Raw genomic sequence first — 230686 nt, 5'->3', positions numbered from 1 at the left:
CATGGTCAGGCCGAGTGGCTGCAAAGCGACGCATGTTACCTGCATTTATAGAGGGGTTGGTGCGCCGCATGCTGACGACATGCAAAGTTCGGGCGGATTGGCTGGCGCCAATTATTCAGGCGCGATTAATGGCGTTCTGATGTCGTTTCTCGTTGCCTTGAGGTCGCTGACAGAGCAGGTCGCGGGCCGCTTGAGGTTGATGATCGAACCATCAGTACCCTTTTTGAAAAATCGGCTGATGTTCGGTGTGTGAGGTGCGGCGTGATGGGGGCGCCGTGCACCATAACAATACGTTGACGATGCCCGGCATCCGTCGGGCGCAGCATTTCGGGGAAGTAAACGATGAAGATGCGACGACTTTTAGGCGCAGGTGCCGTGCTGGCGCTTGCGATGAGTTCCAGTTTCGCCAACGCTGAAAAACAGACCCTGAACATCGGTTACGTTGACGGCTGGTCCGACAGCGTCGCGACCACCCATGTGGCGGCCGAAGTGATCAAGCAGAAACTCGGTTACGATGTGAAGCTGCAAGCCGTTGCCACCGGGATCATGTGGCAGGGCGTGGCCACCGGCAAACTCGACGCCATGCTCTCGGCCTGGCTGCCGGTGACTCACGGCGACTACTGGACCAAGAACAAGGATCAGGTCGTCGATTACGGCCCGAACTTCAAGGATGCAAAAATCGGCCTGATCGTGCCGGAGTACGTCAAAGCCAAATCGATCGAAGACCTGAAAACCGATGACTCTTTCAAAAACCGCATCGTCGGGATCGATGCCGGTTCAGGCGTGATGCTCAAGACCGATCAGGCGATCAAGGATTACGGTCTGGACAAATACAGCCTCAAGGCCAGTTCCGGCGCCGGCATGATTGCCGAGCTGACCCGCGCGGAGAAGAAAAACGAGTCCATCGCCGTCACCGGTTGGGTGCCGCACTGGATGTTCGCCAAGTGGAAACTGCGCTTCCTCGACGACCCGAAGGGTGTGTATGGCCAGGCTGAAACCGTCAACAGCATCGGCAGCAAAGGCCTCGAAGCCAAGGCCCCGGAAGTGGCCAAATTCCTGAAGAACTTCCAGTGGGCCTCGAAAGACGAAATCGGCGAAGTCATGCTGGCGATCCAGGACGGTGCCAAGCCTGATGCAGCGGCCAAGGACTGGGTGGCCAAACACCCGGATCGCGTGGCTGACTGGACCAAATAACCGCTTCACCGCAATCCCCCTGTAGGAGTGAGCCTGCTCGCGATAGCGTCCCGTCGGTTGATAGAAATATCGACTGACACGACGCCATCGCGAGCAGGCTCACTCCTACAGTTGTTTTGGGTGTACCGGATAATGGCGAATACGTCATGGCCATCTACTACTAAGGTCGTCTGGAACCTCTCTCGCAGCCGCATACATTAGCTACGTTCCAACAATAATCTGTGCTGCGAGGATAAAAACAATGAACGACAGCATTTACCTCTCGATTCAAAACAGTCCCCGATTCAAGGAGCTGGTCAAGAAAAGGGAACGATTCGCCTGGATTCTCTCGGCAATCATGCTTGGGCTGTACTCCGCATTCATCCTGCTGATCGCGTACGGGCCACATGTGCTCGGGGCGAAACTCAGTCCGGAATCTTCGATTACCTGGGGCATCCCGATCGGTGTCGGCCTGATCCTTTCGGCCTTCGTCCTGACCGGCATCTATGTGCGCCGCGCCAATGGCGAGTTCGACGACCTGAACAATGCGATTCTCAAGGAGGCTCAGCAATGATCCGGCGTCTACTTGCTCTCTTAACCGTTGCCGCGTTCGCGCCCGGCGCCTGGGCCGCTGATGCCCTGACCGGTGCCGTGGCCAAGCAGCCGCTGAACATCCCGGCGATCCTGATGTTCGTGGCCTTCGTCGGCGCGACGCTGTACATCACCTACTGGGCTTCGAAGAAAAACAACTCGGCCGCCGACTATTACGCGGCGGGCGGCAAGATCACCGGTTTCCAGAACGGCCTCGCGATTGCCGGTGACTACATGTCGGCGGCGTCCTTCCTGGGGATTTCCGCGCTGGTGTTCACCTCCGGCTACGATGGCCTGATCTACTCGATCGGCTTCCTGGTGGGCTGGCCGATCATCCTGTTCCTGATCGCCGAACGTCTGCGTAACCTGGGTAAATACACCTTTGCCGACGTGGCGTCCTACCGCCTCGGGCAAACCCAGATTCGTACCCTGTCGGCCTGCGGTTCGCTGGTGGTGGTGGCGTTCTACCTGATCGCGCAAATGGTCGGTGCAGGCAAGCTGATCCAGCTGCTGTTCGGCCTTGATTACCACGTTGCGGTGATCCTGGTCGGTGTGCTGATGTGCATGTACGTGCTGTTCGGCGGCATGCTGGCGACCACTTGGGTGCAGATCATCAAGGCTGTGCTGCTGCTGTCCGGTGCCTCGTTCATGGCGCTGATGGTGATGAAACACGTTGGCTTTGACTTCAACACGCTGTTCTCCGAGGCGATCAAGGTTCACGCCAAGGGCGAAGCGATCATGAGCCCGGGCGGTCTGGTCAAGGATCCGATTTCGGCGTTCTCGCTGGGTCTGGCGCTGATGTTCGGTACCGCTGGCCTGCCGCACATTCTGATGCGCTTCTTCACCGTGAGTGACGCGAAAGAAGCCCGCAAGAGCGTGCTCTACGCGACCGGTTTCATCGGCTACTTCTACATCCTGACCTTCATCATCGGCTTCGGCGCGATCCTGCTGGTCAGCACCAACCCGGCCTTTAAGGATGCTGCGGGCGCCTTGCTCGGTGGCAACAACATGGCGGCGGTGCACCTGGCCAACGCGGTCGGTGGCAGCATTTTCCTCGGCTTCATCTCGGCGGTAGCGTTCGCGACCATTCTCGCGGTGGTGGCTGGCCTGACGCTGGCGGGTGCTTCGGCGGTGTCGCATGACCTGTACGCCAGCGTGATCAAGAAGGGCAAGGCCAACGAGAAGGATGAGATTCGCGTGTCGAAGATCACCACCATCGCTCTGGCGGTGCTGGCGATCGGTCTGGGCATTCTGTTCGAAAGCCAGAACATTGCGTTCATGGTCGGCCTGGCGTTCTCGATCGCGGCCAGTTGCAACTTCCCGGTGCTGCTGCTTTCGATGTACTGGAAGAAGCTGACCACGCGCGGTGCGATGATTGGCGGCTGGTTGGGGCTGATCAGTGCGGTGGGCCTGATGATTCTTGGCCCGACCATCTGGGTGCAGATACTGCATCACGAGAAGGCGATCTTCCCGTATGAATACCCGGCGCTGTTTTCGATGATCATTGCCTTTATCGGGATCTGGTTCTTCTCGATAACTGACAAGTCGGCGGCGGCGGACAACGAGCGGGCGCTGTTCTTCCCGCAGTTTGTGCGGTCGCAGACTGGGTTGGGGGCGAGTGGGGCGGTTTCGCACTAAAGAGCAGTTTTGAGTTACAAGCTGCAAGCTGCAAGCTGCAAGTGAATGCCCTGATCGAGAGATTGGGGCATTTTTTTGTGGGCGGTTATTGGGTGGTTTGGTGTGTATATCCGTTGCTGCGGTAACGGCTTCTTAGGGTTCCGCCCTTACGGCGGGTCACCTTTTTCAAACGCCAAAAAGGTAACCCAAAACGCTTGCTCCTACGTACGGCCCTCGCAGGCTCGGGTTCCTTCGCTCCGGGATCGATCCGGGCGCAGCGGCTACGGTTTGCTTCGCTGCACCTCCTTGCGCTGTGTCTGGCTGCGCCAGACGGTCGCTGCGCTCCCACGCCCGGATCAATCCCTCCACTCAGCCTTCCGATGTCGCTGGTTAGGCATGATCAAGATCAAGAGCACTCGAGCTGGCGCTCATTGTTGAGTGGTTAGAGGCGGGTGGTTGGCTTGGGATTTGTGTTGTGGCTGCCCCTCACCCCAGCCCTCTCCCCCTGGAGAGGGAGCCGATCGGTGTGCTTTTCAAGTGCTGGATTCAACTCGATATCCCCAGGTCAGCGTATCTCCCACATCCCCCACGGTCAGTCCCCTCTCCCTCCGGGAGAGGGCTAGGGTGAGGGGCTTTTGATTTTGACTTGGCTTTTGATCTTGCTCTTGATTTGGCTTTTGATCTTTTGCCCCTTCGGCAGGCTGAGTGAAGGGATCGATCCGGGCGTGGGAGCGCAGCGACCGTACGACGCAGTCGTACACAGCGGAAGTAGGTGCAGCGAAGCAAACCGTAGCCGCTGCGCCCGGATCGATTCCGTAACGAAGGAACCCCGAGCCCCAGCGAGGGGCCGAACGCCGGGGCAAAGCCTTTTGCTTACTTTTCGGCGTTTGGAAAAGTGAGTCGCTGTAAAAGCGAAACCGCCAGCGGCAACACCCGCAGCAACGGTATGCCCAAAAACCTACAAACAAAAACGGCCTCTATATAAGAGGCCGTTCCTGACACACCACTAAACCATCACAACAGGAAAACCTTACTTACGGTCTTCCAGCTTGATGATGTCACGCGACTCGTAACCGGTGTACAGCTGGCGCGGACGGCCAATCTTGTACGGGCTCGAGAGCATTTCCTTCCAGTGCGAAATCCAGCCGACAGTACGTGCCAGGGCGAAGATCACAGTGAACATGCTGGTCGGAATGCCGATCGCCTTGAGGATGATCCCCGAGTAGAAGTCGACGTTCGGGTACAGAGAGCGTTCGATGAAATACGGGTCGGTCAGGGCGATCTCTTCCAGGCGCATGGCCAGTTCGAGTTGCGGATCGTTGTTGATGCCCAGTTCCTTCAAAACTTCGTCGCAGGTCTGCTTCATGACTGTCGCGCGAGGGTCGCGGTTCTTGTAGACGCGGTGACCGAAGCCCATCAGCTTGAACGGATCGTTCTTGTCCTTGGCCTTGGCGATGAACTTGTCGATGTTCGACACATCGCCGATTTCATCGAGCATGGTCAGTACGGCTTCGTTCGCACCACCGTGGGCAGGGCCCCACAGTGCGGCGATACCGGCGGCGATACAGGCGAACGGGTTGGCACCCGAAGAGCCGGCCAGACGGACGGTGGAGGTCGACGCGTTCTGCTCGTGGTCGGCGTGGAGGATGAAGATCCGGTCCATGGCCTTGGCGAGCACCGGGCTGATCGGTTTGATCTCGCACGGGGTGTTGAACATCATGTGCAGGAAGTTTTCCGCGTACGTCAGGTCGTTGCGCGGGTACATCATGGGTTGGCCCATGGAGTACTTGTAAACCATCGCTGCCAGGGTCGGCATCTTCGCAACCAGACGGATCGCGGAGATTTCGCGATGCTGCGGGTTATTGATGTCCAGGGAGTCGTGGTAGAAGGCCGAGAGGGCGCCGACTACACCGCACATGACGGCCATCGGGTGGGCGTCGCGACGGAAACCGTTGAAAAAGGTTTTCAGCTGCTCGTGAACCATGGTGTGGTTTTTCACGGTGCTGACGAACTGGGCCTTCTGTTCTGCCGTCGGCAATTCGCCGTTGAGCAGCAGGTAGCAGGTTTCCAGGTAGTCCGACTTTTCAGCCAGCTGTTCGATCGGGTAGCCGCGGTGCAACAGAATGCCGTTGTCGCCGTCGATATAGGTGATTTTCGACTCGCACGAGGCGGTCGACATGAAACCCGGGTCGAACGTGAAGCGGCCCGTGGCCGTCAGGCTCCGAACATCGATTACATCGGGACCAACGGTGCCGGTTAAAATGGGCAGCTCGACGGGGGCTGCGCCCTCGATGATCAACTGCGCTTTTTTGTCAGCCATGTGGCCTCCTATTTATGCTTGAACCATCAGACAGACCCCCCACGCAGGGCCCGCACCACTATAGTGAGATAAATTCGAATGTCAATTTGCCTAAAGTCTTGCTCCAGAAGGCTTTAAGCGCACTTTTTCCTCGAAATTGACTGCCATTTACGCCTTTTATGCGACTTGTGCAATCCGCTATTGGGGGTAGGTGAACGCGTTGTCATTAGTAGCCTAACTGTCTATACTCGGCCACCGACCGCCAAGGGCTTTTGGGCTTGCTTTCATTGGGGGTCGCATCCCTGGGTGGTGGTTACCTGACCAGTGCACTCCCCAACAACTTTGCCCTGATTGTTAGGGGCTCTTCAGTGTGAAAAAAAAGCCGTGAAAAGCCAACGACCTGTAAACCTAGACCTAAGGACCATCAAACTCCCAGTCACTGCTTACACGTCCATTCTTCACCGTATCTCCGGTGTCATCCTCTTCGTGTGCCTTGCCATCATGCTTTATGCATTGGACAAGTCGCTGAGCTCCGAGGAAGGCTTCGGTCAGGTGAAAGCGTGTCTGACCAGTCCGCTAGCCAAGCTAGTGATTTGGGGCATCCTGTCCGCTCTGCTGTATCACCTGGTAGCCGGTGTGCGCCACTTGATCATGGACATGGGCATCGGTGAGACGCTGGAAGGCGGCAAACTGGGCTCGAAAATCGTTATCGCCGTTTCCGTGGTGGTAATCGTTCTGGCAGGAGTCTGGATATGGTAACTAACGTCACTAACCTGTCGCGTTCGGGCCTCTATGACTGGATGGCGCAACGTGTGTCTGCGGTCGTTCTCGCGGCTTACTTCATCTTCCTGATCGGATACATCGTCGCCAACCCTGGCCTCGAGTATGCCCAGTGGCATGAACTGTTCGCCCACAACGGAATGCGTATTTTCAGCCTGCTGGCCCTTGTTGCTCTGGGCGCTCACGCCTGGGTCGGCATGTGGACCATCGCGACCGACTACCTGACGCCGATGGCGTTCGGCAAGTCCGCAACGGCAATACGTTTCCTTTTCCAGGCAGTTTGCGGCGTTGCGATGTTCGCTTACTTCGTCTGGGGTGTGCAGATTCTCTGGGGTATCTGAGTCATGGCTAACATTCCAACGATTTCTTTCGACGCCATCATTATTGGTGGTGGCGGTGCCGGCATGCGCGCTGCGCTGCAGCTGGCGCAGGGCGGGCACAAGACTGCGGTGATCACCAAGGTTTTCCCGACCCGTTCGCACACTGTATCCGCCCAGGGCGGCATCACTTGCGCCATCGCGTCCGCTGACCCGAACGATGACTGGCGCTGGCACATGTACGATACCGTCAAGGGTTCCGATTACATCGGTGACCAGGACGCGATCGAATACATGTGTCAGGAAGGCCCGGCTGCGGTATTTGAGCTGGACCACATGGGTCTGCCGTTCTCGCGTACCGAGCAAGGCCGTATCTACCAGCGTCCGTTCGGCGGTCAGTCCAAGGACTACGGCAAGGGCGGCCAGGCTGCACGTACTTGCGCCGCTTCCGACCGTACCGGTCACGCGCTGCTGCACACCCTTTATCAGGGCAACCTGAAAGCCGGCACCACGTTCCTCAACGAGTACTACGCTGTCGATCTGGTGAAAAACCAGGAAGGCGAATTCGTCGGTGTGATCGCGATCTGCATCGAAACCGGCGAAACCTCGTACATCCGCGCCAAGGCCACCGTTCTGGCCACTGGCGGTGCAGGCCGTATCTACGCCTCCACCACCAACGCCCTGATCAACACCGGTGACGGCGTTGGCATGGCCCTGCGTGCCGGCGTGCCGGTGCAGGACATCGAAATGTGGCAGTTCCACCCGACCGGCATCGCCGGCGCCGGTGTACTGGTGACCGAAGGTTGCCGTGGTGAAGGTGGCTACCTGATCAACAAGCACGGCGAGCGTTTCATGGAGCGTTATGCTCCGAACGCCAAAGACCTTGCCGGTCGTGACGTGGTTGCCCGTTCGATGGTTAAAGAAATCATCGCCGGCAACGGTTGCGGTCCGAATGGCGACCACGTAATGCTCAAACTCGACCACCTGGGCGAGGAAGTGCTGCACAGCCGTCTGCCAGGCATCTGCGAACTGTCGAAGACATTCGCACACGTTGACCCTGTCGTTGCGCCGGTTCCGGTTGTTCCGACCTGCCACTACATGATGGGCGGCGTTGCCACCAACATTCATGGCCAGGCGATCACCCAGAACGCCGAAGGTCAGGACCAGATCATTCCTGGCCTGTTCGCGGTTGGTGAAGTGGCTTGCGTATCGGTACACGGTGCCAACCGTCTGGGCGGCAACTCGCTGCTGGACCTGGTGGTATTCGGTCGCGCTGCCGGCCTGCACCTGGAAAAGGCCCTGACCGACGGCATCGAATACGACGACGCTACCGAGTCCGACATCGAAGCGGCCCTGTCGCGCCTGAACGCATTGAACAACCGTACCGACGGTGAAGATGTTGCGACCCTGCGTCGCGAGCTGCAAAGCTGCATGCAGAACTACTTCGGCGTATTCCGTACCGGCGAATACATGCAAAAAGGCATCGCTCAGCTTGCTGACCTGCGTGCGCGCATCGCCAACGTGAAGATCAACGACAAGTCGCAGGCGTTCAACACTGCACGAATCGAAGCGCTGGAGCTGCAAAACCTGCTGGAAGTGGCTGAAGCTACCGCTATCGCGGCCGAAGTACGTAAAGAGTCCCGCGGCGCGCACGCCCGTGAAGACTTCGAAGACCGTGACGACGAAAACTGGCTGTGCCACACCCTGTACTTCCCGGGTGACAAGCGCGTCACCAAGCGTGCCGTCAACTTCTCGCCGAAGACTGTTCCGACTTTCGAACCTAAAGTCCGGACTTATTAAGGGGTGACCGCCATGTTGCAAGTCAGTGTTTATCGCTACAACCCTGATCAGGACGCTGCGCCGTTCATGCAGGATTTCCAGGTCGATACCGGTGGTAAAGACCTGATGGTGCTCGACGTGCTGGCCCTGATCAAAGAGCAGGACGAGGGTTTCTCCTATCGTCGCTCTTGCCGTGAAGGCGTCTGCGGTTCCGACGGCATGAACATCAACGGCAAGAACGGTCTGGCGTGCATCACGCCGCTGTCCGCCGTTGTAAAAGGTAACAAGCTGATCGTTCGTCCACTGCCAGGTCTGCCGGTTATCCGTGACCTGGTCGTCGATATGAGCATCTTCTACAAGCAATACGAGAAGGTGAAGCCTTACCTGCAGAACGACACGCCGGCTCCGGCCATCGAGCGTCTGCAGTCGCCGGAAGAACGTGAAAAGCTCGACGGTCTGTACGAGTGCATCCTGTGCGCCTGCTGCTCGACTTCGTGCCCATCGTTCTGGTGGAACCCTGACAAGTTCCTCGGTCCTGCTGCACTGCTGCAAGCCTACCGCTTCCTGGCTGACAGCCGTGACACCAAGACCAGCGAGCGTCTGGCTTCGCTCGATGACCCGTTCAGCGTTTTCCGCTGCCGGGGCATCATGAACTGCGTCAACGTATGTCCGAAAGGCCTGAACCCGACTAAGGCCATCGGTCACATCCGTAACATGCTGCTTTCGAGCGGCGTGTGATTCAGCTGCTGTAACGTTGCACCGTAGAGGCTGTGGCGCGGGCTTCAACCCGCGTCATGGCTATAACCAGAGCAGTAGCCACAAGCTGCCGCTCTTATTTTGAAGAAATGAGACAAGCAGGGGCATCCGGGCTGGTACCCGGACTATCAGTGTGATCCTAAGTGGCTTGTTTTAGTCGCTGCATTCGGACTTCTGCAAGTTTGCTCGGTGTCGACGCCGATGGTGTTCCCCTAACCGAGGGTGACCAAGCATGCAAGAAAGCGTGATGCAGCGCATGTGGAACAGCGCCTACCTTTCAGGTGGAAACGCTGCCTATGTGGAAGAGCTTTATGAGCTCTACCTGCACGACCCTAACGCTGTGCCAGAAGAGTGGCGCACCTACTTTCAGAAGTTGCCAGCCGACGGCAACTCTGCCACTGATGTTTCGCACTCCACGATTCGCGATCATTTCGTGCTGCTGGCAAAGAACCAGCGCCGCGCCCAACCGGTTTCCGCCGGCAGCGTGAGCAGTGAGCACGAGAAGAAGCAAGTTGAAGTGTTGCGATTGATCCAGGCCTACCGTATGCGTGGCCACCAGGCAGCCCAGCTTGACCCGCTGGGACTGTGGCAGCGTCCTGCACCTGCAGACCTGTCGATCAATCATTACGGCTTGACCAATGCCGATCTTGATACGACCTTCCGTGCCGGCGACCTGTTCATCGGCAAAGAGGAAGCGAGCCTACGCGAAATTCACGAAGCGTTGCAGCAGACATATTGCCGCACCATCGGCGCTGAATTTACGCACATCACCGATTCCGAGCAGCGCCAGTGGTTCCAGCAGCGTCTGGAAAGCGTGCGTGGTCGTCCGACGTACTCCGCCGACATCAAGAGCCACCTGCTTGAGCGCGTGACCGCCGGTGAAGGCCTGGAAAAATACCTCGGTACCAAATACCCGGGCACCAAGCGTTTCGGTCTGGAAGGCGGCGAAAGCCTGATTCCGATGCTCGACGAACTGATCCAGCGTTCCGGCTCGTACGGCACCAAGGAAGTCGTCATCGGCATGGCCCACCGTGGTCGTCTGAACGTGCTGGTCAACACCTTCGGCAAGAACCCGCGCGAGCTGTTCGACGAGTTCGAAGGCAAGAAGAAGGTCGAGCTGGGTTCCGGTGACGTGAAATATCACCAGGGCTTCTCGTCCAACGTGATGACCGCCGGCGGTGAAGTTCACCTGGCCATGGCGTTCAACCCGTCCCACCTGGAAATCGTTTCCCCGGTGGTCGAAGGTTCGGTGCGTGCCCGTCAGGACCGTCGTAACGACGCGACCGGCGAGAAAGTGCTGCCGATCTCCATCCACGGTGACGCGGCCTTCGCCGGTCAGGGCGTGGTCATGGAAACCTTCCAGATGTCGCAGACCCGCGGTTTCAAGACCGGCGGTACCGTGCACATCGTGATCAACAACCAGGTCGGTTTCACCATCAGCAACCCGTTGGACTCGCGTTCCACCGAGTACGCCACCGACGTTGCCAAGATGATCCAGGCGCCGATCCTCCATGTAAATGGCGATGATCCGGAAGCCGTGCTGTTCGTGACCCAGCTGGCCATCGACTACCGCATGCAGTTCAAGCGTGACGTGGTGATCGATCTGGTCTGCTACCGTCGTCGCGGCCACAACGAGGCCGACGAGCCAAGCGGCACCCAGCCACTGATGTATCAGCAGATCACCAAACAGCGCACCACCCGTGAGCTGTACGCTGATCGTCTGACCCAGGCCGGTGTTCTCGACGCTGAACGTGTTCAGGCCAAGGTCGACGAATACCGCAACGCGCTGGACAACGGTCTGCATGTGGTGAAATCGTTGGTCAAAGAGCCGAACAAAGAGCTGTTCGTCGACTGGCGTCCGTATCTGGGCCACGCCTGGACTGCGCGTCACGACACGCGTTTCGATCTGAAAACCCTGCAAGAGCTGTCCGCCAAGCTGCTGGAAATTCCGGAAGGCTTCGTGGTCCAGCGTCAGGTCGCGAAGATCTACGAAGACCGTCAGAAGATGCAAGCCGGCGGCCTGCCGATCAACTGGGGTTACGCCGAAACCATGGCGTACGCGACCCTGGCGTTCGAAGGTCACCCGATTCGCATGACCGGTCAGGACATCGGCCGCGGTACGTTCTCGCACCGTCACGCTGTGCTGCACAACCAGAAAGACGCAGGCACCTACATTCCGCTGCAGAACCTGTACGACGGTCAGCCACGCTTTGACCTGTACGACTCGTTCCTCTCGGAAGAAGCGGTGCTGGCCTTCGAATACGGCTACTCGACCACCACGCCAAACGCGCTGGTGATCTGGGAAGCCCAGTTCGGCGACTTCGCCAACGGTGCGCAGGTCGTGATCGACCAGTTCATCACCAGCGGCGAGCACAAGTGGGGCCGTCTCTGCGGTCTGACCATGTTGCTGCCACACGGTTATGAAGGTCAGGGCCCTGAGCACAGCTCGGCACGTCTTGAGCGTTACCTGCAGCTGTGCGCCGAGCACAACATTCAGGTGTGCATGCCGACCACGCCGGCACAGATCTACCACTTGCTGCGCCGTCAGGTGATCCGCCCGCTGCGCAAACCGCTGGTCGTGCTGACGCCGAAGTCGCTGCTGCGCCACAAGCTGGCCATCTCGACGCTGGAAGATCTGGCCGAAGGTTCGTTCCAGACCGTGATCCCGGAAATCGACGCACTGGACCCGAAAAAGGTCGAGCGCGTGGTTCTGTGTAGCGGCAAGGTCTACTACGACCTGCTGGAAAAACGCCGTGCCGAAGGCCGCGAAGATATCGCCATCGTGCGTATCGAGCAGCTGTATCCGTTCCCTGAGGACGACTTGAAGGAAGTCCTGGCTCCGTACACCAACGTCAAGCATGCCGTGTGGTGTCAGGAAGAGCCGATGAACCAGGGTGCCTGGTACTGCAGCCAGCATCACTTGCGTCGCAGCATCGCCAACCTCGACAAGACTCTCGTACTTGAGTACGCGGGCCGTGAGGCTTCGGCTGCACCTGCTTGTGGTTACGCATCGATGCACGCCGAGCAGCAGGAAAAACTGCTGCAAGACGCGTTTACCGTTTAACGCCTTCGCGCTGACTGAAACCGAATTTTAAGGACCCACAGATAATGGCTATCGAAATCAAAGCCCCGTCATTCCCGGAATCGGTTGCCGATGGCACCGTTGCCACCTGGCACAAGAAACCAGGCGAGGCCGTCAAGCGTGACGACCTGATCGTCGACATCGAGACCGACAAGGTCGTGCTGGAAGTGTTGGCTGAAGCTGACGGCGTACTGGGCGCAATCGTTGCCGAAGAGGGCGCTACCGTTCTGTCGAACCAGGTGCTGGGCTCGATCGAGGAGGGCAGCGCTGCTGCCGCTGCTCCAGCCGCCGCTGCTGCTCCGGCCGCTACTGCCGCTGCCGCACCGGCTGCTGCCGATGGCGAAGACGACCCGATCGCGGCTCCCGCTGCACGCAAGCTGGCTGAAGAGAACGGCATCAACATCGCTTCCGTTGCCGGCACCGGCAAGGGCGGTCGTGTGACCAAGGAAGACGTGGTTGCCGCTGTTGCCGCGAAGAAAGCCGCTCCGGCTGCCGCGCCTGCCAAGGCTGCTGCTCCTTCGGCCGCTGCTCCAGTGTTCGCCGCTGGCGACCGCGTCGAGAAGCGCGTACCGATGACCCGCGTGCGTGCCACCGTGGCCAAGCGTCTGGTTGAAGCACAGTCGAACATGGCCATGCTGACCACCTTCAACGAAGTCGACATGACCGAAGTCATGGCCCTGCGTTCGAAGTACAAGGACCTGTTCGAGAAGTCTCACAACGGCGTGCGCCTGGGCTTCATGTCGTTCTTCGTGAAAGCGGCTACCGAGGCGCTGAAGCGCTTCCCGGCTGTCAACGCGTCGATCGACGGCGGCGACATTGTTTACCACGGCTACGCGGACATCGGCGTTGCCGTTTCCAGCGACCGTGGCCTGGTTGTTCCGGTTCTGCGTAACGCCGAGCTGATGAGCCTGGCGGAAATCGAAGGCGGCATCGCCACGTTCGGCAAGAAAGCCCGTGACGGCAAACTGTCGATGGACGAGATGACCGGTGGTACCTTCACCATCACCAACGGTGGTACCTTCGGTTCGATGATGTCGACGCCGATCGTCAACCCGCCGCAGGCAGCGATTCTGGGCATGCACAACATCATCCAGCGTCCTATGGCCATCAACGGTCAGGTCGTGATCCGTCCGATGATGTACCTGGCACTGTCCTACGATCACCGTCTGATCGATGGCAAAGAAGCTGTGACCTTCCTGGTGACCATCAAGAACCTGCTGGAAGATCCGGCTCGTCTGTTGCTGGATATCTAAGAAACAGCTGCAAGCTTTCAGCTACAAGCCTCAAGCTCAAGACGAGCCGGTGGGCTTGCAGCTTGAAGCTTGCGGCTTGTAGCTTTATTGCTAAAGAGGATTTTTTGAATGTCGCAGAAATTTGACGTAGTAGTGATCGGTGCTGGCCCTGGTGGTTACGTAGCCGCCATCAAGGCCGCGCAACTGGGCCTGAGCACTGCCTGCATCGAGAAGTACACCGACGCTGAAGGCAAGCAAGCCCTGGGCGGTACCTGCCTGAACGTGGGTTGCATTCCGTCCAAGGCGCTGCTCGACAGCTCCTGGAAGTACAAGGAAGCGAAAGAAAGCTTCAACGTTCACGGTATCTCGACCGGCGAAGTCAAAATGGACGTCGCTGCGATGGTTGGCCGCAAGGCTGGCATCGTCAAGAACCTGACCGGCGGCGTTGCCACCCTGTTCAAGGCCAACGGCGTTACTTCGATCCAGGGCCACGGCAAACTGCTGGCTGGCAAGAAAGTCGAAGTCACCAAGCCGGACGGCTCGGTTGAAATCATCGAAGCGGAAAACGTCATCCTCGCGCCAGGTTCGCGTCCGATCGACATTCCACCGGCTCCGGTTGACCAGAAAGTCATCGTCGATTCGACTGGCGCTCTGGAATTCCAGTCCGTGCCTAAGCGTCTGGGCGTGATCGGCGCTGGCGTGATCGGTCTGGAACTGGGTTCGGTGTGGTCGCGTCTGGGTGCAGAAGTGACTGTGCTCGAAGCGCTGGACACCTTCCTGATGGCAGCGGACACCGCTGTTTCCAAGGAAGCGCTGAAAACCCTGACCAAACAGGGTCTGGATATCAAGCTGGGTGCTCGCGTAACCGGTTCGAAAGTCAACGGCGAAGAAGTCGTGGTGAACTACACCGACGCCAACGGCGAACAGACCATCACGTTCGACAAGCTGATCGTAGCCGTTGGTCGCCGTCCAGTGACCACTGATCTGCTCGCAGCCGACAGTGGCGTAGCCCTCGACGAGCGCGGTTTCATCGCCGTCGACGACCACTGCGTAACCGCCGTACCGGGCGTATTCGCCATTGGTGACGTGGTTCGCGGCATGATGCTGGCGCACAAGGCGTCCGAAGAAGGCATCATGGTCGTCGAGCGCATCAAGGGCCACAAGGCTCAGATGAACTATGATTTGATCCCTTCGGTTATTTATACTCACCCGGAAATCGCGTGGGTTGGCAAAACCGAGCAGGCGCTGAAGGCCGAAGGCGTTGAAGTCAACGTCGGTACCTTCCCGTTCGCCGCTTCCGGCCGTGCCATGGCTGCCAACGATACCGGTGGTTTCGTCAAGGTCATCGCCGATGCCAAGACCGACCGCGTATTGGGCGTGCACGTAATTGGCCCGAGCGCTGCAGAACTGGTTCAGCAGGGCGCAATCGGTATGGAATTCGGCACCAGCGCTGAAGACCTGGGCATGATGGTTTTCTCCCATCCGACCCTGTCCGAAGCCTTGCACGAAGCTGCTCTGGCAGTGAATGGCGGTGCCATCCACGTTGCCAACCGCAAGAAGCGTTAACTGATAATAAGAAACCACGGCGGTAACGGCCCGTCGCGAGCCTTGCGAGCAAGACTCACCGCGGAATGTCCGCCGGACGCAGTCTTGCGTAGCTCAGCTACGCAAGCAGCAGTCACAGGTGGCGCGGCACTCAAACGAGCGCAGCGCCGAATGCGCAGTACCTAACGAAGACGGTAAAAAGCATGAATCTTCACGAGTATCAGGGTAAGCAGCTGTTCGCTGAATACGGCCTGCCAGTTTCCACTGGTTACGCAGTAGACACCCCGGAAGCAGCAGCAGAAGCTTGCGACAAAATTGGCGGCAGCGAGTGGGTTGTCAAAGCCCAGGTCCACGCCGGTGGTCGCGGTAAAGCGGGCGGCGTAAAGCTGGTTCGCAGCAAAGAAGACGCCAAAGCCTTCGCACAGCAGTGGCTGGGCAAGCGTCTGGTGACTTACCAGACTGATGCCAACGGCCAGCCAGTCACCAAGATCCTGGTTGAATCGTGCACTGATATCGCTAAAGAGCTGTACCTGGGCGCTGTCGTTGACCGTTCGAGCCGTCGCATCGTGTTCATGGCTTCCACCGAAGGTGGCGTGGACATCGAGAAAATCGCTCACGACACACCAGAAAAAATTCTCAAGGCCACTATCGATCCACTGGTTGGCGCTCAGCCATCCCAGGGTCGCGAGCTGGCATTCCAGCTGGGTCTGGAAGGCAAGCAGGTCACTCAGTTCGCCAAGATCTTCGTGGGTCTGGCCAAGCTGTTCAAAGACCACGACCTGGCTCTGCTGGAAGTGAACCCGCTGGTGATCAAGGCTGACGGCGATCTGCACTGCCTGGACGCGAAGATCAACATCGACGCCAACGCCATGTACCGTCAGCCTAAGCTGAAGGCTTTCCACGATCCGTCGCAGGACGATCCGCGCGAAGCGCACGCTGCCAAGTTCGAACTGAACTACGTAGCACTGGAAGGCAACATCGGCTGCATGGTCAACGGTGCCGGCCTGGCCATGGGTACCATGGACATCGTCAACCTGCACGGCGGCAAGCCAGCCAACTTCCTCGACGTAGGCGGTGGTGCTACCAAAGAGCGCGTGACCGAAGCATTCAAGATCATCCTGTCCGACAGCAATGTCGCCGCAGTACTGGTCAACATCTTCGGCGGCATCGTTCGCTGCGACATGATTGCCGAAGGCATCATCGGCGCTGTGAAAGAAGTCGGCGTGAAAATCCCGGTTGTTGTTCGTCTTGAAGGCAACAACGCTGAACTGGGCGCTAAAGTACTGGCAGAAAGCGGTTTGAACATCATCGCTGCTACCAGCCTGACCGACGCTGCTCAACAAGTCGTTAAAGCTGCGGAGGGCAAGTAATGAGCGTCCTGATCAATAAAGACACCAAAGTCATCTGCCAGGGTTTCACCGGCGCGCAGGGTACTTTCCACTCCGAACAAGCCATTGCCTACGGCACCAAAATGGTTGGCGGCGTGACTCCGGGCAAGGGTGGCACCACTCACCTGAACCTGCCAGTGTTCAACACTGTGAAAGAAGCCGTAGAAGCCACTGGCGCCACCGCCAGCGTGATCTACGTACCGGCTCCTTTCTGCAAGGATTCGATCCTGGAAGCGGCATTCGGCGGCATCAAGCTGATCGTGTGCATCACCGAAGGCATTCCTACCCTGGACATGCTGGACGCCAAAGTTAAGTGCGACGAGCTGGGCGTAGTCCTGATCGGCCCTAACTGCCCAGGCGTGATCACCCCAGGCGAATGCAAGATCGGCATCATGCCAGGTCACATTCACTTGCCAGGCAAGGTCGGTATCGTTTCGCGTTCCGGCACCCTGACCTACGAAGCTGTTAAGCAGACCACTGACGCCGGTTTCGGTCAGTCGACTTGCGTCGGCATCGGTGGTGACCCGATCCCGGGTTCGAACTTCATCGACATCCTGAAGCTGTTCCAGGAAGACCCGCAGACCGAAGCGATCGTGATGATCGGTGAAATCGGCGGTTCGGCTGAAGAAGAAGCGGCGGCCTACATCAAGGCTAACGTGACCAAGCCGGTTGTTTCCTACATCGCGGGTGTGACTGCTCCTCCGGGCAAGCGCATGGGCCATGCTGGCGCAATCATCTCTGGCGGCAAAGGCACTGCAGACGAGAAATTCGCTGCTCTGCAAGACGCAGGCGTGAAAACCGTGCGTTCGCTGGCAGACATCGGCAAGGCCTTGGCCGAGCTGACTGGCTGGGAAGTGAAGAAGTAAGCTTCGGCTGACTTTTCAGCTCCAGCAACAAAGGCCACCTTCGGGTGGCCTTTGTCGTTTCAGGGCAGCGGCAAGCTTCAAGCGGCTAGCTGCAAGATAAAAGCTTGCAGCTTGAAACTTGTAGCTTGCAGCTGCTTTTCATACATAAACGCGACACGGAAACGTCGCGTATCGGATAGTTCGCCCTCTAACAGTGCGTTTTGATGCCAGATTCGTTAGGCTGGCAGCCATTTTTGCGCACGTCGCCCACAAGGCAGCTACGCAGCTTCACAGGTCAGTCCCATACGGATCGACAGCATTTCCCTAATCCCACAGGGCAATCCCTCTCTAAATTCCGATTTCAGCAGTGTGGTATTACCTTAATGAAAGTTTTGAAAGGTCAGGACATCCTGGCACTTGGTTTTATGACGTTTGCCCTGTTCGTCGGGGCCGGTAACATCATTTTCCCGCCGATCGTCGGCTTGCAGGCCGGACCTCACGTCTGGATGGCTGCACTGGGTTTTCTGATCACCGCCGTCGGTCTGCCGGTGATCACCGTTGTTGCGCTGGCCAAGGTCGGTGGTGCGATGGATGCGTTGAGCAGCCCGATCGGCAAGATCGCTGGCGGCATACTTGCAGCGGCCTGCTACCTGGCAGTCGGCCCGCTGTTCGCCACGCCGCGTACCGCGACGGTGTCGTTCGAGGTGGGTCTGGCGCCACTGACCGGCGAAAGCCCGTTGGCGCTATTCCTGTACAGCTCGGTGTACTTCCTGCTGGTGTTCTTCATTTCCCTGTACCCGGGGCGTTTGCTGGACACCGTTGGCCGTTTCCTCGCGCCGCTGAAAATCATTGCACTCGCCGTACTCGGTATCGCCGCGTTCGCTTTGCCGGCCGGTGACATCGGCCACGGCACGCCTGAGTACGTTGCCGCACCGTTCTCCCAGGGTTTCATCAATGGTTACCTGACCATGGATACTCTTGGCGCACTGGTGTTCGGCATCGTCATCGTCAACGCGATCCGTTCCCGTGGCGTCGAGTCGCCCAAGCTGATCACCCGTTACGCGATCATTGCCGGGCTGATTGCCGGTGTCGGTCTGGCGCTGGTATATGTCAGCCTGTTCCGTCTCGGTTCCGGCAGCCATGAAGTTGCGGTCGGTGCGACCAATGGCGCTGCGGTGTTGCACGCTTATGTGCAACACACCTTTGGCTCGCTGGGCAGCGGTTTCCTCGCCGTGCTGATTTCGCTGGCGTGCCTGGTGACTGCGGTCGGCCTGACCTGCGCCTGTGCCGAATACTTCAGCCGCGTGTTGCCGCTGTCGTACAAGACGCTGGTGATCATCCTCGCGGCGTTTTCGCTGCTGGTGTCCAACCTGGGCCTGACCAAGCTGATCGCCTTTTCGATCCCGGTACTGACCGCGATCTACCCGCCGTGCATCGTGCTGGTGGCGCTGAGCTTCTGCAAAGACTTCTGGCATGAACATGGCCGCATTCTTGGCCCGGTGATGCTGGTGTCGTTCATTTTCGGCAGCATCGACGCGCTGAAAGGCGCCGGTCTGGCTGACTGGATGCCGACTCAGCTGTCGCACCTGCCACTGAGCGAGCAGGGCCTGGCCTGGCTGGTGCCTTGCGTGATGACGCTGGTGGTTGCAGTGGTGTGCGATCGCCTGTTGGGCAAGCGCAGCGAAGCGGTTGCCTGACCTGTTTTGATTCGCCACAAGCGGATCCCGCAGGATTAAACGCAAATGCCCCGTATCAATCGATACGGGGCATTTTTTATGCGTGTGAGGCAGTGTCTTTTTGGCTGAGCTAACGTCGAAAGGGTTACCCGAGTTCCATGTGTGAGCGAGCTTGCTCGCCAAAGCGTATTGTCAGTCACTCTCGATGCTGGCTGATACACCGCTTTCGCGAGCAGGCTCGCTCCCACAGGTTTCCGATATACCGCGCCTCATCACAGGGATTTGCATGTCGTTCATCCAAGCCAATCTGATCCATCTGCTCGCCGCGCTCTGGTTCGTCATCTGCTGGGGCGGTTACACCCGTTATGCCAGCTGGAAGGCCCGCGACACGGCGTGTCTGGCCAGTGTGCTGCATCTGTATCGCGAAGACTGGATGCGCCGCATGCTCCTGCGCGACAACCGTATTGCCGACGCCAGCGTGATCGGCAACCTGGAACGCAACGCCTCGTTCTTCGCCTCCAGCACGTTGATTATTCTCGCGGGCATTCTCACCGTGCTCGGTGCGTCTGACCGCGCGGTGTCGCTGTTGGCGGACATTCCCATGGTTCAGCAGGCGTCGCAGGGCATGTCGGAAATCAAGTTGCTTTGCCTGGCGCTGGTGTTCGTTTATGCCTTCTTCACCTTCAGCTGGTGCATGCGCCAGTACAACTTTGCGGCGATTCTGGTCGGCTCGGCACCGATGATCGGTGAGCGGCATGTTTCCGAGCAGGAGCGCAAAGCTTTCGCCTCGCGTGCGGCACGGGTGATTTCGATGGCGGCCAACCAGTTCAACTTCGGTTTGCGCTCTTACTACTTCGGCATGAGCATGCTGGCCTGGTTCGTCAGCCCGTGGCTGTTCATGTTGATGAGCGCAGGTGTGGTGGTGGTGCTTTATCGCCGCGAATTTCATTCCGACGTGCTCGACGTCATGGTCTATACCCCTACCGAGGCGCCTGCGCCCGAAACCAATAAAGAGGCCGTTTGATGAGTATTCCGTTCTGGTGTGTGTTTATCAGCGCGTTGCTGATTTATATAGCGCGTATGCCGGTGGGCAAGGCGATGAAAGAGCAGGGCGGGTATGACAATCACCTGCCGCGTCAGCAACAGGCGCAATTGACTGGTTACGGCGCCCGCGCACTGGCGGCGCATCAGAACAGTATCGAAGCGTTCATTTTGTTCGCGGTCGGCGTACTGATGGCGCACACCACGCAAACGGCGGGGTGGCTGATCGATGCGCTGGCGATCATCTTCGTGATCGCGCGGATTCTCTATTTGTGGTTGTACCTGGCGGATCTGCCGAAGTTGCGCAGCCTGGTCTGGCTGGTCGGCTTAGTGTCTTCGTTGTTGCTGATGATTAGTCCGACTTTTAGAACGGTTCTGTTGTAAGCGGCCATCGCACCAAATCCCGGACAAAAGAAAACCCGCACTTGGCGGGTTTTCTTTTACTGCGTCAAAAGCGCTTTATTGCTTCTTGGCAGCTTCGTCTTGAGCGGCAGCGTTCGATTCAGCCTGAGCTTTGGCAGCTTCGGCGTTTTCTTTCGCAGCGTCGTTCACTTTATCCTGAGCTTTGTTCATGTCCTGCTGAGCTTGCTCAGCGTGCTGGTTGGCATCTTGAGCTTTGTCCTCGGATTTTTTATCGCAGGCAGCGAGACCGAGGGAAGCGGTCAACATCAAGGCAATAGCTAAAGTCTTACGCATGGGGTGTTTCTCCTTATGGAAAATAACTACTGGCCTTAAGAACTCGGCGCTACAGGTTAAGTTCCTCATTTGTTTCAGATATATAAGTTTGTTTTATCACGGAACTTTTGCCGCTTTTCCCACTACTGGCAAAAGGCTTTAACGCGAGTAATGATCAAATGGCTGAAAACAGCGTTTTTGAGCGCGCGACAAGGTTTCTCTCAGCGTTGCGCCACTGTCAGGTGCTGGGGTTAAAAGTACAGAGCGCCTCCAGCGAAGGCCTGACGGTGATCCTGCCCTACAGCCCGCAGATCGTCGGTAACCCGCAAACCGGGGTGATTCATGGCGGTGCGATTACTTCGCTGATGGACACGGCCTGCGGCATGTCGACCTTGTGCGTGCTGCCGGAATTCGAAGTTTGCCCAACCCTCGATCTGCGCATCGATTACATGCACGCCGCCGAGCCGCATAAAGATGTCTATGGCTTTGCCCAGTGCTACCGGGTCACCACTGACGTGATTTTCGCCCGCGGATTCGCCTACCAGGACGATCCCGAGCAACCCATTGCCCACGTCGTCGGCACGTTCATGCGGATGGGCAAGGCGCTCAAAGGCACCCAAGGCTTGGGCGGCGCAATCACGGGAGACAAGCCGTGAGCGATGATCTCAAGCAGCAATTGCAGCTGGCCCACGCGCAAGGCGACTATGCGCCGTTGCTAAAGCTGATCCCCTACGCCGGCCTGATCGGCATCGAGTGTTCACGTGTCGGCGATGAGCTGCTGTTCAAGCTGCCGGCGAACAAGGACAACATTGGTAACCCTTTATTGCCGGCGATCCATGGTGGGGTGATTGCCGGGTTCATGGAGCTGGCGGCCGCCCTGCATCTGCTGATTTTTACCGGCGCCCCGGGCGTGCCGAAGATCATCGATTTCTCCCTCGACTACCTGCGCGCCGGGCAGTTTCGTGACACTTGGGCCAAATGTCAGGTTTGCCGCCAGGGGCGTCGCGTCGCCAACGTGGCGATCAGCGCCTGGCAAAGCACCGAGGCCGAACCAATTGCCACCGCTCGCGCGCACTTCAAAATAGATGAACCCTTGAAATCCTGAACAGCGCCCCAAACTCAGATGACAACCCGCCGCCGACCATTCGGGTCGCGGCCACTGCCATCTGATTGGAGTTTGATGACCATGAGTGTGGAAACTCAAAAGGAAACCCTGGGCTTCCAGACCGAGGTAAAGCAGCTGCTGCACCTCATGATCCATTCGCTGTATTCGAACAAGGAAATCTTCCTGCGCGAATTGATCTCGAACGCCTCTGACGCTGTCGACAAGCTGCGCTTCGAAGCGCTGGCCAAGCCAGAGTTGCTCGAGGGCGGCGCTGACCTGAAAATCCGTGTGAGCTTCGACAAGGACGCCAAGACCGTCACCCTCGAAGACAACGGTATCGGCATGAACCGTGACGATGTGATCACCCACCTGGGGACGATCGCCAAGTCCGGCACTGCCGATTTCATGAAAAACCTGTCCGGCGATCAAAAGAAGGATTCGCACCTGATCGGCCAGTTCGGCGTAGGTTTCTACTCGGCCTTCATCGTTGCCGACAAGGTTGACGTCTACAGCCGTCGCGCCGGCACTGCTGCCAACGAAGGCGTGCACTGGTCGTCGAAAGGCGAGGGTGAGTTCGAAGTCGCCAACATTGACAAGCCAGAGCGCGGTACTCGCATCGTCCTGCACCTGAAATCCGGTGAAGACGAGTTCGCCGATGGCTGGCGTCTGCGCAACATCATCAAAAAGTATTCCGACCACATCGCGCTGCCGATCGAGCTGCCGAAAGAAGTCACCGCAGCTGAAGGCGAAGAGGCCCCGGCCGTTGAATGGGAAACCGTCAACCGCGCCAGCGCCCTGTGGACCCGTCCGCGCACTGAAGTAAAGGACGAGGAATACCAGGAGTTCTACAAACACATCGCTCACGACTTCGAGAATCCGCTGTCGTGGAGCCACAACAAGGTTGAAGGCAAGCTCGAATACAGCTCGCTGCTGTACGTGCCGGCCCGCGCGCCGTTCGACCTGTACCAGCGTGAAGCGCCAAAAGGCCTGAAGCTGTACGTGCAGCGTGTGTTTGTCATGGATCAGGCCGAGTCGTTCCTGCCGCTGTACCTGCGCTTCATCAAAGGCGTGGTCGATTCCAACGACCTGTCGCTGAACGTGTCGCGTGAGATCCTGCAGAAAGACCCGATCATCGATTCGATGAAGACCGCGCTGACCAAGCGCGTGCTCGACATGCTGGAAAAACTGGCGAAGAACGAGCCTGAGCAATACAAGGGCTTCTGGAAAAACTTCGGTCAGGTCATGAAAGAAGGCCCGGCAGAAGACTTCGCCAACAAAGAGAAAATTGCCGGTCTGCTGCGTTTCGCATCGACCCAGGGCGACGACGGCGAGCAGGTTGTCGGTCTGGCTGACTACCTGGCCCGCGCCAAGGAAGGTCAGGACAAGATCTACTACCTCACCGGCGAGACCTACGCGCAGGTCAAGAACAGCCCGCACCTGGAAGTCTTCCGCAAGAAAGGCATCGAAGTGCTGCTGCTGACCGATCGCATCGACGAGTGGCTGATGAGCTACCTGAGCGAGTTCGACGGCAAGACCTTTGTCGACGTGGCACGTGGTGACCTCGATCTGGGCAATCTGGACTCGGAAGAGGACAAGAAGGCTGCAGAAGAAGTCGCCAAGTCCAAAGAAGGTCTGGTCGAGCGTCTGAAAACCGCGCTGGGCGATTCCGTTGCGGAAGTTCGTGTATCGCATCGTCTGACCGATTCGCCGGCCATTCTGGCCATCGGCGAGCAGGACCTGGGCCTGCAAATGCGCCAGATCCTCGAGGCGAGCGGGCAGAAGGTGCCGGATTCGAAGCCGATCTTCGAATTCAACCCGAACCACCCGCTGATCGAGAAACTCGATGGCGAGCAGAACGAAGAGCGTTTCGGCGACCTGTCGCACATCCTCTTCGATCAGGCTGCGCTGGCTGCCGGCGACAGCTTGAAAGACCCGGCCGCTTATGTGCGCCGTCTGAACAAGCTGCTGGTTGAACTGTCGGTTTGATCACGTTGTAGGAAAAACCCGCTTCGGCGGGTTTTTTCATTCTGGTGTTTAACGAATCAGGAGTCAGAAATGAGCCAAGTCACTGTACGTTCCGTGGTATACCAGATTGACGGCCAGCCTTACGAAGGTCGTTTGGCCTTCGATGCCGAGCACAAAGGTGCGCTGCCGGGTTTGTTGATGGCGCCGAACTGGATGGGCGTCAGCGCCGGTGCCGAAGACATCGCCAAAGCGGTCGCGGCCAAGGGTTATGTGGTGTTGATCGCTGACGTCTACGGCCAGGCCGTACGTCCGCAGAACGCCGATGAAGCGCTCGCTGCAATGATGCCGCTCAAGGACGACCGCGCCTTGCTGCGCAAACGCCTGCAAGTGGCTTTCGAGCAGTTGCAAAGCCAGGGTGAAGCGGCGGTGAATACCGCGAAACTGGCGGTGTTCGGTTTCTGCTTCGGTGGTTGCTGTGCACTGGATCTGGCCCGCACCGGCGCGCCAGTGAAAGCGGCGGTGTCGTTCCACGGCACGCTGGACTCGCCGAACCCGGCGGATGCGCAGAACATCCAGGGCTCGGTGCTGGTGCTGCACGGCGCGTCCGATCCGTTAGTGCCGAAAGAGCAATTGCCGGCATTTGAAGACGAGATGAATGCCGCTGGCGTGGATTGGCAGTTGCTCAGCTACGGCGGTGCGGTGCACTCGTTTACCGACCCGCATGCGAACGTGCCGGGCAAGATGATGTACGACGAGAAGACCGCGAAGCGCGCGTTCAAGTCGATGCATGATTTGCTGGATGAAGTGTTCAAGGGCTGAAGCCGAAAAAGCAAAAGCCCCTCACCCTGGCCCTCTCCCGGAGGGAGAGGGGACTTACGGAGGTATCTGGCGCTATGCATCGACCTGAAAGAGCTGTGTCGATTATGGATTCAGCATGTATCTCTCATTCGGCGTACCTCTTTGATATCCCCCAATCGGCTCCCTCTCCCTCCGGGAGAGGCTGGGGTGAGGGCAAAGGGTTCAACGCGGTAACTCGATCCGCTCGACTTCCCCCGGCACCGTCGGCCAGTCCCCGGCCGCCCATTTGCGCCGCGCTTCATCGATCGCCGTCGGGTCACTGGCAACGAAATTCCAGTTGATCCGTCGCGGCCCGTCCAGCGCCGCACCGCCAAATACCACCGCGTGCACATCACTTTCGGCAAACAGACTCATCTCTTCCCCGGCCGGCAGCACCAGCAACGCGTGAGGCTCAATGGCTTCGCCGTTCAACTGTGCATCGCCACTCAATACGTACACCGCACGTTCGGCATGCTCGGTCGGAATCAGCAGCGTCGTTGCGCTCTGCATTCGCACTTCGGCATACAGCGTAGGAGAAAGCACCGGCACCGGTGACTCGAGGCAAAAGCCTGACCCGGCAATCATGCGGATCTGCACGCCGAGGTTATCGCTGACCGGCAAGGTCGCCGCCGGATGATGGCTGTAGTGCCCAGGTCCCTGTTCAAATTCCTTGGGCGAGGCCAGCCAGACTTGCAGGCCGTGCAGGGTAAAAGTCTCGGCGAGCAACGGTGCAGGAGTGCGCTCGACATGGGCGATCGCGGTGCCGGCGGTCATCCAGCTGACATCGCCGGCGCAGACCAGCTGATCCGAACCCAGGCTGTCCTTGTGTTGCAGTTGGCCTTCGAACAGATAGGTGAGGGTCGACAGACCGATGTGTGGATGCTGTCGGATATCCATGCCTTTACCTGTCGGATAAACCGTCTCGAGCATGTGGTCGAAGAATACGAAAGGCCCGACGCTGCGGCATTTGGCTGACGGCAGCGGGCGCAGGATCGGCTGGCCTTCGACGTCTTCGGCGCGCGGGCGGATGATCAGGGGTTGCATGTCCATGGGAGCATTCCAGGCTGAGCGGGCGATGCCAGAAGCATAACCCGCCGCTGGCCATGGGAGGATTATTGGCTGTCGAAGCCTTGCGGGGTGTGGGTTTCGATCGTCACGTCACTGGTGGTCATCAGTTTGTGAATCGGGCAACGGTCGGCGACCCGCAGCAGTTCGTCGCGTTGCGCGTCGGTGAGTACGCCTTTGAGGGTCAGGGTGACGTGCAGGACGTATTTGCCTTTCTGCTCTTCGCTGTTGTCGCGTTTGACGTCGACGCCCACGCCGGTCAGCGGAATGTCCTTCTTCTTCGCGTACATCTTCAGCGTCAGCGCTTTGCAGGTGCCGAGTGCGGCATCGAAATAATCGTGCGGCTCTGGCGCCGAACCTTCACCGCCGGCCGTTTTCGGCACGTCGGCAAACAGTTCGTGGTCATCGATTTGTACGGTATGACGATAGCCTTCAGCGGAGACGGTATTGACGGTAACAGTCATGAGAACCTCACAGGCAGCAGGAAAAATCGTTGGGTCAGGGAAGACCTTGCAGTTATAGAACATTCCCACCGGTACGCGTTCCGCTTTCCGTGAGGGCTGAACCCTTTTCCTGCGGGCGGGGTCTAGGCTATGCCCACCTGCCGGAGATTACTTGTGTTTTTGTCGCGTCTGATTGTCGCCTGCCTTCTGGCTTTTACCGGGACTGCCCATGCCCGCGAATACACCTACAGCGATGCGCACCTGCATTACGTGGATTTTTTCCAGGAAAGCGCTGGCATGGCGAAACTGCTGACGGCAATGAAAGAAAATGCCATCGAGCATGTGATGATTTCCGGCATTCCCGTGGCGAAGAAGTGGCACGAGGACGAACCCAAGCGCCCGCGCTATTACGCTGGTGATGATGCCGACGCCTACTGGTACAGCGCCACCGATGTGATCATCGCCGATGCGGTGCAAAAGCTGCCCCCGGAACAGCGCCCGTACTTCCATCCGTTTTTATCGGGTTTCAACCCCAACGACAAAAACTCTGCCGCGCACATCCAGCGCATGCTCGACCTCTTCCCCGGGCTATGGCAGGGCATCGGCGAAGTATTCACCCGGCACGACGATCTGACTGCGCTTACCGCCGGCGACACGCCGCGAGCCAACAACGAAGCGATGACCAAGATCTATCACCTTGCAGCGGAAAATGATCTGCCGGTGATGCTGCATTCCAACATCACCTCCAAGCGTGAGAAAAATCCGCTGTACCTGCAGGAAGTCGAAGAGCCGCTGCGTAATCATCCGCACACCCGCTTCATCTGGGCGCATGCGGGCACCAGTGCGGAAATCCATCGGCATCAAAAGCAGCTGCCGTTTCTGCTGCCGACCCTGACGCGGATGCTCGAGGCGTATCCGAACCTGTTCATCGATCTGTCATGGAGCATGCTCACGCCGTACCTGTTGGACAAGCAGGGCAAACCTCGGCCGGAGTGGCTGGCGCTGGTGGAAAAGTACCCTGATCGCTTCATGCTCGGCTCTGACGTGGTAGGACGATTCAACAAGCTCGGTCAGGAAATGCACAGCTATCGACCGTTTCTGGACGCACTGCCGGAGGCGGTGGCCCGTAAGGTTGCGCGGGATAACTTCCTGGCGATGCTGCCGCGCAATACGCTCAAAAGCGCTGACCCGCACTGAGACGTTAAGACAGCGGTTCGAACTAGCCGCTCGTCTGCCTATCGCCTTTTCGTCTTACGCAATTTCAGGGCAATGCCGATACCTTCTAAAGCAACCCGCTGCAGGCTGATGCAGCGCTTTTGGAAGGAGCCAGTGTCATGAACATCCGTAATTTCAATATCGCCCCGCGCGCCGGCGTCGGGTTTGGCCTGTTGGCGTTGATGGTCTTTGCTCTCGGCGCATTCGCCCTGCTGCAGATGTCGAACATGCGCGCGCAGTCCGATGAGGTCGACAACAACTGGCTGCCGAGCGTGATGGCGGTCGGGGACATGAGTCAGGACATGCTGCGTCTGCGCGCCTTGACCATGCGCCTGCTGCTCAATCGAGACCCCAAGGCGCTTGAGCAGAACGTCGCCAAGCTCAGCGAGCTGCGCAATGGTCTGACTGACACGCAGCGACGCTATGAAGGGCTTATCGCCTTGCCTGAAGAGCGAGCGCTGTTCGATCGCTTCAAGGTCGCCGAACAGAAGTACCTTGAGTTTCAGGCGCAGGTGGTGCAGCTGTCGGGGCAGAATCGGGTGGCCGACGCTTCAGCGATTCTCAATGAGCAGATGAGCGCGCTGGCCGACGAGATCGCCGTCACCCTGCGCGAACTGGTCGACTTGAATAAACACAATGCCAATCTGGCTACCGAGGCGGCGCGTTTGGTGTTCAACCAGTCGCGGGTCTGGGTTGCCGCGATGATTGCCTTGACTGCGCTGATCACCATTGGCCTGGCGTGGTTGTTGACCCGCAGCATCGTCGTGCCATTGACCCAGTCGCTCAGCGTGGCCGAAGTCGTCGCCGGCGGTGATTTGACCGGCGATATTCACATCGCCGGCAAAGACGAGCCGGCGCGGCTATTACAGGCACTCAAGAGCATGCAGCTCAACCTGCGCGAGACGATTCGACGCATCTCTGAGTCGTCCACGCAATTGGCCTCGGCCTCTGAAGAACTGAGCAGCGTCACCGAAGACGCCACCCGCGGCTTGCATCAGCAAAGCCAGGAAATCGAGCAGGCTGCCACGGCGGTCAACCAGATGACCGCGGCGGTGGAGGAGGTGGCGAACAACGCCGTGGCCACTTCAGAAGCGTCGCGCGAATCCGACCGCATCGCCCGCCAGGGTCGCGAGCAGGTGCAACAAACGGTGACATCCATCGAATTCCTCGCCGGCGACGTGACCCAGAACGCGGCCAAGGTCGAAGACCTGGCGCAGAAGATTCATGGCATCAGCAAAGTGCTTGATGTGATTCGTTCGATCGCCGAGCAGACCAATCTACTGGCCTTGAACGCCGCGATCGAAGCCGCGCGCGCTGGTGACGCCGGACGTGGCTTTGCGGTGGTCGCCGATGAAGTGCGGGCCTTGGCCCATCGCACCCAACAGTCAACGCAGGAAATCGAACAGATGATCGGCGGGATTCAGCAGGGTACCGATTCGGCGGTCAGTTCGATGCAGCAAAGCAATACGCGCGCCCGATCGACGCTGGAACTGGCCAAGTCTGCCGGTATGGCGCTGGAAGAGATCGCTTCGGCGTTTACCCTGATCAATGAACGCAATCTGGTGATCGCCAGCGCTTCGGAAGAGCAGGCAGCGGTGGCGCGGGAGGTGGACCGTAACCTGATGAACATTCGCGATCTGGCGATGCAGACTTCGGCCGGGGCCAATCAGACCAGTGCGGCGAGTCAGGAGTTGTCGCGGTTGGCGGTGGATTTGAACGGGATGGTGGCGCGGTTTTCGGTTTGAGTGCGAAAAGCCCCTCACCTTAGCCCTCTCCCGGGGGGAGAGGGGACTGATTGCGGGGATTTGGAGATTTGCGATGGTTTGGTACTGCTTTGGGGAATGGAAAATCGACTCAGTGATTCAGGTCGACGTACAGCAAAAGACACCTCGGTAGGCTCCCTCTCCTGTGGGAGAGGGCTGGGGTGAGGGCCAGGCCAGGCACAAATCTCCAATCCAGCAGCCAATAAAAAGCCCCGCATTTTCGCGGGGCTCCTGGTTCCTGCAACGAATCAGCTGCCTTTGACAGCCTTGCCGTTGACCGTACCGTCCTGGAGCATGATGTTGTACTCCTTGCCGTCGGTCTCGACCTGCTGCAGGCGAACCAGCAGGTAATCCCAGTCCTTGGCGAACCACAGCACGGTGATGCGCTTGCTTTGTGTCGGGTCGCGCACGCGTTCGACTTTGATCGCGTCGATCTTGCCGGCCTTGGTCTCGACTTTTTCCGAGCCCAGTACGCGGAAGTCATAGGTATCGACTTCGCCGTCATCGACCACTTGATAACTCATGGTCTTCTTGCCGGCGGCCACGTCATGCTGCAGCGCCAGTTGATAGGTGGACTTGTCGACCATGCCACGGTTCAGCGGGATCTTCACCGCGTCGCCACGGTCGGTGCCGGTGACCAGTTTGTTGTTCCAGTCGAAATCCAGATCAGCCTTTTTGGCTTTGCCCAGACCACCGCGTTCAAAGTGGTAGGACTGTGGCAGCAAGGTGTCCTTGTCCAGCGTCAGGGTGCTTTCTTCAGTCAGGCTGGCGATCATCATCGAGGCCTTGAAGCTGAGCTTCCACACGCCGTTGGCTTCCTTGGCCAGGCTGCGCTCGGCGGTGCCGCTCATGGGCAGCTGCTTCCAGTCGGCGGTGTAGCTGGCGGAGAACGGTTGAAGGTCCGCTGCCTGCGCGAAGGGCAGGGCGAGCAGAGCGCAAGCGAAGAGCAGGGCGCGACGCATAATATCTCCTAGATTCGAATCAAGTGGCCGCTGGCGGCGAGTAACTGCCCGTCCAGCAAAGCACCGTGCTCCCCGAGAGCCAGCCTGCCTTCGGCAAACCAGCGTACCGCCAATGGGTAAATCCGGTGTTCCTGAACGTGGACGCGCTGCGCCAGACTCTGCGGCGTGTCGTGCAACTCTACCGGTAATACTGCCTGTACGACCAGTGGCCCGCCATCGAGTTCCTCAGTGACAAAGTGCACCGAGCAGCCGTGTTCCGTGTCGCCGGCCTCCAGCGCACGCTGATGAGTGTGTAACCCTTTGTATTTGGGCAGCAACGACGGATGGATATTGAGCAGACGACCCTGGTAATGACGGACGAAATCAGCGCTGAGAATGCGCATGAAGCCGGCCAGTACCACGAGTTTCGGTTGGAATTCGTCGATCAGTTCGATCAGTGCAGCATCGAAGGCCTCGCGGCCTTCGAATGCCTTGTGATCCAGCGAGCGGGTGGCGATACCCGCATCACTGGCGCGTTGCAGGCCGTAGGCGTCGGCGCGATTGGAAATCACTGCAGCGATACGGACCGGGCTGTCGCCGGTCCGCGTGCTGTCGATCAGGGCCTGCAAGTTACTGCCGGTGCCGGACAACAGCACCACGACATCACAGGGTGCGGACATCAATGAGCCTTAAGGTTCTGCAGATCGACCTGGGCAGCGCCTTCGGCAGCCGCGGCGATCTGACCGATCACCCAAGGCTGCTCGCCAGCGTCACGCAGGGTGTTCAGGGCCACTTCAACGTGTTCCTGAGCCACGCAGATGACCATGCCGACGCCGCAGTTCAGGACGCGGTGCATCTCGGTCTCGTCAACGTTGCCTTTTTCTTGCAGCCAGTCGAACACCACAGGGCGGGTCCAGCTTGCGACGTCGACCACGGCCTGGGCGCCTTTTGGCAGCACGCGCGGGATGTTGTCGAGCAGGCCTCCACCGGTGATGTGGGCCATGGCCTTGACGGCGCCGGTGTCCTTGATCAGCTTGAGCAGCGGTTTGACGTAGATACGGGTCGGGGCCATCAGCAGGTCGGTCAGCGGTTGGCCGTCGAGCTGGATGTTTTCGATGTCTGCGCCGGAGACTTCGATGATCTTGCGGATCAGCGAGTAGCCGTTGGAGTGCGGGCCGGACGATGGCAGGGCGATCAGCGCGTCACCGGTGGCGACTTTCGAGCCGTCGATGATTTCCGACTTTTCCACCACGCCGACGCAGAAGCCGGCCAGGTCGTAGTCTTCGCCTTCGTACATGCCGGGCATTTCAGCGGTTTCGCCGCCCACCAGCGAGCAACCCGACAGTTCGCAGCCAGCGCCGATACCGGTCACTACCTGGGCGGCGGTGTCGACGTTGAGTTTGCCGGTGGCGTAGTAGTCGAGGAAGAACAGCGGCTCGGCGCCGCACACCACCAGATCATTGACGCACATGGCGACCAGGTCGATGCCGATGCTGTCGTGCTTGTTCAGGTTCAGCGCCAGACGCAGCTTGGTGCCGACGCCGTCGGTGCCGGACACCAGCACGGGCTGCTTGTAGCCGGCCGGGATTTCGCAGAGGGCGCCGAAACCGCCCAGGCCGCCCATGACTTCCGGGCGCGCAGTGCGCTTGGCGACGCTCTTGATGCGTTCGACCAATGCTTCACCGGCGTCGATGTCTACACCGGCGTCCTTGTAGCTCAGGGAGGGTTGCTTGCTCATGATCCAGGCCTTTAGGGGAGGGGATTCAGGGGGTAACGACCGAGTTCAGCGGGAACATCGAAATCGAGGTGGCGGTGGCCTCACGCGAGTTTCGGGGTGCCCGGCTGTTGCCGGTCTGCGAAGGCGCGCGATTTTATCAGGCTTGAGGGGCAGCGGCCATCCTCGCACCGACGGGCAGGGCCATATCCGCGGAATTTTTTTACAATCCAGCGCCTTGAACGTCTGTATAAGGTGTGGCCATTAACCGTCTATCGTTATCACTGTGCAAAAACTTACCGCCGCCGTGTGAATGTTTTGCGCAGGCCAAGGGTCACAGCCTTGCTCAAGCGGTTCACGCGGCCTGTTCCAGCCGCTCCTGTCGACGGGAATTCTCCATGCGTTTTGCTAAATTTTTGTTTGTAGGCTGTCTTTCGCTGCTCAGCCTGGCGAGTCACGCCGAAAATCTCAAAGGTCTTTATCAGGTACGCCAGCCAGTCACTGGCCAGGCGCCGGAAGAGCGCGATCGCGCCACGCAGGCGGCGCTCGACACGCTGGTGCTGCGCCTGACCGGTGACCCGAAAGCCCCGCAAAGTCCCGGCCTGGCGGCGATTCGCAAGGACCCGCAGCAGATCATCAGTCAATTCGGTTTCGATGCCGGGCCGCCGGAAGTGCTCAAGGTCGATTTCGACCCGGCGACCAGTGAACAGGCGCTGCGTCGCGCCGGCTTGTCGCTGTGGGGCGCCAATCGGCCGTCTATCCTCGGTTGGTGGCTGAACGATTCGACTGAAGGGTCGAGTCTGGTCGGTGACGGTCAGGCCGCGGCGACGCCATTGCGTACAGCCGCGCAGCATCGTGGCTTGCCCCTACGCCTGCCGCTGGCCGACCTGAGCGAGCAGTTGGTCGCCACCGCGCCGACACTCGAAGGCGCCGATGCCGCGCCGCTGCGCAATGCTTCCGAACGCTACAACGCCGACGCCTTGCTGGCGGTGCATGCCCGCGAAGAGGGCGGGCAGTGGCAGGCCAAATGGCGTCTGTGGCTGGGTGATCAGAAAGAAGCCGGCAGCGTGCAGGGCGCCGATCAAGCTGCCGTGGCCGATGCGGTGATGCTGGCCGTGGCCGAGCGCCTGGCGCCACGCTTTGTGGTCAAGCCCGGCGCTTCGGGGCAGCAGACCCTCGAAGTGCAGGGCATGAATCTGGAACATTACGCGGCGCTGTTGCGGTTACTCGAACCGTTCGGCGTGCGTCTGCAGACGGTCGATGGCGATCGTATCGTCTACCGGGTCAACGGCAGTGCCGAGCAGTTGCGTGCGCAGCTCTCGCTGGCGAAGTTGCAGGAGTTGCCGCCAGAAGCGCCAGCGCCGCAGCCTGTGGAAGCGGGTGCTGCACCGGTGGCAGCGCCAGCTCCGATAGCGGCGGCGCCGTCGTTACGCTTTCGTTGGTAAATCTTTCTTTATATAGAAGCAGGAGTGGTAAATGGCCGATACGCGGCGTTGGTTCTGGCTCGGTGGGGTAGTCCTGCTTTGCGCGTTTGTATGGTTGCTGCACCCGATCCTCACGCCGTTCCTGGTCGCGCTGCTGCTGGCTTATCTGTTCGATCCGCTGGTGGATCGGCTGGAGCGCGCGGGCTTGTCACGTACTTGGGGAGTGATCGCGGTATTCGCCTTGTTCACTCTGATCGTCACTGCCTTGCTGTTGGTGCTGGTGCCGATGCTCGCCAAGCAGTTGCTGCGTCTGTACGAGCTGGCGCCACAGATGCTCGACTGGCTGCAGCACACCGCGGTGCCGTGGGCGCAGGCGAAGCTGGGGCTGTCGGATGGTTTCTGGAAGTTCGACAAGGTCAAAGCGGCGATCAGTGAACACATGGGCCAGACCACCGACATCGTCGGCGTGGTGCTGAGCCAGGCGACGGCGTCGAGTCTGGCGTTGATTGGCTGGCTGGCGAATCTGGTGCTGATTCCGGTGGTGAGCTTTTACCTGCTGCGCGACTGGGACGTAATGATGGCGAAGATCCGCAGCCTGCTGCCGCGTGATCGCGAAGAGCGCGTGGTGGCGCTGGCCGGCGAATGCCATGAAGTGCTCGGCGCGTTCGTGCGCGGGCAGTTGCTGGTGATGCTGGCGCTGGGCGTGATCTATGCGGCGGGGCTGATGATCGTCGGTCTGGAACTGGGGCTGTTGATCGGCCTGATCGCAGGTCTGGCGGCGATCGTGCCTTATATGGGCTTCGTGATCGGTATCGGCGCGGCGCTGATCGCCGGGTTGTTCCAGTTCGGTGGTGATCTGTACCCGATGGTCGGCATCGTCGCCGTGTTCATGGTCGGCCAGGCGCTGGAGGGCATGGTGCTGACACCGCTGCTGGTGGGCGACCGCATCGGCCTGCATCCGGTGGCGGTGATTTTCGCGATTCTCGCCGGTGGCGAGCTGTTCGGATTTACCGGGGTGTTGCTGGCGCTGCCGGTGGCGGCGGTGATCATGGTTCTGGTGCGCCATGTGCACGACCTGTACAAGGATTCCGACATCTATAGTGGTGTGGACGAGCCGGAGTTGTAATGGCGAAGGGCGGCCCGGCGAGCGGCCGGGTAGCCCCGTTTTCCTTGAGCGCTTGCGCCAAAGAAACTGTCAGGAAACCAGCGTGTTAACGCAAACCTTTGTTTTGCTTGGACTCTGTCGCATTGTGCGCTCAGCGTCACGGGTATAAACTTCGCCAACTTTACACAGAGGCCACTAACGGTTCCTTGGTAACCGTTCAGTCAGCATGAAACCGATTCAGCTGCCCCTAGGTGTGCGTCTGCGTGACGACGCCACCTTCATCAACTACTACCCAGGCGCCAATGCCGCTGCACTCGGCTATGTCGAGCGTCTGTGCGAAGCCGACGCCGGCTGGACAGAGAGCCTGATCTACCTGTGGGGCAAACACGGCGTAGGGCGTACGCATCTGTTGCAGGCCGCGTGCTTGCGTTTCGAACAGATGGGCGAGCCGGCGGTGTACCTGCCGCTGGCCGAGTTGATGGACCGCGGCGTCGAAATCCTCGACAACCTCGAACAATACGAGTTGGTCTGTCTCGACGACTTGCAGGTGATTGCCGGCAAGGCGGATTGGGAAGAGGCGATGTTTCACCTGTTCAATCGTCTGCGTGACAGCGGTCGGCGCCTGCTGATCGCTGCGTCGACTTCTCCACGTGAACTGCCGGTAAAACTGGCCGACCTGAAATCGCGCCTGACCCTGGCGCTGATCTTCCAGATGCGCCCGCTTTCCGATGAAGACAAATTGCGTGCGCTGCAATTGCGCGCATCGCGTCGTGGTTTGCATCTGACCGACGAGGTCGGGCACTTCATTCTGACTCGCGGCACGCGCAGCATGAGTGCGTTGTTCGATCTGCTCGAACAGCTCGATCAAGCCTCTTTGCAGGCGCAGCGCAAGCTGACCATTCCCTTCCTCAAAGAGACTCTCGGCTGGTAGCCGCGCCTGCTGCACTGCGGGTTTCAGCGGATTTCAGGCGCGAGGGCGGCATCTTTCAGGCGCCAGAAAATCCGCATTCCTGCATGGGTTGCAGGCCGCGTATCTGATCAAATGGGCTTAAGCGCTTAGATGTAAACGAGAAACCGCCAAGTCACATAAAGTTCGATTGAATTTGCAAATGAGGACGATAGCGGGCATAGTCTCGGCTTCTTTACAACCATCAGCCACGGTCGTGCCCATGCTAAAGCGCTTCGCACCCCTCGTGCCTCTCGCACTCGTCACCCTGTTATACGGTTGTGCTGCTCATTCTCCAGTTCAAGAGCAGCCTCAACAGGTTAAAAATTCCGCCACGGCCCAGTCTTCCGTTATTTATCAGGAAGAGCTGGACACCGAAAAAGAACTCAACGAATTCAACGGCAAGAAGCCTTATCAGCTTCCTGTTCTGGCCGACAGCATTCTCGAACGCGGCATGTCCCTGATTGGTACCCGTTACCGTTTCGGCGGTACCTCTGAAGCCGGTTTCGATTGCAGCGGCTTCATCGGTTACCTGTTCCGCGAAGAAGCCGGCATGAATCTGCCGCGCTCCACCCGCGAAATGATCAACGTTGATGCGCCGCTGGTTGCGCGCAGCAACCTTGAGCCGGGCGATCTGCTGTTCTTCGCCACCAACGGCCGTCGCGGCCGGGTCAGTCACGCGGGGATCTACCTGGGCGACAACCAGTTCATCCACTCCAGCAGTCGTCGCAGTGGCGGTGTGCGCATCGACAGCCTGGGTGACAGCTACTGGAGCAAGACCTTCATCGAAGCGAAACGCGCACTGGCGAACGCTCCGACCGTGGTCACCGCGCGCAAGTAATTTCCTGTTGTCGCTGCGTTCGTGGCGACACTCAGGCTACCGGCAAACGAAGTAGGCACAAACTTTACAGGGTGAAGTTAAAGTCTTACTTGAAGTTTGCCGCGTAGCCGCTAGAATCCTGAATCATATTGATGGCAAACCGCCTGCGTACAGACGCAGGCGGTGTTGTTTCTGTCCATTCGGCAGAAAAAGCCGCAGCCTGATCAGGATGTTCTGCTTATGACGATGTCGGCCCGCCTCACCTTGATCCTCTGCGCCGCGCTGCTCAGCGCCTGCGCCAGTCGTACACCGCCGCCAGCCCCCGTGGTTCGCGCGCCGATTGTGTTCGGTCCCTCGCAGGCTTTTTCACCGGTTGCTGAAGACGTGCTGTTTCGCGCGCTCGGCCTGGTCGGTACGCCTTATCGCTGGGGTGGCAACACGCCGGATTCGGGTTTCGATTGCAGTGGCCTGATCGGTTTTGTCTACCGCGATGCAGCGGGAATCTCGCTGCCACGTTCCACCCGCGAAATGATCGTCATGCAGGCACCGAACGTCGGCAAGGAAGGCTTGCAGACCGGCGACCTGATTTTCTTCGCCACCAACGGCGGCTCGCAGGTCAGCCACGCGGGCATTTATGTCGGCGAAGGGCGCTTTGTACATGCGCCGGCAACGGGCGGCACGGTCAAACTCGACAGCCTATCAAAGGCGTATTGGCAGAAGGCCTATCTGAGCGCCAAACGAGTGTTGCAGCCGGGGCAGTTGGCGCATAACCCGTAAGTCCAATCGCACACAATCCCATGTAGAAGTGAGCCTGTTCGCGATAGCGGTCGTTCAGTCAATGATGATGTCGACTGATACGACGCTATCGCGAGCAGGCTCACTCCTACATTTGTATGTGCGCAGCGAAAGTTATTTGGTGGCCGAAACGCGCCAAACCTTGTTGCCCACATCATCCGCCACCAGCAACCCGCCTTGCGGATCGATCACCACGCCTACCGGGCGGCCCAGCGCATTCTCGTCCTTGTCGAGGAAACCGGTCAGCACATCCACCGGTTGCCCAGTCGGTTTACCGCCGCTGAACGGCACGAAAATCACTTTATAGCCGCTGTGCGGTTTGCGGTTCCACGAGCCGTGCTGGCCGATGAAGGCGCCTTCCTTGAATTGCGCCGGCAACGTGTTGCCCTCGGCGAAAGTCAGGCCCAGCGACGCGGTGTGCGGGCCGACCGCATAATCCGGAACGATGGCCTTGGCCACCAGGTCGAGGTTCTGCGGCTTGACCCGCACGTCGACATGTTGGCCGTAATAGCTGAACGGCCAGCCATAGAAGCCGCCGTCCTTGACCGAAGTGATGTAGTCCGGAACCAGATCGCTGCCGATCTCGTCCCGCTCGTTGACCGCGGTCCACAGCGCGCCACTGCTGGGCTCCCAGGCCAAGCCATTGGGGTTGCGGATGCCCGAGGCGAAGATCCGGTGATTGCCGGTGGCGCGATCGACTTCCCAGATCGCCGCGCGGCCTTCTTCCTGATCCAGGCCGTTTTCGCCGACGTTGCTGTTCGAACCGACGGTGACGTAGAGCTTGCTGCCGTCCTTGCTGGCGATCACGTTCTTGGTCCAGTGATGGTTCAGTGTGCCGCCCGGCAGATCGACCACCTTGATCGGCTGGGTCTTGATTTCGGTGGCGCCGGGCTCGTAGTTGAAGCGCAACAGGCGATCGGTATCGGCCACGTACAAGTCGTTGCCGACCAGGGTCATGCCGAACGGCGAGTTGAGATTTTGCAGAAACACCGTGCGGGTCTCGGCCACACCGTCTTTGTCAGCATCGCGTAGCAAGGTGATGCGGTTCGGGCTCGGTACACCGGCGCCAGCCTTGCCCATGACCTTTTTCATCACCCAGCCACGGATGCCTTTGCTGTCGTCCGGTTTCGGTGGCGCATTGGTTTCGGCCACCAGCACATCACCGTTGGGCAGCACGTACAGCCAGCGCGGATGATCGAGGCCTTCGGCAAACGCGGCGACCTGAGTGCCGGCCGCGGCCGTCGGTTTTGCGCCCTCGGGCCAGCCGATCGCCGGGGCGATGTTGACCGTCGGGATCAGGGTCTTGTTCGGTTCCGGCAGTTTCGGCGACGGGCCAGTGCCGTCGGAGACTTGCAGGCTGGAGGTTTCGCCGCAGGCGCTGAGCCCGCCGGCGAGGGCGATGACAAAAACGAGGTGGGGCTTGCGCATTGCTGATCTTCCCTATGAATGCATTCCTAACCATAGAGGAGGGCGCAAGCCCGATGGTTCAACTGCTCAGCCGCGGGCTTCCTTGAACAGCACGGCGATGCCCGGATGATAGTTGCCCGCTTCGCTGTGCAATTTGCGGTAGGCATAGGGGAAATACCAGGCCACGGCGCAGGTGTGTTCCTTTTGCAGGTCGTCGACCATGTCCTGCAATTCCTCGGGGCTGGCGCTGTGCTGGGCTTTTTGCGGGGCGACGAACAGGCAGCCGAGCTTGAGATCGCTGGCGTAACTGATGCGTTTGGCGTCCTGAGTGATGTCGGCAAGAGCCTGGGTCAGGTTGAGGTTGTTCACCCGTGGCCAGCGCTGGGTGGCCTGAATGAAGGCGCGGTCTTCGCTGCCGGCGATAAACAGATCGGCGCGGGCATTGCGCTCGCCGTCTTCGTTCTGTTTACGAGTGACGGTGTCGTTCAAGGTCACCAGCTCGGCCATCCAGGCGGCGGCGGAGAGCAGGCCGAGGTTGGCCTTCTCATCATGCCAATACGGCGTGTCGCCGTCGCCGCGCACGGTGTTGTAGCGGTCGATACAGTCAAACCAGCGTTCAAGTACCGGGCGCAGGAATTCCAGGCGCGGGTTGCTGATGATCATGCCTTGCATCGTCATCGTCCTTATTGTTGTGGTGTGCTTTTTCGAGAAAAGCATGGCTCTTTGATATCACTTGTCGCAGTCTGGCACAAGATTGCCCACAGATAATTGATCGATCACAGTTTCTCGCCCGATGGCCGCCTCTTTAATTGACGCTCCACCCCCAACCCTCTAACCTTCGCCGCTTGTTTCAGGTGCTCTGTGACCTGCGTCGACAGAGTGAAACAGGGAAGCCGGTGAGGGTGGTCTTCACGCGAAGCCACGACGATCCCGGCGCTGCCCCCGCAACGGTAAATGAGTGAACACTGCGTTCAATGCCACTGCTCAACAGCGGGAAGGCGCGCAGTCTGGCCAACGCCGCTCATGAGCCCGGAGACCGGCCTGATCCATCCAGCGGCATCACGGTGGGCGATGCCAGGCTTTTTGCCGTCTATTCTTGTGCCTGCCCGCCGTTTACCCGTCTCAACGGAGAGCTCCCCCATGACCGATTCCCCCGAGCGCGACGAACGCCATCTGGCGCGCATGCAGCGCAAAAAAGCCGTGATCGATGAACGCATCGCCAATTCGCCCGACGAGTGCGGCCTGGTGCTGGTGCTGACCGGCAACGGCAAAGGCAAAAGCAGCTCGGCCTTCGGCATGCTCGCCCGCGCCATGGGCCACGGCATGCAGTGCGGCGTGGTGCAGTTCATCAAGGGTCGCAACAGCACGGGCGAGGAGTTGTTCTTCCGCCGCTTCCCCGAGCAAGTGCGCTTCCATGTGATGGGCGAAGGTTTCACTTGGGAAACCCAGGACCGTCAGCGCGACATCGCCGCCGCCACGGCGGCGTGGGAAGTGTCTCGCGCGCTGCTGCGCGATCCATCGATCGGGCTGGTGGTGCTCGATGAATTGAACATCGCCCTCAAGCACGGTTATCTGGATCTCGATCAGGTGCTCAGCGATTTGCAGGCGCGGCCGCCGATGCAGCATGTGGTGGTTACCGGTCGCGGCGCCAAGCCGGAAATGCTCGAGATGGGCGACACGGTCACGGAAATGGGCATGCTCAAACACGCCTTCCAGGCCGGCATCAAAGCGCAGAAAGGCGTCGAACTTTGAATCAGCCCCGTCACTGCCCGGCGGTCCTGATCGCCGCGCCGGCTTCCGGCCAGGGCAAGACCACTGTAACCGCCGCGCTCGCCCGTTTGCATCGCAATCAGGGACGCAAGGTCCGCGTGTTCAAATGCGGGCCGGACTTCCTCGACCCGATGATCCTCGAACGAGCCAGCGGTGCGCCGGTCTATCAACTGGACATGTGGATGGTCGGCGAGCAGGAAAGCCGTCGCTTGTTGTGGGAAGCCGCCGCTGAGGCGGATCTGATTCTGATCGAAGGCGTGATGGGCCTGTTTGACGGCACACCTTCGAGCGCTGACCTGGCGCGACACTTTGGCGTGCCGGTGCTCGGGGTGATCGACGGCACCGCCATGGCGCAGACGTTCGGTGCGTTGGCGCTGGGCCTGGCGAAATATCAGCCGGACCTGCCGTTCGCCGGAGTGCTGGCCAACCGCGTCGGCACCTTGCGCCATGCGCAGTTGCTTGAAGGCAGTCTCACCGAGGGTCTGCGCTGGTACGGCGCGTTGTCGCGTGAGACCGGCATCGAGCTGCCGAGCCGCCATCTCGGCTTGGTACAGGCCAGCGAACTGAATGATCTGGACCTGCGCCTCGACGCTGCCGCCGATGCACTGGCCAGCAGTTGTGAAGTGGCGCTGCCGCCGGCCGTTGAATTTGCCGCGCCGGATGTCATCGCTGTCGAGCCGCTGTTGCAAGGCGTGCGGATTGCCATTGCCCGCGACGAAGCGTTCGCCTTCACCTATGGCGCAAGTCTCGATCTGTTGCGGGCGATGGGCGCCGAGCTGAGCTTCTTCTCGCCGATCCGCGACACGCAATTGCCTGAAGCGGACAGCCTGTATCTGCCGGGCGGCTACCCAGAGTTGCACCACGTTGCACTGGCACAGAACACTGCGATGCTTGAGGCGATCCGTGCACACCACGCGGCGGGCAAACCACTGCTGGCCGAATGTGGCGGCATGCTTTATCTGCTCGATTCGCTGACCGATGTCGAAGGCACCCGCGCTGAACTGGTCGGGCTGTTGCAGGGCGAGGCGGTGATGCAAAAGCGTCTGGCGGCACTGGCGCTGCAGGCGGTCGATCTGCCGGAAGGATCGTTGCGCGGCCACACGTATCACCATTCGCTGACGACCACCGAACTGACGCCGATTGCCCGTGGGCTGAGCCCCAATGGCGGGCGCGGGGCCGAGGCGGTCTATCGGCAAGGGCGGATGACGGCTTCTTATGTGCATTTTTATTTTCCGTCGAATCCTGCTGCGATTGCCGCGCTGTTTGTACCTGAACCTGAGACCGCCTTCGCGAGCAGGCTCGCTCCCCCAGTTGAAACGGTGATGACTGAAACACTGCAATCCCCTGTGGGAGCGAGCCTGCTCGCGAAAGGGCCATGACCGACAAAACATTCTCTGAGGCCGAGCGCGAAGCGGTTTACCGTGCCATCGCCGAACGCCGCGACATGCGCCACTTCAGCGGCGGCACCGTCGAACCGCAACTGTTGCGGCGTTTGCTCGAAGCCGCCCATCAAGCGCCGAGCGTCGGCCTGATGCAGCCCTGGCGCTTCATCCGCATCAGCGACCGAACCCTGCGCGGGCAGATTCAGCATCTGGTGGAAGCAGAACGCGTGCGCACCGCCGAGGCCCTTGGCGAGCGCAGCGACGAGTTCATGAAACTCAAGGTCGAGGGCATCAATGACTGCGCCGAAGTACTGGTCGCGGCGCTGATGGACGATCGCGAAAAGCACATCTTCGGCCGGCGCACGCTGCCGGAAATGGACATGGCTTCGCTGTCTTGCGCTATTCAGAATCTGTGGCTGGCGTCCCGTGCCGAGGGATTAGGTATGGGCTGGGTGTCGCTGTTCGAGCCGCAGGCGCTGGCGGATCTGCTGCAGTTGCCGTCGGATGCCAAGCCGCTGGCCGTGCTGTGCCTGGGCCCGGTCAAGGAATTCTACCCGGCGCCGATGCTGGTGCTCGAAGGCTGGGCGCAGGCGCGGCCGCTGAACGAATTGCTGTATGAAAATTATTGGGGAGTGAGTCAATGAGTGTGGCGTTGTTGAGTGTCGCCGCGGTGGCGCTGGATGCGCTGCTCGGTGAACCGAAACGCTGGCATCCGCTGGTGGCCTTCGGCAATTTTGCCGGGCGCATCGAGCAACGTTTCAACGCCGGTGGTCGCGGCTGGCGCAGCCATGGCGTGACCGCATGGGTGATCGCGGTGCTGCCGCTGACGCTGCTCGCCACGGCGTTTTCCTGGGCGCCTTATGTCGGCTGGATCGTCGAAATTCTCGCGCTGTATTGCGCCCTCGGCATGCGCAGCCTCGGCGAGCATGTCGCCCCGGTGGCAGCGGCGTTGCGCGCTGATGATCTGGCCGAAGCGCGCACTCGCGTCGGCTATCTGGTCAGTCGCCAGACCGACGAACTCGACAACAACGCCGTGGCCCGCGCCGCCACCGAATCGGTGCTGGAAAACGGCAGCGATGCGGTATTTGCTGCGCTGTTCTGGTTTGTCGTCGCCGGTGCGCCGGGCGTGGTGCTCTATCGCTTGAGCAACACGCTGGATGCGATGTGGGGCTATCGCAACGAACGCTTCGAACGCTTCGGCTGGGCGGCGGCGAAAATCGACGACGTGTTGAACTACATTCCTGCACGGCTGGTGGCGCTGACCTACGCGCTGCTTGGCAAAACCCGGGTCGCGTTGAAATGCTGGCGTAATCAGGCGCCGCAATGGGACAGCCCCAACGCCGGCCCGGTGATGGCGGCGGGTGCCGGTGCGCTGGGCGTCGAGCTGGGCGGGCCGGCGATCTACCACGGCGAACTGCACGAGCGCCCGCAGCTCGGTGAAGGCGTCCCCGCCGACGCCGATTCCATCGAGCGCGGCTGGCAATTGGTCCAGCGCGGGGTATGGTTATGGCTGCTGATTCTTTGCATGGGGGCTGAATTCTATGCTTGAGCACGGTGGCCGGCTGCGCAAGGCTGCACACGATTACGGCATTGCCGAAGCCGACTGGCTGGACCTGTCCAGCGGTCTGGCGCCGTGGCCTTTTCCGATCCCGGAAATCCCCTTGCGCGCCTGGGCACGCTTGCCGGAAACCGATGACGGCCTGGAGCAGGCAGCGTGCGAGTACTACGGCGCCGCGCAAGTGCTGCCGGTGGCCGGTTCGCAGATGGCCATCCAGCTGCTGCCGCGCTTGCGCCGTGCCGGCAAGGTCGGCGTGTTGTCACCGTGCTATGCCGAACACGCCGAGGCGTGGCGGCGCAGTGGTTATATCGTCCGGGAAGTGCTGGAGCAGGAAGTCGAGTTCTTTCTCGACAGCCTCGACGTGCTGGTGGTGGTCAACCCGAACAACCCGACCGGCCTCAACCTGACCCCGGCGCGCCTGCTCGACTGGCACGCGCGGCTGGCCCAGCGCGGCGGCTGGCTGGTGGTCGACGAAGCGTTCATGGACAACACGCCACACTTGAGCCTGGCCGCGCATAGCCATCTCATCGGCCTGATCGTGTTGCGCTCGTTCGGCAAGTTTTTCGGTCTGGCCGGGGTGCGTTTGGGCTTCGTGCTGGCTGAGCGCAAGTTGCTCAAATTGCTCGCCGAACAGGTCGGACCCTGGGCGGTCAGCGGGCCGACGCGGGTGCTTGGTCAGGCGTGTCTGCAAGACACCGAACATCACACACGCCAACGGATTCGCAGCGATGAAGCCAGCGAACGGCTGGCGACGCTGCTTGAGCGCTACGGCTTCAAACCACAGGGCGGCTGCGCGCTGTTTCAGTGGCTGATCACTGAACACGCGCAAACGCTGCACGATTTCATGGCCCGGCGCGGCATCCTCCTGCGCCTGTTCACCCACAACAGCAGTCTGCGTTTCGGGCTGCCCGGCGATGCCGCCGATGAGCTACGACTCGCACAAGCCTTTGACGCCTACCGTAAGGAATACCCATGACCACGCTGATGGTGCAGGGCACCACGTCGGATGCCGGTAAAAGTACGCTGGTGACGGCGCTGTGCCGCTGGGCGACCCGTCAGGGCGTCGCGGTGGTGCCGTTCAAACCGCAGAACATGGCCCTCAACAGTGCCGTGACCGCTGACGGCGGCGAGATCGGTCGGGCGCAAGCGGTGCAGGCGCAAGCCGCTCATCTTGAACCGCACACCGACATGAACCCTGTACTGCTCAAGCCCAACAGCGACACAGGTGCGCAAGTGATCATTCACGGGCGCGCGGTGACGACGATGAACGCCGTCGCCTATCACGACTACAAAGCCATCGCCATGCAAGCGGTGCTGGCTTCGCACGAACGCCTCAGCGCCGCCTATCAATTGGTGATGGTCGAGGGCGCGGGCTCACCCGCGGAGATCAACCTGCGAGCCGGTGACATCGCCAACATGGGTTTTGCCGAAGCGGTGGATTGCCCGGTGCTGTTGATCGCCGACATCAATCGCGGCGGGGTTTTCGCTCATCTGGTCGGCACTCTGGAGTTGCTGTCGCCGAGCGAGCAGGCGCGGGTCAAGGGCTTCATCATCAACCGTTTTCGCGGTGACATTGCTTTGTTGCAACCGGGCCTCGACTGGCTGGAACAGCGCACCGGCAAGCCAGTGGTCGGCGTGTTGCCCTACGTGATGGATTTGCACCTCGAGGCCGAGGACGGCATCGACCAGCGCCAGACCGCCAAAGCTGAGCAGGTGCTGAAAGTCGTGGTACCGGTGCTACCACGCATCAGCAACCACACCGATTTCGATCCGCTGCGTTTGCATCCGCAGGTCGATCTGCAGTTTGTCGGGCCGGGACAGGCGATTCCGCCTGCGGACTTGATCATCCTGCCCGGCTCGAAAAGCGTGCGTAGCGACCTTGCGTATCTGCGTGCCAACGGCTGGGACGTGGCGATCAACCGGCATTTGCGCTACGGCGGCAAAGTACTAGGCATTTGCGGTGGCCTGCAGATGCTCGGCGAGCAGGTCCATGATCCGTTGGGTCTGGAAGGAGCCGCAGGTTCCAGCGCCGGGCTGGGCTTGCTCGCGTTTGAAACGACGCTCGAAGCCGAGAAGCAACTGCGCAACGTACGCGGGCGGCTGGCGCTGGAAGATGCGCAAGTCAGTGGTTATGAAATCCATGCTGGCGTCACCCGCGGGCCGGCGCTGGAGAACGCAGCAGTGTTGCTTGATGACGGTCGTCGCGATGGCGCGCAGAGTGAGGACGGTCAAGTGTTCGGCACCTATCTGCATGGCTTGTTCGAATCGCCCCAGGCTTGTGTGGCGATGCTGCGCTGGGCCGGGTTGAACGATGTGCAAACGGTGGATTACCACGGCCTGCGCGAGCGCGATATCGAGCGACTGGCGGATCTGGTGGAGCGGCATCTGGATACCGGGCTGTTGCGTGAGCTCTGCGGCATTTGATTTGTCGGGGCTGGCCTCTTCGCGAGCAGGCTCGCTCCCACAGTTGATCGCATTCCCCTGTGGGAGCGAGCCTGCTCGCGAAGGCGCCGGTCGTTTCACTACCTGTTGTTGAGAAAAACCATGCTCCAACTGATCCTCGGCGGCGCCCGTTCCGGCAAAAGTCGCCTGGCGGAAAAAATTGCCAGCGACAGCCATCTGGCGGTGACCTACATCGCCACCAGCCAAGCGCTCGATGGCGAGATGAACGCGCGCGTCGCTCACCACCGCGCTCGCCGTCCGGCTGAATGGGCACTCATCGAAGAACCGCTCGAACTGGCCCGCGTACTGCGCGAATCCGCCAGCGCCGAGCGTTGCTTGTTGGTTGATTGCCTGACTCTGTGGCTGACCAATCTGCTGATGCTCGAGGACGCCGATCGCCTCGTCGCCGAGCGTGAGGCCCTGCTCGATTGCCTGGCATTGCTGCCAGGTGAAATCATTTTTGTCAGCAACGAGACCGGAATGGGTGTCGTGCCGCTGGGCGAATTGACTCGCCGCTATGTCGATGAAGCCGGTTGGCTGCATCAAGCTCTGGCCGAGCGTTGTCAGCGTGTTGTCCTGACCGTCGCCGGCCTGCCCCTGACTTTGAAAGGACCTGCGTTATGACTCAAACCTGGTGGCTCAACCCGTGCCAATCGGTCGACAACAACGCCGTTGAACAAGCGGCGGCGCGGCAGCAGCAATTGACCAAACCGGCCGGTTCGCTCGGTCGGCTGGAAGCCGTCGCGGTGCAACTGGCCGGCCTGCAAGGGCAGGTCAAGCCGACGTTGGAGCAGATCTGGATTGCTATTTTTGCCGGCGATCACGGTGTCGTCGCCGAGGGTGTTTCGGCGTTCCCGCAGGAGGTCACCGGGCAGATGCTGCTCAACTTCGTCAGCGGCGGCGCGGCGATCAGCGTGCTGGCGCGACAGCTCGGCGCGCAGCTGGAAGTGGTCGATCTGGGCACAGTGAATCCGGCGCTGAATCTGCCCGGCGTGCGCCATCTGAACATCGGCGCGGGCACGGCGAACTTCGTCCACGGCGCAGCAATGACCCAAGCCCAAGGCGAGCGGGCCTTGCAGGCCGGGCGTGAAAGCCTGTTGCGCGCGAAAGCAGCGGGCGCGCAGTTGTTCATCGGCGGCGAAATGGGCATCGGCAACACCACGGCGGCCAGCGCCCTGGCCTGTGCCTTGCTCGATTGCCCGGTCGCGCACCTGACCGGTCCCGGCACCGGGCTGAATACCGAAGGCGTCAGCCATAAAGCGCAGGTGATCGAACGCGCCCTGGCGTTACATGCTGCACAGCGTGGCGATGCCTTGCAGACGCTGTTCAACCTCGGTGGTTTTGAAATCGCCGCGCTGGTCGGCGCCTATCTGGCGGCGGCCCAGGAGGGTGTTGCGGTGCTGGTGGACGGGTTTATCTGCACAGTCGCGGCGCTGGTCGCGGTGCGCCTGAATCCGTCCTGCCGCAAGTGGCTGCTGTTCGGCCATCGCGGTGCCGAGCCGGGCCATCGCCATGTTCTCGAAACGCTGCAGGCCGAGCCGATGCTGGAACTCGGTCTGCGCTTGGGCGAGGGCAGTGGCGCGGCGCTGGCGGTGCCGCTGTTGCGCCTGGCCTGCGACCTGCACGGGCACATGGCGACGTTCGCCGAAGCGGCAGTGGCGGATCGTCCGGCATGACCTTGCATCTGCATCTGTTGCGTCACGGCGAAACCGAACTGGGCGGCGGCCTGCGCGGCAGCCTCGATGATGCGCTGACCGAACAGGGCTGGGCGCAAATGCGCGCGGCGGTGGTCGCGGGCGGACCGTGGGACCGGATTGTCAGTTCGCCGTTGCAGCGTTGCGCGCGGTTCGCCGCCGAATTGGGCGAACGAATGAACCTCAGCGTGCACCTGGATAAACATCTGCAAGAGCTGCATTTTGGCGCCTGGGAAGGGCAGAGCGCGGCGGCGCTGATGGAAACTGACGCCGAGGGGTTGGGACTGTTCTGGGCTGATCCGTATGCATTTACGCCACCAGATGGAGAGGCGGTCAGCGATTTTTCCGTGCGGGTGCTGGCGGCCATTGAGCGTATGCACGCGGCGTACACAGGCGAGCGGGTTCTGCTGGTCAGTCATGGCGGCGTCATGCGCTTGTTGCTGGCGCGGGCGCGCGGTTTGCCTCGTGAGCAACTGCTGAATGTCGAGGTTGGCCACGGATCGTTGTTTGCGCTGACCGTCGCGGACGACGGCACGCTCAAGGAAGGTCACTGAGATGTTGCCGCTGTGGATCGCCCTGCAGTTTCTCAGCAGCCTGCCGATTCGGCTGCCGGGAATGCCCGAGCCGGAACAGCTCGGTCGCTCATTGCTGTTTTATCCGTTGGTGGGGTTGCTGTTTGGCTTGATCCTCTGGGGTTTGAATCTGCTGTTGGCCGGGGCCCCGTTGTTTTTGCATGGGGCACTGTTGTTGACGGTGTGGGTGCTGCTCAGCGGTGCGCTGCACCTCGATGGCCTGGCCGACAGCGCCGACGCCTGGCTCGGCGGTTTCGGTGATCGCGAGCGCACGCTGACCATCATGAAAGACCCGCGCAGCGGGCCGATTGCCGTGGTGACGCTGTTGCTGGTGTTGCTGCTCAAGTTTGCCGCGTTGCTGGCGCTAATCAAGCAAGGGCAGGGGCAGGTGTTGATCATCGTGCCGGTGCTTGGCCGGGCGGCGTTGTTGGGGTTGTTTCTGACCACGCCGTATGTGCGTGCCGGTGGCTTGGGGCAGGCGTTGGCTGATCATCTGCCGCGCAGGGCTGGCTGGTGGGTGCTGGGCGTGAGCGCACTGGGTTGCGCGTTGATCGCCGGGATCGTTGCGGTGGTGATTTCCGTCGTCATGTTTGTCTGGCTGCGTCAGGTGATGATGCGCCGGTTGGGCGGGACGACCGGGGATACGGCGGGGGCGTTGCTGGAATTGCTCGAGATGGGGGTGTTGGTTGGGCTGGCGTTGGTCTGAGGTTTTCGCCTCGGTTGTGCCGGCCCCTTCGCGAGCAGGCTCGCTCCCACATTTGAAATGCGTTTCCCCTGTGGGAGCGAGCCTGCTCGAGAAGATGACACCACGAATGTTATGGAAACTCATCTGTAACTTGATTTAACACAGTCGCGGGTATATACACGCACCATGCTTCCTTCTCAGTGTTTGTGCATCAACCTGCGTCGCGCCGCGCGTGGCGTCAGCAGGCATTACGACGGCGCCCTCGACGGCTTCGGAATCAACGTTGCCCAGTATTCTCTGCTGTGCAATCTGCAGCGTCTGGAGCAACCGAGCATTTCCGAACTGGCCGAAGCGATGGGCCTGGACCGCAGCACCCTCGGGCGCAACTTGCGGGTGCTCGAAGGCGAGGGGCTGGTGGCGCTGGCCGAAGGTGAGGACATGCGCAACCGCATCGTCCGACTCACCGAAAACGGTGTGCAGCGCCTGGCGGCAGCATTGCCAGCCTGGGAAGCGGCGCAGGAGCGCTTGATCGATCGGCTAGGCGCGGAAAAACGCGAGACCTTGCTCAAATTGCTGGATGAACTGGCCTGACGCCGGTTTTTCCGCCCTCAAGCGGGTATATACCCGCGACCGGAGAATAATAATGACATCGATGTGGCGTACGTGCGGTTGGGTGTTGCTGGGGAGTGCGCTGATCCTGGCGTTGTCATTGGGCGTGCGGCACGGGTTCGGTCTGTTTCTATCGCCGATGAGCGCGCAGTTCGGCTGGGGGCGCGAGGTGTTCGCTTTCGCCATCGCCCTGCAAAACCTGATCTGGGGTCTCGCGCAGCCGTTTACCGGTGCGCTGGCCGACCGTTTTGGCGCGGCGAAAGTGGTGCTGATCGGCGGCGTGCTGTATGCGCTCGGGCTGGTCTGCATGGGGTTGTCCGATTCGCCGATGACGCTGTCGCTCAGTGCCGGGCTGCTGATCGGCATCGGCCTGTCCGGCACCTCGTTCTCGGTGATTCTCGGTGTGGTCGGGCGGGCGGTGCCGGCAGAGAAACGCAGCATGGGCATGGGTATCGCCAGCGCTGCCGGGTCTTTCGGCCAGTTCGCGATGTTGCCGGGCACGCTCGGTTTGATCGGCTGGCTCGGCTGGTCGGCGGCGCTGCTGGTGCTGGGCCTGCTGGTGGCGATGATCGTGCCGCTGGTGAGCATGCTCAAGGACAAGCCATTGCCGGTGCTCGGCCATGAGCAAACCCTGTCAGAAGCCCTGCGCGAAGCCTGCTCGCACTCCGGTTTCTGGCTGTTGGCGTTCGGCTTTTTCGTCTGTGGTTTCCAGGTGGTGTTCATCGGTGTGCACCTGCCGGCCTATCTGGTCGACCAGCACCTGCCGGCGACGGTCGGCACCACGGTGCTGGCGCTGATCGGCTTGTTCAATATATTCGGCACCTATACGGCAGGCTGGCTCGGCGGACGCATGTCCAAGCCGCGCTTGTTGACCGGGCTGTATCTGTTGCGGGCGGTGGTGATCGTGCTGTTTCTGTGGCTGCCGGTCACCACGACGTCGGCGTATCTGTTCGGCATGGCCATGGGCTTTTTATGGCTGTCGACAGTGCCGCTGACCAACGGTACGGTGGCGACCTTGTTCGGCGTGCGCAACCTGTCCATGCTCGGTGGCATCGTGTTCCTGTTCCATCAGCTTGGCTCGTTCCTCGGCGGCTGGCTGGGCGGGGTGGTGTACGACCGCACCGGGAGTTATGACTTGATCTGGCAAGTGGCGGTTCTTCTCAGTCTGCTGGCCGCGGCGCTGAACTGGCCGGTGCGCGAGCGCCCGGTCGAGCGCCTGCAACCTCGAGCGAGCGCCGCATGAATCGCTTCTGGCCACGAGTGGCCATTACCGCACTCGGCGCCGCGCTGCTGGCGCTGGTGTGGTGGGGCTGGCAGCAGGGCGGTCTGGCCCTGATGCAGTTGGGGATGAGCATTTGCTAGAAGCCGGCATGGCGAGTAACGTCGAGGCCTGACAACTGCTCAAGGATGTTCGATATGTTGATGCGTTGGTGTGCTGTTCCCGCATTGTTGCTGGCAATGACTGGCCTGGCCCAAGCCGCGGATTGCCCGGAGCTGCTTCAAGGTTCGCTGCCGAAGTTGCGGGCCAAGGAATCCATCGATCTGTGCAAACAGTACGCGGACAAGCCGCTGGTGGTGGTCAACACGGCCAGCTTCTGCGGTTTCGCCCCGCAGTTCGAAGGCCTTGAAGCGGTCAATCAACGTTTCAAGCCGCAGGGCCTGGAAATGCTCGGCGTGCCGTCCAATGACTTCAAGCAGGAATCCAGGGACAGCGCCGAAACCGCCAAGGTCTGTTACGCCAACTACGGCGTCACCTTCAACATGACCGAACCGCAAAAGGTCCGCGGCGACGATGCAACGCACTTGTTCAAGGTGCTGGCTGCGCAGAGCAATGCGCCGAAGTGGAATTTCTATAAATACGTGGTTGATCGTCAGGGCAAGGTCATCGCCAGTTTTTCCAGCCTGACCAAGCCGGATGATCCGGAATTTATCGCGGCGATCGAGAAGGCGATTGCTTCCAAACCGTTGGCCAACTGACTGACGCTTTACCCTGTGGGAGCGAGCCTGCTCGCGAATGCGGTTTGACATTCAAAAGCTGTGTTGGCTGATCCACCGCCTTCGCGAGCAGGCTCGCTCCCACATTTGGATCTGCGGCATTAAAAAAGCCCCGCCTCTAACGAGAGAGCGGGGCTTTTTTGTGGGCGAGGGATCAGCCTCGCCGCGGTGCATCAGAAGCGGTAGGTCGCGCCGACACCGAAACCGTTCGCCGAGTTTTCATACTTGGCGTCGTAGCTCTGGCCACGATTGTTTTCGTTGCGGATATGGACCGACTCTTCCTTCAGGTACGAGTAGGCAACGTCGATAGTCAGGTCGTCGGTCGGGCTCCAGCCGGCACCGATGCTGAAGATGGTCCGATCGCCGGTCGGGATACGAGGCGAGCGGTCTTCGTTGTTGGTCGGCGACTGGTCGAAGGTCAGACCGGTACGCAGTACCCATTCCTTGTTCAACTGGTACGACGTGCCCACAGCGTAAGCCCAGGTGTCGTGCCAGTTCTGGTCTTCGTTGATCGAGCCGAACTGGCCGGCCAGCAGAGGTTGTACACCGGAGTTTTTGACGGTGATCTTGTCCAGTTGGCTCCAGCGGGTCCAGGTGGTACCGGCGTAGACGTTCCAGCGATCATTGATCGCCTGGGTGACCGACAGATCGACGGATTCAGGTGTAGTGATCTTCAGCGAAGCGTCGTACTTCTGGTTGGCGCCAACGCCCACCAGCGCCAGTGCGCCGTACTTGACCTTGGTGTCGCCTTCGAGCTTGTAATCGACTTTGGAGTGGTAGGTCAGGCCCACGCGGGTGGTGTCGGTGGCTTGTACCAGCACGCCGATGTTGTAGCCCAGCGCGGTGTCGTCACCCTTGATCTTGACCTTGCCGTCCGGCAGCGCCTGGGTGATCGACAGGTTCGATTCCAGCGAGCCGTCGATGCGGTTGATGGTCGGACCGAAGCCGATCGACACCTTGTCGTTGAAGGCGTAGCTGACGGTTGGCTGGAAGGTGATGACTTGTACTTCGGACTTGCTGCCGAAGTAACGGCCGGCAAAGCCGTTTTCGTAATCGGTGATCAGGCCGAACGGCACGTACACGCCCAGACCGAATGCCCAGTGATCATCGATCGGCTTGACATAAAAGCCCATCGGCACGGCGGTGAGAGGCACCATGTCACCGTCGTTGCTGCCGCGGTTGGGGCGGGAGCTGGCGTCGCTGATGTCGGTATGTGCGTCGACCAGGGCTACGCCGCCGGTGACTTGTTCGCGCTTGATGCGCGCCATGCCGGCCGGGTTGCCATAAACAGTGCTTGCGTCGTCGGCAGAAGAAGATCGCCCGGCAAAACCAGTCCCCATCCCGCTAATGCTTTGTTCGTTAAGGGCGAAACCCGCCGCGAAAATCTGGGTGGAGGCAAGGGTAACGGCGAGGCTAAGGGTGGTTTTGAGCATGACTTTTTTCATTATTAGAACTCCTGGTGATCACCGGGGCGAAAATTACCAACATTTTCGCCGCAGCGCTATAGCCCGTATGCCTTGAGTTAGAGCGGTTTTGTAGGACAATCCGACCAAAATGGCGGCGTGTTGGGGGAACTTGCAAAACCGCTCGGTCAGCAGGCGACCTGATTCAGCGGTGAAACACAGGTTTGCCACGCGCACGTGAAGTCGCGCAAACGGCCCTGGGGCTGGAAGGTCTGACGCCAGATGCGCGCCATCGCCAACAGATCGTTCGGGGCAGGGAGGGTGGGGTTCTGTTCTTCAACCAGCAGCCAGGCGATGGCAGTGGCGTAACGCAGATTGACGGTCAATTCGACATGTGGACCGCTGAGAAACGCATGCTGACTGGCGAGGCCGCGTACCAGGCTGGCGCGCTCCGGGTCGAGCGCCAGGTAGTCATCCCACAGCGCTTGATGGCGCTGCTCGGCGATGCGGTAGAGCCCGTGGCCACGGCGGTCGTGCAGGGCGGATCCGAGGGCTGACTGGCTGGCGGCGATGCCCAGCAACAGTGATTCGGCAGTGGCGCAGTGACGGCCCAGATAGATCAGCGTGGGGCGAATCACATATCGACACAGTTCACTGGCAGCGATACCCATAAATCCCTCGGTTCTGGTAATGGGTGGCGAGTCCTGAAGAAGGCTTGGCAGCGGTGGATCGGTTCAGGCTCGCCGTGAGCGAATCATGTCGCCCGAGTTGAAGTGTAGTGTCATATTCGCGACGTAAAGGCCTGTTTTTAAATTCTTTCCGGCTTCGAGTTATAACCGTTATATCCGTTGGTACTTAGGCTCGAGGGGTAAAAAGAAAAACATCAGGCAATAAAAAACCCCGCATTTTCATGCAGGGCTTGTGCTTTTGCAGCCTTTTCGGCTCTCAGGCGATCAACGCCTGACGAGTACGATCGATCACGGCCTGCAGCGGTTCGGCGCTGGAGTACTGATCGGGGTACAGACGCTCGCTGTGGCGGGCGATCCCGTGTTCATTGACCACGGTGAAGCTGAAGCAGCCTTTGCGAGCGGCCATGATCATGCAGTTCATGGGGGCAAAAGCGTTGGTTAGGGTGCGAATGGCATCCTGAGTCTGGATTTGAGTAGACATAGTTATTAGGTGTTCCTACAAATGACACGGTTAAGAACCGTGCAACGTTAAAACGTTCCAGTAACGTCGATCACCATTGATCGAACGAAGAACCCGACTGGAACAAAGCAGCCAGTTTGCAGCGCTATTAAGTTGGCGCGCTTTGGGCTGGCAGGTAGGTACTTAGGAGGACAGGCATCACAACGAGGGCAGAGGTTCTGGGCCCAGGGTGAAGATCCTGATCAATCTGCAGGTTGGTTCGGTCAGAGTAAGTGTTCTTCGCAACACCCTTCGCATCAGTGGAAGGCTGTGTTGGCGCAAGATTTACCTGGAAACCATCGAGGGGTCGTTCCCGCTTTTTTCGGTTGAGCTTCTTTGCGAGAGGCTGACCATGGGGATGTATTCGACCGGAATTGACTTTCAGCTTGGTACTAACGCCGCGGATAGTAACGGATCGATATCGCTAAAGCAAATGGCCGGCGAAAAAAACATTGTAGCCCAGCGCCGGGTTTGCCTGGAGTGAAAACGTGGCCGCCCGTAAACGGGCATTTTTCGACCGTCGGTCGGCGAGGTTACGTTGATCAGCCGCGCTGGCAAGCGGCTTATCCGCAGATCAACAGCCAAAACGACCCGAAAAAGCGCAGCGATATAACCGGGTAACAGGTACTTGTGCACATTAGTTGCGCAGGCTGTCACAGCGCTGTCATATCCATCCTGACCCCGGTGGCTGCCTGCATCGAAAGTTTAAGTCAATGAAAAACATCGCTTTTTTTTGTTGGTGAAAAAATCGTCAGTTTGACTGCGAGCCCCGTTCCATAAGGCTTTGCGCGGGTTGCAGGACGGTTGTCCACTGAGTTATCCACAGCTTCTGTGGATTGTCCCGAGCGCTTGCTCTAGCACGGGCGTGCCGGGTTGTTTTTAGACTTTACCTGTAAGAAAAAAAGAGTAGAGTGGCGCGCCTTCCGATTCGTCCCACAGTGCTTTATGAAGTTTCGCTCAGTATCAGACTCTGTTACCTCAGACCTTCCTGCTGTTACTCCGCCCAAGCGATTTTCCGTACGTGTTGCGGAATGGCTGCTCGACAGCCCGCGCCTGAGCACCAGCCATAACGCCAAGCACCTCGCTGGCCGCCTGCTCAAGCAACCGGCGCGCGAAGGCGTGGTCACGGCGCAAAGCCGCCTCGGTCAACTGATGTGCCGCGAGTGCGGTAACGCACGCGATCGACGCATTGGCCAGGAGCTGCTGCGCCAGGCCGCCCGCGCCGGCGACCGTCGTGCACAAAGGGAACTCGGCCAGCTCGAAGACTGAGCTGTCCAAGACCTGACACCTTGGTTAACCTTCAGGCTTTATCGGACCGGCAGGAGTCGCTATGGCTATGGACTTGACCAGCATATTGCTCGGTCTCGCAGCGGCAGGACTGCCCTTGTTGGCTCTTGCCTGGCAGCTGCAACGCCGGGCGAGCAGCGGGCAAGCCGCGCAGGCCTTGCTGGAAGAACGGCTGGCCATGGCGCAACTGGCCCAGGACGGTCTCAATGCGCAGCTCGAGGCCAGTCGCGATGAAGTCGCTGATCTCGGCCAGGCCAACGCCGCCAAACAAGCTGAGCTGGCAGCGTTGCGTCGCGAAGTTGAACTGCTGCAGATCGAGCGCGACGACGCTCGCGACGCCGCCCACGCCTGGAACCTCGAACGCGCCAACAAAGAAGCCGAACTGCGCCGCCTGGATGCGCAAGCAGCGTCGCTGAATGCCGAGCTGCGTGAGCAACAGGAAAGCCATCAACAACGCCTCAACGACCTGCAAGGTTCGCGCGATGAATTGCGCGCGCAGTTTGCCGAGCTGGCCGGCAAGATCTTCGATGAGCGCGAACAGCGCTTTGCCGAAACCAGCCAGCAGCGGCTCGGCCAGTTGCTCGATCCGCTGAAGGAACGCATCCAGTCCTTCGAAAAACGCGTCGAGGAGAGTTATCAGGCTGAGGCTCGTGAGCGCTTTTCGCTGGCCAGGGAGCTCGAGCGTTTGCAGGCGCTGAACCTGCGCCTGAGTGACGAAGCGACCAATCTCACCCGTGCGCTGAAAGGCCAGAAGACCCAGGGCAACTGGGGCGAACTGATTCTCGAGCGAGTGCTTGAACACGCCGGTCTGGAGAAGGGCCGCGAGTATCAGACCCAGGTCAACCTCAAAGGGCCCGATGGCGAGCGCTTCCAGCCGGACGTGATCATTTACCTGCCTGGCGACAAGCAGGTGGTGGTCGACTCCAAGGTCAGTCTGACCGCCTACCAGCAATACGTGGCCGCCGACGATGACACGCTTGGGCAGATCGCGATCAAGCAGCACGTGCTTTCGCTGCGCAATCACGTCAAGGGCCTGGCCGGCAAGGATTACAAGCGTCTGGAAGGGCTGCACAGCCTGGATTTCGTTTTGCTGTTCGTGCCGATCGAGGCGGCGTTCTCGGCAGCGTTGCAGGCCGAACCGACGCTGTTTCAGGAAGCCTTCGATCGCAATATCGTGATTGTCAGTCCGACCACCTTGCTCGCTACGTTGCGGGTGATCGACAGCCTGTGGAAGCAGGAGCGTCAGAGTCAGAATGCCCGGGAAATTGCTGAGCGCGCCGGGTGGCTGTATGACAAGTTTGTGTTGTTCATTCAGGATCTGGACGAGGTGGGCAATCGCTTGCAGCAGTTGGACAAGGCTTACAGTTCGGCGCGTAACAAGCTGACCGAGGGGCGCGGTAATCTGGTCAGTCGCAGTGAGCAGTTGAAGTTGCTGGGCGCGCGGGCGAGCAAGAGTTTGCCGGCTGATCTGCTGGAGCGGGCGATGACGGATGTTGATGGGCTGGTTGAGTTGCCTGACTAGAAGCTTGGCGCGCTCGGTTGTTGAGTGTATATCCGTTGCTTCGGGGGCTGCGGCTGGCGGTTTCGCCCTTACGGCGAGTCCCTTTTTCAAACGCCAAAAAGGAACCAAAAGGCTTTGCTCCTGCGTCCGGCCCTCGCAGGCTCGGGTCCCTTCGCTCCGGGACCGATCCGGGCGCAGCGGCTACGGTTTGCTTCGCTGCACCTACGTCCGCTGTGTACGACTTCGTCGTACGGTCGCTGCGCTCCCACGCCCGGATCGATCCCTGCGCTCAGCCTTCCGATGTCGCCGGTTAGGCAAGATCAAGATCAAGGGCACTCGAGCTAACGCTCATTGTTGAGTGGTTAGAAGCGGTTGTTCGGCTTGGGATTTGTGGTGTGGCTGCCCCTCACCCCAGCCCTCTCCCCCTGGAGAGGGAGCCGATCTTTGGGCTTTTCAGAATCTGAGTTCGACTCGATATCTCAGTCGGCGTATCTCTATCAAACCACTCGGTCAGTCCCCTCTCCCTCCGGGAGAGGGCTAGGGTGAGGGGCTTTTGATTTTCTCTTTGAGGTCACCCCTACAACGGCAAATACCGACTCAACAACGCCCGCAACGCCGCCGGCTTCACCGGTTTGGCCAGGTAATCCAGGCCCGCCGCATGCACTTGAGCAACCATCTCGGGGCGCCCGTCAGCACTGATCACCACCCCCGGCACCGGTTCGCCCAGGCGCGTGCGTAGCCATGCCATCAGTTCGGTGCCGGTGTCGCCGTGGTCGAGGTGATAGTCGACCAGGGCCAGTTGCGGGCGGACGCCTTCGCTGAGCAGCGCTGCGCACTCCTCACGATTGCGCGCGGTCCAGACTTGGCAGCCCCAGCGGCTCAACAGGCTGTTCATGCCGATGAGGATGCTGTCTTCATTGTCGATGCACAGCACCTGTGCGCCGCTGAGCGATTTGCCATTGATTTCGGCGGTGGCGCTGGCCGGCGCGGTTTGTGAGTGTGCGAGCGGTACGCTGACGCTGAATACGCTGCCGCGCCCCGGCCACGAACGCACGCGCAGGGTATGGCCGAGCACTCGGCATAAACCGTCGGCGATGGCCAGGCCGAGGCCGAGGCCTTTTTCGGCGCGGGTCTGGTGGCTGTCGAGGCGTTTGAATTCCTCGAAAATCACCTGCTGTTTGTCCTCGGGAATGCCCGGCCCGCGATCCCAAACCTCCAGGCACAGCTCGCCGCCGCGTCGGCGTACGCCGAGCAGCACCGGGCCTTTGGCGTAGCGGAACGCGTTGGTGAGGAAATTCTGCAAGATCCGTCGCAGCAATTTGATGTCGCTGTCGATGCGCAAATGACTGCCGCGCACGCGGAATGTCAGCCCCTGTTCCTGCGCCAGTGCCTTGAACTCGGCGCCGAGGATGTCGAACAGTTCGTTGAGCGCAAAGGGTTTGCGATCGGGGTTGATCTTGCCGTTTTCCAGACGGGAAATATCCAGCAGATCGCTGATCAGGTCTTCGGCCGAACGCAGCGAGCTGTCGAGGTGCTGTACCAGTTTTTGCGCGTCGCTGCTCAAGCCTTCGCTCTGGTGGGAGAGGGCGGCGGAGAACAGGCGGGCGGCGTTGAGCGGCTGCATCAGGTCGTGGCTGACCGCCGCCAGAAAGCGGGTTTTCGACTGGCTGGCCGCTTCGGCGGTACCTTTGGCCGCGGTCAGCGCAAGGTTGAGCTGCGACAGTTCCTGGGTACGTTCGCTAACCCGTTGTTCCAGCCCTTCGTTGGCTTCGGTCAGCGCCTGTTCGGCTTCGCGAAACGCGGTGATGTCGGTGAAACTCATGACGAAGCCGCCGCCGGGCATCGGATTGCCGATCAGCTCGATTACCCGGCCGTTGGGGAACAGCCGCTCGGACGTGTGCGCGCGGCCCTGGCGCATCCAGTGCAGGCGCCGCGCGACGTGGACTTCCGCTTCGCCGGGGCCGCACAAACCGCGCTCGGCGTTGTAGCGAATGATGTCGGCAATCGGCCGGCCAACGCTGATCAAGCCGTCGGGGTAATTGAACAGCTCCAGATAACGGCGATTCCACGCCACCAGTTTCAGCGACTGGTCGACCACGCTGATGCCTTGGGTGATGTTTTCAATCGCGCCTTGCAGCAGCGCGCGGTTGAATTGCAGCACTTCGGAGGCTTCGTCGGCGATGCGCACGACGTCCTCCAGCTGCATTTCCCGACCTTCGATGGCGGCTTTTACCACTGCGCGCGTTGAAGACGCACCGAGTACACCGGCGAGCAAGCGCTCGGTGTGGGCGATCCATTCACTGTCGGCATTCTGATTCGGGTTGAAGCCTTTGCCCTGGCGGTAGGCGAAACGAATAAAGCTCTGCCGCGCACGTTCTTCGCCGACGAAGCGCGCGGCGAGTTGCAGTAGATCGTCGATCTGCACTGCCAGCATCGAGCGTGCGCTTGGCCGTGCGCTGATTTCCTGGCCGATAAAACGTCCGGCTTGCCAGTGTTCCGACACCCGCGTGCGCGACAGCACCGAGACCCAGGCAAACAGGGTGAAGTTGCCGGCCAGCGACAGCACCACGCCCTGGGTCAGCGGGCTGATCGGCAGGTTCAGCGGGTTGCTGTGCAGCCATGCCAGCCCCGGAAAACTGTTCAGCGACCAACCGAGGCTGTGCGCGGCAATCGGCAAGACCAGCGTGTAAAACCACAGGAATGTGCCCGTGGCGAGGCCGGCAAACACGCCGCGACGGTTGGCCTGCTTCCAGTACAGCGCACCGAGCATGGCCGGGGCCAGTTGCGTCACTGCGGCAAAAGCGATCTGGCCGATGGTTGCCAGGCTCGCGGTGGAGCCGAGCAAGCGATAGCTGACGTAGGCCAGCAACAGAATGACCACGATGCTCACGCGGCGCACCGACAGCATCCACTGGCGGAACACTTCGAACGGCCGCTCGGCATTGTTGCGTCGCAGCAGCCACGGCAACAGCATGTCGTTGGAAACCATGGTCGACAGCGCCACGCTGGCGACGATCACCATACCCGTGGCCGCCGACGCACCGCCGATAAACGCCAGCATCGCCAGCGCCGGATGGGCCTGGGCCAGTGGCAGGCTGATCACGAAGGAATCGGGCAGCACATCACTGGGCAGCATCATCTGACCGGCCAGAGCGATCGGGACTACAAACAGCGCGGCCAGCGCGAGATAAGCCGGAAACACCCATTTGGCCAGGCGCAGATCCTGCGGATCGATGTTTTCTACCACGGTGACGTGGAACTGCCGCGGCAGGCAGATGATCGCCATCATCGCCACGCCGGTCTGCACCACCATCGACGGCCAATTGATCGTCTCTTTCCAGTATTGCTCGAGGCGCGGGGCAAGCATCGCCTGATTGAACAGGTCGTCGAAACCGTCATACAGGCCATAAGTGACGAAGGCGCCAACGGCGAGGAATGCGAACAGCTTCACCAGCGATTCGAAGGCAATCGCCAGGACCATGCCGCGGTGGTGTTCGGTGGCATCGAGGTTGCGAGTACCGAAGACAATGGTGAACAGCGCCAGTACCAGCGACACGATCAGCGCGGTGTCCTGAGCGCGCGTGCCCATCGCGTCGGCGCCGGCGCCGATCAACAGGTTCACGCCGAGGACGATGCCTTTGAGTTGCAGGGCAATATAAGGCAGCACGCCGACCAGACAGATCAGCGCAACGACCACCGCCAGCGATTGCGATTTGCCGTAGCGCGCGGCGATGAAGTCAGCGATGGAGGTGATGTTCTCCTGTTTGCTGATCATCACCATTTTTTGCAGGACCCACGGCGCGCCGACCAGCAGCAGGATCGGCCCGAGGTAGATCGGCAGAAAGGACCAGAGTTGTTCCGCCGCCTGACCGACCGCGCCGAAAAACGTCCAGCTGGTGCAGTAAACCGCAAGCGACAGGCTGTACACCCAGGCACGCACACGCGGCGGCAACGGCGTGCTGCGACGGTCGCCGTAAAAGGCGATGGCGAACATGATGGCCATATAGGCCAGGGCGACGGCGGCGATCAGCCCGGTGGACAGCGACATGCAACACTCCCGGCAAAAGACTCCCCGGCACTCCTGCCGGGCGGACAGTCTGGCATGCGCGCGGCGGTTAGTCAGTGTCGACCATGGTCGTGGCGTGGCGGGGTGTCGCAGGTGTGGAACTGGTTGGTTTTGTGTTGACCGATCAGGCCTCTTCGCGAGCAGGCTCGCTCCCACCTTTGCAATGCATTCTCCCACCTTTGCAATGCATTCTTCCTGTGAGCGAGCCTGCTCGCGAAAGCGTCAGTGCCGCTGCAATGCCATACCCAACAACCTGGGCAGCCGTTAACCTGCGCCGGCATCTGCCCATATGTGCAACGTTCCCTCATTGCCGGGGTTTCGGTTAGCCTGCCTTGGCCATTCTTCTCACGGACCGATCATGAAGATTATCCGCAGCAAAGCCTTCACCGCCGAACGCGCCTGGGGCGCGCTGGACATTGCCAGCATGAACGGCATCACCACGCGTCTGCACTGGACCGACCAGCCATACAAGTGGCACGTCAACGATGGTGAAGAAGTGTTCGTGGTGCTCGATGGCCAAGTGACGATGCATTACCGCGAGCAGGGCGAAGAAAAACAGGTGCAGCTCACTGTCGGTGACATCTTTTACGCCTCGGTGGGCACCGAGCATGTCGCCCATCCGCAAGGCGAGGCGCGGATTCTGGTGATCGAAAGCGAAGGCAGCGTTTGATCTATATTGGCAAAACAGATAACAGTTAGAGATATTACCCGTTATATAGATATTCGATTCAGTTCTACCATGAGCTCAACCTCACCAGAGGACAGGAGTTCATGATGATTTGCCCACACACCGCCAAACCCGGCCTCAAGCCGTTCAGCCAGCTTCAGCACCCGCGCGAAGTGATTCGTCAGTTCACTCCCAACTGGTTCGCCGCGACCATGGGCACCGGTGTGCTGGCGTTGGCGCTGGCCCAACTACCGGTTGCCATCCCTGGCCTGCGCGCCGTGGCTGAAGCGCTGTGGTTGTTCAACATTCTGTTGTTCACCCTGTTTACCGCTGCCTACGCCGCACGCTGGATCCTGTTTTTCGACGAAGCCCGGCGGATTTTCGGCCACTCCACCGTGTCGATGTTCTTCGGCACGATTCCGATGGGCCTGGCGACGATTATCAATGGCTTTCTCGTCTTCGGTTTGCCGCGCTGGGGCGAGGGCGTGGTTGATCTGGCCGAAGCGCTGTGGTGGATTGACGTGGCAATGTCGCTGGCCTGCGGCGTGCTGATTCCCTACATGATGTTTACCCGTCAGGAGCACAGCATCGACCAGATGACTGCGGTCTGGCTGTTGCCGGTGGTCGCTGCGGAAGTGGCCGCGGCCAGTGGTGGTTTGCTCGCGCCGCATCTCACCGATGCCCACGCGCAACTGGTGATGCTGACCACAAGCTACGTGCTCTGGGCCTTTTCCCTACCCGTGGCGTTCAGCATTCTGACGATTCTGCTACTGCGCATGGCCCTGCATAAGTTGCCCCACGAAAACATGGCCGCGTCGAGCTGGCTGGCTCTCGGGCCGATCGGTACCGGGGCGCTGGGCATGTTGCTGCTGGGCAGTGATGCGCCGCTGATCTTCGCTGCCAACGGCTTGCCAGGCATCGGTGAAATTGCGGCGGGTATCGGGCTGGTGGCCGGGATTACCCTTTGGGGCTTCGGTTTGTGGTGGATGCTGATGGCGCTGCTGATCACCGTGCGCTACCTGCGCGATGGCATCCCGTTCAACCTCGGCTGGTGGGGGTTTACCTTCCCGTTGGGCGTGTATTCGCTGGCCACCCTGAAACTCGCGAGCACCTTGAACCTGACGTTTTTCAGCATCGTCGGCACGGCGCTGGTGATGTTGCTGGCGCTGATGTGGCTGATCGTCGGCAAGCGCACCGTGCAGGGCGCCTGGCGTGGCGAGCTGTTTGTCTCGCCATGCATTGCAGGTTTGAAGCAATAATCTGAAAAGTTTAGGTAAGGTGTGGCCTGGAACGCGCTTCGAGATTCCAATAAGCAGTAACCAGGCCTCGCTACCTTAAACATCAGGGAAACACGGAAGATGAGTCACCCCTCACAGTTCAACCTGCTGCGCACCCGGCGCTTCCTGCCGTTTTTCATTACGCAGTCGCTCGGTGCGTTCAACGACAACGTGTTCAAACAGTCGTTGATCCTCGCGATTCTCTATCGGCTGACCATCGAGGGTGACCGCTCGATCTGGGTCAACCTGTGTGCGCTGCTGTTCATCCTGCCGTTTTTTCTGTTCTCGGCGCTGGCCGGGCAGTTTGGCGAAAAGTTCGCCAAGGACGCACTGATCCGTCTGATCAAACTCGCGGAAATCGCGATCATGGCCGTAGGATCAATCGGTTTTCTCTTCGATCATTTGTCGCTGATGCTGGTGGCGCTGTTCGCCATGGGCACTCATTCGGCGCTGTTCGGGCCAGTGAAGTATTCGATTCTGCCGCAGGCGCTGCGTGACGATGAGCTGGTCGGTGGCAACGGTCTGGTGGAAATGGGCACGTTTCTGGCGATTCTCGCCGGGACGATCGGTGCCGGGATCATGATGTCGTCAGAACACTACGCGCCGGTGGTGTCTGCCGCCATCGTCGGCATTGCCGTGCTGGGCTATCTGGCCAGCCGCAGTATTCCGCGCGCGGCGGCGTCCTCCCCGGAGATGCGCCTGAACTGGAACATTTTCAGCCAGTCCTGGGCGACGTTGAAACTTGGCCTGGGCCAGACGCCCGCCGTGTCGCGCTCGATTGTCGGCAACTCGTGGTTCTGGTTCGTCGGGGCGATTTACCTGACGCAGATTCCGGCCTACGCCAAGGAGTGGATGCACGGCGATGAGACCGTGGTCACCCTGATCCTCACGGTGTTTTCGGTGGGCATTGCGCTGGGCTCGATGCTTTGCGAGAAGCTGTCCGGGCGCAAGGTCGAGATCGGCCTGGTGCCGTTCGGCTCGTTCGGCCTGACGGTATTCGGCCTGCTGCTGTGGTGGCATTCCGGCGGAATTCCCGACAGCGTCAGCGGCCATAGCTGGACTGAGGTGCTGGGCTTCGTTCACACCTGGGCGGTGCTGATCGACATTCTTGGCCTGGGCATATTCGGCGGCTTTTATATCGTGCCGCTGTACGCGCTGATCCAGTCGCGCACCGCCGAGAACGAGCGGGCGCGAGTGATCGCGGCGAACAACATTCTCAACGCATTGTTCATGGTGGTTTCGGCGATTGTTTCGATCGTTTTATTGAGCGTCGCCAAGCTGTCGATCCCGCAGCTGTTCCTGGTCGTGTCGCTGCTGAACATCGGCGTCAACGCCTACATCTTCAAGATCGTGCCCGAATTCAGCATGCGTTTCATGATCTGGCTGCTCAGCCATTCCATGTACCGCGTCGAGCACCGCAACCTTGAAGCGATTCCCGATGAAGGCGCGGCGTTACTGGTATGCAACCACGTATCGTTCGTCGATGCCTTGCTGATCGGCGGTGCAGTGCGCAGGCCGATTCGTTTTGTCATGTACTACAAGATCTACAACCTGCCGGTGCTGAACTTTATCTTCCGCACCGCTGGCGCGATTCCCATCGCCGGACGCCAGGAAGATATCCAGATTTACGAAAAGGCCTTCGGCCGTATTGCGCAGTATCTGAAGGACGGCGAGCTGGTGTGCATCTTTCCGGAAGGCAAATTGACTGCCGATGGCGAGATCAACGAATTCCGCGGCGGGCTGACGCGGATTCTCGAAGAGACACCAGTGCCGGTAATTCCGTTGGCGTTGCAGGGGCTGTGGGGGAGTTTCTTCAGTCGCGATCCGAACAAGGGCTTTTTGCGCCGGTTGTGGTCGCGGGTGACGCTGGTGGCGGGTTCGGCGATTACCGAAGGGACTGAGCCGGCGAAGTTGCAAGTGTTGGTGGGCGAATTGCGCGGGGCAGTCAGATAGCCGGCAATTTTGAGGGCCTATTCGCGAGCAGGCTCCCACAGTTGATCGTATGCCTCTGACGGAACGCGATCGAATGTGGGAGCGAGCCTGCTCGCGAAAACGGTAGTGGCCTAAGCGCTGACCTTGAGGCCAATCAATCCGGTCACGATCAACGCCACACTCGCCAGCCGAATCAACGCCATCGACTCACCAAACAGAATGATCCCCGCAATCACCGTGCCGACGGCACCGACTCCGGTCCAGATCGCATAAGCCGTGCCCAGCGGCAATTCCTTCACCGCCAGGCCCAGCAGACCCAGACTGACGGCCATGGCCGCGACGGTTAAAACGGTGGGTAGTGGGCGGGTGAAGCCGTCGGTGTATTTCAGGCCGACGGCCCAGCCAACCTCGAACAGGCCGGCGAAAAACAGAATGATCCAGGACATGCAAGACCTCCATCGATTGACGGGGTCGTCCCCAGATTAATGACTCGAGCGAGCCGCAGGGTCGTCCCCGCGTTGCGCAACAGTCTGCCGAGCATTAACCCGGGGATCAAGTTTTCGCCTCAGTCGGCTGCTTGCTGCGCCGCCGTTTCGCGATCTGCCTTTTCACTCATCCGGCGGAAGTAGGTCGACAGCAGTGCGCCGGAAATATTGTGCCAGACGCTGAACAACGCACTTGGCACCGCCGCTAATGGTGAAAAGTGCGCGCTGGCCAGCGCGGCGCCGAGCCCCGAATTCTGCATGCCGACTTCCAGCGCCAGCGACTTGCGCTGCGCCAATGGCAATTTGAACAGGCGCCCGGTGAAGTAGCCGAGCAGGTAACCGAAGCTGTTGTGCAGCATCACCACCGCCATGATCAACAGGCCCGATTCGGCGATCTTCGCCTGACTGGCCGCCACCACCGCCGTGACGATGATCACGATGCTGACCACTGACACCAGCGGCAGCACCTCAACCGCATGGCGAACCTTGTTCCCCAATACACGCTGGGCCACCACGCCGAGAACGATCGGCAGCAGCACCACTTGCAGAATCGACCAGAACAACTCCATGAACGACACCGGCAGCCACGCCGAAGCCAGCAGCCAGATCAGCGCTGGGGTCAGCAGTGGGGCGAGGAGGGTAGTGACGGCGGCGATTGCCACCGACAACGCCAGATCTCCACGCGCCAGCCAGGTCATCACATTGGACGACGTGCCGCTCGGGCAGCAACCGACCAGGATCACGCCGACGGCGATTTCTGGTGGCAGATGAAACATCTGGCAGAGCAACCACGCCACACCGGGCATGATCACGAAATGCGCAACCACGCCCAGCGCCACGCGCCACGGATGGCGGGCAACAGCAGCGAAGTCGTCGAGTTTGAGGGTCAGGCCCATGCCGAACATCACCAGCCCCAGCAGCGGCACGATGGCGCTTTTCAGGCCGAGGAACCACGCCGGTTGCAGGAATGCGACCACGGCGAAAATCAGAACCCAGTAAGCGAAGGTATTGCCGACGAAGCGGCTGAGTGCAGCCAGTGCGCGCATGGCTTGGTCCTTGTTATTGAATGAACACCACCAATCGACCTGTGGGAGCGAGCAGGCTCGCTCCCACAGTTTACAAACTCATCAGGGTTAGATCCCCTGCGGAGTCTCTTCCCCACCCAGCGCTTCCACCAGTGCCGGCAGGAAGTCGCCGAAGGTCAGCATCATCAGGGTGAAGCTCGCATCCAGTTGGCCCAGAGCTTCGTCGCCGCCGTCCTGTTCCGCCTGATCCTGCAGCAAGTCTTCGAACTTCAGGCGCTTGACGGTCATCTTGTCGTCGAGCATGAACGACAACTTGTCCTGCCAGGCCAGCGACAACTGGGTGACCACTTTGCCGGTGCTCAGGTGCAGCTGGATTTCTTCGCTGGTCAAGTCCTGACGCTTGCAGCGCACGATGCCGCCATCTTCGTGGGTGTCGCGCAGTTCGCACTCGTCCAGTACATAGAAGTCGTCGGCGGCTTTTTGCGTGGTGACCCAATCGGTCATCACAGCGGTCGGCGCCATTTTCACCGTCAACGGACGCACCGGCAGGGTGCCGATCACTTCACGCAGGGTCGACAGCAAGTCTTCGGCGCGTTTCGGGCTCGCCGAGTTGACCAGGATCAGCCCCTGTTTCGGCGCAATGGCAGCAAAGGTCGACGAGCGACGAATGAAGGCGCGCGGCAGGAAGGCCTGGATGATTTCATCCTTGATCTGGTCGCGTTCCTTTTTATAGACCTTGCGCATCTGCTCGGCTTCGATCTCTTCGACCTTTTCCTTGACCGCGTCACGCACGACGCTGCCCGGCAGAATGCGTTCTTCCTTGCGCGCAGCAATCAGCAGGAAGTCACCGCTGACATGCACCAGGGGTGCGTCTTCGCCTTTGCCGAACGGCGCGACGAAACCGTAGGTGGTCAACTCCTGGCTTGCACATGGACGCGCCAGTTTGGTGGCCAGTGCAGTTTCCAGCGCCTCGGCATCGACAGGCAGGTCTTGGGTCAGGCGATAGATAAGCAGGTTCTTGAACCACATGGGGTGAGTCTCTCCTTTATACAAAGGGGGGCATTATTGTCTTCGCCGTGGCATAGGCCAACCCTTCTCTAAGCCTTTGGAAGGCCTCGGAAAATTATTTAAAAAAGTGCTTGCCAGAGGTGGGGGCGCTCCGTAGAATGCGCGCCACACCGAAGCGAAGGGTGATTAGCTCAGCTGGGAGAGCGTCTGCCTTACAAGCAGAATGTCGGCGGTTCGATCCCGTCATCACCCACCATTCGTTTCAAGTGTTTAGCGCAGCGGTAGTTCAGTCGGTTAGAATACCGGCCTGTCACGCCGGGGGTCGCGGGTTCGAGTCCCGTCCGCTGCGCCATATTCGGTAACCTGGACCACTGAACGCCAGGTCACCACGGAAAAACCCGCTGAAGCGGGTTTTTTTCTGCCCCAAGGTTGTACCCAGGGATGCATGGTTTCACCGGTTTTCGGATTTATTTGAAAAAAACTTCAATTAAATCAACACATTACGAAAACTTGTGGCATAATGCGCCCCGTAACGAAGCGAAGGGTGATTAGCTCAGCTGGGAGAGCGTCTGCCTTACAAGCAGAATGTCGGCGGTTCGATCCCGTCATCACCCACCATTCGTTTCAAGCGTTTCGCGCAGCGGTAGTTCAGTCGGTTAGAATACCGGCCTGTCACGCCGGGGGTCGCGGGTTCGAGTCCCGTCCGCTGCGCCATATTCGGCATCTGGAACACTGAACGCCAGATGTCACGGAAAGCCCGCCTTGTGCGGGCTTTTTGCTGTCTGGCGTTTGTGTTTTCCGCACTTGCGCGGCGCTCACTTGGCGTTGCGTTGATGGCGATAGTCGCTGACAGCCTCGTACACCGCTTTGCGCAGGCGATTGATGCCACCGATCGGACGATGCGCTTCAATGCCGAACCACGGGTTGAACGACAGGTTGTCGCATTGCAGATTCAGCGCCGGGGTGTCGAAGTCCTGCGGCGGCAGGGTAATCCGTGCGACGGTTTCAAAGGGCGCATCCTCTTCGCGCCATTCAATGCTGGTGTCCTCGATCGGCATGAACTTATTGGCATCCTGACGCTGGATCTGCAAAACGAAGCAGGCCGTCACGCGATCGGTCGACAATTGCTGAGTCAAAGCACTGCGCAGAAAATTCGGCAGATCGTGGTTTTGCTTGGGCAATGTATAGGCCGGGCAATTGTCCGGGTCCGGCGCGACGCGAAACTTCGCGTTGGCCTCGCCAAATTTATACGGCGATACCGAAAAGTACGTGGTCTCGGTCGGGCTGTCCGGTGGCGGTGCCAGGGTCGCCAGCGCGATGAACAGATGGCGGACCTGCCAGGTGCGCGGATCCCAGGCAGGGAAGAACGCCATGACTTTTTTGCCATCGGCCTGCGCCGCCACATTCTGCCGGTACTCGGCAACATCGCTGACAAAGAAATTCGGGTGGCTGAACATGACGAAATCCTGTTCAGGCAGACCCTGGCGCTTGCCAAGCAACTGTTTACCCGGAACATCGAGCAGTTTGATTGCCATGCCGCGGGCGTCGCGGATACTGTCGAACTGCGGGTAGGCATTGCCGTTCGATAGCCGGATCAACGCCTGCCAGGTTTTGCCCGGCTCACTGAACACGCCTTGACGCAGGGACTGCTCGAGATCCGGCAAGACCTGCACCTGCGCTTTTACACAGCCATGCGCTTTGGCGTGCGCATCGCGCAGATAGCGCGTCGGTTCGCGATGCTGATCGACGATACGCACGGCGGTCTGGATCACGCTTTGCGTCAGTGCAGCTTCGCCGGGCGGAATCTGCTCGAGTGCCGACACCGGCCCGCGGTGCTGCCAGGCGAACCAGGCGCTGGCAATGGCCCAGCCGAGCAGGCCGATGGCGAGCACGATCAGCACAAGTTTGCCTAGCCATCGGCCAATACGCAGCCAGATCCGCGCCAACAGTGGCAGTTCTTTCTTGAAAGTCGAGATCATGGCAGTTGCGCCTCCAGCGGGCCGCCGAGCACTTTCAGGTATTCGAGCAACGCCCAGCGTTCTTCCGGCTGCAATAAGCGGCCAATCACGCCGTTGCCGCGTTCGCCGGCACGAAATTCATGACCGCTGTTGTGGTTGCCGCTGATGCGCGTGTCGAACAGGAAACCATTGGTAATGGCTTCGGTGCGGTAACCCAGATGTCGCGGATCGTATTCGAAGCTGCCTTTATAGAAGGTGGTGGCGCGCTCATCCTGCGGTGACAGCAACTGATAAATACTCGGCACCGAACCGTTGTGCAGAAACGGCGCGGTGGCCCAGACACCGGCCAGCGGCCGCGCTTTATAAGCGACTTTTTCCCGTACGCCGATCGGCAGGCCGAAACCGTCCAGTTGCGGTTTCTCCTGCGGCGTGACGTTGGCTTCACGGTAGGCGCGGTCTGCGACAAAAGCGGTGACGTAAGCCAGGCCCTTGGCCACTGACAGCTGGCTGAGGTCCAGCGGTTCCGTAGGCGTCGGGTGCAGTTTGACGTCCATCGTTTGCAGATCTTTCAGGTCCCATTGCAGCGCGCTCAGGTCGAAACGGTGGCTGGCAATGTTGTTGGCGGCGTTCGGATCGGTACCGATCACTGCGACCGGCAACATGTGCAGATTTTGCACCCAGCGCTCGCCTTCCTTAGTCTGCGGCGGCACATGGCAACTGGCGCAATTCTCGGTAAACAGTGCACGGCCCTTCGCGGCCAGCGGCTTGTCGATGGCACCGAACAGGGCCTCTGGCCAGGCGGGCGGGCGGAGTTTTTGCAGGGTTTCCTCGATTTTGTGCAGATCTCGCACGCGTACGCTGGAGGCATAGCGCGCATCGCCTTGCAGCGGTTGGCCGTTGCTGTCGAAAAAATTCAGCGTGGCGCCGACGCCCAGCGCCTCGCCGATATTGCGCGCCATCGGCTGTTGCGCCGAGCCGTTCCATTGCACCCAATCGAACGTCCACATGTCCCACAGTTGCGGGTAATCCACCGGCGCATCGGCCACGCGATAGTTGCCCGCGGAAATCGCATCGCCGAACGTGGCGTTGGCGATCCGCCCGAACGCGTCGGTGCGACCGGGGCCTTCTTCGGTTGGATAGAGGCCGCGATGGGTATCGTTCCAAGCCACTTTAATGAAGGTGTCCAGTGAGGTTTTGAATTCTTTGCGCAACTGTTGGTGACGCGCGCCGTAGGCATCGCCCAACACGTTTCTGGCGAAACGTTCGAATTTCCACGGGTTGTAGTAAGTCGAGGTCAGACTGGCTACCAATGCCTGTCCGAAACTGCCACCGCGCAGTGTAGGAACGCTGGAAGGCAGCACGTGTTGCGCCGCGCCTCCGTCGATCCGCACCGCCTGGCCTTTGAAGCGCAGTTCGCCGGTGTGGCAGGCGGCGCAGGTAATGTCCAGATAATGCTCGCCGCTGCCAGGGTTCTGGTGCCGAGCAAAACCGACGGGCAGGTTGCCGGGGTTGTTCGGCGTGGCTTTCTGCTGCGGGTCAATCAGAAAGCCGAAGCGTGCGAGGTACTCGGGTGAGGCGAAGCGCTGCTGCGTAAAGGGCAGTTCGAGTGCCTGGAACCATTCGTAGCGCAGGCCTTTGACCTGCGTGCCCTGTGGCGTGAAGTAATAGGTTTGCCGGTCCTGCTCGCTCCACTGATCGAGGTAATGCACTTGCTCGGCGGGCGTGTAGAGCGGCAATTTCGGATTGGCGACGTAATACAGCACCACGGCCAGAACGAGGCCCAGCAGTACGACGATCAGGGTCAGCACACGGAATAAGAGGCGCAAGATAAACATCCTTGTCGAATTGTTGCGCTGTTATGCCTGAGCGAGGCCCTGTGCGGCAAGTGGCCATTACGCCAGATGTAGCGAGCAGGGCTGACGATGGTTCTCGGAAGTAGATGACAGAAGCTTCATCGTTGCTGGCGGCCAATGCGTTTCAGTCCCTGAACTTATCGCAAGTTTCCTGCTCTCATGCCGGTAGCCATTGGTCGTGGCGGCCTGATAAGCTCGCGGCTTTACTCGATTGCCCATTCGGCGCATGAACAAGGAAATAGCATGAAACAGCATCGGTTGGCGGCGGCGGTAGCCCTGGTTAGCCTGGTACTCGCGGGTTGTGACTCGCAGACCAGCGTAGAGCTGAAAACCCCGGCGCAGAAAGCTTCCTACGGCATCGGCCTGAACATGGGCAAAAGCCTGGCTCAGGAAGGCATGGATGACCTGGACTCCAAAGCGGTAGCCCAGGGCATTGAAGATGCCGTCGGCAAGAAAGAACAGAAGCTGAAAGATGAAGAGCTGGTCGAAGCCTTCGCCGCGCTGCAAAAGCGTGCCGAAGAGCGCATGGCCAAGATGAGCGAAGAGTCGGCAGCCGCCGGCAAGAAGTTCCTCGAAGAAAACGGCAAGAAGGCTGGCGTGACGACTACCGCTTCGGGTCTGCAGTACGAAGTGGTGAAGAAGGCCGACGGCCCGCAGCCGAAGCCGACTGACGTAGTGACCGTTCACTACACCGGCAAGCTGACCAACGGCACCGTGTTCGACAGCTCCGTCGAGCGCGGCAGCCCGATCGATCTGCCGGTGAGTGGCGTGATCCCGGGTTGGGTTGAAGGTCTGCAACTGATGCACGTTGGCGAGAAGTACAAACTGTACATTCCTAGCGATCTGGCTTATGGCGCGCAATCGCCAAGCCCGGCGATTCCGGCCAACTCGGTTCTGGTCTTCGACCTCGAACTGCTGGCCATCAAGGATCCAGCCAAAGAAGCTGCCGCTGCCAAGTAATTGGTAAACGCATCGACAACAACGCCTCGCTTATGCGGGGCGTTGTTGCATCTGGACCCCGGCAAGGGTAAACAGAACGAACCGATGCCGCTTGGCACAGTCATAGCCATTGAGGCTGCCCGCGCTAGCCGCCCTGAGCAGCCAAGTCAATGAAATATTGGGGTTTTTTATGTGAGTAAAAAACGCCCGATCTAAGCGCAGCCCTTATGAAACGGGGCTTTCAGCGCTGAAATGCAGCTCTGTTCACAAGGTTATCCACAATTTGTGTGGATAACATTTCAGTGGGAGGAATAGATGAAAGCTCCATGGAATTTCGTTCGATTCCTGCCCTTGGCCGGTCGTTTGCTGGCCCGAGGCCGTTTGCCAACCTTGCTGTTTGCGGTGGCCAGCAAGGGTGCTGCGCAAGGCAATCGTTTGGGCAAACTCAAAGATGATTTGCGCCTGCTTCAGGCCTTGTGTCTGGCCTACTGGCGCGGCGAGTACCGGGCCATCAGCAGCAAAGCGCTGATTTCGGTAGTGGCGGGTTTGATGTACTTCCTCAGTCCCGTGGATGCGGTGCCGGATTTCATTCCCATGTTCGGCATGCTCGACGACGTCGCCGTTCTCGCCTGGCTGATGAAAACCCTCAGCGATGAGCTCGACGCCTTTCGCCAGTGGCGCAACCGTCAGCATCCAGAAAAACTGGCGGTGGTCGAACGCCTGCCGGACACCCCCGAACAACTGCAACTCCAGGGACCGAAAAAGCCCTGATTGTGCAAACCTGCCTGTAGATAGATACCCCCCGCGACCTTGGCCGCTGTTAGGATTACACTTCTAGGGAAAAGTGCCGACTCGCTAAGTGTTGTTGTCCTACGGGGTAGTCATGGATATTCAGATCATTGCACGCGATGGCGAACCGGAATACGCGGTTCTGCCGTGGGCTCAATATCAGGCTCTACTAAAAGCAGCAGGAATCGACGAAGCACCGAAGCGCGCGGCAGCCACGCCGCTCGCAGCCACATCAGATCCGATTCTTCCGGGTCTGGATCAACTACGCAGTTTGCGCGAAGGGAAGGGCATCGCCATCGAGGCGCTGGCCCGCACGGTAGGCATCAGCCCGTCTTATCTGGCCATGATCGAAAGTGGCGAGCGTCAGCCCGACGCCGCGATTCGCCGCAGCCTGGCCTGGGAACTGACGGTGCCAGGGTGGAGGGAAGAATCGTGAGCGTACGCATCAGCCGTCAACATTGGGATGGTTTGCTGGGGGAGCTGGATCAGGCGCGACGTCAGCGTCATCTACTGACTTATCGGGCCTTGCTGGAGCGGTTGCAACTGCCGACACCGGCCATGCAGACTCTTACCGCCGCGCTTGAGCATCTGGCGGCGCTGGACGCCAGGGCCGAACAACCGCTGCGCAGTTCGCTGGTGATCAGTCAGGGCGCGAGCCGTTTGCCCCGCACCGGTTTTTTTGAGTGTGTCGAACGTCTCGGGCGTTTTTCCGGGCCGTCCGATGGCGTCGCTGCGGCCTCCTGGCATGCGTCGGAAGTGGTGCGTGTCTTCGAATACGAATACCCGGAATCGGCGGAGGCCTGAGTGTTCTTGCGCCTCAAGGCGCGGGCCGGCTACTGGCTGGCCCGCCGGTTGTTTCATTGGTCGTGGCTGGTGCGCCAGCCGCGTGGCTGGCACTGGCTGGAAGGCCAGTTTGCGCGCATGGCCAACCTTGGCGATGTCGGTGCGCAAAGCTTCTACGGGCACATCCTGACCTTTCGCGGCGTCGGCCTCGGTGCGCGCGAAGAGGGCGTGCGCTTGTTGCGCCTGGCAGCGCTCGGTGGTGACGGCAAAGCGGCTTATCAGCTTGGCGTGATCAGCCTCGCTGGCACACCGAGCAAAGCGCCGGACGCTGTCGAAGCCGCGCGCTGGTGGGGCATCGCTGCCAAGGCCGGGCACCCTTTGGCCGAGCTCAAGTTGCAAAAACTGAGCCGCGACGATTCAATGCATTAAATCGATTTCTGTCAGTTTTATAAACGTGGCGTGAGGTTTTCCTCACGCCACGTTTGCATTTTTGCGTATCTGTTTATCAGGTAGCGATTTATTACAGACAAGTCCTACAGGTATCGCCTACTTGCCTGACTTCTTTCCCGATTGATCCCCCGCACAGTTCCCGCGCCTAACTTTTTGCGCGAGGGAACGCTCATGTTTGACCCGCTGAACCCATCCACTTCTTCGCACCTGCGCGTGCGCTGATGGACGCCATCGACCGCATCGAGCAAGCACTCGACAGCTTTCCCGGCACCCTCAGTCTCTACCGCCAGCAACTTGAGCATTGGGCCAGTCGCACCGCCGACTCGGTCAGCCATGCGGCGGACCTGCCATCGCTGATGGGCATGGAGCGGGTCATTCGATTCGGCGAACACAGCACCACCGTCAGCAGTGCCGACGACCAGTTTTTCTCAGGGGGCGTGCAGTGTCCGCAGGGCGGGGTGATGCAGATCGAGAGCAAGTTCGAGTCGGTTTACGACATTGCGCTCGGCAACATTCAAGTCGATGTGATCGCCATGGACGGTGGCGAAGCGACGCCGGTGACCCTTGATGCACAAGGCAAGGGGTCGTTCAAAGGCACGCCGGGCAAGTTCTACCGGGTGCAGGTGCACAGCGCGGTCACGCCGGGTCAGCTCGACGATCTTTTCAAAGCCTACGACGGCCTGACCCGCGAACTGGATGGCTGGCTGCGCAGCGAATGGCAGGGTTTCAAGCCGCAATGGTCGCGGTCCGCGGCGACGGCAGCCGGCAACGGCCTGCTGGCCGGCAGTTGGGCGGCGATCGAGGGTGTCTGGGACAGCATCGGCCTGCTCTCGGATATCTTGCGCGACCCCGGCGCGTTTGTTGAGCGACTGGGCAGCGGCGCAACCGAATTGATGGCGCTGGCCACGACGGCGCCTGAGCTGATGGAAAAGCTGCAGTTGCTGGTCAGTGACGAAGCGGCGCTGTGTTTGCTGCTGCGTACGGCCAGCCTTTGGCTGGAGATGCTGCCGCCCAGTGAGATCGCCGGCAAAACTGCCGAAGCCGCATCAATGATGATGGTTCAGTTGCTCATCGATGTGCTGATCGGCGTGGTCCTGACATTCGCCAGTGGCGGCGCGGGCATTGCCTATCTGAGCCTGCGTCTGGCCGACCGCGCCGTGCAATTGCTCGCAGCGGTGAAGCGTCTGGTCAAGGCCATCTTCACCATCGTCAGCACCTTCATTGAATACGTCGATCGCTACAAGAGCGTCGCCGCTCGCGGTATCGCCGCCGGGGTGAAAAAAGGCCGGATGCAATTGCGTTGGGACGCCAGGCGCAACACCACGCTGAAGCAAGACGAACCGCACGACGACTCCCCCGACCAGGCCAAAAACCCCAACGGCGACAGCGCCGATTGCGTGCCGCTGACCTGCACCAATGGTTGCCCGGTGTCGATGGTTACCGGCGAAGAACTGCTGACCCTGACGGATGCGGTGCTGGATGGTGTGCTGCCGTTCGAGTTCAGCCGTTTGTATCGCTCGAGCGCCGTCGAGATCGACATTGGCCTGGGGTTTGGCTGGAGCCATTCACTGGCGCATCGGCTGGAGTTTGAGGGTGACTTTGTTGTCTGGGTCGACCATGAAAACCGGCGTACGCGGTTTCCGTTGCCCAGTGCTACCCGGCCGGCAATTCATAACAGTTTGTCGCGGGCGGCGGTTTTTCTTGGCGATGAACCGGAGGAACTGATTCTCGCGCTGGCCGGCGAGGCGGCGCGGTTTTATCACTTTCGCGCCGGGCGGCTGACGGCGATCAGTGATGTGTATGGCAATCGGCTCGCGGTGCAGCGCGATCGGGCTGATCGGGTGCAGCGGCTGGATAACGGCGCCGGTCGGGCTTTGTCGCTGCGCTATGACCGCGCGCAGTTGGTCGGCGTGGATTATCAGGTGTTTCGTGAGGCTGTCTGGCACACCGAACAGACCCTCGTTAGTTATGGCTTCGACGCCTATCAAAATCTGATCGAAGCGACCAACGCGGTCGGCGACAGCGAGCGCTACGACTACGACGACGCTCATGTCATCTTGCAGCGGCAACTGGCCGGCGGGGCGAGCTTCTTCTGGGAGTGGGAACGCTCCGGCAAGGCTGCACGTTGCGTCAGGCATTGGGCCTCGTTCTCGCAAATGAACACCCGCTACGTCTGGGCCGACGACGGCAGCGTCGCGGTGCAGTACGTCGACGGCACCGAAGAAACCTACGTCCACGACGACCGCGCGCGGCTGGTGCGCAAGGTTGAGGCGGACGGCGGCGAACACCTCAAGGCCTATGACGCTGCCGGCCGGTTGATCGCCGAGCAGGACCCGCTGGGCGCGGTTACCGAATACCGCTACGACGAAGTCGGACGGCTGATCGCGCTGATTCCCCCGGACGACGCGCCAACGTCCTACGAGTATCGCAACGGTTTCCTCTACCGGCGTTCGCGCGGCGATGCGGTGTGGATCTACCGGCGCAACGCCGAGGGCGATGTCACCGAAGCGGTCGACCCTGACGGTCAGGTCACCCATTCCTACTACAACGTGCGCGGGCAACTGCTGTCGATCCGCTACCCGGACAGCAGCCGGCATCGGCTGGTGTGGAATCCGCTCGGTCAGTTGACCGAAGAAACCCTGCCCGACGGCGGCGTGCGGCGTTTTTCCTACGACGCGTTGGGGCGGCGAACTACGAGTGCCGACGAACACGGCGCCGTTACACGCCAGCAGTGGGACGCCGTTGGCCGACTGATCCAGACGACATTTCCTACCGGCAGCAGCCGCGCCTACAGCTACGGCGCCTACGGCCAGGTCACCGCCGAACGCGACGAACTCGGGCGCATCACCCGTTACGAGTATGACGATGACTTGCACTTGGTCTCGCGGCGGATCAATCCCGACGGCACGCAGGTGCAGTACCGCTATGACCATGCGCAGCTGCTGCTCACCGAGATCGAAAACGAGTCCGGGGAAAAGTATCGGCTGGACTACACGCCGAGCGGATTGATCCGACAGGAAACCGGGTTTGATGGACGCCGGACCGCGTATGCCTACGACCTGAACGGGCATCTGCTGGAGAAGACCGAGTTTGGTGATGACGGCTCATGTTTGCTGACTGCTTATGAGCGCGATGCTGCTGGCCGCCTACTGATAAAGACCCTGCCCGATGGGGTGAAGGTCGAATATTCCTACGACCGACTCGGCCGCCTCATCGCCGTCGATGACGGTAACAATCACCCGCTGGCCTTCGAATACGACCGTCAGGATCGGCTGATCACCGAGCACCAAGGCTGGGGCACCCTGCGTTATGGCTACGACGCCTGCGGTCAGCTCAAACGTCTGCGCCTGCCGGACAACAGCAAGCTCGACTATCACTACGCCAAGGGCGGCGCGCTGACCGCGATCGACCTCAACGGCACACCGCTGACTCGCCACGTCTACCAGTTCGGCCGTGAAGTGCAGCGCCAGCAAGGCCTGCTGCTCAGCGAATATGCCTACGACGAACAGGGAAGATTGCTCGCCCACGCCGTAGGCCATCAGCGCGATTCGCTCTACCGCCGCGATTATGCCTACAGCGCCAACGGCAACCTTGCGCACATCGCCGACAGCCGCCACGGCCAGCGCACCTACGGCTACGACGCCCTCGACCGACTGATCCGCGTCCGCCACTCCCGCGACGAACTGCCGGAGTCCTTCGCCCACGACCCGGCCGGCAACCTGCTGATGCAGGACCGCCCCGGCCCGAGCCAGGTCAAAGGCAACCGCCTGCTGATGCAAGGCGACCGCCATTACGACTACGACGCCTTCGGCAACCTGATCCGCGAACGCCGCGGCAAAGCACAAACACTCGTCACCGAATACCGCTACGACAGCCAGCACCGCCTGATCGGCCTGACCCGCCCCGACGGCCAGACCGCCACTTACCAATACGACGCCTTCGGCCGCCGCATCCGCAAAACCGTCGACGGCCAGACCACCGAGTTCTTCTGGCAAGGCGACCAAGTCGTCGCCGAAAGCAGCCAGAACGAATACCGCAGCTACGTCTACGAACCGGGCACCTTCCGCCCTCTGGCACTGCTCGACGGCAAAGGCCCGAAAAAAGCCTGTCCGTTTTACTACCAACTCGACCACCTCGGCACCCCGCAAGAACTCACCGACTACGGCGGCGACATCGTCTGGTCCGCCCAATACGACGCCTACGGCAAAACCGCCGCACTGACCCTCGCCGGCGACGATTACCTGAACCAGCCGCTGCGCTTTCAGGGGCAGTACTTCGATGCCGAAAGCGGATTGCACTACAACCGGCACCGGTATTACGACCCGCGGCTTGGGCGGTATCTGACGCCCGATCCGGTGAAGCTGGCGGGTGGGTTGAATCAGTACCAGTACGTGCCGAATCCGACAGGGTGGGTGGATCCGTTGGGGTTGAGTTCCAATTGTCCACCGCCGAATAAAGCTGAAAAGAACTGCCAGTTACCGACTGTTGATAACCGTGCGCCGATTTTGCCTAAGCCGCTGCCTGAGGCAGATGCTAAGCGCGAAGTTTTGGCATGGGAGAGGCGATACCGTATGCACTCGGTAGAAAAACATGGCCCCGAAATCCCTGATGCAGCGCTGAAGCAGCGTTCTATTGATGGTTCTCACCCAACTAAAAAAGGTAGAAGGGAAGCCATAAATGCGAGTTCACAATTCACCAGCTGGTCTTTACAGCATCAGGCTATCGCTTATGCTCTTTCCAAGATGAATAAGGCTGTGCCGGAGCCTACCGGACATGACGCGGCAGGTAATCCCTACGTCCGCGTACAAATTCCCGGAGTAGGGAGAGGATATAAACCGAATAGCAAAGATCCTGCTAATCCGAAATATATTGAAGTGATGAATGAGGCAGAAATAAGGTTTCGTAGAAACGATGTCAAACGTCCATTCACGGCTTTCACCAGGTAGGAAGATAATTGTGAAGTCACCATTTGAAAATGTAGCCCTTTCTTGGGAGCCAAAAGTTTCCTATTTTCTGGGGGCACTCGAAATTTATGATAGAGAGGAAGAGGGGGAACTATATCTGCAGTACGACCCGAATGCCCCGGGGGAACGGAAGGAGGTAATTGAAAAGTTTTTAATTCCTAGTCTTGACTATCTTGGCTATAGACACAAATACGCCTTGCTCGAAGTGTTGAGAAATGCTCTGGCGGATCAGAGTTATGATTTCTCTGCGCTATTTGAAAGTGATTATGATGAGTGCATAACCATGGTGTGGAGCGAGGGCGAAGTGGAGGATGCTCGTCTTTTTTTTGAGGATGTTTATCGGGTGGCTAGTGAAGTCTGGGAGCAGGATTTACACCACGCCAGTCTTGAAGATCAATTATCTTGGTGATGCGTGATGCGTGATGCGTGATGCGTGATGCTGGTGCGCCGTTTCATTATCAAAAATAGAATTGGGAGGACGGTTTGCGAGAAGCCCGCTTCCAAAAAGTTTTAGTCGTTTAGCTAATCAATATTGGCAATTGAGGGATAGGTGCGCTGCCAGCGTCTAGTAAATGCACACTAAACCCCACAACATTCTTCGCATGATGCTTCGCCTGCGAAGCCATCTCCGCCAGCTGGCTCGCATCCAGTTCCGCACAGGCTTCCGGGCGAAGGTGCACCACCCCGATCGATAACGACAACAACGCAAACTCCTGCCGCACACCCTGACGATTCGGCGCAACAAAACACCCTGCCTCAAGATGTTCAGGCCGATAGAACCGGCGGCATTGGCTCTGAAAGTCGTCGAGCAGTTGATTGAGGCGTTTGCGCCAGTCTTCCGGGCCGAGGACGAGGAGGAAGTCGTCGCCGCCGATGTGGCCGACGAAGTCGCGGGTGGGGTCGATGCGTTCGTTGAGGCATTGGGCGAGGCAGAGCAGGACTTCGTCACCGCGGCCGTAGCCGTAGATGTCGTTGAAGGGTTTGAAGCTGTCGATGTCGACGTAGCAGATGATCGACTCGCGGCCTTGCTGCAGCAAGCGGGTCAGGCACTGCTGAATCGGTACGTTGCCGGGCAGCAAAGTCAGCGGGTTGGCGTAGCGGGCCTGCTGGATTTTCAGTTCGGTGATCAGTTTGAGCACGTTGATCACCCGGCCGAGGCCGAGGTAGCTGCCGTTGAGGGTGATGATGAAGTCTTCTTCGATGCGCTGGCGGGCGCGGCTGGTGATCAGGCGGCTGACTTGTTGCAGCGACTGGCTCATTTCCACGGCGAGGAAGTCGTCGCTCATCAGGCGGCTGATCGGTTTGCGTGCGAACAGGTCGGTGGCGAAAGGCTTGAGCAGTGCGTCGGACAACGAATGGCGGTGAACAATGCCAGCCGGTTGGCCCTGTTCGTCGAGCACCGCCAGCGAGTTGAGGTTGGCCTGGCGGCGGAACGCTTCGAGCACGGTTGCGGTGGGTGTATCGCGATGCACCGCCGGTTGCTCGTTGAGCAGGGCGCTCAGGTCGCTGCCTTCGTCGTTCAGCGCTACGGCGCTGCTGTCGTGTTTCGGCATCAAGGCGCGGGAGTCGCGCGATGGCTGTTCCTGGGGGCGACCGAGCAGATAGCCCTGCACCAGATCGACACCCATTTCAGTGAGTACGGCGAGTTCTTCCGGCAGTTCGATGCCTTCGGCGATCACTTGTGCCCGCGAGGCTTTGGCGATTTGCAGGATCGAGCCGACGAACTCGCGCTTCAACGCATCCTGATGAATGCCATCGATGAAATGCCGGTCGATCTTCACGTAATCCGGGCGCAGCTCAGACCAAAGGCGCAGGCTCGAATACCCGGCGCCAAGGTCATCCAGCGCAATGGAAAAACCCATCGCCCGGTAATGATGCAGGGCGGTTTGCAACAACTGGAAATCGTCGATCGGCGTCTGCTCGGTCAGTTCGATAACCACCTGACTGGGCGGAATGCCGAAGTCCTGCAGGAGCTGCAAAGTTCGTCCGGGTTGATGCGCCGCTTCGAGCAGAGATTCCGGTGAGACGTTGAGAAACAGTTTGCCCGGAAGCTTCTGCTCGTTGAAACGCCGGCAGGCGGATTCTCGACAAGCGATCTCGAGTTCGCTCAGGCGCCCGGCCTGACGCGCCACGGCGAACAGGGCGATCGGTGAGTGCAGAGGGCTGTTGGATGGGCCGCGCGTCAGCGCTTCGTAACCGAGGATGCGTCGCTCGGAGAGACTGATGATCGGCTGGAACAGGCTGTGCAATCCGCTTTGAGTCAGGATCGAGCTCAACGCGCTCAGCTGTTCGGTCGTGGTCATGGCAGTCTCTGGCGATAAAAAAAGGACCGGGAGCACTCTTGGTTCAGAGTAACTCCCGGCCCTTTATTGCACGACAGAATGATGACTGTTTGATGACGATCCGGGGATCGTCAGCATTAATTTGCCATCACTTACTTCTTGGCCACCTGATTGCTCAGCTTCAGGTAATCGAGCAATACGCGCCCGGTTTCGCTGAGGTAGGCATCGTCTTCCGGTTTGACTTTGTCCGGATCGGCTGCCGCCAGTGCGTCATCGTCTTCTTTCTTCAGCTCTTTAAGCGGTTCTTCGCCTTTGGCCTTGCGACGCAGGTTCTCCATCGTCAGTTGCTTGGCGTCGATGTCGGCGTGCTGGGCACGACGCTCGGCTTCGTTGAGGCTGACGGTTTTTTCTTCCATCAGTTTCTGCGCCAGCGCCAGCTTGTCACGGATGAACACGAACTCGGCATCCTTGGCGGTGCGCGTGTCATGTTCGGACTTGAGCTGAGCCAGGTACGGTTTGAACGGATCGGCCGCCGGTTTGATTGCCGCGCGGATGGTGTCCCACGGCATGGCTTCCGGCAGTGCGCTCTCACCGATTTCCTTGGTATCGATCAGCGACGGGTAGTCGATGTCCGGCAGCACGCCCTGGTGCTGGGTGCTCTGCCCGGAGACCCGGTAGAACTTGGCCAGGGTCAGTTTCAGTTCGCCGTGGTTCAGCGGCTGAATGGTCTGCACAGTGCCTTTACCGAAGGTCTGGCCGCCGATGATCAGCGCACGGTGGTAGTCCTGCATGGCGCCGGCGAAGATCTCCGACGCCGAGGCGGACAAGCGGTTGACCAGCAACGCCATCGGGCCTTTGTAGAACGCGCCCGGGTTCTCGTCTTCCAGCACGTCGACGCGGCCATCGGCATTACGTACCAGTACGGTCGGGCCCTTGTCGATGAACAGGCTGGTCAGCTCGGTGGCTTCCTGCAGGGAACCGCCGCCGTTGTTGCGCAGGTCGATGACCACGCCGTCGACTTTGTCCTTCTGCAGTTCGGTCAGCAGCTTCTTCACGTCGCGCGTGGTGCTCTTGTAATCCGGATCACCGGCACGGAACGCCTTGAAGTCGAGGTAGAAGGCCGGAATCTCGATCACGCCGAGCTTGTAGTCCTTGCCGTCCTGTTTCAGGTTCAGCACCGACTTCTTCACGGCCTGGTCTTCGAGCTTCACCGCTTCACGGGTGATCGGCACGATCTTGGTGGTCTGGTCGTTCGGCGCATTGCTCGCCGGAATCACTTCCAGACGCACCACGGTGCCTTTCGGCCCACGGATCAGCTTGACCACTTCGTCCAGACGCCATCCGACCACGTCGACCATCTCTTTGTTGCCCTGGGCAACGCCGATGATCTTGTCGGCCGGGGCCACTTGTTTGGTCTTGTCAGCCGGGCCTGCCGGCACCAGACGCACGACTTTCACCTGATCGTTGTCGCTCTGCAACACGGCACCGATGCCCTCGAGGGACAGGCTCATGTTGATGTCGAAGTTCTCCGCGTTATCCGGCGACAGATAGTTGGTGTGCGGATCATAGGACATGGCGAAGGTGTTGATGTACGCCTGGAAGATGTCTTCCGGACGGGTCTGGTCCAGGCGCGCCAGCTGGTTCTTGTAGCGCTTGGTCAGGGTTTCCTGGATCTGCTTGGGCTCTTTGCCGGCGATCTTCATCCGCAGCACTTCGTCCTTGACGCGTTTGCGCCAGAGGTCGTCGAGTTCAGCGGTGGACTTGAGCCAAGGGGCGTCCTTGCGATCGATCAGCAAGGTCTCTTTGGTGGTGAAGTCCATCTTGTCGACGCCTTTGTTCAGCTCGGCAAGGGCGAAGTCCAGACGCGCCTTGACGCGGTCCAGATAGCGCTTGTAGATGGTGAACCCGGCGTTGAGGTCGCCGCTCTTGAGGAAGTCGTCGAACTGGGTCTTCCACTTGTCGAATTCGGCGATGTCGCTGGACATGAAATAACTGCGCGACGGATCCAGCAGCTTGAGGTAGCTGTCGTAGATGATCACCGAACGCGCATCGTCGAGCGGCGGTTTGCTGTAGTGGTGACGCTTGAGCAACTCGACGACATTCAGGCTGGCGATGACTTCATCGCGATCAGGCTGCAACTTGTCCCAGCTGTTGGCTGCGAATGTAGTGCCCGACACCGGCAACAGACCGATACCGATAAAAAGAGCGAGGGCGGTGCTGGGGAGCAGATGCTTCATGCTGATTCGACGCGGGGACAATTGATAACGCATATTAGGCCGTCTTTGAAGTCGCCGGTTCTACGAGAGCCGGTCGCATAATGCAAAAAGCCCGGCGCTACAGCTTCGGGCTCAGTCCAGACTCACTATGGAGGCACTGTGAAGGCATTGCAAGGCGTTGACGGTCAAGTGGCATGGGTTGAAGAGCCGAGTCCTACGTGCGATGTAGGACAAGTCCGTATTCGAGTGGCGGCAGCCGGCCTCAATCGCGCCGATTTATTACAGAAAGCGGGGCTGTATCCGCCTCCGCCGGGTGCCAGCCAAGTGCTCGGTCTAGAGTGTTCCGGGGTCATCAGCGAGGTCGGCGCGGGCAGCGCGTGGCAGGTTGGCGATCGGGTGTGCGCCTTGCTGGCCGGGGGCGGCATGGCGGAAGAGGTGGTTGTCGATGGACGGCACGTGCTGCCGGTTCCCGAAGGCGTTTCGCTGATCGAAGCCGCCGCATTGCCCGAGGTTTATGCAACAGTCTGGCTGAATGTATTTCAGCTTGCGGCGCTCAAGCCCGGTGAGAAAGTTCTCCTGCATGCCGGTGCCAGTGGAATCGGTTCAGCCGCCATTCAGTTGTGCAAGGCGTTTGGTAACCCGTGCTGGGTCAGCGTCGGCTCTGCCGAACGTCTGAATTACTGCGAGTCGCTGGGCGCGCAGGGCGGTGTGCTGCGCACTGACGACCTGCAAAGCCTGCGCGATTTAGGTCCGTTCGATGTGATCCTCGATCCGGTCGGCGGTAACTATTCGGCGCTGAATCTGCAGCTGGTGGCGCTGGACGGGCGCTGGGTGCTGATCGGTCTGATGGGCGGCCGTGAGGCGAAACTGGATCTGGCGCAGGTGCTGGCCAAGCGCGTGCAACTGCTCGGCTCGACGTTGCGCAGTCGCAGTGATCAGTTCAAGGCGGATCTGCTCAGCGATCTCGGCCAGCAGGTGTGGCCGTTGTTTGCTGAAGGGCGGTTGCGTCCGCAATTGGCCAAGGCGTTTGCGGTGAAGGATGCTGAGGCGGCGTTTGCCGAGCTGGCGAGTAATACGGTGGCGGGGAAGTTGGTGTTGGTGATTGATGAGCAATTGAGCTGACAATACAGCCCTCCTGTAGGCGTGAGCCTGCTCGCGATAGCACCGTGTCAGTCACCATCACAGTTGGCAGATAGAGCGCAATCGCGAGCAGGCTCACTGCTACAGGGATCGGTTTATTTCCACAGATGGATCGGCCAGCCGGATTTCTCTGCGTGTTCGAGCAGCACCGGGTCCGGGTTGACCACATGCGGAAAATCCACTTTCAGCAACAACGGCAGATCATTGCGCGAGTCGGAGTAAAAACTCGCGCCTTCGAGATTCTCTTCCTCGGCATCCAGCCATTCCAGCAAACGCGTGATCTTGCCTTCGCGATAGGTCAGGGTGCCAACGGTCTTGCCACTGTAAACGCCGTGGGCGACGTCCAGTTCGATGGCCAGCACCTCATCGATGCCCAACCGTTCGGCGATCGGCTTGACCAGGTGCGTACCCGACGCCGAAATCACCAGAATCCGATCGCCGGCCTTGCGGTGCGCGGCGATGGTTTTGGTGGCGTCGCTGAAGATGATCGGTTCGATGAAATCTTCTACCCACGGGCCCACCAAATGCTCGATTTCTGCCGGCGTGCGGCCGATCAGTGGTTCAAGGCTGAAGGCCATGTAGTCCTCCATCGCCAGGTGGCCGCGGCCGTAGGCGTCCATCAATTCCTTGTCGCGCTGCATGAACGACTCGCCATCGACCCAGCCGAGGCGGACCATTTGCTCGCTCCAGAGCGAGGAGCAGTCGCCGTGAATCAACGTTTCGTCCAGATCAAAAATTGCCAATGCCATCGGTTCTCTCCGAGAACAGCTGCAAGCTACAAGCTTCGAGCTGCAAGAATTAAAATCAGATACACCGCAGTCTACAGCTTGAAGCTTGCAGCTCGAAGCTTGCAGCTGCTCCTAAGCTACTTCACACAGAGCCGTCGGATCGATGGAAAGTGCCAGTCGCTGACCATCGGGAAGCAAATCCGCAGCCGAGCGGTTGAGTACATCCACCACCAATTCCACGCCGCGCGCTTCGACACGATAGCGAATGACATTGCCCAGCAGGCTATGGCTGCGGATCTGCGCGTCGGGTTCGCCGTTGAGGCTCAGTTCGATGGCTTCCGGACGAATCGCGATGCGGTGGTGGATCGGCCGTTGCAGCAGCTTCGACGCGGCCTCGGCATCGAGCAGGTTGTAATTGCCGATGAAGCCGGCGGCGAATACATCGACCGGGGCAGTGTAGAGGGTTTCGGCGTCGCCGCTCTGGACGATCCTGCCCTGATTCATCAGGAAGATTCGATCCGACATGGTCAGCGCTTCTTCCTGATCGTGGGTGACGAAAATCGTGGTCAGGCCGAGTTCGCGCTGGATCTGCCGGATCTGTTCGCGCAGGTGTTTGCGTATCCGTGCGTCGAGGGCCGACAGCGGCTCATCGAGCAGGAGCAAACGCGGGCGGGTGACCAACGAGCGGGCGAGGGCGACGCGCTGGCATTGGCCGCCGGACAGTTGATGCGGGTAGCGGCTGGCGAAGTCGTGCAGTTCAACCAGTTTCAACACCTCGGAAACACGTTTATGGCTGTCGTCGCTATTGACCTTCTGCATGCGCAAACCGAAGGCAACGTTCTGCTCGACGGTCATGTTGGGAAACAGCGCATAGCTCTGGAACACCATGCCGATGCCGCGTTTCTGCGGGCTCAACGGCACGAGGTCGACGCCGTCGAGAAGGATCTGCCCGCCATCTACCGGCGTCAGCCCGGCGATGCAGCGCAACAGGGTCGACTTGCCGCAACCGGACGGGCCGAGAAGGGTCACGAACTCACCCTTGTTGATCTCGCAGTTGATGTCGCTGAACACCGTGGTGCCCGCGTAGTTTTTCTGCAGGTGTTGGACGCTGACATAGCTCATTCGCTTTTGTCCTTGTTCAAGGTGTTGGCGATCCAGGTCAGGACCAGCACGAAAAAGAAATACGAGATGACCAGCGCACTGGTGAAGTGACCGCTGCTGTTGCGCATGTTGTTCAGGTACACCTGCAGGGTTTCGTAGCGGGTGCCGACGAGGATGTTGGCGAAGACGAACTCACCGAACAGGAACGAGAACGACAGCAGCAGCGCCACCATCAGGCCTTTGCGCAGGTTCGGCAGCACCACCAGAAACGCCGCCTGAAAGGTGCTGGCGCCGAGCAGTTGCGCGGCGTCCATCAGGTCGCGCAGGTTGATCGCTTGCAGGTTGTTGGTGATCGCCCGGTACATGAACGGCAGCGCCACGGTGAAGTAGCAACCGATGAGAATCCACGGCGTGCCGACCATCGCCATCGGCCCGGAGCCGTAAAGCTGCAACAGGCCCACCGAGGACACCACCGGCGGCACCGCGAAGGGCAGCAGGATCAGGATGTTCATCAGTGCATCGAGTTTCGGGAAGTGGTAATGCACCACGAACAGCAGCGGCAGGATCAGCACCACCGACAGCACCAGCGCGCCGACGCACACTAGCAACGACTGGCCGAAGGCGTGCAGGAAACGCGGATCGCTCCATAGCTGGATGTACCACTTGAAGGTGAAGCCGCTGGGCAGAATGGTCGCCGACCAACTGCTGGCGATCGAGTACACCAGTGTGCCGGCCAGTGGTAGCAAGAGGATCGCAAACAACAGGTACACCACGACGCGGTGGTAGAGGCCGGCCGGGCCGGATTCAGCGCGAGACATGGTAGCTCCTCTTCAACAGCAGTTGATGCACGACGGTGACGATGGTCATCAGCGCCACCAGCACCACGGCCAGCGCACTGGCCAGATTCGGGTCGAGCGAGATGTCCCCGGAAACCATTGCGGCGATGCGGATCGGCAGCACGTTGAAGTTGCCGGTGGTCAACGCATACACCGTGGCATACGCGCCGAGGGCATTGGCCAACAGGATCACGAAGGTGCCGAGCAGCGCTGGCGTCAGCACCGGCAAACCGATGTGCCGCCAGAACTGCCAGCCATTGGCACCCAGCAGCGCGGCGGATTCGCGCCAGTCTTCACGCAGCGCGTCAAAGGCCGGGTAGAGCAGCAGCACGCCGAGGGGAATCTGGAAGTAGGTGTAGAGAATGATCAGGCCGGTTTTCGAGTACAGGTTGAAGTCCTGAATGATCCCGGATTGTTTCAACATGATCGTGATGCTGCCGTTGAAACCGAGCAGGATGATGAACGCGAACGCCAGCGGCACGCCGGCGAAGTTGCTGGTCATGTTGGCGAAGGCGTTGACGAAGTTGCGCAGTTTGGAGTCGACCCGACGCAGCGAATACGCACCGAGGACGGCGATCAGGATGCCGAACACGCTCGACCAGAAGCTGATTTCAAGGCTGTACTGGATTGCCTGCCGATAGAACTTCGATCCGAAGATTTTGCTGAAGTTGGCCAGGCCCCAACCGGATTCTTCCGATTGCAGGCTGTTGATCATCACCCAGACAAGCGGGGCGATTTCGAAGACGATGAAGAACAGCGCGAACGGCACCAGACACAGCGCCGCCAGCCATTTGCCGCGAGTCATGGCGTTCACTTGAGCAGCTCCCGGCACACAGGTTTATCGTGGGGCACGCCGAGCAACTCGCAGACGGTGCCGCAGATGTCGGTCTGTCTGGGCGCAGCGTTCGCGTTCAGGCTGAAGGCATCGCCGAGGACGAACAGCGGCACCTGGCGTTCTTCCGGCAGCAGGCCGTTGTGCGAGCGATCGTTGTTCATGCCGTGGTCGGCGGTCACCAGCACGTGATAGCCGGCGTCGAGCCAGGCTTGCAGGTAATCGGCGAGGACAATGTCGACCGAGCGGGCGCTGTTGCGGTATTGCGAGCTGTCGAGGCCGTGCTTGTGCCCGGCGTCGTCGATGTTCATCGGGTGTACGAGCAGGAAATTCGGCGCGTGGCGCAGGCGCAGGTTTTCCGCGTCGGCGAACAGGTGCGAATCCGGGTAGTGGTCGTTCCAGTAGAAATGCCCATGCTGGATCGGCAACGACGGATCGTCAGTGTGCCGGTCACGGGCCGCCACGAATGGCGAACGGTTGTACAGTTCGCTGACCCAGTGATAGGCCGCCGCAGCGGTTTTCAGACCGGCATCGCGTGCATAGTGATAAACGCTGCGCTGAGTGGACAGGCGTGAGACGTTGTTGTGGACGATGCCGCTGTCGATCGGCGGCACGCCGGTGAGAATGCATTCATAAAGCGGTCGGGACAGGGCCGGCAGTTCGCACTCCAGTCGATAGAGCGCGGCGCGTCCTGCGCCAACATAAGCCTGCAGATGCCCCATGGCGTGATGCGCGACCTCGTAATTGAGGCCATCGAGCACGACAAGGATGACGTTGTGCTTCATAGGGGCAAGAACTCCGCGAAAGTCAAATATTCCGAAATCAACTCAATCCCTTGTGGGAGCGAGCTTGCTCGCGAAGGCGTCAGATCAGCCAACATCAATGTTGAATGAATAACCGCATTCGCGAGCAAGCTCGCTCCCACAGGGATCTTTGTCGGATCAAGCAGTGGGTCAAGCCATCACTTCATCTCTACGATGACTTCTTCGTTCCACTGCTGCGGCAAGGATTTGGAGGTCTTTTCCCAGGCATCGGCGTCCTTGATCGGGGTGACCTTCTTGTACTGCTCGTTCGGCAGCAGTTTGGCTTTGACGTCTTCCGGCAGTTGCAGGTGTTCGGCACGGATCGGACGGGCATTGCCGCGGGCGAGGTTGGTCTGGCCGGCGTCGCTGAAGATGTATTCGCGGGTCAGCTTGGCGGCGTTGGGGTTTTTCGCGTACTTGTTGATGATCGTGGTGTAGCCGGAAATCACCGAACCGTCGGACGGGATCAGCACCACGTAATCATCCGGGTTGGCCATCTTGGCTTTGTAGCTCAGGCCGTTGAAGTCCCAGACCACCCCGACTTCGATCTCGCCTTTTTCCATGGTGGCGATGGTCGGGTTGGCCATCGACAGGCGACCCTGTTTGGCGATGTCAGCGAACAGCAGCAGGGCCGGCTTGATGTTCTTCTCGTCGCCACCGTTGGCCAGTGCAGCGGCGAGCACGCCGTTGGCGGCTTGGGCGGCGGTGCTCACGTCACCGATGGAGACCTTGTATTTGCCGCTTTTCAGGTCAGCCCATTTGGTCGGCACGTCGGAGCCGTGCAGCAGCTTCTTGTTGACGATGAAGGCGATGGTGCCGGTGTAGGCCAGCGCCCAGTTGCCGTCCTTGTCCTTGGCCCAGTCCGGTACCTGATCCCAGGTGCTTGGCTTGTATGGTTGCACCACGCCCTGCTTGACCGCGATCGGGCCGAAGGCCGCGCCGACGTCGCCGATGTCGGCGGTGGCGTTGTCTTTCTCGGCGGCGAACTTGGCGATTTCCTGCGCCGAGCTCATGTCGGTGTCGATGTGTTTCAGGCCATATGTCTTGGCCAGGTCTTCCCAGGTGCCTTTCCAGTTGGCCCAGTCATCGGGCATGCCGACGCTGTTGACGGCGCCTTCCGCTTTGGCAGCGGCTTCGAGGGTTTTCAGATCGGTGCCGGCCGCCATGGCGGAGGTGCACAGTGCAATGGTCGAGCCTAACAGTGTTGCCAGGAAAAGCTGTTTCATTCCGAAGCTCCTTGGTCGTGTTCAACGCTGCGATTGCGGTTTGTGTTGGTCTAGGTCAGCAATACCTGAGCCAATTTAAGCGGACTGGATGACACTTTAATGTCGACGGCGGTTGGTCCGGCCTTTTCTGTGCCCGGTGTGGGCAGGTGCTCGCTAAGCGTAGACCAACCCCGAAGGCCCGGTACGCAAGGGACTTGGCCGATGTATTGCAAGTCGTGAGCACGACCGCTGGGCAGTTTTGTCATCTGCCGGTCATCTGCACTGCCTAGGCTTGCAACATCCGCAAACGGCTCGTTGGCCGTGCGCTTTTGCCCCGAAACAGTGCTGGTCTAGTCCAGATAGGTAACGTTGATGCGTGATGAGGCAACAAAAGCGGTGACAGCGATTGGCCAGGTGTTGCAGGAGCAGCTCGATCACGGCTTGCTGGCGGCAGGCAGCAAGTTGCCGGCCGAGCGCAAGCTCAGCGAGTTGTTCGGCACCACGCGAATTACCGTGCGCGAGGCGTTGTTGCAACTGGAGGCGCAGGGGCAGATATATCGCGAGGAGCGCCGTGGCTGGTTCGTGTCGCCGCCGCGTCTGGCGTACAACCTGATGCAGCGCAGTCACTTTCACGCGATGGTCAGTGCGCAGGGGCGGGTGGCGTCGACCGAGGTGATTTCGGCGCGTTTGCAGCCGGCGTCGGCGGCGGTGTGTGCGTGGCTGCAGTTGCCGGCGCTGTCGAGCGTGATTCAGATTTGCCGGTCGCGGCGCATTGACGGGCGGTTGGTGTTGTATGTGGAGCACTATTTGAACCCGCAGTTTTTTCCGGGGATTCTGGAGTTCGATCTGAATCAGTCGATGACCGAGTTGTATGCGCGGCATTTTGATTTGCATTATGGGCGGGTGCGTTTTGAGATTGTGCCGACGTCATTGTCGGTGGATGCGGCGGCCGCTTTAAGGGTGTCGGTGGGGAGTCCGGGGTTGCGGATTGCCCGGGTCAATTATGATCAGCATGAGCGGTTGATTGATTGTGATCTGGAGTTTTGGCGCCATGATGCGATTCACGTTGGGGTTGATGTGGTTTGATCCTTGGCGGCCTGTGGGCCGACCAGGTTCTGGTTGTTTTGGGGGCATATCCGTTGCTTCGGTAGCGGCTGCTGGCGGTTTCGCCTGACGGCGACTTACTTTTTTACAAGCGCCTAAAAAAGTAAGCAAAAAACGCTTGCTCCTACGTTCGGCCCTCGCAGGCTCGGGTCCCTTCGCTCCGGGATCGATCCGGGCGCAGCGGCTACGGTTTGCTTCGCTGCACCTCCTTCCGCTGTGTCTGGCTACGCCAGACGGTCGCTGCGCTCCCACGCCCGGATCAATCCCTGCGCTCAGCCTTCCGATGTCGCTGGTTAGGCAAGATCAAGGGCACTCGAGCTAACGCTCATTGTTGAGTGGTTAGAAGCGGGTGGTTGGCTTTGGTTTTGTGGTGTGGCTGCCCCTCACCCCAGCCCTCTCCCCCTGGAGAGGGAGCCGATTTTGGTTGATTTCGAGACTTGCGTTCGACTCGGTATCGCGGGTCGGTTTAGCGCTCGCATCCACCACGGTCAGTCCCCTCTCCCTCTGGGAGAGGGCTAGGGTGAGGGGCTTTTGACGTTGAGGGTGGTCTTATTTGCCCACCCCGGCATTCGCATACAGATAATCCGTCGCCAGCGAAGCCAATGTCCTGACTCCAACCACCAGCGCCGACTCGTCGACAAAGAACCCCGGATTATGGTTCGGCGCGGCTTTGCTCATGTCCTGATCCCGTGGCGTCACGCCCAGAAACACAAACAGCCCCGGCGCTTCCTTGGCGAAGAAGGAGAAGTCTTCCGCGCCGCCCACCAGCGGTCCTTGCACGACGTCGTTCTTGGCGGCCCATTTCAGGGTTGGCAGCATTTTCTCGGTGAGCGCCGGGTTGTTGATGGTCGGGTCGTATTTTTCGATGATGGTGACGTCGGCTTTTGCGCCGCCGCTTTCGGCGATTTTTTCGATGGTCTGGCGGACGTCTTTGTGCAGTTTCTGGCGGATGCCGTAGTCGTAGGAGCGGATGGTGCCGGTCATGTCGACGGATTCGGGGATGATGTTGTAGCGGGTGCCGCCGTTGATGGTGCCGATGCTGACCACGGATGGATAAGACGAGATATCGGTGCGGCGGCTGACCACGGTTTGCAGGCCGACGATGGTTTGCGCGCCGACGGTGATCGGGTCGATGCCGTCCCAAGGGCGGCCGGCGTGGGTTTGCTTGCCGAGGATCTTGATGCGCAGGTCGTCGGAGCTGGCGAGGGTCGGGCCGGGGCGGTAGGCGATCTGGCCGGCGGGGACGCCGGCCCAGACGTGGAGGCCGAACACCGCGTCGGGTTTGGGTGATTTCATCACGCCTTCCTGCACCATCATTTTCGCGCCCCAGGTGTTTTTGCCATCGGGGATGAAGTCGCTGGGGCCTTCTTCGGCGGGCTGGAAGTAGAACACCACGGTGCCGGGCAGGGTGTCGCGCATGCCAGTCAGAATTTTCGCCGTGCTCAGCAGGATCGCGGTGTGGGCGTCGTGGCCGCAGGCGTGCATGACGTCGACTTCCTTGTCGAGGTAAGTGCCTTTGGCTTTCGAGGCGAACGGCAGGTCGGAAACTTCCTTGACCGGCAGCGCGTCCATGTCGGCGCGCAGGGCCACGGTCGGGCCGGGCAGGGCGCCTTTGAGGACGGCGACCACGCCGGTGCGGGCCACGCCGGTTTTCACCTCAAGGCCCATGGCTTTGAGCTGCCCCGCGACCAGCTCGGCGGTGCGTTTTTCGCTGTTGCCGAGTTCCGGGTGGGCGTGCAGGTCGCGGCGGGTTTCGAGCAGTTCGGGCTCAAGCTTTTGCGCCTGTTCGGCGATTTGCTCGCGGCTGCTGTCCAGCGTGGCGGCGCCGGCGTGGCTGGCGATCAGGCTGAGCAGGACGGTCTGGGCAATGCGCGTCAGTTGCATGGCTTTCTCCTTGATTATTGTTGTCGGGCTTCCCTGCCTGTGACTGCAACCGCACGCTTGAGTGCTATTCCTTCGGCTGCCCGCCACCGGCGGTGATCACTTGCACGCTCATGCGCGGCGTCGCCAGGTCCAGTCCGGCCTCGTCGAGATGGCGTTTGAGCGACAGGTTGAACGCACGGGAAACTTCCCATTGTTTGATCGGTGCGGTCTTGAAGCGTGCGCGCAAAATCGCACTGCCGGACTCGAAACTTTCCACACCCTGGATTTCCAGCGGCGACCAGATATTGCGCCGTTGCAGCGGATCAGTGCGCATCTTCTGCCCGACGTCGCGCATCAGTTTGATCGCGTCGTCGATTTCCATGTTGTACGGCACCGCCACGCGGAAAATCGCGTAGCCGAACTCTCGCGAGTAGTTCTTGATGCTTTTGATTTCGCTGAACGGAATGGTGTGAACGATGCCGTCGATATCGCGCAGGCGCACGGTGCGGATGGTCAGACCTTCGACCGTGCCGAGGTGGCCGCCGACGTCGACGTAATCGTCGATCGCCAGCGAGTCTTCGATAATGATGAACAGACCAGTGATCAAGTCCGCGACCAGTGACTGCGCACCGAAACCAATGGCCAGACCGATCACACCGGCACCCGCGAGCAGCGGCGTGACGTTCATGCCCATGTTCGCCAGGGCGACGATCAGCGCAATGATGAAAATCGCCACGAACAGCACGTTGCGGATCAGCGGCATCATCGTCTGCGCGCGGGCGTTGGCCAGGCCTTTGCGTGAACGGGTGAGGGCATGGTGAACGGCGGTGTCGGCGAGAATCCAGATCAGCCAGGAAATGATCAGCGTGCCGATCAGGCTGAACAGTTTGACGCTGACGTCATGGCCGTCGCCCTCGGCGAAGCCGATCAGCGAATGGCCCCAGACCCGCAGGCCCAGCTCGATGAACAGCAGCCACACCAGCAGATGCGCGAGGGTGTAGAAAAAGTTTTTCAGGCGTTCCGAATACAGCGCATGACGTTTTGGCCCGCGTTGCGGTTTCAGCGAATGACGGCGGACGAGACCGTTGATGACCATACACAGCACCAGCAGCACCGTGCAGATCAGCGACTGACGCAATGCGGTGCTGGTGTCGCCGGCGGAAACGAAGGTGGCGAACAGCGAAATACCCACCAGCACCAGCGCCGGCACGTACCAGAAGGTGCCAAGGATTTCGATGGTGTCGCTGAGGGCGCGGCGGGTCAGCCGCCGCGATAATGGCTGGTTGCGGATCAGGTGCGCGATCGGTCGGCGGAAACGCAGGATGAATAGACCGGTCGACAACGCCGCCAGCACATTGGCCACGGTCGCGGCGGTGTGGGCCAGATGCACGCCGAGGCTAGCGACCAGACGCGGGTCGCTCAAGGCCTCACCGAACGCGGCGAAGCTGCCGATCAGCCACAGCGGCCGGAACGCCTGATGGCGCAGGATGTAGAGGGCGCGATGACGGTGCGGGCCGTCGAGCAGGGAAAACGCGATCACGCAGATCGCCGAGAAACAGGTGCCGACCACCAGCGCATAGGCCAGCACCATCGCCAGACTCTTGCCCAGAGACGAGGGCAAGGCGTAGCTCATGTACACGGTCATCACCAATGCGATCAGCCACGGCCCGAGCTTGCGCAGGGCAAAGCGCAGCATGTCGAGGGCGCGCGGGTGTTGCGGCAGTTCTTCGGTGAGGCCGAAGCGCAGACGCACGCGGTGACCGAGCCAGATCAGCGCGGCGGCGAGCAGGCTCCAGACCATCAGGATCATCGCGAAGCCGAAAATGATCGGCAGCCATTGATTGGCCGGCAGCATCAGGCCGCGCAATTCGTCCTTGGCCAGATCGAATTCATTGCCCCAGCGATTGAGCGGGCTGTCGGCGCCGGTGAATTGTTTTTCGAAATTGGCGAGGGTGCCGCCGATCAGGCCGAGCACGCCTTCTTCGGGGCTGGCCTGGGCCTTGTTGGTGGCGTCGCGCAGTTTCTTCAAGTCACTCAAGAGTTGCGCGCGCTGCTGGTCGTTTTCCAGCGACTTGATGACTTCGTCGAGGGACTGGCCGAGCGGTTCCTCGGCGACGGGCTGCGCTTTGCCGGTGTTGAGCACGCCGGGCAAACCGACCGCGTTGGCGGGCGCCAGCGGCAGCAGGCACATCAGGCAAACGAGAAACAGACTGGGCAAGGCAAGGAAACGAGCGAACACTGGGCGGTCAACCGGGCAAGGGGTGGATGCGCTGGAGTGTACGAGGCCCATGGGGGCAATGCGAGCCGGCGCGGGTTATTCGTTGAGTTTGGCGAGGATCTTGTAGATCACTGTGGCGAGGATCATCAGCATGCCGATCCACATGGCGAACACGCCGGCGTTCTTGTCACGGAAGTTGAAACCGATTGCCAGCAGGAGCATTCCGCTCAGGATTGGAATGAGCATGGCGTGGAACGACGACATCGAGATCATGGAGACTGCCTTGTCTTTGGGATGATTTGAGTCTAGGCGGCTTTTTGAGCCGGGGAAGTGATGTGGTGCAGGAATTTTCGCTTTCTTGTGTCTGGGCCGGCGCTTTCGCGAGCAGGCTCGCTCCCACATTGGAATGCATTCCAAAGTGGAAGCCCATTTCCTTGAAATGCTTTCCAGGGTGGGAGCGAGCCTGCTCGCGAAGCTTTTCAGCCTTTAAGGCAGGTCACGACTGGCATAGAACGCACTGAGCACTTTGACCAGGTGCGCCAGGTCATGGCTGCCGCACAATTCACGGATCGAGTGCATGGCGAAGGTCGGCAGGCCGATGTCGACGGTGCGCACGCCCAGGTGGCTGGCGGTGATCGGGCCGATGGTCGAGCCGCAGCCCATGTCGCTGCGCACCACGAAGCTTTGCACCGGGACTTCTTCGGCCATGCACAGATGACGGAAGAACCCCGCGGTTTCGCTGTTGGTGGCGTAGCGCTGGTTGCTGTTGACCTTGATCACCGGGCCGGCGTTGAGCTTCGGACCGTGGTTGGCGTCGTGCTTCTCCGCATAGTTCGGATGCACGCCGTGGGCGTTGTCGGCCGAGACCAGCAGGGATTTCTGGATGGTGCGAACGAACTCGTCGCCTTCCGGCAGCACGCGGCGCAGGGTCTGTTCGAGCATCGGGCCATCGGCACCGCAGGCCGAACAGGAGCCGACTTCTTCGTGGTCGTTGCACACCAGCACGCAGGTTTCGTCGGTTTCGGCGTTGAGCAAGGCTTGCAGGCCGGCGTAGCACGACAGCAGGTTGTCGAGGCGCGCGCCGGCGATGAAATCGCCATTGAGGCCAATCACTGCCGCGCTTTGCGTGTCGTAGAAACTCAGCTCGTAATCGAGCACCACATCGGCGTTCAAACCGTGTTCGCGGGCCAGTTGATCGGTGAGCACAGCGCGGAAATCCACGCGCTCGTCACCGGCAAATTGCGCGAGGATCGGCGGCAGCTCGGTCTGCGCGTTGATTGCCCAGCCCTGATTGGCTTCACGGTTGAGGTGAATGGCCAGGTTGGGAATGATCGCGATCGGCGCCTTGAAGTCGATCAACTGGCTTTCGACCTTGCCATCGCGGCGGAAGGTCACGCGGCCGGCCAGCGACAGGTCGCGGTCGAACCACGGCGCCAGCAGTGCGCCGCCGTAGACTTCGACACCCAGCTGCCAGAAGCCTTGACGCTGCAGTTCCGGTTGCGGCTTGACTCGCAGGCACGGGCTGTCGGTGTGCGCGCCGACCAGGCGGATACCGCCATGCAGTGGCGAGGTGCGGCCCATTTTGATGGCGACAATGGAAGAGTCGTTACGGGTGACGTAATAGCGGCCGTTAGGCTCGGTGGTCCACGGTTCGCGCTCATCGAGGCGCACGTAACCGGCGGCCTCCAGACGCTGAACCAGACTGGCGGTGGCGTGGAACGGGGTAGGGGAGGCCTTGAGAAAGTCGATCAGGCCTTGGTTCAACTCTTCGCGCATAAGAAACTCCAGACAGCAATGGGCGGGAGTTTAACGTATTGGCCGAACAATTGAATCCGAACCGGAGCCCCTGTAGGAGTGAGCCTGCTCGCGATCGCGGTGTGTCAGAGCATTATTAATTGACTGACATACCGCTATCGCGAGCAGGCTCACTCCTACAGAGGGACGGTGGTGTTTGTCAGAACGGCGCCGGGCACTCAAAGCGCAGGCGTTCGCCGGTCTGCGGGTGAGTGAAGCTGAGCATGCTCGCGTGCAGGCACAGCCGTGGCCATGCCGCCAGCGCCTGTTCATGGGCATAGAGCCCGTCGCCGAGCAGCGGATGGCCGATCGACAACATGTGCACACGCAACTGGTGCGAACGACCGGTAATCGGCGTCAGTTCGACGCGGCACCAGTCGCCGCAACGCTCGAGCAGCTTCCAGAACGTCAACGCATGTTTGCCGAATTCGTGATCGACCACGTGTCGTGGCTTGGTCGGCGGATCGTAACGCAAGGGCAGATCGATGCTGCCGCTGTCGAGTTCCGGTTGACCCCAGGCCAGCGCGGTGTAGGCCTTTTCGGTTTCGCGGTCGTGAAATTGCCGCGACAGTTCGCGGTGTGTGTCGGCGTCGCGGGCCAGCAGAATGATGCCGGAGGTTTCCCAGTCCAGGCGATGGACGATGCGCGCTTCCGGGTAGCCGTTTTCCTGCAGACGGGTGATCAGGCAGTCCTTGTTGTCGTCAGCGCGGCCGGGCACCGAGAGCAGCAGGGTCGGTTTGTCGACCACCAGTACGGCGGCGTCCTGATGGATGATGCGGATGTTGGACAGCGGCATTAAAACAGCCTCGTAACAAATGCCAACGGCGGTTCAGCGCCACTCCACTGAAGGAATGGCCCTGAACCGCCGTCGTACCTGCCGGATCGACTCAGCGATCGGGCAGGGTGATGTTGAGTTCCAGAATCGAGCAACTGCCCTGGCTTTCCAGTGCAACATGTACGTCGTCGTTGCCGATGTTGACGTACTTGCGGATCACGTCGACCAGTTCCTTCTGCAAGGCTGGCAGGTAATCCGGCGTGCTGCGCTGGCCGCGCTCATGCGCCACGATGATCTGTAGACGCTCTTTCGCTACCGAGGCGGTACTTGGCTTTTTGTTGGCACGAAAGAAGTCAAAAAGGTTCATTACCTACCTCCAAACAGGCGCTCGAAGAATCCCTTCTTCTCGACATCGAGGAATCGGTGGGCTTTTTCTTTGCCCAGCAAGCGGTCGACGGTATCGCTGTACGCCTGACCGGCATCGCTCTGGTCGTCGAGAATCACTGGCACGCCCTGGTTGGAAGCCTTGAGCACCGCCTGGGATTCCGGAATCACGCCGAGCAGGGTAACCGAGAGGATTTCCTTGACGTCTTCAACGCCGAGCATTTCGCCCTTTTCAACACGCTCCGGGTGGTAGCGGGTGATCAGCAGGTGTTCCTTGATCGGGTCTTCGCCACGTTCGGCGCGGCGCGATTTGCTCGCCAGCAGCCCGAGCATGCGGTCCGAGTCACGTACCGAGGAGACTTCCGGGTTGGTCACGACGATCGCTTCGTCAGCGAAGTACATGGCCAGGTGCGCGCCTTTCTCGATGCCCGCCGGGGAGTCGCAGACGACGAACTCGAACTGTTCCTTGAGCTCCATCAGGACTTTTTCCACGCCTTCGACGGTCAGCGCGTCTTTGTCGCGGGTCTGGCTGGCGGCCAGCACGTAGAGGTTTTCCAGACGCTTGTCTTTGATCAGCGCCTGTTGCAGGTTGGCTTCGCCGTTCACGACGTTGACGAAGTCGTATACCACGCGGCGCTCGCAACCCATGATCAGGTCGAGGTTACGCAAGCCGACGTCGAAGTCGACAATCACTGTTTTGTGGCCGCGCAGCGCGAGACCGGTACCGATAGCGGCGCTGGTGGTGGTCTTACCCACACCACCCTTGCCGGATGTAACCACGAGAATCTTGGCCAAGGTGTTTCACCCCTAAGGAAGAAGGACTGTTCAGCCCCTGAAAAACATCTCTTGAAAACTACTGCAGTCGGACAGCCTTGGCTGGAATTTGGCTTTAAGGCCTTTTTCCTACTTCGTTTGAGCCGTTTTCGCTACGTTTTAGAGATGCTTGGAAAATGCGGCAGTATCCGTTAAAGCCGAATGATGTTCAACACGTCGCCCGACAGGCTGACCTGCACGCCCGAACCCCACATCGGATCGCGACGCAGATCTTCGGAGACCTTGTAATGACCGGCGATGGAGATCAGTTCAGCGCTCAATTGCTGACAGAAAATCCGTGCCTTGGTGTCGCCCTTCACGCCGGCCAGCGCGCGGCCACGCATCGGACCGTATACATGGATGTTGCCATCGGCGAGAAGTTCCGCCCCCGGACTGACCGAAGACACCACCACCAGATCGCCACCCTGGGCGTATATCTGTTGGCCACCACGCACTGGCGTGGTGATGACACGGGTCGGTTTGACCGTCGGCTCGGGCGGCTTTTCAGGTTTCTTTTTGACTTCGGCTTCGGGCGTTTCCAGCGGCCGCTCGCGGGCACCGGACGGCGGCAACACGGGGATGTCGATGGCGATGGCGGCGGCGATGTCTTCGATGCGGCTGGCGCGAATGGCGAGCGTGCGCAGACCATGCTGACGGCACACACGCATCAGCCCCGGCAGGTCAATGGCGCCCTGGCTCGGCGGCAGTTTGTCGAGCGCCAGAACCAGCGGTGCGTTGCTGAAGAAATTCGGCGCCTGGGCGACTTTCGCGGCCAATTGCCGATCGAGGCTCTCGAGGTCGTTACGGGCCAGTTCCAGCACAGTAATGGCCAGCATGCTGCCCTTGAGCTGGAATACGGGATCTTGGTCTAACGGGTCGGTTTGGCTCATGTCGGCATACAACGGCTTGTCACTAAAAGTGCCGAGACTTATAACGAGAACGCCCGCGAGCCGCAAGCCGGGTCGAACGATGTAGAATGCGCGGCCACTGTATTTACGGAAGCTTTAATGGATCGCCCGCGTTTTCGAAAAGCATTTCTTGCTCCGCGCTTCTGGCCGCTCTGGTGCGGCCTGGGGCTTTTGTGGCTGATCGTGCAGCTGCCGTATCCGGCGCTGCTGACCATCGGTCGAGTTTTGGGCGCGTTGATGTATCGCGTCGCCAGCGACCGGCGAATCATCGCCCGGCGCAATCTGGAATTGTGCTTCCCGGAAAAATCCGCCGCCGAGCGCAAACGCCTGCTCAAGGAAAACTTCGCCTCCACCGGCATCGCCTTCTTCGAAATGGCGATGAGCTGGTGGTGGTCGCGCGAGCGTCTGGCGAAACTGGCCCACGTCGAAGGCCTTGAACATCTGCAGAAGGCCCAGGGCGAAGGCAAAGGCGTGATCCTCATGGCCGCGCATTTCACCACGCTGGAAATCGGCGCGGCGCTGCTCGGCCAGCAGCACACCATCGACGGCATGTACCGCGAACACAAAAACCCCTTGTTCGACTTCGTCCAGCGCCGTGGCCGCGAGCGGCACAATCTCGATTCGCTGGCGGTGGAGCGCGATGACGTGCGCGGCATGCTCAAACTGCTGCGCTCGGGCCGGGCGATCTGGTATGCGCCGGATCAGGATTACGGCGCCAAGCAGAGCATCTTCGTGCCGCTGTTCGGCATTCAGGCCGCCACCGTCACTGCGACGACCAAGTTTGCACGGCTGGGCAAAGCGCTGGTGGTGCCGTTCACGCAGGAACGTCTCGCCGACGGCAGTGGTTATCGCCTGGTGATTCATCCGCCGCTGGAAGACTTCCCCGGCGAGAGCGAAGAGGCCGATTGCATCCGCATCAATCAGTGGGTCGAGAGCGCTTTGCGTGCCTGCCCCGAGCAATATCTATGGGCGCATCGGCGCTTCAAGAGTCGCCCGCCGGGTGAGCCGAAACTTTATCCCAAGCGTCGTTGATTAGCCGATCTGACAAGCACCGTGGAGTGTTGCGATGAGTCCTGCTGAACCGGTTACAGGTTTGATTCTTTCCGGCGGCGGGGCTCGGGCGGCATATCAGGTCGGGGTGCTGGCGGCGATTGCCGAGTTGCTGCCGGTCGGCGCGGACAATCCGTTTCCGGTGATCGTCGGCACCTCGGCCGGGGCGATCAATGCGGTCAGCCTGGCCAGTGGTGCCATGGACTTTCGCGCCGCCATCGAACGCCTGACCCAGTTCTGGCAGGGCTTTCGCAGCCACCGCGTGCTGCGCAGCGACTGGCCCGGGGTCATCCATCAGGCCAGCCGTTTTGTCAGCCACAGCCTGCTCGGCCTCGGACGGCAGATGCCGGTGGCGCTGCTCAACAGTTCGCCGCTGCGCGAACTGCTCGAGGAAAAACTGCACCTGCCCGGCATCGCCGAATCCATCGCGCGCAAGCAATTGCATGCGGTGGCGGTGACTGCGTTCGGCTACGAATCGGGGCAAGCGGTGACGTTCTATCAGGGCGGCGGCACCATCGACGCCTGGCTGCGGCACCGCCGCATTGGCGTGCCGACGCAATTGTCGGTCGATCACCTGTTGGCCAGTTCGGCGATCCCGCTGTTGTTCGCGCCGGTGAAAATCGGCGAGGAATATTTCGGTGACGGCGCAGTACGCCAGTCGGCGCCGATCAGCCCGGCGCTGCATCTGGGCGCCAGTCGCGTGCTGGTGGTGGGTGTCAGCGGCAACCCGCGCGGGGTCGATCCGCAACAACCGCTGGAGCGCAGCTACACCGGACAACAGCCAACGCTGGCGCAGATCGGCGGGCACATGCTCAACAGCACGTTCATCGACAGTCTGGAAAGCGATATTGAATTGCTGCAGCGCCTGAATCAGTTCAGTCACTTGCTGCCAGAAGGCACGCCGACCCGCGAGTTGGGCGTGGCGCCGGTTGAGGTGCTGGTGATTGCGCCGAGTCAGCCGATCGATGAAATCGCCGCTCGCCATCGCCAGGAATTGCCGGCGGCATTGCGTCTGTTTTTGCGTGGGCCAGGGGCTACGAAGACGAGCGGGGCGGGGGTGCTCAGTTATCTGTTGTTCGAGGCGGGGTATTGCAGCGAGTTGATTGAGCTGGGGCGAAGGGATGCACTGGCCAAAAGAGACGAGCTGTGCCGGTTTTTGGGAATTGGTGAAGCGGTGGCTCCCGCTTGATATTGGCGGTGCGGCCATCGCTAGCAGGCTAGCTCCCACATTGGTTTTGTGTACATCTCAGAACTATGTGGGAGCCAGCCTGCTGGCGATGGCGTCCTCGCGGGACGCCGCTGGATCAGAAGTGGAACTTCACCAGGAAGTTGGTCACGCTCTGATTGGTCTTGAACGCACCGGTGTCGTCGATCCCGTACTTGTCTTTCCAGTAGTCGTATTCCACACCGACATACAACTGCTTCTCGCCAAAGCTCAGCGCTTTGCCCAGGTCGTATTTGACCTGTGGGTTGAAGTGCAGGTTGGCGTGGTAATCGCCTTTGGAGTTGGAGTCGTTGTCGGTTACCCAGTCCATGTAGCCGTCGATCAGGATGTTCGAGTTGCCCACCGGAATGGTGTAGGACCAGACCGGAGTGATCTGCCAGACGTTGTCACCGGCACGCGAGCCTTCGGTGTGGCGCTGGTAGAAGTTCAGCTGGAAGTAGTCAAAGCCTGGAATCGCCAGGTCGAAACCCGGACCGATCAGATACGACTCGCTGTCGCCTTCGCCGAACTCGTACGTCATGGCCAGCAGCACGTCTTTGATCGGGCCAAACTCGATCTTCTGGTCGAGTACCTTGCCCAGCGAGATGCGCGGCTGGAACTCGCCGTAGTAGGTGTTCGGACCGTTGTTGAAGTCTTTTTCACCGTTGTAGAAGATCTTGTCGAGGAAGAAGAAGTTGTCCCCGTATTTCCATCCGTCAGCGTGTTCGAAAGTCACGGTCTGCTGGATGCGCGGGTTGACCTGGAAGTCCTTGCCATAAAGGTAGGTCAGGCTGTTGTCCTGCCATTGCAGCAGGCCGTCGGCCATGGCCTGACCCCCCGCCAGCAACGATCCCGCAAACATCAGGCTGGTGCACATACGTTTCATTCGGTTGCTCCCAAAATAGGTGTTCCACGTTTATTTTTTTAAGATCGGCGCTCTGGTGTGGCGCCTTTTTTCGTTGCTGCGAAATTCATCCGATCGGTCAGCTTCATTGCTGTTAGCAAGAGCTGAGCCAAGGCGTTCGAAAAGCCAAAAAACGCCCGCTCGGCTGCTGAAAAAACAGTCGATTGCGCGTGTTTTCGAGATGCCTCGGTACTGACCGGGGCCGGGATAAGTTGGCTTTTCGGTCAGGAATTAAATTCGGGCTTTTTTTTAGACCGAATTCAGAAGGCCGCGGAGAATACTGACTCAACGGCCAGGTCTCAAGTGCCCCGCAACAGAGCACCGACGACAGGCAGGGCGCACGGTTGCGGATCATCTTAGAAGTGCACCTTGAGCAGCAGGCTCGCGGTGTTCTGATTGGTGTCGAAGTTGTGGGTGTTTTCGACGCCGTACTTGTTCTTCCAGTAGCTGTATTCAGTCCCGACATACAGCTGCTTCTGACTCCAGCCCAGGGCTTTGCCGAGGTCGTATTTGATCTGCGGATTGATGTGCAGGTTGGCGTGGTAAGTGCCGCGCGAGTTCTCGTCGTTGTCGACAACCCAGTCCAGGTAGCCGTCGATCAGCACGTCGGAGTTGCCCAGCGGGAAGCTGTAAGACCACGCGGGGGTGATCTGCCAGACGCCGTCGCCGGGGCGCGGGCCTTCGGTCTGGCGGCGATAGAAGTTCAGCGTGACGTAGTTGAAACCGGGCACTTTCAGGTCGAAGCCGGGGCCGATCAGGTAAGCCTCGCTGTCGCCTTCGCCGTATTCGTAGGTCATCGCCAGCAGCACGTCCTTGATCGGGCCGAACTCGATCTTGCGGTCGAAGATCTTGCCGAACGACAGGCGCGGGCTGAACTCGCCGTAGAAGGCGTGCGGGCCTTTGTTGGCGTCTTCCTTGCCGTTGTAGAAGATCTTGTCGACGAACAGGAAGTTGTCGCCGTACTTCCATTTGTCGGCGTGCTCGAAGGTCACGGTCTGCTGGATCGACGGGTTGATGGCGAAATTCTTGCCGTACAGATAGCTCAGGCTGTTGGTCTGCCACAGCAGCAGATCGCCGGCCATGGCCTGACTCGCGGCCAGCAGGCCGCCACTCAACATGACGCTGGTTTGCGTGCGGATCATCGGTTGCTCACTCTTGTTTTTATTGTTGAGGCACAAGCAGTTGCGTAGTCCCTGTGGGAGCGAGCTTGCTCGCGAAAGCGGTGTGTCATTCAACAGTGATGTTGACTGACATGGCCTCTTCGCGAGCAAGCTCGCTCCCACACGGGATTTCCTGTGTGGCTGTCAGTGCGCATGGCAATCATTGATCGCCGCACGCTCCTTGCCGCCGAGAATGTTGAACAACAGGTTCAGCGTCAGCGCGCTGAGGGTGGCCATGGCGATGCCGCTGTGGGTGATCGGGCTCATCCACATTGGCAGGTGCGCGAAGAACTCTGGACGGACCACCGGAATCAGGCCCATGCCGATGCTGACCGCGACCAGCAACTGGTTGCGCCGGTCACCGATGTCGGCTTCCTGAAGGATCTTGATCCCGGTCGCCGCAACCATGCCGAACATCGCAATCGCTGCACCACCGAGTACTGCTGGCGGAATCGATGCGACCAGAAATGCCGCTTTCGGCAGCAGGCTGAGAACGATCAGCAACCCACCGGCGACGATGGTCACCGAGCGGCAACGCACGCCGGTCATCTGCACCAGGCCGATGTTCTGCGCGAACGAGGAGTGGGTGAAGGTGTTGAAAAAACCGGCGAAGAACGACGCGCCGGCATCACACAGCAAGCCGCGGCGCAGCATGCGCGGGCAGACTTCCTGACCGGTGATCTTGCCCAGCGCGAGGAACATCCCGGTCGACTCGACGAAGATGATCACTACCACCAGACACATCGACAGAATCGGCGCCAACTCGAATTTCGGCATGCCGAAATGCAGCGGCGTGACGAACTGAATCCACGGCGCGCTGGCCATGCCGCTGAGGTCGACCATGCCGATCACGCCGCACAGCACGTAGCCCAGGCACATGCCGATCAGCACGGAAATGTTCACCCAGAAACCGCGCATGAAGCGGTGAACGAGCAGGATGGTTGCCAGCACCAGGGCGGCGATGGCCAGATAAATCGGCGAGCCGAATTGCGCAGCGTCGACGCCACCACCGGCCCAGTTCACAGCCACAGGGAACAACGATAAACCGATCGAGGTGATGACCGTGCCGGTCACCAGCGGCGGGAAGAAGCGCACGACCTTGGACATGAACGGCGCGATCAGCATGCCGAAGAAACCGGCGGCGATGGTTGCGCCGAAGATCCCTTGCAGGCCAATGCCGGGCATGCCCGCCATGGCGACCATGCTGCCGACCGCCGCAAAGCTGGCGCCCATCATGACCGGCATACGAATGCCCATCGAGCCGATGCCCAGCGATTGGACGATGGTGGCGATACCGGCGACCAGCAGGTCGGCGTTGATCAGGAAGGCGATTTCTTCACGACTCAGGCCAGCGGCCTGTCCGATGATCAGCGGCACCGCGATGGCGCCACCGTACATCAGCAGAACATGTTGCAGACCGACCAGGATCAGTTGCAAAAAGGGCAAACGCTGAATGGCGGGTGCGTCGGGGATGCGCGCTTTGGACAGCTCGGACATGCAACACCTCGGATCTTTTTTATTCTTGTGATTAACAGCTGCCGGGTTGCTGGCAGCTGTTTCTTTGCATCAGGCAGACCGCATTGCGGCCAATCGCTGGCAAGCCAGCTCCCACACAGGCAGTGCAAAACCTTGTGGGAGCTGGCTTGCCAGCGATGCTTTTACGGCTTAGTTGGTCTGCGCTCCCTGGGCGATCCAGGCACCGATCAGGTCACGTTCCTGCTGGGTCATCTGAGTGATGTTGCCCAGCGGCATGATCTGCGTGGTGATGGCTTGCGCCTGAATGCGCGCGGCGTTCTGGCGGATCTGCTCGGGGGTGTCGAGCATCACTCCGGCGGGCGCTGCGCTGAACAGCGGGCTGGTTGGTTTGGCCGAGTGACAAACTGCGCAACGCTCTTGAATCACGTGGTGCACTTTGTCAAAACCGGGACCGGCATTGGCGGCTTGCGCCGGTGCCGCAGGTTGCGCCGCTTCAGCCGGTTTTGCGCCGCCGCCCAGCGCCGTTTCCGGCAATGGCTGGTACTCGATTTGCGCCGGTGCCTTGGCCACTTCCGGGGCGTTCGACATTGGCATCGGACCTGTGACGTAAGCCAGGCAGATCATGCCCACCGCGCCGACCGGCAGGGTCCAGGCGAACTTGTGGCTGTCGTGACGGGTGTTGAAGTAGTGACGCACCAACACCGCCAGCACCGCGATCCCGGCGAGGATCAACCAGTTGTACTGGCTGCCATAGGTGCTCGGGAAGTGGTTGCTGATCATGATGAACAGCACCGGCAGGGTGAAGTAGTTGTTGTGTCGCGAACGCAACAGACCCTTGGCCGGCAGCGCCGGGTCCGGCGTACGGTTTTCAGCGATGGCTGCAACCAGTGCGCGTTGTGCCGGCATGATGATACGGAACACGTTGCCGACCATGATGGTGCCGATGATCGCGCCGACGTGCAGGTACGCACCGCGACCGCTGAACACTTTGCTGAAGCCATACGCTGCGCCGATGATCAGCACGAACAGAATGAAGCCCAGCAGGGCAGGGCGCTTGCCCAGTGCCGAGTCGCAGAGGAAGGAGTAGATGAACCAGCCGACGAACAGCGAGCCGAGGCCGATGGCCACGCCTTCCGGACCGCTCAGGGTGCTGCCCGGTGCGAGCAGGTAGAGCGTCGGATTGGAGTAGAACACCACGCACAGCAGCGCGATCCCCGACATCCAGGTGAAGTAGGCTTCCCACTTGAACCAGTGCAGGTTCTCCGGCATGGACGGTGGGGCCAGTTTGTATTTTTCCAGATGGTAGATGCCGCCGCCGTGGATCGCCCACAGATCACCGGCCAGACCGGTTTTCGGGTTGACGCGGTTGAGGTTGTTCTCCAGCCAGACGAAGTAGAACGACGCGCCGATCCAGGCCACGCCAGTGATCATGTGAACCCAGCGCACGCTCAGGTTCAGCCATTCCAACAGATGTGCTTCCACAGTCTTTACCTCTCGCCTGTCACTCTGTTGTCGAGTGATCAGACCTTCTCTTATTGGTGGGGGGCGAGGATCAAACGCTCATCCTCTTTGAAAAAATGCTCATCGCAGTTATTGCCTGTGCCACTGCGATCAACCACCAGGAAGTCATCCCGCTTTTCGATCGTCAGCACCGGGTGGTGCCAGACGCCGCGATGGTAATTGATGCCCTGCCTGCCGTTGGTGACGAAGGCGCGGACCAAGCCTGATACAGGTTCATCGCCAAGTGGCGCGACCACGATCAGAAAGGGGTTGCCGAGCAGCGGAATGAAAGCCTGGCTGCCCAGCGGATGGCGTTCCAGCATGCAAACGGTCAGCGGCATGTCCTGCGCATCGGCGCGGAAAATGCTGATGATCGCGTTGTCCTCAGGCTGTGCGGTTTCGACCGTCGCCAGTTTGTGGAAGCGCATGGTCGAACCGTTGTTGATCATGAAGTGATCGCTGCCGTCGGTTTCGATCACGTCACCGAAAGGGGCGAAAGCTTCTTTGCTCAGCGGTTCAATCGTCAGTGTGCGCATGCTGTTCTTCTTATCCGGATTCTGTGTTGACTGTTCTGACGCCTTCGCGAGCAGGCTCGCTCCCACCTTTGGAATGCAATCCCCTGTGGGAGCGAGCCTGCTCGCGAATGGCCTCACTGCTTATTTAGCGACCTTGCCCAATACGCGCAGGCGACTCACACCACCATCCGGGAACACGTTCAGGCGGATGTGGGTGATCGGGCCCAGCGCTTTGATCTGCTCGACGAAGGTATGTTCGGCGTGCATTTCCAGCTTCTGGCTTGGCAGCAGTTCGCGCCAGAACAGCGACTGGGTTTCGATCTGGCTGTCGGTGCCGCCCTTGACGAACGCGCCCTGGATCGAGCAGGTGTCCGGGTAGTTGCCCTTGAAGTGCAGGGTGTCGACGACGATTTTCTCAATCTCGCCCGGATGGCCCAATGCGACGATCACCCAGTCATTGCCCGGCGTGCGACGACGTGCGGTTTCCCAGCCGTCGCCCATGTTGATGCCACGGCCCGGGTTGAGGATGTTGCTCATGCGCCCGAAGTGTTCGTCGGAGCAGGCGAGGGCGCGGCCACCGTTGAGGGCTGCTGCCAGGTCGACCTGCTCGTTGTCGCCAACCGCCGACCAGTCGCGGAACGGAATGCCGTACACACGCAGACGCGCAACACCGCCGTCCGGGTAGATGTTGAAGCGCAGGTGGCTGAACGCCTGGTCGTTGCTGAATTCATGGTAGTGGTGGCTGTTGCCCTGCAGCTCGACGGCCGACAGCACTTCGGTCCACTGGGTGTTTTCATCCGGCTCGCCCGAGGCCAGGAAGCACGCTTCCAGCGATGCCGACGGCGGGTAGTTGCCGGTGAAGAATGAAGTGTCGATGTCGACGCCTTTGATCGAGCCCGGTACGCCGAGGCGGATCACCGCGCTGTCGAAACCTTCGAAGCGCTTGCGGCGCGACTCCCAGCCGTCCATCCACTTGCCGTTGTCATCGAACACGCCCTCCTTCCATACGGCCGGGGTCGGCTGAAACAGACGATTGGCGTCTGCGAACCAGTCATCGGTGACCGAGATGATCTTGGTGCCCAGACGGGCATCGGCCAGGTTGACGTATTTTTCGAAAGGTACGGCGTAAGCTTTCATTCTTCTTGTCTGCCTTTGAATTAGTGGCTGGGGATGCTTGCAGGGCCCTGGGCGTTTTCGCGTTCATTCACGCTCGGGCCAGGCTTGCTAAAGAGTCAGTAAACGGAACAGGGCAATCTTGTTGATCTCCGCCAGCGCGCATTTGAACTCGGTTTCCACCGAATTGTTGATGCGCGTTTCGAACGCCGCAAGGATCTGATGCCGGTTGCTGCCTTTTACCGCCATGATGAAGGGAAACTTGAACTTGGCCTTGTAGGCGTCGTTCAGCTCGGTGAAGCGCTGGAACTCTTCGGCCGTGCATTGGTGAATACCGGCGCCAGCCTGTTCATTGGTGCTGGCTTCGGTCAATTGGCCCTGGACGGCAGCTTTGCCGGCCAGGTCCGGGTGAGCGTTGATCAATGCCAGTTGACTGGCGTGATCGGCGCTCAACAGGATGTCGCTCATGCGCTGGTGCAGGGTTTCGATCTCGTCGATCGAGGTGTCCGCACCCAGGTCGTAGGCCTTCTCGGCCACCCATGGCGAATGTTCGTAGATGTCGGCGAAGGCTTTGACGAAAGCGTCGCGGCTCAGGGTCGACGGTTGCAGGGTTTGAAAGCGGCTCATTGGGCGGCCTCTTGGTACGGCTGGGTTTCGTGCCAGTGGCGCGCGATGTCGACGCGACGGCTGAACCACACCTGTTCATGACTTTTGGCGTATTCGATAAAGCGTTTGAGCGAAGCGAGGCGACCGGGACGGCCGATCAGCCGGCAGTGCAGACCGATCGAGAGCATTTTCGGCGCTTCGGCACCTTCGGCGTAGAGAACATCGAACGCGTCTTTGAGGTATTCGAAGAAATCGTCGCCCTTGTTGAAACCCTGCACCTGGGTGAAGCGCATGTCGTTGGTGTCGAGGGTGTACGGAATCACCAGATGCGGCTTGCCGGTCGGGTTGTTCGCTTCCCAATAGGGCAGGTCATCGTCGTAGGTGTCGCAGTCGTAGAGGAAACCACCTTCTTCCATCACCAGGCGACGGGTGTTCGGCCCGGTGCGACCGGTGTACCAGCCCAGCGGGCGTTCGCCGGTCAGTTCGGTGAGGATGCGGATCGCTTCGAGCATGTGCTCGCGTTCCTGCGCTTCGTCCATGTACTGATAGTCGATCCAGCGGTAGCCGTGGCTGCAGATCTCGTGGCCGGCCTCGACCATTGCGCGGATCACATCCGGGTGACGCTGAGCGGCCATGGCCACCGCGAAGATGGTCAGCGGAATGTCGAATTCCTTGAACAGTTTCAGAATGCGCCAGACGCCGGCACGGCTGCCATACTCGTAAAGCGATTCCATGCTCATGTTGCGCGCGCCTTGCAGCGGCTGCGCGGCGACCATTTCAGACAGGAACGCTTCGGATTCCTTGTCGCCGTGGAGAATATTGCGCTCGCCACCTTCTTCGTAATTGAGCACGAAGGACAAGGCGATGCGGGCATTGCCCGGCCAGTGTGGGTGAGGAGGGTTACTGCCGTAACCGATCAGGTCGCGTGGGTAGTCAGCGCTCACTGCAGTCTTCCTTCTTATACGTTGACAGAGGGTGTGGCGGCCTGGCGGTGAGGGAACAGGCTGGCGTCACAGCGATGGCTGATTGTATACAACTTTATTTACATTTTGTAAGCCTGAATTTTCGCATTTTTCGCCGACTGTCATCTTTTCCTGACATTGGCGTGAGCCTGCAAGAAACCTGCCTGCCCCGTCAGCTATTGAGCGGAAGGCGCAATGAATAGGCGTATTGGCGCTTAATCATGAGGAAACCCCCGACTGGCGGGGGTGGCAAGAAAAATGTCGTTTTTATTGTGTACAATTTTTTTGAAAAGTGTCTTAATCAGTCGCTCGCCGCAGCGTTTCGTGCCCCGAACCGGTGCGGTCTCCTTTTCAACTGACTTCGGGAGGCGCGAAGTCTGACTGCTCCACGCAGGCAGGCGCGCAGAATCAATGGGACGTTTGACTACTCACGTTTTGGACGCTGCACACGGTTGCCCGGGCAGTTCGATCAAGGTCGAGCTGTACCGCGTTGAAGGTTCGCAACTGGAATTGGTCGCCAGTGCGGTCACCAACAGCGACGGCCGGGTCGATGCACCGCTGTTGCAAGGCGATGATTATCGCACCGGGGTTTATCAGGTTCAGTTCCACGCAGGCGATTACTACCGCGCCCGCGGTGTCCAGTTGCCGGAGCCGGCGTTTCTGGACGTGGTGGTGCTGCGTTTCGGCATCTCTGCCGAGCAGGATCACTACCACGTGCCGTTGCTGATTTCGCCTTACAGCTATTCCACCTATCGGGGCAGTTGATCCCCCAAGCAGCTGCCCTCACCGGGAAGCGACTGCGCATATAGCTTCTTTGGTCTTTCGCCCGCTCACACTGCGGGCTTTTTTTATGGCCGCATGATGCCCTCAAAACCGGCGATCAAAGACTAACGCTCAACGTTCGCGGATGATGAATACCGAGCCGGGTTTGCCGGCAACCTTCAACACTCCACCAATCAGCCACACCACTTTGTTTTGCGCGGCGGCCTCGGTCAGCGCCTTGAAGGCGTCCTGGCCGATTCGGGCGGGCGTGCTCGGTTCGGTCAGTTCATTGCCGGGCCAAGGGCGCTATCGATTGAAGATTCGACGTTATTGCACTGGGACGTTGAGTTGCGGCGCAGGCTGGAAGATGAAGATCCCGGATTGGTGGCTGCAACGATTGGCCACTCGCAGCTCGGAGACTTCAACGCGTGAGTTATCGGCACGCAATACCCAGCCGTGTGCGGCAAAGCTGTAACTCAATGCGGCAGTCTGATCGAAGATCCAGTCTGCGTTTCTTATCTTCACCACCTCGTTGGCCAACGAGGCCAGTGCTGAAGGCAGCGGTCTGGACTCGTCGGGTGCTTCAAAGAATCTCGCATCCAGTCCGTCGCGGTAGACCCGGTCAAATATCAGATCGACTGTGTGGACCACTCCGCCCTCAGTGATGACCCGGATCTGATCAATCAAGTCCTCGCTTTCATACACCGGAAGGTAAACAGTGCAGGTGCCGATGGATAACTGATTGTCCGAGAGTCTGATTGCGACGGATCCGAGTTTTGTCGCGTCGAGCTCCCAAGTGGAAGAATGCGCTAGCTGCACGGCGGAGGTGGCGAGGGCTCCAGGTGTCGAAAGTCTGATTGTCATGTTGGCGACGAGGTGTATCAGATACGTCGAGCCTTCTCCTGTGAGGCTTTCCATCGCGGTCTGCACAGTCAGGGCGGTGAGCGTGGCACAACAGTTGCGGTTGCCCATTTCGTACGCTTTGTTTTCAGGCAGGGCAAAACTGTAGTGTCGCGAGCGAACGGGCAGGGGCAGGGTCATTTGCGTGATCCAGTCCCTCGGCACGACGTAATCGGCGAAGGCCGGCAGGGCATCGGTTTCATCCGTGAGGCCGGCATTGATGGCGACACCATCCTTGAAAATCAGTACATAACGGTGAAACGGCCGGGCCGCCATGGTGCGCAGGATTTTTGTCAGGTTGTCGTGATCGTCTTCATTACGAGCGGCGGCAAAGTAATTCAGTTTGATCCACTTTTCGCCAAAGTGATAAACGAGATGACACCCTGCTGTCAGGTGATAGGACCTGGGTTTGTATGCGAATAAATGCGCCTCGGCCTTTGTCAGTTCATCGCTGCTGTAATCAAGATGGATTCTGATGACTGTCTCAGCGCGCAGCACCGAGTAAAAGGTTGTCATGTTGCTGGAACGGGGCAAGTAATAGCTCGCTTCCTGCTGGTGCCTGATCCAGCACTCTTCGGCGTAAACGATAATGGGTTGTTGTGACTGACCAAGTTTGATGAGTGTCTCGGGGATGTCCGCCGTCTCGCCCTTTGAAAGCTTCTCCGGCAGTTCAAATCTGAAATAGAAACCGTCGCTGGTGATGAAAGTCAGGTTTTTATTCACCCGTATTCGTTCGTCGGCTTTTGTTTCATAAACGTCATGAATGGTTAATATGTTTTTTGGCTGGTCGAAGAACTCGAACCCCGAAGTTATAACCAGGTCGTTACCCTCGACTTGCCATGAATCAATCAGTTCCTTTTTCCAGTTGAGTACGATATGACTTGGCTGTTGGCCGTCTTCGAAGATTGAGAAGCGTCCTGCCACATGAGCAATCAAATACTGGTCGGCGCCGGCTTCACCGGATGCCTTGGCATCCTTGTGCAGCAGGTAGATCTGGTCATCGCCGGCACCTGCATCGATCACATCGCTACCGCGCGACTTGATAAGGTTGCTTTGCGCTGTACCGGTCACAACACTTGCCGCGCCGCTGACCGTTTCAACATTTTCAATACTGTCGATCAAACTGTGCAGGGTGTGTTTTTTGCCTTGCCCGGTTGATGTGTCGGTCGAGATGACTTGCAGCGTGCCGCCCAGCAGGTCGACGTCATAGCCGGTTTTATCCGTGCACCGAGCTGAATGATGGCCGTCGAGCACCAGCGTGTCATTGCCTGCGCCTGCGCGCAGTGTCGAATGTTCCGCAACAACCGCGCCCTGCATCAGGAAGTCCGCCGCGTTGTCGAATACGAACCGATCATCTTTCTCGCCCCCGGTCAGGTCTTTTTTCCCCGATTTGTAATGAAACACGTTCGGTTTTTTTTCGACCCCCTTGATAGAGTCTTGACCTTCGGCAAGCAGCCACAGCACGCTCTTGTTGTCTGCCGCGGTGCCTAATTCCGCGCCGAGTGTGTCCTTTGTAACGCCTCCCCGGGCATCTATGGTGTCGTCAATGCCGACTATTTCCGGGACGTGTATCGACTCCCAGGCATCCTGTTTGGTCCACCAGTTGCGCTTCCAGATCCGAGTCGGTCGCAGACGAACCTCGAACTGGCCATTGACGATGGCTTCGGTGCTGTCCTTCAGCGGCCCATCAAGCAGCTTTCTTGCTGCTGTCTTCAACTTGATGGAGTGCTGCAACAGGGTCTTGGCCTTGACATAACGGTCTTGAACGTCCTGATCGATATCCTTCATGCAGAACGCAAACCAGCCCGTGCGCCACCGTTCATCGAGGGTGAGTTCGATGTAATCGTCAATGTCGTCGACGATGCGTACCGCACCGTACACCTGCGAGCCGATGGCGAGAATTGCCCCGGCAGCCAATCCGACCGGGCCGGCAAAGGAGAATCCGGCCATCGCCGCAGCGCCGAGGATCACTGTCATGGCCGCGCTGGTGATGCTCAGGCTCGCGCTGACATAGTGATCCATCGCTTCCTTGCCCGTAGCATTCTGGGCAGCGTTCATGGACCGCACGGCGGTGTAGATATCGAAGGGCAACGTCAGCGCGCCGCCGACCAGGCCGCCCGAGCGCCCCAATCTGAGCGCCATCCGCGTTCTGGCGAAGTCACGGTAGGCGTGTTGCCCGGCGGTGAGCATCTGAGTGGCGGTTTTACTGACGGCAATGTCGACAGCGATCGATCCCAGTTCCGAAGCGATGCCCGCAGTGTTTATCGCGATCTCAGGGGTGTTGTCGGCCTTGATCGCATCGACAACTCCGCGCAGGCCCATGAATATTCCGAAGCCCTGGATGCCTACACTCGAGCCCAGTGTTGCGTAACTTTTGGTCAGTGTCTTCCAGCGAGAAGCGTGCCTGGGCAGGTGCACATGCTGCAGGTCGAGTGCCTGCGCAGCATTGGCAAGTTTCACCAGCTTGCGACGATAATTGCCCGGATCGCTCTCATCGGCACTGCGCTCGCGAAATAATGCTGGCGCAGTCAGGGGGCGATGGCTGGCCATTTCAAACAGCAGCGTCGACAACAAGTAACTGTCACTGCCAGTTGCGGTCTTCATCGCGTGTTCGACTTTGTTCATGTCGAATTGCAGGGCATTGATGAAAGAACGCTTTAGCACACGGCTGAAAGTGTTTTTACCCGTCAGCGGTTTACCGTCGACGGTCGCACCAAGATTGTCCAGAGCAACTCGTGTTATCGATACATCGCCGATGTGCAGTGGCCCGAATATTTCGTCTGCAAACTTCAACATGTTTGGCTTGGATGAGTTTTCAGGTGCATCGATGGTTTCAGGCTTGTGCTCGTTCTTCTCCAGGCGCATATCCGTGATGACAACCGTGTCTGTGACTTTTTGATTGTTTGGATCTATCGCGGGATCGGTTTGAACGGATGCTTCGTGTATCAAGGTGGCCATCAGAACTTCCTTGTTCAGGCTGTTTTTTTTAGAATTGGAGCGGATATTAAGGTGGGTTTTTGAACGCTGTACATAAAGGGGTTGTTGCCATGTATTGCCTGGCAATGGTTACGGGGTCTGCGCGCTTGGGTTGATTGTAAACCGCACCATCCCGACTTGAATCCGTTCAGTCAGGATGGTTGCCAGCAACAATACTTAATGGCTGCTGAGCAGTGACGCCGTGCCGGCACTGCCAAACAATCCGGCACTGATCCGGTTGAACCAACTCTGCCCCTTGCCGCTGCGCAAATAACGCGCTGCGCCATGGGCGCCCAGGCCGTAGGCCAGTTTGCAGCACAGATCGAGCACCACCCAGGTCGCGATCATGATCAACAATTGCGGCAGAAAAGGTTGGTTCGCGCTGAGGAACTGCGGCAGAAACGCGGCGAAGAACAGGATGTCCTTCGGGTTGCTCGCGCCCAAAACGAAGGCACGCCCGAACAGTGTGCGAAAGCGCGGCACCGGTGCGGTTTCAGGAACCTGGGCTCCGGTTGCTGGCTGGCGCGACTGCTGCCAGCTCTGCCACGCGAGATAGAACAGGTACAGCGCGCCGACGATTTTCAATGCGCTGAACAACTGTTCCGAGGCCAGCAACAAGGCGCCAAGCCCCAATGCCGAAGCGCTGAGCAGGCAGATTGAGGCGATCACCCCACCGAGGAATGCGGGGTATGACCGACGCAAACCGTAATTGAGACTGTTGCTGATCATCAGCAACGACAGCGGCCCCGGAATGAGGATCACCACCAGCGCAGCGCCGCTGAACAGCAGCCAGGTTTCCAGACTCATTTTTTGCTCCTTTTTGTTGTATTCATGAATGTGCAAAAGCCCCACCGGCGAGGATGAGGCTGTTTTGAAACCCGGACCGCGTAGCGCTTACAGGAAGATGAACTTGGCGATGAAGATCGCGCAGAGCACCCACAGGCTGACGGAGATTTCCTTGTACTTGCCGGTCCCGGCCTTCAACGCCACGTAGGTGATGAAGCCCAGCGCGATGCCGTCGGCGACCGAAAAAGTCAGCGGCATCATGATCGCGGTGACGATGGCCGGAATCGCGTCAGTGGCTTCGTCCCATTCGATATGAGCCATGCCGCCCATCATCAGCATCGCGACGTAGATCAGTGCACCAGCGGTGGCATACGCGGGAATCATGCCGGCCAGCGGTGCGAAAAACATCGCCGCTATAAATAGCACACCTACGGTGACGGCGGTAAGACCAGTCCGACCACCCGCAGCGACGCCAGCGGCACTTTCCACGTAGCTGGTGACCGGCGGAACACCCACAACGGCGCCGAATACGCTGGAGGCACTGTCGGCTTTCATCGCCCGGGAGAGGTTTTCGATGCGGCCGTCAGGGTTGACCAGATTGGCGCGCTGGGCGACACCCATCAGCGTGCCGGCGGTGTCGAACATGTGCACGAACAGGAAGGCGAGGACCACGCTGATCATGCTGACGTTGAACACGCCCGCGACGTTCATGGCCATCCAGGTCGGTGCCAGGCTTGGCGGAGTCGACATGATCCCTTCGTAATGCACGATGCCCAGGCCCCAACCCGCCAGGGTGACGGTGATAATGCTGATGAGGATCGCGCCGAAGACTTTGTGATAGCTGAGAATCGCGATCATCAGAAAGCAGATCGCCGCGAGCAGCGGGCCGGGTTCGCGTAGCGAGCCAAGTTTGATCAAGGTGGCTGGGCTATCGACGACGATGCCGGCGGTTTTCAAACCGATCAGCCCGAGAAACAGGCCGACGCCGGCGCCCATCGCAAAACGCAGGCTGACCGGAATGCTGTTGAGCAGCCATTCACGAATCCGTGAGAACGTCAGGATCATGAACAGCACACCGGAAACGAACACCGCGCCCAGTGCGGTTTCCCAGTTGTAGCCCATGGTCCCGACCACGGTGTAGGTGAAGAAGGCGTTGAGGCCCATGCCCGGCGCCAGGCCAACTGGCCAGTTGGCGTAGAGGCCCATCAACAGGCAGCCCAGCGCGGCGGCGATACACGTGGCGACGAAGGCTGCACCATGATCGATCCCGGCGTCGGCCATGATGTTCGGGTTGACGAAAATGATGTAAGCCATGGTGATGAAGGTTGTCAGACCGGCAATCAGCTCGGTCTTCACCGTGGTGCCATGCAAGCTGAGTTTAAACAGACGCTCCAGCAGGCCATTGCGTAAGGGCGGCGAGAGATCCAGCGGCGATGCTTCGGATTTGCGGCTTTCCACAGCGAGTACTCCTCAAGAGTTTTATTGTTATTTCCAGGGCCGGACCCATGAGGGGTGGCAGCGGCCCTTTGAGGCATACGCGAATTTGTTGACCATGAGGTCAGGAACTCGCACGCTGTGGATTATGCTTTTGTGTACAAATAAAGCAAATATTGTTTTTGGTTTTGTCTTCAGTTTTTCCATTGATAGCGATATATGGCTATCAAGCCATTCGCGAGCAGGCTCGCTCCACCTTTGTAATGCGTTCCCGTGTGGGAGCGAGCCTGCTCGCGAAAGCGCCTCTTGATTCACTCAAGAGTTGTCAGACTGCCCCAGGGCCAGATTCACCGCCAACCAGCCATTCACCGCTGCTTCCCCGGCCTCAGCAAACACACGCTCGAGCAATTTCACCTGCTCGCGTCGCAGCGCCTGCTCGAACTTCGCGCCTTCCGCTGTCAACTCCAACAGGCGCTTACGCTTGTCGGTTTGCGACGCCACGCTGTCGACCAGATGCATTTCCTGCAACTGGCGCAACGGCATGTTCAGCGCCTGTTTGCTAACGCCGAGCAGCGCGAGCAATTCCTTCACGCTGAGATTCGGGTAACGCGCGATGAAAAACACGATGCGCTGATGCACCCGCGACAGACCACGGCGTTCGAGCATTTCGTCTGCCTTGGCGGTGAACGCCTGATAGCCAAAGAAAAATGCTTCCATGGCGTGCTGCTGGCTGGTCGGGTTTTTAAGGTCAAGCATCTTGACGTACTCGCTCGCGTTGGCGTAATTTCAGTCAAGCAGTTTGACTCACTTTCCTCACGCCTCGCTACCGGTGACTTCCATGGCTTTTTCCGAACGTGTCACGCGCCTTAAAAGCTCTTTGATCCGCGAAATCCTCGCTGCCGCCCAGCGTCCCGAGGTGATGTCGTTTGCCGGCGGTCTTCCTGCCGAGGCCAAGCTGCCGAAAGTCGAGTGGGCCGACATGCCGTTGTCGCTCGGCCAGTACGGCATGAGCGAAGGCGAACCGGCGTTGCGCGAGGCGTTGGCGGCAGAGGCGAGGGCGCTTGGGCTCGAATGCCAGGCGAGTCAGGTGCTGGTGGTCAGCGGCTCGCAGCAAACCCTCGATCTGGCGGCGAAGCTGTACATTGACAAGGGCACGGAAATTTTGCTGGAGGCGCCGACCTATCTCGCCGCGCTGCAGATATTCCAGCTGTTCGGCGCCGATTGCCTGGCCGTCGCGCAAGAAATCGATGGCCCGAATCTGGCGCAACTGCGCGAGCGCCTGCAGCAGCATCGTCCTGCGTTCATCTATCTGATCCCGACCTTTCAGAACCCGTCCGCCGTGCGCTACAGCGAAGCCAAGCGTGCCGCCGTCGCCGCGCTGCTCGATGAATTCGGCGTGACGTTGATCGAAGACGAGCCCTACCGCGAATTGACGTTCGACGGCGCCAGCGCCAGACCGATCGCCGGCCGCTTGAAAACCGCCAGTTGGATCTACACCGGCACCGTGTCGAAAACCCTGCTGCCGGGGTTGCGCGTCGGCTATCTGATCGCCAGCCCCGATCTGTTCCCGCATCTGCTCAAGCTCAAGCAATCGGCTGATCTGCACACCAACCGCATCGGCCAGTGGCAGGCGTTGCAATGGATTGGCAGTGACCGGTACCAGCAGCATTTGAGCGAGCTGCGCGGGTTCTACCGGCAGCGGCGCGATGCGTTTCAGTCGGCGCTGGAGAAACATTTTGCCGATCTGGCCGAGTGGGAAACGCCGCAGGGCGGGCTGTTTTTCTGGCTGACACTGAAGCAACCGCTGGATACGCGAACGTTGCTTAACGATGCCTTGGCCAATGATGTCGCGTTCATGCCGGGCGAGCCGTTCTTTCCGGAACCGGATAACCACCTTGGGCATCTGCGCCTGAACTTCAGCCACATCGACCCGGCGCGGCTGGATGAAGGGCTCAAGAGATTGGCGGCGGTGATTCGGCAAGCGCAGATCGATAAAGCGGCGTAAAAAAACAAACCGGCTCGAGGGCCGGTTTATTTTTGTCCAGAATTTGTGGTGCCTGGGAAGGCCTCATCGCTGGCAAGCCAGCTCCCACAGTTTTTTTGAACGCCATAGATCAATGTGGGAGCTGGCTTGCCAGCGATGGGGCCATCAGCAACTCCGCCCAACCATCAGACCGCAGCGAAGCGCTTGTCCAGATAATCAATAATCGCCTTGGATTCATACATCCAGGTCGTCTGGCCATTCTCTTCAATACGCAGGCAAGGCACCTTGATGCGGCCGCCCTGTTCCAGCAGCGTCTGCCGGTCCTGTTCGTTGTTCTTTGCATCTTTGAGCGCCACCGGTACATTCAGGCGACGCAGGGTGCGGCGGGTCTTCACGCAGAACGGGCATGCGTGAAATTGATACAGGGTCAGGTCCTTGGCAGCGGCGTCGACTTGCGCCTGAGCAGCGGCGGAGCGTTGTTGCTTGCCCGGGCGGGTGATGAAGTCGATGAAGATAACCAGTTGGCCGAGGCCGACACGAAGCGCTTTGACGAACACGTTGAAAGCCTCACGGTGCGAATTGAGAAAGGCGCGCAGCTTACCCGATTTTTCACGGGCGAAAAAAAACCGGCGATGGAAGCCGGTTTTCTTGCTGTAGCGAATTACTTGATGAGGCTGAGGAATTCGCTGCGGGTCGCGGCGTTTTCGCGGAATTCACCGAGCATCACCGAGGTGATCATCGACGAGTTCTGCTTCTCCACACCACGCATCATCATGCACATGTGCTTGGCCTCGATCACCACGGCCACGCCCAGCGCCCCGGTCACCTGCAACACGGCATCGGCGATCTGACGGCTGAGGTTTTCCTGAATCTGCAGGCGGCGAGCGTACATGTCGACGATCCGCGCAACCTTGGACAGGCCCAGCACCTTGCCGCTCGGGATGTAGGCCACATGCGCCTTGCCGATGAACGGCAGCAGGTGGTGTTCGCACAACGAATACAGCTCGATGTCCTTGACCAGCACCATTTCGCTGTTGTCGGAGCTGAACAGGGCACCGTTGGTGACCTCTTCGAGCGTCTGTTCATAACCGCGGCAGAGGTACTGCATGGCTTTGGCGGCACGCTTTGGCGTGTCGAGCAGGCCCTCGCGGGAGACGTCCTCGCCCAGTTGGCCGAGAATCGCGGTGTAATTCTGTTCCAGGGACATGAAACTACCTGTGGGGGGATTTTCGCAAGCGGCAAGGGTACGGCGGCGGACACAACCCTGCAAGTTCGGTGTGACGCGATTATTCGTCGCGGCCTTCCATCATGGTGCGTTTGAGCATCACGTAAACCGCGCCGGCGCCGCCGTGTTTTGCCTGGCAGGAGCAGAATCCGAGGACCTGCGCATGCTGGCGCAGCCAGGTGTTGACGTGGCTTTTGATCATCGGCCGCTTGCCATCGAGGCGCACAGCCTTGCCGTGGGTCACGCGCACGCAGCGGATTTCAAATCTGGTCGCTTCGGCAAGAAAAGCCCAAAGGGTTTCCCGGGCCTTTTCCACGCTCATGCCATGCAGGTCGAGGCTGCCTTCGAACGGGATCTGGCCGATCTTGAGCTTGCGCATCTGACTTTCCTGCACCCCGTCGCGCGCCCACATCAACTCGTCTTCCGGGCCGACGTCGATCACGAACTGGTCGGACAGGCCGTCAATGATGGTGGTGTCGCTGCGCACGGTGGCGGACTGGCGCAATTTGGCGATCTGCGCGCGGTCAGCCTTGGGTTTGCCGGTGTCGGCGCGGTCGTGCTTGATCGGCTTGACGCCTTGGATGGCACTTTTGAACAGGGAAAAATCGTCGTCTTGCATGTCAGCCTCCGCGAAGGGCGGCCAGTTTACCCAAGTCGAAACAAAACGGCCCGGCAAAAAGCCAGGCCATTGAATCAGTCGTGTTTTTTCATCAGGTGCGGGGACATGTTCAGTTCCCGCGATTGCCGTGCGCGACGGCGGCAGCGGCGCCACAGGGCTACACCGAAATACAGAAACAGCAGACCGACCGCCAGAATGATTGCCGAGCCCATCGGCGTGGCGTTCAGGTCGCCCAGCGCCGGCGGGCGCCCGAGCAGGCTGGCCGCCCCGGCCATCGCCAGCAGCACGCCGAACGTCGCCAGAATGGCGGCGATCGCAGCACCGAATCGAAAACGCCAGTTGCTTTGGCCTTTGGGCCGCAAGCGGCGTGCGTCAAATCCATCGGATAACTTCATTCCGACCTTCCTCAATGGGTATCGGCCCTTCGACCGGGAGTTGACCGGGTTGTTCCTGAGGCTATGGCATTTGCGGCAAATCAGCGGGCTTAATGGATGAGCGGCGCCGCAAGCCGCTCATCCGCGCAGATCAGATCAGGTCTTGCGTCAGGGCGAGGGTGGCGAAGTTGTCCGCCATGATCGCCATTTCGGCTTCCTGCACTTGCTCGGCTTTGAGCACGCCGCCCTTGAATGGCAAGTCGCGGGTGGCGCAGGCGTCTTCGACCAGGGTGCAGCGAAAACCCAGATTCTTCGCTGCACGCACGGTGGTGCTGACGCTGGAGTGGCTCATGAAACCGCAGACGATCAGATCCAGCGAACCCAGATTCTGCAAGCGGTCGAGCAATTCGGTGCCGTGAAACGCACTCGGCAGCAGTTTGCCGATGATGGTTTCGTCACCCTGCGGCTCCAGGCCGGGGATGAATTCACCGCGCTCGCCCTGCGGGTCGAACAGGCCACCGACGGTGCCGAGGTGACGCACGTGCACGATAGGCCGACCGGCAGCACGGGCTGCGGCAACCAGTTGTTTGATGTTCGCGACGGCCGCGTCCATGCCGTTCAGGGCCAGCGGGCCACTGAGATATTCTTTCTGGGCATCGATGATGACCACGGTGGCATGACTCAGTGTGGCCGCTGCGTAACCGCGACCGCTGAGTTGAAACATCGTTTTTGGAACGGACATTCTGGGGCTCCTTGGGGTGGGGCTTTTGCGACATTGTCCTCTGGCTGAGCGCTTCTGTGAATCGCTACCATCGTAGGCACCGTCGTTATTGGCCTGCAGCCTTGTCAAGTTACACGTTCTGTTCAATAGCTGATGCAAAAAACAGAAAACTCCTACCGTCGCCGCGCTGGTTTTCCCGCGTCGTCGTCACGCGTTTTGGCTGTTAGAATCGCCAGTCGTTTTTTCAGGAGTTCTGCCCCGTGATCACTTCCCGACTTCGTACCCTGCGCGACCATATCCGTTGGGCCGTCAGCCGCTTCCATGGGGAGGATCTGTTTTTCGGCCATGGCACCGACAATGCCTGGGACGAAGCCCGGCAACTGGTGCTGGGTGCGCTGCACCTGCCATGGGAAATCGCCGACAGCTACCTCGATTGCGCACTGGAAGACGACGAACTGGTCAACCTGCAGCGCCTGCTCAAGCGCCGCATCGAAGAACGCATTCCTACCGCGTACCTGCTGGGCGAAGCGTGGTTCTGCGGCATGTCGTTTATCGTCGATGATCGCGTGTTGATTCCGCGTTCGCCGATTGGCGAGTTGATCGAGAACCGCTTTGCACCGTGGCTCGGTAGCGAACCGGCGCGGATTCTTGACCTGTGCACCGGTTCCGGTTGCATCGGTATCGCCTGCGCCTACGAATTTCAGAATGCTGAAGTAGTGTTGGCAGATCTGTCGTTCGAAGCGCTGGAAGTGGCCAATCAGAATATCGAGCGCCATGGCGTCGACGAGCGCGTCTATACCGTGCAGGGCGATGGTTTCGATGGGTTGCCAGGACAGCGTTTCGACCTGATCGTGTCGAACCCGCCTTACGTGGACGCGGAAGATTTCGCCGACATGCCGGACGAATATCAGCATGAACCTGAGCTGGGCTTGGCCTGTGGCGATGATGGCTTGAACCTGGTGCGGCGCATGCTCGCTGAAGCGGCGGATCACCTGACCGAGAAGGGCTTGCTGATTGTTGAGGTCGGTAACAGCCAGGTGCATGTCGAGGCGCTGTACCCGGAAGTGGATTTCGCCTGGCTGGAATTCGCCCGCGGCGGGCATGGTGTGTTCATGCTGACGGCCGAGCAGTGCCGCGCGCATCAGGCCTTGTTCGCTTCCCGCGTCTAAAGGCTAAAAGCTTCGTCGGAACGCCGCCCGGAGCCGGCTCGCTCCCACAGGGAAATGCATTCCAGGGTGGGAGCGAGCCTGCTCGCGAATGGCCGCGCCTCGGTCTGAAACCTTTACCGGTGCGTAGCAATCCAGATCAGCAGCCCCGCCTGAAACACCGCAAACGCCACCAGACAGGTAATGGTGAAGCGCAACCCGGCGTCTTCACGCTTGAACTTGCTGACTTTCTCTTCCTGCTTTTTCAGCTTCACTTCCTGCTCGGCCAGATTCTGCTCGGCCTGCTGGAGCATCTGCGCTGCTTCAAGAATTTCGACGACCTGCAGCTTTTCGCTGTTCCAGTCGCCGAGCAGATCACCGACCTGCACGGTCTTGATACTGCCTTTGAGGTGCTGGGCATCGGCATACGTCACATCGAAACCGTGTACCCGCAAAAAGTGATCGCGACGCAGACGCGTGTCTTCGTTCAGCGCGTCCTTGTTGTTCAGATCCATGCCGTCGACGGTGTAGCCGGGCCAGCGTTTTTTCGCCCAGTTGATGCCTTGAGCGGCGATGAAACGGCCGATGCCGCGGTTCAGCGGTTCGATCTGCAAGCCGCTGTCGGGGCTGAAACGCACACGCTTGGTGCTGTGGTCGGCCCACACGTCGAGGTGGTTCTGTTCCTTGCGCACGCGCTGGCCGGGCAGTTTGATCGCCATGCGCATCAGGCTGTGTTCTTTGCTGTGACGCTCGGCGTAACCGAATTCGACGAAGCGCAGCGGCCGCCCGCCGGTGTGGCGATCGGTCTGCAGCGGCGCCAGGCGGAGCATCTTGTGGTGCTCGGCGTGAACATCCGCCCACGGCAGCTCGACCGCTGGCGGTGCGTCTTTTTCAGCGGTGGTGTCGGGTGAAGTCTGGGTATCAGTCATAACGGCGCGATCCTGTCCATGCCCTGCTTGTCACCAGCCGTTGCGCTGGCGACAAAGGCTTATCGGCCGTTTTTTCAAGGACTGGAGGGTAAACAGCGGTTAACGGGTGCGAAGTCCGTCAATAAAACCGAGAATCGCCGCACCAAGCTCGGCAGCCAGTGGCAAATTCGGGTCCTTGTACGAGGCCAGCTGCCGTTTCATGTCGTTGTGCACGATGCGCAGCACGTGGTTCATGCCTTCAATCACCACCAGTTGCGCATCCGGTTTGGCGGCCTTGAGCAGCTTCGCATCTTCGGTGCCGACCTGAATGTCATTGCTGCCCTGAACGATCAGCGCCGGCATCTGCAACTGCGCGAAGGCTTTGGCGGGGTCCTGGCGGAACAGCGAAATCAGGTACGGCTGCACGCTCGGGCGGAAAATCACCTGCAACGGTTGCGGCACATTGTCATCGGTGCGCCCGGCCTTGAGGCTGTCGAGCAGTTCATTGCTGCGCAGCATCAGCGGCGGCGGCAGGCTGCGCGCCAGTTGTTCGCGGATCACCTGATCGACCGGTCGAGCGCTGCCGGACAGGGAAATCACCGCCGCCGCATCAAGTTCCGGCGCGGCAAGGCTGGCGATCAGCGCACCTTCGCTGTGACCAAGCACGATCAGCGGGCCGAAACGCGGGTCGGCCTTGAGCTTCTGCCCCCACGCCACGGCATCCGCCGCGTAAGCCTCCACCGACAGATTGCGCTCGTCCGGCGTCGCGGCGAGGCTCGCGGCCACTCCGCGTTTGTCGTAACGCACGCTGGCGATGTTGTGTTTGGCCAGCACCCACGCCAGCCGTTTCAAGCTGTCGTTGCGCCCGCCGTCGGGGTTGTTGCCGTCACGATCGGTAGGACCGGAGCCGGAAATGATCAGGACAACCGGCACCGGGCTGTCAGACTTTGGCAGCAACAGTGAACCGAAAAGGTCGCCGCTGCCCGTAGTCAAAGTCATTGGCCGTTGCAGGACCGTCGCTTGGGCAAAGCCCGTGAACAGGGTAAGACTCAAGATCAAAACTCGCAGCATCATCACGCCATCATTCGCCAAGGTGCCGGTTGGACTCGCCAACACCGCCAAGGTTCGAGGATGAACTACTCGGTTAGCCTGCGTATACTGGCGCGCATCAAGAATTCGGGTTTGATTTCACGGAGCGTCCTGCATGTCCGGCAATACCTACGGCAAGTTGTTCACTGTCACCACCGCTGGCGAAAGCCATGGTCCGGCGTTGGTCGCCATTGTCGACGGCTGCCCGCCGGGCCTGGAGATTTCTCTGGAAGACCTGCAACGCGACCTCGATCGCCGCAAGCCGGGCACCAGCCGCCATACCACCCAGCGTCAGGAAGCCGATGAAGTCGAAATCCTCTCCGGCGTGTTCGAAGGACGCACCACCGGTTGCTCGATCGGCCTGTTGATCCGAAACACCGACCAGAAGTCCAAGGACTACTCGGCAATCAAGGATCTGTTCCGCCCGGCCCACGCCGACTACACCTACCATCACAAATACGGCGAGCGCGATTATCGCGGCGGCGGTCGCAGCTCGGCGCGCGAAACCGCGATGCGCGTGGCGGCCGGGGCGATTGCCAAGAAGTACCTGGCCAGCCAGGGCATCGTCATTCGTGGCTACATGAGCCAGCTCGGCCCGATCGAAATCCCGTTCAAGACCTGGGATTCGGTGGAAGAAAACGCCTTTTTCAGCCCCGACCCGGACAAGGTGCCGGAGCTGGAAGCCTACATGGACCAGTTGCGTCGCGATCAGGATTCGGTCGGGGCGAAGATCACAGTGGTCGCCGAAGGTGTGATGCCCGGCCTGGGCGAGCCGATTTTCGATCGTCTCGACGCCGAGCTGGCCCACGCGCTGATGAGCATCAACGCGGTGAAAGGCGTGGAAATCGGCGCCGGTTTCGCCTCGGTCGCCCAGCGCGGCACCGAGCACCGCGATGAAATGACTCCCGAAGGTTTTCTCAGCAACAACGCTGGCGGCATTCTCGGTGGTATCTCATCCGGTCAGCCGATCGTCGCGCATCTGGCGTTGAAGCCGACATCGAGCATTACTACCCCGGGCCGTTCGATCGACATTGACGGCAACCCGGTCGACGTGATCACCAAGGGCCGTCACGACCCGTGTGTCGGCATCCGTGCCACGCCGATTGCCGAGGCGATGATGGCCATCGTGCTGATGGATCACCTGCTGCGCCACCGCGGGCAGAACGCCGACGTGCGCGTGAGCACTCCGGTGCTGGGTCAGCTTTGATGGCTGACTCGTCGAGCGCCGCGGCCTGAGCGTGGCGGCGCTCCCGTACTGGCGGCTGTCCAGTTTCTATCTGTTCTATTTCGCCTTGCTCGGTTCGACGGCGCCGTTTCTGGCGCTATACTTCGATCATCTCGGCTTCAGCGCGGCGCGCATCGGCGAGCTGGTGGCAATCCCGATGTTGATGCGCTGCGTGGCGCCGAACATCTGGGGCTGGCTCGGTGACTACACCGGCAGGCGTCTGGCCATCGTGCGCTTTGGCGCGGTGTGCACGCTGCTGACTTTTTCGCTGATTTTCGTCAGCAAGAGCTACGCGTGGCTGGCGATGGTCATGGCCCTGCATGCGTTTTTCTGGCACGCGGTGCTGCCACAGTTCGAAGTCATCACCCTGGCGCACTTGCAGGGCCAGACTTCGCGCTACAGCCAGATCCGCCTGTGGGGCTCGATCGGTTTCATCATTACCGTGGTCGCGCTGGGCCGGCTGTTCGAATGGCTGAGCCTGGATATCTACCCGGCGGCGCTGGTGTTGATCATGGCCGGCATCGTCCTCAGCAGCCTGTGGGTGCCGAACGCGCAGCCGCCGCAAGGCAACCGGCCAGGCGGCGAGGGCTTTCTCAAGCAGTTGCGTAATCCCGGCGTGCTGGCGTTTTATGCTTGCGTGGCGCTGATGCAAATGAGCCACGGCCCGTATTACACCTTTCTGACCTTGCACCTTGAGCGACTCGGTTACAGTCGCGGCGTGATCGGCATGCTGTGGGCGGTGGGCGTGGTGGCCGAGGTGCTGATGTTCATGGCCATGAGCCGGATTCTGGCGCGGTTTTCCCTGCGTCGGGTGCTGATGGTGAGTTTTCTGCTGGCGGCGCTGCGTTGGGTGCTGCTGGGCACATTTGCCGAATTTCTCTGGGTGCTGCTGTTTGCCCAAGTACTGCATGCGGCAACTTTCGGCAGCTTTCACGCCGCTGCCATCGCGTTCGTGCAACGTAGCTTCGGCGCACGTCAACAAGGCCAGGGCCAGGCGCTGTATGCAGCGCTGGCCGGCACCGGCGGTGCGCTCGGCGCGCTGTATGCCGGCTATAGCTGGAACGCCCTTGGCGCGACATTGACGTTCAGTATTGCCAGTCTCGCGGCGCTCGCCGCGGCCGTTATCATTGCCACACGTATGCAAGAGGACAGGCCATGAGCCTTACCCGTGAACAACTCGCTCAGCAAATTGTCGACGCCGGGCGCTTTCTCTATGGTCGCGGCTGGTCGCCGGCCACCAGCAGCAATTATTCGACGCGCCTGTCGCCGAGCGAAGCGCTGCTGACGGTGTCGGGCAAGCACAAGGGCCAGTTGGGCGTGGACGATGTGCTCGCCACCGACCTCTCCGGCAACAGTCTGGAGCCGGGCAAAAAGCCCTCCGCTGAAACCCTGCTGCACACTCAGCTTTATAGCTGGCGCGCGGAAATCGGTGCGGTGCTGCACACCCATTCGGTGAATGCCACCGTGCTGTCGCGCCTGACGCCGCAAGACTTCATCGAGTTCGAAGACTACGAGCTGCAAAAAGCCTTCAGCGGCATCTCGACCCACGAATCACGGGTGCGGGTGCCGATTTTCGACAATGATCAGGACATTACGCGCCTCGCCGCCAAGGTGCAGCCTTGGCTCGACGCCCATCCCGATTGCGTCGGCTATCTGATCCGCGGCCACGGCCTGTACACTTGGGGCGCGCAGATGAGCGACGCACTGCGGCAGATCGAGGCCTTTGAATTTCTGTTTGAATGCGAGTTGAAAGCCCGCAGCGTCATGAACCGTCAGGGCTGACTGCACCGCAAGCCGCCCGTTTGCCTGATAAAACACTGCCCGACCGGTCTGCAAGAGCCGGACGGCAAGGCCGATACCGAGGAATTGCCCATGAGCAGCCTGTCCGTTTACCACGTTTCCAGCCCTGAGATTCCCAACAAGGTGCTGACCCATTTCGAAGACATCGCTTCGACCTTGGCCGAGCAGGGCGTGCGCTTCGACCGCTGGCAAGCCGCGGCGAAGATTCAGCCCGGTGCCAGCCAGGAAGAAGTGATCAGCGCGTATAAAGAGCAGATCGACCAACTGATGACCGAGCGTGGCTACATCACCGTCGATGTGATCAGCCTGAACAGCGATCATCCGCAAAAAGCCGAATTGCGCGCCAGGTTTCTCGAAGAGCATCGGCACGGCGAAGACGAAGTCAGATTTTTCGTTGCTGGCCGTGGCTTGTTTACCCTGCACATCGACGATTACGTCTATGCGGTGCTTTGCGAGAAGAACGATCTGATCTCGGTTCCGGCGGGCACCAAGCACTGGTTCGACATGGGCGAGCATCCGCACTTTGTGGCGATCCGTCTGTTCAACAACCCGGAAGGCTGGGTTGCCAATTTCACCGGCGAAGACATCGCCGGCCGCTTCCCGCGTCTGGAGGACTGAGCCTGTGTCGATCAAAGCCATCCTCACCGATATCGAAGGCACCACCAGCGCGGTCAGTTTCGTTTTCGACGTGCTGTTCCCGTACGCGGCCAAACATTTGCCAGACTTTGTGCGCCAGAACGCCGAGCGTGCCGATGTCGCCGAACAACTCGATGCCGTGCGCCGTGACAGCAACGAGCCGAACGCGGATATTGAACGGGTTGTTGAAATCCTCCTCGGCTGGATTGCCGAAGATCGCAAGGCCACGCCGCTCAAGGCCTTGCAGGGCATGGTCTGGGCCGAGGGGTATCACGCCGGGCAGTTGAAGGGGCATGTTTACGCGGATGCCGTTGAAGCTCTGCAACGTTGGCATCAAGCCGGTTATCAACTGTTTGTTTACTCATCCGGCTCGATTCAGGCGCAGAAGCTGATTTTCGGTTGCTCGGAGGCGGGGGATCTGACGCCGCTGTTCAGCGGTTACTTCGACACCACCTCGGGCGGCAAGCGCGAGGCGCAGTCCTACGCCAACATCCAGCAAGCGCTGGGCGTGGCGCCTGAGGAGATTCTGTTTCTTTCGGACATCGTCGAAGAACTGGACGCTGCGCAAGCTGCTGGCCTGCAGACCTGCGGCCTGGCGCGTGAAGGCGGGGAGCTGGGAAGCCACATCACGGTCGACAGCTTCACCGGCATCGAACCGGAAGCCTTCTAAATACACAGCTCAATGTGGAAGCCAGCAGGCTGGCCCACAGGGTTTTGTGGTGGATAAAAACAAACAGGCCGTGAAGCGCATGCTCCACGGCCTGTTTTTGTTTAAAGCAAATTACAGCGAGTGATACGTCGGCAAAGCAAAACGCTGCTGGCTCTGCAGCATTGCAATTTGCGGCAGCTCACTGGCTTGTTCGGCCAGATCACGACGGATCGCACTGATCGCCCACGACAGTTGGTCGCCAGCGTGGAGTTGCTGATACGAGAGTGCGCGTTTGAAGACTTTGCCGTCGCTGCTACGCAGAGTGAGCAGGATGCCACCGTCAGGACGTGGGGCAGTGCTGACTTCGTAGTTGGAGAAAAGCGATGTAAATTTTTCTTGAATCAGGCTCATGTCATCAGCTCCGTATGTACTTGAATGGCAAGCATGCATAGGAGGTTGCAGCGTTTGTGCCAGCATTACTCTTTTTAAAAATGCTTTAAAAACAATTGGTTGCGAAGATATCAATTTATGATCGTCGTGCAAACTGCATGAATGGCCATCGTGCATCCTGCATTTTGCGGGATTATTCCTGGCACCATGGAACCAAATGCCGGAGTGAAGATCCTCGCGGTGGCCGCGTGACCGGCGGATACAAAACATTGCAAAAACCGCGTGTACAGCCCGCGAAGCGCTGACGTATTTTCAAGCTCGACCCGCGTTCGAATGCGCCGGTTGCTTCAAGCCATGCCCGACAATAAAAACATCGGCCAGCCAAGGTCGAACGGGGAGCTTCCATGCGTCACGCGCCAAGCGACACGATTACCTGGGGCATGATGCTCCGCAAGCTGCCGATGATTGCCAAAGCCATCCCGCGGGTGGTCAAGGGCATGAAGGTGGCCAACGTCACGGACCCGACGCAGAGCTGTGGTCTTGGCTGGACGTTCGAACAAGCGACGCTGCGCAACCCCGACGGCCCGGCGTTGATGCAGGGCGATGTGCGGCTGACTTATGCGCAGGTCAATCAATGGGCCAATCGCATCGCCCACTATCTAAGCGGGCAGGGCATCGGCAAGGGCGACGTGGTCGCGGTGTTCATCGAGAACCGCCCGGAATTGCTGGTTACCATTCTGGCGCTGGCCAAGGTCGGCGCGGTCAGTGCCTTGCTCAATACCGCCCAGACCCGCGATACGCTGATTCACAGTATCAACCTGGTCGCTCCGGTGGCGATCGTGGTCGGCGAAGAGTTGCTGCCAGCCTTTGCCGCGGTCCGCGAGCACGTGTTGATTGCGGCGCAACGCACCTGGTTCGTGGCCGATCAGGACACCTTCAATCATCCGGGCATCGCGCCTGAAGGCCATATCAATCTGATCAGCGCCAGCGCCGATGCCAGCAGCGACAATCCGCCGAGCAGCCAGCAGATTTTCTGCAACGATCCGTGTTTCTACATCTACACCTCCGGCACCACCGGCCTGCCCAAGGCCGGGGTGTTCAAGCATGGGCGCTGGATGCGCAGCTCCGCCAGTTTCGGCATGATCGCGCTCGACATGAGCCCTGACGACGTCGTCTATTGCACCTTGCCGCTGTACCACGCCACCGGTCTTTGCGTGTGTTGGGGTTCGGCGGTCAACGGCGCCGCGGGTTTTGCGATCCGGCGCAAATTCAGCGCCAGTCAGTTCTGGAACGACGTGCGCCGCTATGGCGCGACCACCATCGGCTACGTCGGCGAGTTGTGCCGCTATCTGGTCGATCAACCGTTGAGTGCCGACGACAGTCGCCACGACGTACGCAAGATGATCGGCAATGGCTTGCGCCCGGGTGCCTGGGCCGAGTTCAAGAGCCGTTTTGCCGTTGAGCACATCTGCGAGCTATACGCGGCGAGCGACGGCAATATCGGCTTCACCAACGTGCTCAACTTCGACAACACCATCGGTTTCTCGCTAATGACCTGGGAACTGGTGGCCTACGATCACGACAGCGGTGAGCCGCTGCGCAGCGCCGATGGTTTCATGCGCAAGGTCGACAAGGGCGAGGAGGGGCTGTTGCTGGCGCGGATCGACGAAAAAGCCCCGCTGGACGGTTATACCGATCCGCAGAAGACTGCCCGGGTCGTGCTGCAAGACGTGTTCAACAAGGGTGACCGCTATTTCAACACCGGCGATCTGCTGCGCAATATCGGTTTCGGCCATGCGCAGTTTGTCGATCGCCTCGGTGACACCTATCGCTGGAAGGGCGAGAACGTCTCGACCACCGAGGTCGAAAATCTTCTGCTGCAACACCCGCACATCTCCGAGGCGGTGGCGTACGGCGTGGAAATCCCCAACACCAACGGCCGCGCCGGGATGGCGGCAATCACTCCAGCGGAATCTCTGGCGACGCTGGATTTCGCCGAGCTGCTGGGCTTCGCCCGCGAACGCCTGCCGCCCTATGCGGTGCCATTGTTCCTGCGGGTCAAAGTGAAAATGGAAACCACCGGCACCTTCAAATACCAGAAAACCCGCCTGAAGAATGAAGGCTTCGACCCTGGCCAAACGGGTGGCGATCCGATTTATGCGTGGCTACCCGGCACGCAGACTTACAGCCGAGTCACCGAGCAGGTGCTGGCGGAAATTCTCGAGGGCAAACACCGTTATTGATTTCGGCTATCGCTGCACTTTGGAAAAAGGGGGTGACAGTTTTCGTCTGCCTCTGGAAACTGTCGGCTTTCCGATTGACCGAAGTGGAGTTGCCCCATGTCCGACCAAAGCCGCCAGATGACCCCGGAAGAAGCTGCCGAATTCACCGAGCAGGTCTTCAACAAGGCGCGTGACGGTGATGCCCAAATGCTTGATCGCCTGGTGACGGCCGGTTTGCCGGTGAACCTGAAAAACAGCAAGGGCGACACCTTGCTGATGCTCGCCAGCTACTACGGCCATGTCGATGCCGTGAACGTGCTGCTCAAGCACAAGGCTGATCCGGAAATGCGCAATGGCAATGGCCAGAGCCCGATTGCCGGTGCCGCGTTCAAAGGCGATCTGGCGGTGGTCAAAGCGTTGGTTGAGGCGGGTGCCGAAATCGAAGGGTCGTCCTTTGATGGCCGTACTGCATTGATGATGGCGGCGATGTTCAATCGCGTGGAAATCGTCGACTACCTGATCAGCAAGGGCGCCGATCCCAAGGCCAAGGACGCCAATGGCGTCACCGCGCTGGACGCTGCACGCACCATGGGCGCGGTCGACACCACCGCGCAGCTTGAGAAGCTGTTGGGCTGAAATCCGCCCCGCCGGACTGTGGAGAAGCAGAGAATGCGCTATCCTGCGCGCCCTTGAAATCTCCCTTCGCCACAGGATCCGCCCTCATGAAAGCCGCACTCGTCGAACTCATCAGCAAAATCAGCTCCGGCTGCATGGGCGAGGACGAGATCCTGAAAGTGGCTGACGAAGCGGCGCAAGCCTACGCCGATGCCGACGCCTTTCTGACAGCCAACCCGGACGTCAACTACGACGACACTTTCCCGATTCCTTTGGGCGAATGGGTGGTGGTTGGCAGCCTGCCCGAAACCGTGTTGTTCCAGGCTGACAGCTACGTTGATCTGTTCGCGCAAATCGTCGCCTCGTTCGGCCCCGGTGTGGATTTCAACCTCAAGCCCAAGCAACTGGCCAAGACCGAAGCCTTGACCGCGCTCAATCGCATTCAGGTGCAGATGAGCAGCCTGAACAAGGAGAACGGCGGCTACACGCTGATGAACTTCAGTCAGTTGCTTGACGACGAACTGCAAATGGTACTGGTCTACGGCAACGACCTGCCGCGCGTACTGGAGTTGTGCAGCGAAGTCGGCATCAGCGCTGTACCGGCACTCGAAGCGTTGAAGGTCGCCGTTCACGTCTGATTCGCAATAAAACGGAACCCTGCGCCGGGCCGTCTATCCTAGAAGTGCATGCCACTATTCTGGAGCGACATTATGGGTTCCACGTTCAACGGTCTGATCGGCCTGATCATTCTTGCCCTCGACATCTGGGCCATCATTAATGTGCTGAAAAGCGGCGCGTCCACCGGAATGAAAATCGTCTGGGTGCTGCTGATCATCCTCCTGCCGGTGCTGGGCCTGATCATCTGGGCGATTGCCGGACCGCGGGGCAATGTGCGGGTCTGACCTGATTTTCGATCACACGGTCATCCCTGTGGGAGCGAGCCTGCTCGCGAAGACGTTGTGTCAGTCGCCATCCCCGGCAACTGATGCTCCGCTTTCGCGAGCAGGCTCACTCCTACAAAGGATTGTGCTCCGACGGTGAAGTGAGGTTCGACCTGTCATCTTCGGCAACGTAGAATGCGCGCCTTTCCCGGGCAATCGTCCCCCACGATTGGCGCCCGCGCATTTCATCGGAGCACTTGACCATGACCGTCACCAAAACCAGCGAGTACCTGGAAACCCTCTACGAAGGCTACGGCCAGCGTTTTCGCATGGAAAAACTGCTGCACGAAGTGCGCACCGAACACCAGCATCTGGTGATTTTCCAGAACCCGCGCATGGGCCGGGTGATGGCGCTGGACGGCGTGATCCAGACCACCGAAGCCGACGAATTCATCTACCACGAAATGCTCACTCACGTGCCGATCCTCGCCCATGGCAGCGCCAAACGTGTGCTGATCATCGGTGGCGGTGATGGCGGCATGCTGCGCGAAGTGACCAAGCACGCTGGCGTTGAACACATCACCATGGTCGAAATCGACGGCACCGTGGTCGACATGTGCAAAGAGTTTCTACCGAACCATTCCGCCGGCGCCTATGACGATCCACGCCTGAATCTGGTGATCGACGACGGCATGCGTTTCGTCGCCACCACCACGGAAAAATTCGACGTGATCATCTCCGACTCCACCGACCCGATCGGCCCGGGCGAAGTGCTGTTTTCGGAGAACTTCTATCAGGCCTGCCACCGCTGCCTCAACGAGGGCGGCATTCTGGTCACTCAGAACGGCACGCCGTTCATGCAGATCGACGAAGTGAAAACCACTGCCGGTCGCCTCAACAGCCTGTTCCCGGACTGGCATTTCTATCAAGCGGCGGTGCCGACCTACATCGGCGGTTCGATGACCTTCGCGTGGGGCTCGACCAACCCGGCCTACCGCAAACTCAGCCGTGAAACCCTGCAACAGCGTTTCATCGGCAGCGGCATCGTCACTCGCTACTACAACCCGGAAATCCACATCGGCGCGTTCGCCTTGCCACAATACGTGCTGCAGGCGATCAACAAGCCGGGCAATAACTGACACATCCCCGCGCCGTCCCTCTGTGGGAGCGAGCCTGCTCGCGAAAGCTGTGGATCAGACAGAAATATTTATCTGACACACCGCCTTCGCGAGCAGGCTCGCTCCCACACTGCGTTACGCGCTGTGTAATCCTTTTGAACCAACTATCGCGGCAAAACGTCCAGATAGAGGTAAGCCCATCTACGGGTTGATCGAGGAGGCACTGATGCAAAAGTGGAAAGTCACTTTCGTGGATGATCATGGTGAAATCGTTGATGAAATCTTCGAACGTGAGGAATGCCCGACCGACGATGAAGCCGCCCGGCTGATCAAGGAAAGGCTCCTTCCGGTGGCTGCCCAACTGGATCTGAACGATCTGGAAGGACGCACCGCCGATGCTGGCGTTAAAAACCTCAAGACCCAGAACGGCATCGAGATCCGCAGCATCACGCCAATCTGAACACTTCCTGTCATCTCGTAAACCAGGCCTTGGCAGCGCCGCTCTCTTGCGGCTACTCTGCAGGGGAGATCAGCGAATGGATCGCTAAGGTCTGGTCTTGTCAGCTACATGCTTGTTCCCGCGTACAACCGCAGCGTTGTCGACGTACTTAGGCCACAGGCCCGGGGCGGGAATACGGAAAGTCTATCCATCTATGCGAGGGGGACGATTCATGAGCACAGCCTATCAAGAAGACATCAGCAGCAATGTTCTGCGCCGCATGAAAGAAGGCGGTTTCGATTTTTCAAGATTTCATCCCATCGAGTTCTACGCCATTTTCCCGGACGAGGAGCGGGCGCGCAGGGCGGCAGGCAAGTTTCGCGGTGAATCCATCAATGCCCAGGTCAGTGCGCGCGATGACGGCGCCTGGTCGCTGGAACTGAGCAAGGTCATGTACGCGACCTATGACGATATCGGTGATTTCGAGCAGGGCTTCTCCGCCGTGGTCGAACCGCTGGGCGGCATCATCGAAGGTTGGGGCGTCAAGCAGGAGGTGCGCAACCGCCACCGTTTGAACTGATCGCTTGCAAGGCTTGTTGCGCAACGGCTGACCTTTGGGTCGGCCGTTGTCGTTTGTGCCCTGCGCATACGCTATGGCAAAACCCTGAAACAAGAATCCGGGGCAAAAAAAAGCCACCGGAGAGGGTGGCTAAAAGGGAAGAGCAATACGCACTGAAACCCTTGCGGGCTGCAGCAGGCGGGCTGCCGGAGCAGTCCAGGTCAGTTGAGCTGGCAGTTTCGCGAGGCGGTGGCCGGCGAGGTTTTGCAGCGAATGCGCGGATTATCCGTGCGCCGCGGCGGGCAGTGAAATCAGTTCTGACTATGCTGGTGATAGGCGCCGTGATGCGTCGCAATGAAGCGGGGACAATCTGGCTGGGGCATTTGCTGCACAGGAATGGTGCGGCGCCTGCGCTGTGGATATCCAACCGATTGAAATAAAAGCGTTTATGCCGATGGCACGGGCCTTGCGAAGGCCTGTATGTCCGGGTGACAAGGAGTACGGCATGATCCGCACCTATTTTGATGAGATGTACGATGCCGGCGGCCAGGTTCGCCCGCATTATCGCGAGTTCGCCCGATGGCTGGCCGATACGCCGGATGAACTGCTGGCGCAACGGCGGCGCGAAGCCGATCTGCTGTTCCACCGCGCCGGGATTACCTTCACGCTCTATGGCGACGAGCAGGGCACCGAGCGCCTGATTCCTTTCGACACCATCCCGCGCAGCATTCCTGCCAGCGAATGGCGGATCGTCGAGCGCGGCTGCATCCAGCGGGTCAAGGCGCTGAACATGTTTCTTGCCGACCTGTATCACGAGCAGCGCATCATCAAGGCCGGGATCATTCCCGCCGAACAGGTGCTGGCCAACGAGCAATACCAGTTGGCGATGCAAGGCCTGGATCTGCACCGCGACATCTATTCGCATATTTCCGGGGTCGATCTGGTGCGCGACGGCGACGGCACGTATTACGTGCTCGAAGACAATCTGCGTACGCCGAGCGGCGTGAGCTACATGCTCGAAGACCGCAAGATGATGATGCGCCTGTTTCCGGAGCTGTTCGCCGCCCAGCGCATCGCGCCGATCGACCACTACCCGAACCTGTTGCTCGACACCTTGAAAAGCTCAAGTCCGATCGATGACCCGAGTGTGGTGGTGCTGACGCCGGGGCGCTTCAACAGTGCGTTTTTCGAACACGCGTTTCTGGCGCGGGAAATGGGCGTGGAACTGGTCGAAGGCGCGGATCTGTTCGTGCGTGATGACAAGGTGTTCATGCGCACCACCGATGGCCCGAAAGCGGTCGACGTGATCTATCGTCGCCTCGATGACGCCTTTCTCGACCCGCTGGCGTTCAACCCGGATTCGATGCTTGGCGTGCCGGGGCTGCTGTCGTCCTACCGCTCCGGCAATGTCGTGCTCGCCAACGCGATCGGCACTGGCGTCGCGGATGACAAGTCGGTGTATCCGTTTGTCACCGACATGATCCGTTTCTACCTCGACGAAGAACCGATCCTGAAAAACGTGCCGACCTGGCAATGCCGTAACCCGTCTGAACTTTCCCATGTGCTGGCCAATCTTCCAGATCTGGTGGTCAAGGAAACCCAGGGCTCCGGCGGTTACGGAATGCTGGTGGGGCCGGCCGCGACGACGGCGGAAATCGATGCATTTCGCGAGCGTATCAAAGCCAAACCGCATGCGTACATCGCCCAGCCGACGCTGTCGCTCTCGACCTGTCCGACCTTTGTCGAAAACGGCATTGCGCCGCGCCATATCGATTTGCGTCCGTTTGTCTTGTCCGGGCGCGAAACCCGCGTGGTGCCTGGCGGTTTGACGCGTGTGGCCCTGCGCGAGGGCTCCCTGGTGGTGAATTCCTCTCAGGGTGGCGGAACCAAGGACACCTGGGTGGTCGAGGATTGAAGGAAGCTTGCCATGTTAAGTAGAACTGCCTCGGATCTGTATTGGATGTCGCGTTATCTGGAGCGCGCGGAAAACCTCGCGCGCATGCTCGACATCAGTTATTCACTGTCGCTGATGCCGCAGGACGGTCGCGGCGACGGTTTGCATGAGCTGGCCATGCCGCTGCTGATCACCGGCACCCTCGATGATTATCTCGAGCGTCACGGCGCGCTGCATGCCGAACGCCTGCTGCACTTTTTCGCCCTCGACGCGGCCAACCCGGCCAGCATCTACAGTTGCCTCGGCGCCGCGCGGGCCAGCGCTCATGCGGTGCGCGGGCGAATCACGGCGGACATGTGGGAGAACATCAACGCGACCTGGCTGGAGATTCGCGGGATCGCCGAGCAGGGCTTGAGCCGCTATGGCATGAGCCGTTTCTGCGAATGGATCAAGGAGCGTTCGCACCTGTTTCGCGGCGCATCCTACGGCACGATCATGCGCAACGATGCGTTTCGCTTCATTCGTCTGGGTACGTTCATCGAGCGCGCAGATAACACGCTGCGCTTGCTCGATGCCCGTTATGAAATGGCTGGTGATCAGGCCGAAGCCGTCAGCGATGGCACTGCGCACGCGTATTACCAGTGGAGTGCCTTGCTGCGCGCGCTGTCGTCGTTCGAGGCCTACACCGAAATCTATCGTGATGCGCCCGGCGCCCGACATGTCGCCGAATTGCTGCTGTTGCGCGCTGATGTGCCGCGTTCGCTGCGTGCCTGCACCGAAGAGATCGACCAGATCCTCGCGCAGCTGCCCGGTGCCAACGGGCGACCGGCGCAACGTCTGGCCGCGGAAATGGACGCGCGCCTGCGCTACACCGGCATCAACGAAATCCTCGAGGAAGGCCTGCACGCCTGGCTGACCGAATTCATTCCGCTGGTGCGCCAGCTGGGCAACGCCATTCACAGTTCCTACCTGGAGGCTGCATGAGACTTTCCATAAGCCACGAGACCACCTATCACTACGAAGATCAGGTGCGCGCGAGCATCCAGTACCTGCGTCTGACGCCCCACGACAGCGAACGTCAGCATGTCCTGAGCTGGCAACTCGACCTGCCGCGTCCGGTGCGTGCGCAACTCGATCCGTTCGGCAACATCCTGCATGTGCTGACCATGGATGAGCCGCACGAAGCGATCATCATCGGTGCGCGCGGGCAGGTCGACATCGACGAGCTGCGTGAGGCCGAACACGAGAGCCAGTCGGCACTGCCATTCCTGCGCTTTACCCGGCTGACCGAGGCGGACGAGGCGCTGCGCGCATTCGCGGAAAAATCCTGCAAGCAGCGCCGTGATCGCACGGCGTTGATCGACTTGATGCACGGCTTGAATCAGTACATGACCTACACGCCGGGCTCTACCGAAGTCGATACCAGCGCCGCCGAAGCATTTGCCGGGCGTGCTGGTGTTTGCCAGGACCATACCCATGCGTTTCTGGCCTGCGCCCGCAGCCTGGGGGTTCCGTCACGTTATGTGTCGGGCTATCTGTACAGTGAGGATTGCGAGCATCTGGCCAGTCACGCCTGGGCGGAAGCCTGGCTGGACGACGCCTGGTACAGCTTCGACGTGACCAATCAACTGGCGCGGCCGGAGCGGCATCTGAAACTGGCGGTGGGCCTGGACTATCTTGATGCTTGCCCGGTACGCGGCATGCGCCGTGGCGGCGGGTGTGAGCAGATGCATGCGAAGGTATTCGTTTCGCCGACGCCGGTCATTTCCGTGCAGCAACAATAAGGCCTACCTATAACTCCTGTGGGAGCGAGCCTGCTCGCGATAGCGATGTCAGCCAGCAATTCAGCGACTGACGCACCGCCTTCGCGAGCAGGCTCGCTCCCACAAGGGGTGGTGTCCCACAAGGGGAATGGCATCAGGGCTTAACCTTGCGTCCGGCCATGTGCGTTAGATACCCCACCAGCATCTCCAGATCCCCATCCGGCAACACCTCTGCGGAAAACCCCGGCATCTTCGCCTGTGGCCACTGGCGCAAGCTCTGCGGATCGCGGATGTAACGCTTGAGGAAGTCCGCGCCGAAGTATTCGGTCGGGTTGTACGGAACATTCAGATCCGGACCGAATTGCGCATCCCCCGCGCCGTTCAAGCGGTGACAGGCCAGGCAGTTTTTCTGAAACAGCGCGAAACCCTGATTCACCGGATCATCCGCCTTCAACGCGGAATCAGGCAGCAGGGCCGGGAAGCGCTCGGCGACGGGCGCCATGCGCTTGATGCTTGCCACCTGGAACGGCCATTGTTCGGGGCTGATGTTACCTTTCTGCGGATCGCTCCAGACCAGATAAAACGGCCCGGCACTGGGTTTGTCTTGCGCCAGCGCTGGCCATGGCTGTCCCGGGTCTTCAATGGCCAGCCACGCTCGTGCGCCGTCACGGTTGAGCAGCGGTGCTGCGGCCAATTCAGCGGCAAAGCCGTCCAGCGCCACCGCTTGCAGATGATCTTGCGGCTGGATGCCGGTCAGCAACGCGGCCATGGGCACGACGCGATAAGTCATGTCCCTTTTGTAGGACACATCGTCTTTGATCGTCAGGGTTTGCGCTTGAGGATGCTTGAGCAATTCCTCGGTCTGCCAGGTGCGCGCGGTTGCGCCCAACTGCAGATCAAGCTGAGCGGCTGACAAGGGCATGCTGAGCAGCAGCGCCCCGAACACAATGAACGCTTTCAAATGATCGCCATCCCTGTCGTGGAAAGGCGCAAAGATTGGCACAGCCACGCTGGCCCGGATAGCGGGCCAGTCATCTATTCGCTGGCGATTGATCGCACCTGCCGCTTGATTCAGCCAATGACCTTGGTCAGATTCGGCAAAATCAACAACAGCGTCGTGGCAAAAAGAATGAGCCCTGCTTGACGTACTTTCGGTTGTTTGAACATGGCTTGACCGCCTTTATTGTTATTTCCTGATGCCTGCCTGCATATCCATGACGGCACGCGCTGCACTTCCTGTTGAAGAACGCCGGCCTCGGCAAAACCCGACGACCATCACGTTCATCTTCTACATTAGGGCCCACGCCGGCCGTGCCTTAGATCCATTTCGTATGTCATTGCTGCGATCTGTGATTAAAACGCTATGAGGCGTATTGCCAGCTTCTTTGCTGACCGCTGGCTAGACAACTCGGCGACCTGAACCGGTTCACCTGGTGGCTGACGACCGTCCGTCTGAGCGTGTGCGTCAAGCGCTTTGAGCGCTGTGGTCATTGAATCCTCGGCCGTTGCGGTCGAGAGTGGGGCAACAACCCTTCACTGACCGCCCAGGTTCGAGGACGCCATGACCGAAGCTTTGATATTCGATGCCTTACGCACGCCCCGCGGCAGGGGCAAGGCGGACGGCGCCTTGCACAGTGTCAAACCGGTCAATCTGGTCGCCGGCCTGTTGACCGCGATGCAGCAACGCACCGCGCTGGACACCAGCCAGGTCGATGATGTGGTACTGGGCTGCGTCACGCCGGTTGGCGATCAAGGCGCGGACATCGGCAAAACTGCGGTGCAGGTCGCCGATTGGGACGTCAGCGTGGCGGGGCTGCAAATCAACCGTTTCTGCGCTTCGGGCCTGGAGGCGGTCAATCTTGGCGCGATGAAAGTGCGCTCGGGGTTCGAGGAGTTAGTGGTAGTTGGCGGCGTCGAGTCAATGTCGCGGGTAGCGATGGGCAGCGACGGCGGCGCCTGGGCGCTGGACCCGCAAACCAACCTGCACAGCCATTTCACCCCGCAAGGCGTCGGCGCGGATCTGATCGCGACAATTGAGGGCTTCAGCCGTCACGACGTCGATGCCTATGCGCTGCACTCTCAACAGAAAGCCGCACGGGCACTGACCGATGGCTCGTTCAGCAAATCCCTGGTGCCGGTGCAGGACCAGAACGGCATCATCCTGCTCGACCACGATGAGTTCATTCGTGCCGAATCGACGCTGGAAGGTCTTGGCAAGCTCAAGCCGAGTTTCGAAATGATCGGCCAGATGGGTTTCGACGCCACCGCGCTGCGAGTCTACAGCCATATCGAACGGATCAATCATGTGCACACGCCAGGCAACAGTTCCGGGATCGTTGACGGTGCCGCGTTGATGCTGATTGGCAGCGAAGCCAAGGGCAAAGCGCTGGGCCTGCAGCCGCGCGCGAGGATCGTCGCCACGGCAGTGACCAGTACCGATCCGACCATCATGCTCACCGGCCCGGCACCGGCCACTCGCAAGGCATTGGCCAAGGCCGGGCTGCGCGTGGAAGACATTGACCTGTTCGAGGTCAACGAAGCGTTTGCCTCGGTGGTGCTCAAATTCATCAAGGACATGGCCGTCGATCCGGACAAGGTCAACGTCAACGGCGGTTCCATCGCCATGGGCCATCCGCTCGGCGCAACGGGCTGCGCGATTCTCGGCACGTTGCTCGATGAGCTGGAGGCGCGGCGCTTGCGCTACGGCCTGGCAACGCTGTGTGTCGGCGGCGGCATGGGCATTGCCACCCTCATCGAACGTCTCTGAGCCGCGCCTTCAAGGAATTTACTTATGAACCAAGCCATTCATTACGAAGCGGGTCCAGACCGCATCGTCGTGCTGACCATCGACCTGCCGGGTCAGAGCGCCAACACCATGAACGCCGTGTACCGCCAGGCCATGGCCGCCTGCGTCGCCCGGCTGGTCGCGGAAAAGGATCAGATTGCCGGGGTGATCATTACCTCGGCGAAGAAAACCTTCTTCGCCGGCGGCGACCTCAACGAGCTGATCAAGGTCGGCAAGCCCGAAGCCAAAGCTTTTTACGACATGGTGTTGACCCTGAAAGGGCAGTTGCGCAGCCTGGAAACCCTCGGCAAACCGGTGGTCGCGGCGATCAACGGTGCAGCGCTGGGTGGCGGTTGGGAAATCTGTCTGGCCTGCCACCACCGGGTGGCGCTCGACGATGCTTCGGTGCAGCTTGGTCTGCCGGAAGTGACCCTCGGCCTGCTGCCAGGTGGCGGCGGAGTGGTGCGCATGGTGCGCATGCTCGGCATCGAAAAAGCCCTGCCGTATCTGCTCGAGGGCAAGAAAGTCCGTCCACAACAAGCCTTGCAGGCCGGGTTGATCGACGAGCTGGCGGCGGATCGAGATGAGTTGCTGGCCAAGGCTCGCGCCTGGATCGTCGCCAATCCCACGGCGGTGCAGCGCTGGGATGTGAAGGGTTACCAAATTCCCGGCGGTACGCCGTCGAACCCGAAAGTGGCACAGATGCTGGCGATTGCGCCGTCAATCCTGCGCGCGAAAACCCAGGGCACGTTGCCTGCGCCGGAGAAGATTCTCTGCGCGGCGGTGGAGGGCGCGCAGGTCGATTTCGATACCGCGCATTTGATCGAAACCCGCTATTTCACCGAACTGACCACCGGACAAATCTCGAAAAACCTGATCGGCACGTTCTGGTTTCAGCTCAACGAGATCAATGCCGGCGGTTCGCGGCCGCAGGGTTTCGCCCCTTACAAGACGCAAAAAGTCGGCGTGCTGGGCGCGGGGATGATGGGCGCCGGCATCGCTTTCGTCAGTGCGTCGGCGGGCATCGACGTGGTCCTCAAGGACATCAATCTCGCCGCCGCCGAGAAGGGCAAGGCGCATTCGGCGGCATTGCTCGACAAGAAAGTCGCCCGCGGCCAAATGGATGCGGCAAAGCGCGAAGCGGTACTGGCGCGGATACGGACCACGGACAATGATGCCGATCTGGCCGGTTGCGACCTGATCATCGAAGCGGTGTTTGAAGATCGCGAACTCAAGGCGCGAGTTTCTTCAGCGGCGCAGCGGGTCGTGGGGCAAGATGCGGTGATCGCTTCCAATACCTCAACCTTGCCCATTACCGGGCTGGCCGCTGCTGTGCCTGATCCGGGAAAATTCATCGGTCTGCATTTCTTCAGCCCGGTGGAAAAAATGCCGCTGGTGGAAATCATCAAAGGCGCACACACCAGTGATGAAACCCTGGCCCGTGGTTTCGATTTCGTCCTGCAGATCAAGAAAACCCCGATCGTGGTCAACGACAGCCGCGGCTTCTTCACCTCACGGGTATTCGGCACCTTTACCAACGAAGGCATCGCCATGCTCGGCGAGGGCGTGAGCGCGCCGATGATCGAGACCGAAGCGCGCAAGGCCGGCATGCCGGTCGGCCCTCTGGCGATTTCTGACGAAGTTTCCCTCAGCCTGATGAGCCATATCCGCCAGCAAACCGCCAAGGACCTACAGGCCGAAGGGAAACCGCTGACCGAGCATCCGGCCTTCGCCGTGATTGACTTGCTGCTCAACGAATACAAGCGAGCGGGCAAAGCAGCCGGCGGCGGCTTCTACGACTACCCGACCGGTGCGCAGAAGCACCTGTGGCCGGAACTTAAGACGCGATTCGAGAAGGTCGACGGGCAGATTCCAGCCAAGGATGTGCGTGATCGGCTGCTCTTCGTGCAGGCCCTCGAAACCGTGCGCTGTGTGGAGGAAGGGGTGTTGACCTCGACGGCTGACGCCAACGTCGGCTCGATTTTCGGCATCGGTTTCGCCGCGTGGACCGGCGGCGCGCTGCAGTTCATCAACCAATATGGCGTGAAGGATTTCGTCGCTCGCGCGCAGTACCTGGCCGAGCAGTACGGCCAGCGGTTTGCGCCGCCGGCGCTGTTGCTCGACAAAGCCGCGAAAGGTGAACTGTTCTAAGGCACGGGAGCACTTCGGGGCTTGCCTTGGCCGGGTGTTTCAGGGCAGGCTTTGAGTGTGCAATATTCCCATCACGTGTCAGGTATTTTTTATGTCGCTACGCATCTGCATTCTGGAAACCGACATCCTGCGTCCGGAACTGGTCGACCAATATCAGGGTTACGGGCAGATGTTTCAGCGCCTGTTCTCGCAGCAACCGATCGCCGCCGAGTTCACCGTCTACAACGTGATGCAGGGCGAATACCCAAGCGATGAGCTGAGTTTCGATGCGTATCTGATCACGGGCAGCAAGGCCGATTCGTTCGGTACTGACCCGTGGATCCAGACCCTCAAGCAATACCTGCTCAACCGCTATGAGCGTGGCGACAAGCTGCTGGGCGTGTGCTTCGGCCATCAACTGCTGGCGCTGCTGCTGGGCGGCAAAAGCGAGCGCTCCATCCAGGGCTGGGGCGTTGGCACGCACCAATACAAGCTGGCGGCCAAGGCACCGTGGATGAGCCCGGTGCGCGAAGAACTGACGCTGCTGATCAGCCACCAGGATCAGGTCACTGCGCTACCGGAAAACGCCACGGTGATCGCCTCCAGCGATTTCTGCCCGTTCGCCGCGTATCACATCAACGATCAAGTGCTGTGCTTCCAGGGGCACCCGGAATTCATCCACGATTATTCGCGAGCGTTGCTTGATTTGCGTCAGGAAGCGCTGGGTTCGCAGATCTACAGCAAAGGCGTGGCGAGCCTTGAGCAAGAGCACCACGGTGCGACAGTCGCCGAGTGGATGATGCGTTTCGTCGCGCACAAGCCGGAAACTGTCTGACATCAAACAGCATCGCCAGCAGGCTGCTCCCACCTTTGATCTACTGTGCGACACTGATCAATGTGGGAGCGAGCCTGCTCGCGAATCGCCCAGACAACTCGGTCCCCTTTACAACCACCCAGACCGCTTGAAACTCGTCCACAACCCCACACACCCCACCGTAATAAACCCCAGCACCGCAAAATAGCCGTAGTGCCAGGTCAACTCCGGCATGTTCTCGAAGTTCATCCCGTAAATCCCCGCGACCGCGGTCGGGAACGCGAGAATCGCTGCCCACGCGGCAAATTTGCGCTGCACCACACTCTGCCGTGACGCCTCGAGCAACACGCCAATCTCGATGGTCTGGCTGGCGATGTCGGCCAGCGTGCTGAGATCCTCCATCTGCCGCGTGACATGAATCTGCACGTCACGAAAGTACGGGCGCATGTTCTTGTCGATAAACGGGAAGCTGAGCTTTTGCAGCTCCTCGCCAATTTCCACCATCGGCGCTGCATATCGGCGCAGGCGCACGACATCACGGCGCAAACCATGCAGCTTTTGAATGTCACGCTCGTTCAACGCGCTACACAAGACGTTGCGCTCCAGTTCATCGATTTCGGCGTGAATCGCTTCGCCCACGGGCTGGTAATTCTCGATGACAAAATCGAGCAAGGCATACAGTACGAAATCTTCGCCGTGCTCCAGCAGCAGCGGCCGTGCCTCACAGCGCTGACGAACATGCGCATAGGAGGCCGAGTGGCCGTTGCGGGCGGTGATGATGTAGCCCTTGCCGGCAAAAATATGCGTTTCGATGAATTGCAGAACGCCGTTTTCACGGACCGGCGAGTAGGTGACGATAAACAAAGCGTCGCCAAAGGTTTCCAGTTTCGGCCGGCTGTGTTTTTCCAGGGCGTCTTCGATGGCCAGTTCGTGCAGGTTGAACTGGCGTTGCAGATTGAACAGTTCCTGAGCGTCCGGTTCTTCGAGGCCGATCCAGACAAAATGGCCGGGCTTGGCTGCCCAAACCGCACCTTCGTCGATGGAAATATCGCTCACTTTCTTGCCTTCGCTGTACACCGCAGCAGCTACAACTCGACCCATGGTGGTGATTCACTTCTTCTTGGCAGGTGGTAGGGGTTCACGGCATCAGCTTAGCCGTGTCGCTGCTTGAGAGTCAGTGAAATCTGCACAGTTCAGCCGGCAAAAGAAAACCCGCGCAGGGCGGGTTTCATTTCACGCGGCTTGCAGTTGCCGGTCCATCGATGCGATGCACTCGCGCATCTGTTCGCGGCACTGATCGATCAGCCTTGGCATGTCGTCCATGGTCAGGCCGGCGGTAGGAATAGCCGGCAACGAGCGTATGAGAATGTCCCCGCTGCGCCAGCGATCGAGGCGCATCTGTTTAACGTAACTGCTGACGCATACCGGGACGATCGGCACGCCGGCGGCGATGGCCATCTGGAACGCGCCTTTTTTGAACGGCAGCAGTTCCTCACCCAGATTGCGCGTGCCTTCCGGGAATACCCAGATCGAGGTGTCTTCGTTCTGCAAGGTGTGGGTGGTGGTGAGCATCGACTGGCGCGCCTTGTGCGCGTTGCCACGGTCGATCAACACATTACCGGCCAGCCAGAACAACTGCCCGAACAGCGGCACCCACTTCAGGCTCTTCTTGCCGATGCACACTGTACGCCGCGGCACGACGTTACCGAACACGAACAGATCATAGTTGGACTGGTGGTTGGCGATGATCACGCAGCTGTCGGGCTTGTTCATCAGGCCGCTGACCTCTGATTTCACTCGCAGGCGCAAAATGCACATTGCCGGCAGCGCGTAGAGGCGGGCACAGAGGCGACTGTTGTCGGGATTGAACGGACGGCAGAGCCCGAGAATCACGCCAAGCACACCGGCCAGAATAAAGTGCAGGCCCATCAACAACATACGAAACACGAACAGCATTTTCAGGCCCATCGGGACAAAAGGTGGCGCAGTGTACGGATGTGCACTGTTTTCGGCAATTGCCACTATAGAGTGCGGAGATAGGCGATGTTTAAGCGCATGTTTCAGTGGTGGCTGTCAGGCGCGTCCTAGAGCCACTCAGGAATGTTCAACAACGGGCGTATGAAAAAGCCCGACACGACGGTCGGGCTTTTCGTGTGCTGCATTGGCCAGGGATCAGCCCAGATGCTGCTGATCCATCGCGATCGCGTTATCGAGGGTTTCCAGCAGCGCCTTGCGTACCTTCAGCTTGGTGTTCTTGTGCGCCGTCATGTTGATCTTCTTTAGCTGACGCGCAGCGGCGAGGGCGGCCCCTTGCAACTCCTCGGCCGAGACCACCTTGTCGAGGAAACCGGCGTCGACCGCGCTTTGCGGATCGAACATCTCGCCGTTGATCACTGAACGGTGAAATGCCGAACGGCGCAGACGATCACGCGCCAGCTCGATACCCGCGTGGTGCATGGTCATGCCGATCTGCACTTCGTTCAGACCGATGCTGAACGGGCCGTCGACGCCAATACGGTAATCGGCCGACAATAGAATGAACGCGCCTTTCGCCACCGCATGCCCAGGGCAAGCAACGATGACCGGGAACGGGTGAGCGAGCAGGCGACGCGCCAATGTCGAACCGGCCGTCACCAGCGAAACCGCTTCCTTCGGCCCGGCCGTCATGACCTTCAAATCATAACCACCCGACAGAATTCCCGGCTGCCCGGTGATGATCACCACGGCACGATCAGTCACCGCCTGATCCAGCGCCGCGTTGAATGCCGCAATCACATCCGGCGAAATGGCGTTGACCTTGCCATTGTTCAGGGTCAGGGTCGCGATACCGTCTTCGAGGTGGTAGGCAATCAGCTCACTCATGACGCTATTCCTTATTAGAAAGATGGGCAGACGTTACCCACCGGCGCAGGCCAGGTAAAGCGCCGTGACTGACCCGCCAGTCACCATTTCCCGGCCCGTCCGGCGCAGCGAGGCGTTTGCTACTATAAGGAAGCACCGCGCCCACCGGAGATTGGCAGGTTTGGCATGGCCGGCCGATGCAGGAAATCGTTTCTCGCTTAACCGCATGAAAATTCTGAAAAAAAATTTGCCATCGCCAAAGCTTTCGACTACATTAGCGCGCCTCGACAGACAGAACATGTTTGAAGAGATACGGTGAAGTGTCCGAGTGGCTTAAGGAGCACGCCTGGAAAGTGTGTATACAGGAAACTGTATCGAGAGTTCGAATCTCTCCTTCACCGCCATATTCAGTAAACACAAACCCCTGATTTTCCTGGAGGAAGTCGGGGGTTTGTGGTTTTTGGTATCTGAAAAAGGGCGGTATGGGAGTAACCAGCGAGCTGCTGACGCCGAAGCTCAGAACGCAGACCCGGTGTGAGAACCGAATCGGGCCTGCTGTTAGGTTGATCAGGGGCCCGATCGCATACGAAAATTCGAATACCCGGTTTCAAAGGGGGCGAGCAGCTACAGATTCAGGGCATGTTGCCGCATTCCAACGACGTCCGGCCCATCCTCATTAATCCAAGTCCCATAATGCTGCCGGAGTTCGCGAAACCGGTTGCGAACCGGGCTTGCATGCTCACAGGGATAGCTTGGTGCGAGTATAGCTTATAAGGATATGCGACCTTTCGTCATGAAAGGTCACACAGGATGTATTGCTTGGCTTCACTATCAATGGAATTCTGGCCAACAGAGTTACATTGATAATGACATAGGCAAGCCGCAATCGAATGTTGATGTTACGAAGCTTCAATAGCCCGCAGCACCACGTTGATCCCGATCAGCATTGGCGTGCTTTGATTGATATCAGGCTCACCAATAATTTTGAATCCAAGCTCCTCATAAAATGAGACGGCGTTGGGTGCAGCATCCAAATAAATTCCTTTGATTGGAATTTCTTTATGAACCCGTGCCGCTTGCTTGAATGCTTCAAACAAGATTTTCTGGCCTATGCCAAAACCTTGATATTTCCCATCGACACCAAACATCACCACCCGTATCACGGGTACGCGTGAGGGCAAATTCGTATCGTCGATGCCATTCTGAGCCATTCCCTTGTCAATATCAGACATGGTGATGGTAAGGAAGCCAACCACTTCCCCCGTGGATGCAATCGCACCAATGGCATTAATGTTCTCGCTTTTAAGAGCACGCTTAAGGCTGCCCTTGTAATACGAGTCGATGACATCTACTCCACAACTAAACGTCTTGGTGTATTTGTACTTTTCGAAATTGGCAAGCAGATTGCTGTCAATTTCACATGCCGGCGTCTCTTCTGTTCTCATGATTTCCTCTCATTAGTCTAAGTAGCGCCTCTGATGGCGCCGCGGTTTCATCCTCTAGGAGGATTTGTTGAACTCTACTAAAAGTCTCTTCCGAAACTTCTATCCTTCTGTGGCTTTCTATAACGGCCTCGGCTTTTTCAAATGCGGATGCCATTATGAAAGACGTCATGTCTAGTCCTTGAATCGATGCTGCTTTCTTTATAAATTCTTTTACAAAGTCAGTTGTTTTTATTTCAAGTCGTGCGCTTTTAGCTGATTTAAGTGTTTCATCTAAAGTTGTCATCTTCATACCTACTGTGTTTAGTACAGGGTGTTTTTCCTTCCAAGTTGGTTGGTTTCATTTTCGTTTTCGGGCTTTTCGGGCCCTTTTGGTCGCCATGGTGGTCCTCTCAGTTGGTGTGCGCTCTAATTCTTGCATTCTAATTTTTCGTGATACTTTCTTGCTAGCGGTACGGATAGTACCCGTACGGCGTTGAGCATGTCAACCATGGTACGGATGGTGTCCGTATCGTGGGCATATCAGCACCTTCCAACCACTACGCCACCTGCGTAACAACGGCATGTCCGCCACCAAATGCCTCCGCGAGAATGGCCGCATCCAGTCTGAGGCAAAACCCATCATTGTCAGCCGCTCGCTGCCGCGCAGCCATCTGATCCCATCCGTTCGCGTGAGCGACGAGCGTGATACAACCCGTAGCGATCTGCGGGGCGGCTCTGCCCGCGAGTAGAGTATTGGCAGCCAAGGCATCCGCTGGGCGTGGCCAGTGCTGCGGTTGGTACGCTGGAGGTATGGCGTTCACTGGCGTGGACTTAGCGAAGAACTCGATTCCATGGTGAGTCGGTCGCAGAACTGCGAAATGCGTTTCAGGAGGCGGTCACCGATTATCTCGAAACCTGCGCCAAGCTCGGTCGTGCGCCGCAAAAGCCGTATTCGGGAAATCCAAGCCTGCGTCTGGCTCCAGCCCTGCACGCGTCAGTTGCCTTAAAAGCACAGCTGGCGCACAAGAGCATCAATCAATGGGTGGCAGACGTTCTTGATCGTGAAGCGCACGCCTGATGGCGAAATCCGTTTCTCTCCAAAAGTTGTACAAAACCCTGTCACCCGTCGAAATCTCCTACACACCTCATTGACCGACTGAAGTCTCGCGCGTTTACTGTATGCGCATACAGTAAACTCACTATCAGGTTCGTCACATGAGCGTCACCCTCCTTGGTTCCCTTGCCAACGCTGGCGAAAAGCTTCCGCTGTATTCGTTTCAGATTCCTGCGGGTTTTCCTTCGCCCGCGGCCGATCACATCGAAAAGCACATTTCCCTCGATGAGGTTTTCGACATTCGTGCGCCGCATGTTTATCTGGCGAAGATTGAAGGGGAGAGCATGCGCGATGCCGGGATATTTTGCGGCGATCTGGTGATTGTCGATCGCAGCCGCACCGCCGAGCATGGCGATATCGTTATCGCCGGGCTCAACTCCGAGCCGATTTGCAAACGCCTGCACATGCGCGATAACACCATCATTCTCTTGTCCGCCAACAGCAAATACCCGCCGCGCTATGTGATGGAGGGCGACGAGCTGGTTATCTGGGGCGTGGTGACTTACAGCGTGCGCGACCATGGCAAATCGTGACCAGGTCTTTGCGCTGATCGATTGCAACAGCTTCTATGCAAGCTGCGAGCGGGTCTTCCGACCTGATCTGGCGAAGACGCCGATCGTGGTGCTGAGCAATAACGACGGTTGCGTTATTGCGCGCAGTTATGACGCCAAACCTTTTGTGAAAATGGGCGCGCCGTACTTTCAGATTCGCGATGATTTGCGCCGCCACGGCATCCAGGTATTCAGCAGTAACTACGCGCTGTATGGCGACATGAGCGAACGGGTGATGACGATCATCGAGTCCATGGTGCCCGCCGTCGAGGTGTACAGCATCGATGAAGCGTTCGCCGATCTCAGTGGCATTCCAGGTGATCTGACGGTATTTGGCAGGACCATTCGTTCTGCCGTTTACAAACGCACCGGTATCCCGGTCGGCGTCGGCATCGCCCCGACGAAGACCCTGGCCAAGCTCGCCAACCACACGGCAAAACGCTTACAGGCGCACACCGGCGGCGTTGTCGATATTGGCGATCCCGTTAAACGTGACTGGGTGCTGCGCAACACCGACGTGGGTGACGTGTGGGGCGTCGGCCGGCGGATGAAGGCTCATCTCGAAAGCATGCAGATCAGAAGCGCGATGGACCTGGCGAAGGCTGATCCGTGGACATTGCGGCGCAAGTTCAACGTGGTGATCGAGAAGACTGCGCGCGAACTGGGCGGAACATCCTGTCTGGAGCTGTCCGAAACAGAGCCGCCGAAGCAGGAAATCTGCAGCAGCCGCATATTTGGTAAACGTCTGACCACAATCGAACCAATCAAGGAAGCGGTGGCGACCTATGTGCATCGCGCGGCAGAAAAGCTGCGTGCGCAGAATTCCTTATGCAAGAAGATCCGCGTGAGCATCCGCACCGGCATGTTCAATCCGGAGGAGGCCAAGTACGCCAATGGCGCGCTGATCGAGCTGCCTTACCCGACGAACGACGTGCGCTTGCTGTGCAGGGCGGCGAGCGAAGCGATTGACCGGTTGTTCAGGCCGGGCTTCAAGTACAGCAAGGCTGAGGTGTTGTTGATGGATCTGCGCCAGCCCGGAGAATTTACCCAGGACCTGTTTGCTGAGTCCCAACCGCAGGCGGCGGAGAAAGTAATGGGCGTTCTGGATCGGATCAATCAGCGCTGGGGCAGCGGGACGCTGCGCGCGGCAAGCGTGCCGGCGGATCCGGCCTGGGGGATGCGGCGGGAGATGATGAGTGCGAGTTTTACCACGAGGATCGATCAGTTGTGGGTGGTTAAATGCAATTGAAGCCACAGGGGTTCCGGTTTGGCGTCGCGTTGCTTCAATCGCATGGATCGGCCTTACAATCGCGGCCTTCACTTTCGCAGTAAAAGGACGTTCTCATGATCATTTCCACCACTCATTCCGTTGAGGGGCGCCAGATAACGGCCTATCTGGACATCGTCAGCGCCGAGTCTGTGCAAGGCGTCAACGTCATCCGCGATATGTTCGCGGGCATGCGCGACTTTTTTGGCGGGCGGTCGCAGACCTTGGAGCGAGCGTTAAAGGAAGCTCGCGTTCAGGCAACCGACGAACTCAAGGATCGAGCGCGGGCATTGCAGGCTGACGCCGTGGTCGGTGTGGATTTCGAGATCAGCATGCCGGCCGGCAAGGGTGGCATGGTAGTGGTTTTTGTGACTGGAACGGCGGTGAAGCTGCGCTGATTATCGCCGTCAGGGCAAGCCCCTTCGCAAAAGGAATGGGCTTGGCCGCGTCGATCAGCCTTGAGGCTTGATAATCACCGTACCTTTTGAGTCATAGGTCAGCGGTGTATCGATAGCGACAAGAGGCGGTGTCCCGTCAGGTTGAGGCGATGGGGCTGGCTCGCTGGGGTGATAGACGATTCCAGGCTGCAGAAGCGGTTTGTCCGGGTATTTGATGGTGATTTCACCCGAGGCGATCTTTTCCTTGAGTTTTTCCGCAGCGGCTTTGCCGGCTGCGATCTGCTCGTCCGTGAGTTTTACGACTGGCATATTGGGAAATCCGTTGATCTGCATGATCTCTCCTTGAGATTCATTGGTCGGAACAAGGGCAACGGCTGTTCAACGAAAACCTTTAGGGGTGATCACTGTGTTACGACGCTTGATCCATTCGTCGGTGATCAGCATTGTTGAACGGCAAGTCCAGTAGTGACCAGCTAGTCTCAAAAGCGCTGAGGGGCGACATTTTTTCAGGCAAAACTGTTTTGCCGATGTCGACCCGGTTATGCAGGGGAGAGGCGATGACAGATCCGTATATCGAAGATGATGGCGCTGAGTTTTCCTTCAACAACTGCGTGCGCTGCGGTCAGTCGGAGTATCAACCGGGTTTTGGCGAAGATCCGGTGAGCATCGGCAAAATCAAATCTGTGGTCCCCAAAGGGCCCAAGGCGAAGTTCCTGCCCAAGGTCACGGCAAGGACCAGAAAGTGATTTCATCACGTAACCCCGTCATCGAACGGGGTTTTTTACGAGCGCAGGAATGTGGGCACGGCGTTGACATTAATGTCGGATTTTTTTCACAAACTTTTCACGTTGGTCAACGTAGGGTGAAGCCATCCGTTAGAAAGCAAGTCTCCAGCCCGTCTCCCCAGCGGGCTTTTTTTTGTCTGTCATAAAACCTTTTCTCTGATCGCGGTCCAATCGACGCTGTCGCGTGCGTCTGGACTTTCCCGCGCCGAGCGCATTAAATCCCGCCCCTTGTTGTTCATCCCGTTTATTTGAGGTTTTTGTCATGCGTTTAACACTGCCTGCTCTGGTTCTTGGCCTTCTGGTTGCTCAAGGTGCAATGGCTGCCGGCGACGGCACCGCTGCGCTGGGCGGTGGCCTGGGTGGCGCGCTGGGTAACGTGGTCGGTCAGAAAATGGGCGGCAGCACAAGTGCCGTAATCGGCGCTGGCGTCGCGGGCGCAGCGGGCAGCGCAGTCGCCGCACGCAAGGGTAGCCGCACCAAAGCGGCGATCGGCGGCGGTGTCGGTGCAGCCGGTGGTTCGGTGATCGGCAATAGCCTGGGCGGCCGGAACGGCGCCACCATCGGCGCAGGTCTGGGTGGTGCGGCCGGCGGCGCGGTGGGCAGCAACCTGGGCAAAGGTCACAAGCGCCACTGAGCCTGGCTGGTCAGAAGAAGCCCGATTTGATGTCGGGCTTTTTCATGGCTGAACGTTTCGCCAGAAATCATCTCCAATTGGCATACGCCCCGCTTGGGCGGAACGTCCCGATTCGGGAACTGCGAGGTTCAAATGCGATTGTCATTGTCTGCACTGTTTTTCGGTTTGTTCGTGGCGCAGGGCGCGATGGCGGCCGGAGACGGCAGCGCTGCCGTGGGCGGTGGTCTCGGCGGGGTGCTGGGTAATGTGGTTGGCGGGCAACTAGGCGGCAGCACGGGCGCAGCGGTCGGCGCGGGTGTCGGCGGTGCTGCCGGCAGTGCCGTCGGTGCGAACAAACGCAATCGCACCGAAGCCGCGATTGGTGGCGGTCTCGGCGCCGCAGGCGGCTCGGTCGTCGGCAACAGCCTCGGCGGTTCTACCGGCTCTGCTATTGGCGCCGGTTTAGGCGGCGCAGCGGGCGGTGCGGTCGGTAACAACCTTGGCGACGACGACGGTGGATCTCATTCCGGCGGCCACAAGCACAAGAACAAACACAAAAATAAACATCGCTGATTGATCAACGCAAACCCGGCCCGGCGCCGGGTTTTTCGTGTCTGGCAGTTGGAAAGAGGAACGATTGGCGGCAGGGCTTTTCGAACGTCATACATCCCACGCGATCAAGAGGTTCGCCATGACTCCTGAAACTGAAGGCAAAGAAGAGAAGGGCCCGAATGGACAGCCGTTTATCAATGATCCGGGGAATGAGGATCCGGGGTCATTGATGGATGATGCGACGGTGCCGTTGGATGAGGCGGATATGGAGTATGAGGAGGATGGGGATGAGCAGTGAGGGGATGTTGAGGGTGTGAATGATGGTTTAAGGGCCTGACTCAGCAGGCCCTACAAAAAATCTGCTCCTCAGAACGAGACGTCGATTCTTTGTGCTCTGATTTTTACATACTGACCATTGAGGTGCGGAAAATCGAAGTGGATATCTTGATCCACAAATTCGACGAACGACTTGAGCGTGTCGCCTTCTAAGCGCCCGTGGATCTCGCATGAGAAACCATCGTCGAGCATCTCGACACGTGTTTCGCTGCCATCACATTTTGAGATTTCTATTTCGGCCGGCAACACCATTTCGAACTCGGCTGGGTAGGTCTCACCTATTTCGATGACTGACGGGCAGTGGCCTGCGAAACATCTCACAGTCACACCGTTGACGCTGAGCAGTAGCATTTCCTCAATGATTGGGTCGATTTCGACAATATGCGCGGGATATTTCTTAGTCATCTGCGAGCCATGCTGTTCTTTCTTTCAGAGGATGAGATGATCAGTGAGGTTTTTAAGAGTTGAACTTTGGCATAAACGCCAGACTCAGCAAGTGCTTAAATCTCGTTTTCAGAGTTTTCAGGCGGGGCGATTAATACATAGAGGTCATCAGCGGGCGACATTTTTTCGATTCTGCCTGAAGCTATATAATACTTGAACTCACTCTCAAGAAAGTTTCTGTCAGTGTATTTTTTGTACTCTTCAGGCCTGTCGGTGGCGTACATATAAAGACGCCACACGTCAAAGCCGTCGATCCTGTTGTTTGGACCGTAATCGAAATCTACTAACTCTGTGGGAAAGTGGATGGCACAGCCTACACCGTGCAACTCATACTCAACGCTATCGTTAATTCCCCCACACCGCTCTATTTGGCCACTTCGCCAGAGTCTAAGAATGTTTTTTGTACCAAATTTTTTCTGTAGAAGCGTTGTTCCTTCTTCAACTTTGCTGAGGAAGTCTTTGATCAAAACTTCTAAAGACTTATCATTATTGTTACTCATGGTCTTTTATAATTATCCAGTCGATCGGTATCGAGTCTTTTTGGGTGACATGTTTCATTCGCTCTTGTCTCAAAAATAGTTTTCCCAATATTTCTAATGATTTTTATGTTGCGAATTTTGGTGTTTGTCTCACGGGCAGATGCGGAAGTCGGCATGATTATATGTGTTTTATTTTGTTATTTTTTTAGGAGGCCAATATATATAAGTTGCTAACGAAGGAGATTTTCTTAATCTTTTTTTGAGCTATGTGTTCGGCGAATTCTTTTTTGATTGTTTCTCTGTCGCAATATTTTCTATATTTAGATGGTCTTTCACAGGCAAAAATGTATAAACGCCAAATGTCAAATCCATTGATTTCACCATTAGGTCCATAGTCGAAATCTACGGTTCCTGTCGATAGATTGATACGGCAGCCAATGCCGTGCAATTCATATTTAACGCCTCGAGTGACTCTCCCGCGACGCTTTATCGCCTTGGTATGCCAAAGCCTTCGAATGTCTCGAGTGCCAAATTTTTTTTCAAGTATCAGCGTGCTTGTCTCTACCATAGAAATAAAGTCATGTATCAGGGTATCCAAAGTTTCATTTTGTTCACTCATTCTTTTCTCCGAGTTTAAAAAATATCTAGTCCAATGATTTGACTCGCTAGCTAGCTGGATTGCATTTTTTGTTTAAACAATGCTTCGTGCTCTCTGGGGGTGATAATAGTTTTTAGCCTTGGTAATATTGCTCTTGGTCTTGCAAGCGCTGCGCGTGGAATGTTAAATGCGTGATGTTTAGACAGATGAATGTCTTAAATAGACGCTAGGTTCTCTTAATCTCAACGATGATGTAATGAGTTTTATCTCGGAAGCCTCTGATGCAATGCAAACTAAGTGCCCGCTCTCAATAGTTTGAATGGGTAATTGAAATTTTTCTCGCGTGGGAGATTGGATGTCGTCAAGCTTGTAACTTCTCTGCACGTTATCCCTGTGCGTCAAGCATTGTATTCTATGAATACCCACTTCCTCGGAGGTGTGTCTGGAATTTCGCTGATGTCAAATGCCAGAGTCATTGTTGAAAGATTATTGTCTGTGCTTAGAGTGAAGAGCTTAATCTCTCCGATAGGTACATTTCGGCTGAAGATCATATTGAGGAGTTTGCTACCATGTATCTCATTCCAGTAATTCATGTGCTTTTTTTATCCTGCCGATCAATTTCTAGAAAACGTCGTTAGGTAGAGTTGGTTAAGGCTCGGCTTGCGTCTTTCTTAAATTTACATGGGCGCCATTTGTCCATTCTGTCGTCAAAAGTATATCTTTCGCCCCTAAGTCCCTATCCACTGTAAGAAGAATTCTCTCTGTAGTTCAGGTGAGTTTGTTAGGTTTTCATTTTCGTAGTCAAATATCGATACCACGTCTTTCAGTGATGGTTCTGCTCCATTTGTCAATTCATAAGCTTTTAAGCCGAGAGACATTTGTGATGATAAGCTCGAGGGGTGAACATTTAACTTTGAACCTTTACAAAAGAAAGTTACTAGAGGGTTGTCCTTGCGGATTAAGCCGAAACAGTGATAAAAATTTTTGCCCGTGTATTTTTTGGGCGATGATCCGTCCAAGCTTAGAGTTATGCTCATTTCCTCGCTGTCGCAAATCAGAACTACATTTTTGATTGCATGTTCTTTTTCTACGATAATTTTGAACTCCGAAATCATTTGTCAATTTTCCTATATGGATTCGGGATGGAGTAACCAAAGTCACGCCCATCATCAATAATTATCGTGGCGCCTAGAATATCTTCATTTTTGATAACTTTTGGAACGGCGAATTCCTGTTCTCGGGAAAATTTGTACCGGTTTCCTAATTCTTGCTTCAAATCATAACCCTCGACTCTCTTCAAAGTATAAAGAAACCCGGTTTTTGTAAAAAAGCTGGTAGCAAACTCTTTTCCCACGTCTCTAGAGGGGGAGGTGCTGATAAAGCCGCTTGGAGGAAAATCGCTATCAATGGAGTGGAGGAATAAGTCCTCGCTGTCTCCCTTGCTTTTGAATCCGTTCACAAAAACATCGGACGGGTCTCTTGAGTCTCCTCGGTACAGATATTCCTGCTTTTTCTTAGGCGCTGGTGCATCAGGCTCCCCCTCATCAACCTTAACCCCATCACTCCCCCCGGGCACCTCACACCCAGGTTTATTCGGCGGCGGGCAGTTGGAGTTCAGTCCCAACGGATCCACCCACCCCGTCGGATTCGGCACGTACTGGTACTGATTCAACCCACCGGCCAACTTGATCGGGTCCGGGGTCAGGTACCGCCCCAGCCGCGGGTCGTAATACCGGTGGCGGTTGTAATGCAGGCCGCTTTCAGCATCGAAATACTGCCCCTGAAAACGCAGCGGCTGGTTCAGGTAATCGTCGCCAGCCAGGGTCAGTGCGGCGGTTTTGCCGTAGGCGTCGTATTGCGCGGACCAGACGATGTCGCCGCCGTAGTCGGTCAGTTCCTGCGGGGTGCCGAGGTGGTCGAGTTGGTAGTAGAACGGGCAGGTTTTTTTCGGGCCTTTGCCGTCGAGCAGTGCCAGCGGGCGGAAGGTGCCGGGTTCGTAGACGTAACTGCGGTATTCGTTCTGGCTGCTTTCAGCGACGATCTGGTCGCCTTGCCAGAAAAATTCCGTGCTGGCGCCGTCGACGGTTTTGCGGATGCGGCGGCCGAAGGCGTCGTATTGGTAAGTGGCGGTTTGGCCGTCGGGGCGGGTCAGGCCGATCAGGCGGTGCTGGCTGTCGTAGCGGTATTCGGTAACGAGTGTTTGGGCTTTGCCGCGGCGTTCGCGGATCAGGTTGCCGAAGGCGTCGTAGTCGTAATGCCGGTCGCCTTGCATCAGCAGGCGGTTGCCTTTGACCTGGCTCGGGCCGGGGCGGTCCTGCATGAGCAGGTTGCCGGCCGGGTCGTGGGCGAAGGATTCCGGCAGTTCATCGCGTGAGTGGCGGACGCGGATCAGCCGGTCGAGGGCGTCGTAGCCGTAGGTGCGCTGGCCGTGGCGGCTGTCGGCGATGTGGGCGAGATTGCCGTTGGCGCTGTAGGCATAATCGCGGCGGTAGACCGAATCGCGCTGATGGCCTACGGCGTGGGCGAGCAATCGGCCCTGTTCGTCGTAGGCATATTCGCTGAGTAGCAGGCCTTGCTGGCGCTGCACTTCGCGGCCGAACTGGTAGACGTGCCGGGTCAACGGCGTGCCGTTTAGGTCGATCGCGGTCAGCGCGCCGCCTTTGGCGTAGTGATAGTCGAGCTTGCTGTTGTCCGGCAGGCGCAGGCGCTTGAGCTGACCGCAGGCGTCATAGGCGTAACGCAGGGTGCCCCAGCCCTGGTGCTCGGTGATCAGCCGATCCTGGCGGTCGTATTCAAAGGCCAGCGGGTGGTTGTTACCGTCATCGACGGCGATCAGACGGCCGAGACGGTCGTAGGAATATTCAACCTTGATGCCATCGGGAAGGGTCTTTATCAGTAGGCGGCCCGCCGCATCGCGCTTATAGGCGGTGACTAGCTGCGAGCCGTCATCACCAAACTCGGTCTTCTCCAGCAGATGCCCATTGAGGTCATAGACATACGCCGTGCGCCGCCCGTCGAAGCCGGTTTCCTGTCGGATCAATCCACTCGGCGTGTAGTCCAGCCGGTATTTTTCCCCGGACTCGTTTTCGATCTCGGTGAGCAGCAGCTGTGCATGGTCATAGCGGTACTGCACCTGCGTGCCGTCGGGGTTGATCCGCCGCGAGACCAGATGCAGGTCATCGTCGTACTCGTAACGGGTGATACGCCCGAGTTCGTCGCGTTCGGCGGTGACCTGGCCGTAGGCGCCGTAGCTGTAGGCTCGGCTGCTGCCGGTAGGAAAAGTTGTCTGGATCAGTCGGCCAACGGCGTCCCATTGCTGGCGGGTGATGGCGCCGTGTTCGTCGGCGGTGGTCGTCCGCCGCCCCAACGCGTCGTAGGAAAAGCGTCGCACACCGCCATCGGGCAGGGTTTCTTCGGTCAACTGGCCGAGCGGATTCCACACCAGCTTATGGCGGCTGCTGTCCGGGTAGCGGATCGACAGCAGTTGCCCGCGCACGTTGTAGTAGTAATGAGTGACCTGACCGTCGGGATCGACCGCTTCGGTGACATCGCCCTCGGCGTTGCGCCGGTAGGTCCACACCGCATCGCCTCGGCAACGTTTGTAGAGAAAACCGTTGCGATACTCGTAGGACGTTGGCGCGTCGTCCGGCGGAATCAGCGCGATCAGCCGTCCGACTTCGTCGTAGCGGTATTCGGTGACGGCGCCCAGCGGGTCCTGCTCGGCGATCAAGCGGCCGGCAGCGTCATAGGCCTTGAGGTGTTCGCCGCCATCCGCCTCGACCTTGCGCACCAGCCGCGCACGGTCATCGTGGACGTAGGTTTCTTCGGTGCCATCGACGTATTGCACCGCGACACTGCCGTCATCGTTCCAGACGTAGCGGGTGTCCATCTGCGAGAACGAGGCCCAGTGCCGGACACAGCGCGCCGCTTTGCCTGCGCGTTCCCATTCCCAGAAGAAGCTCGCGCCACCGGCCAGTTGACGCTGCAGGATGACGTGAGCGTCGTCGTAGTCGTAACGCTCGCTGTCGCCGACCGCGTTGGTGGCTTCGATCAGATTTTGATAAGCGTCGAAGCGGTAGCTGACCAGGGTCTGTTCGGTGTACCAGGTGCCCTCACGAAACACCTGATAATCCACGCCAACCAGCTGTGCGCGGTCATAACGCAGCGACAAAGCCCGACCGGCACCGTTTTCTAAACGGCTAATACGGTCGTGACGATCTCGGACAACACACAGGCGATTGCCATACACATCACTGATCGCCGTCAGCCGCCCGGCGCGAAAGTGATAAAAACGCGCCGCCTCGCCGGCCAGCGCCAGAATCAGCTCTTCCGGCTCATCCCCCAGAAAAATCGCCGCCCGCGACAGACTGTTGTGAATCGCCGGCCGGGTCGCATTCGGCAACGGAAACCGTGTACGACGGTTTTCATGGTCAACCCAGACAACAAACTCACCCTCAAACTCCAGCCGATGCGCCAGCGAATGGCTCCAGCCAAACCCCAGGCCGATATCGATCTCGACCGCGCTCGAGCGATACAAACGGCTGAATTCAAACGGCAGCACACCATCCAGCACCGCATCAGTCAGGGTCAGCAGTTCCTCACCGGTAACCATCGACACCGGGCAACCATTGGTGCAGGTCAGCGGCACGCAATCGGCGCTGTCGCCGTTGGGGTTTTTCGCTTGATCGGCAGCGTCGTCGTGAGGCTCGTGGCGCTCCATCCGCGTCGAGCCGCCAGTCTTGGCCCGCGTCAGCGGCGCCGGATTCGGCACCGTCAGTACCATCGAATCGGCCTGACGAATGTTCAGCGGGATGGAAGGTGTGGGTTTCAGCGCCACGTCACGCGCATGCAGCATCAACGGTTTCAACGCGTTGGCGTGCTTGTTCAGTTCCGGCGTCGTCGACGTCAGCTCCGCCAGACGCAGTGCCGAGGCCGCCAGCCATTGCCGCGCTCGTGGCGATTTGATCTTGTCCAGCACCTTGCCGCTCAAACGCAGCGACACGCCGGCACCGCCCGCCACGCGCATCAACAGAAAACTGACCAGCAGTTCGACCCGCACCTCGGCCACCACTTCGGCGAGGTACTGCGGCGGCAGCATCTTCAGCCAACTGGTAAACGCGGCCAGATGAATGAACAGCAGCGGCTCGTCGCTGAGCATCAACAGCGCGTTGGCGATGGCCTCGCTGGAAGCCGCGAGCAGTGCGTCGAGTTCGACATCGCTCAAAAAATCGAGAAGTTTTTCGCTGTTGAGCTGCAAGTCGGCGAGGAGGGCGAAGACCTGTTTGACGTCGTCCCAAACACCGTTGAGCGCATTCTCGAAACCGCGCCAGTCGGCCCGTTGCAACTGCCCATAACGCTCAAGAAAACCGGCGCTGGAAAACTCCGCCCACTGCGGCTGAAACCCCGCCCACTCGCCGCTCAGCCAGCCTTCCAATTCGGCGATAAGCCCTTCATAAGAGGCATACAGCGCCTTCACATGGGCAGTGGAAACATCGGGAAAGAAGGTGATGCGATAACGCTGGCCCCGTTCGCAGTCGGTCACTTGCAGAATGCCGCTGGGGCCGATGGTGTAGCGCAGCGGTTCGCCGAACGTCGGGACGCCATCGACTTCGCCGAGCAGCGGTTCAAGCGTCACCGGTGTATTGCCGATCGGTACAAAACGCGCGGCTTCGAACAGGTGCACCAAGGTCAAAGACCCGCTGGCCGAACACATGACCACCGATGAGCTCAGCGGCTCACGCGAGGTGATCGGCGCACTGAGGCGCACGTCGTTGCCGACGGTAAACACCTGCTCGATGTCGAGCGCGGTGCCGGTCCAGAACTGCTCGGCCCAGGCGTCGTAATTGTTCAGGCAGAGGCGGAATTCGCCGATCAGGGCTTCGAAATCCGGTTGCTCGGGATTCAGCGCGGCCACCACCAGCAAACCGATGCTGTTGTTCAGGTCCAAGAGCCGATCAGGTTCAAACATTCGCAGTCGCTCGCGCACATCAAAAAAGGTGCGAGGACTTTGCGGGTGATCAACAGAGAAAGAAGTCGGGGAAGTAGGCAGTGTCTGTAGGATGTTTCGCTAATTTTTCGCGAGTGTTTCAGCGCCTCGCGGACATTGGCCGTTGCTCAATGTCTGTCGGGCTCGCTATGCTGCTGAACCCTTTAATCCGATCCGAGCAACGGCCTGTTTGCCGGCTGGGATGTCATTGATAACGGATCCGAGATGAATGCACCGCTGAACGCGTTGGGCCCGATCAAGGCCGTGATTTTCGATATGGACGGTTTGCTGCTGGACACCGAGGGCATCTACACCGAAGTCACTTCGCTGATAGTAGGCCGCTACGGGCGCATTTTTGACTGGAGCATCAAACAGAACATCATCGGCCGTGGCGCCAGCGACCTGGCGAACTACGTGGTGCAGGCGCTGGACCTGCCGATCACCGCCGAAGAGTTTCTGCAGATCCGCGAGCCCTTGATGCGCGAGCGTTTCCCCAAGGCGCAAGCGATGCCGGGGGCAGAGGAGTTGGTCCGTCACCTCAAGGCGCACAACATTCCGATCGCCGTGGGCACCAGTTCCTCGCGTCAGTCGTTCGGCCACAAAACCACGCTGCACCGTGACTGGTTCGCGCTGTTCGATTTCATTGTCACCGCTGATGATCCGGAAGTCGGCGCAGCGAAACCGGCACCGGATATCTTCCTCACCGCCGCCCGACGTCTGGGCGTCGCGCCACAGGATTGTCTGGTCTTCGAGGATTCGCCATTCGGTGTGACCGCCGCGAAAGCCGCCGGGATGACCGCCATCGCGATCCCCGATGCCGCGATGCCCGATGAAAAGTACGCACATGCCGACGGCATTCTTCGTACCTTGAAAGGCTTCACCCCCAGCGCCTTCGGTTTGCCGATGCTGGAATGGGCCTGAACATCTGAAATAAAATCGCCGCCGCTCTATAAAAGGAGCGGCGGCGTTTTACTGTCAGCCAACTCAGTACGATCAGGCGCCGAAACCACCGTCGATGGTCAGGCTGGCACCGGTGATGTAACCGGCTTCCGGGCCTGCCAGATAAGCGACGAAACCGGCGATTTCAGCGGCGGTGCCGTAGCGACCAACGGCCATCAACGGGATCAGGCTCTCGGCGAAGTCGCCGTGCGCCGGGTTCATGTCGGTGTCGACCGGGCCCGGTTGTACGTTGTTGATGGTGATGCCGCGCGGGCCGAGGTCGCGGGCCAGACCTTTGGTCAGGCCGACCAGCGCCGATTTGCTCATGGCATACACACCGCCGCCGCCGAAGGGCATGCGGTCGGCGTTGGTGCTGCCGATGTTGATGATCCGCGCGCCTTCGCCCATGTGCTTCGCTGCTTCCTGCGAGGCGATGAACACGCTGCGCACGTTGATGGCCAGCGTCCGGTCGAAATCTTCCAGACTGAAGTCTTCCAGTGGAGCAATGGCCAGCACGCCGGCGTTGTTGACCAGAATGTCGAGGCGGCCAAAGGCTTCGACGGTGGCGCTGACGGCGTCGCGAATGGCGGCGGCATCGGCGCTGTCGGCCTTGATCGCCAAGGCTTTGCCGCCGTTGGCGGTGATGCTGTTCTGCAGTTCTTCGGCCTTGGCGGCGGAGCTGACGTAAGTAAAGGCAACGGCCGCGCCTTCAGCGGCCAGGCGGTTGACGATGGCAGCGCCGATGCCGCGCGAACCGCCTTGAATCAGAGCGACTTTGCCGCTGAGGTGTTGAGTGGTCATGTTCGATCTCCAAATGTTCAAGGCGGGATGCCTTGGTGTTGGTGCCGAGTATCGGCGTCGCATCGACCACCGTGTAGACCCTGATTGCTATAGTCTGTGTAAACCAGAAGTTTATAGTGGTGATCATGGAAACGTTCAGCAGTATCGAATGCTTCGTGCGCAGTGCCGAGGTTGGCAGCTTTGCCGAAGCCGCACGGCGCTTGAGCCTGACTCCGGCGGCAGTCGGCAAGAGCGTGGCGAAGCTGGAGGCGCGGCTCGGCGTGCGGCTGTTCCAGCGTAGTACACGCAGCCTGACGCTGACCGAGGCCGGGCAACTGTTTTTGAGCGAAGTCAGCGCCAGCCTGAACACGATCCAGAATGCTGTGGCCAACCTGGCCAGCGCCGGAGGGCAGCCGGCCGGAACGTTGAAAGTCAGCATGGGCACGGTGTTCGGGCGCCTGTATATCGTGCCACTGCTCGGTGAGTTTTTACGGCGTTTTCCGGCGATCAACCCGGACTGGCATTTCGATAATCGTCAGGTCGATCTGATCGGCCAGGGCTTCGATGCGGCAATTGGCGGTGGTTTCGAACTGCCTCAAGGCGTGGTCGCACGCAAACTGACCCCGGCTCATCGGGTGCTCGTCGCGTCGCACGACTATCTATCGGCGCACCCGGCGATCACTCAGCCGGACGACCTCAAACAGCACGACGGTATCCTGATTCGCTCGCCGCAAACCGGGCGGGTGCGTTCCTGGCAACTGACCCACCGCGACCGGCAACACAGTCCGCTGACGCTGCAGGCGCGGATGACCATGAGTGATTCCGAAGCGGCGTGTGCAACGGCAATGCAAGGGTTGGGCATTGCGTTGGTGAGCATGCCGTTTGCGGTCGGGTATCTCCAGGCGGGGACGTTACAGCGGGTGCTGCCGGACTGGTGTGTCGACGATGGCAATATTTCGATTTACTACGCCGAGCATAAATTGTTGCCGGGCAAGACCCGGGCGTTTGTCGACTTTGTGATTGAGCAGTTTGCCGAGCGGGGGTTGGCGCGGCAGTTCAGTGCCATCTGAGCATGGCTTTTGACCGAGTTGTTCCTTTCGCGAGCAGGCTCACTCCCACAGGGAATGCATTGCAAATGTAGGAGTGAGCCTGCTCGCGATGAACGATAACGCGGTCTATCGAGCAAACCGCCCCGGCCAGCCCACAATGTTCTTCGGCCGCGGCGTCGCGTAAGTCCGCACTTTCGACGTCGACAAACGCAAGCGCACCAACGCTTCGGCAATCGTCACTGCCGCCGTCACGCCATCCACCACCGGCACCCCGGTCCGCCGGCGAATCTGCTCATCGAGCCCGGCCATGCCGCCGCAACCCAGACAGATCACCTCAGCCTTATCCTGGGTCACCGCCAATTCGGCCTGATGCACGATCGCTTCCAGCGCACGCTGCGGTTCGTGTTCCAGCTCCAGCACGGCCAGGCCACTGGCCCTTACCGACGCGCAGCGGTCCCACAGACCGGACAGTTTCAGGCGATCCTCGATCAGCGGGACGGTGCGATCAAGCGTGGTTACTACCGAGTAAGCGTGGCCGAGAAACATCGCCGTACTTGCTGCCGCATCAGTGATGTCCACCACCGGCACGTTAAGCAATTCCTGCAAGCCTTCGCGGCCGTGTTCGCCGTAGCCGGCCTGAATCACCGCGTCGAACGGCTGGTCGTAGGACATTACCCGGTCCATCACGGCGATGGCGGCGAGGTAGCTTTCGAAGTTGCCTTCAATCGAATCGGCGCCAAAATGCGGGGTCAAGCCGACTATTTCCGTGCCGGGTGCTGCGACAGCCTGGGCCGAGCGGGCGATGGCTTCGGTGATGGATTCGGTGGTGTTGACGTTGACCACGAGAATACGCATGGGGACATCCTTATTGCGGGCAGTAGTGCGGCCCGGAAACCGGGCCGCGAAGGGATTAATGGCAGACGTTGTCGACGGCAATGGACTCGCCACTGACGTCGGCGTAGTGCGCTTGGCGTTTGGCGATGATCAGATAAAGCATTCCGGCGATCCCGGCGCCGATCAGCCAGGAAAACGGCGAGACGCTGTGGAAACCCGGCACCAGCGCCAGGACGATGGCGATCAGCGCCGCAGGAATGAACGCCGCCACGGCACGGAAATTGACGCCACGGCTGTAGTAATAAGCGCCATCGGCTGCTTCGCTGTAGAGCTGCGGCACGTTGATCCGGCCTTTGCGGATCAGCCAGTAGTCGACCATGATCACCCCGTACAACGGGCCGAGCAGGGCGCCCAGGCCGGAGAGGAAATACACGATCACCAGCGGGCTGTTGTAGAGATTCCACGGCAGGATCAGCACCGCGATGGTCGCGCTGATCAACCCGGCGCGGCGGAAGGTCAGGTATTTCGGCGCCAGGTTGCTCAGCACGAAGGCCGGCGCGACGAAGTTGGCCATGATGTTCACCGCCACGGTGACGATCAGGAATGCCAGGCAACCGAGCACCAGGAAGAAGGTATTGGGAATTGAGGCGATGATTTCGGTCGGACTTTCGATGATCCGCCCGTTGATCTGAAATTGCGCGCCACAGAGCAGCACGGTAATCGCGGCGAACAGCAGAATATTCACCGGCAAACCCCAGAAATTTCCCACCTTGATGGTCTTTCGGCACGGTGAAGAGCGAGCGAAATCACAAAAATTCAGAATCAACGTGCCGTAGATCGCCAGCCACAACGCGCCGCCGGCAAAAATGTTGCGCCACATCTCGGCACCGGTCAGCGGTTCACGGATCGACCAGGCGATGGTCGCGTTGGCCTGGAAGTACATCCAGGCGGCGAGGGCAGCGACGGTCAGCAGAATTACCGGACCGGCAAACGCTTCGTATCGACGCACCATCTCCATGCCATAGGCAAGAATCGCCAGTTGCACCAGCCAGATCGCCACGAAACACACCCAGCCCAGACTCGACAGGCCAAGGATCGAATTGTGATCGTATTCGGCGAAGCCGGGATGCACCGCTGTGAGCAGCACCCGGAATACCACCGACGCCAGATACGTCTGAATGCCGAACCAGGCGATCGCGATCACCGCGCGAATCAGCGCAGGAATCTGCGCGCCATGAATGCCGAAACTGATCCGGCTGATCACCGGAAACGGCACCCCGGTTTTCTGTCCCATGTAACCGGACAGGTTCATGAAGAAATACACCAGCGCCGCGCCGATCCCCAGCGACAGCAGAATCTGCCAGCCGCCCAGGCCCAGCGCGTACAGGCCGATGGCGAACGAGTAGTTGGCGATGTTGTGCACGTCATTCGTCCACAGCGCGAAGATGCTGTATTTGCCCCAGCGCCGGCCTTCGACCTTGGTCGGCGCCAGGTCGCTGTTGTGCAGACGCGGACTCAGTTGCAGCGGCTCGCCCTGTCCGCTGTCGGGCAACGGCTGATCAAGCGTGGAGGAGGGCAGATTCAGCGCGATGTTATTGGAGAGACTTGTACGCATTCCGGCAGGCTCCTGATGTTCAGGCCGCGATGACTGTGCATGAGCCGGCGGGCTCGACATATCTTCGTCGCGACAGTGACAACATCACTGGTTACGGGGCATCTGCAGCCTGTACGGGATAGGGCGCTTCAGGCTTGCGGATCGAAAGTGGATTCATGTTTTGCAGTTTTGTATACAAAACATGCATGCACTAAAGCGAGATCTGTGCCAGTTGCGGATCTATATGAAGCGGTGCTGATTTCGAAAAGTTATCGACGGACGATAAGTGGCTGAAAACCGGTCGGTAAAAACTGACCGATTGCACAGGTAATTATTTTTTATCGAGGATTTTGCGCTGATCAGTGAAGGCGGGGATTGGAGTGGGGATGTAACTTTTCAGGGCGTGAAAGCGAAAAGTGCACACATAAATGGCACCGATGGTGACATTTGTGTGTACACATTTATTGGCGGCCGGCACATATCAGTGTGGGAGCGAGCCTGCTCGCGAATGCGGTGGAACAGCAAACAATATGTTGACTGAAACTACGCTTTCGCGAGCAGGCTCGCTCCCACAGGGGATTCATTTCAACAGGCGATCACGCCTTGCTCTTGCTGATGATATTCCCCGCATGCAACCCGCACTCTTTCTGCGTCGCTTCCTCCCACCACCAACGGCCTTCGCGCTCGTGCTGGTTGGGCAGGACCGGGCGGGTGCAGGGTTCGCAGCCGATGCTGATGAAGCCGCGTTCGTGCAGGCTGTTGTAGGGCAGTTCGAGCATGCGGATGTAGCCCCAGATTTCTTCGCTGGTCATTTGCGCCAGCGGGTTGAACTTGTACAAGGTGCGCTCCGGGGTGGAGAACGCGGTGTCGATTTCCAGTACCGCCACGGCACTGCGGGTGCCCGGGCTCTGGTCGCGGCGCTGGCCGGTAGCCCAGGCCTTGACGCTGGCAAGTTTGCGCCGCAGCGGTTCGATTTTGCGAATGCCGCAGCATTCGCCGTGGCCGTCGCGGTAGAAACTGAACAGGCCTTTTTCCTTCACGAACGGTTCAAGTTTCGCGTGGTCCGGCGAGACGATTTCGATGTCGATCTTGTAGTGCTCGCGCACTTGCTCAATGAAACGGTAGGTTTGCGGGTGCAGGCGGCCGGTATCCAGACTGAATACCTTGACGTTCTTGTTGAGCTTCCAGGCCATGTCCACCAGCACCACATCCTCGGCGCCGCTGAAAGATATCCACAGTTCATCACCGAACTCGGCAAAGGCGAGTTTGAGAATGTCTTGCGCGGATTTGTTGGCATAGGTCGTGGCGAGTTCCACGACGTCGAACGTTGGGCTCATCAGGGCGGCTTCCTACAGGTCGGTGGCGCTGGGCGCTCTATATGGCGCCGATGGTAACAAAAACCACCAGGGCTCGGGGCGTGCTGTGCGTTGCGCGCCGACAGTCGAGTCGCTAGAGTTCGGCCTCGCTCGACTCGATAATCACTACAAACGGGAGTGTCTTGTGGAAATTGCTTGCCTGGATCTTGAAGGGGTACTGGTACCGGAAATCTGGATCGCGTTCGCTGAGAAAACCGGCATCGACTCGCTCAAGGCCACCACCCGGGACATTCCCGACTACGACGTGCTGATGAAGCAGCGTCTGCGCATCCTCGATGAGCACGGCCTGAAACTGTCGGACATCCAGGAAGTGATCGCCACGCTCAAGCCGCTGGACGGCGCGGTTGAGTTCGTCGACTGGCTGCGCGAGCGCTTTCAGGTGGTGATTCTGTCGGACACGTTTTATGAATTTTCCCAGCCGTTGATGCGCCAGCTGGGTTTCCCGACGCTGCTTTGCCATCGTCTGATTGCTGACGAAACCGGGCGCGTGACCGGCTATCAGTTGCGTCAGAAGGATCCCAAGCGCCAGTCGGTGCTGGCATTCAAGAGCCTGTATTACCGGGTGATTGCGGCGGGGGATTCGTACAACGACACGAGCATGCTGGGCGAGGCGGACGCCGGGATTCTGTTTCATGCGCCGGAGAATGTGATCCGCGAATTTCCGCAGTTTCCGGCGGTGCATACATTTGCCGAGCTGAAGCAGGAATTTCTCAAGGCCTCTAACAGAGAGTTAAGCTTGTAGTCGTCTGGGAAAGCGCTTTCGCGAGCAGGCTCGCTCCCACGGGGAAATGCATTCCAAATGTGGGAGCGAGCCTGCTCGCGATGCTTTTAAAGGTTCAGCAGGGTATCGAGGAGGATACGGACTTTGGTGATCGACTCCTGATACTCCGCCTGCCACTCCGAATCCGCGACGATCCCGCCACCGCCCCAGCAGCACACCTGCCCATCCTTGACCAACAGACTGCGAATGGCAATGGAGCTGTCCATCTCGCCGCGCACGTCCAGATACAGCAATGACCCGCAATACAGGCCGCGCCGCGTCGGCTCCAGTTCGTCGATGATCTGCATCGCACGAATCTTCGGTGCGCCAGTGATCGAACCGCCGGGGAAGCTACCGGCGATCAGATCCAGTGTGTCGCGATCCTCTGCCAGTTCTCCGGTCACGCTGCTGACCAGATGATGCACATTCGGATAGCTTTCCAGGCTGAACAACTCCGGCACTCGCACCGAGCCGATGCGACAGGTGCGGCCGAGATCGTTGCGCAACAGGTCGACGATCATCAGGTTTTCCGCACGATCCTTGGGGCTGGCCAGCAGTTCGGCGGCGTTTGCGGCGTCTTCGGCAGGCGTCAGACCGCGAGGGCGAGTGCCTTTGATCGGGCGGGTTTCGACCTGGCGCTGGCTGACTTTGACGAAACGTTCCGGTGACAGGCTCAGCACCGCGCCGCCGTCGGCCAGGCTCTGGAAACCGGAAAATGGTGTCGGGCAAGCTTCGCGCAATTTGCAGTAAGCCAGCCATGGATCGCCCTGGCACGATGCGCGGAAGCGCTGGGCGAAGTTGACCTGATAGCAATCGCCGGCCTGGATGTACTGCTGGATGCGCTCGAACGCCTGACGGTAATCGTCGGCCGAGAGGTCGGCGGCCATTGGCTGGTTGAGTTTGAACGGGGTCAGCGCGCTCACCACCGGCTGGGTGAACAACTCGATCAGGCGCTGCCGTTCACTGTCAGCAAGCGATGGATGAAAGACCAATTGGCTGGTTTGGGTCTGGTGATCGCTGATCAGCGCCCAGTCGTACAAGCCAAATCGCGCATCCGGCAGTTGCAGGTCATCCTGGGCCTGGCTCGGCAAGTTTTCCAGATGGCGGCCGAAGTCGTAGCTCAGGTAACCGATCAGGCCGCCGGCGAATGGCAGCTCGCAACCCGCTGGCAACTCAGCTTCGCCCAAACGGACAAGGTTATCGCGCAGGCGCTGCAGAAAATGCGCACCGCTTTCATCCGGCAATACCGCCAATTGTTCCAGCGGCCACGCGCTGAGCAGGTCGAAGCGACCCCGTTCGGCACTTGGCCGACCACTGTCGAGCAGCACGGCGCCGGGCGCGTTGCGGATGGCCGCGAAGTAGTCGGCGGGATTGGCGCGATAGGGCAGCGGGTGTACGGAGCAGGTCAACATGGGCGGGGCAGATCGGCCGTGGAGGCGGGGTGGGGATTGTAGTCCTCTGCGCTGCCAGATCAAAGTCAAAAGCCACCCCCTCACCCCAGCCCTCTCCCCCAAGGGGGCGAGGGGGAAAGGGCGCCGATCTTCATATTTTTCAAAGCCTGAGTTCGACTGGATATTTCAGGTCAGCTTATCGCTCGCATCCACCACGGTCAGTCCCCTCTCCCTCCGGGAGGGGGCGAGGGGAAAGGGAGCCGATCTCCATGTTTTTCAAAGCCTGAGTTCGACTGGATATTTCAGGTCAGCTTATCGCTCGCATCCACCACGGTCAGTCCCCTCTCCCTCCGGGAGGGGGCGAGGGGAAAGGGAGCCGATCTTCATGTTTTTCAAAGCCTGAGTTCGACTGGATATTTCAGGCCAGCTTATCGCTCCCATCCACCAAGGTCAGTCCCCTCTCCCTCCGGGAGAGGGCTAGGGTGAGGGGCTTTTGCTCCTGGCTTTTAGGCTTGTCAGCCCTCGACCGCCGGAATATGCCCGAACATCTCCTGGGTAAACGCCACCCGTTCTTCAACCGACTCCGTCACGCCGCGCGCCTTCAGCTCTTCCAGCCGCGCTTCCACGGCATGGGTACGCAAGGTCAGCCCGCAATCATTGGCGATCTGGATGTTCAGCCCCGGCCGCGCATTCAGCTCGAGAATCAGCGGGCCTTTCTCCTGATCAAGCACCATGTCCACGCCGATATAACCCAGCCCGCACAACTCGTAGCAGCCGGCGGCGAGTTTCATGAAACCGTCCCAGTAGGGCAGTTGCACGCCGTCCACCGCGTTGGTGGTGTCGGGGTGTTTGGTGATGATGTTGTTCAGCCAGGTGCCGCGCAGGGTCAGGCCGGTCGCCAGATCGACCCCGACGCCGATCGCGCCCTGGTGCAGGTTGGCCTTGCCGCCGGACTGGCGGGTCGGCAGGCGCAGCATGGCCATCACCGGGTAGCCCATCAGCACGATGATGCGAATGTCAGGCACGCCTTCATAGCTGATGCTTTTGAAGATCTGGTCCGGCGTGACGCGGTATTCGATCAGCGCGCGGTCACGGTGGCCGCCCAGCGAATACAGACCGGTGAGGATGCTCGAGATGTGGTGCTCGAGCTCTTCGTGGGCGAGGATTTTGCCCGACACCGTGCGATAACGACCCTCGAAGCGGTCGGCGATGACGATGATGCCGTCGCCACCCGCGCCCTGGGCCGGTTTGATCACGAAGTCGCTGCGCCCGCCGATGATCTCGTCGAGCTTGTCGATTTCCTTCTCGGTGGAGATCACCCCGTACAGTTCCGGCACATGGATGCCGGCGGCGATGGCGCGCTCCTTGGTGAGGATCTTGTCGTCGACGATCGGGTAGAGGCTGCGCTTGTTGTATTTGAGCACGTAATCGGCATTACGCCGATTGATGCCCATGATGCCGCGCGCCTCCAGGGCCTTCCAGGTCTTCCAGAAACCGAACATCAGGCGTCAGCCTTCTTCAGGAAAGCCTTGAAACGCACCAGCTCGGTCAGGCGGTAGCCGCGATAGCGACCCATCGCCAGCATGAAGCCGACCAGAATCAGCAGGATCGCCGGGAACGTGAACACGAAGTACACCAGCTCCGGCACGGTCATGATCAGGTGCGCCAGGGAGGCTGCGAACAGCGTGCCGATCGCCACTTTCAGCGCATGGTTGGCACCGCGTTCTTCCCAGGTGATCGACAGGCGTTCGATGGTCATGGTCAGAATCACCATCGGGAACAGCGCCACCGACAGACCGCGTTCCAGACCCAGTTTATGGCTGAACAGACTGATCGCCGCGATCAACACCACGACAAACGTCAGCACCACCGACAGGCGCGGCAGCATTTGCAGCTTCAGGTGTTCCAGATACGAACGCAGCGACAGCCCTAGCGCGGTAATCACCGTGAACAGCAGGATACCGAAGCCCAGTTGCGTTTCGCGGAAGGCGAGGGCGATCAGTACCGGCGTAAACGTGCCGAGGGTCTGCAGGCCGATCAGGTTGCGCAGGATCAGGATCACCAGCACGCCGATCGGGATCATCACCATGATCATGAACGTCTGCTGGGTCTGCAGCGGCAAGCCGTACAGCGAGTATTCGAGGAAGTTGGCGTCGGTGTTTTCGTCGGTCAGCTTGGCCAGACGAATCGCGTTCATCTCGCTGTTGTTCAGGCTGAAGGTCACATTGGCTTTCTTGCCGCCGTCGACGGTGATCAGGTTTTCATCGCCGGTCCACCACAGCAGGCGGTCGGTCGGCAGGCCTTGCTCGCCGGTTTCCGGGTTGAAGTACAGCCAGTCGTTGCCGTTGAAGCTGCGCAGCCACAATTCAGGCATTTGCGGCTGGTCGGCGACGAGGCGGATGGTGTGGACTTTTTCCACCGGCACGTGGGCGATGGACAGCAGCAGCTCGACGATTTTGGCTTTGTGCGCGGTCGACGGGTCGCCGGCCAGCAGCAGCTTCACGTTGTCGTCATTGAGATTGTTGACGCGTTTGATCGCCTCGCCAATGAACGTTTCGACGTCGGCCGAGTGTTGGCGGATAGGCGCAAGCAGGGCTTCGGCAGCGATTTTTTCCGGGCCTTCGATGACCATGCTGTCGCGGAAGGTCGGGCCTTTGACCTTGGATTTTTCCGCGGTGTAGCGCTTGGTCAGGACCAGACGGTAATACAGGGTCTGGTTGCCCTTGGCGCGGCGGGCCGACCAGGTCACCTTGCGATTGCCGTCGACGCGGTTCACCGCCACGCCGTAGTTATTGGAGATGAAACTCTCGTTGAGGCTGACGTAATCGCGGCTCAACGGCGGCACGAACATCTGGATCTTGACCGGGTCCTTGGTGCTGGCGACGAACTCGACCTTGGCGTCGATGTTCCACAAGTCGTCGGTGGCGTCTTCGGTCACCGGGATGCCGAGCACGAAAATCTGATAGGCCGTAACCGAAACGCCCAGCAGCACCAGAATGGCGATCAGGATTTTCAGGTGGAAGGTTAGAGAACGCATGGAAATTACTCGGCGGTATGAGCGGCGATGGTGCAGGCGGGTTTGCCGGCAGCGTATTTAAGACTGGGGTCGACCAGCGCGTCGAAGCGTTTCAGCGCCTCGGAGCCGATCAAAAGCGGATATTGGAACGCACTTCGGTCGGTCAGGTTCACTTCGATGCTGCGCAGCGCCGAACCCATGCAGATATCCAGCTCGATCACCGGACGGGCGGTGTACTTCTTGCCTTCTTCCGGGTCGTAGTCGCCGGCGCGGCGCTTGATCTTGCTGACCCGCGCCAGCGGCCGTTCGATCGGGTGCGAATGCGCGGCATCGATCGCCAGGTAGAAACGTACCCAGGACTCACCGTTGCGTTTGAAGCGTTTGATGTCACGGGCACTCAGCGAGGCGGTTTTCGCCCCGGTGTCGAGTTTGGCCGCGACTTCCAGATTGATGCCGTCAAGCGAAGCGTATTCGTTGAGGCCGTACACGGTTTTTCCCCCCGCGGCGGCGAGGCCGGGCAGGCAGAAAAGGGCAAAAAAGGCGGGATAAGGCTTGAGTCTCATAAATCCTGGTGCGCAGCGTTCCGTGGTCGGTTCAGGCCTTTGGCAATGGTTGCTCAAGACCTTTCGTGTGCCTGGCAGCTTTTTATGACAAGCCGTACAAATGGCCAGCAAATGCGGGCGGCATTCTAGCACGGTGGTTTTATGGCGCCAGCGCTTGCGCCGCTCCGTGGGCGTTGAGCGATTATCCTTGTGGGAGCCCCTGTGGGAGCGAGCTTGCTCTCGAAGGCGGCGTGCCATTCTAAGCAACGTTGACTGACATTCCGCTTTCGCGAGCAAGCTCGCTCCCACATTGCCTGAGTGCCCAGTCGGTTGTGGTTATTAGACGATTGTCGACAATACGTATTTATCCTTTGACTGACGGGGTCTTATTGGCTAGTTTTTGCCGCATTGGATTTAAAGGTGTCGACAATCATGCTGGATCAACTCGATCCCCCGGTCATCAGCGGCGACGATTCGGAAACGCTTTCGGAAAACGTCTTCCGGCGTATTCAGGCGGCCATCGTCAAAGGCGAGATCGCGCCGGGCAGCAAGATCTCCGAACCGGAGCTGGCGCGTACCTACGGCATCAGTCGCGGGCCGTTGCGTGAGGCGATCCATCGTCTGGAAGGCCAGCGCCTGCTGGTGCGCGTGCCGCATGTCGGTGCACGGGTGGTGTCGCTCAGCCACGCCGAACTGCTCGAACTCTATGAGATCCGCGAATCCCTTGAAGGCATGGCCTGCCGGCTGGCCGCCGAGCGCATGAGCGTCGAAGAAATCGACGAACTGCGCCGAGTGCTGGAAACCCACGAGCGCGACGCGGCGTTTCAGGCCGGTGTCGGCTATTACCAGCAGGAAGGCGACTTTGACTTCCATTATCGAATCATCCAGGGCAGCGGCAACCGCACACTCACGCAAATGCTCTGCGGCGAGCTGTACCAACTGGTGCGCATGTACCGCATCCAGTTTTCCACCACGCCGAACCGCCCGCGCCAGGCCTTTGCCGAACACCACCGGATTCTCGATGCCATCGCCGACCGTGACGGTGAGCTCGCCGAATTGTTGATGCGCCGTCACATCGGCGCCTCGAAACGCAACATTGCCCGTCATTACCAGGACGGCGCCCCTAACCAGACAGCCACTGAACGAGGTGAGTCATGAGTTCCAACCCGAACACTCCCGGCCAGCGTTTCCGCGATGCGGTCGCCAGCGAGCACCCTTTGCAGGTGGTCGGCGCGATCAACGCCAACCACGCGCTGCTGGCCAAGCGCGCCGGTTTCAAGGCCATCTACCTGTCCGGTGGCGGGGTGGCCGCAGGTTCGCTCGGCGTGCCGGACCTGGGCATCACCGGTCTTGATGACGTGCTCACCGATGTGCGGCGCATCACCGACGTCTGCGACCTGCCGTTGCTGGTCGACGTGGATACCGGTTTCGGTTCCTCGGCGTTCAATGTCGCGCGTACCGTCAAATCGATGAGCAAGTTCGGCGCGGCGGCGATTCATATCGAGGATCAGGTCGGAGCCAAGCGCTGCGGTCATCGGCCGAACAAAGAGATTGTCAGCCAGCAGGAAATGGTCGACCGCATCAAAGCGGCGGTCGATGCGCGCACCGACGACAGCTTCGTGATCATGGCGCGCACCGATGCGCTGGCGGTGGAAGGGCTGGAATCGGCACTTGATCGCGCCGCCGCGTGCATCGAGGCCGGTGCCGACATGATTTTCCCCGAAGCCATCACTGAGCTGGACATGTACAAGCTGTTCGCCAGCCGCGTGAAAGCGCCCATCCTGGCCAACATCACCGAATTTGGCGCGACGCCGCTGTACACCACCGAGCAACTGGCCGGCGCCGACGTGTCGCTGGTGCTCTATCCACTGTCGGCGTTCCGCGCGATGAACAAGGCTGCGGAAAACGTCTACACCGCGATCCGCCGCGACGGCACGCAACAGAATGTCATCGACACCATGCAGACTCGCATGGAGCTTTACGATCGCATCGACTACCACACCTTCGAGCAGAAGCTCGATGCACTGTTTGCACAGAAGAAAGGCTGATCAAAACCCTGTGGGGGCCTGCTCCCACCTGTTTCCCCTACAAATTCAAGAAAACTGGAGACAACAATGGCCGAAGCAAAAGTACTCAGTGGCGCCGGGCTCCGTGGCCAAGTGGCCGGGCAAACCGCGCTGTCCACCGTGGGCCAGGCCGGTGCCGGGCTGACCTATCGCGGCTACGACGTGCGTGAACTGGCCGCCGACGCGCAATTCGAAGAAGTCGCCTACCTGCTGCTGTACGGCGAACTGCCGACCCAGGCGCAACTCGCCGATTACCAGCAAAAGCTCAGCAAGTTGCGCGACCTGCCGCAAGCCTTGAAGGAAGTGCTCGAACGCATCCCGGCCGATGCCCATCCGATGGACGTGATGCGCACCGGTTGCTCGTTCCTCGGCAACATCGAGCCGGAGAAAGACTTCTCCGAGCAGCGCGACAAGACTGACCGCCTGCTCGCCGCGTTTCCGGCGATCATGTGCTACTGGTATCGCTTCAGTCACGACGGCAAACGCATCGACTGCGTGAGCGAAGAGTCGACCATTGGCGGCCACTTCCTGCATTTGCTGCACGGCAAAAAACCGAGCGAACTGCACGTCAAAGTCATGAACGTGTCGCTGATCCTCTACGCCGAGCACGAATTCAACGCCTCGACCTTCACCGCCCGCGTGTGCGCTTCGACCCTGTCCGATCTGTATTCCTGCGTCACCGCGGCGATCGGTTCGCTGCGCGGCCCGTTGCACGGCGGCGCCAACGAAGCGGCGATGGAAATGATCGAGCGCTTCTCATCGCCGGAAGAGGCAATCAAAGGCACCCTCGGCATGCTCGAGCGCAAGGACAAGATCATGGGCTTCGGCCACGCGATCTATAAGGACAGCGATCCACGCAACGAGGTGATCAAGGGCTGGTCGAAAAAACTGGCTGACGAAGTCGGCGACAAGGTGCTGTTCCCGGTTTCCGAAGCCATCGACAAGACCATGTGGGAGCAGAAAAAGCTGTTCCCGAATGCCGATTTCTACCATGCCTCGGCGTACCACTTCATGGGCATCCCGACCAAGCTGTTCACGCCGATTTTCGTCTGCTCGCGCCTGACCGGCTGGGCCGCGCACGTATTCGAACAGCGCGCCAACAACCGCATCATCCGCCCAAGCGCCGAGTACACCGGCGTCGAACAGCGCAAGTTCGTGCCAATCGAACGTCGCTGAATGGTGAGTGCCAACCATCGGCATTGAAATCACCCAGATCCTGTGGGAGCGAGCTTGCTCGCGAATGCGGTAGATCAGTCGACATTGATGTTGAATGTCAATCCGTCTTCGCGAGCAAGCTCGCTCCCACAGTGGTCGGTGTGAATTTCGAAGTCGGTGCCAGGCCCACCCTTTGAAACTACCGTGACCCGAGTCCTGACCCGATGAACACACCATTTCGTAAAACCCTGCCCGGCAGTCCTCTGGATTATTTCGACGCTCGTGCGGCAGTCGAGGCGATCCAGCCCGGCAGCTACGACACGCTGCCGTACACCTCACGCGTGCTCGCGGAAAACCTCGTGCGGCGCTGCGACCCAGCCACATTGACCGACTCGCTCAAGCAACTGATCGAACGCAAGCGCGACCTCGATTTTCCGTGGTTTCCGGCGCGGGTGGTCTGCCACGACATTCTCGGCCAGACCGCACTGGTCGATCTTGCCGGTCTGCGCGACGCCATCGCCTTGCAGGGCGGCGATCCGGCGCAGGTCAACCCGGTGGTGCCGACGCAACTGATCGTCGACCACTCGCTGGCCGTCGAGGCGGGTGGTTTCGATGCGCAGGCGTTCGAGAAGAACCGCGCCATCGAAGATCGGCGCAACGAGGACCGTTTTCACTTCATCAACTGGACCAAAAAGGCTTTCAAGAACGTTGATGTGATCCCGCCGGGCAACGGCATCATGCACCAGATCAACCTGGAGAAAATGTCTCCGGTGATTCAGGTGCGTGACGGCGTGGCGTTCCCCGACACCTGCGTCGGCACCGACAGCCACACCCCGCACGTCGATGCGCTGGGCGTGATCGCCATCGGCGTCGGCGGTCTCGAAGCCGAAAGCGTGATGCTCGGTCGTGCGTCGTGGATGCGTCTGCCGGAAAGCGTCGGCGTCGAACTGACCGGCAAGCTGCAGCCGGGCATCACCGCCACCGACATGGTCCTGGCGTTGACCGAATACCTGCGCAAACAGAAAGTCGTCGGCGCGTGGCTGGAATTCTTCGGCGAAGGCGCCGCAGCGCTGACCCTCGGCGACCGCGCGACCATCTCCAACATGGCCCCGGAATATGGCGCCACCGCAGCGATGTTCTACATCGACCAGCAGACCATCGATTACCTGAAACTCACTGGCCGTGAAGACCAGCAGGTACAACTGGTCGAGCAATACGCCAAGCTGACTGGCCTATGGGCGGAAAGCCTTAAAGGCGCGCAGTACGAGCGCGGTTTGACCTTTGACCTGTCGTCGGTGGTGCGCAACATGGCCGGGCCGAGCAACCCGCACGCCCGCGTTGCGGTGTCGGACCTGGCCGCCAAGGGCATTTCCGGGCAGTGGGATGACGTGCCGGGGCAAATGCCCGACGGCGCGGTGATCATCGCCGCCATCACCAGTTGCACCAACACCAGCAACCCGCGCAACGTGATTGCTGCGGGCCTGCTCGCGCGCAATGCCAATCGGCTCGGCCTGACTCGCAAACCGTGGGTGAAATCGTCGTTGGCGCCGGGTTCGAAAACCGTGGCGCTGTACCTCGACGAAGCGGGGCTGACCACTGAACTGGAGCAGCTCGGTTTTGGTGTGGTGGCCTTCGCCTGCACCACCTGCAACGGCATGTCCGGCGCGCTCGATCCGGTGATCCAGCAAGAAATCATCGACCGTGATCTGTACGCCACCGCTGTGCTCTCGGGCAACCGCAACTTCGACGGTCGCATCCACCCGTACGCCAAGCAGGCATTCCTCGCTTCGCCGCCGCTGGTGGTCGCTTACGCCATCGCCGGGACCATCCGTTTCGATATCGAAAAGGATGTGCTGGGCATGGTCGATGGCCAGGAAATCCGCTTGAAAGACATCTGGCCGAGCGACGAAGAAATCGATGCGGTGGTCAAGTCCTCGGTCAAACCGGAGCAGTTCCGTCAGGTCTACATCCCGATGTTCGCCGTTCACGAAGACACCGGCCCGAAAGTCGCGCCGCTGTACGAATGGCGCGAGATGAGCACCTATATCCGCCGTCCGCCGTACTGGGAAGGCGCACTGGCCGGCGCCCGTCCACTCAAAGGCATGCGCCCGCTGGCGGTGCTGCCGGACAACATCACCACCGATCACCTGTCGCCGTCCAACGCGATCATGCTCGACAGCGCCGCCGGCGAATACCTGGCGAAAATGGGCCTGCCGGAAGAGGACTTCAACTCTTACGCCACCCACCGTGGCGACCACCTGACCGCGCAGCGCGCAACGTTTGCCAACCCGAAACTGTTCAACGAGATGGTTGTGGAAAACGGCAAGGTCAAGCAGGGTTCGCTGGCGCGCGTCGAGCCGGAAGGCAAAGTGATGCGCATGTGGGAAGCCATCGAAACCTACATGCAGCGCAAGCAGCCGCTGATCATCATTGCCGGCGCCGATTACGGTCAGGGCTCGTCCCGTGACTGGGCGGCGAAAGGCGTGCGGCTGGCCGGTGTCGAGGCGATTGCCGCCGAAGGCTTCGAGCGCATTCACCGCACCAATCTGGTGGGCATGGGCGTGCTGCCGCTGGAATTCAAACCGGGCACCAATCGTCATACGCTGGCGATCGATGGCAGCGAAACCTACGACGTGATCGGCGAGCGTAAACCGCGCGCGGATCTGACGCTGGTGATCCATCGCAAAAACGGCGAGCGGGTGGAAGTGCCAGTGACCTGCCGTCTGGATACCGCTGAAGAAGTGTCGATCTACGAGGCCGGCGGCGTGTTGCAGCGTTTCGCTCAGGACTTCCTCGAAGAGTCGGCGGTTGCCGTTTAAACAGGCTCAATGGCCAAAGGATGATGAGTCCTTTGGCCGCTTTGAAGGAGCAATCATGGCTCACGCACCACAGATCAAGATCCCAGCCACCTACATGCGCGGCGGCACCAGCAAAGGCGTGTTCTTCAGCCTCACGGATCTGCCCGAAGCCGCGCAGGTTCCAGGCCCGGCCCGCGATGCTTTATTGCTGCGGGTGATCGGCAGCCCCGATCCATACGACAAGCAGATCGACGGCATGGGCGGCGCTACTTCAAGCACCAGCAAAACCGTGATCCTGTCAAAAAGCACCCGCGCCGATCACGATGTCGACTACCTGTTCGGTCAGGTCTCGATCGACAAGCCATTCGTGGACTGGAGCGGCAACTGCGGCAACCTGTCAGCGGCGGTCGGTTCGTTTGCCATCAGCAACGGCCTGGTCGACGCCAGCCGCATCCCGCAAAACGGTGTTGCGGTGGTGCGCGTGTGGCAGGCCAACATCGGCAAAACGATTATTGCCCACGTGCCGATCACCAATGGCGAAGTGCAGGAAACCGGTGATTTCGAACTCGATGGCGTGACCTTTCCTGCGGCCGAAGTGCAGGTGGAGTTCATGGACCCGGCGGCGGAAGAAGAGGGCGGCGGCGGCTCGATGTTCCCCACCGGCAATCTGGTCGACGATCTGGAAGTGCCAGGCGTTGGTACGTTCAAGGCGACGCTGATCGATGCCGGCATCCCGACCATTTTCGTCAACGCGGAAGACATCGGCTACACCGGCACTGAACTGCAAGGCGCGATCAACAGCGATCCGAAAGCGCTGCTGATGTTCGAGACGATTCGGGCGTATGGCGCACTGCGCATGGGCCTGATTGCGAACATTGAGGAAGCGGCGAAGCGTCAGCACACTCCGAAAGTGGCGTTTGTCGCCAAGCCTGCGGATTACCTGGCGTCCAGCGGCAAGGCTGTTAACGCAGGCGACGTCGATCTGCTGGTGCGCGCGCTGTCGATGGGCAAATTGCACCACGCGATGATGGGCACGGCCGCAGTGGCGATTGGCACGGCGGCGGCGATTCCCGGCACGCTGGTCAATCTTGCTGCGGGCGGAGTCGAGCGCAACGCCGTGCGCTTTGGCCACCCGTCCGGAACGTTGCGCGTGGGCGCTGAAGCCAGTCTGGAAAACGGCGAGTGGGTGGTGAAGAAAGCCATCATGAGTCGTAGTGCGCGGGTTCTCATGGAAGGCTACGTGCGCGTGCCCGGAGATTCTTTCTGACCCGGTACTTTTCACCCTCACCCCAACCCTCTCCCAGAGGGAGAGGGGGCCGACCGAGGTGTTTTGCGTCAAACATCGACCTGAGAGATCGAGTCGATTATGGATTCAGCGAAGCGTTCGATTCCTGTGATTCTGGATTCAGCGACGTGCTTTCAGGTCGGTGAACCTCAACAGCATCCCCCGATCGGTCCCCTCTCCCCCGGGAGAGGGCTAGGGTGAGGGGCTACCCTCTGACACAACACACAATAACCAGACATCACTCGACCATAACCGCCAAGCCTTTTTGAGGAAGACCCACCACTCACATTCAGAACAGGAAAACCGCCATGAGCGCCAACGTCGATCTGAACAACCGCCCCGACTACGACGATGTCCTGCAGGCCATCGCCGATTACGTCCTCACCTTCAAAACTCCCTCCGCCGAAGCCCTCGACACCGCCCGCAACTGCCTGATGGATACGCTGGGCTGCGGCCTGCTGGCGCTGCGGTTTCCCGAATGCACCAAACACCTCGGCCCGCTCGTCGAGGGTACGATTGTGCCTTTTGGTGCCCGGGTCCCCGGCACCAGCTATCGGCTCGATCCGGTCAAAGCGGCGTGGGACATCGGTTGCATCGTCCGCTGGCTGGATTACAACGACACCTGGCTCGCCGCCGAGTGGGGCCATCCGTCGGACAATCTCGGCGCCATTCTCGCGGTCGCCGATCACTTGTCGCAGAAACGCATCGCCAACGGAGACGCACCGCTGACCATTCGCGACGTGCTCGAAGCGATGATCATGGCCCATGAAATTCAAGGCGTGATCGCTCTGGAAAACTCTTTCAATCGCGTCGGCCTCGATCACGTGATGCTGGTGAAAGTCGCCTCGACCGCTGTCAGCGCCCGACTCATGGGCGCCCATCGCGAGCAATCGCTGTCGGCGCTGTCGCATGCCTTTGCCGACGGTCAGGCGCTGCGCACGTATCGCCATGCGCCCAACGCCGGCTCGCGCAAATCCTGGGCGGCGGGCGATGCGGCGAGTCGTGGTGTGCGTCTGGCTGACATCGCCATGCGCGGCGAGATGGGCATCCCCGGTGTCTTGAGCGCAAAACAGTGGGGCTTTTATGACGTGTCGTTCAGCCACACCAACAACGATCTGGCGCTGAAACCTGCGGACAAACGCGTCTTTAGTTTCTCCCGACCGTTCGGCAGCTACGTGATGGAAAACGTGCTGTTCAAGATCAGTTTTCCTGCCGAATTTCACGCGCAGACCGCCTGCGAAGCGGCGGTGATCCTGCACCCGCAGGTGCGCAATCGTCTGCATGAAATAGACCGGATCGTCATCACAACCCATGAATCGGCGATTCGTATCATCTCCAAGGTCGGCCCGCTGGCCAATGCCGCCGACCGCGATCACTGCCTGCAGTACATGACGGCGGTGCCGCTGGCGTTCGGCAATCTGGTTGCCGAGCAATACGAAGACGATTTTCATCGAGCGCATCCGGTCATCGACGTGCTGCGCGAGAAAATGGTCATCGTTGAAGAGCCGCGTTTCAGTCGCGAATACCTTGAGCCCGACAAGCGCTCGATTGCCAATGCCGTGCAGGTGTTTTTCAAGGACGGCAGCAGCACCGACAACGTGCTGGTGGAATACCCGCTCGGCCATCGGCGCCGCCGGGCTGAGGGGATTCCGTTGCTGGAGGACAAGTTCAGGGCCAACCTGGCGACGCGTTTTGTCGGGCAGCGTTGCGCTGAGATTGTTGCCTTGTGCAAGGATCAGGCGCAGCTGGAAAGCACCCCGGTGAATCGATTCATCGACCTGTTCGTGATCTGACAGACCGCGTTATCGTTCATCGCGGGCAAGCCCGCTCCCACAGGTTATTAAGCGTTCACGAATTCGTGTTCGCCACAAATCCCTGTGGGAGCGGGCTTGCCCGCGAAGGCGTCAGGTCAGGCACCGCAAAACCTACTTGAAGCGCCGCTCAACCCCTTTCTCCACCAGAATCTTCGCGGAAATTTCCTCCACGGAAAAATGCGTGGAATTGATGTGCGGGATGTTTTCGCGGCGGAACAGGTTTTCCACTTCGCGCACTTCGAACTCGCACTGGGCGTAGCTCGAATAGCGGCTGTTGGGCTTGCGCTCGTTGCGGATGGCGGTGAGGCGGTCCGGGTCGATCGTCAGGCCGAACAGCTTGTGCTGATGGGCGCGCAGGGCGGTCGGCAGGGTCAGGCGTTCCATATCGTCTTCGGTCAACGGATAGTTGGCCGCGCGGATGCCGAACTGCATCGCCATATACAGACACGTCGGCGTTTTGCCGCATCGCGACACGCCGACTAGTATCAGATCGGCTTTGTCGTAATAGTGGGTGCGCGCGCCGTCATCGTTATCGAGGGCAAAGTTCACCGCCTCGATGCGCTCCATGTAATTGGAGTTGTGCCCGATTGAATGCGACTTGCCGACGGTGTACGACGAGTGCTCGGTCAGTTCCTGTTCGAGCGGGGCGAGGAAGGTCGAGAAAATGTCGATCATGAAACCATTGGACGTTGCGAGAATCTCACGAATGTCCTGATTGACGATGGTGTCGAAGATGATCGGCCGAAAGCCGTCGGTTTCAGCGGCTTTGTTGATTTGTTGTACCATGGCCCGCGCTTTTTCAACGCTGTCGATGTACGGCCGCGTGAACTTGCTGAAGGTAATGTTTTCGAACTGCGCCAGAAGACTTTGACCCAGGGTTTCGGCAGTGATGCCGGTGCCATCGGAGATGAAGAAAGCAGATCGTTTCATTTGCACCTTGGGCCTTAAGTTAATTGACGCTCTTGGATATGATAGGCGCGATTTGTCGGCCGCGATTGGCCCGCATTCTCACTTATTTTCCAGGTCCAGGCCATACAGCCGGCCAAGGCTCCCCCGGGCCGCCGGCTTCTGAGCTTTTCCAACACAGTTAGTGGAGAGATCACCTTGGTAGAGTACGTAGTTTCCCTCGATAAGCTCGGCAAACACGATGTTGAGCATGTGGGGGGCAAGAACGCATCCCTGGGCGAGATGATCAGTAACCTGGCAGGCGCCGGTGTTTCGGTCCCCGGCGGCTTCGCCACGACGGCTCAGGCCTATCGTGACTTCCTCGAACTGAGCGGCCTGAACGAGCAGATCCACCAGGCCCTCGACGCGCTCGACGTCGACGACGTCAATGCCCTGGCCAAGACCGGCGCGCAGATCCGCCAATGGATCATGGACGCCGAATTCCCCGAAAAACTCAACGCCGAGATCCGCACCGCATTCGCCGCGCTGTCGGCCGGCAATCCTGATGTAGCCGTGGCTGTGCGTTCTTCCGCCACCGCCGAAGACCTGCCGGACGCGTCCTTTGCCGGTCAGCAGGAAACCTTCCTGAACATCCGTGGCGTGGAAAACGTCATCCGCGCCGCCAAAGAGGTGTTCGCTTCGCTGTTCAACGACCGTGCGATTTCCTACCGCGTGCACCAGGGCTTCGACCACAAACTGGTCGCCCTGTCGGCCGGCGTGCAGCGCATGGTGCGTTCGGAAACCGGCACCGCCGGTGTGATGTTCACCCTCGATACCGAATCGGGCTTCCGTGACGTGGTGTTCATCACCGGCGCCTACGGCCTGGGCGAAACCGTCGTACAAGGCGCGGTCAACCCGGACGAATTCTACGTACACAAAGGCACCCTGGAGGCCGGTCGTCCGGCGATCCTGCGGCGCAACCTCGGCAGCAAAGCGATCAAGATGATCTACGGCGACGAGGCCAAGGCCGGTCGTTCGGTCAAGACCGTCGATGTCGACAAGGCTGAGCGCGCGCGTTTCTGCCTGACCGACGCTGAAGTCAGCGAACTGGCCAAGCAGGCGATGATCATCGAGAAGCACTACGGCTGCCCGATGGACATCGAGTGGGCCAAGGACGGTGACGACGGCAAGCTGTACATCGTGCAGGCGCGTCCGGAAACCGTGAAAAGCCGCACCCAGGCCAACGTCATGGAACGTTACCTGCTGAAAGAAACCGGCACCGTGCTGGTGGAAGGTCGCGCCATCGGCCAGCGCATCGGCGCCGGCAAAGTGCGGATCATCAAAGACGTTTCCGAGATGGACAAGGTCCAGCCGGGCGACGTGCTGGTGTCCGACATGACCGACCCGGATTGGGAACCGGTGATGAAGCGCGCCAGCGCCATCGTCACCAACCGTGGCGGGCGTACCTGCCACGCGGCGATCATCGCTCGCGAACTGGGCATTCCAGCGGTCGTCGGTTGCGGCAACGCCACCCAGCTGCTGAAGGATGGCCAGGGCGTGACCGTGTCCTGCGCCGAAGGCGACACCGGTTACATCTTCGAAGGCGAACTGGGCTTCGACATCAAGAAGAACTCCGTCGACGCCATGCCGGAGCTGCCGTTCAAGATCATGATGAACGTCGGCAACCCGGACCGCGCCTTCGACTTCGCGCAACTGCCGAACGCCGGTGTGGGCCTGGCCCGTCTGGAATTCATCATCAACCGCATGATCGGCGTCCACCCCAAAGCGCTGTTGAACTACGACGGTCTGCCGCAGGAGATCAAGGAAAGCGTCGACAAGCGCATCGCCGGTTACGACGATCCGGTCGGTTTCTATGTCGAGAAACTGGTCGAAGGCATCAGCACCCTAGCGGCCGCGTTCGCACCGAAAAAAGTCATCGTGCGTCTGTCGGACTTCAAGTCCAACGAATACGCCAACCTGATCGGCGGCAAGCTCTACGAGCCGGAAGAAGAAAACCCGATGCTGGGCTTCCGTGGCGCTTCGCGTTACATCAGCGAATCGTTCCGCGACTGCTTCGAACTCGAATGCCGCGCGCTGAAGCGTGTGCGCAACGAGATGGGCCTGACCAACGTCGAAATCATGGTGCCGTTCGTCCGTACCCTTGGCGAAGCCAGCCAGGTAGTGGACCTGCTTGCCGAAAACGGCCTGGCCCGTGGCGACAACGGTCTGCGCGTGATCATGATGTGCGAATTGCCATCGAACGCGATTCTGGCTGACGAATTCCTTGAGTTCTTCGACGGCTTTTCGATCGGTTCCAACGACCTGACTCAGTTGACCCTGGGTCTGGACCGCGATTCCGGTATCATCGCGCACCTGTTCGACGAGCGTAATCCGGCGGTCAAGAAGCTGCTGGCCAACGCGATTCAGGCCTGCAACAAGGCCGGCAAGTACATCGGTATCTGCGGTCAGGGCCCTTCGGACCATCCGGACCTGGCCAAGTGGCTGATGGAGCAGGGCATCGAAAGCGTGTCGCTGAACCCGGACAGCGTGCTGGAAACCTGGTTCTTCCTCGCCGAAGGTCAGGCCCAGGCTTGATAGATATGTAACGGCCCGCTTCCCCTGTAGGAGTGAGCCTGCTCGCGAAGACGGACCAACATTCATCATGGATGTTGACTGATTCACCGCTTTCGCGAGCAGGCTCGCTCCCACACAGGGTCGGGCCTTTTGATTGAAGTAGGGCGGGCTCTTGTAGATGCCGCCCTTTTTTGTGCAAGAGCATTATGCAAAGCAGCAGCAATCTGTTTCCTGTCGCCCTGATCAGCGCCGAGCGGCGCGGCGATCTGAGCGAAGATGTGTATCGACTCAAACCCGGCAACAGCCCCGATTGGTCTGTGGAAATCGCCGTCACCCGCCTGGGCATGGCCGACGACTCGGCGCCGCGTGGTGTGCCGGTGATTCTGCTGCACGGCAGTTTTTCCAATCGGCGCTTCTGGTTCTCACCCAAAGGCCTGGGCTTGGGCGCGTATTTGACGCGCCTGGGTTTCGACGTGTGGATTGCGGAGATGCGCGGCCACGGTCTGTCGCAGCGTAACGAAGACTATCGGCGCAACCGGGTCGCCGACTATGCGCGTTACGATCTGCCGGCGATTGCCGCGTTCGTCCGTGAGCAAAGTGGGCAGATTCCGCACTGGATTGGCCATTCGCTGGGCGGCATTACCCTGGCGGCGGCGCTGGGCGGCGAATATCTCGGCGAACCGGCGGTGGCGTCGGCGGCGTTTTTCGGCACGCAGGTCAGCCGCACGTACTGGCCGCTGAAGATCCCGCCGCTGGAGTGGGGCAGTCGCTTTATTCTCAAGCGTTTCGCTCAGTTGTCCGGTTCACGCCTGCGACGCGGCCCGGAAGACGAACCGATCGGTCTCGCCATCGAAAGCATGCGCTGGTACGGCTTGTTCGGCCGCTTTGGCGACAAGGACAAGGATTGGTGGGCCGGGCTCGCCGATGTTCGGGTGCCAGTACTGGCGGTGACGGCGGCGGGCGATCATCAGGATCCGGCGTGGGCCTGCCGCAAGTTGTTCGAGCAGATCGGTTCCGAGCACAAGCAGTTCGTCAATCTGGGACGCGAGCAGGGTTTCAGCAACAATTTCGGCCATGTCGAAATGCTGGTGAGCAAAGCGGCACAGGCAGAAGTGTGGCCACTGGTGGCGCGCTGGCTGAACGATCAGCAGACGCCATTGCTGGCGCAAGCGGCGGATCTGGCCGCTGCGGTGTAAGGGACGTTTCGTTCGGCCGGGCTTACGGCTAAGATATGACGCATTGTGCGGTTCTGGTCATATTTTGCGGCTGTTTAGCGATTACGTTTCAGGCTGTGTTCAGGTTCGCTCAGCGACCATGGCGTGGGCTAAGGTAAACAGCGACTGGCCGAACTCGTCTCATCAGAATGCGGCATCCTTGATCGTCTTGCTTTTTACAGGAGTTTTTCGATGAACCATTACCTTACGCCTGACCTGTGCGACGCCTATCCGGAGCTGGTGCAGGTGCTGGAACCGATGTTCAGCAATTTCGGCGGCCGGGATTCCTTCGGCGGCGAAATTGTGACCATCAAATGCTTCGAAGACAACTCGCTGGTCAAGGAACAGGCCGAACTCGACGGCACCGGCAAAGTGCTGGTGGTCGACGGCGGTGGCTCGCTGCGCCGTGCGCTGTTGGGCGACATGATTGCCGAGAAGGCTGCAAAAAACGGTTGGGAAGGCATGGTGATCTACGGTTGCATCCGTGACGTCGATGTCTTGGCTCAAACCGATCTCGGTGTGCAGGCGCTGGCCAGCCACCCGATGAAGACTGAGAAACGTGGCATCGGCGACCTCAATGTCGCGGTGACCTTCGCCGGCGTGACCTTCCATCCGGGCCACTATATCTATGCGGACAACAACGGCGTGATCGTTTCGCCGAGTCCGCTGCAGATGCCTGAATAAGCTGTTCGACAAAGGGATGCGGATGTTCGAGGAAGAAAACGCGCAGTGGGGGCTGGTGCATGCCCTGGTGCTGGACGGTAAGGGCGGTGCGCGTTCGATAGCCCGGACGGAACTTGACGATCTGCAGCTGCAGGCGCACGAAAGCCTGTGGCTGCATTGGGATCGCAGTCATCCGCAGACCCAGACCTGGCTGCGCAAATCCAGCGGACTCAACGAGTTCACCTGCGACCTGCTGCTGGAAGAGAACACTCGACCACGCCTGTTGCCGCTGCCCGAGTCCGAATTGCTGCTGTTTTTGCGCGGAGTCAACCTCAATCCGGGCGCCGAGCCGGAAGACATGGTATCGGTGCGGATTTTCGCTTCAGCACAACGGGTGATCTCCCTGCGTTTGCGGCCATTGCGCGCCACCGATGAATTGCTTGCGCAATTGGCTGACGGCAAAGGCCCGAAGACGTCATCAGAACTGATCCTTTATCTGGCGCAGTTCCTCACCAACAAAGTGCAGGATCTGGTCACTTGCCTCTCGGAAATCGCCGATGAGGAAGAAGAAAAAATGGATGCCGACGAACGGTATACCCCCGAGCATGGCTCGGTTTTGCACATCCGGCGTCGAGCGGCCGGGCTCAAACGTTTTCTCGCGCCACAGCGGGACATTTTCGGCCAGCTGACGCGGATAAAACTGCCATGGTTTGTCGATGACGATGCTGATTACTGGAACGAACTGAACAACAGCCTGACTCGCTATCTGGAAGAGCTGGAATTGACCCGGGAGCGCGTGGGGCTTGTGCTGGAGGCCGAAGACCGGCGGTTGAGCGTGCGTATGAACCGCACGATGTATCGCTTCGGGATCATCACCTGCATCTTTTTGCCGATGAGTTTTTTCACCGGTCTGCTGGGTATCAATGTCGGCGGCATTCCGTTCGCCGAAAGCCCTTATGGTTTCCTGATCGCCTGCTTGACGGTGCTCGCCATGGCCCTGGGCCAGTGGTGGTTGTTCCGTCGTTTGCGCTGGGTATGAAGAGGCCGCATGTGACCCGACCAAATCTGCCCGCGTCTTTCACAGACATCACGAGAGGTGCGTATGCACGATCCGTTTGAACAGTCTTTGCGCGACATGCTCAACGCCTCGCCGTCCAGCCGCGACGACGATGCCTGCCTGGGCCGCGTACTCAAAACCGCTAACCGCCAGGTCGGCGCCGGTGATTTGTTCAGTCTGCTGGGCCGCTGGCTGCCCGCGCTGATGATCGCCCTGAACAATGGCTCGGCGCATGTTTCGCCGGTTTCCCGTCTTCGTAAACCTGCTGTTCGCACTGCTGATAAGGCTGATTGAATATGGAACTTGATCTCTGGACTCAGAGCCTCGTCACTGCAATGACCGCGTTGTGGACCAAAGTCGCTAATTTCATTCCGAACCTGTTCGGCGCACTGGTTGTGCTGCTGTTGGGTTTCGTCGTGGCCAAGTTGCTCGACACCTTGCTCTCCAAGTTGCTGGCAAAATTGGGCCTTGATCGCCTGATGGGCGGCACCGGTCTGACCAAGCTGATGTCGCGTGCCGGGCTGCAAGTGCCGATCTCGACCCTGATCGGTAAAATCGTTTACTGGTTCGTTCTGCTGATTTTTCTGGTTTCTGCAGCAGAATCCCTTGGCCTTGAGCGAGTTTCAGCTACGCTGGACATGCTGGCGCTGTATTTACCAAAAGTCTTCGGCGCTGCGCTGGTGTTGCTGGTCGGTGTCTTGCTCGCGCAACTGGCCAACGGCCTGGTGCGCGGGGCGGCGGAAGGCGTAGGCCTGGACTACGCTTCGGGGCTGGGGCGAATCGCGCAGGGGCTGGTGATCATCATCAGTATCTCGGTGGCGATCAGTCAGCTCGAGGTCAAGACCGACCTGCTGAACCATGTGATTGTGATCGTATTGATTACCGTTGGTCTGGCAGTTGCGCTGGCCATGGGGTTGGGAAGCCGGGAAATTGCCGGTCAGATTCTTGCGGGAATCTATGTGCGTGAGTTGTACGAGGTTGGGCAACAAGTGCGTGTTGGCGAGGTCGAAGGCCAGATCGAAGAGATCGGCACGGTTAAAACCACATTGCTGACCGATGAGGGTGAGCTAGTCTCTCTCTCCAATCGGATCCTGCTGGAACAGCATGTGAGTAGCCGCTAAACCGGCAAACCCTGCTAATGTATGCCGCCGCAAATTGCCAGCCAAGGCTGGCTGCGGTGGACATTGACCTGACTGTCGGCACGACTTGTTTTGAATAAAGCCCAAACGCTATCCACGCGCTACGACCCCCGCGAGCTCTCTGACGAGGAGTTGGTTGCGCGCTCGCACACCGAGCTTTTTCACGTAACGCGCGCTTACGAAGAATTGATGCGGCGTTACCAGCGAACATTATTTAATGTCTGTGCGAGATATCTTGGGAACGATCGCGACGCAGACGATGTCTGTCAGGAAGTGATGCTGAAGGTGCTGTATGGCCTGAAGAACTTCGAGGGGAAATCGAAGTTCAAAACCTGGCTTTACAGCATCACTTACAACGAATGCATCACGCAGTATCGGAAGGAACGGCGTAAGCGTCGCTTGATGGACGCTCTCAGCCTCGACCCTCTTGAAGAAGCGTCTGAAGAAAAGGCGCCGAAACCGGAGGAGAAGGGTGGGCTTGATCGCTGGCTGGTGTATGTGAATCCGATTGACCGCGAAATTCTGGTGCTACGATTTGTCGCAGAGCTGGAGTTTCAGGAGATCGCAGACATCATGCACATGGGTTTGAGTGCGACAAAAATGCGTTACAAACGCGCTCTAGATAAATTGCGTGAGAAATTTGCAGGCATTGCTGAAACTTAGTTCAGCGCAAATATCTCTTACGTGTAGGCAAGTTCTGATAGACTTGCCGCCGAGTTGTCCCCCGGTTTGCGGGACTGCTTCACAATCACCAGATGGGGATTTAACGGATGAAACTGAAAAACACCTTGGGCTTGGCCATTGGTTCTCTGATTGCCGCCACTTCGTTCGGCGCTCTGGCACAAGGCCAAGGCGCAGTTGAAATCGAAGGCTTCGCCAAGAAAGAACAATTCGACAGCGCTCGTAACTTCAAGAACAACGGCAACCTGTTCGGCGGTTCGATCGGTTACTTCCTGACCGACGACGTAGAACTGCGTCTGGGCTACGACGAAGTGCACAACGTACGTGCCGACGATGGCAAGAACGTCAAAGGCGCTAACACCGCTCTGGACGCTCTGTACCACTTCAACAACCCAGGCGACATGATTCGTCCATACGTTTCGGCCGGTTTCTCTGACCAGAGCATCGACCAGAACGGTTCGAACGGTCGTAACCGTTCCACCTTCGCCAACGTTGGCGGCGGTGCCAAGCTGTACTTCACCGAGAACTTCTACGCCCGTGCTGGCGTTGAAGCTCAATACAACATCGACCAGGGCGACACCGAGTGGGCTCCTAGCGTCGGTATCGGTGTGAACTTCGGTGGCGGCTCCAAGCCTGCTGCTGCTCCAGTTCCAGCACCAGCTGAAGTCTGCTCCGACAGCGACAACGATGGCGTTTGCGACAACGTTGACAAGTGCCCGGACACCCCAGCCAACGTAACTGTTGACGCTGATGGCTGCCCAGCAGTTGCTGAAGTTGTTCGTGTTGAGCTGGACGTGAAATTCGACTTCGACAAGTCGGTCGTCAAGCCAAACAGCTACGGCGACATCAAGAACCTGGCTGACTTCATGAAGCAGTACCCATCCACCACCACTACTGTTGAAGGTCACACTGACTCCGTCGGTCCTGACGCTTACAACCAGAAACTGTCCGAGCGTCGTGCAAACGCCGTTAAGCAAGTTCTGACCAACCAGTACGGTGTTGAATCGTCCCGCGTTCAGTCTGTTGGCTACGGCGAATCCCGCCCAGTTGCTGACAACAAAACTGACGCTGGCCGCGCTGTTAACCGTCGCGTAGAAGCGCAGGTTGAAGCTCAAGCTAAGTAATTAGCTGCCGCTCTGAGAAAAGCCCGGCTTAGGCCGGGCTTTTCTTTGTCTGCGATTTGGTGAGCCTGCGTTTGTCAGGCCGTCGCTATCGAGAGCAGATCGTACTGCGCGGACTGAGTCGCGGCTGCGACTGCACCGATTACCAGAATTGCAGGACTCTTGAGTTCGAATAGCCGGGCATCCTCAGTCATGGCGCTCAGATCACTGCGGCATTCACGCTGCTGCGGCAGTGAAGCATTTTCAATCATCGCCACCGGCGTTTCCGCCGCCATGCCCCCGGCCAGCAGTTGCTCGCGAATCTCGCCGAGTTTGGCCACACCCATATAGATCACCAGCGTCGTCCCGCTCTGTGCCAGTGCCTGCCAGTTCAGTTGGCTATCGTCCTGAGTGTGCGCGGTCACCAGCGTTACGCCTCTGGCGACGCCGCGCAGGGTCAGGGAAATATCGCATTGCGTGGCGCCGGCCAGGCCCGCGGTGATGCCGTTGACCAATTCCACTTCGACGCCGCGCTCGCGCAGCCACTGCGCTTCTTCACCGCCACGGCCGAAAATGCACGGATCGCCACCCTTGAGCCGCACCACGCATTTGCCATGGCGTGCGTAACGCAGCATCAGCCGGTGGATGAACGCCTGCGGGGTCGAGCGACAGCCACCGCGTTTGCCCACGCTAATGATCCGCGCATCAGGGCAGTGTTCCAGCACCGCTTCGTTGACCAGGTCATCGATCAGCACCACATCGGCCGCGTGCAGCGCGCGTACCGCTTTGAGGGTCAGCAATTCCGGATCACCAGGACCTGCACCCACCAGCCAGACTTTTGCATTCATGGTGTTTTCCTCATCAGATGACGGCGGCCGGCTGCACATCAGCGGCCAGCAAGCGTTTGATTTCCGGGACGCACGAGCCGCATTGCGTGCCGCAGCCCAATTGATTTTTCAGACTCTGCAGATCCAGACCCTGGCGAATGCCAACGCAGACGGCGTTGAGGCTGACGTTTTTGCAGTTGCACAAAGTCTTGTTTGCCGCGACCTGCAGCCCGGCATTGCCAGGCGGCGCACTCATCGGCGCCAGCAGCCAGCGGCGCAGTTGTTCGTCGGCACGACCCTCCAGCCACAAACCTTGCAGCCAATGTTGCGCGAGTGTTTCGCCGGCCAGACGAATCGCGGTGATCCGGCCGTTCTCGATGCGCACGCGTTTGCCAATGGCACGGCGCGGATCGTCGTAGGCGAGGACTGGACCGTCGATCAGTGACAGACATTCATCGATTTGCGCGAGCAATGGCGCATCCGGCGCCTCGCGGCTGGCAGCGCGTATCAGCAGCGCCGGACGTTCGCGTCCGACAAGGCTGAGGCTGACATAGGAAAACGCCTCGCAGAGCGGCCGTAGCGTCTCGAAATGCCGCTGCACGTCGCCCTCGATCAAGGCGAACAGTTGCCACGGCAGATCGACCGGCTCCAGGCGCACGCCGCTGTGTTTCAGTTCCGGTTGTTTCGACAATGGATCGAAGGCCGGCTGGGTCAGGTTGTTCACGCCGCCCTTGAGAAAACGATCGCCCCAGTGCATCGGCAAAAACGCCTGGCCGGGGCGCACGCTGTCATCGCTGCCGACCGCGACAATCACCGCGCCACGACGGCTTTTCAGATTGACCAGATCGCCCGGTTGCAGACGGTGCCGGCGCATTTCTTCCGGGTGCAGGCTCAGCACGGCTTCGCTGACGTGGCCGAACAGTTGCGCAGCGGTGCCGGTGCGGCTCATGCCGTGCCACTGATCGCGCAGGCGCCCGGTGAGCAGGGTCAGCGGGAAGCGTGCATCGCGTTGCTCCCTGGCGGCACGATACGGCTCGGCGATGAATTGCGCGCGACCGCTGGCGGTAGGAAAAACCCCGTCGGTGTACAAGCGTGACGTGCCTTGGCGGGCGCCGGCAGGGAAGGGCCATTGCTGCGGGCCGATCTCATCAATCAGCGCATGGCTGATGCCGGACAGATCGAGATCGCGGCCACGGGTCAGGCCTTTGAACTCATCGAACAATTGCGCTGGCTCAGTGAAGGCAAACAGACTCGGCTGCTGCGCACGCAGACGGTGCTCCAGCCGCTGGGCAAAATCCACGGTGATCGCCCAGTCCGGCCGTGCTTCACCCGGTGGGACAATCGCCTGGCGAACGTGGGAAATGCGCCGCTCGGAGTTGGTCACCGAGCCTTCTTTCTCGCCCCAGCTGGCGGCGGGCAATAACAGGTCAGCGAAGGCGGCGGTTTCGGTGGTGCGAAACGCTTCCTGCAACACCACAAACGGGCAGGCCTCAAGGGCCGCGCGCACCGCGCTCTGGTCCGGCATCGATTGCGCCGGGTTGGTACAGGCGATCCACAAGGCCTTGATCTTGCCGCTGCGCAGGTTTTCAAACAGTTCGATAGCGCTGAGGCCGGGCGCCTCCGGCAGATTTTCCACGCCCCAGTATTGCGCCACTTCGGCCCGATGCTGCGGGTTGGCCGCATCGCGGTGGCCGGGTAGCAGATTCGACAGACTGCCGGTTTCCCGCCCGCCCATGGCGTTCGGCTGACCGGTCAGGGAGAAAGGTCCTGCGCCCGGCCGACCGATTTGCCCGGTGGCCAGGTGCAGATTGATCAGCGCGCTGTTTTTCGCGCTGCCGGCGGTGGACTGATTCAAACCCATGCACCACAGCGACAGAAAGCTCGGCGATGTACCAATCCATTCGGCGCACTGCTGCAACTGCTCGACGCTGATCCCACAAAGCTGCGAAACCATTTGCGGGGTGTAGTCGCGCACCAGATTCTTCAGCTCGGCCAGACCTTCGGTGTGTGCCTTGATGAAATCGCGGTCGACCCAGTCTTCCCACAGCAGCAGATGCAAAATCCCATGGAACAACGCGACATCGGTGCCTGGAAGAATCGCCAGGTGCAGGTCAGCCAGATCGCAGGTGTCAGTACGACGCGGGTCGATAACGATGACTCTCATCGACGGGCGACGGGATTTGGCTTCCTCCAGTCGCCGGAAAAGCACCGGATGGGCGTAGGCCATGTTACTGCCGACGATCATCACGCAATCGCTCAGCTCCAGATCTTCATAACTGCACGGCGGCGCGTCGGCGCCGAGGCTGCGTTTGTAGCCGACCACGGCCGAAGACATGCACAGGCGTGAGTTACTGTCGATGTTGTTGGTGCCGACCAGCGCCCGCGCCAGTTTGTTGAAGGCGTAATAATCCTCGGTCAGCAACTGGCCGGAGATGTAGAACGCCACGCTGTCCGGGCCGTGCTCGGCGATGGTGTCGGCGAAAACATTGGCAGCGTGTTCCAGCGCGGTGTCCCAGTCTGTGCGGCTGCGCGCCAGGCCTTTGCCCAGACGCAGCTCCGGGTAGAGCGCGCGGGCGGCAAGGTCGCCGGTCAGGTGCAGGGTCGAGCCTTTGCTGCACAGTTTGCCGAAGTTGGCCGGGTGCGCCGGATCGCCGCTGACGCCGAGGATGCGCTCGCCGTCATGCTCGATCAGTACGCCGCAGCCGACCCCGCAATAGCAGCAGGTCGAGGCGGTCGTCTGGCGGTTCATCAGATGGCGTCCCGCAGAGCCAATTGCACCCGACCGTTTTCGACCCGCGCCGGATGGTGATGGGCGCAGCCAACGTCCGGCGCCTGGGCTTCACCGGATTCGAGGTCGATCTGCCAGTTGTGCAGCGGGCAGGCCACGCGTTTGCCATAGATCAGGCCTTGCGACAACGGCCCGCCCTTGTGCGGGCAGCGGTCGTCGAGGGCAAAAACCTCATCGTCGCTGGTACGAAAAATCGCTATGTCACCTTTCGGCCCGGCAATGATTCGCGAACCGAGGGCGTTGATCTCGTCGAGGGCACAGATATCGAGCCAGTTCATGCCGGCACCTCCAGGTTTTTCACGGGGATCACATCGAATTCTTTCTTCAGTTGCGGTTGCGCCAGACGCTCTTTCCACGGGTCCTGTTCGAACGACAGGGAAAATTGCAGGCGCTCGTTCAGGGCTTTGCGACGCTCGGCGTCTTCGAGCACGTTCTTCTTGATGTGCTCCATGCCGACCCGTTGCAGGTAGTGCACGGTGCGTTCGAGGTAAAAAGCTTCTTCGCGATACAGCTGCAGGAACGCGCCGTTGTATTCGCGCACTTCATCGGCGGTTTTCAGTTTGACGAAGAACTCGGCGACTTCGGTTTTGATCCCGCCGTTGCCGCCGATGTACATCTCCCAACCGGAATCGACGCCGATGATGCCGACGTCCTTGATGCCCGCTTCCGAGCAATTGCGCGGGCAGCCGGAGACCGCGAGTTTGACCTTGTGCGGCGACCACATGTTGAACAGGTCGTGCTCGAGGTCGATGCCCAGTTGCGTCGAATTCTGCGTGCCGAAGCGGCAGAACTCGCTGCCCACGCAGGTTTTTACCGTGCGGATGGATTTGCCGTAGGCATGGCCGGACGGCATGTCCAAATCTTTCCATACGCCGGGCAGATCCTGTTTTTTGATCCCGAGCAAGTCGATGCGCTGGCCGCCGGTGACCTTGACCATCGGCACTTGATACTTGTCGGCGACGTCAGCGATGCGCCGCAGCTCCGAAGGATTGGTCACGCCGCCCCACATCCGTGGCACCACCGAATAGGTGCCGTCCTTTTGAATGTTGGCGTGGGCGCGTTCGTTGATCAGGCGCGATTGCGGATCGTCCTTGGCTTCGCCCGGCCAGGTGGAAATCAAGTAATAGTTGAGTGCGGGGCGGCAGGTCGCACAGCCGTTCGGCGTGCGCCAGTTGAGGTAGCTCATGGTCTCGGCGATGGTCAGCAGGTGCTCCTGGCGAATCGCCTGGCGGATCTGCCCGTGATTGAGATCGCTGCAACCGCAAATGGCTTTTTCGCTTTTCGGTTTGACGTCCGCGGCGCCGCCGACCGTGTTGATCAGGATCTGCTCGACCAGGCCCGCGCAGGAACCGCAGGAGCTGGCAGCCTTGGTGTGTTTCTTCACTTCATCGACGCTGAACAGGCCGTGTTCCTGAATCGCCTTGACGATGGTGCCTTTGCACACGCCGTTGCAACCGCAGACTTCGGCGCTGTCGGCCATGACCATGGCTTTGTCCTGGCCCTGATGTCCTACGTCGCCAAGGGCGTTTTCGCCGAACATCAAGTGATCGCGGATCTCACCGATGGCGTGATTCTCACGAATCTGCCGGAAATACCAACCACCATCCGCCGTATCACCGTACAGACAGGCGCCGACCAGCACGTCATCCTTGATCACCAGTTTTTTGTACACGCCGCCGATCGGGTCGGAGAGGGTGATGGTTTCCGTGCCTTCGCCGCCCATGAAGTCACCGGCGGAAAACAGGTCGATGCCGGTGACTTTGAGTTTGGTCGAGGTCACCGAACCCTGATAACGGGCGAAACCCAATTGCGCGAGGTGGTTGGCGCAGACCTTGGCCTGTTCGAACAGCGGCGCGACCAGACCGTAGGCGATGCCGCGGTGGCTGGCGCATTCGCCGATCGCGTAGATACGCGGGTCGTAGGTTTGCAGGGTGTCGTTGACTAGAATCCCGCGGTTGCACGGGATACCGGCCTTTTCCGCCAGTTCGGTGTTGGGGCGGATGCCAGCGGCCATGACCACCAGATCGGCGGGGATGATGTCGCCGTTCTTGAACTGCACCGAACCGACCCGGCCATTGCCGGCGTCGTGCAGCGCCTGGGTCTGTTCGCACAGGCGGAAGTGCAGACCTCGGGCTTCCAGTGCCGATTGCAGAAGCTGGCCGCTGGTCTTGTCCAGTTGCCGCTCCAGCAGCCATTCACCGAGGTGCACCACGGTGACGTGCATGCCGCGCAGCATCAGGCCGTTGGCCGCTTCGAGGCCAAGCAGGCCGCCGCCGATGACCACGGCGTGCTTGTGGGTTTTGGCGGTGTCGATCATGGCCTGGGTGTCGGCGATGTCGCGGTAACCGATCACGCCCTGCAAGGTGTTGCCCGGGATCGGTAAAATAAACGGCGTCGAGCCGGTAGCGATCAGCAGGCGATCGTATTCGGCTTCGGTGCCATCCTCGGCGATCACCCGGCGCTTGACCCGGTCGATCTCCACCACTTTGCGGTTGAGCAGCAGCTTGATGTTGTTTTCCAGGTACCAGTCGAGGTCGTTGAGCACGATCTCTTCGAAGGTCTGCTCACCGGCCAGCACCGGCGACAGCAGGATGCGGTTGTAGTTGGCGTGCGGTTCGGCGCCGAAGACCGTGATGTCGTACAGCTCGTTGCTCAGTTTCAGCAGTTCTTCGAGGGTGCGAACCCCGGCCATGCCATTACCGATCATCACCAGTTTGAGTTTTTTCATCAGGTTCTCCGGGGAGCTGCGGCGGGCCTCTGGTGGGCCGTCGGGCCGTGCTCGACAAATTTTGCGCAAACAAAAAAAGGCGTCCCGCTAGTTGCCTAGCGAGGACGCCTTTGTCCTGGTCCCGTTCTGTCGGGGAGCCCAGCCTTCGTCGTTGAAGGTTGGGCTTTATGTGTGTGTTGAGAGGAGTAATGCAGTGGTTGTGCCAACTTGGGGAATGGCGGTTTTATTGGGGATTGGCTGAAAAAGAGGGGTGGTTTTTGCACCGATTGGAGGCGTGTTGCTCGTTCGTGGCGCATTCAACCTGAGGATTTGCAGTGCTTGATTTGACGCCTTCGCGAGCAAGCTCGCTCCCACAGGGGATCTGTGTCGCTCAGAAATCCAATGTGGGAGTGAGCTTGCTCGCGAATGCCGCGACACGGGTTCAACTGTGAAACAGCAACACAAGCAGCACCACATTCCCCAACAAGGCCACCAGCGCCATGGTCCGCCAGACCTTCAGCGGCTCGCGCTCCAGCAACGGTCTGGGCCGCACGCTCAAACTGCGCCGCTCACCCTGTTCCAGTAGCAGCAACCATTCTTCCGCCGTTTCAAAGCGCTGCTGCGGGTCGGCCGCAACGCCGCGCTCGAGACTCTGCGCCAGCCATTCCGGCAGATCAGGGCGGAAACGACTGGCACTGACCGGCAGGCCAAATCGCGGTCGCTGAAACGCTTCGATCTCGCCATACGGAAAATGCCCGGTGAGCAGGTAATACAGGGTCACGCCGACCGAATAGAGGTCCTGCTGCACGCTTGGCGAATCCCCGCGAAATCCCTCGGGGGCGATAAAACTGGGGGTTCCCGGCAACGTCGACGGCGCGTCTTGCGACAGACCGGGGCAATACGCCAGGCCGAAATCCAGCAGGCGCAATTCGCCGTCATCGCCCCAATGCAGGTTTTCCGGCTTGATGTCGCGGTGCAGAATCTGCCGCCGATGCAGCAGGCCGACCGCGCGCAGCAAGCGCTCGGCGATGTCCTGCCACTGCGCCAGCGGCAACGGGCCGTGTTGTTGAAACAATTGGGCCAGGGTGGTTCCCGGGTATTCGCGCATCACGTAATACAGATGCTGGCGCTGCGGGCAGGCATGCACTTCGGGGAAGTGCCGACCGGCGACGCGCCGCAGAAACCATTCCTCGGACAGTAGCGCTTGCCCGGCCTGCGGGTCGTCCGCCAGGCGCGCCGGCAAGGTTTTCAACAGCCACGACTGGCCCTGGCCATCGGCGACCCGATACAGCAGCGATTGCTGGCTCTGCGCAACAATGCCTTGCACTTGCCAGCCTTCGAATGACTGGCCGGGTTTCAGCGGCGGCGGCAAGGGCCATTGCTGCAGATGAATCAAGGCGTCGCCAATGCTCGATTCGCCAAGCGCATCGACGCGCACCAACAAGGCACTGGCGTTGTCCTGGCTGCCGGCCAGATGTGCGGCGTTGATCAGCGTTCGTGCGGCGCTAGGTAGATCCGACTGATCACGCAGAATCGCCGCGATCGCGGTATCGCCCAGCGTCGACCAGACGCCATCGCTGAGCAATACAAAGCTTTCGCCTTCCTGCAGTTCACCATCGAGAAAATCCAGTACCAGGTGCTGATCCAGTCCCAGCGCGCGCTTGAGCACATGCTGCATATCCGGCTGGTCCCAGACGTGATCCTCGGAGATGCGCTGTAACGTGTCGGCGTGCCAGCGATACACCCGGCAATCGCCGACGTGGGCGAGGGTGAAGCGCCGGCCGCGCAGCACCAGCGCACTGACCGTGGTCAGCAGCGGTTGCCCGCCGCCATTGGCCTGCAACCAGCGGTTTTGCGCGAGCAACAGACGATCCAGCGCTTGCGCCACACTCCAGGTTTCCGGCGTGGCGTAGTAGTCCAGCGCCAGCGCCTGCAAGGTCGAACGCGCGGCGAGGCCGCCATCCGCGCATTGGCTGACACCGTCGGCGATGGCGAACAGATAGCCTTTGCTCGCCGCCAGCGCTGGCGCCGGCGTCACCGCACGCAGCGCGTCCTGATTCTCCGCGCGCGGGCCGGTGGCGCTGGCTTCGGCAAAGCTCAGTTGCAGGGCCATCGACGCCTCAGACCCGCGCCGCGGTTACCGCTGCCGAACCCCACGTGGTTCTCCAGCGACGCTTGACGCCGTGCAGGCCAAACCATGCCAGTACGCCGAGGCTGGCGAACAACCACAGCGCCAGCTGATAGCTGCCGGTGCTCTGTTTGATCGCGCCCATGCCAGCCGCCAAAGCGAAACCGCCGATGCCGCCGGCCATGCCGATCAACCCGGTCATAACGCCGATTTCCAGACGAAAGCGCTGCGGCACCAGTTGGAACACCGCACCGTTGCCGGCGCCCAGACCGAGCATGGTGCAGACGAAAAGCGCCAGTGCAGCGTAGGAACTTGGCAAATTGAAGCCGACGGCGGCGATGCAGATGGCGGCGACGGTGTACATCGCCAGCAAGGTGCGGATGCCACCGAAGCGATCAGCCAGCGCACCGCCCAGCGGGCGCATCAGGCTACCGCCGAACACGCAGGCGGCGGTGTAGTAACCGGCAGTGACCGGACTCAAACCGTATTGATCGTTGAAATAGCCGGGCAGGGCGCTGGCCAGACCGATGAATCCGCCGAAGGTCACGCTGTAGAAAAACATGAACCACCAGCTGTCGCGGTCGCCGAGGGCTTTGAAGTAATCGGCCATGGCTTTTGGTTTCGGCCGTTGCGGAGCGTTTTTCGCCAGCAAGGCGAACAGCACCAACGTCAGGACCAGCGGGATCAGCGCAAAGCCAAAGACATTGCTCCAGCCGAATGCGGCGGCAATCACTGGCGCGAGTAGCGCGGCGAATACCGTTCCGGAGTTGCCCGCGCCGGCAATGCCCATGGCTTTGCCCTGATGCTCTGGCGGATACCATTGCGAGGCCAGCGGCAGCGCCACGGCGAACGAAGCGCCGGCCATGCCGAGGAACAGGCCGAGGATCAGCGCCTGCTCGTAACTGTGAATACCGAGTTTCCACGCACCGAACAGTGCGCATATGACGATGACCTGGCCGATCACCCCGGCGGTTTTTGGCGACAAGCGATCGGCAAGCATGCCCATGGCGAAGCGCAACACCGCGCCGGCGAGAATCGGCGTGGCGACGACCAGGCCGCGTTGTTGCGTGGTCAGTTGCAGGTCGGCGGCAATCTGCACCGCCAGCGGGCCGAGCAGATACCAGACCATGAAGCTCAGGTCGAAATACAGAAAGGCCGCGAACAGGGTCGGGGTGTGGCCGGATTTCCAGAAGCTTGAATTCATCGCGCACCTCAGCTGATAAGAGTCTCGGGAGTCATGCACAGCAGGTGGAGCGCCTGCACGGCCGCACCACCGGCCCCGGTCTGTGGGGCCAAAACGCAAAAACGCCGCTACCTGATTCGCGCAAGAGCGAATGGGGTGAGCGACGTCTTTGTCGTGGGTGGGGCAACCGCCGTTGGTTACCTGGGGGAATGCTTAGCGAGATTTGTGCCAAGTGTGTTTAAACGCAAAAGCCCCTCACCCTAGCCCTCTCCCGGAGGGAGAGGGGACTGAGCGGGGGATGGCCGATTCATGTGCCGATCTGACGATTTCGAGTGAATCCATAATCGACTCGGTCGTTCAGGTCGGCGGACAGCGCAAGACAACGCGGTCGGTCCCCTCTCCCTCCGGGAGAGGGCTAGGGTGAGGGGCTCTTGATTAGCAGCGAAGATTTCATCCCAGCAACTCACTCATCGCAATGATCTGCTCCGCCACCTGAATAAGCTTCTGCTGGCGGCTCATGGCCTGGCGGCGCATCAGGGTGTAGGCCTCTTCCTCATTGCAGTCCTTCATCTTCATCAACAAGCCTTTGGCCAACTCGATGCGCTTGCGCTCGGCCAGTTGCTGATCCCGCGCCTGCAACTGCGCACGCAAGGCCTGGTCGCTTTCGAAGCGCGCCATCGCCACGTCGAGAATCGGCTGCAGGCGTTGGGCGTGAATGCCTTCGACGATGTAGGCGCTGACCCCGGACTTGATCGCCTGGCGCATCACCGTCGGGTCATGCTCATCGGTAAACATCACGATCGGCCGTGGCTGGTCGCGGCTGACCAGCACCACTTGCTCCATGACATCGCGGCTCGGTGACTCGGTATCGATCAGGATCACATCCGGGCGCACCGTTTCGACGCGTGCGGGCAGGTCGATGGTCAGACCGGATTCGTCGATTACCTCGAAACCGGCCTCGGTCAGTGCAGCCTTGAGACGGCCGACTTTTTTCGCGGTGTCGTTGATCAGCAGAATGCGCAACATGTTCGCGGCCTCCGGTCAGCGCTGGGCAAGCAGGGGAGCGTCGTCGCTCAGCGCGTGCAGCTTGAAGCTGCGCGCATAGCCTGCCGGATCGCTGCCATCCCAGACCTTGCCGTCGAGCAACTGGCTGCTGCGCATGTCGGTGCCCCACGCCGCTACGCCGACAGTGGTTGCGGCATCGCGATACAGCTGCAGTTGCTGCACCTGACGTGCCACGGCGAGGTAGTCCGGGTCGCTGCGCAGCAGACCCCAGCGGCGGAACTGGGTCATGAACCACATGCCATCGGAGAGGTACGGCAAGTTGACCTCGCCATTGCCGTGAAAGCGCAGCGCGTGCGGGTCCTGCCAGCGATTGCCGAGGCCGTCGGCATAGTCGCCGAGAAAGCGCGGTTCGATGCACGGCACCGGGGCATCGAGGTATTCCGCCGCGCTGAGCAGGTGTGCGGTACTGCGGCGATTTTCCGGGCTGGCTTCGATGAAGCGGCTAGCCTCGAGAATTGCCATCACTAACGCCCGCGCGGTATTCGGGTACTGCTCGACGAATTCACGGGTGCAGCCGAGGACCTTTTCCGGGTGATCGGGCCAGATGGTCTGGCTGGTGGCGAGGGTAAAACCGAGGTCCTGCTGCACTGCGCTGGCGGCCCACGGCTCGCCGACGCAAAAACCGTCGATGCGCCCGGCTTGCAGGTGCGCGACCATTTGCGGTGGCGGCACCACCACACTGTCGACATCCTGCAATGGATGAATGCCTTGGCTCGCCAGCCAGTAATACAGCCACATCGCATGGGTGCCGGTGGGAAAGGTCTGGGCGAAGGTCAGTTTTGCGCGGCTTTGGTGCACGTGGCGGTCGAGCGCTTCAGGACTGTTCACGCCGAGGTTTTGCAGGTTGCGTGACAGGTTCAGGCTTTGGCCGTTCTGGTTGAGGCCCATCAGCACCGCCATGTCGGTCGGCGCGACGCCGCCGATGCCCAGATGCACGGCGTAGATCAGCCCGTAAAGGCTGTGCGCGGCATCGAGTTCGCCGCTGACCAGTTTGTCGCGCAGATTGGCCCACGAGGCCTGACGCTTGAGGTTCAGCGTCAGGCCGTAAGGCTGGGCAAAGCCCTGCGTGGCCGCGACAACGACCGAGGCGCAGTCGCTCAGGGCCATGAAGCCGAGGTTGATCGCGCTCTTTTCCGGCGCATCGCTGCCATTGACCCAGGCCAGTGGCCCGACCGTCAGTTCATTCATATACCGCCACCTCGAAAAAAAAGCGTCGCCGCGGACTTTGCCCTGGCAAACCCGTCGACGACGCCATTGTCCGTGCTCGTCTGCCGTCATTGGCCGGCGAGTTGATAACCGCGAAAGTGCAAGGCATATGCCACCGGCGCGATTTGCGCGTGCGCCTCGCGCCGCAGTGCCATGCCCGGCTATAATCGCCGCCTCTTTTCGCCGCCCGAGTCATTGCCGCCCATGTACACCCTGGCCCGTCAGCTGTTGTTCAAACTTTCCCCGGAAACCTCCCACGATCTGTCGCTGGATCTGATCGGCGCGGGTGGGCGTTTGGGCCTCAACGGCTTGCTGTGCAAGGCGCCGGCGCAGGTGCCGGTGACCGTCATGGGCCTGGAGTTTCCCAACCCGGTCGGGCTGGCGGCGGGTCTGGACAAGAACGGTGCGGCCATCGATGGTTTCGCACAACTGGGTTTTGGCTTTGTGGAAATCGGCACCGTGACCCCGCGTCCACAACCGGGTAATCCAAAACCACGGATTTTCCGCCTGCCGGAAGCCGAGGCGATCATCAATCGCATGGGCTTCAACAACCTCGGCGTCGACAATCTGCTGGCCCGCGTCGCCGCAGCGAAATACCAGGGCGTGCTGGGCATCAATATCGGCAAGAACTTCGACACCCCGGTCGAACGTGCGGTCGACGATTACCTGATCTGCCTCGACAAGGTTTACGCCCACGCCAGCTACGTGACGGTCAACGTCAGCTCGCCAAACACCCCGGGCCTGCGCAGCCTGCAGTTCGGTGATTCGCTCAAGCAATTGCTCGCCGACCTGGCCACGCGCCGCGCTGAACTGGCGCTGCGCCACGGCAAGCATGTGCCGCTGGCGATCAAGATCGCCCCGGACATGACCGACGAAGAAACCGTGCAGGTGGCGCAGGCGTTGATCGACACCGGCATGGACGCGGTGATCGCGACCAACACCACCCTCAGCCGGGTCGGCGTTGAAGGCATGGAGCATGGCGACGAGGCGGGCGGTCTGTCCGGCGCACCGGTGCGCGAGAAGAGCACCCATACCGTGAAGGTGTTGGCGGGTGAGTTGGCCGGGCGTTTGCCGATCATTGCCGCCGGCGGGATCACCGAAGGCAAGCACGCGGCCGAGAAGATCGAGGCCGGTGCGAGCCTGGTGCAGATTTATTCCGGCTTCATCTACAAGGGCCCGGCGCTGATTCGCGAAGCGGTGGATGCCATCGCCGCGCTGCGCTGAGCCATCTGACACCCTGGTGATCCCCTGTAGGAGCGAGCCTGCTCGCGAAAGCGGTTTGTCAGTCACATTATCAGGGTCTGATACACCGCCTTCGCGAGCAGACTCGCTCCCACAGGTAATGTATTCAGCTCAGTGTTTTCGCAGGTAATAAAAAGGGCTCCTCGAAGGAGCCCCTGGGCCGTAGCCCGCCGTCCGGGAGGGACGTGCGTGGTTAATTCGTTACATATTCAGATTGTCGTGTCGCAATAAATGCCCTGTGTCAGCCGACGGCGTGAAGTTCGTTGAGTCTGTGGATTCCCGCAGTGCCGGTCATACCGTCCCAGTTGTCGCCGCGTCCTTCTCGCCAGCCGTTGATCCAGGCTTGACGTACCGACGGTAGAGTAAATGGGCAAAGCTCACGGGATTTGCCACCAACGCCATATTGATATCCGCGCAAAAACGCTCTTTCCAACGGATCACGCTTAAGTCTTCTCATAGGGTGTTTCCCTCACTTGTTGACTGTAGTGTCGCGTTGACCTCAATTGAGGTCTGGCAGAAAAAACCTGCCATGGTGCGGCTCGCTGCCGGCGTGGCGAGCCAAGGTGTTGACGCCGTTGCGACGTCAACCTGTATGCAGTTCTAACCAATGAGTCACAGCGAGGGAATGACCGTTTTGTCATAAGCACGTAACGGAAAGGATGCTATGGCAATAAGTAACCGCGTATTAATTGAACGATTGTTGAGCAAACCCCGGTATGATCGGCGCCGCGCTGGATGATGGGGTTAATTCTTTAGTGAGAATGACCCACGTTTGCGCTCAGGTACTAAGCGACGAAGGGTCACTTCAAGACATTTTGTTGCTTCAACTTTTTTATCTGTCCCGGCATCTAAGCTCTTTTAACCCGAGCAGCGGGGATGGAACGGCACACCTTCGTGCCACGCGGGCGCTCTCTCAGAAAAGCGCCTGATTGAAAACCGGATCGGCAATGCGTTGTCGGTCCACTAGCCAAAGGCTCTGGAAATCACCATGTCCGACCGTTTCGAACTCTTCCTCACTTGCCCCAAAGGCCTTGAAGGCCTGCTCATCGAGGAAGCCGTCGGGCTTGGCCTTGAAGAAGCGCGCGAGCACACTTCCGCCGTGCGCGGCATGGCGACCATGGAAACCGCCTATCGCCTGTGCCTCTGGTCGCGTCTGGCCAACCGCGTGTTGCTGGTGCTCAAGCGCTTCCCGATGAAAGACGCTGAAGACCTGTACCACGGCGTGCTCGACATCGACTGGCAGGATCACATGCTCAGCGACGGCACCCTGGCCGTTGAATTCAGCGGTCACGGCTCGGGCATCGACAACACTCACTTCGGCGCCTTGAAAGTCAAAGACGCCATCGTCGACAAGCTGCGCACGCCGCAGGGCGACCGTCCGTCGATCGACAAGCTCAATCCGGACCTGCGCATTCACCTGCGTCTGGATCGCGGCGAAGCGATCCTCTCCCTCGACCTCTCCGGCCACAGCCTGCACCAGCGCGGCTATCGCTTGCAGCAGGGCGCAGCGCCGCTGAAGGAAAACCTCGCAGCGGCCATCCTGATCCGTTCCGGCTGGCCGCGCATTGCTGCCGAAGGTGGCGCCCTGGCTGACCCGATGTGCGGTGTCGGCACGTTCCTCGTCGAAGCAGCGATGATCGCCGCCGACATGGCGCCAAACCTGCGTCGCGAGCAGTGGGGCTTCACCGCCTGGCTCGGCCACGTTCCGGCGTTGTGGAAAAAACTCCACGAAGAAGCTGTTGAACGCGCTGCGGCCGGTCTGGCCAAGCCACCGCTGTGGATTCGCGGTTACGAAGCTGATCCGCGCTTGATCCAGCCGGGGCGCAACAACGTTGAACGCGCCGGTTTGAGCGAGTGGATCAAGATCTACCAGGGCGAAGTCGCGACCTTCGAACCGCGTCCGGACCAGAACCAGAAAGGTCTGGTCATCTGCAACCCGCCGTACGGCGAGCGTCTCGGTGACGAAGCCAGCCTGTTGTACCTCTACCAGAACCTCGGCGAGCGTCTGCGTCAGGCCTGCCTGAACTGGGAAGCGGCGGTGTTCACCGGCGCCCCGGATCTGGGCAAGCGCATGGGCATTCGCAGCCACAAACAGTATTCATTCTGGAACGGCGCACTGCCGTGCAAGCTGCTGCTGATCAAGGTCCTGCCGGACCAGTTCGTCACCGGCGAGCGGCGAACCCCGGAGCAGCGTCAGGCCGAGCGCGAGCAAGCGACCTACGATCAGAGCCCGGACGAGCCGCAGGAACGCAAGTTCAACAAGAACGGCAACCCGATCAAGCCGACGCCAGCCCCGGCACCGGTAATCGAACAGCCGCGCCTGAGCGAAGGCGGGCAGATGTTCGCCAACCGCCTGCAAAAGAACCTCAAGGCCATGGGCAAGTGGGTCAAGCGCGAAGGCATCGATTGCTACCGTGTCTACGATGCCGACATGCCTGAGTACGCGATGGCGATCGATCTGTACCACGACTGGGTGCACGTTCAGGAATACGCCGCGCCGAAATCCATCGACCCGGAAAAGGCCTCGGCGCGCATGTTCGATGCGCTGGCGGCGATTCCGCAGGCGTTGAATGTCGACAAGAGCCGCGTGGTGGTCAAGCGTCGCGAACGTCAGAGCGGCACCAAGCAGTACGAGCGTCAGGCGGCGCAGGGCAAGTTCGTCGAGGTCAATGAAGGCGGGGTGAAGCTGCTGGTCAACCTCACCGACTACCTCGACACCGGCCTGTTCCTCGACCACCGCCCAATGCGCATGCGCATCCAGAAAGAGGCCGCCGGCAAGCGCTTCCTCAATCTGTTCTGCTACACCGCGACGGCCAGCGTGCACGCGGCCAAGGGCGGCGCGCGCAGCACCACCAGCGTCGATCTGTCGAAAACCTATCTGGACTGGGCGCGCCGCAACCTGTCGCTGAACGGTTTCTCGGACAAGAACCGTCTGGAGCAGGGCGACGTGATGGCCTGGCTGGAAAGCAGCCGTGACGAGTACGACCTGATTTTCATCGACCCGCCGACCTTCTCCAACTCCAAGCGCATGGAAGGCATCTTCGACGTGCAGCGTGATCAGGTGCAGTTGATCGATCTCGCGATGGCGCGTCTGGCGCCGGGCGGTGTGCTGTACTTCTCCAACAACTTCCGCAAGTTCCAGTTGGAGGACAACCTCGCCGAGCGTTACGCGGTCGAGGAAATCAGCGCGCAGACCATTGATCCGGATTTCGCCCGCAACACCAGGATCCACCGCGCCTGGAAAATCACGGCCCGTTGACGCCTGCCGGGATTGGATCCTCAGAGCCTTGATTTTAAAAGGCTCCGCGGATCCGCCCGCGCTAGCTAAATTAGTGGCTAATAGCTATAACTCACACACGGTCAATGGGGTTTTCCCGTAATGCTCGCGCAGTGAGTGGTCTTTATGTCGTTGCACCCCGTGCGCCCGAAGATACTGGGCTTTATCAGTGAAGACGTTTCGGCCTGGCTGGTCGCGATGCTGGTATTGCTCGCTGGCGCAGTTCTCACGGGGCTGCTCGCCTGGGCCAGTTACAACCAGTTTCAGCAACAATTGCGTCAGCGCTTCCAGCTGCTGGCCAACGAGCGCTACAGCCGCATCGAAGAACGCTTTCAGGATCAGGAGCAGCGCCTCGATGGCCTGCGCCGCTTCTTCGCCAATTCCGAATCAGTCTCCCGCGCCGAATTCGACGGTTACTCCCGACCGTTATTGCTGCGCACCCAAGCCTATACCTATGCCCCCAGAGTCAGCGGCGCCGAACGTGCGGTGTTCGAGCAGCGGGTGCGTGATGAAGGCCTGAGCACGTTCACCCTGCGTGAGCTGGACGCCAACGGCGAACTGCAACTGGCGGCGCCGCGCGATGAATACGTGCCGGTGTTGTACACCCAGACGCAGAGCCGACTGCCGGCGCCGCTGGGCTATGACTTGCTCGCCCAGCCATTGCGCCGAGAAACCTTGCAGCGCGCTGACCGGCTGCGCAGCCTGGTGGTGTCGCAACCGATGCATCTGGTCGGCATAGAGCCGTCGTATGCGCGTGGAGTGTTGCTGCTGGCACCGGTGATTCGTCCTGGCCAGTTACAGCCGTTCGGCTATGTGATGGCAGTGATCAGCATGCGCCAGCTGCTGGCCGACGGCTTGCCGGATGCGCTGCATGATTATCTCTCGGTGCGCATTCTCGATCTGTCGACCCATGACCAGCACGAGGTGCTGTTCGAGTCGAGCAATCAAGCGGTGCCGAGCGATCTGGCGACCACGCGACTGGTGCGCATGGCCGATCATGACTATCAGGTCGATATCCTGCCGAGCGAAGGGTTCATGCAGGCCAATCACTCGTCGGTCAGCAGCGTGGTGGTGCTGGGCAGCTTGCTCAGTCTGTTGCTCAGTGCACTGCTTTATGTGCTGGTCAGTCAGCGCCAGCGCGCCTTGCGCCTGGTCCAGTTGCGCACTCAGGAACTGCACGCCAGCGAACAGGAACTGCGCGGCACCCACGGCCAGCTGCGCGGAGTCCTCAACGCCGCGACCCAGGTGGCAATCATTGCTACCGACTTGCGCGGCGTGATCAACACGTTCAACCCTGGCGCTGAGCAGATGCTCGGCTACAGCAGCGCCGAAGTCGTCGGCCGCATGACCCTGGAAAACCTGCACCTGCCCCGCGAACTGGCCGCCCGCGCGGCCGAGTTGAGCGCGCGCTACGGCAAAAGCATCCCGACCTGCCATGCAATGCTGGTCGAGGGCGGTGAAGTCGGCGGTCACGAGGCCCGCGAATGGACGCTGGTGCGCAGCGACGGCAGTCATCTGCCGGTGAACATGCTCGCCACCCCGGTGCTCGATGAGCAGGGTTTGTGGGTCGGGCATCTGGCGATCTGCATCGATATCACCGAGCGCAAGCGCGTACACGAAGTGCTGGCGGCGCGCGATGTGCTGCTGAAGAAGCTCAGCGCCCATGTGCCCGGTGGCATCTACCAGTTCAAGATGGAATTCGATGGGCGTTTCAGTGTGATTTACGCCAGCGACGGTATCCGCGAGATCTACGAGCTGGAGCCCGATGTGCTGCTGTTCAACGCCGAGGCGATTTTCACCCGCATTCATCCGCAAGACGTGACCCGCGTGCGCTCGTCGATCCGCGCCTCCGCCGAAAGCCTCAGCCCGTGGCGTGAGGAATATCGCGTGCAACTGCCAGAGCGCGGCCTGCGCTGGGTACGCGGCGAGGCGACGCCGGAGGAACTGCCGGGCGGCGGCGTGCTGTGGCACGGCTATATCTCGGACATCTCCGACCTCAAACGCGTCGAAGAAGAATTGCGTGCGTTGTCAGTCACCGACTCGCTGACCGGCATTCACAACCGCCGCTATTTTCAGGAACGCCTGACCACCGAGATGGCGCGGGTCGAGCGTGGCGGTGGCGAATTGTCGGTGATCATGCTCGACATCGACCACTTCAAACGCATCAACGACCAGTACGGCCATGCCGTTGGCGACCGGGTCCTGCAAGCGGTGTGCGAACGAATTGGCCATCGCCTGCGCCGCACCGATGTGTTCTGCCGTCTGGGCGGCGAGGAGTTCATGGTGCTGTGCCCGGACATCGACGGCGAACATGCTTACATGTTGGCGATGGAACTCTGGGAAGGCCTGCGCAGTGCGCCGGTGGACGTGGTCGGCGTGGTCACGGCGAGTTTCGGCATCGCCAGTTGGCGACCGGGGGAGGGCGCGGATGCGTTGTTGCTGAGGGCAGACTCGGGCGTGTATGCGGCGAAGCAGAATGGTCGGGACCGGGTTGAGCGGCAGATGAGTTAGAACCTGGCGCAAATCCCTTGTGGGAGGGAGCTTGCTCGCGAAGGGGCCCGATCAGTCAAGGAAGATATTGACTGTACTGACGTCTTCGCGAGCAAGCTCGCTCCCACAGGGGTTGACGGTGTTTCCAGAATCCGGTCAGAGGACCGACGCGGTCTGCGGCAGTTTCGGTTGTTTGTACAGGTCCAGCAGCACCTGATCGAGCACCGATGATGCGCCGAAAGGTGCCTTGTCATTCAGAATCGCCACCACCGCCCAGGTGTTGCCGTTCACATCACGGCTGAAGCCGGCAATCGCCCGCACGGTGTTCAACGTACCGGTCTTGATGTGCGCTTCACCGCGCATGGCGGTGGTCTTCAGGCGTTTGCGCATGGTGCCGTCGGTACCGGCGATCGGCATCGAGCTGATGTATTCGGCGGCATACGGGCTGTGCCATGCGGCCTGCAGCATGCTCGCCATTTCACGGGCGCTGACACGTTCGGCGCGGGACAGACCGGAGCCATTCTCCATCACCAGATGCGGTGCGGTGATGCCTTTCTTCGCCAGCCACTGGCGTACTACGCGTTGTGCGGCCTTGGCGTCGTCACCGTCGGCTTCGTTGCGAAAACGCTGGCCGAGGCTGAGGAACAGCTGCTGGGCCATGGTGTTGTTACTGTATTTGTTGATGTCGCGGATGATCTCGGCGAGGTCCGGCGAGTAGGCGCGCGCGAGCAGCTTGGCATTGCTCGGCGTAGAGGCCAGACGATCCTGGCCCTGAATGCTGCCACCCAGTTCTTTCCAGATCGCCCGCACGGCACCTGCGGTGTAGGTCGCGTGGTCGAGCAGCGACAGGTAGGTCTGCGAGCTGCAGCCTTCGCCCAACTGCCCGGCGACGGTCACGTTGACGCTGCCGTCAGCCTGCGGTACCGGGTTGTAGCGCACGCCGCCGGTGCACTGCTTGGACGGCAGCGCCTTGACGGTGTTCTGGATATGAATACTGGCAATCGGCGGTTCCACCGAAATCAGCACGCGGCCACCGTCATTGCGTGCGACGAAGCGCAGCGCCTTGAGGTTGACCAGCAGCGAGTCGGGTTTGACCAGAAACGGCTTGTTGTCGTCATTGCCGTCGTCGTTGAATTCCGGCAGTTGCGGCTGAATGAAGAAGTTGCGGTCGAGCACCAGATCCCCGGTGATCTGAGTCACGCCGTTGGCGCGCAGGTCGCGCATCAGCAGCCAGAGCTTTTCCATGTTCAGCTTCGGATCGCCGCCACCCTTGAGGTAGAGGTTACCGTTGAGAATGCCGCCACTCAGGTCGCCATCGGTGTAGAACTCGGTTTTCCACTGGTGGTTGGGGCCGAGCATTTCCAGCGCCGCATAAGTGGTCACCAGTTTCATCGTCGAGGCCGGGTTCACCGACACGTCGGCGTTGAACACGGTCGGCGTGCCCGGACCTTCCAGCGGCACCATCACCAGCGACAGGGCACTGGGCTGCAGCTTGCTGGCCTTGAGGGCTTTTTCGACGTTGGGGGTGAGGGCGGTGTTGATGGTGGCGGCGGAAACAGGCAGGGCCAGCGGCAGAAGAAAACCGGCGAGAAGCAATGGACGCAACGATTTGATCATATGAAATAAAACCCTACAGCCGAGGGGAAAAATAACGAGGGCATGGATGAAAAAGCCCTCAGTGGTCACGAAAGTGTCGGCATTATGCCCCAAGCTGTAACAGCTTGTGCCTTGTCGGGGCGTTGCAAATCGTTATTTTTTACAGGCGGTCGGCCACAGAGGCCAGAGAGTCGGGCAATCGCCGGGTTAAACTGGTAAAGTGCCGGCCGTTATTACTTAAGAGGATTGTTCCAATGGCGACTAACCGTTCCCAGCGTCTGCGCAAAAAACTGTGCGTTGATGAATTTCAAGAGCTGGGTTTCGAACTGAACCTGGACTTCAAAGAAGACTTGTCCGAAGAAGCCATTGACGCTTTCCTCGAAGCATTCATCAAAGAAGCCATGGAAGCCAACGGTCTGGGTTATGTCGGCGGCGATGACTTCGGTCTGGTGTGCCTGCAGAAGCGTGGCTCGGTCAACGAAGAGCAGCGTGCTGCCGTTGAAGCCTGGTTGAAAAACCGTTCCGAGCTGACCAAGTACGAAGTCAGCCCGTTGCTGGACGTGTGGTATCCGGAAAAGCCGATCAACGCGGCGAAGTGATACTGAAAAGAACGGCGGCCTGAGGGTCGCCGTTTTTTTTCGTCTGGGGTTTGGGGGTGCGGCTTGGGTCTGGAGGTGAATTCGCCCCTCACCCCAGCCCTCTCCCGATGGAGAGGGGGCCGATTTGTGGGCTTTTCAAGATGTGGGTTCGACTCGGTAGCGCATGTCGCAGCACCTTTTTCAGCCACCACGGTCAGTCCCCTCTCCCCCCGGGAGAGGGCTAGGGTGAGGGGCTTTTGACCTTACGCTTTACGCCAATTCAAAATCACCAGCGTCAAAACCCCCGCCACAATCCCCCAGAACGCCGACCCAATCGAAAACAACGTCAGCCCCGACGCCGTAACCATGAAGGTAATCAACGCCGCTTCGCGCTCCTTCACCTCGCTCATGGCAATGCTCAAGCCGTTGATGATCGAACCAAACAACGCCAGTGCAGCAATCGACAGCACCAGTTCTTTCGGCAACGCCGCAAACAACGCCGCCAACGTCGCGCCGAACACCCCGGCAATCCCGTAGAAAATTCCGCACCAGACGGCAGCGGTGTAACGCTTGTTGCGGTCTTCGTGGGCGTGCGGCCCGGTGCAGATGGCGGCGCTGATGGCGGCGAGGTTGATGCCGTGGGAGCCGAACGGGGCCAGCAGCAGCGAGGCGATGCCGGTGGTGGTAATCAGCGGCGAGGCCGGAACGCTGTAACCGTCGGCGCGCAGGACGGCGACACCGGGCATGTTCTGTGAGGTCATGGCGACCACGAACAGCGGAATGCCGATGCTGATGGTCGCGGCCAGTGAAAAGTGCGGTGTTGTCCAGACCGGGGTGGCGACTTCCAGGTGGAAAGCGCTGAAGTCGAGCAGGCCCATGGCGCCCGACAGTGCGGTGCCGATCAGCAGGGCGGCGAGTACCGCATAGCGCGGCGACAGGCGTTTGATCAGCAGATAGGTGAAGAACATCCCCAGCACCAGACCGGTACGGTGCTGCGCAGCGACGAAGATTTCGCTGCCGATCTTGAACAGGATGCCAGCCAGCAATGCTGCGGCCAGTGAGGCGGGGATCTTTTTCACCAGCCGTTCGAAGCTGCCGGTCAGGCCGCAAATGGTCACCAGCGCTGCGCAGGTGATGTAGGCGCCGATTGCCTCGCCGTAGCTCACACCGCCGAGGCTGGTAATCAATAGCGCGGCGCCGGGTGTCGACCAAGCGATGGTGATCGGCGTGCGATAACGCAGCGACAGGCCGATCGAACACACCGCCATGCCGATCGAGATCGCCCAGATCCACGAGGAAATCTGCCCGCTGGTCAGACCCGCCGCTTGCCCGGCCTGGAACATCAGCACCAGCGAGCTGGTGTAACCGGTCATCATCGCAATGAAGCCGGCGACGATGGCGGACGGTGTGGTGTCGGCGAGGGGCCGCAGGCGGGCGTGGGTAGCGTCGGTCATGACGATGGTGTTCCTTATACCAATGGAGATCCCCGCCACAACACACAACCCCTGTGGGAGCGAGCCTGCTCGCGAAAGCGGAGTGTCGGTCAGCATTCACAGTGAATGTGAACTGGCTATCGCGAGCAGGCTCGCTCCCACAGGGATCACAGGCAAGCGGCGGATTCTGCGATCAAGCCTAAACTCAAACCTGACGCATCGTTGCAATACAGCCGAACGCACAAACAGCCGTACAGTCGTGTTGCCACCATTCATTGTGTACAATCGCGCTGTTTTTTACGCGATACTTGCCAGCGACCTACTGTGCCGTATTACAGTCACGGTCTATTCGCCGCAGTTCTTCCGACCCGAGTGCCCATGAACGAACAGTTGCAACCCCTCAAGAAACAACCGCGAGCAGGCAAAGCCGGGCGCAGCGGAACCCAGGACGATATTGTCTACGCGCATATCTTCGAGGCGATCCTCGAGCAGCGTCTGGCGCCCGGCACCAAGTTGAGCGAAGAAGCGCTGGGGGAAATCTTCGGGGTCAGCCGCACCATCATTCGCCGCGCGCTGTCGCGTCTGGCCCATGAAGGCGTGGTGTTGTTGCGGCCCAACCGTGGCGCAGTGGTTGCCAGCCCGAGCGTGGAAGAGGCACGTCAGGTGTTTCTCGCGCGCCGTCTGGTCGAGCGCGCGATCACTGAACTGGCGGTGCAGCACGCCACGGCCGAGCAGATTGCCGAATTGCGGCAGATGGTCAATGACGAGCGCGACAGCTTCTCGCGCGGCGATCGCGGTGCGGGTATTCGTCTCTCGGGTGAATTTCACCTGAAGCTGGCGGAAGCGGCGATGAACGCGCCATTGATCAGCTTTCAGCGCAGCCTGGTCTCGCAGACTTCGCTGATCATTGCCCAGTATGAAAGCGGCAACCGTTCGCACTGCTCGTACGACGAGCATACCCAGTTGATCGACGCGATCGAAAAACGCGACGGCGAACTGGCGGTGAACCTGATGATGCATCACATGGATCACATCGACAGCAAGCTCAACCTCGACGAGGAAGGCGCGTCGGATGACCTGCATGCGGTGTTCTCGCATTTGTTGCAGACCAAGAAGCCAGGGCGCTCGAGCGCCAAGCTCTGAGCTGAAACCGAGTCGCGGCTTTCGCGAGCAGGCTCGCTCCCACAGGGAAATGCATTTCAAATGTGGGAGCGAGCCTGCTCGCGAAGGCGATCCGACCGGCAATAAAAATCCCCCGAGGTGAACACGACCGGGGAACGATCAGTGCGAAGAGGCTTAGCGCTGATGCACCAACGCCCCCGCCGCATAGGTCTGCGCCACGGTTCGGTCATCGCCCAGGGTCATCAGCACGAACAACGTTTCGGCAATGTTATTGGACTGCTTCAACCGGTAACTCAGCAGCGGCGTGGCGTTGTAGTCCAGCACCAGGAAATCCGCATCGGAACCCGGTTGCAGGTTGCCGATTCTGTCTTCCAGACGCAGCGCCCGTGCGCCGCCCAGCGTCGCCAGATACAGCGACTTGAACGGGCTCAGCCGCGCGCCTTGCAGTTGCATCACCTTGTACGCTTCGTTCAGCGTCTGCAGCAGCGAGAAACTGGTGCCGCCGCCGACATCCGTACCGAGGCCGACATTGAGCTTGTGCTTTTCTGCCATTGGCAAGTTGAACAGACCGCTGCCGAGGAACAGGTTGGAGGTCGGGCAGAACGAGATCGCCGAACCGGTTTGCGCCAGCCGCGCGCATTCGTCATCGCACAGGTGCACGCCGTGGGCAAACACCGAGCGCTCGCCGAGCAGCTGATAGTGATCGTAAACGTCGAGATAGCCTTTGCGTTCCGGGAACAGTTCCTTGACCCACTCGATTTCCTTGAGGTTCTCGCTGATGTGGGTCTGCATGTACAGATCCGGGTATTCGGTCAGCAATTGCCCGGCGAGGGTCAGCTGTTCCGGGGTGCTGGTCGGGGCGAAGCGCGGGGTCACCGCATAGTGCAGGCGACCCTTGCCGTGCCAGCGCTCAATCAGCGCCTTGCTCTCGACGTAGCTCGATTCGGCGGTGTCGACCAGATAATCCGGAGCGTTGCGGTCCATCATCACCTTGCCGGCGATCATCCGCAGGTCGAGCTTTTCGGCCGCTTCAAAAAATGAGTTCACCGACTGCGGATGCACGCTGCCGAACACCAGCGCGGTGGTGGTGCCGTTGCGCAGCAGTTCCTTGATGAAGATGTCTGCGACTTCGTCGGCGTGGGCCTTGTCGCCGAACTGGCTTTCGCAAGGGAAGGTGTAGGTGTTGAGCCAGTCGAGCAGTTGCTCGCCGTAGGAACCGACCATGCCGGTTTGCGGCAGGTGAATGTGGGTGTCGATGAAGCCTGGGGTGATCAGCGCATCCTGATAATGCTCGATTTCAATATCCGCTGGCAGGGTCGGCAACAGCTCGCTGGCGTGGCCGAGGGCGCTGATCTTGCCGCCATCGACCACCAGCAGGCCATCCTCGAAATATTCGTAGGAGGCTTCGATGCCGACTTCGGCAGGGTCGGCGATGCTGTGCAGGATGGCGGCGCGGTAGGCTTTGCGAGTCAGAGGCATGAGGGTTCTCTAATCAGTTTGAGGCTTTGAGTTTGTCGGACTGGCTGCGGCGCGAGGCCGGCAGCAATCGGGCAATCGGTTCGGCGCTGGCGCTGTGCTGGCCGAAGTTGGCGTTGTAGGTGGCAATGATTTCGCCGGCGATGGAGATGGCGATTTCCACCGGCAGTTTGCCTTTGACTTCGCTGATGCCCATCGGGCAGCGCATGCGTTGCACCACGCTGGGGTCAAAACCGCGATCACGCAGGCGATGTTCGAACTTGACCCGTTTGGTCTTCGAGCCGATCAGGCCGAACCAGGCGAAGTCGTTGCGTTTGAGAATGGCGGCGGTGAGTTCCAGGTCGAGCTGATGGTTGTGGGTCATGACGATGCAATAGCTGCCGGCGGGCAGATCATCGATTTCATCCACAGGCTCTTCGCTGACGATTTTACGCACGCCGTGGGGGATGTGTTCGGGGAATTCGGCCTCGCGCGAATCGATCCAGCGCACCCGGCAGGGCAGGCTGGCGAGCAGCGGCACCAAGGCGCGACCGACGTGGCCGGCGCCGAATACGGCGATTTGCGCTTGCACCTGGCCCATCGGTTCGAACAGCAACACCGTGGCACCGCCGCAGCACTGACCGAGGCTGGCACCGAGGCTGAAACGCTCCAGATGGGTGTCCTGCTTGCCGCTGGCGAGCATGTCGCGGGCGATCTGCATGGCCTTGTATTCCAGATGCCCGCCACCGATGGTGTCGAACATCCGATTGGCGCTGACGACCATTTTCGAGCCGGCATTGCGTGGCGTCGAGCCGAGCTCTTCGATGATCGTCACCAGCACACAGGGCTCGCCCTGGTTCTGCAGGTCGGCGAGGGCGTCGATCCAGTTGTACATAAACACCTCGACATCTTCGTTGTCTGTTCGGGCCTCTTCGCGAGCAGGCTCGCTCCCACAGGGGAAAGCATTCCAAATGTGGGAGCGAGCCTGCTCGCGAATGGCCGCGCCTCGGTCCTAGAGCGGAGCCAGCTCGGTTTCAGCTGCAACCGCTTTCACGGTCTTGAGCTGGCGCATCTGCTCACATCCCCACAGCACCCGCTCCGGGGTCGCCGGCGCGTCGATTTTCGGCTGATGCTTGTAGTCACCGAGGCTCGCCACCGCATCCTTGATCGCGCACCAGGCGGCAATGCCGAGCATGAACGGCGGTTCACCGACCGCCTTGGAATGGAACACCGTGTCTTCCGGGTTCTTGCGGTTTTCCACCAGTTTCACCCGCAGGTCCAGCGGCATGTCGGCCACCGCCGGAATCTTGTAACTGGCCGGGCCGCTGGTCATCAGCTTGCCCTTGTTGTTCCAGACCAGCTCTTCCATGGTCAGCCAGCCCATGCCCTGGACGAAACCGCCTTCGACCTGACCGATGTCGATCGACGGGTTCAGCGAGGCGCCGACGTCGTGAAGAATGTCGGTGCGCAGCATCTTGTACTCGCCGGTCAGGGTGTCGACGATCACTTCGCAGCACGCCGCGCCGAAGGCGAAGTAATAGAACGGCCGGCCACGGGCCTGACTGCGGTCGTAGTAGATTTTCGGGGTCTTGTAGAAGCCGGTGCTCGACAGCGACACTTGATTGAAATACGCCTGCTGGATCAGCGCTTCGAAGGTCAGGATGTGCTCACGCACGCGGACATGGCCATTGCGGAATTCGACGTCTTCTTCGCTGACCTTGAAGTGCCGGGCGGCGAATTCGACCAGACGTTGCTTGATGGTCTCCGCCGCGTTCTGCGCTGCTTTACCGTTGAGGTCGGCACCGCTGGAAGCGGCAGTCGGCGAGGTGTTCGGCACCTTGTCGGTATTGGTCGCGGTGATTTGCACGCGGTCGATTTCGACCTGGAACACTTCAGCCACAACCTGGGCGACTTTGGTGTTCAGACCCTGACCCATTTCCGTACCGCCGTGGTTCAGATGGATGCTGCCGTCGGTGTAGATATGGATCAGCGCACCGGCCTGGTTCAAGAAGCTGGCGGTGAAGGAAATACCGAATTTCACCGGGGTCAGCGCCAGACCCTTTTTCAGGATCGGGCTGTTGGCGTTGTAGCGACGGATCGCTTCGCGGCGCTCGGCGTACTGGCTGCTTTCTTCCAGTTCGGCGGTCATCTCTTCGAGCATGTTGTGCTCGACGGTCTGGTAGTAGTGGGTGACGTTGCGCTCGGTCTTGCCGTAGTAGTTGGCCTTGCGTACCGCCAGCGGATCGAGGTTGAGGTGGCGGGCAATCGCGTCCATCACTTCTTCGATGGCGACCATGCCTTGTGGGCCGCCGAAACCGCGATAAGCGGTGTTCGACGCGGTGTTGGTCTTGCAGCGGTGACCGTTGATGGTCGCATCGCCGAGGTAGTAGGAGTTGTCCGAGTGGAACATTGCGCGGTCAACGATCGATGCCGACAGGTCCGGCGAGCAACCGCAGTTGCCGGCCAGGTCCATGTTGATCCCGTGCAGGCGACCGGTGCTGTCGAAGCCGACGTCATACTCGACATAGAACGGGTGGCGCTTGCCGGTCATCAGCATGTCCTCGACGCGCGGCAGGCGCATCTTGGTCGGCTGGCCGGTGAGGTGCGCGACCACCGCACACAGGCACGCCGGGCTGGCGGCCTGGGTTTCCTTGCCACCGAAACCACCGCCCATGCGGCGCATGTCGACGACGATCTTGTTCATCGACACATCCAGCACTTCGGCGACCAGTTTCTGCACTTCGGTGGGGTTCTGCGTCGAGCAGTAGACGATCATGCCGCCATCTTCGGTCGGCATCACCGAGGAGATCTGCGTCTCCAGATAAAAGTGTTCCTGACCGCCAATGTGCAACGTACCCTGAATGCGGTGTTCGGCGCTGGCCAGCGCGGACACCGAATCGCCGCGCTGGTGGGTGTGGCTGTCCAGTACGAAGTGGCGCTTGCGCAGGGCCTCGACCACATCAAGCACCGGTTCGAGGTCTTCGTATTCAATGATCGCGGCCATCGCCGCTTTACGTGCGGTTTCCAGATCCTTCGCCGCGACGGCGAGCACCGGCTGGCCGACAAACTGCACATCGTCGATCGCCAGCAGCGGATCGCCCGGTAGCAACGGGCCGATGTCTTTCAGGCCCGGCACGTCTTCGTGGGTGATGACGATGCGCACGCCTTCGAAGGCGTAGCAGGGCTGGGTGTCGATGCTGAGGATTTTCGCGTGGGCACGGTCCGACAAACGCGCGTACAGGTGTAACTGATTAGGGAATTCCAGCCGATCATCGATGTACTGCGCTTCACCGGACACATGCTTGGCGGCGCTGTCGTGCTTGACGCTGCGGCCGACGCCGGTGGTCAGGTCTTTGGCGAACAGTTCAGCCAGTTCAGCTTGAGTTTTCTCTACGCCGTGATGGTTAGACATAAGCGGTCACCCGAGTCTCGATGTGCGGTGTTTGCAGTTCGATGAAGTATTTGCGCAGCAGATTCTGCGCACTGAGCAGGCGATATTCCTTGCTCGCGCGGAAGTCGCTCAGCGGTGTGAAGTCCTCGGCCAGCGCGGCGCAGGCACGTTCGATCACGGCGTTGTTGAACGGCTGACCGAGCAGCACGGCCTCGCAATGCGCGGCGCGTTTCGCAATGGCTGCCATGCCGCCGAAGGCGACGCGGGCGTCGGCGATCACGCCGTTTTCCACGCGCAGATTGAAGGCTGCGCAGACGGCGGAAATGTCATCGTCCAGACGCTTCGACACTTTATAGGCACGGAACAACTGCTCGGCGCTGGCGCGCGGGACGATGATTTTTTCGATGAACTCGCTTTCCTGACGGGCCGTGACGCGGTAATCGATGAAGTAATCTTCCAGATTCAACGTGCGGCGGGTCTCACCTTTGCACAGCACAATCTGCGCACCGAGGGCGATCAGCAGCGGTGGCGAATCACCGATCGGCGAGGCGTTGCCGATGTTGCCGCCGAGCGTACCCTGATTGCGGATCTGCAGGGAGGCGAAGCGTTGAAGCAGTTCGCCGAAGTCCGGGTACTCGGCTTTCAGTGCCTCATAGCAGTCGGAGAGGGCGGTGGCGGCACCGATTTCAATGCGGTCTTCGAAGGTTTCGATGCGCTTCATTTCGGCGACGTTGCCGACGTAGATCATCACCGGCAAGGTGCGGTGAAACTGCGTGACTTCCAAGGCCAGGTCGGTGCCGCCGGCGAGCAGGCGCGCTTGTGGATAAGCGTCGTAGAGGTCGGCCAGATCGGCGACGGTCAGCGGCACCAGGCAGCGCTTGTCGCCGCTGTTGAGTTCGCCGATATCGGTCGGGGCGATGGCTTTTAGGCGGGCAATGGTTTCGGCTTCGCGGGCGTCGAACTGATCGGGCTGTTTAGCGCAGCACGATTGCTCGGCCGCCGCCAGAATCGGCCGGTAGCCGGTGCAGCGACAGAGGTTGCCGGCCAGCGCTTCGTGGGCCTTGGCGTGATCCGGGGCATCGCTGTTCTTTTGCAGGGCAAACAGCGACATGACGAAACCGGGGGTGCAGAAGCCGCACTGCGAGCCGTGACACTCGACCATGGCTTGCTGGACGCTGTGCAGTTGGCCCTTGTGTTTGAGGTCTTCGACGCTGATCAGTTGTTTGCCGTGCAAAGACGACACAAAGGTCAGGCACGAATTGAGGCTGCGATAGCGAATGTGCTCACGCCCGGCGTCATCCGTCTGCAACTCGCCGACCACCACGGTGCAGGCGCCGCAGTCACCGCTGGCGCAACCTTCTTTGGTGCCAGGCTTGCCGACATGTTCGCGCAGGTAATTGAGCACAGTCAGATTCGGGTCCAGGGCGTGCTCGCTACGGAGTTCCTGGTTAAGTAAAAACTGGATCACGGAAGGCCTCGCAGACTCATTATTGTTGTTAACCGACGTGAACCGAATTTAGCAGGTCTGACTTTTCGGTCAATGGTTTTCTGACTTAAAGGTCAGGAAATTCGCTTTCGCCGATCAACAACGTGTCCATTCAGTATTGACCCTCATCGGTCACTGCGCTTTTTTGCGGGAATCGTGCCAAAAACCGCTGAGTGGGCACTCCGCCATGACCGTGCATTTGCGCTACACTGCGCCGCTTGTGCAGATCGATAGAGTTTGAAGGACAACCATGACGTTCAAGGCGCCGGACAGCCTCGCCGAGCAAATCGCTCACCACCTCGCCGAGCGCATCATTCGTGGCGAAATGAAGCCGGGAGAGCGCATTCAGGAACAGAAGGTCACGCTGGCGCTCAATGTCAGCCGCGGTTCGGTCCGCGAAGCCTTGCTGATCCTCGAACGCCGCCACCTGATCGCGATCCTGCCGCGGCGTGGCGCCCACGTTACCGAACTGACTGCGCACAAGGTGCAGAGCCTGTGCACGCTAATGAGCGAGCTTTACATCCTGCTCGGCAATTCGGTGGCCAACGGCTGGCAAGTGCAGTCGGACATGGCGCCGTTCGTGCAGATCCAGCAGCGCCTGACCGGGCATTACGAACGCGGCGATATCCGCAGCTTTGTCGATGACAGCTTCGCGGTGATGCGCGCGGCTTATCCGTTCGCCAACAACCCTTATCTGCAGGAAACCGTCGAGAACCTGCAACCGGCGATGAGCCGTGCGTACTTTCTCGCTCTCGAACAGCGCAAGGCGGAAATGAGCGAGTTCCTCGAACTGTTCGAACGCCTGCTCGCCGCCGTGCTCGCCCGTGATTTGCCGCAGATCCGCATCGTGTTGACGGCATACGCCCAGCGCAGCTGCGATCTGGTGGTGTCTGCCCTGACGGTCGCCTGACGTGCGGCTCAAGTGCATCAAACTGGCGGGATTCAAATCCTTCGTCGATCCGACCACGGTAAACTTCCCCAGCAACATGGCGGCAGTGGTCGGGCCGAACGGTTGCGGCAAGTCGAACATCATCGACGCCGTACGCTGGGTGATGGGCGAAAGTTCAGCCAAAAACCTCCGTGGCGAGTCGATGACCGACGTCATCTTCAACGGCTCGACCAGCCGCAAACCGGTGAGCCAGGCAAGCATCGAACTGGTGTTCGACAACTCCGACGGCACGCTGCTGGGGGAATACGCGGCGTACGCGGAAATCTCCATTCGCCGCAAAGTCACCCGCGACAGCCAGACCACCTATTACCTCAACGGCACCAAATGCCGGCGTCGCGACATTACCGATATCTTCCTCGGCACCGGGCTCGGCCCGCGCAGCTACTCGATCATCGAGCAGGGGATGATCTCCAAGCTGATCGAGTCCAAGCCCGAAGACCTGCGCAACTTCATCGAAGAAGCCGCTGGCATCTCCAAGTACAAGGAACGTCGCCGCGAGACCGAAAACCGCATTCGCCGCACCCATGAAAACCTCGCGCGCCTGACCGACCTGCGTGAAGAGCTGGAGCGTCAACTCGAACGCCTGCACCGGCAGGCCGAAGCGGCGAAGAAGTATCAGGAATTCAAAGCCGAGGAGCGTCAGCTCAAGGCGCAGCTGTCGGCGCTGCGCTGGCAGGATCTGAACGAGCAGGTCGGCCAGCGCGAGTCGATCATCGGCACCCAGGAAATCAGTTTCGAGGCATTGGTCGCCGAACAGCGTAATGCTGACGCCGCTATCGAACGCCTGCGCGATGGCCATCACGACCTGTCCGAGCGCTTCAATCTGGTGCAGGGGCGTTTCTATTCGGTCGGCGGCGACATCGCCCGGGTCGAGCAGAGCATCCAGCATGGTCAGCAACGCTTGCGCCAATTGCAGGACGATCTGAAAGAAGCCGAGCGCGCGCGCCTGGAAACCGAATCGCACCTGGGCCACGACCGCACGTTGCTGCTGACCCTCGGCGAAGAGCTCGACATGCTCGTCCCCGAGCAGGAAGTCACCAGCGCCGCCGCCGAAGAAGCCGCCGCCGCCCTGGAAGATTCCGAAAGCGTGATGCACGGCTGGCAGGAGCAGTGGGACGCGTTCAACCTGACCTCGGCCGAACCGCGGCGTCAGGCCGAAGTGCAGCAGTCACGGATTCAGCAGCTCGAAGCGAGCATGGAGCGCCTGGCCGACCGGCAAAAACGCCTCGGCGAAGAGCGCGCGCTGCTGTCCGCCGACCCGGAAGACGCGGCGATCATGGCACTCAACGAGCAGCTCGCCGAGTCCGAAGCGACCCTCGAAGACTTGCAGACCAGCGAGGAAGCACAGGTCGAAAAACTCGAACAGCTGCGCCAGGAACTGCAGCAAGCGCTGACCGCGCAGCAACAGGCACAGGGCGATCTGCAGCGGCTCAACGGTCGCCTCGCGTCCCTTGAAGCCTTGCAACAGGCAGCGCTCGATCCGGGCACCGGCACCGCTGAATGGCTGAAGGAACACAACCTCACCGAGCGCCCGCGTCTGGCCGAAGGCCTCAAGGTCGAGGCGGGTTGGGAGCTGGCGGTGGAAACCGTGCTCGGCGCCGATCTGCAAGCGGTGCTGGTCGACGACTTCAGCGGCTTCGATCTGTCCGGCTTCAGCCAAGGCGATCTGCGCCTGCTCAGCCCGGCCAGCGACGGCGTGCGCGTGGCCGGCAGTCTGCTGGACAAAGTCGAGGCGCAGATCGATCTGTCGCCGTGGCTCGGTCAGGTCAAACCGGTCGACAGCCTCGAGCAGGCGTTGGCCATGCGCGGGCAGCTCGGCGCTGGTGAAAGCCTGATCAGCCGCGATGGCTATTGGGTCGGTCGGCACTTTTTGCGCGTGCGCCGGGCCAGCGAAGCGGAAAGCGGCATGCTCGCCCGTGGGCAGGAAATCGAAGCGCTGCACCTCGAACGCGAAGAGAAAGAGGCCACGGTCGAGGCCATGGAAGCACGCCTGCAAACCCTGCGTGCGCAACAGCGTCAACAGGAAAACGGTCGCGAGCATCTGCGCCGTCTGCTGCAGGACGAAGCCCGTCAGCAAGGCGAATTGAAAGCGCAGTTGTCCGCCGGCAAAGCCAAGGCTGAGCAACTGACCTTGCGTCGCACGCGCCTCGATGAAGAACTGGTCGAACTCGCCGAACAGCGCGAGCTGGAACACGAGCAGGTCGGCGAAGCGCGCATGCAATTGCAGGAAGCACTGGATGCCATGGCGCTCGATACCGAGCAGCGCGAGTTGCTGCTGGCCCAGCGCGACAGCCTGCGCGAACGCCTCGATCGGGTGCGCCAGGAGGCGCGGCAGCACAAGGACCACGCCCATCAATTGGCCGTGCGTCTCGGCTCGTTGCGCGCGCAGCACGACTCCACGCGCCAGGCGCTGGAGCGTCTGGAAATGCAGGCCGAGCGCCTGACCGAAAAACGCGAACAGTTGAGTTTGAATCTGGAGGAGGGCGAGGCACCGCTGGAAGAGCTGCGCCTGAAACTCGAAGAACTGCTCGACAAGCGCATGACGGTAGACGAAGAACTCAAGACTGCACAGATCGCCCTGGAAGACGCCGACCGCGAACTGCGCGACGCGGAAAAACGCCGCACCCAGGCCGAGCAGCAATCGCAGCTGATTCGCGGCCAGCTCGAACAGCAGCGCATGGAATGGCAAGCCCTGACCGTGCGGCGCAAGGCCTTGCAGGATCAGTTGCTCGAAGACGGCTACGATCTCAACGGTGTGCTCGCGACACTGACCGCACAGGCCAGTGAACGCGAAGCCGAGGAAGAACTCGAACGCATCAACGCGCGAATTCAGCGCCTGGGCGCGATCAACCTCGCGGCCATCGACGAATACACGCAACAATCGGAGCGTAAACGTTATCTGGATGCGCAGGATGCCGATCTGGTCGAAGCGCTGGAGACTCTGGAAAACGTCATTCGCAAGATCGACAAGGAGACCCGCAACCGTTTCAAGGATACCTTTGATCAGATCAATGGCGGTTTACAGGCGCTTTTCCCAAAAGTTTTTGGCGGCGGGCGCGCGTATTTGGAACTGACGGGCGAAGATCTACTCGATACAGGGGTGACGATCATGGCGCAGCCGCCCGGAAAGAAGAACAGCACCATCCATTTGCTCTCCGGCGGCGAAAAAGCCCTGACGGCACTGGCACTGGTTTTTGCCATCTTCAAGTTGAATCCGGCGCCGTTCTGCATGCTCGATGAGGTCGACGCACCGCTGGATGACGCTAACGTTGGACGCTACGCACGCCTGGTCAAAGAGATGTCGCAGACCGTGCAGTTCATCTATATCACCCACAACAAGATCGCCATGGAAATGGCCGAGCAGTTGATGGGCGTGACGATGCATGAGCCGGGTTGTTCGCGGCTGGTGGCGGTGGATGTCGAGGAGGCGATGGCGATGGTGGACGCCTAGCGGCGCAGCTTTGAGCCGCGAGCTTCAAGCTGCAAGTAGATGGCTTGGAGCCTGTAGCTTAAAGCTTGTAGCTGCGAAGCCGTTGATCGTGCTAGTTTAATGTCAATTTTTCGTATACGTGGGCAAAACGCCTGTCAGAACATAGAGTTGGCGCCACGTTTTAAAGCGGTTTGCACAATGTAAACCCCTTATTTTTCAGCATTTTTTATAGAGGCACGGGATTACATGGAAATCGGTCTGCGCGAGTGGCTGATCGTCATCGGCATCATTGTGATAGCCGGTATTCTTTTCGATGGCTGGCGCCGTATGCGCGGCGGCAAGGGAAAACTGAAATTCCGTCTTGACCGAAGTCTGTCCAACCTGCCGGACGAGGACAGCAGCGCCGAGCTGCTGGGCCCGGCCCGCGTACTGGACACGCACAAGGAGCCGCAACTGGACGAGCACGATCTGCCGTCGGTGAGCATGCCGGCCCGTGAAGCCCGTGAGCCTCGCGAATCCGGCTCGAAACGTGGCAAGCGTGGCAGCAACGGCCCGGCGCAGGGCGACCTGAACCTTGACCTCGATCTGGATGGCGGCCCGAGCTTCAACAGCCGTGACGACGACTTCGCTGAAGACAGCAAGCCTTCGCCGGCCGTGGCCGACAAGGATCAGCCGCAAGCCGAAGAGGTTCTGGTGATCAGCGTGATCTGCCGCGACCCGGCCGGCTTCAAAGGCCCGGCGCTGTTGCAGAACATCCTCGAAAGCGGTCTGCGTTTCGGCGAGATGGATATTTTCCATCGTCACGAAAGCATGGCTGGCAACGGCGAAGTGCTGTTCTCCATGGCCAATGCGGTCAAGCCGGGCATTTTCGATCTGGACGACATCGACCATTTCAGCACCCCGGCGGTGAGCTTCTTCCTCGGCCTGCCAGGCCCGCGTCATCCGAAGCAAGCCTTCGACGTGATGGTGGCCGCAGCCCGCAAGCTGTCGCAGGAACTCAACGGCGAGCTGAAAGATGACCAGCGCAGCGTTCTGACCGCGCAGACCATCGAGCACTACCGCCAGCGCATCGTCGAATTCGAGCGCCGTGCCCTGACCCAGAAGCGTTGATACAAAAGGTTGTTCCTGTTTAACGGGACGATCGGCAGAATGATTGAGCAGCCTCGGCTGCTCTTTTGCTTTATGAGAGACCACCATGACCGCCGCGAAAAACCGCATCCTCGAGCTGCGCGCTGAACTCGACCAGCACAACTACCGCTACCACGTTCTCGACGAGCCGAGCATTCCGGACGCCGAGTACGACCGGTTGTTCCACGAGCTCAAGGCGCTGGAAGCGGCCAACCCGGAACTGATCACCAGCGACTCGCCGACCCAGCGCGTGGGCAGCGTGGCGCTCACCGCGTTCACTCAGGTCAGGCATGAAGTGCCGATGCTCAGCCTCGGCAACGCCTTCGAAGAAACCGACATGCGCGAGTTCGATCGCCGGGTGACCGAAGGCCTCGACCTGCCGGCGGGCGATCTTTTCGGCAGCGGGGCGGCCGTGGAATACAGCTGCGAGCCAAAACTCGATGGCCTGGCGGTCAGCCTGCTGTATCAGGACGGCGTGCTGGTGCGCGGCGCCACGCGCGGCGACGGCACCACCGGTGAAGACATCAGCGTCAACGTGCGCACCGTGCGCAATATTCCGCTCAAGCTGCACGGCGAAGGCTGGCCGGCGACGCTGGAAGTGCGCGGCGAAGTGTTCATGTCCAAGGCCGGTTTCGAGCGCCTCAACGCCTCGCAACTGGAAATCGGCGGCAAGACCTTCGCCAACCCGCGCAACGCCGCGGCCGGCAGCCTGCGCCAGCTCGATTCGAAGATCACCGCCAACCGGCCGCTGGAATTCTGCTGCTACGGCATCGGTCAGGTCTCGCACGATATTTCCGACACGCACATCGGCAACCTCAAGCAGTTGCAGAAGTGGGGCATGCCGATCAGCCACGAACTGAAACTGGCCAAGGGCATCGATGAATGCCTGGATTACTACCGCGACATCGGCGCGCGGCGTGATTCACTGGCTTATGAAATCGATGGCGTGGTGTTCAAGGTCAACAGCATTGCCGACCAACGCGAACTCGGCTTTCGCGCCCGCGAGCCGCGCTGGGCGATCGCGCACAAATTCCCGGCCATGGAAGAACTCACCGAACTGCTCGACGTGGAATTCCAGGTCGGCCGCACCGGCGCAGTAACGCCGGTGGCACGCTTGAAACCGGTAAAAGTCGCCGGCGTCACCGTCGCCAATGCCACGCTGCACAACATGGACGAAGTCGCGCGGCTGGGCCTGATGATCGGCGACACGGTGATCATTCGCCGCGCCGGTGATGTGATTCCGCAAGTGGTGCAAGTGGTCACCGAGCGTCGCCCGGAGCACGCACGAGCGGTGGCGATTCCCGAGCGCTGCCCGGTCTGTGGTTCCCATGTCGAGCGCACGCAACTGATCAAGCGCAGCAAGGGCAAGGAAACCGTCAGCGAAGGCGCGGTGTATCGCTGCGTCGGCCGTCTGGCCTGTGGCGCGCAACTCAAGCAGGCGATCATTCATTTCGTCTCGCGCCGGGCCATGGACATTGAAGGCCTGGGTGACAAGAGCGTCGAACAATTGGTCGACGAAGGTCTGGTCAATTCCCCGGCCGATCTGTACGCGTTGAAGTTCGACGACATCGTCGATCTGGAAGGCTTTGCCGAGGTGTCCAGCAACAAGCTGTTGAAGGCCATCGAGGACAGCAAGCAGCCGGGCCTGGCGCGTTTTATCTACGCCCTCGGCATCCCTGATGTCGGCGAGGAGACCGCCAAGGTGCTGGCGCGCTCGCTGGGTTCGCTGGAGCGAGTGCAACAGGCTTTACCGCAAGTGCTGACCTACCTGCCGGACGTCGGCCTGGAAGTCGCTCATGAGATTCACAGTTTCTTTGAAGATGCGCATAACCAGCAGGTCATCAGCGAGTTGCTTGGCCACGGTTTGCAGATTCAGGATCAGGGCGAACTGGGCGCCGAGTTCGCCGCGAGCACCACGCTGGGCGGTTTTCTCGACAAGCTGCATATTCCTTTCGTTGGCCCCGGTGGCGCGCAGAAACTCGCCGACAAGTTCGGCTCGCTGGAAGCGGTGGTGACCGCTGACTGGCTGGACATGCGCCAGGCCTTGCCGGAGAAGCAGGCGAATTCGGCGCGCGAGTTTTTTGCCCTGCCCGAGCATCGGCAACTGGCTGAAGCGTCGGAAAAACAGTTGCGTGATTTCGGCATGC

At 59.8% G+C, this 230686-nt stretch carries 204 protein-coding genes, 5 tRNA genes, 2 pseudogenes and 1 riboswitch (2 of these 212 cut by a window edge); of the genes and pseudogenes, 119 read left to right on the top strand and 92 right to left on the bottom strand.

Annotated features, from left to right (window positions below):
• Positions 1-45: the 5' end (the start) of a glycosyl hydrolase family 17 protein gene (locus tag V6F91_RS01960; RefSeq protein WP_332761942.1), read on the bottom strand. It extends 1551 nt beyond the left edge of the window; only the first 45 of its 1596 coding nucleotides appear in the window; its start codon is at positions 43-45; the stop codon falls past the left edge of the window.
• A gap of 297 nt (positions 46-342) precedes the next feature.
• Here V6F91_RS01960 and V6F91_RS01955 point away from each other — a divergent pair, with 297 nt between their 5' ends.
• The 3 genes from V6F91_RS01955 to V6F91_RS01945 all read left to right on the top strand — a co-directional run bounded on the left by V6F91_RS01955 (position 343) and on the right by V6F91_RS01945 (position 3402).
• Positions 343-1194: a glycine betaine ABC transporter substrate-binding protein gene (locus V6F91_RS01955; RefSeq protein WP_332761941.1), complete on the top strand. Its 852-nt coding sequence runs from the start codon at positions 343-345 to the stop codon at positions 1192-1194.
• Between the two features lie 241 nt (positions 1195-1435).
• Positions 1436-1747: a DUF485 domain-containing protein gene (locus V6F91_RS01950; RefSeq protein WP_090282412.1), complete on the top strand. Its 312-nt coding sequence runs from the start codon at positions 1436-1438 to the stop codon at positions 1745-1747.
• Entirely contained in the window at positions 1744-3402 is a 1659-nt protein-coding gene (locus V6F91_RS01945; RefSeq protein ID WP_332761938.1) for a cation acetate symporter, read from the top strand. Before V6F91_RS01950 ends, V6F91_RS01945 begins: the two co-directional genes overlap by 4 nt.
• 1009 nt (positions 3403-4411) lie before the next feature.
• Here the strand turns inward: V6F91_RS01945 and gltA are convergent.
• On the bottom strand, positions 4412-5701 hold the full coding sequence (gene gltA / locus V6F91_RS01940) for a citrate synthase (RefSeq protein ID WP_093103347.1): 1290 nt from the start codon (positions 5699-5701) through the stop codon (positions 4412-4414).
• Positions 5702-6064: 363 nt separating this feature from the next.
• Here gltA and sdhC point away from each other — a divergent pair, with 363 nt between their 5' ends.
• The 12 genes from sdhC (at position 6065) to V6F91_RS01880 (ending at position 20505) form a co-directional block, all read left to right on the top strand.
• Positions 6065-6439: a succinate dehydrogenase, cytochrome b556 subunit gene (gene sdhC, locus V6F91_RS01935; protein ID WP_016773673.1), complete on the top strand. Its 375-nt coding sequence runs from the start codon at positions 6065-6067 to the stop codon at positions 6437-6439.
• Positions 6433-6801 (top strand): succinate dehydrogenase, hydrophobic membrane anchor protein, encoded by a 369-nt coding sequence (gene sdhD, locus V6F91_RS01930; RefSeq protein WP_008049683.1) that lies wholly within the window; start codon positions 6433-6435, stop codon positions 6799-6801. Before sdhC ends, sdhD begins: the two co-directional genes overlap by 7 nt.
• A 3-nt stretch (positions 6802-6804) precedes the next feature.
• Positions 6805-8577, top strand: coding sequence for a succinate dehydrogenase flavoprotein subunit (gene sdhA / locus V6F91_RS01925; protein ID WP_042607585.1), 1773 nt, complete (start codon positions 6805-6807; stop codon positions 8575-8577).
• Positions 8578-8589: 12 nt separating this feature from the next.
• Positions 8590-9294 carry a succinate dehydrogenase iron-sulfur subunit gene (locus tag V6F91_RS01920; RefSeq protein WP_016773675.1) on the top strand — a complete coding sequence of 235 codons (705 nt, stop codon included), beginning with the start codon at positions 8590-8592 and terminating at the stop codon, positions 9292-9294.
• 250 nt (positions 9295-9544) lie between these two features.
• Entirely contained in the window at positions 9545-12376 is a 2832-nt protein-coding gene (locus V6F91_RS01915; protein WP_208938191.1) for a 2-oxoglutarate dehydrogenase E1 component, read from the top strand.
• A 44-nt stretch (positions 12377-12420) separates the two neighbouring features.
• Positions 12421-13647 carry a 2-oxoglutarate dehydrogenase complex dihydrolipoyllysine-residue succinyltransferase gene (gene odhB, locus V6F91_RS01910; RefSeq protein WP_090282415.1) on the top strand — a complete coding sequence of 409 codons (1227 nt, stop codon included), beginning with the start codon at positions 12421-12423 and terminating at the stop codon, positions 13645-13647.
• A 108-nt stretch (positions 13648-13755) separates the two neighbouring features.
• On the top strand, positions 13756-15192 hold the full coding sequence (gene lpdA / locus V6F91_RS01905; protein WP_332761930.1) for a dihydrolipoyl dehydrogenase: 1437 nt from the start codon (positions 13756-13758) through the stop codon (positions 15190-15192).
• A 182-nt stretch (positions 15193-15374) separates the two neighbouring features.
• A complete protein-coding gene (gene sucC / locus V6F91_RS01900; protein ID WP_090282417.1) occupies positions 15375-16541 on the top strand; it encodes an ADP-forming succinate--CoA ligase subunit beta in 1167 nt (388 codons plus the stop codon).
• Positions 16541-17425 (top strand): succinate--CoA ligase subunit alpha, encoded by an 885-nt coding sequence (gene sucD, locus V6F91_RS01895; RefSeq protein ID WP_090282418.1) that lies wholly within the window; start codon positions 16541-16543, stop codon positions 17423-17425. The genes sucC and sucD overlap by 1 nt, the downstream gene beginning before the upstream one ends.
• A 362-nt stretch (positions 17426-17787) precedes the next feature.
• Positions 17788-19101: a branched-chain amino acid transport system II carrier protein gene (gene brnQ / locus V6F91_RS01890; RefSeq protein ID WP_203421260.1), complete on the top strand. Its 1314-nt coding sequence runs from the start codon at positions 17788-17790 to the stop codon at positions 19099-19101.
• Between the two features lie 265 nt (positions 19102-19366).
• Positions 19367-20104, top strand: coding sequence for a DUF599 domain-containing protein (locus V6F91_RS01885; protein WP_332761926.1), 738 nt, complete (start codon positions 19367-19369; stop codon positions 20102-20104).
• Positions 20104-20505 (top strand): MAPEG family protein, encoded by a 402-nt coding sequence (locus V6F91_RS01880; RefSeq protein WP_332761924.1) that lies wholly within the window; start codon positions 20104-20106, stop codon positions 20503-20505. The genes V6F91_RS01885 and V6F91_RS01880 overlap by 1 nt, the downstream gene beginning before the upstream one ends.
• A gap of 75 nt (positions 20506-20580) precedes the next feature.
• On the opposite strand, the gene V6F91_RS01875 is transcribed toward V6F91_RS01880, so the two are convergent.
• Positions 20581-20817 (bottom strand): hypothetical protein, encoded by a 237-nt coding sequence (locus tag V6F91_RS01875; RefSeq protein ID WP_008082962.1) that lies wholly within the window; start codon positions 20815-20817, stop codon positions 20581-20583.
• Positions 20818-20975: 158 nt separating this feature from the next.
• On the opposite strand from V6F91_RS01875, the gene V6F91_RS01870 reads away from it, so the two are divergent.
• The 4 genes from V6F91_RS01870 to V6F91_RS01855 all read left to right on the top strand — a co-directional run bounded on the left by V6F91_RS01870 (position 20976) and on the right by V6F91_RS01855 (position 24685).
• A complete protein-coding gene (locus tag V6F91_RS01870) occupies positions 20976-21452 on the top strand; it encodes a PaaI family thioesterase (RefSeq protein ID WP_332761921.1) in 477 nt (158 codons plus the stop codon).
• A complete protein-coding gene (locus V6F91_RS01865) occupies positions 21449-21901 on the top strand; it encodes a PaaI family thioesterase (RefSeq protein WP_332761920.1) in 453 nt (150 codons plus the stop codon). Before V6F91_RS01870 ends, V6F91_RS01865 begins: the two co-directional genes overlap by 4 nt.
• Positions 21902-21982: 81 nt before the next feature.
• Complete coding sequence (htpG, locus tag V6F91_RS01860; protein WP_332761918.1) at positions 21983-23887, top strand: molecular chaperone HtpG; 1905 nt, start codon at positions 21983-21985, stop codon at positions 23885-23887.
• Positions 23888-23956: 69 nt separating this feature from the next.
• Complete coding sequence (locus V6F91_RS01855) at positions 23957-24685, top strand: dienelactone hydrolase family protein (protein WP_332761915.1); 729 nt, start codon at positions 23957-23959, stop codon at positions 24683-24685.
• 201 nt (positions 24686-24886) lie between these two features.
• Here the strand turns inward: V6F91_RS01855 and V6F91_RS01850 are convergent, their stop codons facing one another.
• Both V6F91_RS01850 and V6F91_RS01845 read right to left on the bottom strand, forming a co-directional pair.
• Entirely contained in the window at positions 24887-25753 is an 867-nt protein-coding gene (locus V6F91_RS01850) for a pirin family protein (RefSeq protein WP_332761913.1), read from the bottom strand.
• 62 nt (positions 25754-25815) lie between these two features.
• The gene (locus tag V6F91_RS01845) at positions 25816-26232 is read right to left on the bottom strand and encodes an OsmC family protein (RefSeq protein ID WP_332761911.1); all 417 of its coding nucleotides are present in this window, start codon (positions 26230-26232) and stop codon (positions 25816-25818) included.
• Between the two features lie 129 nt (positions 26233-26361).
• Here V6F91_RS01845 and V6F91_RS01840 point away from each other — a divergent pair, with 129 nt between their 5' ends.
• From V6F91_RS01840 to V6F91_RS27335, 3 genes and pseudogenes are all read left to right on the top strand, one after another.
• Positions 26362-27408 (top strand): amidohydrolase family protein, encoded by a 1047-nt coding sequence (locus V6F91_RS01840; protein ID WP_332761909.1) that lies wholly within the window; start codon positions 26362-26364, stop codon positions 27406-27408.
• 137 nt (positions 27409-27545) lie between these two features.
• Positions 27546-28316: pseudogene (locus V6F91_RS27340) on the top strand (MCP four helix bundle domain-containing protein); the annotation flags it as partial.
• Entirely contained in the window at positions 28308-29171 is an 864-nt protein-coding gene (locus V6F91_RS27335) for a methyl-accepting chemotaxis protein (protein WP_423815312.1), read from the top strand. The pseudogene V6F91_RS27340 and the gene V6F91_RS27335, both read left to right, overlap by 9 nt.
• A gap of 266 nt (positions 29172-29437) precedes the next feature.
• Here V6F91_RS27335 and V6F91_RS01830 read toward each other — a convergent pair whose 3' ends face one another.
• The 3 genes from V6F91_RS01830 to purM are packed head-to-tail and all read right to left on the bottom strand — an operon-like array spanning position 29438 to position 31868.
• Positions 29438-30151, bottom strand: a complete 714-nt coding sequence (locus tag V6F91_RS01830) for a DUF3108 domain-containing protein (protein WP_090282429.1) — start codon at positions 30149-30151, stop codon at positions 29438-29440.
• A gap of 8 nt (positions 30152-30159) precedes the next feature.
• Positions 30160-30810, bottom strand: coding sequence for a phosphoribosylglycinamide formyltransferase (gene purN / locus V6F91_RS01825; protein ID WP_332761906.1), 651 nt, complete (start codon positions 30808-30810; stop codon positions 30160-30162).
• Positions 30810-31868, bottom strand: a complete 1059-nt coding sequence (purM, locus tag V6F91_RS01820; protein WP_332761905.1) for a phosphoribosylformylglycinamidine cyclo-ligase — start codon at positions 31866-31868, stop codon at positions 30810-30812. The genes purN and purM overlap by 1 nt, the downstream gene beginning before the upstream one ends.
• Before the next feature lie 374 nt (positions 31869-32242).
• Between purM and V6F91_RS01815 the strand changes: the two genes are divergently transcribed.
• The 5 genes from V6F91_RS01815 to V6F91_RS01795 all read left to right on the top strand — a co-directional run bounded on the left by V6F91_RS01815 (position 32243) and on the right by V6F91_RS01795 (position 36916).
• Positions 32243-33289 (top strand): DUF2066 domain-containing protein, encoded by a 1047-nt coding sequence (locus tag V6F91_RS01815; RefSeq protein ID WP_332761903.1) that lies wholly within the window; start codon positions 32243-32245, stop codon positions 33287-33289.
• Positions 33290-33320: 31 nt separating this feature from the next.
• Positions 33321-34394: an AI-2E family transporter gene (locus V6F91_RS01810; RefSeq protein WP_332761901.1), complete on the top strand. Its 1074-nt coding sequence runs from the start codon at positions 33321-33323 to the stop codon at positions 34392-34394.
• Positions 34395-34599: 205 nt separating this feature from the next.
• Positions 34600-35304: a DnaA regulatory inactivator Hda gene (gene hda, locus V6F91_RS01805; protein WP_007919828.1), complete on the top strand. Its 705-nt coding sequence runs from the start codon at positions 34600-34602 to the stop codon at positions 35302-35304.
• A gap of 238 nt (positions 35305-35542) precedes the next feature.
• The gene (locus tag V6F91_RS01800) at positions 35543-36160 is read left to right on the top strand and encodes a C40 family peptidase (protein ID WP_090282434.1); all 618 of its coding nucleotides are present in this window, start codon (positions 35543-35545) and stop codon (positions 36158-36160) included.
• Between the two features lie 219 nt (positions 36161-36379).
• On the top strand, positions 36380-36916 hold the full coding sequence (locus tag V6F91_RS01795; RefSeq protein ID WP_016773700.1) for a C40 family peptidase: 537 nt from the start codon (positions 36380-36382) through the stop codon (positions 36914-36916).
• 132 nt (positions 36917-37048) lie between these two features.
• Here the strand turns inward: V6F91_RS01795 and V6F91_RS01790 are convergent, their stop codons facing one another.
• Together V6F91_RS01790 and V6F91_RS01785 are read right to left on the bottom strand one after the other, a co-directional pair.
• Complete coding sequence (locus tag V6F91_RS01790) at positions 37049-38362, bottom strand: sorbosone dehydrogenase family protein (RefSeq protein ID WP_332761896.1); 1314 nt, start codon at positions 38360-38362, stop codon at positions 37049-37051.
• 66 nt (positions 38363-38428) lie between these two features.
• Positions 38429-39013 carry a hypothetical protein gene (locus V6F91_RS01785; protein WP_332761894.1) on the bottom strand — a complete coding sequence of 195 codons (585 nt, stop codon included), beginning with the start codon at positions 39011-39013 and terminating at the stop codon, positions 38429-38431.
• A 163-nt stretch (positions 39014-39176) separates the two neighbouring features.
• Positions 39177-39400, top strand: a riboswitch (cobalamin riboswitch).
• Positions 39401-39481: 81 nt separating this feature from the next.
• Here V6F91_RS01785 and cobO point away from each other — a divergent pair.
• From cobO to V6F91_RS01715, 14 genes are all read left to right on the top strand, one after another.
• Positions 39482-40093, top strand: a complete 612-nt coding sequence (cobO, locus tag V6F91_RS01780; protein ID WP_332761892.1) for a cob(I)yrinic acid a,c-diamide adenosyltransferase — start codon at positions 39482-39484, stop codon at positions 40091-40093.
• The gene (locus tag V6F91_RS01775; RefSeq protein ID WP_332761890.1) at positions 40090-41490 is read left to right on the top strand and encodes a cobyrinate a,c-diamide synthase; all 1401 of its coding nucleotides are present in this window, start codon (positions 40090-40092) and stop codon (positions 41488-41490) included. Before cobO ends, V6F91_RS01775 begins: the two co-directional genes overlap by 4 nt.
• Positions 41487-42137 carry a 5,6-dimethylbenzimidazole synthase gene (gene bluB, locus V6F91_RS01770; protein ID WP_332761889.1) on the top strand — a complete coding sequence of 217 codons (651 nt, stop codon included), beginning with the start codon at positions 41487-41489 and terminating at the stop codon, positions 42135-42137. Before V6F91_RS01775 ends, bluB begins: the two co-directional genes overlap by 4 nt.
• Positions 42134-43042: an adenosylcobinamide-phosphate synthase CbiB gene (gene cbiB / locus V6F91_RS01765; protein WP_332761887.1), complete on the top strand. Its 909-nt coding sequence runs from the start codon at positions 42134-42136 to the stop codon at positions 43040-43042. The genes bluB and cbiB overlap by 4 nt, the downstream gene beginning before the upstream one ends.
• Positions 43035-44027, top strand: coding sequence for a threonine-phosphate decarboxylase CobD (gene cobD, locus V6F91_RS01760; protein ID WP_332761885.1), 993 nt, complete (start codon positions 43035-43037; stop codon positions 44025-44027). The genes cbiB and cobD overlap by 8 nt, the downstream gene beginning before the upstream one ends.
• Entirely contained in the window at positions 44024-45475 is a 1452-nt protein-coding gene (locus V6F91_RS01755) for a cobyric acid synthase (RefSeq protein WP_332761884.1), read from the top strand. Before cobD ends, V6F91_RS01755 begins: the two co-directional genes overlap by 4 nt.
• Positions 45476-45595: 120 nt before the next feature.
• Positions 45596-46117: a bifunctional adenosylcobinamide kinase/adenosylcobinamide-phosphate guanylyltransferase gene (gene cobU / locus V6F91_RS01750; RefSeq protein WP_332761883.1), complete on the top strand. Its 522-nt coding sequence runs from the start codon at positions 45596-45598 to the stop codon at positions 46115-46117.
• The gene (gene cobT / locus V6F91_RS01745) at positions 46114-47169 is read left to right on the top strand and encodes a nicotinate-nucleotide--dimethylbenzimidazole phosphoribosyltransferase (protein ID WP_332761881.1); all 1056 of its coding nucleotides are present in this window, start codon (positions 46114-46116) and stop codon (positions 47167-47169) included. Before cobU ends, cobT begins: the two co-directional genes overlap by 4 nt.
• Entirely contained in the window at positions 47166-47741 is a 576-nt protein-coding gene (gene cobC, locus V6F91_RS01740) for an alpha-ribazole phosphatase family protein (protein WP_332761879.1), read from the top strand. The genes cobT and cobC overlap by 4 nt, the downstream gene beginning before the upstream one ends.
• Position 47742: 1 nt before the next feature.
• Entirely contained in the window at positions 47743-48465 is a 723-nt protein-coding gene (locus V6F91_RS01735; protein ID WP_332761878.1) for an adenosylcobinamide-GDP ribazoletransferase, read from the top strand.
• Positions 48466-48630: 165 nt separating this feature from the next.
• The gene (locus V6F91_RS01730; protein WP_208938165.1) at positions 48631-49035 is read left to right on the top strand and encodes a MarR family winged helix-turn-helix transcriptional regulator; all 405 of its coding nucleotides are present in this window, start codon (positions 48631-48633) and stop codon (positions 49033-49035) included.
• Positions 49036-49087: 52 nt separating this feature from the next.
• The gene (locus V6F91_RS01725) at positions 49088-50296 is read left to right on the top strand and encodes an MFS transporter (RefSeq protein ID WP_332761875.1); all 1209 of its coding nucleotides are present in this window, start codon (positions 49088-49090) and stop codon (positions 50294-50296) included.
• Positions 50293-50415 (top strand): hypothetical protein, encoded by a 123-nt coding sequence (locus V6F91_RS01720; RefSeq protein WP_332761874.1) that lies wholly within the window; start codon positions 50293-50295, stop codon positions 50413-50415. The genes V6F91_RS01725 and V6F91_RS01720 overlap by 4 nt, the downstream gene beginning before the upstream one ends.
• A gap of 54 nt (positions 50416-50469) precedes the next feature.
• Complete coding sequence (locus V6F91_RS01715; RefSeq protein WP_332761873.1) at positions 50470-51030, top strand: glutathione peroxidase; 561 nt, start codon at positions 50470-50472, stop codon at positions 51028-51030.
• A 191-nt stretch (positions 51031-51221) separates the two neighbouring features.
• On the opposite strand, the gene V6F91_RS01710 is transcribed toward V6F91_RS01715, so the two are convergent.
• From V6F91_RS01710 to V6F91_RS01700, 3 genes are all read right to left on the bottom strand, one after another.
• Positions 51222-52493 (bottom strand): OmpP1/FadL family transporter, encoded by a 1272-nt coding sequence (locus tag V6F91_RS01710; protein WP_332761872.1) that lies wholly within the window; start codon positions 52491-52493, stop codon positions 51222-51224.
• A gap of 146 nt (positions 52494-52639) precedes the next feature.
• Complete coding sequence (locus tag V6F91_RS01705) at positions 52640-53122, bottom strand: hypothetical protein (RefSeq protein ID WP_332761871.1); 483 nt, start codon at positions 53120-53122, stop codon at positions 52640-52642.
• A gap of 274 nt (positions 53123-53396) precedes the next feature.
• The gene (locus tag V6F91_RS01700; RefSeq protein ID WP_332761870.1) at positions 53397-53621 is read right to left on the bottom strand and encodes a hypothetical protein; all 225 of its coding nucleotides are present in this window, start codon (positions 53619-53621) and stop codon (positions 53397-53399) included.
• A 208-nt stretch (positions 53622-53829) separates the two neighbouring features.
• Between V6F91_RS01700 and V6F91_RS01695 the strand changes: the two genes are divergently transcribed.
• The 3 genes from V6F91_RS01695 (at position 53830) to rmuC (ending at position 56448) form a co-directional block, all read left to right on the top strand.
• On the top strand, positions 53830-54123 hold the full coding sequence (locus V6F91_RS01695) for a hypothetical protein (RefSeq protein ID WP_332761868.1): 294 nt from the start codon (positions 53830-53832) through the stop codon (positions 54121-54123).
• Between the two features lie 461 nt (positions 54124-54584).
• Positions 54585-54908, top strand: coding sequence for a sel1 repeat family protein (locus V6F91_RS01690; RefSeq protein ID WP_332761866.1), 324 nt, complete (start codon positions 54585-54587; stop codon positions 54906-54908).
• Positions 54909-55083: 175 nt separating this feature from the next.
• The gene (gene rmuC, locus V6F91_RS01685; protein ID WP_332762849.1) at positions 55084-56448 is read left to right on the top strand and encodes a DNA recombination protein RmuC; all 1365 of its coding nucleotides are present in this window, start codon (positions 55084-55086) and stop codon (positions 56446-56448) included.
• A gap of 556 nt (positions 56449-57004) precedes the next feature.
• Here the strand turns inward: rmuC and V6F91_RS01680 are convergent.
• Positions 57005-60475 (bottom strand): NahK/ErcS family hybrid sensor histidine kinase/response regulator, encoded by a 3471-nt coding sequence (locus tag V6F91_RS01680; protein WP_332761864.1) that lies wholly within the window; start codon positions 60473-60475, stop codon positions 57005-57007.
• 376 nt (positions 60476-60851) lie between these two features.
• Here V6F91_RS01680 and V6F91_RS01675 point away from each other — a divergent pair, with 376 nt between their 5' ends.
• The 3 genes from V6F91_RS01675 to V6F91_RS01665 all read left to right on the top strand — a co-directional run bounded on the left by V6F91_RS01675 (position 60852) and on the right by V6F91_RS01665 (position 64390).
• Positions 60852-61163, top strand: a complete 312-nt coding sequence (locus V6F91_RS01675) for a cupin domain-containing protein (protein ID WP_332761862.1) — start codon at positions 60852-60854, stop codon at positions 61161-61163.
• 104 nt (positions 61164-61267) lie between these two features.
• Positions 61268-62419: a TDT family transporter gene (locus tag V6F91_RS01670; RefSeq protein WP_332761861.1), complete on the top strand. Its 1152-nt coding sequence runs from the start codon at positions 61268-61270 to the stop codon at positions 62417-62419.
• Between the two features lie 99 nt (positions 62420-62518).
• A complete protein-coding gene (locus V6F91_RS01665; protein ID WP_332761859.1) occupies positions 62519-64390 on the top strand; it encodes an MFS transporter in 1872 nt (623 codons plus the stop codon).
• Positions 64391-64500: 110 nt separating this feature from the next.
• Here V6F91_RS01665 and sugE read toward each other — a convergent pair whose 3' ends face one another.
• From sugE to rdgC, 3 genes are all read right to left on the bottom strand, one after another.
• Positions 64501-64815: a quaternary ammonium compound efflux SMR transporter SugE gene (sugE, locus tag V6F91_RS01660; protein WP_332761857.1), complete on the bottom strand. Its 315-nt coding sequence runs from the start codon at positions 64813-64815 to the stop codon at positions 64501-64503.
• A 119-nt stretch (positions 64816-64934) separates the two neighbouring features.
• Positions 64935-65900 (bottom strand): bile acid:sodium symporter family protein, encoded by a 966-nt coding sequence (locus V6F91_RS01655; RefSeq protein WP_332761855.1) that lies wholly within the window; start codon positions 65898-65900, stop codon positions 64935-64937.
• 87 nt (positions 65901-65987) lie between these two features.
• Positions 65988-66908, bottom strand: a complete 921-nt coding sequence (rdgC, locus tag V6F91_RS01650; protein WP_250604176.1) for a recombination-associated protein RdgC — start codon at positions 66906-66908, stop codon at positions 65988-65990.
• Positions 66909-67067: 159 nt separating this feature from the next.
• Here rdgC and V6F91_RS01645 point away from each other — a divergent pair.
• The 4 genes from V6F91_RS01645 (at position 67068) to V6F91_RS01630 (ending at position 67601) form a co-directional block, all read left to right on the top strand.
• Positions 67068-67143, top strand: a tRNA-Val gene (locus V6F91_RS01645).
• Between the two features lie 19 nt (positions 67144-67162).
• A tRNA-Asp gene (locus V6F91_RS01640) sits at positions 67163-67239 on the top strand.
• A gap of 190 nt (positions 67240-67429) precedes the next feature.
• A tRNA-Val gene (locus tag V6F91_RS01635) sits at positions 67430-67505 on the top strand.
• A gap of 19 nt (positions 67506-67524) precedes the next feature.
• A tRNA-Asp gene (locus V6F91_RS01630) sits at positions 67525-67601 on the top strand.
• Between the two features lie 101 nt (positions 67602-67702).
• On the opposite strand, the gene V6F91_RS01625 is transcribed toward V6F91_RS01630, so the two are convergent.
• Positions 67703-68836: a catalase family protein gene (locus tag V6F91_RS01625; RefSeq protein ID WP_332762847.1), complete on the bottom strand. Its 1134-nt coding sequence runs from the start codon at positions 68834-68836 to the stop codon at positions 67703-67705.
• 26 nt (positions 68837-68862) lie between these two features.
• On the bottom strand, positions 68863-70671 hold the full coding sequence (locus V6F91_RS01620) for a di-heme-cytochrome C peroxidase (RefSeq protein ID WP_332761851.1): 1809 nt from the start codon (positions 70669-70671) through the stop codon (positions 68863-68865).
• Positions 70672-70941: 270 nt separating this feature from the next.
• Between V6F91_RS01620 and V6F91_RS01615 the strand changes: the two genes are divergently transcribed.
• From V6F91_RS01615 to V6F91_RS01585, 7 genes are all read left to right on the top strand, one after another.
• Positions 70942-71658, top strand: a complete 717-nt coding sequence (locus V6F91_RS01615) for an FKBP-type peptidyl-prolyl cis-trans isomerase (RefSeq protein WP_007919751.1) — start codon at positions 70942-70944, stop codon at positions 71656-71658.
• Positions 71659-71952: 294 nt separating this feature from the next.
• Entirely contained in the window at positions 71953-72408 is a 456-nt protein-coding gene (locus V6F91_RS01610; protein WP_332761849.1) for a YkvA family protein, read from the top strand.
• 112 nt (positions 72409-72520) lie between these two features.
• The gene (locus tag V6F91_RS01605) at positions 72521-72862 is read left to right on the top strand and encodes a helix-turn-helix transcriptional regulator (RefSeq protein ID WP_332761848.1); all 342 of its coding nucleotides are present in this window, start codon (positions 72521-72523) and stop codon (positions 72860-72862) included.
• On the top strand, positions 72859-73230 hold the full coding sequence (locus V6F91_RS01600; protein ID WP_007898892.1) for a hypothetical protein: 372 nt from the start codon (positions 72859-72861) through the stop codon (positions 73228-73230). The genes V6F91_RS01605 and V6F91_RS01600 overlap by 4 nt, the downstream gene beginning before the upstream one ends.
• Positions 73231-73638, top strand: coding sequence for a sel1 repeat family protein (locus V6F91_RS01595; protein WP_332761842.1), 408 nt, complete (start codon positions 73231-73233; stop codon positions 73636-73638). It abuts the gene before it with no gap.
• Positions 73639-73880: 242 nt separating this feature from the next.
• On the top strand, positions 73881-78605 hold the full coding sequence (locus tag V6F91_RS01590; RefSeq protein ID WP_332761840.1) for an RHS repeat-associated core domain-containing protein: 4725 nt from the start codon (positions 73881-73883) through the stop codon (positions 78603-78605).
• 10 nt (positions 78606-78615) lie between these two features.
• Positions 78616-79032: a hypothetical protein gene (locus tag V6F91_RS01585; RefSeq protein ID WP_332761838.1), complete on the top strand. Its 417-nt coding sequence runs from the start codon at positions 78616-78618 to the stop codon at positions 79030-79032.
• Between the two features lie 109 nt (positions 79033-79141).
• Here the strand turns inward: V6F91_RS01585 and V6F91_RS01580 are convergent, their stop codons facing one another.
• Entirely contained in the window at positions 79142-80926 is a 1785-nt protein-coding gene (locus V6F91_RS01580) for a bifunctional diguanylate cyclase/phosphodiesterase (RefSeq protein WP_332761836.1), read from the bottom strand.
• A gap of 131 nt (positions 80927-81057) precedes the next feature.
• On the bottom strand, positions 81058-83142 hold the full coding sequence (locus V6F91_RS01575) for a carboxy terminal-processing peptidase (RefSeq protein ID WP_332761834.1): 2085 nt from the start codon (positions 83140-83142) through the stop codon (positions 81058-81060).
• 138 nt (positions 83143-83280) lie between these two features.
• Between V6F91_RS01575 and V6F91_RS01570 the strand changes: the two genes are divergently transcribed.
• Positions 83281-84243 (top strand): zinc-binding dehydrogenase, encoded by a 963-nt coding sequence (locus V6F91_RS01570; protein WP_332761833.1) that lies wholly within the window; start codon positions 83281-83283, stop codon positions 84241-84243.
• Positions 84244-84356: 113 nt separating this feature from the next.
• Here the strand turns inward: V6F91_RS01570 and V6F91_RS01565 are convergent, their stop codons facing one another.
• The 6 genes from V6F91_RS01565 to V6F91_RS01540 form a co-directional block, all read right to left on the bottom strand.
• Positions 84357-85010: an HAD family hydrolase gene (locus tag V6F91_RS01565; RefSeq protein WP_332761832.1), complete on the bottom strand. Its 654-nt coding sequence runs from the start codon at positions 85008-85010 to the stop codon at positions 84357-84359.
• A 111-nt stretch (positions 85011-85121) separates the two neighbouring features.
• The gene (locus V6F91_RS01560; protein WP_332761830.1) at positions 85122-86111 is read right to left on the bottom strand and encodes an ABC transporter ATP-binding protein; all 990 of its coding nucleotides are present in this window, start codon (positions 86109-86111) and stop codon (positions 85122-85124) included.
• A complete protein-coding gene (locus V6F91_RS01555; protein ID WP_208938153.1) occupies positions 86108-86908 on the bottom strand; it encodes an ABC transporter permease in 801 nt (266 codons plus the stop codon). The genes V6F91_RS01560 and V6F91_RS01555 overlap by 4 nt, the downstream gene beginning before the upstream one ends.
• Positions 86895-87731, bottom strand: coding sequence for an ABC transporter permease (locus V6F91_RS01550; RefSeq protein ID WP_208941129.1), 837 nt, complete (start codon positions 87729-87731; stop codon positions 86895-86897). Before V6F91_RS01550 ends, V6F91_RS01555 begins: the two co-directional genes overlap by 14 nt.
• 5 nt (positions 87732-87736) lie before the next feature.
• Entirely contained in the window at positions 87737-88543 is an 807-nt protein-coding gene (locus V6F91_RS01545; RefSeq protein WP_332761827.1) for an alkaline phosphatase family protein, read from the bottom strand.
• 176 nt (positions 88544-88719) lie between these two features.
• The gene (locus tag V6F91_RS01540; RefSeq protein WP_332761825.1) at positions 88720-89787 is read right to left on the bottom strand and encodes an ABC transporter substrate-binding protein; all 1068 of its coding nucleotides are present in this window, start codon (positions 89785-89787) and stop codon (positions 88720-88722) included.
• A gap of 351 nt (positions 89788-90138) precedes the next feature.
• On the opposite strand from V6F91_RS01540, the gene V6F91_RS01535 reads away from it, so the two are divergent.
• On the top strand, positions 90139-90852 hold the full coding sequence (locus V6F91_RS01535; protein WP_093103228.1) for a UTRA domain-containing protein: 714 nt from the start codon (positions 90139-90141) through the stop codon (positions 90850-90852).
• A gap of 567 nt (positions 90853-91419) precedes the next feature.
• Here V6F91_RS01535 and V6F91_RS01530 read toward each other — a convergent pair.
• The 8 genes from V6F91_RS01530 to minC form a co-directional block, all read right to left on the bottom strand.
• The gene (locus V6F91_RS01530) at positions 91420-92754 is read right to left on the bottom strand and encodes an amidohydrolase (protein WP_332761823.1); all 1335 of its coding nucleotides are present in this window, start codon (positions 92752-92754) and stop codon (positions 91420-91422) included.
• Positions 92755-92818: 64 nt separating this feature from the next.
• The gene (locus tag V6F91_RS01525; protein ID WP_332761821.1) at positions 92819-94972 is read right to left on the bottom strand and encodes a mechanosensitive ion channel family protein; all 2154 of its coding nucleotides are present in this window, start codon (positions 94970-94972) and stop codon (positions 92819-92821) included.
• Between the two features lie 75 nt (positions 94973-95047).
• Complete coding sequence (locus V6F91_RS01520; RefSeq protein ID WP_167359889.1) at positions 95048-95224, bottom strand: hypothetical protein; 177 nt, start codon at positions 95222-95224, stop codon at positions 95048-95050.
• A 213-nt stretch (positions 95225-95437) separates the two neighbouring features.
• The gene (locus V6F91_RS01515; RefSeq protein ID WP_090282483.1) at positions 95438-96727 is read right to left on the bottom strand and encodes a M18 family aminopeptidase; all 1290 of its coding nucleotides are present in this window, start codon (positions 96725-96727) and stop codon (positions 95438-95440) included.
• Between the two features lie 178 nt (positions 96728-96905).
• A complete protein-coding gene (locus V6F91_RS01510) occupies positions 96906-97541 on the bottom strand; it encodes an RluA family pseudouridine synthase (RefSeq protein WP_332761818.1) in 636 nt (211 codons plus the stop codon).
• Positions 97542-97632: 91 nt separating this feature from the next.
• On the bottom strand, positions 97633-97887 hold the full coding sequence (gene minE, locus V6F91_RS01505) for a cell division topological specificity factor MinE (RefSeq protein WP_003223146.1): 255 nt from the start codon (positions 97885-97887) through the stop codon (positions 97633-97635).
• Entirely contained in the window at positions 97887-98699 is an 813-nt protein-coding gene (gene minD, locus V6F91_RS01500; protein WP_007913953.1) for a septum site-determining protein MinD, read from the bottom strand. Before minD ends, minE begins: the two co-directional genes overlap by 1 nt.
• 170 nt (positions 98700-98869) lie before the next feature.
• Positions 98870-99607, bottom strand: a complete 738-nt coding sequence (minC, locus tag V6F91_RS01495; RefSeq protein ID WP_332761816.1) for a septum site-determining protein MinC — start codon at positions 99605-99607, stop codon at positions 98870-98872.
• A gap of 117 nt (positions 99608-99724) precedes the next feature.
• Here minC and V6F91_RS01490 point away from each other — a divergent pair, with 117 nt between their 5' ends.
• Positions 99725-100657 carry a lipid A biosynthesis lauroyl acyltransferase gene (locus V6F91_RS01490; RefSeq protein ID WP_332761814.1) on the top strand — a complete coding sequence of 311 codons (933 nt, stop codon included), beginning with the start codon at positions 99725-99727 and terminating at the stop codon, positions 100655-100657.
• Positions 100658-100691: 34 nt separating this feature from the next.
• Positions 100692-101864 carry a patatin-like phospholipase family protein gene (locus V6F91_RS01485; protein WP_332761812.1) on the top strand — a complete coding sequence of 391 codons (1173 nt, stop codon included), beginning with the start codon at positions 100692-100694 and terminating at the stop codon, positions 101862-101864.
• A gap of 115 nt (positions 101865-101979) precedes the next feature.
• Here the strand turns inward: V6F91_RS01485 and V6F91_RS01480 are convergent, their stop codons facing one another.
• From V6F91_RS01480 to puuE, 8 genes are all read right to left on the bottom strand, one after another.
• Complete coding sequence (locus tag V6F91_RS01480) at positions 101980-102765, bottom strand: outer membrane protein OmpK (protein ID WP_332761811.1); 786 nt, start codon at positions 102763-102765, stop codon at positions 101980-101982.
• A 374-nt stretch (positions 102766-103139) separates the two neighbouring features.
• Positions 103140-103925, bottom strand: a complete 786-nt coding sequence (locus tag V6F91_RS01475; protein ID WP_332761809.1) for an outer membrane protein OmpK — start codon at positions 103923-103925, stop codon at positions 103140-103142.
• Between the two features lie 162 nt (positions 103926-104087).
• Positions 104088-105440 (bottom strand): nucleobase:cation symporter-2 family protein, encoded by a 1353-nt coding sequence (locus V6F91_RS01470; RefSeq protein ID WP_332761807.1) that lies wholly within the window; start codon positions 105438-105440, stop codon positions 104088-104090.
• Positions 105441-105608: 168 nt separating this feature from the next.
• Entirely contained in the window at positions 105609-106901 is a 1293-nt protein-coding gene (locus tag V6F91_RS01465) for a urate hydroxylase PuuD (protein WP_332761805.1), read from the bottom strand.
• 50 nt (positions 106902-106951) lie between these two features.
• On the bottom strand, positions 106952-107455 hold the full coding sequence (locus V6F91_RS01460; RefSeq protein ID WP_042558425.1) for an ureidoglycolate lyase: 504 nt from the start codon (positions 107453-107455) through the stop codon (positions 106952-106954).
• A 120-nt stretch (positions 107456-107575) separates the two neighbouring features.
• A complete protein-coding gene (gene alc / locus V6F91_RS01455; RefSeq protein WP_332761802.1) occupies positions 107576-108571 on the bottom strand; it encodes an allantoicase in 996 nt (331 codons plus the stop codon).
• An 87-nt stretch (positions 108572-108658) separates the two neighbouring features.
• On the bottom strand, positions 108659-109174 hold the full coding sequence (uraD, locus tag V6F91_RS01450; protein ID WP_332761801.1) for a 2-oxo-4-hydroxy-4-carboxy-5-ureidoimidazoline decarboxylase: 516 nt from the start codon (positions 109172-109174) through the stop codon (positions 108659-108661).
• Entirely contained in the window at positions 109171-110097 is a 927-nt protein-coding gene (gene puuE / locus V6F91_RS01445; RefSeq protein WP_332761800.1) for an allantoinase PuuE, read from the bottom strand. Before puuE ends, uraD begins: the two co-directional genes overlap by 4 nt.
• A 429-nt stretch (positions 110098-110526) precedes the next feature.
• Here puuE and uraH point away from each other — a divergent pair, with 429 nt between their 5' ends.
• On the top strand, positions 110527-110880 hold the full coding sequence (gene uraH / locus V6F91_RS01440; RefSeq protein WP_008080901.1) for a hydroxyisourate hydrolase: 354 nt from the start codon (positions 110527-110529) through the stop codon (positions 110878-110880).
• A gap of 324 nt (positions 110881-111204) precedes the next feature.
• Here uraH and V6F91_RS01435 read toward each other — a convergent pair whose 3' ends face one another.
• The 4 genes from V6F91_RS01435 to V6F91_RS01420 form a co-directional block, all read right to left on the bottom strand.
• Positions 111205-114735 carry a calcium-binding protein gene (locus tag V6F91_RS01435; RefSeq protein WP_332761797.1) on the bottom strand — a complete coding sequence of 1177 codons (3531 nt, stop codon included), beginning with the start codon at positions 114733-114735 and terminating at the stop codon, positions 111205-111207.
• 195 nt (positions 114736-114930) lie between these two features.
• Complete coding sequence (locus V6F91_RS01430) at positions 114931-115560, bottom strand: LysE family translocator (RefSeq protein WP_332761796.1); 630 nt, start codon at positions 115558-115560, stop codon at positions 114931-114933.
• Between the two features lie 87 nt (positions 115561-115647).
• Positions 115648-116997, bottom strand: a complete 1350-nt coding sequence (locus V6F91_RS01425) for an NCS2 family permease (RefSeq protein ID WP_332761794.1) — start codon at positions 116995-116997, stop codon at positions 115648-115650.
• A gap of 291 nt (positions 116998-117288) precedes the next feature.
• A complete protein-coding gene (locus V6F91_RS01420) occupies positions 117289-117729 on the bottom strand; it encodes a MarR family winged helix-turn-helix transcriptional regulator (protein ID WP_332761792.1) in 441 nt (146 codons plus the stop codon).
• An 82-nt stretch (positions 117730-117811) separates the two neighbouring features.
• On the opposite strand from V6F91_RS01420, the gene V6F91_RS01415 reads away from it, so the two are divergent.
• A complete protein-coding gene (locus V6F91_RS01415) occupies positions 117812-118978 on the top strand; it encodes a PLP-dependent aminotransferase family protein (RefSeq protein ID WP_332761791.1) in 1167 nt (388 codons plus the stop codon).
• 164 nt (positions 118979-119142) lie between these two features.
• Here the strand turns inward: V6F91_RS01415 and V6F91_RS01410 are convergent, their stop codons facing one another.
• From V6F91_RS01410 to V6F91_RS01390, 5 genes are all read right to left on the bottom strand, one after another.
• Complete coding sequence (locus V6F91_RS01410) at positions 119143-119514, bottom strand: glutathione S-transferase N-terminal domain-containing protein (RefSeq protein ID WP_332761789.1); 372 nt, start codon at positions 119512-119514, stop codon at positions 119143-119145.
• Positions 119515-119618: 104 nt separating this feature from the next.
• Positions 119619-120164, bottom strand: coding sequence for a GTP cyclohydrolase I FolE (folE, locus tag V6F91_RS01405; protein ID WP_003236739.1), 546 nt, complete (start codon positions 120162-120164; stop codon positions 119619-119621).
• Positions 120165-120243: 79 nt separating this feature from the next.
• A complete protein-coding gene (locus V6F91_RS01400) occupies positions 120244-120801 on the bottom strand; it encodes a Smr/MutS family protein (RefSeq protein ID WP_208938083.1) in 558 nt (185 codons plus the stop codon).
• A gap of 74 nt (positions 120802-120875) precedes the next feature.
• Complete coding sequence (locus tag V6F91_RS01395; RefSeq protein WP_007914024.1) at positions 120876-121196, bottom strand: hypothetical protein; 321 nt, start codon at positions 121194-121196, stop codon at positions 120876-120878.
• Between the two features lie 130 nt (positions 121197-121326).
• Positions 121327-121917 carry a cysteine hydrolase family protein gene (locus V6F91_RS01390; protein WP_332761785.1) on the bottom strand — a complete coding sequence of 197 codons (591 nt, stop codon included), beginning with the start codon at positions 121915-121917 and terminating at the stop codon, positions 121327-121329.
• 239 nt (positions 121918-122156) lie between these two features.
• On the opposite strand from V6F91_RS01390, the gene prmB reads away from it, so the two are divergent.
• Positions 122157-123065 (top strand): 50S ribosomal protein L3 N(5)-glutamine methyltransferase, encoded by a 909-nt coding sequence (gene prmB / locus V6F91_RS01385; protein ID WP_332761782.1) that lies wholly within the window; start codon positions 122157-122159, stop codon positions 123063-123065.
• Positions 123066-123178: 113 nt separating this feature from the next.
• Here prmB and V6F91_RS01380 read toward each other — a convergent pair whose 3' ends face one another.
• Both V6F91_RS01380 and V6F91_RS01375 read right to left on the bottom strand, forming a co-directional pair.
• Positions 123179-123970: a hypothetical protein gene (locus tag V6F91_RS01380; RefSeq protein WP_332761780.1), complete on the bottom strand. Its 792-nt coding sequence runs from the start codon at positions 123968-123970 to the stop codon at positions 123179-123181.
• A gap of 99 nt (positions 123971-124069) precedes the next feature.
• The gene (locus V6F91_RS01375) at positions 124070-125023 is read right to left on the bottom strand and encodes an alpha/beta hydrolase (protein ID WP_332761778.1); all 954 of its coding nucleotides are present in this window, start codon (positions 125021-125023) and stop codon (positions 124070-124072) included.
• Between the two features lie 130 nt (positions 125024-125153).
• On the opposite strand from V6F91_RS01375, the gene aroC reads away from it, so the two are divergent.
• The 5 genes from aroC to mtnC all read left to right on the top strand — a co-directional run bounded on the left by aroC (position 125154) and on the right by mtnC (position 129369).
• On the top strand, positions 125154-126245 hold the full coding sequence (gene aroC, locus V6F91_RS01370; RefSeq protein ID WP_332761776.1) for a chorismate synthase: 1092 nt from the start codon (positions 125154-125156) through the stop codon (positions 126243-126245).
• Positions 126246-126276: 31 nt separating this feature from the next.
• The gene (locus V6F91_RS01365; protein WP_332761774.1) at positions 126277-127422 is read left to right on the top strand and encodes an MFS transporter; all 1146 of its coding nucleotides are present in this window, start codon (positions 126277-126279) and stop codon (positions 127420-127422) included.
• Positions 127419-128045 (top strand): methylthioribulose 1-phosphate dehydratase, encoded by a 627-nt coding sequence (locus tag V6F91_RS01360; RefSeq protein WP_332761772.1) that lies wholly within the window; start codon positions 127419-127421, stop codon positions 128043-128045. Before V6F91_RS01365 ends, V6F91_RS01360 begins: the two co-directional genes overlap by 4 nt.
• Before the next feature lie 90 nt (positions 128046-128135).
• Positions 128136-128681 carry an acireductone dioxygenase gene (locus tag V6F91_RS01355; protein ID WP_332761770.1) on the top strand — a complete coding sequence of 182 codons (546 nt, stop codon included), beginning with the start codon at positions 128136-128138 and terminating at the stop codon, positions 128679-128681.
• Positions 128682-128685: 4 nt separating this feature from the next.
• A complete protein-coding gene (gene mtnC, locus V6F91_RS01350; RefSeq protein ID WP_332761768.1) occupies positions 128686-129369 on the top strand; it encodes an acireductone synthase in 684 nt (227 codons plus the stop codon).
• A 111-nt stretch (positions 129370-129480) separates the two neighbouring features.
• On the opposite strand, the gene V6F91_RS01345 is transcribed toward mtnC, so the two are convergent.
• Complete coding sequence (locus V6F91_RS01345; RefSeq protein ID WP_016773780.1) at positions 129481-129759, bottom strand: DUF3509 domain-containing protein; 279 nt, start codon at positions 129757-129759, stop codon at positions 129481-129483.
• Positions 129760-130142: 383 nt separating this feature from the next.
• Between V6F91_RS01345 and V6F91_RS01340 the strand changes: the two genes are divergently transcribed.
• The 10 genes from V6F91_RS01340 (at position 130143) to V6F91_RS01295 (ending at position 139250) form a co-directional block, all read left to right on the top strand.
• Positions 130143-131981 (top strand): long-chain-acyl-CoA synthetase, encoded by a 1839-nt coding sequence (locus V6F91_RS01340; RefSeq protein ID WP_332761766.1) that lies wholly within the window; start codon positions 130143-130145, stop codon positions 131979-131981.
• 96 nt (positions 131982-132077) lie between these two features.
• Positions 132078-132596, top strand: a complete 519-nt coding sequence (locus V6F91_RS01335; protein ID WP_332761764.1) for an ankyrin repeat domain-containing protein — start codon at positions 132078-132080, stop codon at positions 132594-132596.
• 86 nt (positions 132597-132682) lie between these two features.
• Entirely contained in the window at positions 132683-133213 is a 531-nt protein-coding gene (locus tag V6F91_RS01330; protein ID WP_332761762.1) for a hypothetical protein, read from the top strand.
• Between the two features lie 72 nt (positions 133214-133285).
• A complete protein-coding gene (locus tag V6F91_RS01325; protein ID WP_090282512.1) occupies positions 133286-133477 on the top strand; it encodes a PLDc N-terminal domain-containing protein in 192 nt (63 codons plus the stop codon).
• Positions 133478-133719: 242 nt separating this feature from the next.
• Positions 133720-134595, top strand: coding sequence for a polyamine aminopropyltransferase (gene speE, locus V6F91_RS01320; RefSeq protein WP_090282513.1), 876 nt, complete (start codon positions 133720-133722; stop codon positions 134593-134595).
• Positions 134596-134800: 205 nt separating this feature from the next.
• Positions 134801-135034 (top strand): hypothetical protein, encoded by a 234-nt coding sequence (locus tag V6F91_RS01315; RefSeq protein WP_093103157.1) that lies wholly within the window; start codon positions 134801-134803, stop codon positions 135032-135034.
• Positions 135035-135245: 211 nt separating this feature from the next.
• Positions 135246-135593 (top strand): ribonuclease E inhibitor RraB, encoded by a 348-nt coding sequence (locus tag V6F91_RS01310; protein WP_007960698.1) that lies wholly within the window; start codon positions 135246-135248, stop codon positions 135591-135593.
• Positions 135594-136077: 484 nt separating this feature from the next.
• Positions 136078-137487, top strand: a complete 1410-nt coding sequence (locus tag V6F91_RS01305) for a circularly permuted type 2 ATP-grasp protein (protein ID WP_103303811.1) — start codon at positions 136078-136080, stop codon at positions 137485-137487.
• 12 nt (positions 137488-137499) lie between these two features.
• Positions 137500-138450: an alpha-E domain-containing protein gene (locus tag V6F91_RS01300; RefSeq protein ID WP_007914063.1), complete on the top strand. Its 951-nt coding sequence runs from the start codon at positions 137500-137502 to the stop codon at positions 138448-138450.
• On the top strand, positions 138447-139250 hold the full coding sequence (locus V6F91_RS01295) for a transglutaminase family protein (RefSeq protein WP_332761757.1): 804 nt from the start codon (positions 138447-138449) through the stop codon (positions 139248-139250). Before V6F91_RS01300 ends, V6F91_RS01295 begins: the two co-directional genes overlap by 4 nt.
• 133 nt (positions 139251-139383) lie before the next feature.
• On the opposite strand, the gene V6F91_RS01290 is transcribed toward V6F91_RS01295, so the two are convergent.
• Positions 139384-140151, bottom strand: a complete 768-nt coding sequence (locus tag V6F91_RS01290) for a cytochrome c (RefSeq protein WP_332762842.1) — start codon at positions 140149-140151, stop codon at positions 139384-139386.
• A 39-nt stretch (positions 140152-140190) separates the two neighbouring features.
• Between V6F91_RS01290 and V6F91_RS01285 the strand changes: the two genes are divergently transcribed.
• The 4 genes from V6F91_RS01285 (at position 140191) to V6F91_RS01270 (ending at position 144979) form a co-directional block, all read left to right on the top strand.
• A complete protein-coding gene (locus V6F91_RS01285; protein ID WP_332762879.1) occupies positions 140191-140373 on the top strand; it encodes a hypothetical protein in 183 nt (60 codons plus the stop codon).
• A gap of 417 nt (positions 140374-140790) precedes the next feature.
• Positions 140791-141996: an acetyl-CoA C-acetyltransferase gene (locus V6F91_RS01280; protein WP_332761756.1), complete on the top strand. Its 1206-nt coding sequence runs from the start codon at positions 140791-140793 to the stop codon at positions 141994-141996.
• 24 nt (positions 141997-142020) lie between these two features.
• Positions 142021-144165, top strand: coding sequence for a 3-hydroxyacyl-CoA dehydrogenase NAD-binding domain-containing protein (locus V6F91_RS01275; RefSeq protein ID WP_332761755.1), 2145 nt, complete (start codon positions 142021-142023; stop codon positions 144163-144165).
• Positions 144166-144256: 91 nt separating this feature from the next.
• Positions 144257-144979 carry an amidotransferase gene (locus V6F91_RS01270; RefSeq protein ID WP_332761754.1) on the top strand — a complete coding sequence of 241 codons (723 nt, stop codon included), beginning with the start codon at positions 144257-144259 and terminating at the stop codon, positions 144977-144979.
• A gap of 108 nt (positions 144980-145087) precedes the next feature.
• On the opposite strand, the gene V6F91_RS01265 is transcribed toward V6F91_RS01270, so the two are convergent.
• The 3 genes from V6F91_RS01265 to V6F91_RS01255 all read right to left on the bottom strand — a co-directional run bounded on the left by V6F91_RS01265 (position 145088) and on the right by V6F91_RS01255 (position 147820).
• Positions 145088-146059 (bottom strand): magnesium and cobalt transport protein CorA, encoded by a 972-nt coding sequence (locus V6F91_RS01265; RefSeq protein ID WP_332761752.1) that lies wholly within the window; start codon positions 146057-146059, stop codon positions 145088-145090.
• 132 nt (positions 146060-146191) lie between these two features.
• Positions 146192-146914 (bottom strand): 1-acylglycerol-3-phosphate O-acyltransferase, encoded by a 723-nt coding sequence (locus tag V6F91_RS01260; RefSeq protein ID WP_332761751.1) that lies wholly within the window; start codon positions 146912-146914, stop codon positions 146192-146194.
• Positions 146915-147130: 216 nt separating this feature from the next.
• Positions 147131-147820 (bottom strand): crotonase/enoyl-CoA hydratase family protein, encoded by a 690-nt coding sequence (locus V6F91_RS01255; protein WP_332761749.1) that lies wholly within the window; start codon positions 147818-147820, stop codon positions 147131-147133.
• A 293-nt stretch (positions 147821-148113) separates the two neighbouring features.
• On the opposite strand from V6F91_RS01255, the gene V6F91_RS01250 reads away from it, so the two are divergent.
• Positions 148114-148203: transfer RNA gene (locus V6F91_RS01250), tRNA-Ser, on the top strand.
• 495 nt (positions 148204-148698) lie between these two features.
• On the opposite strand, the gene V6F91_RS01245 is transcribed toward V6F91_RS01250, so the two are convergent.
• Together V6F91_RS01245 and V6F91_RS01240 are read right to left on the bottom strand one after the other, a co-directional pair.
• Positions 148699-149244, bottom strand: a complete 546-nt coding sequence (locus tag V6F91_RS01245; RefSeq protein ID WP_332761748.1) for a GNAT family N-acetyltransferase — start codon at positions 149242-149244, stop codon at positions 148699-148701.
• Complete coding sequence (locus V6F91_RS01240) at positions 149216-149527, bottom strand: DUF1778 domain-containing protein (RefSeq protein WP_332761746.1); 312 nt, start codon at positions 149525-149527, stop codon at positions 149216-149218. Before V6F91_RS01240 ends, V6F91_RS01245 begins: the two co-directional genes overlap by 29 nt.
• Before the next feature lie 543 nt (positions 149528-150070).
• Here V6F91_RS01240 and V6F91_RS01235 point away from each other — a divergent pair.
• From V6F91_RS01235 to V6F91_RS01220, 4 genes and pseudogenes are all read left to right on the top strand, one after another.
• A pseudogene (locus V6F91_RS01235) lies at positions 150071-150301 on the top strand (type II toxin-antitoxin system HicB family antitoxin); the annotation flags it as partial.
• 137 nt (positions 150302-150438) lie between these two features.
• On the top strand, positions 150439-150870 hold the full coding sequence (locus tag V6F91_RS01230) for a translesion error-prone DNA polymerase V autoproteolytic subunit (protein ID WP_332761744.1): 432 nt from the start codon (positions 150439-150441) through the stop codon (positions 150868-150870).
• Positions 150857-152137 (top strand): Y-family DNA polymerase, encoded by a 1281-nt coding sequence (locus V6F91_RS01225; protein WP_332761742.1) that lies wholly within the window; start codon positions 150857-150859, stop codon positions 152135-152137. Before V6F91_RS01230 ends, V6F91_RS01225 begins: the two co-directional genes overlap by 14 nt.
• 95 nt (positions 152138-152232) lie before the next feature.
• Entirely contained in the window at positions 152233-152553 is a 321-nt protein-coding gene (locus V6F91_RS01220; protein ID WP_332761740.1) for a YbjQ family protein, read from the top strand.
• A 54-nt stretch (positions 152554-152607) separates the two neighbouring features.
• Here the strand turns inward: V6F91_RS01220 and V6F91_RS01215 are convergent, their stop codons facing one another.
• A complete protein-coding gene (locus V6F91_RS01215; RefSeq protein WP_332761739.1) occupies positions 152608-152886 on the bottom strand; it encodes a hypothetical protein in 279 nt (92 codons plus the stop codon).
• 224 nt (positions 152887-153110) lie between these two features.
• On the opposite strand from V6F91_RS01215, the gene V6F91_RS01210 reads away from it, so the two are divergent.
• The 4 genes from V6F91_RS01210 to V6F91_RS01195 all read left to right on the top strand — a co-directional run bounded on the left by V6F91_RS01210 (position 153111) and on the right by V6F91_RS01195 (position 154801).
• Positions 153111-153299: a hypothetical protein gene (locus tag V6F91_RS01210; protein ID WP_332761737.1), complete on the top strand. Its 189-nt coding sequence runs from the start codon at positions 153111-153113 to the stop codon at positions 153297-153299.
• A gap of 301 nt (positions 153300-153600) precedes the next feature.
• The gene (locus tag V6F91_RS01205; RefSeq protein WP_332761736.1) at positions 153601-153972 is read left to right on the top strand and encodes a bacteriocin; all 372 of its coding nucleotides are present in this window, start codon (positions 153601-153603) and stop codon (positions 153970-153972) included.
• Positions 153973-154104: 132 nt separating this feature from the next.
• Positions 154105-154524, top strand: coding sequence for a YMGG-like glycine zipper-containing protein (locus tag V6F91_RS01200; RefSeq protein WP_332761735.1), 420 nt, complete (start codon positions 154105-154107; stop codon positions 154522-154524).
• Positions 154525-154642: 118 nt separating this feature from the next.
• Entirely contained in the window at positions 154643-154801 is a 159-nt protein-coding gene (locus tag V6F91_RS01195; protein WP_332761734.1) for a hypothetical protein, read from the top strand.
• Between the two features lie 68 nt (positions 154802-154869).
• On the opposite strand, the gene V6F91_RS01190 is transcribed toward V6F91_RS01195, so the two are convergent.
• From V6F91_RS01190 to V6F91_RS01170, 6 genes are all read right to left on the bottom strand, one after another.
• Positions 154870-155244, bottom strand: coding sequence for a hypothetical protein (locus tag V6F91_RS01190; protein ID WP_332761733.1), 375 nt, complete (start codon positions 155242-155244; stop codon positions 154870-154872).
• A 95-nt stretch (positions 155245-155339) separates the two neighbouring features.
• Positions 155340-155783, bottom strand: coding sequence for a DUF6896 domain-containing protein (locus V6F91_RS01185; protein ID WP_332761732.1), 444 nt, complete (start codon positions 155781-155783; stop codon positions 155340-155342).
• Between the two features lie 184 nt (positions 155784-155967).
• Positions 155968-156381, bottom strand: a complete 414-nt coding sequence (locus tag V6F91_RS01180) for a DUF6896 domain-containing protein (protein ID WP_332761731.1) — start codon at positions 156379-156381, stop codon at positions 155968-155970.
• 377 nt (positions 156382-156758) lie between these two features.
• Positions 156759-156953, bottom strand: coding sequence for an Imm50 family immunity protein (locus tag V6F91_RS27330; RefSeq protein WP_423815303.1), 195 nt, complete (start codon positions 156951-156953; stop codon positions 156759-156761).
• A 135-nt stretch (positions 156954-157088) separates the two neighbouring features.
• Positions 157089-157475: a hypothetical protein gene (locus V6F91_RS01175; protein ID WP_332761730.1), complete on the bottom strand. Its 387-nt coding sequence runs from the start codon at positions 157473-157475 to the stop codon at positions 157089-157091.
• A complete protein-coding gene (locus V6F91_RS01170) occupies positions 157472-162328 on the bottom strand; it encodes an RHS repeat-associated core domain-containing protein (protein WP_332761729.1) in 4857 nt (1618 codons plus the stop codon). Before V6F91_RS01170 ends, V6F91_RS01175 begins: the two co-directional genes overlap by 4 nt.
• 243 nt (positions 162329-162571) lie before the next feature.
• Between V6F91_RS01170 and V6F91_RS01165 the strand changes: the two genes are divergently transcribed.
• Entirely contained in the window at positions 162572-163267 is a 696-nt protein-coding gene (locus tag V6F91_RS01165; RefSeq protein WP_332761727.1) for an HAD-IA family hydrolase, read from the top strand.
• Positions 163268-163339: 72 nt separating this feature from the next.
• On the opposite strand, the gene V6F91_RS01160 is transcribed toward V6F91_RS01165, so the two are convergent.
• Complete coding sequence (locus tag V6F91_RS01160) at positions 163340-164086, bottom strand: 3-oxoacyl-ACP reductase family protein (RefSeq protein ID WP_332761725.1); 747 nt, start codon at positions 164084-164086, stop codon at positions 163340-163342.
• 125 nt (positions 164087-164211) lie between these two features.
• On the opposite strand from V6F91_RS01160, the gene V6F91_RS01155 reads away from it, so the two are divergent.
• Positions 164212-165135 (top strand): LysR family transcriptional regulator, encoded by a 924-nt coding sequence (locus tag V6F91_RS01155; protein WP_332761723.1) that lies wholly within the window; start codon positions 164212-164214, stop codon positions 165133-165135.
• Positions 165136-165240: 105 nt separating this feature from the next.
• Here the strand turns inward: V6F91_RS01155 and V6F91_RS01150 are convergent, their stop codons facing one another.
• The 3 genes from V6F91_RS01150 to V6F91_RS01140 all read right to left on the bottom strand — a co-directional run bounded on the left by V6F91_RS01150 (position 165241) and on the right by V6F91_RS01140 (position 168879).
• On the bottom strand, positions 165241-165969 hold the full coding sequence (locus V6F91_RS01150; protein WP_090282534.1) for an aspartate/glutamate racemase family protein: 729 nt from the start codon (positions 165967-165969) through the stop codon (positions 165241-165243).
• Between the two features lie 55 nt (positions 165970-166024).
• A complete protein-coding gene (locus V6F91_RS01145; protein ID WP_332761721.1) occupies positions 166025-167563 on the bottom strand; it encodes an NCS1 family nucleobase:cation symporter-1 in 1539 nt (512 codons plus the stop codon).
• A gap of 575 nt (positions 167564-168138) precedes the next feature.
• Complete coding sequence (locus V6F91_RS01140; protein ID WP_332761719.1) at positions 168139-168879, bottom strand: phosphoadenylyl-sulfate reductase; 741 nt, start codon at positions 168877-168879, stop codon at positions 168139-168141.
• A 163-nt stretch (positions 168880-169042) separates the two neighbouring features.
• Here V6F91_RS01140 and thrH point away from each other — a divergent pair, with 163 nt between their 5' ends.
• Positions 169043-169660 carry a bifunctional phosphoserine phosphatase/homoserine phosphotransferase ThrH gene (thrH, locus tag V6F91_RS01135; protein ID WP_332761716.1) on the top strand — a complete coding sequence of 206 codons (618 nt, stop codon included), beginning with the start codon at positions 169043-169045 and terminating at the stop codon, positions 169658-169660.
• Positions 169661-169746: 86 nt separating this feature from the next.
• On the opposite strand, the gene pabB is transcribed toward thrH, so the two are convergent.
• From pabB to V6F91_RS01115, 4 genes are all read right to left on the bottom strand, one after another.
• Entirely contained in the window at positions 169747-171090 is a 1344-nt protein-coding gene (gene pabB / locus V6F91_RS01130) for an aminodeoxychorismate synthase component I (protein WP_332761714.1), read from the bottom strand.
• A 494-nt stretch (positions 171091-171584) separates the two neighbouring features.
• A complete protein-coding gene (locus V6F91_RS01125; protein ID WP_056784132.1) occupies positions 171585-172571 on the bottom strand; it encodes an alpha-L-glutamate ligase-like protein in 987 nt (328 codons plus the stop codon).
• Positions 172571-174106 carry an inactive transglutaminase family protein gene (locus V6F91_RS01120; RefSeq protein ID WP_332761711.1) on the bottom strand — a complete coding sequence of 512 codons (1536 nt, stop codon included), beginning with the start codon at positions 174104-174106 and terminating at the stop codon, positions 172571-172573. Before V6F91_RS01120 ends, V6F91_RS01125 begins: the two co-directional genes overlap by 1 nt.
• Before the next feature lie 5 nt (positions 174107-174111).
• Complete coding sequence (locus V6F91_RS01115) at positions 174112-174648, bottom strand: ATP-dependent zinc protease (protein WP_332761710.1); 537 nt, start codon at positions 174646-174648, stop codon at positions 174112-174114.
• Positions 174649-175062: 414 nt separating this feature from the next.
• Here V6F91_RS01115 and V6F91_RS01110 point away from each other — a divergent pair, with 414 nt between their 5' ends.
• The 6 genes from V6F91_RS01110 to prpD all read left to right on the top strand — a co-directional run bounded on the left by V6F91_RS01110 (position 175063) and on the right by prpD (position 183724).
• Complete coding sequence (locus tag V6F91_RS01110; RefSeq protein WP_332762841.1) at positions 175063-175785, top strand: GntR family transcriptional regulator; 723 nt, start codon at positions 175063-175065, stop codon at positions 175783-175785.
• Positions 175782-176675, top strand: coding sequence for a methylisocitrate lyase (gene prpB, locus V6F91_RS01105; protein WP_203421366.1), 894 nt, complete (start codon positions 175782-175784; stop codon positions 176673-176675). The genes V6F91_RS01110 and prpB overlap by 4 nt, the downstream gene beginning before the upstream one ends.
• A 66-nt stretch (positions 176676-176741) precedes the next feature.
• Positions 176742-177869: a bifunctional 2-methylcitrate synthase/citrate synthase gene (gene prpC / locus V6F91_RS01100; protein ID WP_332761708.1), complete on the top strand. Its 1128-nt coding sequence runs from the start codon at positions 176742-176744 to the stop codon at positions 177867-177869.
• 203 nt (positions 177870-178072) lie between these two features.
• Complete coding sequence (gene acnD, locus V6F91_RS01095; RefSeq protein WP_332761706.1) at positions 178073-180667, top strand: Fe/S-dependent 2-methylisocitrate dehydratase AcnD; 2595 nt, start codon at positions 178073-178075, stop codon at positions 180665-180667.
• A gap of 55 nt (positions 180668-180722) precedes the next feature.
• Positions 180723-181913: a 2-methylaconitate cis-trans isomerase PrpF gene (prpF, locus tag V6F91_RS01090; protein WP_332761705.1), complete on the top strand. Its 1191-nt coding sequence runs from the start codon at positions 180723-180725 to the stop codon at positions 181911-181913.
• A gap of 326 nt (positions 181914-182239) precedes the next feature.
• On the top strand, positions 182240-183724 hold the full coding sequence (gene prpD / locus V6F91_RS01085; RefSeq protein ID WP_332761703.1) for a 2-methylcitrate dehydratase: 1485 nt from the start codon (positions 182240-182242) through the stop codon (positions 183722-183724).
• Positions 183725-183856: 132 nt separating this feature from the next.
• On the opposite strand, the gene ppsR is transcribed toward prpD, so the two are convergent.
• On the bottom strand, positions 183857-184675 hold the full coding sequence (gene ppsR, locus V6F91_RS01080; protein ID WP_016773826.1) for a posphoenolpyruvate synthetase regulatory kinase/phosphorylase PpsR: 819 nt from the start codon (positions 184673-184675) through the stop codon (positions 183857-183859).
• 174 nt (positions 184676-184849) lie between these two features.
• Here ppsR and ppsA point away from each other — a divergent pair, with 174 nt between their 5' ends.
• The 8 genes from ppsA (at position 184850) to V6F91_RS01040 (ending at position 193082) form a co-directional block, all read left to right on the top strand.
• Positions 184850-187225 (top strand): phosphoenolpyruvate synthase, encoded by a 2376-nt coding sequence (gene ppsA / locus V6F91_RS01075; protein WP_332761701.1) that lies wholly within the window; start codon positions 184850-184852, stop codon positions 187223-187225.
• Positions 187226-187410: 185 nt separating this feature from the next.
• Entirely contained in the window at positions 187411-188400 is a 990-nt protein-coding gene (locus tag V6F91_RS01070) for an alpha/beta fold hydrolase (protein ID WP_332761699.1), read from the top strand.
• 210 nt (positions 188401-188610) lie between these two features.
• The gene (gene rraA, locus V6F91_RS01065; RefSeq protein ID WP_332761697.1) at positions 188611-189102 is read left to right on the top strand and encodes a ribonuclease E activity regulator RraA; all 492 of its coding nucleotides are present in this window, start codon (positions 188611-188613) and stop codon (positions 189100-189102) included.
• 22 nt (positions 189103-189124) lie between these two features.
• Positions 189125-190120 (top strand): zinc transporter ZntB, encoded by a 996-nt coding sequence (locus tag V6F91_RS01060; protein ID WP_332761695.1) that lies wholly within the window; start codon positions 189125-189127, stop codon positions 190118-190120.
• A gap of 63 nt (positions 190121-190183) precedes the next feature.
• Complete coding sequence (locus tag V6F91_RS01055) at positions 190184-190432, top strand: CrfX protein (RefSeq protein WP_090282551.1); 249 nt, start codon at positions 190184-190186, stop codon at positions 190430-190432.
• 2 nt (positions 190433-190434) lie between these two features.
• Positions 190435-191259 carry a mechanosensitive ion channel family protein gene (locus tag V6F91_RS01050; RefSeq protein WP_016773831.1) on the top strand — a complete coding sequence of 275 codons (825 nt, stop codon included), beginning with the start codon at positions 190435-190437 and terminating at the stop codon, positions 191257-191259.
• A gap of 90 nt (positions 191260-191349) precedes the next feature.
• The gene (gene sigX, locus V6F91_RS01045; protein ID WP_011333251.1) at positions 191350-191940 is read left to right on the top strand and encodes an RNA polymerase sigma factor SigX; all 591 of its coding nucleotides are present in this window, start codon (positions 191350-191352) and stop codon (positions 191938-191940) included.
• Between the two features lie 107 nt (positions 191941-192047).
• Entirely contained in the window at positions 192048-193082 is a 1035-nt protein-coding gene (locus tag V6F91_RS01040) for an OmpA family protein (protein ID WP_016773833.1), read from the top strand.
• Positions 193083-193156: 74 nt separating this feature from the next.
• Here the strand turns inward: V6F91_RS01040 and cobA are convergent, their stop codons facing one another.
• The 8 genes from cobA to V6F91_RS01000 form a co-directional block, all read right to left on the bottom strand.
• A complete protein-coding gene (gene cobA, locus V6F91_RS01035; RefSeq protein ID WP_332761691.1) occupies positions 193157-193906 on the bottom strand; it encodes a uroporphyrinogen-III C-methyltransferase in 750 nt (249 codons plus the stop codon).
• A 13-nt stretch (positions 193907-193919) separates the two neighbouring features.
• Positions 193920-196634, bottom strand: coding sequence for a molybdopterin-dependent oxidoreductase (locus V6F91_RS01030; RefSeq protein ID WP_332761689.1), 2715 nt, complete (start codon positions 196632-196634; stop codon positions 193920-193922).
• A complete protein-coding gene (gene nirD / locus V6F91_RS01025; RefSeq protein WP_090282554.1) occupies positions 196634-196951 on the bottom strand; it encodes a nitrite reductase small subunit NirD in 318 nt (105 codons plus the stop codon). The genes V6F91_RS01030 and nirD overlap by 1 nt, the downstream gene beginning before the upstream one ends.
• Positions 196948-199401 (bottom strand): nitrite reductase large subunit NirB, encoded by a 2454-nt coding sequence (gene nirB, locus V6F91_RS01020; protein WP_332761686.1) that lies wholly within the window; start codon positions 199399-199401, stop codon positions 196948-196950. Before nirB ends, nirD begins: the two co-directional genes overlap by 4 nt.
• Before the next feature lie 421 nt (positions 199402-199822).
• On the bottom strand, positions 199823-201493 hold the full coding sequence (locus tag V6F91_RS01015; RefSeq protein WP_332761684.1) for a bifunctional protein-serine/threonine kinase/phosphatase: 1671 nt from the start codon (positions 201491-201493) through the stop codon (positions 199823-199825).
• 7 nt (positions 201494-201500) lie between these two features.
• A complete protein-coding gene (locus V6F91_RS01010; RefSeq protein ID WP_332761682.1) occupies positions 201501-202712 on the bottom strand; it encodes a nitrate/nitrite transporter in 1212 nt (403 codons plus the stop codon).
• Between the two features lie 429 nt (positions 202713-203141).
• A complete protein-coding gene (locus tag V6F91_RS01005) occupies positions 203142-203717 on the bottom strand; it encodes an ANTAR domain-containing response regulator (RefSeq protein WP_093103051.1) in 576 nt (191 codons plus the stop codon).
• Between the two features lie 15 nt (positions 203718-203732).
• Positions 203733-204944, bottom strand: a complete 1212-nt coding sequence (locus V6F91_RS01000) for a CmpA/NrtA family ABC transporter substrate-binding protein (protein WP_332761679.1) — start codon at positions 204942-204944, stop codon at positions 203733-203735.
• A 222-nt stretch (positions 204945-205166) separates the two neighbouring features.
• On the opposite strand from V6F91_RS01000, the gene V6F91_RS00995 reads away from it, so the two are divergent.
• Positions 205167-206186 (top strand): quinone-dependent dihydroorotate dehydrogenase, encoded by a 1020-nt coding sequence (locus V6F91_RS00995; protein WP_332761677.1) that lies wholly within the window; start codon positions 205167-205169, stop codon positions 206184-206186.
• A 259-nt stretch (positions 206187-206445) separates the two neighbouring features.
• Here V6F91_RS00995 and rmf read toward each other — a convergent pair whose 3' ends face one another.
• Positions 206446-206661, bottom strand: coding sequence for a ribosome modulation factor (gene rmf, locus V6F91_RS00990; protein ID WP_003223300.1), 216 nt, complete (start codon positions 206659-206661; stop codon positions 206446-206448).
• Between the two features lie 531 nt (positions 206662-207192).
• Here rmf and rlmKL point away from each other — a divergent pair.
• Both rlmKL and V6F91_RS00980 read left to right on the top strand, forming a co-directional pair.
• Positions 207193-209463 carry a bifunctional 23S rRNA (guanine(2069)-N(7))-methyltransferase RlmK/23S rRNA (guanine(2445)-N(2))-methyltransferase RlmL gene (gene rlmKL / locus V6F91_RS00985; RefSeq protein ID WP_332761675.1) on the top strand — a complete coding sequence of 757 codons (2271 nt, stop codon included), beginning with the start codon at positions 207193-207195 and terminating at the stop codon, positions 209461-209463.
• A gap of 144 nt (positions 209464-209607) precedes the next feature.
• Positions 209608-211992 carry a diguanylate cyclase gene (locus V6F91_RS00980; RefSeq protein ID WP_332761673.1) on the top strand — a complete coding sequence of 795 codons (2385 nt, stop codon included), beginning with the start codon at positions 209608-209610 and terminating at the stop codon, positions 211990-211992.
• Positions 211993-212127: 135 nt separating this feature from the next.
• Here the strand turns inward: V6F91_RS00980 and dacB are convergent, their stop codons facing one another.
• A complete protein-coding gene (gene dacB / locus V6F91_RS00975; protein ID WP_332761671.1) occupies positions 212128-213588 on the bottom strand; it encodes a D-alanyl-D-alanine carboxypeptidase/D-alanyl-D-alanine endopeptidase in 1461 nt (486 codons plus the stop codon).
• Between the two features lie 233 nt (positions 213589-213821).
• On the opposite strand from dacB, the gene V6F91_RS00970 reads away from it, so the two are divergent.
• Positions 213822-214166, top strand: a complete 345-nt coding sequence (locus V6F91_RS00970) for a YggL family protein (RefSeq protein ID WP_016773843.1) — start codon at positions 213822-213824, stop codon at positions 214164-214166.
• 242 nt (positions 214167-214408) lie between these two features.
• Here the strand turns inward: V6F91_RS00970 and V6F91_RS00965 are convergent, their stop codons facing one another.
• Positions 214409-215599 (bottom strand): benzoate/H(+) symporter BenE family transporter, encoded by a 1191-nt coding sequence (locus V6F91_RS00965; protein WP_332761668.1) that lies wholly within the window; start codon positions 215597-215599, stop codon positions 214409-214411.
• 357 nt (positions 215600-215956) lie between these two features.
• On the opposite strand from V6F91_RS00965, the gene V6F91_RS00960 reads away from it, so the two are divergent.
• On the top strand, positions 215957-216721 hold the full coding sequence (locus V6F91_RS00960; RefSeq protein ID WP_039763010.1) for a GntR family transcriptional regulator: 765 nt from the start codon (positions 215957-215959) through the stop codon (positions 216719-216721).
• A gap of 153 nt (positions 216722-216874) precedes the next feature.
• Here V6F91_RS00960 and guaD read toward each other — a convergent pair whose 3' ends face one another.
• The 4 genes from guaD to xdhA form a co-directional block, all read right to left on the bottom strand.
• Positions 216875-218179, bottom strand: a complete 1305-nt coding sequence (guaD, locus tag V6F91_RS00955) for a guanine deaminase (RefSeq protein WP_332761665.1) — start codon at positions 218177-218179, stop codon at positions 216875-216877.
• 13 nt (positions 218180-218192) lie between these two features.
• The gene (xdhC, locus tag V6F91_RS00950; RefSeq protein WP_332761663.1) at positions 218193-219050 is read right to left on the bottom strand and encodes a xanthine dehydrogenase accessory protein XdhC; all 858 of its coding nucleotides are present in this window, start codon (positions 219048-219050) and stop codon (positions 218193-218195) included.
• Between the two features lie 117 nt (positions 219051-219167).
• A complete protein-coding gene (xdhB, locus tag V6F91_RS00945; protein WP_332761662.1) occupies positions 219168-221567 on the bottom strand; it encodes a xanthine dehydrogenase molybdopterin binding subunit in 2400 nt (799 codons plus the stop codon).
• On the bottom strand, positions 221560-223014 hold the full coding sequence (gene xdhA / locus V6F91_RS00940; protein WP_332761661.1) for a xanthine dehydrogenase small subunit: 1455 nt from the start codon (positions 223012-223014) through the stop codon (positions 221560-221562). Before xdhA ends, xdhB begins: the two co-directional genes overlap by 8 nt.
• Before the next feature lie 268 nt (positions 223015-223282).
• On the opposite strand from xdhA, the gene V6F91_RS00935 reads away from it, so the two are divergent.
• The 4 genes from V6F91_RS00935 to ligA all read left to right on the top strand — a co-directional run.
• On the top strand, positions 223283-223942 hold the full coding sequence (locus V6F91_RS00935) for a GntR family transcriptional regulator (protein ID WP_093103020.1): 660 nt from the start codon (positions 223283-223285) through the stop codon (positions 223940-223942).
• 1 nt (position 223943) lies between these two features.
• The gene (gene smc, locus V6F91_RS00930) at positions 223944-227432 is read left to right on the top strand and encodes a chromosome segregation protein SMC (RefSeq protein WP_332761658.1); all 3489 of its coding nucleotides are present in this window, start codon (positions 223944-223946) and stop codon (positions 227430-227432) included.
• Positions 227433-227657: 225 nt separating this feature from the next.
• A complete protein-coding gene (gene zipA / locus V6F91_RS00925) occupies positions 227658-228521 on the top strand; it encodes a cell division protein ZipA (protein WP_090282571.1) in 864 nt (287 codons plus the stop codon).
• A gap of 85 nt (positions 228522-228606) precedes the next feature.
• On the top strand, positions 228607-230686 hold the 5' portion of the coding sequence (gene ligA, locus V6F91_RS00920) for an NAD-dependent DNA ligase LigA (protein WP_332761654.1). It continues 278 nt past the right edge of the window; only the first 2080 of its 2358 coding nucleotides appear in the window; its start codon is at positions 228607-228609; its stop codon lies off the right edge, out of view.

Origin of the sequence: Pseudomonas koreensis (assembly GCF_036668835.1) — a bacterium.
Classification (GTDB): domain Bacteria; phylum Pseudomonadota; class Gammaproteobacteria; order Pseudomonadales; family Pseudomonadaceae; genus Aquipseudomonas; species Aquipseudomonas koreensis_I.
Note: the sequence above shows the minus strand (reverse complement) of the source record. Positions and strands in the feature narration are given on the sequence as shown.

Excerpts from the sequence above, each read along its gene's own strand:
- V6F91_RS01560 (WP_332761830.1), bottom strand. The coding sequence starts at position 86,111 with ATGAGCTATGTCAGCGTCCAACACCTGCAGAAAAACTACGCGGGCACC.
- sucD (WP_090282418.1), top strand. The coding sequence starts at position 16,541 with ATGAGCGTCCTGATCAATAAAGACACCAAAGTCATCTGCCAGGGTTTC.
- V6F91_RS01665 (WP_332761859.1), top strand. The coding sequence starts at position 62,519 with ATGAGTCACCCCTCACAGTTCAACCTGCTGCGCACCCGGCGCTTCCTG.
- V6F91_RS01050 (WP_016773831.1), top strand. The coding sequence starts at position 190,435 with ATGGAACTTGATCTCTGGACTCAGAGCCTCGTCACTGCAATGACCGCG.
- V6F91_RS01950 (WP_090282412.1), top strand. The coding sequence starts at position 1,436 with ATGAACGACAGCATTTACCTCTCGATTCAAAACAGTCCCCGATTCAAG.
- V6F91_RS01915 (WP_208938191.1), top strand. The coding sequence starts at position 9,545 with ATGCAAGAAAGCGTGATGCAGCGCATGTGGAACAGCGCCTACCTTTCA.
- V6F91_RS01000 (WP_332761679.1), bottom strand. The coding sequence starts at position 204,944 with ATGAATGAACTGACGGTCGGGCCACTGGCCTGGGTCAATGGCAGCGAT.
- V6F91_RS01325 (WP_090282512.1), top strand. The coding sequence starts at position 133,286 with ATGGGTTCCACGTTCAACGGTCTGATCGGCCTGATCATTCTTGCCCTC.
- V6F91_RS01850 (WP_332761913.1), bottom strand. The coding sequence starts at position 25,753 with ATGGACATGCAACCCCTGATCATCCGCCCGCGCGCCGAAGACGTCGAA.
- V6F91_RS01705 (WP_332761871.1), bottom strand. The coding sequence starts at position 53,122 with ATGGGTATCGCTGCCAGTGAACTGTGTCGATATGTGATTCGCCCCACG.
- V6F91_RS01920 (WP_016773675.1), top strand. The coding sequence starts at position 8,590 with ATGTTGCAAGTCAGTGTTTATCGCTACAACCCTGATCAGGACGCTGCG.
- sdhD (WP_008049683.1), top strand. The coding sequence starts at position 6,433 with ATGGTAACTAACGTCACTAACCTGTCGCGTTCGGGCCTCTATGACTGG.
- V6F91_RS01345 (WP_016773780.1), bottom strand. The coding sequence starts at position 129,759 with ATGAGCCTGATTCAAGAAAAATTTACATCGCTTTTCTCCAACTACGAA.
- V6F91_RS01305 (WP_103303811.1), top strand. The coding sequence starts at position 136,078 with ATGATCCGCACCTATTTTGATGAGATGTACGATGCCGGCGGCCAGGTT.
- V6F91_RS01830 (WP_090282429.1), bottom strand. The coding sequence starts at position 30,151 with ATGCGTCGCGCCCTGCTCTTCGCTTGCGCTCTGCTCGCCCTGCCCTTC.
- nirD (WP_090282554.1), bottom strand. The coding sequence starts at position 196,951 with ATGAACTGGCTCGATATCTGTGCCCTCGACGAGATCAACGCCCTCGGT.
- rraA (WP_332761697.1), top strand. The coding sequence starts at position 188,611 with ATGAACCATTACCTTACGCCTGACCTGTGCGACGCCTATCCGGAGCTG.
- cobA (WP_332761691.1), bottom strand. The coding sequence starts at position 193,906 with ATGAATGCAAAAGTCTGGCTGGTGGGTGCAGGTCCTGGTGATCCGGAA.
- V6F91_RS01290 (WP_332762842.1), bottom strand. The coding sequence starts at position 140,151 with ATGCCCTTGTCAGCCGCTCAGCTTGATCTGCAGTTGGGCGCAACCGCG.
- V6F91_RS01565 (WP_332761832.1), bottom strand. The coding sequence starts at position 85,010 with ATGGCATTGGCAATTTTTGATCTGGACGAAACGTTGATTCACGGCGAC.
- folE (WP_003236739.1), bottom strand. The coding sequence starts at position 120,164 with ATGTCCCTGGAACAGAATTACACCGCGATTCTCGGCCAACTGGGCGAG.
- sugE (WP_332761857.1), bottom strand. The coding sequence starts at position 64,815 with ATGTCCTGGATCATTCTGTTTTTCGCCGGCCTGTTCGAGGTTGGCTGG.
- V6F91_RS01330 (WP_332761762.1), top strand. The coding sequence starts at position 132,683 with ATGAAAGCCGCACTCGTCGAACTCATCAGCAAAATCAGCTCCGGCTGC.
- V6F91_RS01610 (WP_332761849.1), top strand. The coding sequence starts at position 71,953 with ATGAAAGCTCCATGGAATTTCGTTCGATTCCTGCCCTTGGCCGGTCGT.
- V6F91_RS01255 (WP_332761749.1), bottom strand. The coding sequence starts at position 147,820 with ATGAGTGAGCTGATTGCCTACCACCTCGAAGACGGTATCGCGACCCTG.
- V6F91_RS01120 (WP_332761711.1), bottom strand. The coding sequence starts at position 174,106 with ATGCGTTCTCTAACCTTCCACCTGAAAATCCTGATCGCCATTCTGGTG.
- V6F91_RS00960 (WP_039763010.1), top strand. The coding sequence starts at position 215,957 with ATGAACGAACAGTTGCAACCCCTCAAGAAACAACCGCGAGCAGGCAAA.
- zipA (WP_090282571.1), top strand. The coding sequence starts at position 227,658 with ATGGAAATCGGTCTGCGCGAGTGGCTGATCGTCATCGGCATCATTGTG.
- V6F91_RS01155 (WP_332761723.1), top strand. The coding sequence starts at position 164,212 with ATGGAAACGTTCAGCAGTATCGAATGCTTCGTGCGCAGTGCCGAGGTT.
- prpF (WP_332761705.1), top strand. The coding sequence starts at position 180,723 with ATGGCTCACGCACCACAGATCAAGATCCCAGCCACCTACATGCGCGGC.
- V6F91_RS01840 (WP_332761909.1), top strand. The coding sequence starts at position 26,362 with ATGCCCACCTGCCGGAGATTACTTGTGTTTTTGTCGCGTCTGATTGTC.
- V6F91_RS01275 (WP_332761755.1), top strand. The coding sequence starts at position 142,021 with ATGAACCAAGCCATTCATTACGAAGCGGGTCCAGACCGCATCGTCGTG.
- V6F91_RS01575 (WP_332761834.1), bottom strand. The coding sequence starts at position 83,142 with ATGAAGCATCTGCTCCCCAGCACCGCCCTCGCTCTTTTTATCGGTATC.
- purM (WP_332761905.1), bottom strand. The coding sequence starts at position 31,868 with ATGAGCAAGCAACCCTCCCTGAGCTACAAGGACGCCGGTGTAGACATC.
- V6F91_RS01395 (WP_007914024.1), bottom strand. The coding sequence starts at position 121,196 with ATGAAGTTATCCGATGGATTTGACGCACGCCGCTTGCGGCCCAAAGGC.
- acnD (WP_332761706.1), top strand. The coding sequence starts at position 178,073 with ATGAACACACCATTTCGTAAAACCCTGCCCGGCAGTCCTCTGGATTAT.
- nirB (WP_332761686.1), bottom strand. The coding sequence starts at position 199,401 with ATGAAAAAACTCAAACTGGTGATGATCGGTAATGGCATGGCCGGGGTT.
- V6F91_RS01555 (WP_208938153.1), bottom strand. The coding sequence starts at position 86,908 with ATGTCTCGCGCTGAATCCGGCCCGGCCGGCCTCTACCACCGCGTCGTG.
- V6F91_RS00970 (WP_016773843.1), top strand. The coding sequence starts at position 213,822 with ATGGCGACTAACCGTTCCCAGCGTCTGCGCAAAAAACTGTGCGTTGAT.
- rlmKL (WP_332761675.1), top strand. The coding sequence starts at position 207,193 with ATGTCCGACCGTTTCGAACTCTTCCTCACTTGCCCCAAAGGCCTTGAA.
- V6F91_RS01945 (WP_332761938.1), top strand. The coding sequence starts at position 1,744 with ATGATCCGGCGTCTACTTGCTCTCTTAACCGTTGCCGCGTTCGCGCCC.
- prpD (WP_332761703.1), top strand. The coding sequence starts at position 182,240 with ATGAGCGCCAACGTCGATCTGAACAACCGCCCCGACTACGACGATGTC.
- ppsR (WP_016773826.1), bottom strand. The coding sequence starts at position 184,675 with ATGAAACGATCTGCTTTCTTCATCTCCGATGGCACCGGCATCACTGCC.
- V6F91_RS01795 (WP_016773700.1), top strand. The coding sequence starts at position 36,380 with ATGACGATGTCGGCCCGCCTCACCTTGATCCTCTGCGCCGCGCTGCTC.
- V6F91_RS00980 (WP_332761673.1), top strand. The coding sequence starts at position 209,608 with ATGTCGTTGCACCCCGTGCGCCCGAAGATACTGGGCTTTATCAGTGAA.
- V6F91_RS01615 (WP_007919751.1), top strand. The coding sequence starts at position 70,942 with ATGAAACAGCATCGGTTGGCGGCGGCGGTAGCCCTGGTTAGCCTGGTA.
- speE (WP_090282513.1), top strand. The coding sequence starts at position 133,720 with ATGACCGTCACCAAAACCAGCGAGTACCTGGAAACCCTCTACGAAGGC.
- V6F91_RS01510 (WP_332761818.1), bottom strand. The coding sequence starts at position 97,541 with ATGCCGCTGTCCAACATCCGCATCATCCATCAGGACGCCGCCGTACTG.
- V6F91_RS01165 (WP_332761727.1), top strand. The coding sequence starts at position 162,572 with ATGAATGCACCGCTGAACGCGTTGGGCCCGATCAAGGCCGTGATTTTC.
- V6F91_RS27335 (WP_423815312.1), top strand. The coding sequence starts at position 28,308 with ATGCAGCTCAACCTGCGCGAGACGATTCGACGCATCTCTGAGTCGTCC.
- sucC (WP_090282417.1), top strand. The coding sequence starts at position 15,375 with ATGAATCTTCACGAGTATCAGGGTAAGCAGCTGTTCGCTGAATACGGC.
- htpG (WP_332761918.1), top strand. The coding sequence starts at position 21,983 with ATGAGTGTGGAAACTCAAAAGGAAACCCTGGGCTTCCAGACCGAGGTA.
- V6F91_RS01380 (WP_332761780.1), bottom strand. The coding sequence starts at position 123,970 with ATGACTGATACCCAGACTTCACCCGACACCACCGCTGAAAAAGACGCA.
- cobT (WP_332761881.1), top strand. The coding sequence starts at position 46,114 with ATGACTCAAACCTGGTGGCTCAACCCGTGCCAATCGGTCGACAACAAC.
- V6F91_RS01485 (WP_332761812.1), top strand. The coding sequence starts at position 100,692 with ATGAGTCCTGCTGAACCGGTTACAGGTTTGATTCTTTCCGGCGGCGGG.
- V6F91_RS01220 (WP_332761740.1), top strand. The coding sequence starts at position 152,233 with ATGATCATTTCCACCACTCATTCCGTTGAGGGGCGCCAGATAACGGCC.
- V6F91_RS01285 (WP_332762879.1), top strand. The coding sequence starts at position 140,191 with ATGATCGCCATCCCTGTCGTGGAAAGGCGCAAAGATTGGCACAGCCAC.
- V6F91_RS01125 (WP_056784132.1), bottom strand. The coding sequence starts at position 172,571 with ATGTTCGGTTTCTGGAAGACCTGGAAGGCCCTGGAGGCGCGCGGCATC.
- V6F91_RS01010 (WP_332761682.1), bottom strand. The coding sequence starts at position 202,712 with ATGAATTCAAGCTTCTGGAAATCCGGCCACACCCCGACCCTGTTCGCG.
- sdhA (WP_042607585.1), top strand. The coding sequence starts at position 6,805 with ATGGCTAACATTCCAACGATTTCTTTCGACGCCATCATTATTGGTGGT.
- V6F91_RS01655 (WP_332761855.1), bottom strand. The coding sequence starts at position 65,900 with ATGCGCGCACTGGCTGCACTCAGCCGCTTCGTCGGCAATACCTTCGCT.
- V6F91_RS01800 (WP_090282434.1), top strand. The coding sequence starts at position 35,543 with ATGCTAAAGCGCTTCGCACCCCTCGTGCCTCTCGCACTCGTCACCCTG.
- dacB (WP_332761671.1), bottom strand. The coding sequence starts at position 213,588 with ATGATCAAATCGTTGCGTCCATTGCTTCTCGCCGGTTTTCTTCTGCCG.
- rmf (WP_003223300.1), bottom strand. The coding sequence starts at position 206,661 with ATGAGAAGACTTAAGCGTGATCCGTTGGAAAGAGCGTTTTTGCGCGGA.
- V6F91_RS01755 (WP_332761884.1), top strand. The coding sequence starts at position 44,024 with ATGACCACGCTGATGGTGCAGGGCACCACGTCGGATGCCGGTAAAAGT.
- V6F91_RS01415 (WP_332761791.1), top strand. The coding sequence starts at position 117,812 with ATGGCTTTTTCCGAACGTGTCACGCGCCTTAAAAGCTCTTTGATCCGC.
- lpdA (WP_332761930.1), top strand. The coding sequence starts at position 13,756 with ATGTCGCAGAAATTTGACGTAGTAGTGATCGGTGCTGGCCCTGGTGGT.
- V6F91_RS01115 (WP_332761710.1), bottom strand. The coding sequence starts at position 174,648 with ATGAGACTCAAGCCTTATCCCGCCTTTTTTGCCCTTTTCTGCCTGCCC.
- V6F91_RS01200 (WP_332761735.1), top strand. The coding sequence starts at position 154,105 with ATGCGATTGTCATTGTCTGCACTGTTTTTCGGTTTGTTCGTGGCGCAG.
- V6F91_RS01690 (WP_332761866.1), top strand. The coding sequence starts at position 54,585 with ATGAAGTTTCGCTCAGTATCAGACTCTGTTACCTCAGACCTTCCTGCT.
- V6F91_RS01040 (WP_016773833.1), top strand. The coding sequence starts at position 192,048 with ATGAAACTGAAAAACACCTTGGGCTTGGCCATTGGTTCTCTGATTGCC.
- xdhC (WP_332761663.1), bottom strand. The coding sequence starts at position 219,050 with ATGTACAACTGGATCGACGCCCTCGCCGACCTGCAGAACCAGGGCGAG.
- V6F91_RS01810 (WP_332761901.1), top strand. The coding sequence starts at position 33,321 with ATGGCCGATACGCGGCGTTGGTTCTGGCTCGGTGGGGTAGTCCTGCTT.
- V6F91_RS01355 (WP_332761770.1), top strand. The coding sequence starts at position 128,136 with ATGAGCAGCCTGTCCGTTTACCACGTTTCCAGCCCTGAGATTCCCAAC.
- V6F91_RS01015 (WP_332761684.1), bottom strand. The coding sequence starts at position 201,493 with ATGGCCCTGCAACTGAGCTTTGCCGAAGCCAGCGCCACCGGCCCGCGC.
- minE (WP_003223146.1), bottom strand. The coding sequence starts at position 97,887 with ATGAACCTTTTTGACTTCTTTCGTGCCAACAAAAAGCCAAGTACCGCC.
- V6F91_RS01790 (WP_332761896.1), bottom strand. The coding sequence starts at position 38,362 with ATGCGCAAGCCCCACCTCGTTTTTGTCATCGCCCTCGCCGGCGGGCTC.
- V6F91_RS01300 (WP_007914063.1), top strand. The coding sequence starts at position 137,500 with ATGTTAAGTAGAACTGCCTCGGATCTGTATTGGATGTCGCGTTATCTG.
- V6F91_RS01140 (WP_332761719.1), bottom strand. The coding sequence starts at position 168,879 with ATGAGCCCAACGTTCGACGTCGTGGAACTCGCCACGACCTATGCCAAC.
- V6F91_RS01545 (WP_332761827.1), bottom strand. The coding sequence starts at position 88,543 with ATGAAGCACAACGTCATCCTTGTCGTGCTCGATGGCCTCAATTACGAG.
- V6F91_RS01310 (WP_007960698.1), top strand. The coding sequence starts at position 135,246 with ATGAGCACAGCCTATCAAGAAGACATCAGCAGCAATGTTCTGCGCCGC.
- cobD (WP_332761885.1), top strand. The coding sequence starts at position 43,035 with ATGCTTGAGCACGGTGGCCGGCTGCGCAAGGCTGCACACGATTACGGC.
- V6F91_RS01245 (WP_332761748.1), bottom strand. The coding sequence starts at position 149,244 with ATGAGAACAGAAGAGACGCCGGCATGTGAAATTGACAGCAATCTGCTT.
- V6F91_RS01855 (WP_332761915.1), top strand. The coding sequence starts at position 23,957 with ATGAGCCAAGTCACTGTACGTTCCGTGGTATACCAGATTGACGGCCAG.
- V6F91_RS01460 (WP_042558425.1), bottom strand. The coding sequence starts at position 107,455 with ATGCGCACACTGACGATTGAACCGCTGAGCAAAGAAGCTTTCGCCCCT.
- V6F91_RS01480 (WP_332761811.1), bottom strand. The coding sequence starts at position 102,765 with ATGAAACGTATGTGCACCAGCCTGATGTTTGCGGGATCGTTGCTGGCG.
- V6F91_RS01340 (WP_332761766.1), top strand. The coding sequence starts at position 130,143 with ATGCGTCACGCGCCAAGCGACACGATTACCTGGGGCATGATGCTCCGC.
- uraD (WP_332761801.1), bottom strand. The coding sequence starts at position 109,174 with ATGAGCCGCTTTCAAACCCTGCAACCGTCGACCCTGAGCCGCGACGCT.
- aroC (WP_332761776.1), top strand. The coding sequence starts at position 125,154 with ATGTCCGGCAATACCTACGGCAAGTTGTTCACTGTCACCACCGCTGGC.
- cbiB (WP_332761887.1), top strand. The coding sequence starts at position 42,134 with ATGAGTGTGGCGTTGTTGAGTGTCGCCGCGGTGGCGCTGGATGCGCTG.
- cobO (WP_332761892.1), top strand. The coding sequence starts at position 39,482 with ATGACCGATTCCCCCGAGCGCGACGAACGCCATCTGGCGCGCATGCAG.
- V6F91_RS01150 (WP_090282534.1), bottom strand. The coding sequence starts at position 165,969 with ATGCGTATTCTCGTGGTCAACGTCAACACCACCGAATCCATCACCGAA.
- uraH (WP_008080901.1), top strand. The coding sequence starts at position 110,527 with ATGGGACGTTTGACTACTCACGTTTTGGACGCTGCACACGGTTGCCCG.
- V6F91_RS01295 (WP_332761757.1), top strand. The coding sequence starts at position 138,447 with ATGAGACTTTCCATAAGCCACGAGACCACCTATCACTACGAAGATCAG.
- cobU (WP_332761883.1), top strand. The coding sequence starts at position 45,596 with ATGCTCCAACTGATCCTCGGCGGCGCCCGTTCCGGCAAAAGTCGCCTG.
- V6F91_RS01420 (WP_332761792.1), bottom strand. The coding sequence starts at position 117,729 with ATGCTTGACCTTAAAAACCCGACCAGCCAGCAGCACGCCATGGAAGCA.
- V6F91_RS01700 (WP_332761870.1), bottom strand. The coding sequence starts at position 53,621 with ATGTCTACTCAAATCCAGACTCAGGATGCCATTCGCACCCTAACCAAC.
- V6F91_RS01005 (WP_093103051.1), bottom strand. The coding sequence starts at position 203,717 with ATGTTGCGCATTCTGCTGATCAACGACACCGCGAAAAAAGTCGGCCGT.
- purN (WP_332761906.1), bottom strand. The coding sequence starts at position 30,810 with ATGTCCGCACCCTGTGATGTCGTGGTGCTGTTGTCCGGCACCGGCAGT.
- V6F91_RS01205 (WP_332761736.1), top strand. The coding sequence starts at position 153,601 with ATGCGTTTAACACTGCCTGCTCTGGTTCTTGGCCTTCTGGTTGCTCAA.
- V6F91_RS01030 (WP_332761689.1), bottom strand. The coding sequence starts at position 196,634 with ATGAACCGCCAGACGACCGCCTCGACCTGCTGCTATTGCGGGGTCGGC.
- V6F91_RS01885 (WP_332761926.1), top strand. The coding sequence starts at position 19,367 with ATGTCGTTCATCCAAGCCAATCTGATCCATCTGCTCGCCGCGCTCTGG.
- V6F91_RS01490 (WP_332761814.1), top strand. The coding sequence starts at position 99,725 with ATGGATCGCCCGCGTTTTCGAAAAGCATTTCTTGCTCCGCGCTTCTGG.
- V6F91_RS01540 (WP_332761825.1), bottom strand. The coding sequence starts at position 89,787 with ATGAAACAGCTTTTCCTGGCAACACTGTTAGGCTCGACCATTGCACTG.
- xdhB (WP_332761662.1), bottom strand. The coding sequence starts at position 221,567 with ATGTCTAACCATCACGGCGTAGAGAAAACTCAAGCTGAACTGGCTGAA.
- V6F91_RS01515 (WP_090282483.1), bottom strand. The coding sequence starts at position 96,727 with ATGCGCGAAGAGTTGAACCAAGGCCTGATCGACTTTCTCAAGGCCTCC.
- V6F91_RS01710 (WP_332761872.1), bottom strand. The coding sequence starts at position 52,493 with ATGAAAAAAGTCATGCTCAAAACCACCCTTAGCCTCGCCGTTACCCTT.
- brnQ (WP_203421260.1), top strand. The coding sequence starts at position 17,788 with ATGAAAGTTTTGAAAGGTCAGGACATCCTGGCACTTGGTTTTATGACG.
- V6F91_RS01185 (WP_332761732.1), bottom strand. The coding sequence starts at position 155,783 with ATGAGTAACAATAATGATAAGTCTTTAGAAGTTTTGATCAAAGACTTC.
- V6F91_RS01160 (WP_332761725.1), bottom strand. The coding sequence starts at position 164,086 with ATGACCACTCAACACCTCAGCGGCAAAGTCGCTCTGATTCAAGGCGGT.
- V6F91_RS01880 (WP_332761924.1), top strand. The coding sequence starts at position 20,104 with ATGAGTATTCCGTTCTGGTGTGTGTTTATCAGCGCGTTGCTGATTTAT.
- guaD (WP_332761665.1), bottom strand. The coding sequence starts at position 218,179 with ATGCCTCTGACTCGCAAAGCCTACCGCGCCGCCATCCTGCACAGCATC.
- prpB (WP_203421366.1), top strand. The coding sequence starts at position 175,782 with ATGAGTTCCAACCCGAACACTCCCGGCCAGCGTTTCCGCGATGCGGTC.
- V6F91_RS01580 (WP_332761836.1), bottom strand. The coding sequence starts at position 80,926 with ATGACCACGACCGAACAGCTGAGCGCGTTGAGCTCGATCCTGACTCAA.
- rdgC (WP_250604176.1), bottom strand. The coding sequence starts at position 66,908 with ATGTGGTTCAAGAACCTGCTTATCTATCGCCTGACCCAAGACCTGCCT.
- V6F91_RS27330 (WP_423815303.1), bottom strand. The coding sequence starts at position 156,953 with ATGAATTACTGGAATGAGATACATGGTAGCAAACTCCTCAATATGATC.
- V6F91_RS01730 (WP_208938165.1), top strand. The coding sequence starts at position 48,631 with ATGCTTCCTTCTCAGTGTTTGTGCATCAACCTGCGTCGCGCCGCGCGT.
- V6F91_RS01240 (WP_332761746.1), bottom strand. The coding sequence starts at position 149,527 with ATGACAACTTTAGATGAAACACTTAAATCAGCTAAAAGCGCACGACTT.
- V6F91_RS01870 (WP_332761921.1), top strand. The coding sequence starts at position 20,976 with ATGGCTGAAAACAGCGTTTTTGAGCGCGCGACAAGGTTTCTCTCAGCG.
- V6F91_RS01195 (WP_332761734.1), top strand. The coding sequence starts at position 154,643 with ATGACTCCTGAAACTGAAGGCAAAGAAGAGAAGGGCCCGAATGGACAG.
- V6F91_RS01055 (WP_090282551.1), top strand. The coding sequence starts at position 190,184 with ATGCACGATCCGTTTGAACAGTCTTTGCGCGACATGCTCAACGCCTCG.
- V6F91_RS01725 (WP_332761875.1), top strand. The coding sequence starts at position 49,088 with ATGACATCGATGTGGCGTACGTGCGGTTGGGTGTTGCTGGGGAGTGCG.
- V6F91_RS01070 (WP_332761699.1), top strand. The coding sequence starts at position 187,411 with ATGCAAAGCAGCAGCAATCTGTTTCCTGTCGCCCTGATCAGCGCCGAG.
- V6F91_RS01230 (WP_332761744.1), top strand. The coding sequence starts at position 150,439 with ATGAGCGTCACCCTCCTTGGTTCCCTTGCCAACGCTGGCGAAAAGCTT.
- V6F91_RS01335 (WP_332761764.1), top strand. The coding sequence starts at position 132,078 with ATGTCCGACCAAAGCCGCCAGATGACCCCGGAAGAAGCTGCCGAATTC.
- V6F91_RS01680 (WP_332761864.1), bottom strand. The coding sequence starts at position 60,475 with ATGTCGCTGTCCACCGGGCTGATCGCCGCCGTCGCCCTGGCCTATATG.
- V6F91_RS01225 (WP_332761742.1), top strand. The coding sequence starts at position 150,857 with ATGGCAAATCGTGACCAGGTCTTTGCGCTGATCGATTGCAACAGCTTC.
- V6F91_RS01435 (WP_332761797.1), bottom strand. The coding sequence starts at position 114,735 with ATGGCCACCTTGATACACGAAGCATCCGTTCAAACCGATCCCGCGATA.
- V6F91_RS01670 (WP_332761861.1), top strand. The coding sequence starts at position 61,268 with ATGATTTGCCCACACACCGCCAAACCCGGCCTCAAGCCGTTCAGCCAG.
- V6F91_RS01170 (WP_332761729.1), bottom strand. The coding sequence starts at position 162,328 with ATGTTTGAACCTGATCGGCTCTTGGACCTGAACAACAGCATCGGTTTG.
- V6F91_RS00935 (WP_093103020.1), top strand. The coding sequence starts at position 223,283 with ATGACGTTCAAGGCGCCGGACAGCCTCGCCGAGCAAATCGCTCACCAC.
- V6F91_RS01145 (WP_332761721.1), bottom strand. The coding sequence starts at position 167,563 with ATGCGTACAAGTCTCTCCAATAACATCGCGCTGAATCTGCCCTCCTCC.
- cobC (WP_332761879.1), top strand. The coding sequence starts at position 47,166 with ATGACCTTGCATCTGCATCTGTTGCGTCACGGCGAAACCGAACTGGGC.
- V6F91_RS01190 (WP_332761733.1), bottom strand. The coding sequence starts at position 155,244 with ATGACTAAGAAATATCCCGCGCATATTGTCGAAATCGACCCAATCATT.
- hda (WP_007919828.1), top strand. The coding sequence starts at position 34,600 with ATGAAACCGATTCAGCTGCCCCTAGGTGTGCGTCTGCGTGACGACGCC.
- V6F91_RS01270 (WP_332761754.1), top strand. The coding sequence starts at position 144,257 with ATGTCGCTACGCATCTGCATTCTGGAAACCGACATCCTGCGTCCGGAA.
- V6F91_RS01180 (WP_332761731.1), bottom strand. The coding sequence starts at position 156,381 with ATGAGTGAACAAAATGAAACTTTGGATACCCTGATACATGACTTTATT.
- V6F91_RS01375 (WP_332761778.1), bottom strand. The coding sequence starts at position 125,023 with ATGATGCTGCGAGTTTTGATCTTGAGTCTTACCCTGTTCACGGGCTTT.
- V6F91_RS01520 (WP_167359889.1), bottom strand. The coding sequence starts at position 95,224 with ATGATCTCGATGTCGTCGTTCCACGCCATGCTCATTCCAATCCTGAGC.
- V6F91_RS01955 (WP_332761941.1), top strand. The coding sequence starts at position 343 with ATGAAGATGCGACGACTTTTAGGCGCAGGTGCCGTGCTGGCGCTTGCG.
- V6F91_RS01720 (WP_332761874.1), top strand. The coding sequence starts at position 50,293 with ATGAATCGCTTCTGGCCACGAGTGGCCATTACCGCACTCGGCGCCGCG.
- pabB (WP_332761714.1), bottom strand. The coding sequence starts at position 171,090 with ATGTTGACCTGCTCCGTACACCCGCTGCCCTATCGCGCCAATCCCGCC.
- V6F91_RS01210 (WP_332761737.1), top strand. The coding sequence starts at position 153,111 with ATGACAGATCCGTATATCGAAGATGATGGCGCTGAGTTTTCCTTCAAC.
- V6F91_RS01735 (WP_332761878.1), top strand. The coding sequence starts at position 47,743 with ATGTTGCCGCTGTGGATCGCCCTGCAGTTTCTCAGCAGCCTGCCGATT.
- V6F91_RS01430 (WP_332761796.1), bottom strand. The coding sequence starts at position 115,560 with ATGAGTCTGGAAACCTGGCTGCTGTTCAGCGGCGCTGCGCTGGTGGTG.
- bluB (WP_332761889.1), top strand. The coding sequence starts at position 41,487 with ATGACCGACAAAACATTCTCTGAGGCCGAGCGCGAAGCGGTTTACCGT.
- alc (WP_332761802.1), bottom strand. The coding sequence starts at position 108,571 with ATGAAAGCTTACGCCGTACCTTTCGAAAAATACGTCAACCTGGCCGAT.
- V6F91_RS01605 (WP_332761848.1), top strand. The coding sequence starts at position 72,521 with ATGGATATTCAGATCATTGCACGCGATGGCGAACCGGAATACGCGGTT.
- V6F91_RS01175 (WP_332761730.1), bottom strand. The coding sequence starts at position 157,475 with ATGATTTCGGAGTTCAAAATTATCGTAGAAAAAGAACATGCAATCAAA.
- gltA (WP_093103347.1), bottom strand. The coding sequence starts at position 5,701 with ATGGCTGACAAAAAAGCGCAGTTGATCATCGAGGGCGCAGCCCCCGTC.
- V6F91_RS01360 (WP_332761772.1), top strand. The coding sequence starts at position 127,419 with ATGAGCCTTACCCGTGAACAACTCGCTCAGCAAATTGTCGACGCCGGG.
- V6F91_RS01475 (WP_332761809.1), bottom strand. The coding sequence starts at position 103,925 with ATGATCCGCACGCAAACCAGCGTCATGTTGAGTGGCGGCCTGCTGGCC.
- V6F91_RS01315 (WP_093103157.1), top strand. The coding sequence starts at position 134,801 with ATGCAAAAGTGGAAAGTCACTTTCGTGGATGATCATGGTGAAATCGTT.
- V6F91_RS01260 (WP_332761751.1), bottom strand. The coding sequence starts at position 146,914 with ATGCTGTTCGTGTTTCGTATGTTGTTGATGGGCCTGCACTTTATTCTG.
- odhB (WP_090282415.1), top strand. The coding sequence starts at position 12,421 with ATGGCTATCGAAATCAAAGCCCCGTCATTCCCGGAATCGGTTGCCGAT.
- V6F91_RS01715 (WP_332761873.1), top strand. The coding sequence starts at position 50,470 with ATGTTGATGCGTTGGTGTGCTGTTCCCGCATTGTTGCTGGCAATGACT.
- V6F91_RS01845 (WP_332761911.1), bottom strand. The coding sequence starts at position 26,232 with ATGACTGTTACCGTCAATACCGTCTCCGCTGAAGGCTATCGTCATACC.
- V6F91_RS01815 (WP_332761903.1), top strand. The coding sequence starts at position 32,243 with ATGCGTTTTGCTAAATTTTTGTTTGTAGGCTGTCTTTCGCTGCTCAGC.
- V6F91_RS00965 (WP_332761668.1), bottom strand. The coding sequence starts at position 215,599 with ATGACCGACGCTACCCACGCCCGCCTGCGGCCCCTCGCCGACACCACA.
- V6F91_RS01215 (WP_332761739.1), bottom strand. The coding sequence starts at position 152,886 with ATGCAGATCAACGGATTTCCCAATATGCCAGTCGTAAAACTCACGGAC.
- V6F91_RS01470 (WP_332761807.1), bottom strand. The coding sequence starts at position 105,440 with ATGTCCGAGCTGTCCAAAGCGCGCATCCCCGACGCACCCGCCATTCAG.
- V6F91_RS01550 (WP_208941129.1), bottom strand. The coding sequence starts at position 87,731 with ATGACTCGCGGCAAATGGCTGGCGGCGCTGTGTCTGGTGCCGTTCGCG.
- prpC (WP_332761708.1), top strand. The coding sequence starts at position 176,742 with ATGGCCGAAGCAAAAGTACTCAGTGGCGCCGGGCTCCGTGGCCAAGTG.
- V6F91_RS01675 (WP_332761862.1), top strand. The coding sequence starts at position 60,852 with ATGAAGATTATCCGCAGCAAAGCCTTCACCGCCGAACGCGCCTGGGGC.
- V6F91_RS01535 (WP_093103228.1), top strand. The coding sequence starts at position 90,139 with ATGCGTGATGAGGCAACAAAAGCGGTGACAGCGATTGGCCAGGTGTTG.
- V6F91_RS01530 (WP_332761823.1), bottom strand. The coding sequence starts at position 92,754 with ATGCAACTGACGCGCATTGCCCAGACCGTCCTGCTCAGCCTGATCGCC.
- V6F91_RS01060 (WP_332761695.1), top strand. The coding sequence starts at position 189,125 with ATGTTCGAGGAAGAAAACGCGCAGTGGGGGCTGGTGCATGCCCTGGTG.
- V6F91_RS01280 (WP_332761756.1), top strand. The coding sequence starts at position 140,791 with ATGACCGAAGCTTTGATATTCGATGCCTTACGCACGCCCCGCGGCAGG.
- V6F91_RS01785 (WP_332761894.1), bottom strand. The coding sequence starts at position 39,013 with ATGCAAGGCATGATCATCAGCAACCCGCGCCTGGAATTCCTGCGCCCG.
- V6F91_RS01390 (WP_332761785.1), bottom strand. The coding sequence starts at position 121,917 with ATGTCCGTTCCAAAAACGATGTTTCAACTCAGCGGTCGCGGTTACGCA.
- V6F91_RS00995 (WP_332761677.1), top strand. The coding sequence starts at position 205,167 with ATGTACACCCTGGCCCGTCAGCTGTTGTTCAAACTTTCCCCGGAAACC.
- V6F91_RS01400 (WP_208938083.1), bottom strand. The coding sequence starts at position 120,801 with ATGCAAGACGACGATTTTTCCCTGTTCAAAAGTGCCATCCAAGGCGTC.
- V6F91_RS01875 (WP_008082962.1), bottom strand. The coding sequence starts at position 20,817 with ATGCGTAAGACTTTAGCTATTGCCTTGATGTTGACCGCTTCCCTCGGT.
- V6F91_RS01265 (WP_332761752.1), bottom strand. The coding sequence starts at position 146,059 with ATGGGTCGAGTTGTAGCTGCTGCGGTGTACAGCGAAGGCAAGAAAGTG.
- minC (WP_332761816.1), bottom strand. The coding sequence starts at position 99,607 with ATGAGCCAAACCGACCCGTTAGACCAAGATCCCGTATTCCAGCTCAAG.
- V6F91_RS01590 (WP_332761840.1), top strand. The coding sequence starts at position 73,881 with ATGGACGCCATCGACCGCATCGAGCAAGCACTCGACAGCTTTCCCGGC.